Source organism: Streptomyces paromomycinus, from assembly GCF_003865155.1.
Classification (GTDB): domain Bacteria; phylum Actinomycetota; class Actinomycetes; order Streptomycetales; family Streptomycetaceae; genus Streptomyces; species Streptomyces chrestomyceticus.
Genome location: NZ_BHZD01000001.1, coordinates 8847745 through 9076631, shown reverse-complemented (window position 1 = coordinate 9076631; position 228887 = coordinate 8847745). Strand labels below are relative to the sequence as shown.

Genomic DNA, 228887 nt, shown 5'->3' with positions numbered 1-228887 from the left:
ACGGGACCTGCGGGGCAAACTGCGCGCGCATCCGCTGATCTCCCAGGCGCAGGGGATGCTCCAGGAGCGCTACCGGCTGCCGGACGCGGACGCCGCGTTCGAGCTGATGAAGCGCTGTTCGCAGCAGCACAACCTGAAACTGCGCAACCTCGCGTCCGCCGTGGTCTCCGTCCCCCGCCCCGACGACGAGCGGGGCCTGTGGTTCCCCGGCCGGTCCGGCCGGACGCCTCCCCCGCTGAAGTTCCTGCCCGGTCACCGCCCGGACAAGGTCAACCGCAGCACCGTCCTGAAGCGGGTGCTGCACCAGGCGCTGGCGTTCACCGAGGCGCCCATGGGTGATCTGCAGGTGGTGGAGTCCGCCGTCGGTCTCCAGATGGCGCACCATCGCGGGCTCAGCGAGGAGTTCCTCGACTTCTTCGCCGTGGTCGAGGAGGGCACGTCCTGCTCGCTCGCCGCCCGGCGCCGGGCCCGCGTCGTCTCGGACGTCGCCACCGATCCGGCGATCAGCGAACCGGCCCGCGAGATGATCCTCGCGGTCGGCAGCCGCACCGCACACAGCCTGCCGATGCTCTCGTCCGCGGGCCGAACCGTCGGGGTCTTCTCCCTCCACCTCCCCCAGCCGGGACGGGACCTCACACGGGTACAGGCCACCGCGCTGGACGGGATGGCGGCCCAGGCGGGCCGATGGCTGGAGTGGCACCAGCACACGATCCTGCTGAACGCCCTGGAGGACCTGCACCGGCGCGGCAGGGACCTGCGGTCCGGGCCGGGCCGGCGGCGTACGGAATAGCGGATACGGGCGGCCAGGACCGACCGCGCCGGAGAGCCCCGTGCCATCGGCTGCTTGCCATGCCGGCGCGCAAGGTCAGGGCGTCGAGATGGCTGGGGGGTGCCAACGTGGCACTGGGTACGGCGGACGACGGCACGGGTCGGCGGGCGAGGCGGCCGCGTTCCGGGAACTGCGAAAGCGGCTGCGCGGACCGTTCGGGAGCGACGGGGTACGTGCGGGCGACGGGCCGCCCGGGGTCGTCGTGGTCGTGCCGAGCTTCATCCTCGACCAAGCCGGGATGGACAAGGCCCCCGGGGGCCTCCACTACGAGGAACGCCTGCTCGCCTTCCTGCACCTGCTCCGCGACCCGCGCCGTCGTCTCGTGTACGTCACCAGCCTGCCGCTGCCCGAACCGCTGGTCGCCTACGCTCTCGGGCTGGATCGTTCACTGTCCGTCCCGGACGCCCGGCGCCGACTCGTCCTCCTGGACTGCGGGGACGACCGCCCCGCCCAGCTCACCCAGAAGGTTCTCCGGCGCCCCGGCCTGCTGGCGCACATCAGCGGCTTGGTGCGCGAGCCGGAGGACGCCTGCCTGCTCGCCTTCAACGGTTCGCGGCACGAGCGGTCACTGGCCGTACGGCTCGGCGTGCCGCTGTACGCGTGCGAACCGGACCTGGCGCACCTGGGGACCAAGAGCGGCGCACGCGCCTTGTTCAAGTCCGCCGGTGTGCCCGTGCCACGCGGCGTCGAAGGGTACGGGACCGGACGACCTGGTCGCCGCGCTCGCCGAACTCCGGGCGGCGCACCCGGACGTGGACCGCGCCATGATCATCCAGCTGAATGACGGCTTCGGTGCCGACGGCAACGCGATGTTCACCTTCCGCGGGGCGCCTCGGGGCAGCGGCGCCAGGCGCTGGATCCAACATGTCCTCCCGAACCGCATCGAGTTCGCCACTCCGCCCGACACCTGGGCGCACTACGCCGGGAAACTGGACGTCCTGGGCGGTGTCGTGAAGGAGTTCCTCCACGGGCCGAATCTCGACAATCAGCACCTCTAGAGGCAATGCCGTTGCGTTATCGGTGCAGGATTCATGGTGCGCGGATGACGATGGCTTCGGCGGGGTTGCTGGCGGGCTGGGGCCAGGTGCGGTGTTCGGCTCGCTTGAGTCGATAGTTGGACATCTTGCGTTTGACGACACGGGGCTGGCTGCGGATTCGTCGGGGTGGCAGCAATCGGGCAAGAAGGTCGTCCCGGAGCCGTGCGAGGGCGGCGACAAGCAGTTCAGGGGGAAAAGACGCCCGGCGTGGTGGTGACGCTGCGCCGGGCGGCCCGCAGGGTGTCGGTGAAGGAGATACGGTCGGGATCGATGCCGCGGGCGGCGGCAGTTCTGGTCATCAGTTCCCGCAGCGCATGGTGGACCAGCAGATGGGCCCAGATCTGCTGGCGTACTCCGTCGGGGGTCCTGCTCGCCAGCACCACCCCGGCACCGCGCTGGTGAGTCTTGATCTCACCGAGGACGGACTCGATCTCCCAGCGTTCCCGGTAGAGTCCCGCCAGCTCGCGAGCCGGATACCGCCCGGCGTCCAGCAGGTCGGTGACCAGCCGGTATCCGTCCGGATCGGCGCCAGGCACCCCCTGGAGCCGGTAGGCGATCACCCGCACTCGCACGGGATGGTTCTTCTTGCCGTCGGTCTGTGCATGGATCGCGGAGAGCCAGGAGCCGTCCGGCAGGTGCTGCTGCACCGGCAGCACCCGGTTGGCCGGCACCCGCCACAGCAGATGGCAGCCGGTGGCGGTGAACGCCTGCCATAAGGGCACACCGAGGAACTCCCGGTCGGCCAGGACCAGCTGGCCCGGCCCGCACGAGCGGACCAGGCGGGCGGCCAAGGTGACCTCGCCGGTGCGGCAGCCGGCCACCTCCGCGTCCAGGACCGCATGGGTGCCGACCTCGACCAGAGCGGCCATCCTCACCTGCGGGAACGCGGCCTTGTTGCCGGGACGGGTGTTGCCCGGACGGCCGAACTCCTGCTCGTTGGCCGGTGTGTCGGCCGCATCCCAGCAGGTCCCGTCCACCGCGAGCAGCCGCAGCCCGCGCCAGAAGGCCCCGGGCACCCCCTGCCCGGCCAGCGGCCGGGCGGTGGCGGCGAACAGCACCCGCAACGGCTCCGGCCCCAACCGGTCCCGCGCCCGAAACAGTGACGACTTCGCCGGCAGACGCCAGTCGCCCCACAGCCCCGCCCCGCGCAGCCCTTCCACCAGATGCCGCAGCACCTCCAGATACGAGGCCGGCGAGAACAACGCCAGACCGAGCATGAAGTACACCGTCAGCCGGGCCGGCAACAACCGCCTGCGCTGTTCGGACCGTCCGCACGCCGCGACCACCCGGTCCACCAGACCCGGCGGATACAACCAGGTCAACACCCCAAGACCCGTCAGCTCGGGCACACTCTCGGCCACCGGCACCACCCCCGACACCGTGCCAGCACAGTACGCCTACCGATAACGCAACGGCATTGCCTCTAGAGGGTGTCTGAGAAGTCCTGGTTCGATGTCCTGGTTCGATGTCCTGGTTCGATCTTCCCGTGCCACCATTCCCTGCGCCCGATCACGGATCGCTCCGTCCAGCCGTGGAGGCGGCAAAGAGCAGCAGCCCACCGCACGGCCGCGTCGAGCTGCACCTCGGGCCACGGGTCCGTGCCGGTACCGCGGTTCACCAGTTCCAGGCCGTAGAAGCGGGCGTTGCCGTCCTTGGTGGCCTGCCGGCCGGGAGCGGAGACCGTTCTTCGATCACCGCTTGCAGGACCAGAGGATCCCCCAGACCCGCAGGAATGACATCCGAAGCCCACCACGTAGATCATCCCATCGTGCCCACGCCGTGACACAGCGGGCCAGGCAGGCCGGGGCGGCTTTCGTAACACAGTTCACGGAGGCCGTGGAACCGGAACGACGCAGTGTGATGGAGCATCACGCCGTGCACGCCCTCCCAGGGCCCCTGGCGGTTGCGGTGGTGGGTCCGCCAGCTGCGGTACTCCCGCACCCGGCAGCCCTCGGTGCGCAGTGCCATGAGGAACTGGACCGCCGCCATGGGATCCCACCTCCTCGCCATGAAGACAGACAGCCCGCTCGGTGTGTTGAAGAAGCCCAGCCTCCCGCCCGCGCGCTGCTTATTTGAATTGCGAACAGCACTAGCCGGGACAGCGACGGAAGCGTTGTCAGTGGCTCGCGATAGGTTGTGGGTACACGCGAAAGCACAGTTTCTGGGGGGGTCCTATGGCCGGTGACGGCTTTGACGTAGATACGGACCAGCTCAAGTCCGCTGCGCCGCGTTTCCACCGGGAGGCGGACGCGCTGGCGAAGGCGACGGCGAGACTTAAGGGCTCGCTGGACGGGCTCGGTTCGCCGTGGGGGAACGACGAGCAAGGCCAGAAGTTCCAGCACATGTATGCCCCGCACCGCGAGCAAATAGAAAAAGCCGTCCAAGCCTTGGTCAAGGGACTGGAAAGTATCTCCAAGGCCATGAAGGACATGGCGGACAACCACGAGGAAGCAGACCGCTCCTCCTCTTCCAGCTTCGGCAAGGGCGGTGGAAAGTGAGCGCCGCCGACAAGGCCAAGGAGATCGTCCAGGACCTGACCGGCATGTGGTGGCCGGAAGGTGACGAGGACGAGCTGCGCGAGGCCGCCCGTACGTGGCGGACGTTCGCCGATGAGGTCAAGGACGTCACCGCCGCGGCGCACAAGCCCGCCCAGGACGTCATCGACAACAACAAGGGTCCGGGCATCGAGGCGTTCGGCGAGTTCTGGCGCAAGTACCACGGCGGCGGCAAGGGCTACCTGGACGATGTCGCGTCCGCGGCGCAGGACATGGCCAAGGCCCTGGACAAGTTCGCCGACGAGATCGCCGAGGCGAAGAAGAAAATCGAGCACGCGCTGGAGATCGCGGGGGCGGTGCTGGTCGCCGGGACGGCGCTGGCCCTGTTCACCGGCGGCATCAGCGAGCTGGCGGCAGCAGGCGCCACCGAGGCGATCGTCGCCGCGGCCAGTACTGCTGGGGTCGCGGTGTCTGCCACCGTGACCGAGATCGCGGGAACCGTCCTGGCCACCGCAGCCATCGGCGGCGTCGAGGCGATCACGGTGGACGTGGTGGTGGCGCAGGGCGGCCGCAACCTGCTCGGCGAACAGAAGGGCGTCAACCTCGCCGAAATCCGGGACGCCGGCGCCTCCGGCCTGCTGATGGGCGGCGCATTCGGAGGAGCCGCCCGAGGTGTCAGGGCGGTGCGCGACGCCGGTGGCATCAAGAACGTTCTTGGTGGCATGAAGCTGAACGGCCTGCGGGACTTCGAACTGACGCTGCCCAACCTCGGCGGTCCGCGTCTGTCGATGGCCGGCATGGAGTCTGTCGGGCCTACCGGGCGCCCGTTGATGCGGAGCGCTCAGCACGGTGGAGGCGGGGGCGGAAGGACGCCTCAGAAGCCGATTCCCTCGTACTGCAAGCCACCTGACAGCATGGGGCGGGCGACCGGCGTGGAAACGCATATCAGCCGGGACATGCTGGACACCGGGACCAAGGCGTCCAGACGGGTGAAGCCGCCGGGCTGGATCGGCGACACGGCCGGGCACACGCGCGGGCACCTACTGGCGCGGTCGCTCGGAGGCGACGGCCGGGCGGAGACCAACATCGTGATCATGTATGACAAGGCCAACAACGAAGTGATGGAAAAGCTGGAAGAGCGAATCTACGAGACTGTCAGTAAACGTGGTGATGTCGAGTACTCGGCCTCACCTGTCTACGCACGTCCTGACGACATCATTCCCACGGGCGTTCATGTCAGAGCTGTGGGGCCCGGTTTGCACATCGACCAGACCATCATCAACAAGTAGGTAGGACATGACTGATCTCGACATCTTGGCAGCATTTCCGGCAGCAGGCGAACTCGGCCCGGTCCTGAACGACTGGGAGGAAGCCGAGACGGTTCTGGGCACCACGTTCCCACCGGCCTTCAAGGCATTCCTCACAGCCTTCGGAGGTGCGAAGTTCGATGACTTCCTGCGTGTCTACCGGGCGGGCGCTGAGAACGAGCATGTGGACCTGGTGGCCATGACGCTTGCAGCACGGAAAACGATGGAGGATTCGCGCCCCCATATCCGTGCCCTGCTCAAGGAGCGCGCGGTCCAGCCTTCACAGCTCATCCGCTGGGGAGGCACGGACAACGCGGATATGTGCTTCCTGGTCCCCCACGCCGACCCGGACCGCTGGTGCGTACTGATCGTCATTGGCCGTGGCAACGAGTTCGACCTGTACGAAGGGCCGGTGGAGAGCTACCTGCTGCACGTCCTTCGTGGTGACCTCGTCAGTGACGTCTTCCCCGAAGACTTCCCTGACGAAGACCCCGGCTACGAGCGCAACCCCTGGATCTGAGCCGAAGACCGCGGCAGCCGGCCCCGGCCCGCAGGGCCGCCCTGCCCAGCACCGGCACAGCAGGGCGGCTTGTGCAGCATTCAGTCCAAGAAGTGCTCGGTGTTGTTGAAGTTGAAGCTGATCCACACCGGGCTCAGAAGTTGTTTCAATTGGTAAGCTTGCGGTAGCTGATAAGTGCTGTGGCGATGCCGACGAAGGCGAGGAAGTGTTCGGCCTTGCGCTCGTTGCAGCGGTGCAGGCGACGGCACCCGGCCGGCCAGGAGACGGTTCTCTGGACCATCCAGCGGTGGCGGATGCCGCGTTCACGGAGCCATCTCCGCAAGTGGTCGTAGTCATAGCCTTTGTCCGCGTGGAGCCTGGCCGGTCGTCGGCGACGGGGCCCGCGGCGGGAGCGGATGAGCGGGATGCCCCGCACCAGCGGCTGCAGTCGCCACGAAGATGATCGCGGCCAGCGCCTCGCGATCTCCCGCCCACCGCCGGCCACCCCCGTGTAGGCGCTTGACCTCCGTGGTCGGCACCACCCGTCGGAACAGCACCCACAACTCTCCCGGCGCCAACCACTCAACCAAGCCCGTCATGAAGCACTCAACGACTCACGACGTAGACGGTGCGGCCGGGCGAGACCCTGTCCCTCCCCGCACGGGCGGAGTACCGTCCGGCGCTGCGGTAACTGGCCCACCGGGCGGGCCGTGCCCTCGCCGCCGCGGGCATGGTCGGTGTCGCCAGTGTCGACTTCGTCTCGGTGCGCGGCACGTCCGGATCCCGGCAGCACGCCGTGGAGATCAACCTGCGGATGGGCGGCGGCACGGCGCCCGGACCGGGGAGTTCATGACCCCGGAGGGGGAACCGCGCTGTTACGTCGCCTCCGATCGTCCGCACCGGGACTCCTACCGCTCGCTCACCCCGGAGCAGTCCTCGACGCCGCCTCCCGCGCAGGACTGCTCTACCGGCACGAGGACCGCCGAGGGGTCATCCTGCACATGCTGGGCGCCCTGCCCGGCTTCGGGAAGCTCGGTGCCGTCGCCGTCGACCGTACGGCCGAGGCGGCGCACGGGCAGTTCCGCCAGCTCGTCGCTCTGCTGGACACGCTGGGGCCGCCGGGCGCCGCCGCCCCAGGCACCGGGTGCTCCGTACGCCCGCCGGCCGTGCGGAGCAGCTATCCGGAGCCGGGCGGCGCGGAGCACGTCGTGGGGCGGAGCCCGCCGCCCTGCGCCTCACCGGGCTCGCGCGGGTGCCACGGTGACACCGTAGAGGCGGATCTTGCGGTAGATGGTGGCCCGGGAGATGCCCAGTTGCCGGGCCGCCGCGTCGCGGTTGCCCGCGGCGTCGTGCAACGCCCGTACGATCGCGTCGCGTTCGGCGGCCTCCCAGGGAGTGAGGGTGCGGCGGCAGGAGCTGTGGCACTCCGGCGCGAGGTCGTGCGGTTGCAGGTCGGCCTGCCGTCGCCCGCGCGCCGCCTGCTGGAGCACCCGGCTCAAGTGCCGTACGTTGCCCGGCCAGTCGCAGCGGGTGAGGACCTGCATCGCCGCCGGGGTGCAGGAGACGGTGCCGCCGTGGCTGTGCCGGGCCAGCAGCGCGGGGACGAGGTCGCGGATGTCCTCGGGACGGTAGCGCAGCGGTGTCACCGCGACCGTGCACGGGAAGACGGCGCTGTCCAGTGCCGGGGGTGCGGCACCGGTCGGGGCGGCTGCCGGGACGGGTCCCTGCCCGGGGGCCGTGTACAGGCCGGCGACCCACGGGCCGGTGCCGCGGTCGCGCCGCGCCTCGGCGAGCAGCGTCTCCAGACAGGACATCAGTTCCCGGTTCGCTGCTTCCAGATGCTGGAGCACCACCGTGCCGTCCTCGTCCCGTAATGCCTCTTCGGCGCGGGCCAGGAGGTCGGCGGTGTCCTGATGCGCCGTCAGGTCGAGGACGTGCAGCCGCTTCCGGGGCCGTACCCAGTGGTGGGCGGCGCGCACCAGGGCCAGCTTGCCCACCCCGGCCTCGCCCACCACACGGGTCGGCAGCCGCTGCCGGCAGGCGGAGACGACGTCCCGGCTCGCCGAACGCCAGGACGGCGAGCGGCCGGCCAGGCCCGGCAGCAGAGCCGGGAGCGGCGCCGGGGTCGGCTGTGCCCCGGTGCGCCCGCCGGGGGCCCGGTCCGGCGCGGCGGGAGCCTCCCGGCCCTCCGCCGCCGTCATGCCGACGACGCAGCCGATCGGCCGGTCGGGCGGGCCGACCAGGGTGCAGCGGATCCGTACGTCGGCGCCGGAAGCCAGTCGCAGCGTCACGTCGACGCGCTGTCTGCGGCTGCCCGCCGGTGCGGCCAGCAGGTCGGCGGCGAGCGCGCCCGCCTGGCGCAGGTCCTGCGGCTCCAGGAGGCGTACCGCCTCGGTGTTGGCCGTCCGCAGGGTGGGCGTCACCAGGAGCACCGGGCCGCTGGTGCGCCGGCCCGCGGCGAGGAAGGCGTCCAGGGCCGCGCGCTCCTTGCCGGAATACCGGTCCAGCAGCCGCTCCTCGATGTCGGCGGCGGCCTGCCGTACCACCGCGGCCATCAGCGGGGAGGCGTCCTGCCGCAGGCACGTCAGGTTGACGACGCCTTCCTGCCGTCCGGTGAGCGGATTGCGTACGGGGATGCCGGCGCACGCGGCGCGCTGCAGCGGCCCGGCGAAGTGCTCGGCGCCGAAGACGGTGCTCAGCCGCCGTTCGGCGAGCGCGGTGCCGATCCCGTTGGTGCCGACGGCCTCCTCCGCGTAACTGGATCCGGGGACGAGGTGCACCCCGTCCATCAGGCGCACGACCGCCGTGTCACCGCCCCGGCGGGACAGGACCCGGGCTTCGGAGTCCGCGAGGACCACGCCGGCCGTGCAGTCGGCGAGAAGCTGCTCGACGTGGTCGAGGACCGGCGCCGCCGCGGCCAGGAAGCGGCTGTCCCAGTCGATGTGCTGCTCCACGTGCGGGACGTGCAGCCGGTCGGCGTCCACCGCGTGCAGACGGCAGCGTCTCCAGGAGGTGAGGACCGTTTCCCGGACCCGGGGGTACGGCACTCCGGGGGCCGCGGCGCCGGGGGTGGCCGGAGCGGGGGAACCGGCGGCAGCGGCGGGGCCGGCCGTGCCGCGCCCGTCCGGTCCGCGCGCCGCTGCCGGCGCCTCCACGGCACCGCTGAGCATCCGCTCGCGGGCCCGCATGGCCGCTTGCTCGGGGAACTGCCGGAAATCCATGGTTGCAGACATGCCCCGGGGGCCGAACCGCGATCCCCGCGAGCGGGCTCGTTCGCACCACCGTGTACGGCGCTTCTCTTCCCCGGCCGGAAAACCCTCCGGGATGGAGGGTGTCGCCGCCGTACCGTCTCAGAGTGAGACAGCCCGCACCACCGGTGGCGTGCTGTAATTCCCAGTGCGGCCACCCGACTCCGAGCGCCGTACGAGGGCGTGGACGCGACGCCCGGCGCGCGGCCCCGGCACCGGCCCGGCGCGAACGGCCGGGCTGACCGGGGGTGGCCGCGGCAGCCCCGGCCGTACCCCGACAGACACCCGAGGACCGCCCATGCCGAGCACGCCGCAGGAGCCGACCGTGACAACGCGCTGGAACGGACGTCCCCCGCTGCCTGACGCGAGCCGGTGCCCTGACCCGTACACACTGCGGCTGACCGAGGCGAACCGGTCCGCGCTCGCCGACCTCTTCGCGGCGCTGGACATGCTGGAGAACCTGATCGGTCAGATCCGGGACCACGCGCACGACACCGTGGCGGGCGCCCACACCTGTCTCGCCCAGTCCCTGCACCAGGTGCAGACCAGCCTGGCGACCGTGGAAGCACTCGATCAGCTGACCCGCCGTCCGCTGCCCCGGCCGGCGCCGCCGCGCGGCAGCGGCCGGGCCTGAGCGCAGCCGCGCCAAAGGCGGGCCGTTCACCGGCCGGCGGTCAGTCCCGGCCCGCGCGGAGCTCGCTCCAGTCCAGCAGTTCGTTGGCCTCGCGCTCCGTCTCCTTGGCCAGCTGGCGCACCTGCGCCAGTACGTCGCCGTGCTCCTCGATGAGGCTCTCGTAGATCGGTGGGCCGGCGGGCAGGCGGGCAGCGGTCATGTGGGGTCAGTCCTCGAACCATTCAGCCGCACCGTCCCCCGCCCGCGGCGGGAGTGCGCATGCGGAAACTACAACGACGCCGGAACGGCGGGCGGCGCGCGTGTCAGGCGGCGAGGAGGAAGTCCTCCCGTACGCCTGTGCCGGGCAGCCGGTGCCCGGCCGCGACCAGTGCCGCATCAACATCCTTCGTTCCGGTGGAAACGCACAGCGAGCGGGCGAGGCCGTGCCCCGTCCCGCGCGGCTCAGGACTGCCGTCCTCAGCGCGCAGCACCCGCGGTGTCCGTACTGCTCGACGCAGGTTACCCAACACCACCGGGTGCGCCAACAACATCCTTTTCCCCTTCCATCACATGATCGCCTTCATGCATCGCCGCAGCTACCCGCCTTACGGGACTTCATGCAGCACGGAGGGGGAGATACATCACACGCCTCATGACACCCCCCGTGTCCCGCGCGCCCCGTACACCGGACGCGCCGCACCCGCGATGCTGGCAGCGGACGTACACGACAGCGACGCACCAGCGAAGGGAGCCCGGACATGCACATCGACCTCTCCGGCCGGACGGCCGTGGTGACGGGTTCGTCCCAGGGCATCGGCCACGCCATCGCGACCGGTCTCGCGCGGGCGGGCGCGGGCGTGGTGCTGACGGGGCGCCACTCCGGGCGGCTCGACGAGGCCGCCGGGCAGCTGCGCGACACGGTGCCCGGCGCCACGGTGACCGGCGTCCCGGCCGACCTCGCCACCGAGGCCGGCGCGCGGGAACTCCACTCGGCCGTACCGCACACCGACATCCTCGTGAACAACCTCGGCATCTTCGGCGCGCGCCCGGCCCTGGAGATCACGGACGACGAGTGGCGCACCTACTTCGAGACCAATGTGCTCAGCGCGGTCCGGCTGATCCGGCAGTATCTGCCGGGTATGACGGAACGCGGCTGGGGACGCGTACAGAACATCGCCAGCGACTCCGCGGTCGTGGTGCCCGCCGAGATGATTCACTACGGGATGTCCAAGACGTCCCTGCTGGCCGTCGCGCGGGGCTTCGCCAAGGAGGCCGCCGGTACGGGCGTCACCGTCAACTCCGTGATCGCCGGGCCGACGCACACCGGCGGTGTCGAGGACTTCGTATACCAGTTGGTCGACCGTGACCTTCCGTGGGACGCTGCGCAGCGCGAGTTCATGCGGACGCATCGCCCGCAGTCGCTGCTGCAACGGCTCATCGAGCCCGAGGAGATCGCCAACATGGTCGTGTACCTCAGCTCGCCGCAGGCGTCGGCGACCACGGGCGGCGCACTGCGCGTCGACGGCGGTTACGTGGACTCGATCCTGCCCTGACCCCACCGACCGCAGAGGAGCGAGCGCCCGAGATGCCCGACACCCACCACGACCGGCACCAGGCCGCCGACGGCGGAAGCCGGTTCAGCGGACAACTCCGCGAGCGGACCGCCGTGCTCCGCACCCTCGACCCCGAGGAGCCGCTGGACGATCTGGAGCCGCTGCGGGCGCTCATCGGTGACGCCCGGGTCGTCGCGCTCGGCGAGAACTCCCATTTCGTCGAGGAGTTCGGCCTGGCCCGCGAACGCATGCTGCGCTTCCTCGTCCAGCGCTGCGGATTCACCGTCCTGGCCTTCGAGTTCGGCTTCAGCGAAGGCTTCGCGCTGGACGCGTGGGTCCAAGGACAGGGGGCCGAGGAGGACTTCGCGCGGCAGACCGCGGCGGCCGTCCCCATCGGGCTGTCGGGGCCGCTGCACTGGCTGCGCCGTCACAACCGGACCGCGACCCCGCCCGTACGGTTCGCCGGTGTCGACGTGCCCGCGGCCGGGGGCTCCCTGCTCCCGGCCCTGGCGCCGGTCGCCGAGTACCTCCGCGAGGTCGATCCGGACGGCCTGCCGCTCGTGCAGGACGCCATGAAGACCGCCGAGCGGTTCGGCGCCGCCTCCATGGCGCTCGCCGCACCCGCCTGGTCCCGGCTGGGCACCGACGAGCAGGACGCCCTGAGCGCGGCGCTGGTGCGCCTGCGAATCCGGCTGCGCGCCATGGAACCGCTGTACGTCGAGCGCGGCGGCCGGCGCGAGTACGACATCGCGCTGCGCCGCGCCGAGGCGGCGTGCCACACCGACCACCAGTTCCGCGCCATGGCCGCGCTGTACGCGGGCGGCGGCTCACCGGCCGACACCTCGTCCCGTGAGGTGTTCATGGCCGACTCGGTCCGGTGGCTCCTGGACCGCGCCGCGCCGGGCACCCGTGTCGTGCTCCCCGCGCACAACGCCCACATCCAGCGGACCTCCGTCTCGTTCGACGGCCGCCTCACGGGGCTTCCCATGGGCCTGCACCTGAGCCACGCGCTGGGCGAGGACTACTTCGCCCTCGGTATGACCAGCGTGCACGGCCGGACCGCCGAGATGCACCTGGACGAGAACACCGCCTTCGGCTTCCGCGTCGAGGACACCGCGCTCGGCACACCGGAACCCGGCAGCGTCGAGGCCGCCTTCGAGGAGGCCGGGCTCGGGGCCGGCATCGGCCTCGCCGGGCTGCGGGACCTGCGAGGCACGGACGGCTCCGGCGGTCCCGACCGCATCCGTATGCAGAGCGGCTATCTGCACACCCCCGTGGCCGAAGCCTTCGACGGCATCCTGAGCGTCCCGTCCTCCACCGTGGTCGACGATCTCGGCTTCTGAGCGACGCCCTGCCCCGATGCCGGGACAGCGGCCGGGAGCGGGCGGCACAGTGGAAGCCGGTGGCCCGTGCGGGGCTCGCCGGGGGCGGAGGCCGTCATGACGTACCGGCTGGTGGTGGCACGGGAGGCGCGGAGCCGGCTGAACGCCCTGCGCCGCGACGACACCCGGGCGGCCCGGCTCGTCGGGGAGGCGGTCACCGCGCTCCTGGAGCAGGGGCCGCGGCTGGGGCCTCCCCTGGTGCTCCCGGTCGGGGCCTCCCTGCGGGCGGGCGAGCCGCGGGAGGCCCTGGACTACTGGTACCAGCGCCAGCTCACCCTGCTCCAGAAGGTGCGGCGGGCGGTGACCGAGACGGCCACGTGCCGCCGCCAGCTCGACCAGCACATCGCCGAGTTGACGAAGCGTTCCCGGCGGCTGGCCGACTTGGGAGCGCAGGCTGCCGCATCGGGCCGGAGAGACCTCGCAAGGGAGGCGAAGGAGCACTGGTCGGCGGTGCGGCACCAGCAGGTACTGCTGGGAGAGTCCCGCGCCGACGTCCGCGAGCGGGAGGCCGCCCTCCTGGGAATCAGCCGGCGGGTGCAGAACGAGGTCGACCTCTTCCGGTCCCGCAGGGCTGGGGTGGAGGCGGTCCAGCGGGCCGGGCGCGCACAGCAGGGTGTCCATGAGGCGTGCGGCGAAGCGGACGGGGCGGCCGATGCGGACGCAGCTGCGTGCGCCGCTGCGGACGGCGCGGTCGCCATGGCCCGGGCGGCGGCCTGCGACATGGTCGCCGATGCCGAGCGGCTGGAGCGTGCGGTCCAGGAGCCGCTGGGGGCCCGGCCGTCGGAGACGGAGCTGTACGAGCTGCGGCTCCGCGCGCTGACGGGCCGGGACCTGCGGGTGCTGTGCACCGTCGAGGCCGGGAAGGCCGCCGGGGGCACCGGAGCCGCCGAGGCCGTGGTGCTGCTCGCCGTGGCCGCGGACCATACGCAGTGGTGGGAGTGGTACGCGTACGCCCTGCCACTGGCCCGCAAGCGCCTGGCCAGGCGGGAATCGGCGGGCCGGGAGCCCGGCGCGGAGGACGAGAATTTCTGCGGCGGCGGAGACTTCCTCCGCGACTGGTACCCCGGCCGGGACGAGGACCGGCACCGCGGCGCGGCGTCGCTCACAACGCGGAACCGGGGGCAGCGGCTGGCGACGGTGCGCCGCCACCGGGGGCTGACTCAGGAGCAGCTCGCCGTGCGGATGGGTGTTCCGGCCGCCCGGGTGGCGGCGGTCGAGGAGGGTGGACCGGGCAGCATGGAGGTGCGCACCCTGGTGGCCTATGTGGCGGCGCTGGGCGGCCGGCTGGAGATCGTCGCGGATTTCGACACGGAGCGGTTGGTCCTGGGCTGAGACCCCGGACGGTCCTGGGCTGAGACCCCGGGCAGTCCTGTACGGCCGTGGGCAGTCCTGGACGTTCTGGGCGGTTCTGGATGTTTTGGGCGGTCCTGAGCGGTACGTCGTGGGCCGGATCCGGTGCGTCCGCTCACCGGGGCCGGAGGCCGCGTACCGGAGAACGGGCGCGCGGAGGAGGCGAACGGGCCGGGGCAGGGCGCCGCGGCCCGTAACGGCGATACCGAAGCGGGCCGAAGCGGGCGGGTTTTGCGCCGTGACGGGCATCGGAATGCGCCCTTCTGCTTGCTATAAACCTGGTGCCGGGCGGAAACGGGCAGGACGATGACCGAACGGAACGCCGTGGAACCGAGGGAACCGAGCAGGAGTGCGCCGTGAGAGCCGAGGAACGCCAGCACCGCATCCTCGTGCTGGCCCGCCAGGCCGGCCGGGTGGACGTGACGGACGTCGCCGGGGAGTTCGGGGTGGCGCGCGAGACCGTCCGGCGGGACCTGAGCGAACTGGAGCGGCGCGGTCTGGTCCGGCGGACGCACGGGGCCGCTTACCCGGTGGAGAGCGCGGGTTTCGAGACGACGCTGGCCCGGCGGGAGACCCAGCAGGTGGCGGAGAAGCGGCGGATCGCGGCGGCCGCCGCGCAGCTCGTCGGCGAGGCCGAGACCGTGTTCGTCGACGAGGGGTACACGCCGGAGCTGCTGGCGATGCTGCTGCCCACCGACCGGCCGCTGACGGTGGTGACCTCCTCGCTGCGCACCGCGTCGCTGGTCTCCGCGTCCGACACGACCACCGTGCTGCTGCTCGGCGGCCGGGTGCGGTCCGGCACGCAGGCCGCGGTGGGTTCCTGGGCCCGGGACATGCTCGCCGGGTTCGTCATCGACCTGGCGTTCCTCGGCGCGAACGGGGTGTCGCGGGAACACGGCCTGACCACCCCCGACCCGGCCGTCGCCGATGTGAAGGCGCAGGCCGTGCGGTCGTCGCGGCGGCGGGTGCTGATCGGCGTGCACAGCAAGTTCGGGGCGAGCAGTTTCTGCCGGTTCGCGGCCGTACGGGACCTGGACACGATCGTCACGGACACCGGGCTGTCCGCCCCTGAGGCCCACCGCTACACCCTGCTGGGCCCGCAGGTCCTGCGGGTCTGACGACAGCACGCGCCCCACACATCACCCGCACCACGCGCGAGGAGTACACGCCGTCCCGCACAGGCGTGCGCTCCGGGCGCGCGGGCCGCCGTGCGCGCGGACCCGCGCTGCCGCGCGTCCCGGGCCGCACCGTCCGGTGCGTTCCCGGCCTTTCCCCACAGCCCCCAGCAGAGAGGTGTCGAGCCGTGCGAGCACGATCTCCCGGAAGGACCGGCCGGCCACGGCGGTCCTTCCCACCGGCCGGACGGCGTGGCCCGCTGGGCCTGGCGGCCGTCGTGGTGGCCGTCTCCCTGGCCCTCGGGGGCTGTTACCGGGGCGCCGGTGCCCTCGGCAACGAGGGCCGCGACACGATCAACGTCCTGATGGTGAACAACCCGCAGATGGCGGACCTGCAACGGCTGACCGCCGAGCACTTCACCAAGAGCACCGGCATCAAGGTCAACTACACCGTGCTGCCCGAGGACGACCTGCGCGACAAGATGAGCCAGGACTTCTCCAGCCAGGCCGGCCAGTACGACGTGGCCAGCCTCAGCAACTACGAGACGCCCATCTACGCCCGCAACGGCTGGCTGACCCCGCTCGGCGACCGGGCCGCGCGGGACACCGGGTACGACCAGGCGGACCTGCTCGCCCCCGTACGGAAGTCGCTGACCGCCGCCGACGGAAAGGTCTACGCGCAGCCGTTCTACGGGGAGTCGTCGTTCCTGATGTACCGCAAGGACGTGCTGCGGGACCTGGGGCTGACGATGCCCGAGAAGCCGACCTGGAAGCAGGTCGCGGCGCTCGCCGCGAAGCTCGACGGCGCGCGCCCGGGCATGAAGGGCATCTGCCTGCGCGGCCAGCCCGGCTGGGGACAGCTCGCGGCGCCGCTGACCTCGGTGGTGAACACCTTCGGCGGCACCTGGTTCACCAAGGACTGGCAGGCCCGGGTGAACAGCCCGGAGTTCACGGCCGCCACCAGTTTCTACGTCGGCCTGCTGCGCACGCACGGGCAGGCGGGCGCCCCGCAGGCCGGGTACACCGAGTGCCTGAACGACATGCAGCAGGGCAAGGTCGCCATGTGGTACGACGCGACCGCCGGCGCCGGTTCGCTGGAGAGCGGCGAGTCCAAGGTCGCCGGGAAGGTCGGCTACGCGCCCGCGCCGGTCGAGCGGACGGCGAGTTCGGGCTGGCTCTACACCTGGGCGTGGGGCGTGCAGAAGGCGAGCACCCACCAGGACGCGGCCTGGAAGTTCATCTCCTGGGCCTCCGGGAAGGACTACGAGCGGCTGGTGGGCGAGCAGTTGGGCTGGTCGAAGGTACCGGCCGGCAAGCGTGCCTCCACCTACCGCGACCCCGAGTACCTGCGGCACAGCGGGGCGTTCGCCGCCGCCACGAAGAACGCGATCAGCTCGGCCAGGCCCGACGATCCCGGAGTGCAGCCGCGGCCTGCGCCCGGCATCCAGTTCGTCGGCATCCCCGAGTTCTCCGATCTGGGCACCAAGGTCTCGCACGAGGTCAGTTCGGCGATCGCCGGGCGGCAGAGCGTCGCCGAGGCGCTCGACAAGAGCCAGCGGCTGGCAGCGGAGGTGGCCCGTGCCTACCAAGAGCGCTGAGACGCGCAACGAGCCCGGCGGCCGGAGCAACACCCGGCGGCCGAGCAGTGCGCCGCGCCCCCGCGGGGGCGCGGGAACCGCCCGGCGCGCCGCGGGCTGGGCCCGCCGCGCCCCGCTGCTGCCCGCCCTGGTCTTCCTGGTCGTGGTGACCCAGCTCCCCTTCGTGGCCACCGTCGTCATCTCCTTCACCCGGTGGAACGCGCTGGCCCCCGACAACAAGGGCTTCGCGGCCTTCGACAACTACCAGGCCGTCTTCACCGATCCCGCGATGCGCTCGGCCATCTGGACCACGGTCCTGCTGACCGTGACCGTCGTCCTGGGCAGCCTCGTCCTGGGCCTCGGCCTCGCACTGCTGCTGGACCGCAAGTTCCGGGGACGCGGCGTGGTCCGTACGATGCTGATCACCCCGTTCCTGGTCGTGCCGGTCGCCGCGGCGCTGCTGTGGAAGCACGCGCTCTACAACGCCTCGTACGGGCTGATCAACGGCACGCTGACCTGGATATGGAAGCTGTTCGGCAGCGCCGACCCGCCGCAGCCGGACTGGATGACCGCCTCACCGCTGGCGGCCGTCGAGGTGTCCCTGATCTGGCAGTGGACGCCGTTCATGATGCTGATCCTGCTGGCCGGGCTGCAGAGCCGGCCCGCCGACGCGGTCGAGGCGGCCCGGGTGGACGGTGCCACCGCATTCGACGTGTTCCGCTACCTCACCCTCCCCCACCTGCGCCGCTACCTGGAGCTGGCCGCGCTCCTCGGCACCATCTACGTGGTGCAGAACTTCGACGCGGTGTTCACCATCACCTCGGGCGGCCTGGGCACCGCCAACCTCCCGTACACCATCTACCAGACCTTCTACCAGGCCCACGACTACGGACGGGCCTCCGCGCAAGGCGTCGTGGTCGTCGTCTGCTCCCTGCTGGTGGCGACCTTCGCGCTGCGCACCGTCTCGTCCCTGCTCCGTGAGGAGGTCACCCGATGAGCGCGAGTACGGTACGGGGCGTCGCGCCCGCCGAACGGCGACGGCGGCGCACCGGAAGTCTGCTGGGCCTGGCGGCCTGGCTCTGCGGCATCGCCTTCTTCCTGCCGGTGGCGTGGATGGTGCTCACCTCCTTCCACAGCGAGACGGACGCGGCGACCAACCCGCCGAGCGTCGGCGCCGGGCTGACGCTGCACGGCTACCGCGAGTTCTTCGGGGCGGGCACCGGCATCAGCCCCTGGCCGCCGCTGGTCAACTCGCTGACGGCGTCGGTGGCTTCCACCCTGCTGGTGCTGGCGCTCGCCGTCCCGGCGGCGTACGCGCTCTCCATCAAGCCGGTGCGCAAGTGGAGCGACGTCCTGTTCTTCTTCCTGTCCACCAAGATGCTGCCGCTGGTGGCCGGGCTGCTGCCGGTCTACCTGATCGCGCAGAACACCCGGATGCTGGACAGCATCTGGCTGCTCGTCATCCTCTACACCTCGATGAACCTGCCGATCGCGGTGTGGATGATGCGGTCCTTCCTGGCCGAGGTGCCGGTGGAGATGCTGGAGGCGGCCTCCATCGACGGTGCCGGGCTGCCGACGACGCTGGTGCGCATCGTCGCGCCGGTCGCGCTGCCCGGCATCGCGGCCACCGCGCTGATCTCGTTCATCTTCAGCTGGAACGAGCTGCTGTTCGCGCGGGTGCTCACCGGCATCGTCGCCGGGACCTCACCGGTCTTCCTGACCGGGTTCGTGACCAGCCAGGGCCTGTTCCTGGCGAAGGTGTGCGCCGCCGCCACCGTGATCTCCCTGCCGGTGCTCGCCGCCGGGTTCGCCGCCCAGGACAAGCTCGTCCAGGGCCTCTCGCTAGGAGCCGTGAAATGAAGGCCGCAGTCATCAGCGCCCCGGGCCGCGTCGAGGTCACCACGGTCGGCGATCCGGCGCCCGGGCCGCGGGAGGTCGTCGTGGACGTCGCGGGCTGCGGGCTGTGCGGCACCGATCTGCACATCCTCCAGGGCGAGTTCGCGCCGAAGCTGCCGGTGGTGCCCGGTCATGAGTTCGCCGGTACGGTCGTCGCCGCCGGGGGCGAGGTCACCGGGCTGGCCGAGGGCGACCGGGTCGCCGTCGACCCCTCCCTGTACTGCTACGCGTGCCACTACTGCCGCATCGGCCGCAACAACCTGTGCGAACGGTGGGCCGCCATCGGGGTGACCACGGCGGGCGGCGCCGCCGAGTTCGCCGTCGCGCCGGCCGCCAACTGCGTGAAGCTGCCCGAGCACGTACGGACCGAGGACGCGGCCCTCGTCGAGCCGCTGTCCTGCGCCGTACGGGGTTACGACATCCTGCGCTCCCAGCAGCTCGGCACCCATGTGCTGATCTACGGCTCCGGGACGATGGGGCTGATGATGCTGGAGCTGGCCAAGCGCACCGGGGCGGCGGGCGTCGACATCGTCGACGTCAACCCGCAGCGGCTGGCCACCGCGCGGCAGCTCGGGTGCAGCGACGCGGCGGCCTCCGCCGACGAGCTGGACCGGCCGCGCGGCTGGGACGTGGTCATCGACGCCACCGGCAACGAGCGCGCCATCCAGGACGCGCTGGGCCGCGTCGGCAAGGGCGGCACGTTCCTGCAGTTCGGTGTCTCCGACTACGCGGCGCGCGCCGTGATCGAGCCGTACCGGATCTACAACCAGGAGATCACGATCACCGGTTCGATGGCCGTCCTGCACAGCTACGAACGGGCCGCCGAGCTCTTCGCCGCGGGCGTCCTGGACCCGGACGTCTTCATCAGCGACCGGCTGCCCCTCGATCAGTACGCGACGGCGCTGGACCGCTTCAAGGCGGGTCAGGGCCGGAAGATCCTGGTCACGCCCTGACCGGAAGGTCCGGGGCACGCTCCGGAGCCGGGACCGCCGTCCCGGCTCCGGGCCGTTGTCAGACCCCTGCGGCATGATGCGGTGGTGGGCCCGGAACGCCGTCGGGGCGGGCCGGCCCACCGCGCTCAAGGGGGATGAGCATGGCGAGCGAGAAGTGTTTCGTCCTGATCCCGGGGGCCGGGGGCGTTCCCTGGCACTGGCACCGGGTGGCGGCCGAACTACGACGCCACGGCCACAACGTGGTCGCGGTGGACCTGCCGAACGACGACCCGGCGGCGGGTCTGGCGGAGTACGCCGACGCGGTGGTCCGGGCCGCCCGCGGCCGTACGGGGGTCGTCCTCGTCGCCCATTCGCTGGGCGGGTTCACCGCGCCGCTGGTGTGCGGGCGGATACCGGTGGAGCGGATGGTGCTGGTGGCGGCGATGCCGCCGGCGCCCGGCGAGGCACCGGGCGCGTGGTGGGCGAACACCGGCCATGCCGCGGCGCTGGCCGAGCGGGAGCGGCTGGACGGCGGCCCGCCCGACGAGGACGCGCTCTTCTACCACGACGTACCGCCCGAGCTGGCGGCCGAGGCGCGATCCCGGGAGCGCGCGCAGTCCGGCGGCCCCTTCGGCCGTCCGTGGCCGCTCTCCCACTGGCCGCGGACCCCGACCTCCTTCCTGCTCTGCCGCGACGACCGGTTCCTGCCCGCGGCGTGGCTGCGGGGCCTGGTGCGGGAGCGGCTGGGCATCGAGCCGGAGGAGATGGACGGCGGCCATGTCCCGCTCCTCAGCCGTCCCCGGGAGCTGGCGGAGCGGGTGATGCGGTTGAGCGGAGGCTGAACCGGGGCTGGGGGTCGAGGGCGGGGCCGGGGCCGGGGTCGAGGTGGGTGAGGGCGGGGCTGGGGCCGGGGCGGGGCCGAGGGGCGGGAGGTCGGGGCGAAGTGGTGCGGTCCGGCCCGGGGCGAGGCTGAGAGGCGGGAGGTCGGGGCGAAGTGGTGCGGTCCGGCCCGGGGCGAGGCTGAGAGGCGGGAGATCGGGGCGAAGTGGTGCGGTCCGGCCCGGGGCGGGGCGGCCTGCCTGGCCGGGAGCGGGCCAACCGGGGGATTGCCGGGGGCTGATCGCCGTCGGTGCGCACGTCCTGGAGGCGGTGGTGCGCGAGGTGTTGGAGCCTGGGCGGAAGGCGGGGACCATGGCCCTGCCGGCTCGTACGGGATCTGCACGAGAGGACGCCGATGGACGACGCGACGCGGCCCGGGTCCGGTGGCGGGCTCGCTCGCGGTGGCCGGGCCGGGGTGCGGGGGCGGATGCGGGTGCGGGACTTCGCGCCCGGGGACGGGGCGCCACTCCTCACGGCGTGGGCCCGCAGCACGCCGTACGATCCCGTGTCGCGGGAGCGCTTCCGCCGGCAGGTGCTGCTGGATCCGAACTTCGATCCGGCGGGGCTGCGCGTCGCCGTGCGGGACGGTGCGGTGGTCGGGGCCGCGTACGGGGTACGCCGGACGGTCGCCCTGGCCGGGGACGATCTGGAAGCGGAGCAGGGCTGGATCCCGTTCTTCTTCGTGGACCCGGCCGCCCGCCGCGCCGGGCTCGGGCGCCGGCTGCTCACCGACGTGCTCGACTGGCTCGCCGGGCACGGCCGCACCCGGGTGGACTTCGCCTCGTACACACCGCACTACTTCCTGCCCGGCCTGGACCGTGCCGCCTACCCGGAAGCCGCCCGGCTGCTGGCGGAGCTGGGCTTCCGGCCCAGGGGCGAAGCCGTCGCGATGGACCGCTCACTGGTCGGCCACCGGGTGCCCGACGCGGTGCGCGAGCGGGCCGCCGCCCTGGCCGCCGAGGGCTACCGCTTCGGCACACCCCGGGATGACGACCTGGTGGGGCTGCTGCGGCTGGCCGGAGAGGAGTTCGGCCCCGACTGGCCGTGGGCGATCCGCCGGGCGCTGGACGGCGGGGCGCCGCCGGACCGCATCGTGACGGCTCACGATCCGTCGGGCCGGGTCGTGGGGTGGGCGATGCACGGGGCGTACGAGGGGCTGGTGGAGCGGTTCGGGCCGTTCGGGGTACGGGCGGACCAGCGCGGCACCGGCCTGGGCAAGGTGCTGCTGCACCTGACACTGGAGCGGATGCGGGCGGCGGGCGCGCACGGTGCGTGGTTCCTGTGGACGGGCGAGCGGAGTCCGGCCGGGCAGCTGTACAGATCGGCGGGGTTCGGCACGACCCGTACGTTCGAGATCCTGCGGCGGGAGGTACGGCCATGAGGCGGCGCCGGGTGCTGGCGGGGCTGGCGGGAGCGGCGGTGACCGCGGCGGGCTGCGGCGCCCCGGGCCGGAGCGGGAGCGGCCGCCCCGGCGACCCCGTCGTGCTGACGCTGCTGTCGCACTATGCGACGGAGCCGCTGAAATCGGCGCTCCAGCGGACGGTCGACACCTGGAACGCCGGGCACGACCGGGTGCACGTCCGGACCACGGCGGTCCGTTTCCAGGATCTGCTGACCACCTTGATGGTCCGGCAGGCCGCGGGGCAGGGCGCGGACATCATCCACCCGTACAGCCTGTGGGCCGGTCAGCTCGCGCAGGCCGGGGTGGTGCGGCCGGCCCCGCCGGAGGACGCCGCCCGGATCGCGCGCGGCTTCGCGGGCGCCGCGGTCCGGGCGGCTTCGGTACGCGGCCGGATCATCGGTTATCCCACGGAGGTGCAGTCCTACGCGCTGTACTGCAACAAGCGGCTGCTGCGCGCGGCCGGGGTGGCCGGGCCGCCGCGCACCTGGCGGGAGCTGGAGGAGACCGCGTACCGGACGGCGCGGCGCGACCGGCACGGCAACACGCTCGTACAGGGCTTCGGGCTGTCGCGGACCGATGACGCGACCGTGGTGAACCAGACCCTGGCGCTGCTGGCCTCCCGTGGCGGATCGTTCCTCCACCCGGACGGCGCGCGCAGTGCCCTCGGCTCCCCCGCCGGCCGGGCCGTCTTCGCGCTGGAGCGCCGGCTGATCGACCGGGGCGCGAGCGACCCCGGCATCGACCTGATGAAAGCTTTCCCCGCAGGGCGGGTGGCGATGGCGGTCAGCGGCGCCTGGTGGACCGGCAGCCTGCGGCAGACGATGGGCCGGGACTACCGCGATGTCGCGGTGGCGCCGGTCCCGGGACCCGAGCCCGGCAACCGGGGCACGGTCACCACCGGCTTCCTGCTGGGCGTCAACGCCAAGAGCCGGCATCCGCGGGAGGCCTGGGAGTTCCTGCGCTGGCTGAACGACGAGGTGGTGCCGGCCGGCCCGCGGGCGGGCCCGGCCGCCGCGGTGCGCGCCACCCGGATGAGCGTCCTGCAGATGTCGGTCGGCACGATGACCGGCCGCACCCGGGACATGCGGGGCCTGCTGGCCGCCGGCGGCGACCCGAACCTGGGCCCGTTCGTCGACGCGCTGGACTACGCCACGCCGGAGCCGAACGGGCCGCGCGCGCAGAAGGCGAAGGCGCTGCTGCGCAAGAACATCGAGGAGATGTGGACCGGCCGCCTGTCACCGGACGGCGCTGTCCGCAATGCCGTACGCCAGGTCGACCAGGAACTCTCCCGCTGACCGCGCGCCCCGCCCCTCGGGCCCTCACCCGTCGGCCCGCCCGTCCCGAAAGGCTGGTGCTGCATGGCGACAACGGTCAAAAGCGCGGACGACGACGGGGACCGGGGCGGCGGGAGAGACAGCACGGACGCCGTGCGCCGCGGTGCCGAGGGCGGCGCACGGGAGGGCGTACGGGCGGCCGGCAGCAGCGCCCGCGCCGCCGCACACCGGCGCCGCCGTCGGCAGACCGTCGTCGCCTACCTCTTCCTCACCCCCAGCCTGCTCTTCTTCGCGGTCTTCCTCGTGCTGCCGCTGCTGTTCGCGGTGCTGCTGTCACTGTCCCGCTGGGCGGGCTTCGACCTCGCCGACATACGGCCGGTGGGCACGGACAACTTCGCCGCCCTCTTCGCCCGCGGCTCGTCCTTCCTGAGGCCGGTCCTGAGCAACACCCTGCTGTACGCGCTGGGCACCGTGGTCCTGGCGCTGAGCGGCGCCGTACTGGCCGCCCACTGCATCACCAATCTGCGGTTCCAGGGCCTGTGGCGGACGCTGTACTTCCTGCCGATCGTCACCACCGTGGTCGCGGTCGGCAACGTGTGGAAGTACATGTACGAGCCGGGCGGCCTGGTCAACGGGGTGCTCAACGCGCTCGGCCTGCGTTCCGTGGCCTTCCTCCAGGACCCGGCGACGGCACTGCCCTCGATCGTGGTGGTCCAGGCGTGGGCCTCCCTGGGCTCCGCGATCCTCGTCCTCACCGCGGGCCTGAAGGCGATCCCCCGCTCCTACTACGAGGCGGCGGAGCTGGACGGGGCCGGGCAGTTCACCGTCTTCACGCGCATCACGCTGCCGCTGCTGCGGCCGTCGCTGCTGTTCGTGTGCGTGACCCAGTTCATCACCGGGCTCCAGTCGTTCGCGCTGATCATCGTGATGACCGGCGAGGGCGGGCCGGGCGACGCGACCGATGTCGCCGCCCTGGAGATGTATCAGCGGGCGTTCAAGTACGGGGACTGGGGGTCGGCGAGCGCGGCGGCCCTCGTGCTGTTCGTCCTGATCCTGGTGATCACTCTGGTGCAGTTGTGGCTGTTCCGGCGGAAGGGAGAGGACGCGTGAGACGGCGCAGGCGCTTCCCGTGGCTGTCGTACCTGCTGGTGGGGGCGGGCGCGGTGGTGACGGTCGTACCGTTCCTGGACATGCTGCTGACCTCGTTCAAGGGGGCGGGCGAGTACGGCAGGCTCCCGTACCGCTTCCTGCCGGAGGCCTTCGAGCTGTCCAACTACCGGGAGGCGTTCGTCCGGCTCGACCTGCCGCTGCTGTTCCGCAACAGCGTCGTCGCCACCGCCGTGATCACCGGCTCGGTGCTGCTGACGTCCTCCCTGGCCGGTTACGCCCTGGCCAAGCTGCGCTTCCCCGGCCGCGACCTGATCTTCCGGCTGGTGCTCGCGACGATGATGTTCCCGCCGTTCGTCTTCTTCGTCCCGCACTTCCTGATCCTCGTGCACTGGCCGCTGGCGGGCGGCAACGGGCTGCTCGGCGACGGCGGCGCGGGGCTGACGGTCAGCCTCGCCGCGCTGGTCATGCCGTTCTTGGTGTCCGGGTTCGGGATCTTCCTGATGCGGCAGTTCATCGTCTCCGTACCGGACGAGATGCTGGAGGCGGCCCGGATCGACGGCGCCGGGGAGTTCACGGTGTGGTGGCGCATCGTCGTACCGCAGACCAGGCCGGTGGCCGTGACCCTCGCGCTGCTCACCTTCGTGAGCGCCTGGAACGAGTACATCTGGGCGCTGCTGGTGTCGACCGCGAATCCCCGCCTGATGACGCTGCCCGTGGGCATCCAGACCTTGCAGAGCTACCTGGACCCCAACCGCATGGTGCCCGTCATGATGGCCGGGCTCATGCTGAGTGTGCTGCCCGTGCTGCTCTTGTTCCTCCTGCTGCAGAAGTACTACATCAGGGGTGTCATGCTCAGTGGCCTCAAATAGGACAGCGGCCGCACGGCCGCGGTATCAGGCGACCGTGCCGTCCTGCTGCTCCTCGAAGGTGAGCAGCGGCCGGAGGGCGGGTACGGCGATCCCCGGCAGCAGGTACCTCCACAGAGTGGTGATCCGCTCGTGCAGGTCGGCCCGGCCGGTCGAGATCTGCGACAGCAGCTGGGTGCCGGAGTAGGAGCTGACCAGCACCCAGGCCAGCTCGTCCACGTCCACCTCCGGCAGCAGCTCCCCCTTGTCCCGGGCGGCGCGCAGCTGGCCGGCGAACTCCTGCACCCAGTACTGGTACGGAGCGTCGTCCTGGACACCGAACTCACCCTGTTCGATCGCCAGCCGCACCCCGGCCCGCAGCGCCGGATTGGTCTGCAGCTGTCCGGCGAGGTACAGCGTGGTGTCGATCAGCCGTTGCAGCCCGTCCTCCCCGGACGGCAGCTCCAGACCGTCACCCTGCTCGACCATCACGGCGTGGGCGAGGGCCACCTTGGACGGGAAGTGGAAGTACATGCCGCCCTGGGTGACCCCCGCCCGCTTCATGATCTTGCTGACACTCGCGCCGCTGAATCCGAACTCGTCGAACACCTCGGAAGCCGCCCGGAGAATAGCCTCTCGGGTCTTGACCGCCCGTTCCTGCACTGACCGCACCATTTCCCTCGGCAAACACGTGAATGGTACGAAGAAAACGCGAGCCCTGCCGCATCGGTACCGGCCCGGCCCCGGAGAGTGATCATTACGGGGGATCCCGGCCGGAGACGGAGGGTGCCGCGGCCCCATTGTGCAGGGCGCGCAGACGGCCACCGCCACGGCGGCCGCCAGCACCGCCGCCGCCGTCACCAGCCACCGGGGGCGCCGCACAGGTGATCAGACGCGAAGGCCCCCGGGCCGCGGTGCCGGCCGTCACCGTACGCAGTGGTAGCCCCGCCCGGGCAACCCGTTCGCCAGCCCCCGCGTGCGGCGCCTCACGGGCCGGGTGAGAGTCGACTCAAACATCCCCCTCCCTGAGGAGAGACCATGCGTCGCACCGCGATAACCGCCGTCGGCATCATCGCTGCCGGATTCCTCGCCGCCACTCCCGCGGCAGCCGCCACCGCCGGTGGCGGGGGCAAGCACCTGCACCACCACACCGCCAGCCACTACCAGGCCGCCTACCAGCAGGCCGTGAACGCCGGCGGCCCGGACGGCGTGACCATCGGCGAGTCCGGCGCCGTCTCGCACAAGAAGGTCAGCGACCTGAAGAAGCACAAGCACTTCTACCACCACTGGGTGCGCTGACCACTCGCCACCCGGTGCCCACCACGGTCCCCCCGCCGCACCGGCCCGCAGCCCTTCGTCGCCCGCCTGGCGCGAAGGGCTGCGCCGTGCGGCCGGGCGCGCCCGTGTTCACCAGTCCACCGGCAGGGCTTCCACCCCGTACGCGGCGTTCAGCGGTGTGAAGCGCAGGTCCCCGAGCGGGACGCGCAGCCGGAGGCCCGGCAGCCGCCGCAGGACACGGGGGACGCAGACCCGCAGTTCCATCCGGGCCAGTTCCGCGCCCAGGCAGTGGTGCGCTCCGTGGCCGAGGGCCAGGTGGGGCGGTGGTTCGCGGGTGACGTCGAGGCGGTCCAGGCCGTCGGCCAGTTCCTTGTCGCGGTTGGCCGAGGGCAGGGAGCACAGGACGTACTCGCCCGCCGCGACGTCCTGGCCGGCGATCGTGACGTCCTGGGTCGCCTGGAAGACCTTTCCGAAAGCCACCACCGACAGGTGGCGGATCAGCTCCTCGGCCATGCCGGCGGGCCGGGCCCGGCCGTCGCGCACCAGCGCCGCCTGGCCGGGGTCGCGGATGAGCGCGAGCAGGGACAGCCCCAGGGTGCCACTGATCGTGGCATACCCGGCCAGCAGCAACTGGCAGGCTGTTCCGGCGAGTTCGTCGTCGTTCAGGTCGGTGCCGTGGGCGGTGACCAGGTGGCCGAGGACGTTGTCGCCGGGTGCGGCGCGGGCCGCTTCGACCAGCGCCCGCAGGTAGACGTCCAGGCGCCGGAACGCGCCTGCCTGCGCCTCGTGGACGGGGCGGAAGTCGTGCAGCAGCGCGAGGTCGTGGTGGAGCCGCCCGGAGTCCTCGACGGGAACCCCCAGCAACTCCAGGAACAGCAGCCGGGGCACCGGCAGGGCGAAGTCGGCGATCAGGTCGGCGGGCGGGCCGGCGCGCTCGACGGCGTCGAGGTGCCGGTCGGCCAGGGCTTCGGCGCGCGGTTCCAGGGCGCGGGCACGCTGGGCGCTGAATTCCGGGGTGAGCATCCGGCGGATGCGTGCGTGTTCCTCGGGCCCGTAGGTGTAGAAGACACCGGGCCGCGGCGGCGGGAACCCTTCGGGCGGTTCCGGGGGCGGCACCGGCCCGTTCACGGCGGCACGGGAGCTGAAGCGCCGCTGGTCGGCGATGACACGGCGGGCGTCGGCGTAGCGGGTGACCAGCCAGGCGCGGGCGCCGGTCGGCAGCGTCGTACGGACCACCGGCCGTTCCTCCCGGAGCCGGGCGAACTCCTCCGCCGGGTCGAAGGGGCAGGACGGGGAGCGGCGTACGAACAGCGGTACGTCCCGGTCCGCGCCTTCCCGGGCCTCCGCCGTCCCGCCGTCGCAGGCGTCCACGACATCGGCCACCAGTCCGGCTTCCTGCGCCGTGAGGTAGAAGTGGTCGCCGGGCAGCGCCCGGTACCGGAAGGCGGAGCGGGTCATCGCCTGCCAGGACCACATGTCGTCCTCGGTGGCCCTGGAGTCGTCGGTGCCCCGGTAGGCGACGATCGGTGCCGTCAGCCGCGGGGTGCGGGCGGGGCGGTAGGCACGGAGCAGGGCGTGGTCGGCGCGCAGGACCGGCATGACGAGGTCCAGCAGTTCGGGTGAATGGCGCAGGGCCGGATCAGCGGCGGCTGCCAGGGCGGCGATCTCCCGGTCGTCCGCGGCGGCGTCCGGCGGCGCGGACGCCGCGCACAGGTACGGGGCGCCGTGCCCGGACACCAGCAGGGCCGCCGGGGTCACACCGTCGCGTTCGGCCAGCCGGACCGCCACCTCGTAGGCGACGACGGCCCCCATACTGTGCCCGAAGAGCGCCAGCGGACGGTCGAGCAGCCCGCGCAGCGCCGCGTGCGCCTGGTCGGCCAGCTCGGTCATGGAGGTGAGCGGCGGCTCGGCGATACGGTTCTGCCGTCCCGGGTAGCAGACGGCACTCACCTCGGTACCGTGTGGCACCCGGTCCTGCCACCCGTGGAAGAACGTCGCGGCGCCACCCGCGTGCGGAAAGCAGACCAGCCGCAGCGCGGGGTCCGGCAGCACCCGTCGGCGCAGCAGCCACCGGGAGGCGTCCGTACGGCCCGGAGCTGGTTCCCGGGCGGATACGCCGGTCATACGGGGTCCTTCCGCTCGGGGGCGGGACCATCCGGCCCGGGTGGCGCGGAGGTGTCGCGCAGCGCGGCCACTTCGGCCGCCAGGCGCGCGACGGTCGGCGCGAGGAACACGGTCTTGACGGACAGGTCCACGCCGAAGCTGTCCTGGCAGCGCTGTACGACCTGGAGCGCGGCCAGGGAGTGTCCGCCCAAGGCGAAGAAGTCGTCGTGCAGGCCGATGCCTTCGTCGTTGCCGAGCACGTCGTGCCAGATGCGCTGGACTGCGTGCTCCAAAGGGCTCCAGGCGGCGGCGTCGGCGACAACGGATTCCTCCCCGGAGAGCGCGCTTCCCGGCCCGTCACTCTGGTCGTTGTGCCGGTCCCCGGAGTCGGGCTGCCCCTCGATGCTGTCCGTACCGGGCGAGACTGCGGAGGTGTCAGAAGGCAGGGCAACGGTATCCGGCGGCAGGGCAGATACGACGACTTGGCCGAGGGAGAGCGCACCGAGACAGCACTCGAACGCGGCGATCGCGTCAGCCGGCTCCAGCCCGCCCCGCGGCGTCCGGCCGGTGAGCGCGCGCTGCCGCCGTTCGCCCTCCCGTCCCATGCCGACACCGTTCCAGCGGTCCCAGTTCACGGCGACGACCGCGGGGCCCGGCGTACGGGCGGCGGCGTGCGCGTAGGTGTCCAGGAAGGCGTTGGCCGCGCCGTAACAGGCCAGGCCGGGCGCCTGCGAAAAGGCGGCCAGGGACGAGAAGAGCAGCACGAAGCCGGGTTCCGCGCCGGTCGCCCGGAGGGCGTCGAACAGGGTGACCGTGCCGGTGGTCTTGGCCGCGATCGCTTCCGACACCGCGTCGGGCGTGAGCAGTTGGGTCAGGCCGCCGGCCGGCACACCGGCCGCGTGCACGACGCCGTCCAGGCCGCCGAACCGCCGCAGTGCCTCGCGCAGGACGTCCCGGGTCCGCGCGGCGTCGGTGATGTCGGCGCTGCGGGCGAGGAGTTCGCCGGGCAGCCCGGTCAGTTCGGCCTCGGTGGCGCGGACCCCGTCCGGGTCGCGTCCGAGCAGGACGACCCGGGCGTGGTACCGGCTCAGCAGATGAGCTGCGAGCAGCCGCCCGATGCCGCCCGTACCGCCGGTGACCAGGTACCGCCCGCCCTCCCGCAGGGCCGTCGAACGGGGGGCGGGCGGCGTTCGCAGGGGCTGGAAGCTGCGCACCCAGCGCCGTCCGGCGCGCAGGCCCACAGGGCCGGGGGCAGCGGGCCGGGCGAGTTCCCGCAGGAGGCCGCGGGCCAGGGCGCGGGCCTGCGCCCCGTCGGGGTCATCGGCCGCCCGCCCGTCGGTGTCCACCACCCGTACGGTCACGGCCTCCCCCAGTTCGGCGCGCAGCGCTCCCGCCGCGCCCACCGGGAGCGCCGCCCAGGGGTCCAGGTCCTCGCTGCCGGTGATCTCCAGGGCGCCTCGGGTGACCAGGCACAGTTCGACGGCGGCGGCCGGGGCCGTGAGCGCGCGGGCCAGCCCGGCGAGGTCGCTCAGCGGCGTGCAGGCCGGGTGCGACGGCGCGCCGTTCCAGGTGCTGACGATGCGCAGCGGCAGGTCCGGGTCGCCCTCGGCCGTCTCGACGAGCTTGGCGTACTGGTCCGCGGCGCGCGGGTCGAGCGGGACGGTCCGGCCGCCGGCCCCGTCGTGGCCGTGCTGCGGGGCCACGGTGTCCGGCACGACGGTGGTCAGCGCCGCGCCGCGGGCGGTCAGTTCGCGGTGCAGGGCGTCGGCGGTCGGGCCGCCGTCGTGGAGCAGCAGCCACCGGTGTCCGGTGACGTCCGTATCGGGGCCGGCGGTTTCCGGTTCCGGTTCCAGATCGCGCTGCCAGGCGACTCCGTACCACGGGCCGGTCCCGGCCGTCCGGTCCGGCGTGGCGGCCGGTGCCGGACAGTGGCGGGTGGGCGCGAAGGGGTACGGCGCGGCGGGCACCCGGGGGCCGGGCGCCGGCCACAGCGCGGCCGGTTCGAGGTCGGCCCCCGCTTCCCAGGCGCGGGCGAGCGCCGCGAGCAGCACTTCGCGGTCGTCGCGTTCCTCCAGCGGGTGCCGCATGACGGTAACGCCCCGGTCCAGGCCCTGGGTGCGGGCCAGGGTGGTCAGCGTGGTGCCGGGCCCCACTTCGAGCAGGACGCGGGGGTCGTGGTCGCGTAGGCAGGCCAGGCCCAGGTCGAAGCGGACGGTGTTCCTCAGGTGGTCGACCCAGTACTCGGGGTCGGTGAAGTCCGCGTCGGCGGTGCCGGTGACGTTGGAGATCAGCGGTATGCCGGGCGGTGCCAGGGCGATGCCCCGCACCACGTCGCGGAAGGTGCCGAGCACCGGCTCGACGAGGGTGGAGTGCGCGGCGGTGGCCAGCGGCAGGACGTTGCAGGCGATGCCGTCCGCGGTCAGGCGGCGGCAGGCCGCCTCGATGCCGGGTGCGGGCCCGGACAGGACGCACGCGTCGGGCCCGTTGACCACCGCCAGGCAGACGCCGTCGCGGAGCGAGGACTGGAGGCGGAGCGCACCGGCACGGACGACCAGCATGGCGCCGTTGTCGATGCCGGAGAGCAGTTCTCCCCTGCTGCTGACGAGGGCGAGCGCGTCCGGCAGGGACAGGACGCCCGCGAGGTGGGCGGCGGCGTACTCGCCGAGGCTGTGGCCCGTCAGTACGGAGGGTGTCACTCCGCAGGAGGCGAGCAGCCGGGCGAGGGCGACTTCGGTGATGAAGACGGCGGGCATCGCGACGCGCGGGTCCGGGTCGGCGTCCGGTGCGGCGTCCTCGCCGGACCCGGACGGCCACCACGCGCGCAGATTCCGGGCCGTCTCCCGGTCGGGCAGCAGGCGCAGGCAGGTGTCCACGGCCTGCCGGAAGACGGGTTCGTCGCGGTAGAGCTCACGGCCCATGCCCGGGTACTGCGAGCCACCGCCCGGGAAGACGAAGGCCACCTCGTCCGCGCGCCCCCCGCCGGTCCGCAGCGCCGCGTCCGTACGGAAGGCGGCTTCGGTGAGGGCGTGGGCGCGGTCGCGCAGGACCACGGCGCGGCGGCGCGCGAACCGGCGTCGGCCGACGGCCAGCGTACGGGCGTAGTCGGCGAACTCCTCGTCGCGCAGGCCGCGCAGCGTACGGGCGTGCGCGGCGGCCATCTCGTCGAGGGCCCGTTCGTCGCGCGCCGACCAGGTCAGCAGCTGCCACGGCCGGGCCGGTGCGGACGGCGGGGGCGGCGGCGGTTCCTGGAGGATGACGTGCGCGTTCGTGCCGCCTACCCCGAAGGCGCTGACGGCGGCGCGGCGCGGGACGCAAGCGAGCGGCCAGTCCTCGCCCGCCTCGGCGGGTACGAACGGGCTGCTCGCGAAGTCGATGTCGGGGTTCGGGCGGAACGGCCCGTTCGGTGACGGCGGGATGCGCCCGTGCCGGACCATCAAGGCGGCCTTGATGAATCCGGCCACTCCGGCGGCGGCGTCGGTGTGGCCGATGTTCGCCTTCACCGAACCCAGCCGGCCGCGGCCGCGTCCGGTGGCGCCCGCCGCGCGGTAGGCGCGGGTCAGGGCGGTGACCTCGATGGCGTCGCCCAGCGCGGTGGCCGTGCCGTGGGCCTCGACGTAGCCGACGGTGTCCGGGTCGACGGCGGCGTCCCGCAGCGCCGCCTCGATGACGGCCTGCTGGCCGGCGACGCCGGGCGCGGCGTAACTGAGCTTGTCGTTGCCGTCGTTGGTGACGGCACTGCCCTTGACGACGGCATGGATCCGGTCGCCGTCGGCCAGGGCGTCGGCGAGCCTGCGCAGGGCCACGATGCCCAGCCCGTCGCCGGACACGAAACCGGAGGCGTCCCGGTCGAAGCAGCGTACGTACCCGTCGGCCGACCAGACACCGCCCGCGCGGCGCAGATAGCCCTGGCGGCGCCACGGCGACCAGGACACGCCCCCGGCCAGCGCCAGGTCGCAGTCGCCGGCGGCCAGCGCCCGGCAGGCGACGTGGACGGCGACCAGCGAGGTGGAACAGGCCGACTGCACGGCGAAGGCGGGGCCGGTCAGTCCGAGTTGGTAGGCGGCCCGGGTCGGCAGGAAGTCCTTGTCGTCGGCGGCCATCAGCAGGTCGGCGGAGGTGCCGAGGAAGACCGAGCTGTCCGGGGTGCGGTGGGTGCCCACGGTCTGGCCCGCGAAGATGCCGACGGTCCCGGGAAACCGTTCGGGGTCGTGGCCGGTGTCGTCGAGCGCGTGCCAGGCGGCTTCCAGGAACATCCGCTGCTGGGGGTCCATGACGGCGGTCTCGCGGGCGGAGTAGCCGAAGAACGCGGCGTCGAACCGGTCGGCGTCCCACAGGATGCCCGCGGCGGGCATCAGCGCGGGGTCGGCCAGGCGCGCACGGTCGGCGCCCGCCTCGGTGAGCTGATCCGCCGTCAGCTCGCGTATGCCGCGCCGCCCTTCGGACAGCATGCGCCAGAACTCCTCCGGACCGGTGGCCCCGGGGAAGCGGCAGGCGATACCGACGACCGCGAAGCCGGTCTCCGGCGCGGGGTCCGTACCGGCCGGTGGGCCGCCGCCGGCCCGTGGGTCCGTACCGGCCTGCGGGTCACGGCCGGAAGTGGCGGCGGGCCCGGTGCCGTCCGCCGTCTGCCCGGTGCGCGCTGCGGTCACTGGAGTCCGCCTTTCACCGTGCGTACGGCAGGTAGGGGGTGGCCGGCGGCCCGTCCGGCGCCGGGTGGTGCGGTGCCGACGGCCCGGGCGCCGTTGCGGGTGCGGTCGAGGAGGGCGGTGAGCAGCCGTACGGTGCGGGCGTCCATGAGGTCGGCGGCGCCGAGCCGCGTTCCCCAGCGCGCGCGGACGGCCGCCTGGATGCGGATCACGTCGAGCGAGGTGGCGCCCAGGTCGGCGAAGTCGTCGTCGGGGGCGATGTCGTCCACACCCAGCACCGCGGCCACCAGCTCCGCCACGTCCCGCTCCCGCCCGGCCGCCGTAGCCCGCCCACGGAGCGGGACGTCCCGCCCGTCGTCGCGCGGTGCGGCGGGCGGGGCCAGAGCCGTGCGGTCGATCTTCCCGTGCGCGGTCAGCGGCAGCCGTTCCACGAGGACGAAGGAGGACGGCACGAGGTGGGCGGGCAGCAGCGCGGCCAGGTGGCGGCGCAGTACGGCGGCGGTGACGGTACCGCCGGGTGCGGCCTGCACGTACGCCGTGAGCCGGTCCGTCCCGCCGTCCTGCGGCGGACGGCCGGAGCCCGGCGGCGGTACGGAGGTGCCGAGCGCCCCGCGCGTCGCCGTCACGGCTGCCGCGCTGACGTCCGGATGGCGCAGCAGGGCCGTCTCCACCTCGCCGGGCTCGATGCGGTAGCCGCGTACGTTGAGCTGTCCGTCGATCCGCCCGAGGAAGAGGTAGGAGCCGTCCGGGAGACGGCGGGCCAGGTCGCCGGTGCGGTAGAGCAGGCGTCCGGGGAGCGGGCCGAAGCGGTCGGGCACGAACTGGCGCCGGGTGTCCGCCGGGCGGTCGAGGTAGCCGAGTCCGACGCCGGGGCCGCCGATGTGGACCTCGCCGGGCTCCCCGTCCGGCACGGCCGCTCCCCGCTCGTCCAGAAGGTGCACGGCGACACCGGGCAGCGGGTGCCCGATGCCGGGAGTGCCCTGTCCGGGGCGGCAGCGGCCCATGGTGGCGCAGACCCCTGCCTCGGTGGGCCCGTAGGCGTTGAACAGCCGTACGCGGCTGCCCCAGCGCCGTACGAGGTACTCGGGCAGCGGCTCACCGCCGGAGGTGAGCGTGGTGACCGGTATCGGCTCGTCCGCCGGCAGGGTGGCCAGCAGCGAGGCGGCGCCGGAGAGATGGCTGATGTCCAGCTCGCGCAGGGCGCGGCTCAGTTCGGGTCCGTGCAGGGGCACCCCGGGACGCGGGACGACGAGAGTGCCGCCGCTGAGCAGACTCATGGCGAGTTCCCAGATCCACACGTCGAAGGTGAACGGCGCGAACTGCAGGACGCGCGCCCCTTCGAGGTCGCCGTAGACCTGGTGCAGTCCGCGCGCGAGGTTGACGACCGCGCGGTGCGGTATCCGTACGCCCTTGGGCGCACCGGACGAACCGGAGGTGTGCAGGACGTAGGCGAGATCCTCGGGACCGGCGGCGTCCTCGCCCGGGGCCGGCCGCTCGGGCGCCGCGGCCGGGCCGTTCAGGGTCCGGGCGGTCAGCCGTACGCAGGTCACCTCGCCGCCCGCGAGCCCGGACAGCACGGCGGGGTCCGGCTCCCGGTCGGTGATCACCGTACGGACGCCGGCTTCCTGGAGCACCGCCCGGTTGCGGGGCGCCGGATGCGACGCGGGCAGCGGTACGTAGGCGGCGCCCGCCGTCCAGAGGGCGAGCACCGCCACGGGCAGCAGGGGCGAGCGCTCCGTCGTCACGCCGACCGTGTCCCCCGGCCGGACACCGGCGCGGTCCAGCCGGGCGGCCAGATCCTCGGCCCGGCGGGCCAGTTCGGCGTAGGTCGTCCGGCCGCCGGGGTGGACCAGCGCGTCGCGCCCGGGAACCGCGCGCACCCACTGCCGGAAGAGCGCGACCGCACCGGCACCGGGCCCCTCCCCCGCGCGGCTCCCGCCCGTCATGCGCCCTCCACCGGGTGCGGTGCGGCGGCGGCGCTCCGGCGGGCGCGGAACTGCTCGGTGAGGATGGCGATGTGCTCCCGCCGGTGGCCCTGTTCCAGCGCGGTGCGCACCCGGTCCCGCAGGGCCGTGAGGTACGACGCGTCGACCCCGGCGTCCTCGGCCGCGCCGGCGAGGTTCTGCAGGACGTCGATGTGGGTGGTCAGCGGTGCCTGTTCGTACGCGTAGTCGCGGCGCTCGATCAGGTCGAGGCCGACCCGTACGGTGTTCTCGAAGCCCGGGTCGTACAGCGGCACCGAGTCGGCGAACGCGTTCAGGGGTACGCCGACGTGCTCGGCGATCGCCGCGCACTCCAGGAAGCCGCTGACGAACGCGTAGTAGAAGGCGCTGGCGACGACGTGGTACGCCTTCGCGTAGCGCGGTTCGTCGTGCAGGTGCACCTGATGGCCGGCCATCGCCTTGGTCACCGGACCCAGTTCGGCGAAGTCCTCCGGCGCGCCGCCGTAGACGGTGAAGCAGGCGTCGGTGCCGATGGCGTCCGGGTAGTTGAGGACGGCCGCCTCCACGAAGCGGCCCCCGGCACCGGTGATCCGGTCCTGGAGCGGCCCGACGCTCTCGGGCACACCGCTGGAGTGCTGGACGAACAGCCGCCCGGACAGTTCGGCGCCGGCCTGCTCCAGGACACGGTGGGTGACGGGGTAGTTGAGCAGACACAGCAGGGTGATCCGGGAGGCGCGGACCGCCTCGGCCGCGGTGGCGTGGACCTGGACGCGCGGGTTCGCCTTCGCCACTTCCCCGGCGCGCCGTCCGGTGCGGTTCCACACCGCCACCTCCAGGCCGGCCGCGGCGCAGGCCCGGACCACTCCCGAGCCGATCACACCGGTCCCGATCACGGTCACGTCCGCCATGTCAGTGCTCCGTCCTGGTGAAGGTCATGAGGATGGCGCCGACCTCGGGAGCCTCGGCCCAGCCGGCGAAGGCCGCGAGGAGGCGGCCGGCCTGTTCGTCCCCCAGCGTGCCCGCCAGGCGGGTGCCGGCCTTCTCCAGCCGGGCCAGCAGCCTGCCGAAGGAGCCCCGGACGCTCTCGGTGAGGTCCGAGAGTTCGGTGATGTGCAGCCCGGCCTGCCGGGCCGCCGCCAGGTGCACGTGCGGCGGGTCCAGCGACACCGCGTTCAGCAGGCTGAGGTACGGGCCGATGCGGTCCAGCAGTTCCCGGGTCGTCCGGCCGCGTACGTACGGGGTCTCGACGACGAGCCGGCCGCCCGGCCGCAGCACCCGGGCGAGCGCCCCGTACAGCTCCGCGACGTCGAAGTGCGGAGTGCTCTCGAAGGCCAGCGCCGCGTCGAAGGACGCGTCCTCGAACGGCGGCCGCAGCGCGTCCGCGTGCTGGAAGCGCACCGCGTGGCCCAGCCCCAGCTGCCGGGCGTACGCGGACGCGGCGCGCAGCGCCCGCTCGTCGATGTCGATGCCGACGACGCTCGCGCCCGAGGTCTGTGCGAGCCGTACCGCGGGACGCCCGTTGCCGCACCCCACGTCCAGGACCCTGCTGCCTCGCCTGGCCCCGAGCCGGGACAGGACCCGTCCGGTCAGCCGCTCGGTGGCCTCCTCGACGGAGGCCGGGTCGTCGGCGCCGTGCCACAGACCGAAATGCCGGTCGGGTCCGGCGGCGTCCTCTTCGAGGACGGTGAGCATGGCGTAGGTGCGCTCGATCTCCCGGTGGGAAAAGGTTCCGGTCCAACTCGGTTCGGCGGACATGCGAAACACCCTCCGTCGCGGTCTGTACCGAATACGGACCGGCGGGACCGGACCTGCTGCCGTCCCCCTTCTGTCACCCGGTGCCGGCACATGGACGTGAAAAGGAAGTGCGAGCGGCCGCGAGGGCATTGCGGTCCCCGCGGCGACAGGAAGTGCGGCGGTACGAAATCCACGCGATGCCGCGAGCACCCCCCAGAGATCCGGCATCCGGCTGCAAGAGTTGCCGAGGGCCGGGCAGCCGTCAAGCAACGGTTTTGGCCACCCGGCCGACGCCGGACGCACGCCCCGGCGGGCCACCGCGGACGCATCCGGCGGAACAATTCGATCGAGCCCCACCCTCCTCTTGGACACCTCGTGATCCGGCGGAATCGGCCACCTTGCGGATGCGGCCCGGGAAATGACTAATAGGGGACGCCCCTCGGCGGCACCGCGGCACTAACGTCTTTCCGGTGAGTTGCCGCGCCGGGCGCCCCGGACGCGGCACAGGCACGGAAAGCACCGCACGCCCGGGGCACCGACACCGGGGAAGAACGGTCGCGGGCAGGGCTCCGACTTCCGTACTGGAGATTCCGTGGACACACACCCCGAACCCATCGATTACCCTTTTTCCGAACCGTCCGGGCTCACCGTCGACCCGGAATACGAACAGTGCCGCAGCCGCCCCGGTCTGACATGGGTCCGCCCGCCGTACGGTGACAACGCCTGGCTGGTGACGCGTTACGCGGACATCCGCTTCGTGCTGCGGGACCGGCGGTTCGTCCGTACGCCCCCGCCGGGCAGCGACGAGGCGCGGCTGACCCCGCTCCCGCTGCGGGACAGCATCCTGAACACCGATCCGCCCCAGCAGCCGCGCCTGCGCAAGGCCCTCGCCCAAGGGCTGATGTTCAACGCCGAGCATGTCCGGGACCTGGAGGAGCTGGCCCAGCGTGAGGCGCGGCGGCTGCTGGCGCGCTGCACGGCGCAGCCGCCCCCCGCCGACCTCGCCGCCGCGTACACCAAACCGCTCACCGTGGCCATCCTCTGCCCGCTGATCGGCATCCCCGAGGAGGACCTGGCGGTCTTCCTCGACTGGTTCGAAGGGTTCGCCGGGACCGGCCTGCCCGCCGACGTGGTGGCGGAGCGGATCGAGGAGATCTCCGGCTACACGGCCCGGCTCGTCGCCGACCGCCGGGAACGGCCGCGGGACGACCTGGTCAGCCGCCTGGTGGCGCGGCTGGGCCAGGACGACGGGCTGTCCATGGAGGAGCTCGGCGAGCTGGTCAACGACATCCTGCTGGCCGTCGACAACGTCACCACCCAGCTCACCAACGCCTGTTACGTGCTGCTGTCCTCCCCCGGCCACTTCCGGGAGCTGACGGCCGATCCGGAGCTGCTGCCGCGGGCGGCCGACGAGCTGCTGCGCTACGCGCCGTTCCCCTCGCACGTCACCTTCGCCCGGTACGCCACCGAGAACGTCGAGGTCGGCGGCACGCTCGTGCGCGCCGGTGAACAGGTGCTGCCCGCGCTGCCGGCCGGCAACCACGACCCGCGGATGTTCGCCGACCCGGAGCGGCTGGACTTCCACCGCGGCGGCAACCCGCACCTGTCCTTCGGCCACGGCACGCACCACTGCATGGGGCCGCCGCTGGTACGGATGCTGGTGAAGGTGGCGGTGGCGGCCCTGCTCGACCACCCCGGCCTGCGGCCGGCCGCGGCGTCGGAGGAGCTGCCGTGGCGCGCCGACCTGATCATCCGGCGCATCGAGTCGTTGCCGGTCACCTGGTGAACGGCGGCCCCCGGCCCCCGGGGGCGGGCGCGACGAAGGCGGAGACCGGGCCCGGCCCGGTCTCCGCCACGGTTCTCCGCGGCAGCCGCGGATTCCGCTCTCCGTGTCCCGCGAATTACCGTGTACCGCGGGATTTCAGGTACGGGTCAGCGGCCCGAACACCTGGCTGCTGCGGTCGTCGGCGACCTCCCTGGAATAGAGGTCGCGACAGGCCACGAAATACTCCTCGGAGCTGATGCGGCCGTCGTTGTCGGTGTCGATGCTCCGGGCACCGACCCGGGCGTCGCGAATGGAGAGACCGAACGCGCGGAGCAGTTCGGCGTACTCGTCCGGAGACAGGTAGCCGTCGTCGTTCGTGTCGGCCACCTGGAACTCCGCGTCCGTGATCGGACGCAGCAGACCGTCGGCCGTCGACGGCTTGGCGTGGCGGTCCATGTAGGCCTGGAACTCGGACCGCGAAATGCGGTTGTCCTTGTCCGTGTCCGTCAATTCGTACATGATCTGCCAGGCCTTGGCGTACGCCTCGTGCACGCGCGCCCACTTGGGGCTCTCCTTGGTGTACCCGAAGTGCGTCAGCGTCCGTTCGGCCAGCCGCTGGAGGTCGACTTCCTCTATGTAGCCGTTACCGTCGACGTCCGCCAGGTTGAACCACTGATCCGATTTCTGCGTTATGACACCGGCGACCATTCCGCTCTCCGTTCTTGTAGACGGCTAGCTGCGATTCGCGCATCTCGCACTCTACAGAGACGGAAGAATCGGTCCACCTCGAAAACGCGACATTCGGCTGCCCGCACGGGAGTTCCCGGCGGGATTCGCGGGGTCTCAGATGGCGGGTGCCCGCAGCGGTACCGGTGAGAAGGAATCCCCGCGACGGGCTGCCGGGGCGATCCGGCCCCGCGAACCGTCCATGCCGCCTGACGCGTCCCCGCACTCAAGCGGCAGCCGGACCGTCCTGCTCCGCGTTCCGGTCGACCTCCGCCCGGACTCGGGCCAGCGCCCGGCTGATCAGCCGGGAGACGTGCATCTGGGAGAGGCCCAGTTCGGCGGCGATGGCACTCTGCGTCATGTCCTTGAAGAACCGCAGGTAGAGGATGCGGCGTTCCCGTTCGGGCAGCCGGGCCAGGGCGGGCTTGACCGTTTCGCGGTCCTCGATGAGACCGAAACGGCCGTCGGCCGAGCCGAGGGTGTCCATGAGCGTGTAGTCGTCGTTGTCGCCGCTGCGGTCCAGGGCCACGTCCAGCGACAGGGACCGGTAGGTCTCCAGCGCCTCCAGCCCGAGCACCACGTCGTCCTCCGGAAGCCGGGCGTGCTCGGCGATCTGCGCCACGGTCGGCGACCGGCCGTCCAGGGTGGTGCTCAGCTCCCGTACGGCCTTGCGGACCTTGTTGCGCAGTTCCTGGGTGCGCCGGGGCACGTGCACGTCCCAGGTGTGGTCACGGAAGTGCCGCTTGAGCTCGCCCGTGATCGTGGGTATGGCGAACTGCTCGAAGGCGTCGGCACGCTCGGGGTCGAAGCGGTCGACCGCCTTGACCAGGCCGAGGGCGGCGACCTGCTTGAGGTCGTCGAGCTGCTCCCCGCGCTCGCGCAGCCGCACGGCCTGCCGGTGGGCCAGCGGCAGCCAGGCGGTGATCACGCGCTGGCGCAGCCGCTCCTTCTTGGGCCCGTCCGGCAGCGTGACGAGCAGCCGGAGTTCCTCGCTGGTGTCGGGGTCGTCGTGACGGCGCCCGTGGCGGCGCGCGATCATGGTGGTGGCCATCGCCGGCTCTCCTTAGACGCTGGTGGGCGGTTCGCAGGCAGATGAGTGGCCACTCACCGGAAATCGGCAGACTGGCCCCTCTGGGACGGGGTGCCTGCGGTTCCGAAGCACTGACGCTCTTGTGTCCCGGCGTCCGTGCCTCACACTCCGGGGCCGAAATTTTTTCTCACCGCTTCTTGCCTGGGGGGCAAGAGCCCTGACCAGCGTCCTCGTTGCCGATGTGGGCAGCGGTTGCTTCGTCCACCCCCGCGCGCGAGGTCGTGCGCGGGGTACCGGTCGTCCACAGCGTCCTCAGGGCCGAACGGCCCGCACTCCCCAGGGCCGGACCGCTCCCCTACTCCTCCAGCACCACCTTCCCGAACACCGTCGTCGTCAGCCCGAAGAAGTCCGCGTGGACGAGGCGCCGGGACACCGGGCGGGTGACGCCGTTCGCGGTGAGGGTGCCGGTGGCCGTCGTGCGGTCGGTGAAGTAGGTCTCGGACTCCTCGACGAGGAGCCGGTACAGGCTGGGGGAAGGGAACCGGGAAGGCGGCGGGGTCAGTTCGCCGGTCCAGGTGAAGCCGGTGCCTTCGGGGGTGCAGGTCAGTTCGGCGGTGGCGTCGGTCGCCGTCCAGTCCAGATCGCTACCGGCGCGGGCCCGCTGCTGGACGGTGACGGTGACGCGGCGGCTCGCCGCCATGCCGTCGCGTCCCGGGCCGGTGAACTCGCCCGTGTCGTTGGCGGCGGCCGGGCCGCCCAGTGCGACGCGGATCCGGCCGTCGGCCGTCATCGCGGCGGTGACCGTACGGTCGGGCAGCAGCTGGACGAACTCCCCGGTGACCACCTTCGACAGGTGCAGGGGATCGACGGCGTACGGCTGGTAGCGGGCGAAGACCGGCCGCAGGTAGGGGAAGTAGGCGGGGCTGTCGGCGAGGTCGCCGAGGTTCACGTCGATGTCGCAGGTCCACAGGCCCAGCTGCGCGTCGTACTCCGGCGGGTACGCGGCGACCGTGACGGCCGCGGGCGAGCCGCCGACGGTCTCCGCGAGGAGCCGGTCCGTGGCGGTCACCGCGGCGTTCGGGAAGTTGGCGGGGCGCAGGCGCGGCAGGACGGAGTCGTCCGCCCAGACGGGGTCGGTGCCGCAGCGGGTGACGAGTTCGGCCGGGAGCCTGCTGCCGGGGTCGAGGACGACGGCGAGGAGTTCGTCGTCCCCGGAGCTGAACCAGGGGCGGCGGAGGTGGACGCGTACGCCCGCGGTCCGGCGGGTCCGGGTCACCCGGTGTGCCGCGGTGTCCACCGTGCGTTCCCAGGTGAAGGTCGGGACGGTGTGGCTCACTTCGGGCGGCTCGGGACGGCGGGTGGCCGGCACCGGCCAGCCCCGGCCGGCGGGTCCGGCGGCGGCCGGGCCCCGGCTGGTGATCAGCTCGGGCCGGTCGGTGATCGCCGGGTGGAAGTACTCGCGGAAGCGGGTGGTCGCGGTCGGCGTGTAGGTGACGTTGCGGTGCCGGGTGTCGCGGAACTCGTGCCGTACGCCGGAGAAGCTGCGGGTGTCCCGGAAGCGGTCCGTGGTGAGGTCGCCCACATGGTCGCGGCCGGTCACCCGGCGGGGCGCGGCCTCCTTGACGTCGTCGAGCCACTCCTCCCAGGTCGCGTCCAGGTCGATCCGGCCGGTGCTCCTGGCGTGCAGGGACAGGGTGCCGGAGACCAGCGCGAAGGTCTCCCCTGCCGTACGGAGGAAGCGCAGGGCGGCCAGGGACGGCGGGGCCAGCGGCTTCTCGACGGCGTGCACGAGGGTGAGTTCCGTCCACGGGGTGATCATCCAGTTCTCGCCGGCCGCCGACGCGGCCGTGAGCTCCCGCTGCTTCTCCGGGGTCAGCCGCAGCGGGTCGTTCCACAGGGGCGAGGCGGTCAGCAGCCGCCAGACACGGAACAGCGGAAGGTCCGCCTCCGCGACACGGCAGCTCATACGGACGGTCACCACCTCCGCCTTCGGCACGTACACGGTCAGGACGCCGCCCACCGGCGGGTCCGGCGGACGGTCCCCCTCGACGATCCGCAGCCGCAGCGGCCGTGCCTGGGGCCAGGTTCCGGTGAAGTCGTACGTCCGGTGGGGCTGGTCGCCCGTGCCCGGCAGTCCGCGCAGGGCGACGCCGCGGGCGGGGACGTCGGGCAGGTACGGGAGCAGGAGCCGGTCGGCGTCGTGGACGACGTACTCACCGGTGTGCAGGCCCTCCCCCCGGGCGACCGGCAGTTCGGTCAGGGGTGAGGTGTCGTGCGGGCTGTGCTTGGCGACGTGGATCTCCTCCGCGGCCTTCAGGTCGCGGGTGACGCGGGGGTCCTCGGGGAGGCTGACCACGGTGTCGAGGTAGCTGCCCGCCTCGCGGGACGCCGCCGCGAAGTACTGGCGGCGCACGGCCTCCGATGTGCCCGGGCCGAAGGCCGCGTCGTACACGCCGTGCTGCTCGGCCATCTGGAGTGCGCTCTTGGGCGGGCTGATGTGCCGTTCGTCGAAGGCGCGGTAGCGGCGGTCGAGGCCGTCGGCGGGCGAGTTCTTCCCGTGGTCGGGGACCTGCGGGTTGCGGAGGTCGGCCCATTCCCTGGGGGTCAGCGGACGTCCGTCCGCGTCGACGGTGCTGCGGATGACCAGGTGCGGTTCCGACTCGCCCTCCAGGAACGGCCACCTCGGCACGATCACGGGCGGCGGTACGGGCTCCCAGCGGCCGTAGGTGACGGGCTCGGTGGCGGTGCCCTCCACGGCGGGCGCCCCGGGGGCGAGGCTGTTGCCCGCGAGGTCGACCAGGCGGGCGCGCAGCCGGTAGGTACGGCCGTAGCGCAGGGCGGGCAGCGTGCCGGGGGTGGGCCGGAACGTGGCGGCGAGCGGGAAGCGGTCGGAGATCTCGGGTGCTGGCACCTGGGGCCGGTTGTCGGCACCGAGGGTCCGGCCGGGCGGCGGGGCGGCCAGGCTCCAGCCGTGCCAGCCGAACAGCGCCTGGTGGACGTAGAGCTGGTGGTCGGCGGCGCGGTCGCGGGTGACGGCGGACGCCTTGACGTGCCCTTCGTCGGGTGCGGCGGCGATCGGTACGGCCGGTGCGCCGGGCCGCCTGACCGCGTACTCCCCCGTCCGCGCGCACAGCGGGTACCAGGTGGTGACGCGCCCGGTCCGCTCGTCCGCCACGCCGACGTCGACGCGCAGGCCGCGGACGAGGTGGGTGGCGTCCAGGACCGCGGCGGCGACGGGCTGTCCGTCGGGGCCGACGCCCGCCGTGTGCCGGGCGTCGGCCTCCAGCTGGTCGGCGAGGGCCCGGTCGCGGTCGTCGTGGACGACGGTCAGGCCCGCGCCGTGCAGGGCCGGTACGGCGGTGGGGTCGGCGGCGACGGCCGTGCCCGGTTCGCCCGTACCGCTCAGGTACTGGTCGATGACGCGGGAGAACTCGACGAACTTCATCGCGGCGCCGTCGAGGTCCAGGTCGGTGGTGCGCACCGCGTCGGCGCCCAGCTTGAGCATCCGGTGGCCGTGGAAGCCGTCGTCGGCTGCGTACGGTTCGAAGCGCCGGCCGGGGACGTGGCGCAGCGCAGTCCAGGGGCGCAGCGTCTCGTCGGCGTTCAGGTGCTCCTGGGCGGCCGTGAAGGTCACCCGGGCCTGCCAGCGGTCGGCCAGACCGGCCGGGGGCGTGACGAGCAGGTCCAGGGCGAGGCCGAAGCGCCGCAGGAGTTCGGGGTAGTCGGCGAGGAGGGCGCACGCGGTGTGGAAGTCGAAGTCCGGTTTCTGCGGGGGCGGTTCGGCTTCTGGTGCGGCCTGGGGCGGTACGGCGGAGGCGGCCGGGCGCGCGGCCCGGTCGTAGAAACGGTACATCTCGGCGAGTCCGAGCAGTGCGCTGTCCTGCGTGTAGTCGCGCGCGGTGCGGTCCATGTGCCGGGGGCGGTAGAGGTTCGGCTCGGCGGTGGCGTCCTGCCGTCCGGCGGGCGGGGCGCCGATGAGGCTGTCCAGCCGGGGGTAGGTGGTGCCGACCTGGCCGGAGAAGGCCCGGATGGTGCGGGTCAGTACGTCGGTGAGGTCGCTGCCTTGGGGGTGGTCCCAGTCGGCGCCGGCCCCCTGTGTCTCCAGGGCCGCCGCGAGGTTCAGTTCGCCGCCGCCGGTCGGCGGGTTCGCCCGGCGGTCGGCCGTCGCGCTCACCGCCGCCTCGTACAGTGCTGTGACCTGGTCGTGCACCGCTCCGGCGGGGAACGAGCGCAGCACCGGGAGCTTTTCCGCCGTGGCGGCGAAGGCCCCGGAGGGCGCGTGGACCACCGTGTCGGGTTTGAACAGCTCGGTCCACAGCGCGCTGTCGGCCGCCGGGAAGCGCCCCGTCTGGGCCGTGGCGGGGACGAGGACGCCCGGCCCGGTGGTGCCGGGCGCGCGGAAGGCGACCTGGAGCGCGGGCGCGTACCTCCGCAGGGTGTCCGGCCAGTCGCGGAAGCCTCGGAAGGCGTCGAGTCGGCTGCCGCCGGTGAGGCGGGGGCTGACCAGCACCGTCAGCCGCAGTGTGCCGTCGGCGGCCGGGCCGTCGGGCAGTACGGTCCACCGGATCGTCTCGGGCATGGCTCAGCTCACTTCCGCGAAGGCGGTGCAGTACTCGGTGACGGGGTCGCGCCGGGCGCCGGTGACCGGGTCGGTGTAGGGCGCCATCATTTCGGCGAAGGTGGGCGGCCGGGGTGGCTCCTGCGCCGCCGCCCCCGCGCCGCCGAGCGGGGCGGGGGGCGGTCCGCCGCCCACGAAGCGCTTCTCGCACTCGATCGTGACCGACTGCGACCAGAAGCCGATGTGTACGCTGACGGAGATCCTGGCCCGCCCGTAGACGGTGCCGGTCGCGGTGTCGAAGGTGAGGTCGAGATAGATCTCGATGGAGGCGGAGACGATGCCCAGGACGTCGACCTCGCCCCGGGCCCGGAAGTAGCCGGTCAGCCGGGACTCCCCGGTCTGCAGCTCCAGGCGGAAGTAGATGCCCGCCATGACGGACAGGCTGCCGCTGGCGACACCGAAGTCGAGGGAGACGGCGGCGCCGAATTCGAGGCCCGCCTCCAGGACGGCCACCCGCTGGGGCGTGAGGACGATGCCGAAGAACCCGCCGCCGCCGAGCAGCGAGACGGTGAGCCGGAAGGGGGCCTGCCGGCTGCAGAAGGAGAAGCCGATCTCCAGTGACCGGCCGAGGAAGGGCAGGTCGAGGTAGGCGTCCAGACGCAGGTTCTCCAGGCTGAACACGCCGATGGCCAGGTTCGGCAGCGGCAGTCCGTACCGGGCGACGATGCCGGAGGGCGTGACCTGGATGCCCGGCGGGTCGCTGAAGCCGTCCACCGGGATGAGCTTGCGCAGCGTCTGGACGAAGGAGAGCGGGCCGATGAAGTCGACGCTCTTGAGGACGACGTCGATGTCGGGCTTGCGGCCGGCCCGGGCGGTGAAGCGGACGTGTCGGAAGCTCAGCCGCAGCGCGTTGAACTTCGGCACGAGGATCAGGGCGAAGTTCTCCAGGCTGCAGCTGACGTCGGCGCCGACGCTCAGGTCCTGGCGCAGGGAGCCGCGCAGGTCGACGACGAGGGACAGCCGTCCGTCGGCGTCCGGCAGGAAGACCGGCGAGCCGTCCAGGAGGACGGGCTGGATGTCCGGGTTCCACTCCAGGCGCGCGTTGACGGTCTCCGGGAGCCGGAAGCCGTTGGCGGCCTGCTGTACGGCGTCGCGCAGCGCGACGACCTCTCCGGCGGCCCGGGTCCAGGTCGCGATCTGCTGCTGGACGCGGGTGAGCAGGGTCCGTACGCCCGGGTCGGCGCCGGCGGGCAGGGTGTTCAGCAGGTTGGTCAGGGTGGTGGCGAAGGCGGTGAAGGCGGTGTCGACCTGCTGCATCGTGATCGGTCCGGTACGGCCGGCGAGCCCTTGGGCCACGAAGTCCCCGACGACGGTGACGAACTTCTCCGCCGTGTCGGCGACCTGGCGGGCGGCGGCCGGATAGCGGTCGAGTTCATGGGTGAGCAGTTGGCGGACGCGGCCGAGGTCGGAGAGGAAGCCGGTGACCGCACTGACGGTCTCGGTGAAGAAGTTGGGCACCTTCAGGGCCTTGCCGAGCCCGTCCACTGCCTTGATCACCTCGGCCAGCGGCACCACGCCCAGCAGGCTCGGTCCGACTGCGTCGAGGACGTCCAGCGGGCGGAAGAACTCCTCCGGGCGGAAGGTTCCGTCGGCGATGAGCTGGAGCGGGTCCTGGCCGCCGACGGCCGGGACGCCCGAGACCGGCCCGGTCAGCCGGGACAGTCCGGACACGATCATGCTGGGCGCGGTGAGGCCGCCGGACCGGTCGCTCTGCCGGCCGAAGTCCATCCGCAGCGGCTGGCCGGCGGGGGTGAGCAGGCTGAGGAAGACCTGTCCCGCGTTGGCCTTGCGGACCGGGCCGCCGACGGTGTCGAAGCCGGACAGGGCGTACCGCTTCGCGTAGGCGACGGGCACCGTGGCGTCCGTGCCGCCGATCCGTCCGACGGCGGGCACGGAGGCCTGTGCCCAGCGCAGTTGCGGCAGGAACTGGGCGTTCTTCGACACGGCCGGGTCACCCGGCGCCGGGTCGGCCAGCGCGGGCGGCGCCGCCATGCCCCACACCATCCGGGTCACGTCGAGCCGGGTGTCGTCGGGCCGGAGGACGGGCGCGAGCGCCACCGACTGGCCGAGGAGGTCGGCGCTGGCCTCCACGGGGTGCTCCGGCGCCACGGCGCCGGGTCCGGCGGCGGCGGTGGGCGGGTTACGGTCCAAAGCGTTGTACTCGGCGACGGCCGCGGCGAGTCCGGCGCCGGTGGCCAGCGTCTCGTCGAGGAAGAGCAGCGGCGTACGGAACTCGACGGTGTTCCCGCCGTGGTCGACCGCGGTGACCTTGAAGTGGAACGGCCGCTCCGCCGGGGTGGCGGGGAAGAACTTGCGCCGGTCGGCGGGCGGTACGAGGTCCGGTGTCTCCACCGTGTCCAGGCGCACGCTGGTGAAGGGGAACAGCACGTTCGCCAGGTCGCTCGTGGGCTCGGGACCGGTGGGCAGCGCGGTCTTCGGGTCGTACGTGCGCAGCGGCTGCCGTACGACGACGAACTCCCGCTGGATCAGGTAGGCGGCCTGGGAGGCGTCGAACTTCCGCTCGGTGACGCGGACATGCACCGCCTTGTGCCCGAAGGGGCACAGGAATCCCTCGCGCATCACGCGGACGTAGTGGTCGCGTCCCATGGCGGCCCGGTGGCGCCATTCGGAGAGCGAGACGCCGCGCGGCCGTCGCGGCCAGGAGCCGAGGCCGTCCAGCCAGCCGCCGGCCGTGGAGAGCATCAGCAGCCGTACGGCCACGGGCTGCGGCACGTACGGGCTGCCGTCCGGCTCGATCAGGCCCGCGCCGGTGGTGAGGTCGACGATGTCCCGCCGGTCGTCCGGCTCCAGCGCCTGCCGGAAGGCGTACGGGGCGCCCGGGTCGCCGCCGCGTTCGCGGTTCCACACCGCGCGGACCGTCCCGGCGTCGAGCCGGGTGTGCCAGAGGGGGACGCGGGCGCCGGGCTCGGGCGCCGGAATCCTGCCCCGGTGGATCCACCTGCCCTTCTGCGAGGGAGACAGGTACAGCCGGTAGGGAAGTTCGATGCCGGTACGGGGGCGGGCCGGGTCGGCGAGCGGGTCCTGCGGCCCGGCCGCCACGGCCGGAATTGCGGCTTCTGTTCCCTCCGCCACCGCGCCCGCCGCTGCCGCGTCCGCCGCTGCCGCGAGGGCGCGCGCGGTCTCGGGGCCGAAGCGGGCGGTGAGTTCGGTCGTCGTCCGCAGCAGCCGTACCAGGGCCATGGCGCGGGCCGCGGCGTCCTGCCCGTCCGGCGCCGCGGGCGGCGGGTGGAACGCCGGTGCCGCGGGAGCCGGCGTGTCCGGTTCGCGGGCCGCGTCCACGACGCGCAGCGGGAGCCTCCGCATGGCGTCGAGCAGTCCGTCCTCGGTGAACGGCACCGCGTCCCGCGGCCCCACCTCGAAGACGAGGACGCTCCGGCCGCCGATGAGGGAGCCCACCGGCAGATCGCGGGGCTCCCCCGGCACTTCGTCGCTGAACGCCTGTTCCACCGTGTGCTGCGGCCCGAAGGTGACCGCGATCCAGCCGTCCGCCTGCGCGTCCGCGCGGACCAGCCGCCGGTCCCCGCCGGTCCCTTCCACCGTCAGCCCGGCGAAACCGAACGACAGGTCCAGCAGGTCGGTGCCGCGCAGCAGGCGCAGCGCTGCCGGAATGCTCATGAGACGCCCCCTAGCTCTGCGCGCCGGGCGGGGCCTGGTCTCCCGTCCCTCGCGCGCAGCCCCGCCTACCTCCTATCTCCAACGGCGCCCCCGCACCAGACGGTGTGCAGCGCTCCACCGGGGCTAAATGCGTTCGAGATGCCTCAGGGCGCCCCGCACGCCTTACGGGGTGCCTCGTCCGGCAGGTAGGCGGCGTGTTCCGCCGACGTCAGCTCGCGGTTGACGGCGCGGCAGATTCTCTTGACGGACTCGTCGGGGCCGGGCAGGGCCACCTCCCGCAGGCGTACCACTCCGTCGCTGCTGCCGGTGGCCAGCGAGCGGCCGTCGGGGCTGAACGCGACCGACCGGACGAGGCCGGTCTGGCCCGCGTAGGTGGCGCGGGTCTGGCCGGTGGCCACGTCCCACAGCCGTACGCTGCCGGTGTCGCGCCCGCTGGCGGCCAGGGTCCGGCCGTCGGGGGTGAAGGCCACCGCGCCCAGCGCGCCGATGGTGTGCCCGGTGATGGTGGTACGGGCATTGCCGGTGACCACGTCCCACAGCCGTACCGACCCGTCCGCGCCGCCGCCGGCCAGGGTGCGGCCGTCCGGACTGAACGCGACCGCTCCGGCGTTGCCCCGGGGACCGGTCAGGACGTTCCGGGCCCGGCCGGTGGCCACGTCCCACAGCCGTACGGGGCCGTCCCGGCTGCCGCTCGCCAGGGTCCGGCCGTCCCGGCTGAACGCGACCGACGTCGCCGGATCGGTACGGGAGGTGGACAGGGTCCGGGTCCGGTGGCTGCGGGTGTCCCACAGCAGCAGGGCTCCGGTCCCGCCGGTACCGGCCAGGGTCCGGTCGTCCGGACCGAAGGCCACCGCTTCCCCCGTGAACCGCGGCAGTGTGGCGAGGAGTCTGCCGGTGGCCACGTCCCAGATGCGCAGGCCGGTGCGTCTGCCGGTGGTGGCGAGAGTGCGGCCGTCGGGGCTGAACGCCACCGCGCGGACGCGGTCGCTCCCGCCGCTGCCGGACCGGCGGCCGAGCGTCCGGCTCCCGCGCGTGCCCAGGTCCCAGACGCGTACGGTGCCGTCGTCACTGCCGCTGGCCAGCGTACGGCCGCCCCGCCCGTACGCCACGGCGCCCACCGGCCCGGTGTGGCCGGTCAGGGTGGTGAGCGTATCGCCGAGGGTGGTGTTCCACAGCCGGACCGTGCCGTCGTCGCTGCCGCTGGCCATCGTGTGCCCGTCCGGGCTGAACGCCATCGAGCCGACGCGGCGCGTGTGGCCGGGGAGGGTGCCGAGGTTCCCGCCGGTGGCCACGTCCCACAGCCGTACGGTGCCGTCGTCGCTGCCGCCGCCCAGGATGCGGCCGGACGGGCCGAAGACCATCGTGAGCACGTAACCGGCGGGCCCGGCGAGGGTGGTACGGGCCTTGCCGGCGGTCAGGTCCCACAGCTTGATGGAGGCGTCGTCGCTGCCGTAGATGGCCAGAGTGTGTCCGTCCGGGCCGAAGGCCACCGCCCTGTTGCCGCCCGCGGGCGAGACGATCCGGGTGCGGGCGGCGCCGGTGGCGGCGTCCCACAGGCGTACGGTGCCGTCCAGGCTGCCGGTGGCCACCGAGCGCCCGTCGGGCGCGAAGGCCACCGAGACGACCTTCCCGGTGTGACCGCGCAGCGTCGCGGACAGCTCGCCGGTGGCCGTGTTCCACAGGCGCACGGTGCCGCCGGTGCCGCCGGTGCCGCCGGTGGCCAGGATGCGGCCGTCCCGGCTGAAGGCCGTGGTCGTCACCGGGCCGCCGTGCCCGCCGAACGTCGCGCGGACACGGCCGGTGGCCACGTCCCACAGCCGCCAGGCTCCCCCGCCGGTGCTGCCCGCCAGTGTGCGCCCGTCAGCGCTGAAGGACAGGGCGGCGAGCGTCTTCGCAGGCGCAGGGAGCGTGGCGCGGGCCGTTCCGGCCGGCACGTTCCACAGGCGCACGGTGGAGTCCCGCGCACCGCCGGTGGCGAGGGTGCGCCCGTCGGGGCTGAACGCGACCGCCCGCACTCCGCCGGAGTGCCCGTCGAGCCGGCGCCGCAGCGGGACGTCCACCGCGCTGAACAGACTCGCGACGGCTTCCTTGGTGGGGGCGGTCCGGTAGGCGTGGACCGCCAGCAGGGAGGACAGGTCCGGCCAGTCCCCCATGAGGGCGGTGGACTGCGCGGCAAGCTGCCGCGACAGGGAGAGACGCTGGGCGGCCACGGCCGCGTCGCGCTGCCGTTCACTCGTACGGAACTGGTCCCAGGCGACCAGCCCGGCGGCGAGGGCGAGGGCGAGGAGGACGGACAGGGTCGCGGCGGACTGGCGCAGCCGGCGGGTGGTCCGGGCGGCGGCGCGCCGCTCGCGGTCGCGCGCCGCGATGCTGGCGGTGAGGAAGGCGCGTTCCTGAGGGGTGAGTTCGTCGGGGGTGCCGCCAGGCGACGGCACAGCTCCGGCCGCCTCCTCCGGAACGCCTCTCTCCTCGGGGGCGAACGCCTCCTCGGCGGCATCCAGACGGGTACCTCGGTACAACGCCCCCGGGTCGTGGTCGAGTTCGTCCCACAGTCCGGCCGCCTCCGTCAGCCGGCGGTGCACGATCAGGCGTCCGCGGTCCTCCTCGATCCAGCCGCGCAGCCGGGGCCAGGACGTGATCAGCGCTTCGTGGGCCAGGTCCACGGTGTCCTGGTCCACCGTGATCAGACGGGCCCTGGCAAGCTGTTCGACGAGCTGGGCGGCGGCCGGGTCACCGGCGTCCAGCTCTCCCCTGGCCGCGGGCCGGCGGGTGTCCGCCGAGCCTTCCCCCGGGGTGATCAGGCGCAGCAGCATCCGGCGCGCCGCCCCGGCCTGCTGCGGCGAGAGCCGGCCGTAGAGCTGTTCGGCGGTCTGGGCGACCGCGCCGTGGACACCGCCCGCCGCCTCGTACGCCTGGAGCGTCAGGGTACGGCCACGGCGCCGCCGCCAGGTCTCCAGCAGGACGTGCGAGAGCAGGGGCAGGCTGCCCGGCTCCTCGGCCATCTCCTCGACGAGGCGGGCGGTCAGCGACCGCTCCACGATCAGGCCTTCGGCGGCCGCCGGCTTGACGATCGCCTCCCGCAGTTCCTGCGGCGACATCGGTCCGATGGGCAGGCTCGCCTCGTGGATCACGTCGGCCAGTTCCCGGTGCGCCAGGCACCTGCCGTAGAAGTCCGCCCGTACGCCCAGCACCACCCGCAGCCGGCTCGCGGGATCGTGGGCCGTCAGGATGCGGCGGACGAACGCGTTCCGTTCGTCGGGGTCGGCGCAGAGGGTGAAGACCTCCTCGAACTGGTCCACCACGAGCCAGGTGTCCCCCGTCGTCCCGGCCGGGGTGAACAGCCGCCCGGCGTCGCGCTCGGGACGGGCGCCGGGGGTGAGGACGCGGATCGCGGCGGGCGGGGGCAGGCCGAGCGGCGGGGCGTCGGCGGGCCGCCGCAGACGGGCGATGAGCCCGGCGCGCAGCAGGGAGGACTTTCCGCTGCCGGACGGGCCGAACACCGCGACGACCCGGCGTTCACGCACCCGCCGCAGCAGTTCCTCGGTGAGCCGCCGACGGCCGAAGTAACGCGTGTGGTCGTCCGGTTCGAAACGGGCCAGGCCGCGGTAGGGCGCGACGGCACCGTCCTCCTCCGCTTCGAGGACGCGGGCCGCGTCCTCCCGTACGGCTTCGTGCCAGCGCCGCTGCCAGTGTCCGGTGTCCCCGCCGCACGCCGTCACGTACGCCAGCGTCACCGGGAGCGACGGCAGCTTCTCCCCCGCCGCCGCCTGGGAGAGCACGGCGGCCGAGTAGGCCGCCCGTTCCGCCATGGCCCGGTAGGTCGGACTGCCCGCCTCCAGGCGCAGCTTGCGCAGTTCGTACGCGAACCGCTGTACCGGACCCGCCCCGGGGTCCACGGGCTTTTCGCGACGCCCCATGCGGCCTCCGCGCCGAGCTGACCGAGGAACGCCACGGTACGGAGGCCGATGGGACCTCACAAGGCCGGTTTCCGGCCGTGCGGGCCATTGATTGGCCGCACGGAAACGGGCTGCCAATCAATGGCCGGTGCGGTGAAGTGGGCCGTACCTGCGCCGGTCACGGTGCCCGCGTCCGCACCCTCCGGCGTCGCCGGGACCGGGCCGGCGCAGCACCGCACCGCGGTGCGGCCGGTGGGTGGACGGGCATCCTCACGGGGGTGGGATGCCCGGCACCCGGATCACGTCAGGCGCATACCGTTGGCGGTGACGATCGCGTCGTAGTCGCCCTTGAGGCCGCCCTCGCCCACGTAGCAGCGGTACCCGCTGGGCTTGTCGATCGGTACCAGCTGCACCTCGGGAGCCTTGTCGCAGCGCAACGAGCCGGCCGCCTTGCCCCCGTACTGCCCGTACTGCTTCCACGCCCGGGCCCGCATCCCCTCGGCGGTCAGCACGCCGCCCTTGGTCGGCGTGGCCGTGTACTGCGTGAGGATGAAGCCGCCCTTGGTCTCGACGCGGAAGGGCACGTCGACTCCCATGTACTTCACGGTGCAGGTGAAGGTCCGGGGCTTCTCGCCGCCGACCTCCTTGGTGTCACAGGTGCTGCTGGTCTGCTTGGGCACCGCGCCGCCCATGTAGAGCACCCGGGTCTCCAGGTCGTACTTGATCTGCTCCAGCACCGGCGCCTTCTTGCCGGGCGCCGGGTGCTGCGGGGCGACCTTCTCGGGCGGCGCGGCCGTCGGGCTCGGCACCGGCGTGCCCTTGGCGGACGCCGGCGCCCCGGACGCTCCGCAGGCACTGGCCGCCGAGACCACCAGGGCCACCGTCGCCGCCGTACGTATCCACTTGTCGCGCTGCACTGCTGCTTCCCCGTCTTCCCCGTTGCGCGCGGGCCGCTGGACACGGCCTGCGCACCTTGTTGCCGGACCGCCCGATCTTAGGACGCGCGCGGCGCGGCGGAGGAAGGGGGTCCGCATGGGGTGCGGGCCGCGTCCGGTCTGCCTCAGCCGAAGTCGTAGTCGAAGGTGTACGGAACGGACGGGCTGCCGTGCCCGACGGTGAACTCTCCGGTACCGCGCAGCCCGGCCAGCTCGCCGGTGGCCGAGCCCGGTACGACCTCGAACGTGCAGTGCACGCTCCCCCGTGCGTCGAACGAGCCGCGCTCCTCCACGGCGAAGGTGCCCCGCCGCCCGTCGACGGTGCCCGTCAGCAGCTCCATCCCGGTGAAGGTGCCGGTCTTCTCCGTGATGTAGACGATGGTGTACTCACAGGTCGTTCGGGCTGCCTCGACGCCCCCGGCGAAGGTGTTGGTGACGGCGGCGTGGGCGAGGCGCGGCAAGGTGTCTTCCCCGCCGAGGGCGCGCTCCTGCCAGTCGGCGTACGTGAAGTGCCCGGTGGTACGCAGGCGTTCGGCGCTGGTCGGTGCGGTCATGGTGCTCCTTTCGTCCGGCCGCGCGGTGCGGTCCGCGCGGTGTGCTCGAAGTCTGGCCGCCGTACCTGACACCTTCTGTCAGGTACGGCGCGACAATGGCCTCATGCGCGCCGACCGTCTGCTCTCCCTCCTCCTGCTGCTCCAGAACCGCGGCCGGATGACCGCCGCCGAACTGGCCGCCGAACTGGAGGTGTCCCTGCGCACGGTCTACCGGGACGTCGAGGCGCTGGGCGCCGCGGGCGTCCCGGTCCGCTCCGAACGCGGCCCGGACGGCGGCTACTCGCTCATGGACGGCTACCGCACCCGGCTGACCGGGCTGAACGACGCCGAGGCGGAGTCACTGTTCCTGGCCGGTGTGCCGGGGGCCGCGCGGGAACTGGGCCTGGGCGCGGTCCTGGCGACGGCCCAGCTCAAACTCCAGGCCGCACTGCCGCCCGGCCTGGCGGACCGGGCCCGCCGCCTCCAGGACCGCTTCCACCTGGACGCCGCCGCCTGGTTCCGGCACACCGACCCGGTACCCCACCTGGCGTCCGTGGCCCGCGCCGTCTGGGAACAGCGGACGCTGCGCGTCCACTACCGGGCGTGGAACGGCGCCGCGGCGCACCGGGAGCTGCTTCCGCTCGGCCTCGTCCTGAAAGCGGCATCTGGTACGTGGTGGCCTGGACCGACGGCCCACCGCCGGCCGACGCCGCCCGACCGGCCGACGCCACCGTGCGGCCCCGGACCTACCGCATCTCCCGCCTCGTGCACGCCGAGACGACGGACACGGCCTTCGAGCGGCCGGCCGGCTTCGACCTGGCCGCCTGCTGGGAGCAGTCCTCGCGGCGTCTGGAGGCACGACTGCACCACGCGACGGCACGGCTACGGATCTCCCCGCGCGCCCAGCGGCTGCTCCCCATGCAGTTCGGCGCGGCCGGCAGCCAGGCCCTGGAAGGCGCCGGGCCGCCGGACCACGAGGGCTGGGTGCTGGTGGACCTCCCGGTCGAGACTCCGGCCGTCGCGGTCGGCGACCTCCTCCGGCTGGGTACGGAGGCCGAGGTGCTGGGCCCGCCCGGCCTCCGCGCCGCCGTCGCCCGCACGGCGTCCGAACTGGCGGAGCGGTACACGGCGACCTGAGTCCACCACCGGAACACGGCTCGTTGCCTCAGCCCCGCGCCCCCGGACCGGGCACCGCCACCGTCGCTTCCAGGTGTGCGGCCACCTCCCGGCCGATCCGGGCCAGGGGTTCCGCCTGGGTCATGGCGTGGTGGGTGCAGGCGATGTCGTGGTTCTCGATGTGGCCGGTGATCAGGTGGCGCCAGGTCTCGGCGGTCGGTGCGTGGGCGGGCTTGCCCTCGGTGGCGTGGAAGTACAGCAGGTCGCCGTCGAAGATGCCCTCGGAGAAGGTCGGCAGCAGCTTCACCGAGTTGGTGAACACCTCGGTGACGGCGGTGAGCCGGTCCTCGCCGAGCGCCGGGTGCTGCTTGAGGGAGTCGAGCAGTTCGTCGCCGCCGCCCGGCCCGCGCAGCACCGCCGCGACGCCCGGGACGGTCAACGGCCGCGCGAACCGGTCCGGATCGTGTCCGGCCGCCTCCAGGAGCAGGGCGAGGATGTCGTGCTCCGTGACGGCGGAATCCGTCGTTCCGTGCGGATCGATGGGGCGTGAGTCGAGCATGGCCAGCAGCGCCACCCGTTCGCCCCTGGCCTGCAGCCGGACCGCGATGGCGTGCGCGAGCGCGCCGCCGAGCGACCAGCCCAGCAGGTGGTACGGCCCCGCGGGCTGTACGGCCCGGATCTGCCCGACGTAGGCAGCGACCATCTCCTCGAAGGTGGCGGGCAGCGCCGCGCGCCCCTCCAGTCCGCCGGCCTGGAGCCCGTACACCGGGACGTCCGGGCCCAGGTGGCGCAGCAGCCCGGCATAGCACCAGCTCAGGCCGCCGGAAGGATGGACGCAGAACAGCGGGGGGCGGCTTCCCCGGGTGCGCAGCGGCAGCAGGGCCTCGAAGCCGTCCGATCCGCCGCCGGTGTGCAGCACCTCGACGAGTTCGGCGACGGTGGGCGCGTCGAACAGCGCGCGGATGGACAGCTCGGTGCCCAGGGCGGAGCGGATGCGGCTGATGAGCTTGGCCGCCAGCAGGGAGTGTCCGCCGAGGGCGAAGAAGTCGTCGTCCACGTCGACCTGCCGTACACCGAGCACCTCGGCGAACAGCGTGCACAACACCCTCTCCTGGGGGCTGCGCGGCTGCCGCCCGTTGCAGGCGGCAGGGGCCTCCGGCGCGGGCAGGGCGGCGCGGTCCAGCTTGCCGTTGGCGGTCAGCGGCAGGTGGTCCAGGAGGACGAAGGCGCCGGGGACCATGTACTCGGGCAGGCGGGCGGTCGCCCAGGCGCGCAGGACGTCCGCGTCGACCGGTGCGGGCGCGGCGGTGCCGGAACCGGAGCGGCGCGATGCGGGGATGCGGCCGGGGGCGGTGCGGCCGGACGGGCGCTGGGGGGCGGGGATGCGGCCGGGCGCGACACGGCCGGCCGGGCGCCGGGGGGCGACGGGCACGACGTACGCGGCCAGGCGCCGGTCGCCGGGGGTGTCCTCCCGTACGGTGACCACCGCGTGGGCCACGCCCGGGTGGCGGGCCAGCGCCGTCTCGACCTCGCCGGGTTCGATGCGGAAGCCGCGCACCTTGACCTGTCCGTCGGCGCGGCCGAGGTATTCGAGGATGCCGTCGGACGTCCAGCGCGCCCGGTCGCCGGTCCGGTACATGCGCGAGCCCGGCGCGCCGCAGGTGCAGGGCACCCCGGGGTCGCCGCAGGTGCCGGCGGCCGAGCCGCTGCCCGCGTGGGCGAACGGGTTGGCGACGAACCGCTCCGCGGTGAGCGCGGGCCGGCGGAGGTAGCCGCGGGCGATCTGGTCACCGGCCAGGTACAGCTCCCCCGGTACCCCGGCCGGCACGGGGTTGAGCGCGGCGTCGAGCACGTACGCCTGCACGTTGCGGCCCGGCCGTCCGATGACGGGCTGTTCCCCCTGGCCGGCGATACGGCAGTACACGGCGTCGACGGTGCATTCGGTCGGCCCGTAGTAGTTGTACGCGGTGGTGCCGGGCAGGGTGCGCAGCGTCTCCCAGAGGGCGGCGTCGACGGCTTCGCCGCCCACCATGAGGATGCGGGGCCGGTGCCGTTCGCCGGTGAACAGTCCGGCGGCGATCAGCTGGTGCAGGTAGGTGGGGGTGAGGTCGAGGAAGTCGACGCGGTGGTCGGCGATGTAGTCGACGAGGGCGGGCGGGTCGAGGCGTACGGCGTCCTCGACGAGGTGGAGTTCGTGGCCGGCGGCCAGGAACAGCGGGCCCTCCCAGGCGGTGTCGAAGGAGAACGCGGCGGTCAGCGCGGTCCGCAGACGGCGCCGGGCGGTGGCCGTCTCCGGGTCGATCAGCTCGGCCCGGTGGTCGAAGAACAGGTTCGTCAGCTGGCGGTGTTCCACGACGACGCCCTTGGGCTGCCCGGTGGAGCCGGAGGTGTAGCTGACGTACGCCGGGTGGCCCGGTGCCAGCGGGGCCACCCGGTCGGCGTCCGTGGGGTCGGTGTCCGGACGGAGGTCCAGCTCCCGTGCGGCGGCCGGGGTGTCCAGGCACAGGGTGGTGGCGGTGCCGGGCAGGTCCCCGGCGGCCGCCGCCGAGGTGAGGACGCAGACCGGGCGGGTGTCGGCGAGCAGGAAGCGGATGCGCTCGGCGGGCAGCTCCGGGTCGACCGGTACGGACGCGGCGCCCGTCTTGAGGACGGCCAGCAGGCCGGCGAGGTGGTCGGCGGTGCGCGGCAGGGCCAGCGCCACGAACGTCTCGGGCCCGGCGCCGCGTTCGATCAGCGCGTGCGCCAGCCGGTTGGCGCGGGAGTTCAGTGCGGCGTACGAAAGGGTGGTGGCGCCGCACACGAGGGCGGTGGCCGCGGGCGTGCGGCGGGCCTGCTCCTCGAAGAGCGCGGGCAGCGTGGTGACCGGCACCGTACGGGCGGTGTCGTTCCATCCGGTGGTCACCCGGCGGCGCTCGGCGGCGGGCAGCAGGTCGATGCCGCCGACGGGCTGTTCGGGGTCCACGCCGGCCAGGGTGTCCAGCAGGGCCAGGAAGCGGCGCTGGTGGGCGGCGGTGACGTCGGCGTCGTACAGGTCCGGGTCGGCCTGGAAGTCGATGCGCAGACTGCCGTCGTCGGTCCGCTCGTAGACGTTGACGCCGAGGCCGGTGACCGGGCCGTTGGAGAGGTTGTGCAGGGTGGCCGGGTGCCGTCCGAAGGCCAGCTCCGGGTCGTAGCCCATGATGTTGATGCCCCAGTCGCCGAGATGGCCGCCGGTGTGCGCGGCGCCCAGCTCCTGGACGAGGTAGGGCGACGGGTAGCGCTGGTGGCGCAGCAGGCCGCGGGCCCGCTCGGAGGTGTGCCGCAGCAGTTCGCGCACGGTCGTGTACGGCTCCAGCTCGACCTGGAGCGGCAGCACGTTGGCGACCATGCACGGTGTGCTGCGCGGTACGGCGCCGACGCGGCCGGTCACGGTCAGGTCCAGCGTCACGTCGGTCGATCCGCTCATGCGGTGCACGTACAGCGCGAGTGCGGCCATCGCCACCACGGGCAGCCCCGACCGGGTCTGCCGGGCCAGCGAGCGCAGCCCGTCGGCGGCGGGCGCGGGGAGGTGGCCGGTCTCGCGCACGAAGCGGTGCGGAACGGTGGCCAGGCGACTGGCGAGGCCGGTTCCGGCGGTGCGGCCGGCGAAGCGCTCGGCCCAGAACGCGCGGTCCCTGGCGCACCGTTCGGAGGCGTGGTACTCGGCCTCGTCGGCCAGCAGCTGCTCCAGGGTGCCCAGGTCGCTGGGCGGGCACTCCTCGCCCGCCTCCAGGGCGCTGTAGATCTCGGCGACCCGCCGGATCAGGAGCGAGAAGCCGTAGCCGTCCAGGACGATGTGGTGCAGCGCCATGTACAGCACGCAGTGGTCGTCGGGCAGCAGCAGCACGGCGAAGCTGAACAGCGGGGCGCGGCGCAGGTCGGTGGGCTTGCGCAGGTCGGCCCACATCCATTCCTTCGCGCGGGTCCACGGGTCGGCCGGCGCGACCACCAGGGCCGGTCCTGGCGGCGGTCCGGCGGGGCTGCCCGCCGCCTCCCGCAGGTCGACGACGGGCAGCGGCCAGTCGTCCGCGAGGTCGGGGACCTGCCAGACGCCGCCGTCCTCGTCGGTCTCGAACCGGACCCGTACGGCGTCGATGCCGGCCACGGCGCGGCGCACCGCGGTGTCCAGCACGGCCAGGTCGACCGGGCCGTGGATGTCCACGTACTCCGCGGCACGGTAGATCGGGTTCTCCGCGTCCAGCTGCTGGGAGAACCACATCCCCGTCTGCGCGACGGTCAGCGGCAATCGGCGACCGCGGTGGCCTGGCTTCCTGTTCATGCTTGCCGTCTCCTGACGAAGGTGCTGGTGTACAACGGCGACCGGGCCGTGGCGGGGCCGGGCGACCGGTCGCGGCTCACGCGCCGTAAAGGGCCAACGAGCACCACACGACGGGTGTATCGGTTCGTCGGCAAATCTCTTTGGACACGTGTACGGAGACGGGGGCGGCGCACGCGCCGCGGGCCGCCCGGGGAACCGCGGACGCGCAGCTCACAGGCGGAACGACGAGAGTGGGGCCGGGCGGTCCCGGGGGCCGGACGGCTTCCCGGCGACCGGCCCGGCAGTCATCCGCACATCGAATGCGTGCGCCAGAACAGGCCGCCGGGGTCACGCACCGGGGCGTACGGGTTCGGGACGTACGGAATCGGGACGTACGGAGTCAGGGGCGCACCAGGTCCGACGGGTCGGTGTTCGCGCCGCACACCACGACGCACACCCGCTCCCCCGGCGCGGGCCGGTACACCCCGGACCGGAGGGCGGCGAAGGCGGCCGCCGTGCCGTGTTCGACCGCCAGCCTGCGGTCGTCCCACAGGCTCCGGCGCGCGGCCACGATCGCCTCGTCCGGGACCAGCAGCGAGATCGCCTCGGCCCGCAGCGCCCAGTCCAGCGCCATCCGGCTGGCGCGGCGCGCGCCCAGCGAGTCGGCGGCGACGGAGTCCACCGGGACGTCGACGACCCGGCCCGCCTCGATCGCCGCGTTCAGCGCCCGGCAGTTCTCCGGCTCGACGGCCACGACCTGTACGCCGTGGTGGTGCGCGGCCGCGGCGACCCCGCTGAACAGGCCACCGCCGCCGACCGCGACGACGACCGTGTCCAGGCCGGGCAGCGCGGCCCGGATCTCCTCCAGCAAGGTGCCGGCCCCGGCGGCGATCAGCGGGTGGTCGTACGCGTGCGCCTCCAACGCGCCGGTCCGCGCGACGTGTTCCCCGGCCGCCTCCAGCGCGGCGGCGTACTCGGTGCCCACCTGGCGTACGTCGGCGCCGAGCAGGCGCAGCCGGGCGACCTTGACCGGCGGTGCGGTCTCGGGCAGGAAGACCGTCGCCCGGACGCCGTGGCGGCCCGCCGCCCAGGCACAGGCCAGTCCGGCGTTGCCCCCGGAGGCGATGACCACCCCGGCCTCGGGCAGGGTGCCGGCCTCGCGGTGCGCGGCGATGAAGTTCGCCGCACCACGGGCCTTGAAGGACCCGGTGTGCTGGGTGAACTCGTAGGCGAGCCAGCCCTCGCCGGGCCCGAACCCGCCCGGGTCGACCGGTGCGACGGTGACCGGCCGCACGTCCCCGGCGATCCGGCCGGCCGCCGCCCGCACGTCGTCGTAACTGATGCTGTTCATCGCGGACCACTCTCCCGGGGTCGGAACGTCGGACGCCGTGTCACGGCGCCACCCGGCGCGGCGGGCGGGCAGCCCGGCCGGCCGGACCAGGCCAGTTGATCACGCGCCGCGAGCCGGGCGCCCGGCCGCCCCGACCCCGGCCCCGGACTCCGGCCGCCCGCCCCGGCCCGCACCGGTTGCACAGCCCCCGGCACCACCCCGCCCCCGTAAGGGCGAAAGTCCCGTCCGGCCAGGACTTTCCGCCCCTGGCGCACGGGACCACCGACCGAAATGATCTTGGTACGCCGAGCCGGCGGCGCGTCCGAGCCGCCGGCCGACCGAAGGAAAGCACCCGCACCTCATGACCTTACGTACACCTGCCGTGATCACGTCGAGCGCCGCGGCCGCCCTCCTCCTGGGCCTGCTCCAGACGCCCGCCGCGCACGCCGCCGACCGGCCGCAGCCGACCGGCGCCCGCTCGCTGGACAACGTGCTCTGCATCTACAGCACCGAGATCACCGACCGCACCACCGGCGGCTACGTCTGGGACATCGGCAAGCGGGCCCACGCGCTGTGGAAGAGCGACGACTTCAAGAAGAAGTACGGCGAGCTGTCCTACGCCCAGCAGACGAACAAGCTGCTCTACGAACTGAACGTGAGCCAGCACGTGTTCGGCCACAGCTGGCTCGTACACTTCACCACCAGCGGAAAGCTGCACCGCAAGCTGGACAGCGGCGAAGAGGCCCGCTACGACACGTATTCCTTCCAGCCGAACGACCCGGACGGCACCAACGGCGACGGTTCCCCGGTCGACGGCATGTCCGTCAACTACACCGGTTACGACATCAACGTACCCGGCAAGCCACTGGTCGAATGGGACCGGCCGAGCCGCAAGCAGGACCAGGGCCAGGCGCACTCCGCGCGCGCCGCGCGCTGTACGACGCTGTCCGGCGCCCAGCAGAGCGCCTTCAAGCAGGAGATCCAGCGGCGTGGCGAACTCAACGAGAAGTACACGCTCCTGCCCAGCTGGAACTTCCTCCTGACCGGCGGCTGGGCGGGCACGTCCGCCAGGAACTGCACCACGTTCGCCCTCCAGGTCTGGGACGCGACGATGAAGGACACCCCGGCCGAACGCATCGACGCGCCCGGCGGCTACCCCGCCGCGGACATCGACAAGCTGGGCGGCAAAGTCCCCGCCGATCTGACGCAGAGCGAGTTCTCGGCCTGGATCCCCGCCCTGGCCGGCAAGTGGATCCGCGAGAAGAACGGCGGCCACGACGAGAACGCGGAGGTGCCGCGCTTCGCCGACGACGCGCTCGCACCGGCCGGCGCTCGGTAGACACCACGCACGCTCCCGGCACCGGCCGGGGCCGGGAATCGGTCCTCCACGGGCATGGGTCAGGCGGGGCGACGGGGGCCGGCCGCCGTACCGGGCCCTCTCGTCACTGCCCCGCCTGCCCCGGCTCCGCCTGACCGGAAGGGTCCTGCAACGCGTCCGCCTCGCGATGCTTCCGCCGTTCCGAGACCGCCACTTCCTGATCGACGGCCCGCTGTTCGAAATCCTCGCGCGCCTCCGCGCGGCGCAGCGCCGCTTCGACCCGCTGGAGCTGATCCTGACTGGCTGTGATCAGGTCCTGCGCCCGGACGATGGCCTCGACGGAGCGCTGCCGGCAGACGGCGGTGTCCTCTCCGGCGGCGCGGGACCGGCGGTCCGCCCGCTCCTCCTGCGCGTCGAGAGCGGCCTGGCGCCGGTCGGCGGCTGCCTCTCGTGCGTCCGCGCGGGATTCCCGCAGGTCGGCGGCGCTCTCCCGGGTTTCCGCGAGGCACTCCCGGCGGTCGGCTGCCTCGTCACGCCGAACCGCCAGCCGTTCCCGCTCGTCGGCATGGCGTTCCCGCTCGTCGGCATGGCGTTCGCGCCGGTCCGCGGCCTTCTCTCGCTCTTCGAGCCGCTACTCCCGGTCGGCGGGCGGCGGTGCGGCAGGATCCTGGGCGCCGTTCGATCGCTCATTGCTCACACAGGCAGTATGCGCCGTTACGACTCCTTCGTGGAACAACGGTGGGCCGCCCGGCGACGCCGCGTCAGTTTCCCGCGGCGTCCAGATAGGCGCCCAGCGGTTGCAGCGGCGTCCACAGTTGTTCGAAGTAGGCGGCGAAGTAGGACATGTACGTCGGGTCCTGGACGCTGAAGCCGTTCAGCTTCTGGCGGGCGCCCCCGGAGAAGGCCAGGAAGACGGTGCTGTCGTCGATCAGCGCCATGTTCAGGCCGTCGGCCGCCGCCGTCCACCGCAGCACGTTGGCCTCGTAGTTGAGCAGCTGGCGGGTCTCCTCCCGGTGCCGTCGGGCCCAGGCCAGGACGTCCCGGTCGGGCACGCCGTCGGTCTCGGGGACGCCGATGATCCGGCGGACGCTGCGCTGGTCCTCGGTGTCCTCGCGCGCCCAGGCCAGAATGTCCGCGAAGTAGTCCGCCGAGGCTTTCGTCGTGTACTGGTCGGGCGGGTAGCGGCGGGTGTACGTCACCCTGATCTCCGCCCGGGCCGCCCGGACGCACCGGGCCGCCGCGGTGTAGAACTCGGGGTTGCTGCGGTACCAGGTCGCGGCGAGGAGCGCGGCTCCGCCGACGTCCGGCAGCGCCGCCGGGCGCGCGGACCCGTCCTGGCCGGCCGGTCCCCGGCGCAGCGCGTCGAGGCGGCGCTTCGCGTCCCGCCAGCGGTCCAGCCAGTCCGCCGGCTCCGCGCCGCACGCGGTGACGAAGGCGGAGGTCAGTTCCCAGCTGGGGAAGCGGCGCCCGTTGAGCATCGCGGACACCGAGCTGCGCCCGCACTTCATCTGCAGGGCGAGGCGGGCCTCGGTCGGTTCGAAGCAGCGCAGCCGTAGTTCGCGCAGCTGCTCCGCGAACGCCTCCACGGGCTCCGGTACAGGTGGGGACGCCGGCCGTTCGGTCAATGGATCATCATCCCCCGGGTGCTCTGCGGCAGCGTCACCGATGTTCCGTGCCTGTCCGTCATTGTCCGCCTGTGCCACCGGTGTCCGCCAGTGTCCCGGCGCGCTGTCGCGGTGCTCAGAAATGCCTGCGCCCGTCGCTCTGCCATAGGCGCAGGTGAGCGTGGGGCCGACACTTCCGGTGTACGGGCCGCACGGCTCCGCGCGGCCGGAGAGCGGGAAGGAGCGGGAAGGAGGCCGCCATGTGACCTGACAGCCGATCGCGACCGGTCAGGACCAACCGGCGGGCGGGCGGCGCCCGTACCGCCACCGGCACACGAAAAGGCCGCTCCCTGGAGCTTCTGGCGGGAAGCAGGGAACGGCCTTCTGCCGAACTCGGAAAACCTCGTGTTCTTCATCCACAAGGAGACCTCATGTCCGTCAACTTCAGGATAGCCCTTCGCTGTACGGGCATCGCCTTCGTGGCGGTGCTCGTCGTCGGCGTCACCCTGGTGACGCCCTCCCCCACCGGATTCCCCGTCCCGCAGGACTCCCTCTGGGTCCTGCTCCTGGCGTCGGCGCTCACACCGGCCGCCGCCGTGCGGGGCGGGACGGGGCCGGTACGGTGAGCGCGGCGCCGACGGCGGCGTGCCGCCGGTGCGGGGCCGCGGAGCCGCGCACCTTCACCACCCCGGTCGTCGACTGCTCCGGGCGGCTGCTCGTCGCCACGTCCGTGATCTGCGCGTGCGGCGGCACCACCCTGGTCGGTCTGCGGCCGGTCCGTACGGCCGACGGCCAGGACGCGCAGGCGGACGCGCCCCGGCGGCTGTTCCCCTTCGCCGTGTACTGACGGGGCCGTCGCGCCGGGCCCGCCGCGCGCCGACGGGTCCGGTACGGGTGGGGCCGGTACGGGCAGGGCCGGCACGGGCAGGGCCGGTACGGGCAGGGCCGGTACGGGCAGGGCCGGTACGGGCAGGGCCGGTACGGGCAGGGCCGGTACGGGCAGGGCCGGTACGGGCAGGGCCGGTACGGGCAGGGCCGGTACGGGCAGGGCCGGTGACCGGCCGCGGACGGGTGCGCCCGGCCGCGGCCGGTCACGCGTCCGCGTCCGCGTGCGACGGCACAGTGCCGGTCTGGGTATCGTCGGCCGTCGGACCGGTGGACCACCGGTGACCGCACGACACGACGAGACGTACGACACGACACGACACGACACGACGAGAAAGGTGCAGGCGCTGTGCCACGCCCTCAAGGCCGGGACCACGACCGCGGACGCGCACACGGCCGGGACCGCGGGCCGACCCGTGGCCACGGCCGTCCACAGGACCGGCCGCGGGCCGACCGCCCGCAAGGGGTCCGGGACGGACTGGCCGGGGAGCTGCGCCGGATGGACGGCGCCTCGTACGGCAGGTACAAGGCGCTCCTCGGCAGCTGGTCCATGCCCGGCTTCACCCTGGAGGTGATCCGCGGGCAGTCCGACCCGTACGCGCCGCCCGCGCGGGTCGCCCTGCGCGTACCGGCCGAGGAGGCCGGGTTCCCCGCCGACCTGTGGGAGTCGCCGGTCCGGCGCCGGGCACTGGCGAGCTATCTGGCGCGGCGGGCCGCCGAGGCGGCGGACCACCGGGCGCTGCGGGTGGACGCCGGCGGCCAGGAGGTGCTGGAGCGCAGTTCCTGCCTGGTCGACGCGCGGGACGGCTCGGTGACGCTGCGGCTGGGAGTCGACCTGCCGGGGCACGGCCGCCGCATCGACGGGCACGCGGCGGAGCACGTGCTGTGCGGTCTGCTGCCGAGGGTCGCCGAGCGCGCGCTGCGGTACGCGGCGCTGGACGCCGACGACGTACGGGCCTTCGCGGACACCGTCGAGGACTCGGCCGCGCTGCGTGCCGCGCTGCCCGGTCTCGGCCTGGTCGCGTTCGTGGCCGACGGCGCGGTGCTGCCGCGGCGCAGCGGCGTGGACGACCGCCCGGCGACCGGTGACGGCGTCGTCCCGTTCGCCTCTCCGGAGGAACTGCGGGTCTCCGTCGATCTGCCGCACGCGGGGACGGTCACCGGCATGGGCGTACGCGAAGGCGTCACGCTGATCGTCGGTGGCGGCTTCCACGGCAAGTCGACGCTGCTGCGGGCCCTGGAGACGGGCGTGTGGGACCACGTCCCGGGGGACGGCCGTGAGCGGGTGGCGGCCCGGCCCGACACCGTCAAGATCCGCTCCGAGGACGGCCGCCGGGTCGAGCGAGTGGACGTGCACGCCTTCGTGGACCACCTGCCGAGCGGCGCGGACACCACCGACTTCTGTACGGACAACGCCTCCGGCTCCACGTCGCAGGCCGCCTCCCTGTGCGAGGCCGTCGAGGCGGGGGCCCGGGCCCTGCTCATCGACGAGGACACCGCGGCCACCAACCTGATGATCCGTGACGCGCGGATGCAGGCGCTGGTCGCCAAGGAGCGGGAGCCGCTGACGCCGTTCGTGGACCTCGTCCGCTCCCTGCACCGCGACCACGGGGTCTCGACCGTGCTGGTGATGGGCGGGTCCGGCGACTACATGGAGGTCGCCGACCAGGTGGTCATGATGGACGCGTACCGGCCGTCCGACGTCACCGGGCGGGCGCGCCGGCTGGCGGCGGTGCCGACCGGCCGGACCGCCGAGGCGGACGCCTTCCCCGGCGTCGCCCACCGCCGCCCGGACCCCGGCTCGCTCGACACGTCCGTACGCGGCCGCTCCCGCATCCGGGCGCGCGGTGACGACGGGCTGACCTTCGGCGAGCACGACATCGACCTCCGGGCCGTCGAACAGATCGCGGACACGCGCCAGGTGGTGGGCATCGGCCTGGCCCTCGAACTGATGGTGCGGCGCGGGTACGTGGACGGGAAGCGCACCCTGGCCGAGGCGCTCGACCTGCTCGACGGCGACCTGGAGGACGGCGCGCACCGCCTCCTCGCCGTCCGCGACGAGGACTTCGCGCTGCCGCGCCGCCACGAGGTCGCCGCGGCCCTGAACCGCCTGCGCGGCCTGCGGGTGCTGGGGCGGCCGGCGGGGGCGGCGGAGGGCTGACAGCCGGGGACTCGTCCGCGTACGTGAGGTGTCTGAGGTGTCAGAGGCTCAGGGCGTCAGAAGCGGCGGGGGCGTCAGGGGTGTCAGGGGTGTCAGGGACGCCCGTGCCTCACGCGATGCCACTGGTACGTACGCGGACGAGTCGCCGCCGGCGCGACGGGTCCCGACCGGTGTGACGGATCCCGACGGGTCCCGACCGGTACGACGAAACGCAGCCGGTACGACGAGACGGAGCCGGCACCACGAGACGCGACCGGATCGTCGAGACGGACCCGGCACGACGCAACGCGACCGGTACGTCGAAACGCGACCGGTACGACGAAACGCAGCCGGTACGACAGGACGAAGCCGGTTCGACAGGACGCAGCCGGCACGTCGAAACGCTACCGGCTCGACGCGTCCCGGCCAGTACGTACGCGGACGAGCCCCGACACGCGCTCCAGCGGCCCGCGTCACGGACCGGAAGGCGCCGGTTGGACGCGGCGGATGCCCGCCCGGCGCACGACCTCGCGCCCCGCCTCCGCGGCCTGCCGTACCAGGGCCGGGCCGTCCCAGTCGAGCGGGCGGCCGTCCCAGAGCCGCAGGCGGCCGCCGACCACGACCGCGCGGATCTGGTCGCGGTTCGCGAGGCGTACCAGTTCCCAGCTCAGGTCCCACGACGGCGTCAGCTCCGGTACGTCGAGGTCCACGACGAGGAAGTCCGCCGCCTTGCCGGGCGCGATCTCGCCGGTGACCCGGCCCAGGCCGAGCGCGTCGGCGCTGCGCGAGGTCGCGTGCTCCAGCCACAGCCGCCCGGCGCCGCACACCGAGTCGCCGCTCTGCAGGCCGAACGCCAGCCGTTGTGCGGTCTCCGCGGCGTCCACCAGGCGGAACCCGTCCCCACGGGTGCCGTCCGTGCCGGTGCCGAAGCGCACGCCCATGGCGGCCATCGTCCCGGCCTGCGCGACACCGTTGCCCTTCCACGCGCTGGCGACGGGGTTGTAGCTGACGGCGGTGCCCGTGTCGGCCAGCAGGCGGAGTTCGCCGGGCGTGAGCAGAGTGGCGTGTGCGCCGAGCGTGTGCGGTCCGAGGGCGCCGACGTGGTGGAGGTGTTCCACCGGGCGCCGGCCGACGGCCTTGAGGGAGCGTTCGACGGAGGCGAGGTGCTCGTTGACGTGCACCTGGAAGACGGCACCCGCTTCGGCGCACAGCCGTGCGGTGCGCCGCAGCACCCCGGCGTCGGCGGCGTCCTCCGGCACGGGGATCGCCAGGGACGGGTGGACCAGCCGGGACCCGTCCCAGCGGGCGAGGTGCCGTTCGCCGCCCTTGCCGTCCGAGCACACCTGCCCCAGCACGCAGCGGATACCGGCTTCCTGGGTGGCCTGGGCCAGGACCGCGACGTCGACGGGCGCGCGGGTCCCGGCGTCGGCAACGGTGGTGAACCCGCCGCGCAGCGCTTCCAGCGCGGCCAGTTTCGCCGCCAGGTAGGCGCTCTCCTCGTCGAGCGCGCGTTCCAGTGGCTCCCAGACCGCCTTGAAGATCTCCGACGGCTGCCCGAACGCCTGCGCCTTGCCGAAACTCTGCGTCAGGTGATGGTGCGCGTCCACGAAACCCGGCATCAGCAGCGTGTGTCCGAGGTGAACCGGGGTCAGGCGGCGATGGGCGCCGATCAGCTTGCGTGCGGGCCCGATCTCCCGGAAGACGCCGCCCTCCACCCGTACGGCATGGTCCGTGACCGGCCCTCCGGACAGCAGGAGCACGTCCGGCACGAGCAGCAGTTCCTCGCCTTCGAACTGCTCGGGGCGCAGCGCGTGAGCGACGGCCGACGCGGGGCCCGCCGCCGTGGTCGCCGCCAGCAGACCGCCTGCCCCGGTCAGCCCCGCGTGCATCAGGAAGGACCGACGGCCCGTCCCCGCCTCCCGCTCGCGGCCCCCCTCGCCCGCGTCCCCGGACCGTTCCCGCCCCGCCTGATTCGCCAACGCGCTCTCCTCCATGGTCGGTTTCCCGCCGCCCCGGACCGGGCGGGCCGACGATAAAGCAGCCCGCAACACGGAACAACCCTTCCGGCATACGGGAGATGCCCCGGGCCCACGAGCGCGCCGCCTCAGGTGGCGGAACTCCCCGACACGGTGCACAACCTCCCACGTCCCAGCGTTGTCGCAGGTCAGAGCGGGTGGCGTAACTTCGGCGAAATGTGCGGAGCCTAGGTTGGGCAGACGCCCGGCACCGAGTCGCCCGGCGTGCCCCGAGCCGAGTTGCGGAGATCCCATGACCGCGTCGCCGTCCGAACCGACCGCCGCTCCCGCAAGCCCCGGCCCCCACCCTCACCCCCGCCCCCGGCCCCGCGCGGACCGGGCCCGGCAGGTCGCGGAAGTACTGCGCCGGCAGATCGCCTCCGGCGCCTTCCCCTCCGGCGTCCTGCCGGACGAGCGGAGCCTGATCGCCGACCACGGCGCCTCACGGAACACCGTCCGCGAGGCGCTGGGCGTGCTGCGCGACGAGGGCGTGGTGGAACGGAGGCAGGGCGTGGGCACGGTGATCCGGCGCCGTACGTACGAGCACACGCTGGAGCGGCTGACCGGACTGGCCGAGACCCTGTCGGCGTACGGGCGGGTCAGCAACGAGGTGCGGGTCGCCGACGTGCTCCGGCCGCCCCGGGAAGTGGCGCGCAAGCTGTGCGTCCCCGACGACGGACAGGTCGTCTACATCGAGCGGCTGCGCCGCCTCGGCGACGACCCGCTGTCACTGGACCTCACCTACCTGACCACCGACATCGGGCGGCCGCTGCTGGACGCGGACCTGGCGGGCCGGGACCTGTTCAGCCTGATCGAGGAGTCGGTCGGCGGCCCGCTGGGTTCGGCGAGTGTGACCGTGCACGCGGTCAACGCGGACCCCGGCACCTCGGCCCTGCTCGGAACCCCGCCGGGACAGGCGGTGTTCACCGTCGAGCGGCTGACCCGGATGCCGGACGGACGCCCCGTGGACCTGGAGTTCCTGCGCGTCCGAGGCGACCGGCTGGCGTTCCGCGCGGAACTGGGCCGGGGCACCGGCGTACCCGACAGCCCGACAGGTGACAACCGATGACCCGCACCACACCCACCTCTTCCGCCTCCCCTGCCTCCCCCGCCTCCCCCGCCTCCTCCGAATCCGCTTCTCCCCACCCCCCGAACCCCGCCCCCACCGGCCCGAACCACCCCACCGGCCCCAACCGCCTCACCATCGCCGTGATGTGCCTGTGCGTCACCCTCGTCGTCGGCATGGTCTCCGCCGTCAACCTCGCCATCCCGTCACTGTCCCGCAGCCCGCTGCACCCCTCCGCCGAGGCGGTGGTGTGGGTCGTGGACGGGTACGTGGTGTTCTTCGCCTGTCTGCTCGTCCCGGCGGGCGCCCTCGCGGACCGGCTGGGCCGCAAAGGCACGCTGCTGAGCGGGATGGCGCTGTTCACTGCGGGATCCGCGCTGTGCGCCGCCGCGCCCGGCATCGCGGTGGTGATCGCCGGCCGGATGCTCAGCGGGGTCGGGGCCGCCGCTGTACTGCCGACGACGCTGGCCCTGCTGGTCGCGGACGCGGCGCCAGAGCGGCGGGCCCGGCTGGTCGCGGTGTGGGCGTCGATGACGGGCCTGGCGGCGGTCCTGGGCAACGTCGGGGGCGGCGCGGCCCTTCAGGCCGGTTCCTGGCGGGCCCTGTTCGTGTGCGTCGCCCCGCCGGCCCTCCTGGCCCTCGTCCTGATCGCCGCCTGCACCCCGGCCGCCGTACGCCACGACCGCCCGGTCTCCCCGCTCTCGGCGGGCCTGCTGACCGCCGGGTTCCTGTCCCTGCTGGCGGGCATCGTCTCCGGACCCGAGTCGGGCTGGCTGAGCGTACGGACCGTGGGCGGCTTCGCCCTCGCCGCCGTACTGCTGACCTGCTGGGTACGGTACGAACTTGGGCGGCCGCACCCGATGCTGGACCCGCGGCTCTTCGCCCTGCCGGTCGTGCGGGCGGGAGCGCTGGGCCTGGCGCTGGCCTTCGTCGGCATGTTCGGCCTGTTCTACGTCAACGGCCAGTACCTTCAGTACGCGCAAGGCCATTCGCCGCTGGGGGCAGGTGTACGTCTGCTGCCGATGGCGGCCGCGCTGCTGCTGGCCCCGCGCTGTGCGACGGCAATGGAGCAGCGGCTGGGCGGCCGGGCCACCGTGGGTACAGGGCTGCTGGTACTGGCGGCGGGCCTGGCCACCGTGTCGACGGTGAGCGCGCACACCCCGTACGTCCGCTACGCCGCCGGTGCGACACTGACAGCGGCCGGCTGCGGCCTGGCCACCCCCCTGCTCTCGCACGGCATGATGTCGGCACTGCCGCCGGACCGGGCGGGAACCGGCTCCGGACTACAGAGCCTCGCCCGCGAGTTGGGCAGCGCGCTCGGCATCGCAATCAGCGGCAGCATCGTCACCGCCCTCTTCACCGCCCACCTGCCCGCCGTCCTGAACGGCCCGCACCCGCCGACAACCGTGGCCGCGGCAGAACGGCAACTGAGCGGCGCGTCCGGCCCGGCGGGCGGCGGCCTGCACGACGCGGTGCTCGACGCCTTCACCGGCTCGCTCGACGTCGCGATGCTGGTCCTGGCCGCGGTGGTCGTGGCGGGCGGGGCGCTGGTGGTCGCGTGGTACCCGGGGCGCCGTACGCGCACCTGATGGCAACCCGGGCGTACGCCCGGGGACGTTCACCGGCAGCCCGCCACCCCGTACGGCCGCTGGCATGATCCACCCATGACTTCAGCCATGCAGGCCACCACGCGGCCCACCACGCCCTCCCCGATACCCCCCGTCGTACCCACCGGCCGCATGCGGGACAGTGAGCAGCCCACCCTCCCGCTCACCACGGACGCCGAGTTACGCCCGTGGCGCCCCACCGACGCGCACGCACTGGTCGCCGCCTGCCAGGACCCGGACATCCAGCAGTGGAACCGGCCCGCGCAGGTCTCACCGGAGGCCGCGCGGGCCAAAATCGCGCACTGGCACCAGCGGTGGCACGACGAACAGGCCGCCATCTGGGCCGTCGCGGACGGGAAGGACGGCGGGAAGGACGGCGGGAAGGACGGCGCGGCGGTGGGGCTGGTCGGACTCGCCGACCTGGACCTCGCAGGCGGCAGCGCGGAGTTCCTCTACTGGCTGCTCCCGGCCGCGCGCGGGCGCGGGCTCGCGGTGTCGGCAACCGTACGGATCAGCCGGTGGGCCCTGGAGGATCTCGGCCTGCACCGGCTGCGGCTCACCCACTCCGTGGCCAACCCGGCGTCCTGCCAGGTGGCGGCCAAGGCGGGCTTCCGGCTGGAAGGCACCATGCGTAGCGCGCTCCTGCACGCCGACGGCTGGCACGACGAGCATCTGCACGCCCGTGCAGCGGGCGACGACTGGCCCGCGGACGCCTGAGCCACCGCTGAGCCACCGTCGCCCCAGAGCATGGAGGCCGAGCGGGCGGGGGCACCGGCCCCCGCCCGGCTCACCTCATCGGCACGACGGCGGTCGGCGCGTGGCCGGGCTCGGTGGCCAGGTCCTCGAACTCGTTGACGCTGCCGATGTCGGTGCCGCTCATCGCGATGTTGGTGACCCGCTCCAGGATCGCCTCGACGATCACCGGGACCCGGTGTTCGGCGGCCAGCTTCTTGGCCTCCTCGAAGGCGGGCAGCAGCTGGTCCGGCTCGGTGACGCGGATCGCCTTGCAGCCCAGGCCCTCGGCGACCTTGACGTGGTCCACGCCGTAGACGCCGAGTTCGGGGGTGTTGATGTTCTCGAACTCCAGGGTGACCTGGTAGTCCATGTCGAAGTTGCGCTGTGCCTGGCGGATCAGGCCCAGGTAAGAGTTGTTGACCAGCACGTGCACGTACGGGATGCGGTGCTGGGCGCCGACCGCCAGCTCCTCCAGCATGAACTGGAAGTCGTAGTCCCCGGAGAGCGCGACGACGCTGCCGTCGGGGTCGGCGGTAGCGACGCCCAGCGCGGCCGGGATGGTCCAGCCCAGCGGCCCGGCCTGGCCGCAGTTGATCCAGTGGCGCGGCTTGTAGACGTGCAGCAGCTGGGCGCCGGCGATCTGCGAGAGGCCGATGGTGGTGACGTACCGGGTCTCGGGCCCGAAGGCGCGGTTCATCTCCTCGTACACCCGCTGCGGCTTGAGCGGCACGTTGTCGAAGTGCGTACGGCGCTGGAGCGTGGCCTTGCGCTGCTGGGCCGAGGCGGCCCACTCGCCGCGGTCGGGCAGTTCGCCGGCGGCCTTCAGTTCCTTGGCGACCTCCACGAACAGTTCCAGCGCGGCCTTGGCGTCGGAGGCGATGCCGTAGTCCGGGGCGAAGATCTTGCCGATCTGGGTGGGCTCGATGTCGACGTGCACGAAGGTGCGGCCCTGCGTGTAGACGTCCAGCTTGCCGGTGTGCCGGTTGGCCCAGCGGTTGCCGATACCGAGGACGAAGTCGGACTCCAGGAAGGTCGCGTTGCCGTAGCGGTGCGAGGTCTGGAGGCCCACCATGCCGGCGTTGAGGCGGTGGTCGTCGGGGAGCGTGCCCCAGCCCATCAGGGTGGGGATGACGGGGACGCCGGTCAGCTCGGCGAACTCGACGAGCAGGTCCGAGGCGTCGGCGTTGATGATGCCGCCGCCCGCGACGAGCAGCGGGCGCTCGGCGGCGTTCAGCATGGCGAGGGCCTTCTCGACCTGCTTGCGCGTCGCCTTCGGCCGGTGCACCGGCAGCGGCTCGTACGTCTCCGGGTCGAACTCGATCTCCGTCAGCTGCACGTCGATCGGCAGGTCGATCAGGACCGGCCCGGGGCGGCCGGAGCGCATCAGGTGGAACGCCTGCTGGAAGACGCCGGGGACCTGGGCCGCCTCCAGGACGGTGGTCGCGGCCTTGGTGACGGGGGCGGCGATCGCGGCGATGTCGACGGCCTGGAAGTCCTCCTTGTGGATCACCGCGGTCGGCGCCTGGCCGGTGATGCACAGGATCGGGATCGAGTCACCGGTCGCGGAGTACAGACCGGTGATCATGTCGGTGCCGGCAGGTCCGGACGTGCCGACGCAGACGCCGATGTTGCCGGGGTGGGCGCGGGTGTAGCCCTCGGCCATGTGGGAGGCGCCCTCGACGTGGCGGGCGAGCGTGTGGTGGATGCCGCCACCGGCCCGCAGCGCCGCGTAGAACGGGTTGATCGCCGCGCCCGGCACACCGAACGCGTCGGTCACACCCTCGCGCTTGAGGATCTCCACAGCCGCACGGGCGGCGGTCATTCGAGGCATCGAGTACTCCTGCGTCGGCCGGTCGGGGTCGCGCTCCGGCCCGGGGGCGGAAGCGGCGTCAGCTTCATTGTTTCCGCATCATGGAATCTAAGTTTTACTTTGCGGAAGTACCGAAGAAAGTAGAGCGTGCCCTTTCCGCCGTCAAGGGATTCGGCTGGCTGATCCGGCGGGCCTGGTCCAGCGGTCCTCACGCACGGATTGGCGCCGCGACGACGGGATCAGGCTGGACACCGGGACCGGGTGCGAGAACTGCCAGCACGTGATCCACATCCGCCACGCCCGGATCGGCACGAACATTGACCGGGACCTCCCCGGCCCGTCCGACGGCCAGCGGCGGCGCGTCCTTGAGGAGCGGCTGCGCGAGCAGGCGGCTGTCGAGGCGGAGGCGGCAACCTGCACGGGTGAAGCCCCGCCCGGCCCGACCTCGTCGGCCAGGTCAGGCACTCCGCTTGGCGGACGAAGAGAGCCAGAGCCCTCGCGGGTCCAGCTGGTGTCGACCGGATTCCGCCGCTTACATGGCCGGATCTAACGTTCGATCCTCTTCGATGACGAACTGCAACTACCCTCTGCATTCCTCACGCCGACAGGTCGCAACGGGCATCGTGAACATGAAGCAACGGGGAGAACTTTGGACGACGCCTATCCGCTTCTCATTGCCGTCGGCGTGGGCTCATTAATCATGCTTACTGGTGTCGCTGGTGGGGTATTCCTTGTCATCTCCGTACTCAAGAACGCCCACCTTGTGCAGCACGGAGGAGCTCCCGGTGACCTGCCAGACAACACAGCACCGGAAGCGCCGACGAGTCGCAGGAAGGCACTCAAGTCTTCCCCGCCTAGCGCAAGTTCACCCTTGAATAGCGAAAGGTCAGAGACGCCGATGCAAGTTACATCAGGGGACGCAGCCGCCAGGGCAGAGCTCCTCATCAAACACAAGAAGGATATCGCTGAACTTCGGGTTGCCTTACGGATCAGAAGTGCCCAGACACTGACCCGCTGGGTCTCCGGGACTCTAGCTGTCGTTCTACTCTTCGCCTTCATCATTGCGAACGTGGCTGCGGGATGGTCTGCGATGGCTCTCGCAAACAAAATCACCATCCCCGTGTTCGTACTCAGCGTCGGAACATTTCTGGCGGTTAATTCCGCAGAAAAGAGAGCGAGAAGCACGCACTCGGGGCATCAGGGAGGAAATCTCTACGGGAAGGCAGCACGTGAACTGAAGATCGAACTCGAAGCAGCGGAAGAGCGGCGCCTGCTGGATGCCGCCCAGCTCGGACTACCAGTAGAAGACCGCCAATACTCCTATAAGGACTCAATTCCAACAGAGCTCGACAGCCTCCGTAGAGACGGAAGAAAGTACAGGAGAAGGCACAACCTGGCTCAAACTATAATCATCCTCGGCTCGCTGGGGGGAACCGCCGTCACGGCCCTTGCCGACACGCCAGCCCCTCTCAAGTACTGGGCCATGGGCATCACCTTCTCCGTCGGCGCAGCGGCAGGCTTCACCGGGTACTACAAGTGGCGCGAGCGGGCGTTCTACCTCCAGCAGACAGCGGACGATATGGAACGCCACGCTACAGCTTTTGAGTTGGGTATTTACCCTTACGACGACTCCGATGAATCCACCAGACTATCCAAACTCGCCAAGGAAATCGAGCTTTTGAGAGTTGAGCAACGCAAACGCGAGCAACAACTTGACCAGCCACATGAAGGAAGTGCAGAAGTTGTCTAGACACTCATCCGCCTAGCGGCATGCACCGTCAGCCGATGGCTACTCGCTTCCGCCGCCACCTGGCGGGGGCAGCCTGAATGATCGCGCGTCTCGCTGCCCGCCCATGAAGAAAAATCTCTGGCTGAAGCACACTGGCTCAAAATCCGGACTGACCAAGGCACCATCAGCCGAAAGAGTCACCGGTCGGAATGAGCTATGAAGTCGGCTTGCCCGGCCAACCAACCGCTGACCCGGCGCACTGGGGAGCGGACAACCACGACAGGAGCGCCAGGATGAGCGACCAGCCGCCCCCGGAGTTGCCGCCCGAGGACGGGCCCAGCATCACCGTGCACGTCACGGCTACGGGCGCCACCGCGGACTATCTGCGCCAGCTGGCAGCGGTCACCGGCCAGTCCCCTCAAGCTCTCGCCATCCAGTGGGCCGCGGGCCAGGTTCTCGTCCCCGAGACGGCGTTCGGAGACGACCCGGCCGTACCCGACTGGCCCGCGCTGTTCGAAGGCCCGCCGGACCTGTCCGAACACGCCCACGCCTACCTGCGCCGGTGACCGCTTCACCGGCCTTCGCCGTCGCCGGCACCTCGGTCCTGCTCGCGGTCTTCAACGCCCGAGACCGCAACCACCACGCCGCCCGCGAGGTGCTCGGACTGCCCCGCACGCTGATCATCTCCCCGCTGTGCCTGGCCGAACTCGACTACCTGCTCACCCGGCAGGCCGGCGAACGGGCCGCCCTCGGTGCCGTACGCCATCTGACCGCCCTGGCCCGTCTTGGCCGCGCACAGATCGCCGACGTGGACGGTGAACTCCGCTTGCGCCTCCGGCTTTCCCCGGAGACAGCGTCTTACCGTTCCGCCATGACCAGACGATTACTCGCGGACACCCAAGCCCTGTTGGCGAACAAACAGATCCACACTGGCACACTGCCCCAGATGGCCGCCGGCCTCGGCGTCACACCAGCCGCCATCCATGCGTTCCTCATGCCCTGATCGCCGGCTTACGCGAGCGCCGCTGGCGTCCTACTGGCGAACTGCCCACCATCACCGCGCTCGCTCGCGAGGCCCGGAACCTCCGTAACCGGCGTTGCCTATTGGCTCAACGGAACGGTGCGCCGTGAAGCCGGGGCCGCTCGGTCCCCCGCCCCGATGGCGCAGGACAGGCGTCAGTGACGGCATGTCGGGCCTGAGCCTTTCCGCCTTTCCGCTGCTCGACTGGCGTGCGATTTAGGTGCGGGTGACCTCTGTGGCCACTGAGAACGAGCTGTTCAACGCCGTCGATGCGCTGCTGGAGCAAGTCGCGCAGGACGACCTGCCGGTCCCGGCTCCTGCAGAGCGCAAGCGTTTGCGTAAGGCGGCGGGCCTGAGTCAGGCGCAGATCGCCACGGCGCTGAACGCCCGCCGCGAGGCGATGGGGAACTGGGAAGCGGGAAGGAGCGAGCCGCGGCCGCCGAAGCGCGCCGCGTACGCCCGGCTCCTGGAGGGCCTCGCCGCCCGCTTCCCCGCCCCAGCCTCCGCCGCGCCCACCGCAGCCCCGGCGCCAGCGGTCCCGGAGGCGTTGACCGGCCCAGCGCCGGAACCGGTCCTGGCGCCCGCGCCCGACGCCGTCTCGCCGCCCCGCCCGAAGGCGGAGGATCGCCATACGGAGCAGGCCTCGGCAGCCCGGTGCGTCGAAGAACACGAAGGCGCGGCCGGGACCGGCCCAGGGCATCGGCCAATGCGCCGCGGCAAGGCCGTGACCAGGCACGTTAAGCTGCCCCTCGCCCTGTTACCGCTTTGCCGCCCCCTCCCGAGGAGACCGCACCATGCCCCCGCGCACCGTCCTGATGCTCCAGCACGTAGAGGTCGAGAAGCCCGGGCTGATCCTGGACGCCCTGGACGGCAGCGGCCTGCGCGTCGACATCCGCAACCTGATCGACACGCCGGGCGCCTCGGCGGACGACCTGCCGCCGCTGTCCGACCTGGCCGGGCTGGTCGTCATGGGCGGCCCGATGAACGCCGACGCCACGACGGAGCACCCGGCGCTGAAGGTCGAGCGGGACCTGCTGGCCGACGCGCTGCGGGCCGGTGTCCCGACGCTGGGCGTGTGCCTCGGCGCCCAGCTCCTCGCCCGCGCCCAGGGCTTGGCCGTACGGCCCGCCGCCGAACTCGGCCGCGGCAGCGAGATCGGCTGGTCCGCGCTGGACGACGTGGACCGCGCCGACCCGTTCGTCGGCCCGCTGGCCGACGCCCCGGCCGTACTCCACTGGCACGGTGACCGCATCGTGCCCGCGCCCGGCACCCGCGTCCTGGCCCGTACCGGCACCACGGAGTGCCAGGCGTTCCGCGCCGGTCCGGCCGCCTGGGGCATCCAGTTCCACTTGGAGGTCACGCCCGGCCTCTTGGACGAGTGGCTCGTCGAGCCCTCCTTCACCACCGAGGCCACGGACGCCCTCGGCCCCGACGCCACGGCCCGGCTGCGGGCCGACGCCCTGGCCGCGGCCCCCGCCCTGCGCCCCCTGGCCGAGCGGAGCCTGGCGCACCTGCGGACCCTGTTCATGGAGCGCGCGGGACTCTGATCGCCGCGGTCCTACGAGGCGGAGCCCCCGGACCGCTCACCGGCCCCGCCCCGCCCCGTCCCCCCGCCGAGCCACACCCCGATCACCTCGAACGCCACCGAGACCACGGACCGCCCAGTCGTGTCGATCACCGTCGTGCCCGGCGGTTCCGGTCGTGCGAGGGCCGCGTGCTGACGGGCCGTACGGGCGAGCTGGTCCGCCGCCCCGGAACCGATCTCCCGGCGGCGGACCCGGCGCTCCAGGGTGGGCACGTCGGCGGTCAGCCGTACGGGGGTGATGCCGGCGTCCGGTACGGCGTCGGCGATCCACGCCAGCTCCCGTTCCAGGGTGACGAACACGCCCGTCAGGATCAGCCGGGTGTGGCCGACCCCGGCCAGGTTGGCCCAGACCGCGGCGAGGTTGCGGCGGGACAGCTCGCTCGGCGCGAGGCCGGGCGGCGGCCAGGGGTGCACCTGGTCCAGCTGGTCGGTGTCGAGCAGGGCGTGCGGGACGTCGGCGCGGCCGAGCTGGTGGGACACCTCGTACGCCGTCGTGGACTTGCCGACCCCGGCGGCGCCGCACAGAACCAGGATCTCCGTCGTGGGCTGCATCGTCCCCATGGTGAGCCGACGGCACCCGCCTCGCCAGCGAATTCGCGGGCCTGAGAAGGTGTGCCCGAGCCCCGGGCGCACACCACGACACGCCCTGGCCGGGCTCGTGTCCGCAACCGCCCCGGGCCCGCCGCCCGGGTCCGACGAGCTGGAGAGACGACCGTGCGCAACGCCGTGGTGACGCCGGAGGGCGACCGTATCCGCTGGGCCGAACTGCCGGGCGCGGAACCGGCCCGCGTCTACCTGCACGGCCTCGGCGCCACCTCGCCCGCCTACTTCGCCGAGACCGCCGCCCACCCACTCCTGGCGGGTCGTCGCTCCCTGCTCCTGGACCTGCTCGGCTTCGGCATCAGCGACCGGCCCACCGGCTTCCCGTACACCCTGGAGGCGCACGCCGACGCGGTCGCCGAGGCGCTGCGCGCCGCCGGTGTGGGCGCGGCGGACGTGGTCGCCCACAGCATGGGCGGCTCGGTGGCGATCGTGCTCACTGCCCGCCACCCGGACCTGGTGGCGCGACTCGTCCTCGTGGACGCCAACCTCGACCGGATCGAGCCGCGGCGCGGCGCCGCGGGCAGCGGCGGGATCGCCGCTCTCTCCGAGGAGGAGTTCCTCGCGGGCGGCTGGGAGCGGATACGTGACGCCGCGGGCGCGCACTGGTGGTCCACGATGCGGCTGGCCGGCCTGGAGGCGCTGCACCGCAGCGCGGTCCATCTCACCCGGGGCAGCGAGCCGGTCATGCGGGAGCTGCTGATGAAACTGCCGATGGCGCGTACGTTCCTGCTGCCTGCGGACGACGGCCCGCTGCCCGGCGCGGACGCGCTCGTGGCGGCCGGTGTACGGGTGGTGGCGGTACCGGACTGCGGGCACAACATCATGCTGGACAACCCGGAGGCGTACGTACGCGCGGTCGCGGCGGCCCTGGCGCCGGAGGCGGGCGCGGCGCCCAGCGCGTAGCCGTACGGGCGGCGGCCGGGAAATGCGGGTGCCCGGCCGCCGCCTCCGTGCGAAGATCCCGCCATGCACACCACACACGTACCCGCCGCCCGGCACCCGCGCCCGGCGCGGAGGGCCCATGACGCGTAGGCGCCCCGCCCAGGTCCGGGGCGGCCTGGCAGCACGGCGGCCCGCCGCTTTCACGGTGGTGGACGGCCTCGACGCCGCCGCCCAGCTCGATGTACGCGCCCTGGAACGGTCACGCCTGACGCCCGGAGCCGTGGCCCAGGCCCTGGAGAGCTGGCGGCAGCAGGTCCGGCTGCCACGCCGTTACGTGGCTGATACGGCGTATTACGGCTGCCCCTGCTGCTGCGACGGCGGGCACGGGCGCACCGAGCTGGAACTCGCGCTGCACGCCCTGCCCCGCCGCAGCGCGCGCCAACTCCGCGCACTGGTCGAGCCGCTGGACCGCACCTTCCTCGCCCGCACGCTTCCCGACCCGCACGCGCCGGAAGACCGGCCCTGGTGGGAGCGCCGCTGCTGAGGGAAACACGTACGACCGGGCGGGCCTCGATTGACGCCGCTGAACGAGCCGTTGAGCTTCTGTTCATCGCCCTGTCGCAAGCTGGCTGAGCCGACGGCGCGGCTGTGCCGACGGGGGATGTTCCGTGCCGAGATGGGGCTGATGTCATGAACGTCGTTCAGGAACCGCTTCGCGTGCCCGCCGTGTCGTTACCGCGCCAGCTGCCCGCGGGCAGCGCCCGGTCGCTGCCGATGCTGGACGCGGTGGTGGAGGTGCTGCGCGCCGCCGGTGAGGACGTGCACGTGGTGTACTCCGCGCACGGCGACGTGTTCAAGGTGGTGCCGCGGCAGGACATGGCCGCCTGAACGGGCCGGGGCCGCCCGGTCAGCTGTCGCCCTGCCGCAGCAGGACGTTGCGGCAGGCGGTGGAGAAGTTGCTGAGACAGGCGTGGACATCCGCCCTGCGGTCCGCGACGCACTCCCGTACGGCGTCGGGCTGCGCCTGTTCGTGGGCCTCCGGCGGCACGGCCAGTTCGCGGTACGCCGCCACGAAGGCATCGGTCGCGCCGATCAGCGCGCGTGCGGCGTCGTGGACCTCCACGGGCCCCAGCATGGCCGTGGGGCTGACCGCGACCGACAGTTGCAGCCGCCGTTCCTCCACCCGCTCGACCAGTTCCTGTACGGGCCTCCGCCGTGAGAGCGCGGTGTGCAGGGCGGCGAGGGCGGCGGCCAGTTCGGCGTAGGCGCGGTTGATGTCGCCGTACACCTGGCGCCGCTCCTGGCGCACCCACTGCTCCTGCTCGTACCGGGCCTGCCCCGCCACCTGCTCGGCGAGGGCGCGCGCCGCCACCTCCGCGCTGCGCTTCGCCGCGCGATAACTGGCCAGCCCGCCGACCGCGGCCCCGAGCACCGCCCCGGCGAGCCCGATCGCACCGGCCAGGAGCGCGGCGAGTTCCTCGTCCACGGCGCCTCCTCGTACGGCGCCAAGGTACTGCCGGCGGGCGGTGCCCGGTACGAGCCGTGCCTACCGGATCGGCACCCCCGCCACCGTCCTCGCGATGACCAGGCGCTGGATCTCGCTCGTGCCCTCGAAGATCGTGTAGATCGCGGCGTCGCGGTGCATGCGCTCGACCGGGTATTCGCGGGTGTAGCCGTTGCCGCCGAGGATCTGCATCGCCTGGGCGGTCACCTTCTTGGCGGTCTCGCCGGCGAAGAGCTTGGACATGGAGCCCTCGGCCGAGGTGAACGGCTTGCCGGCGGTGGCCATCCAGGAGGCGCGCCAGACCAGGAGGCGGGCGGCGTCGATCTGGGTGCGCATGTCGGCGAGTTGGAAGGCGACGCCCTGGTTGTCGATGATCGGGCGGCCGAACTGGACGCGTTCCTTGGCGTAGTCGAGGGCGACCTCGTAGGCGGCGCGGGCGATGCCGACGGCCTGGGCGCCGACCGCCGGGCGGGACGCCTCGAAGGTGGCCATGGCGGCGTTCTTGACGCGCTCGCCGGTGCCGCGCGCCCGCTCCCTGGCCCGGGCCAGGCGCTCGTCCAGCTTCTCCTTGCCGCCGAGCAGGCAGTGGCCGGGGACGCGTACGTCCTCCAGGACGACCTCGGCGGTGTGCGAGGCGCGGATGCCGTGCTTCTTGAACTTCTGGCCCTGGGACAGGCCGGGAGTCCGCGGCGGGACGATGAAGGAGGCGTGTCCCTTGGGGCCGAGGTCCGGGTCGACGACCGCGACGACGACATGGACGTTCGCGATGCCGCCGTTGGTCGCCCAGGTCTTGGTGCCGTTGAGCACCCACTCGTCCTTGGCCTCGTCGTAGACGGCGCGGGTGCGCATCGCGGAGACGTCGGAGCCCGCGTCGGGCTCGGAGGAGCAGAAGGCGGCCACCTTCACGTCGGCGGCGTCGCCGTACATCTGCGGTATCCAGGTGCCGATCTGCTCCTCGGTGCCGTTGGCCAGGACGCCGACGGCGGCCAGACCGGTGCCGACGATGGACAGGCCGATGCCGGCGTCGCCCCAGAACAGCTCCTCCATGGCCATGGGGATGCCGAGGCCGGTCGGGTCGAAGAACTGCTGGGCGTAGAAGTCGAGCGAGTACAGACCGATCTTGGCGGCTTCCTGGATCACCGGCCAGGGGCTCTCCTCGCGCTCGTCCCACTCGGCGGCCGCGGGGCGCATCACGTCGGCGGCGAAGCCGTGGATCCAGTCCCTGACCTCCTTCTGCTCGTCGCTCAGCTCCATGGTGAACTCGGCCATGACCCCTCCAGCGGTGCGGTCCCGGACGGCTGCCGGGCAGTGTCGCCTACCTCATGTTACTTGCGGTAACCCGAGTGTGTTACCCGCGAGTAAGGGATGTCAACTCCCCCAGCCCCCCAATCACCCCGCAGTGGGAGTGTTACGTTGCGCGAGCGTCACGGATACACAAGGGCGGGGAGTGGGACATGGAAAACACCCAGCACGACAGCAGGCAGCAGGCCACCGCGGTGGAGCAGCCCGCCGCTGGGCACGGCGCCTCGGCGGACCCGCCGGACACGGTACGGCGGCAGCAGACGGCCACCGAGCGGCGGCGCCGCGAACTGCTGGAGGCCGCGGACCGGGTGGTGCTGCGCGACGGCCCGGACGCCTCGATGAACGCCATCGCGGCGGAGGCCGGCATCACCAAGCCGATCCTGTACCGGCACTTCGGCGACAAGGGCGGGCTCTACCGGGCCCTGGCCGTACGGCACACCGACGCCCTGCTGGACGGGCTGCGGGCGGCGCTGGACTCCCCCGTGCCGCGCCGGGACCGCGTCGAGGCGACGCTCGACACCTACCTGGCCGCGATCGAGGCCCGCCCGCAGGTCTACCGGTTCCTGATGCACCCCTCCGACGAGGCGCCGGGCGCCGACAAGGACACCGGCTTCGACGTCGGCCGGCACTCCGCGCCGCTGCTGCGCCGGCTCGGCGAGGAACTGGCGCAGGTGATAGGCGAGCGGCTGGACCTGGGGCCGGGCGGCGAGGAGCTGGCCCGGGTGTGGGGTCACGGGATCGTCGGCATGATGCACGCGGCCGGCGACTGGTGGCTGCGCGAACGCCCCTGCTCGCGGGCGCAATTGGTGCAGCACCTGGCGGACCTGCTGTGGGGACGGCTGGCGGCGGCCGGAGACCGGCTGGGCGGGCCCGGGTTCTGAGGAAGCGAGCCCGGTTACGAGCCCGTGGCCCGATCCCGTCCCGCCCACGGCGCGCGGGACGCGGCCCGCAGGGCCCGGCGGCGGCGCAGGCCGGTGAGGTGGTCGAGGTAGAGGCCGCCCTCCAGGTGGTCGCACTCGTGCTGGAGGCAGCGGGCGAAGAAGCCGGTGCCGGACACGGTGCGCGGCTCGCCCGTCACGCTGAACCCCTCCACCACCGCGTGGTCGTACCGCGGGGTGCCGGCCTCGATGCCGGGCACCGACAGACAGCCCTCGGGGCCGCGCACCAGAACGCCGTCGGCCTCCACCAGGCGCGGGTTGACGAGGTGTCCGAGGCGGCGCCGGTCGTCGTCGTCCGGGCAGTCGTAGACGAACACCCGCAGCGGGACGCCGACCTGGTTGGCCGCCAGTCCGACGCCCTGGGCCGCGTACATCGTCGCGAACATGTCCTCGACGAGCGTGGCGAGCCCGGCGTCGAAGTCGGTGACGTCCCGGCAGGCCGCGGCCAGGGCCGGGTCGCCGAGCAGGCGCAGGGGGCGCGGGTGGCCGGAGCTGCCGGGGATCGAGCGGGAACGCATGGGGGTAAGCGTACGTTCTGGAACGTGTGACGGCGCAGGTCGTCGCGGGTCGCGGAGGCCGCGGCACGGGTAGCGGGATTCGGGGCCGCCGCCGGATCTCGATAGGCTGATCCCCGACCGAAGCCTCCGGCCGGTCATCGGCTCCGGAGGAGGCGTTCCACCGGCAGCCCCAAGGGCGGGAGGGCGCCGGATGCAAGGAGGATCAAGGACGATGGCAGGCAACACGGAGCCGCTGTCGCCGCGGGCCAAGCTGGCCGTGACGGCGGGCAAGGCCGCGGCGGCGGTGTCGCGCGCGGCGGGCCGCGGCAGCGGATCGGTGATCGGCGGCAAGGTGGCGCTCCGGCTCGACCCGGACCTGCTGGCCCGGCTCGCCCGGCACCTGGACGTGGTGCTGGTGTCGGCGACCAACGGAAAGACGACCACGACGCGGCTGATCGCGGAGGCACTGCGGGCCAGCGGCCCGGTCGTCTCCAACGCGCTCGGCGCCAACATGCCGGCGGGCATCACCTCCGCGCTGGCCGGCGGCTCCGACGCCCGCTTCGGCGTCATCGAGGTGGACGAGAAGTACCTGGCGGGCGTGGCGCGGGACGTGACGCCCAAGGCCATAGCGCTGCTGAACCTCTCGCGCGACCAGCTCGACCGCGCCGCGGAGACCCGGATGCTCGCCGAGCACTGGCGGGAGGGGCTGGCCGGCTCCAAGGCGCTGATCATCGCCAACTGCGACGACCCGCTGATCGTGTGGGCGGCCTCGTCGTCGGCGAACGTGGTGTGGGTCGCGGCGGGCCAGGAGTGGAAGGACGACGCCTGGTCCTGCCCGTCCTGCGGCGGTGTGATGCAGCGCCCCGGCGACGACTGGTTCTGCGGCGAGTGCGGCTTCCGCCGCCCGACGCCGAGCTGGGCGCTCTCCGGCGACCACGTCCTCGACCCGCACGGCAGCGCCTGGCCGATCCGGCTCCAGCTGCCGGGCCGGGCGAACAAGGCCAACGCCACGACATCGGCGGCGGTCGCCGCGGCGTTCGGCGTGCCGCCGCAGGTCGCCCTGGAGCGGATGTACTCCGTCCAGGCCGTCGCGGGCCGCTACGACGTGGTCTCGTTCATGCAGCGCGACCTGCGTCTGCTGCTGGCGAAGAACCCGGCGGGCTGGCTGGAGACGTTCTCGCTGATCGACCCGCCGCCGACCCCGGTGATCCTGTCGGTGAACGCGCGCGGCGCGGACGGTACGGACACCTCCTGGCTGTGGGACGTCGACTACACCCGGCTGGCCGGTCACCCGATCTTCGTGATCGGCGACCGCAAGCTGGACCTGGCGGTCCGCCTGGAGGTCGCGGGCCTGGACTTCCGGGTGTGTGACACGGTGGACGAGGCGGTGCAGTCGGCTCCTCCGGGCCGTATCGAGGTCATCGCCAACTACACCGCCTTCCAGGACCTCCGCCGGCGAGTGGGGAACTGACGTGAACCAGCGACCTTCCCGACAAGGACGAGCGAGCATGAGTGACAACAGCCTGCGGCTGGTCTGGATCTACCCGGACCTGCTGAGCACGTACGGCGACCAGGGCAACGCCCTGGTGGTGGAGCGCCGGGCCCGCCAGCGCGGCCTGGACGTCCAGCGCCTCGACGTCCGCTCCGACCAGCAGATCCCCACCTCCGGCGACATCTACCTGATCGGCGGCGGCGAGGACCGGCCGCAGCGGCTGGCGGCCGAGCGGCTGCGCCGCGACGGCGGCCTGAACCGCGCGGTCTCCAACGGCGCGATCGTCTTCTCGGTGTGCGCCGGCTACCAGATCCTGGGCCACGAGTTCATCAACGACCTCGGGGAGCGGGAGCAGGGCCTGGGTCTGCTGGACGTGGTGAGCACCCGCGGCGAGGGCGAGCGCTGCGTCGGTGACGTCCTGGGCGACATCGACCCGCAGCTGAACCTCCCGCCGCTGACCGGCTTCGAGAACCACCAGGGCGTGACCCACCTGGGGCAGACGGCCCGCCCGTTCGCCCGGGTCCGCTTCGGCAAGGGCAACGGCGTCGGCGACGGCTACGAGGGCGCGTACAACGACACCGTCTTCGGTACGTACATGCACGGCCCGGTCATGGCGCGCAACCCGCACATCGCCGACCTGCTGATCAAGCTGGCGCTGGACGTCAACGCGCTGCCGCCGGCCGACGACCGCTGGTACGAGGCCCTGCGGCAGGAGCGCATCGCCGCGGCCACGCAGCCCGCGTAACGATTCGCCGCACACCGTACGACCGGGTACGCCCGCAGTGTCCGCACTGCGGGCGTCCGTGTACCGCGGGGCCCTCGCGCTTGTAGGGTGAGCGCCATCCAGCCGGACGACGGAGTCCGGGCGTCCGGTCGAGAGCCCGCGCCCGGCCGTGGCCCGGAGGACGGGCTCCGATGTGCAGAGGGTCTGCGAAACATGCGTATTGGTGTACTCACCTCCGGCGGCGACTGCCCCGGTCTGAACGCCGTCATCCGCTCCGTCGTCCACCGCGCCACCGCCGACCACGGCGACGAGGTGATCGGTTTCCGGGACGGCTGGAAGGGCCTGCTGGAGTGCGACTACCGCAAGCTGGACCTGGACGCCGTCGGCGGCATCCTGGCGCGCGGCGGCACCATCCTGGGCTCGTCCCGGGTGCAGCCCGCGCACCTGCGGGACGGCGTGGAACGGGCCCGCGGCCACGTCGCCGAGCTGGGGCTGGACGCGATCATCCCGATCGGCGGCGAGGGGACGCTGAAGGCGGCCCGGCTGCTGTCCGACGCCGGACTGCCGATCGTCGGCGTGCCCAAGACCATCGACAACGACATCGCCGCGACCGACGTGACCTTCGGCTTCGACACGGCGGTGGGCGTCGCCACCGAAGCCCTGGACCGCCTGAAGACCACCGCCGAGTCGCACCAGCGGGTGCTGATCGTCGAGGTCATGGGCCGGCACACGGGCTGGATCGCGCTGCACTCCGGGATGGCGGCGGGCGCGCACGCGATCGTCGTCCCGGAGCGTCCCTTCGACGTGGCGGAGCTGACCCGCAAGGTCGGTGAGCGGTTCGAGGCGGGCAAGAAGTTCGCGATCGTGGTGGTCGCCGAGGGCGCCAAGCCGCGCGAGGGGACGATGCCCTTCGACGTGGGCGGCACCGACATGTACGGACACGAGCGGTTCGCCGGGGTCGCCCGCCAGCTGTCGCTGGAGCTGGAGCGGCGGCTCGGCAAGGAGGCCCGCGCGGTGATCCTGGGCCATGTGCAGCGGGGCGGCACGCCGACCGCGTACGACCGGGTGCTGGCGACCCGCTTCGGCTGGCACGCGGTGGAGGCGGCGCACCGCGGCGCGTTCGGGATGATGACGGCGCTGCGCGGGACGGACATCACGCTGGTGCCGCTGGCCGAGGCGGTTCGGACGCTGAAGACGGTGCCCGGGGACCGGTACGCCGAGACGGAGTGCGTCCTGTAGCCGGAACGAGTGCCGCGCGGCGCCCCTGACAGCCCGTACGGGTGCCAGGCGCCCGCTGTGACCGCCCCCGGCCGATGCCCCGGCCGGGGGCGGTTCTAGTCTGGTCGCGGAGTATCGGTACGAATCAGGAGCGAGCGGATGGATCACGGCGGGCACGGCATGGACATGGATCTGCCGCCGTTCACGCTGGGGCGCGGCATGGAGTTCGGCGGAGACCCGTTCTTCCTGGTCGGTTGCCTGGTGGGGCTGATTCTGTACGGGTGGGCGGTGGTGCGGCTGCGGCGGCGCGGTGATCACTGGCCGGTGGGCCGGACGGTCGCCTGGGTCATCGGCGTGCTGACCGTGGCGCTCGTGATGTGCACCAAGCTCAACGACTACGGCATGGCCATGTTCAGCGTGCACATGGTGCAGCACATGGTGATCAGCATGCTGTCGCCGATCCTGCTGCTGCTCGGCGCGCCGGTGACGCTGACGCTGCGCGCGCTGCCGGCGGCCGGGCGGGGCCGCAAGGGGCCGCGTGAGCTGCTGGTGGCGCTGCTGCACAGCCGGTACATGCGGGTGATCACCCATGCGGCGTTCACCATCCCGATGTTCATCGCGAGCCTGTACGCGCTGTACTTCACGCCGCTCTTCGACTACCTGATGCAGTACCGGGTCGGGCACATCGCGATGATGGTGCACTTCCTGGTGGTGGGGCTGGTCTTCTTCTGGCCGATCATGGGCGTGGACCCCGGGCCGCACCGGCCCGGCTACGTCATGCGGATGCTGGAGCTGTTCGCGGGCATGCCCTTCCACGCGTTCTTCGGCATCGCCCTGATGATGGGCACCGAGACGATGATCAAGACGTTCGAGAACCCGCCGGCCTCACTGGGGATCGACGCGCTCAGCGACCAGAGCGCGGCCGGCGGCATCGCCTGGGCCTTCAGCGAGATCCCGTCCGTACTGGTGCTCGTCGCGCTCCTCTACCAGTGGTACAAGTCCGAGGAACGGCAGAACCAGCGCAAGGACCGCGCGGCGGCCCGGGACGGCGACCAGGAGCTGGCGGCCTACAACGCGTACCTGGCCTCCCTCCAGGCCCGTGGCCAAGGCGGCGGCGCAGGGTGACCGATTACTGACCGGAAGTCAGGCACGACAGGTAGCGGTGCGGGCCGCGGCCGGGGACGATGTCCTTGAGGCCGCGGCCCGTGGCGTTGGGCCGCCGGCCGCCGTGAGGAGGTTGCGGGGATGCCCGGATCTGCTAAGGCGATGGCGGCGATCACGGTGGGCGGACTGGTCGTGGCGACGGCCTACACCGTGGCGCTGGGCGGCAGTGGCTGGCTCTGGTTCTCCTGGGTGGTGCTGGCCCTGGTCACGATCGGAATTGTGACGGCACGGCCGTCCTGAGGCCGGGCGGGCGCGTGCGGCGTCGGGCCATACCTGCCGCGTCGCGTCCCGAGGTGCGTGGGCCCGTAGCCCGTCCGCCGGGGTTCAGCGCGCGCGGCTGTACTTCCGTACGAGCACGCCGTTGTCGAAGGTGCGGACGGAGTCCAGGGTGAAGTCGGTGACCGCGAAGTCCGTGCCGAACATCGGCATTCCCTTGCCGTACACCTGCGGATAGGTCTTGATCACCAGTTCGTCGACCTCGTCGAGCAGCTGTCCCGCGAGCTGCGAGCCGCCGCAGAGCCAGATGCCCAGGTCGCCGTCCTCGGCCTTGAGGGCACGGACGGCGCCGACGAGGTCGCCGGTGATCAGGTGCACGTTCGGGTCGGGCGACGTGCCGAGGCTGCGGGAGGCCACGTACTCGCGGAGGTGGCCGTACGGGCTGGTGGTGCCGGCGTCCAGGCCCACCTGGTAGCTGCCGCGCCCCTGGATCACCGTGTCGAACTGCTGGTTCTCGGCGTCGTGGAAGTTCAGGGCGGCACGGCCCTCGGCGGAGACGGTCTCCGGGTACTGCGTCTTGAGGAACTCCAGGAACTCCTCGTTCACGTACCGCATCATCGACGACGCGTCACCGTTCGGGTCGCCGATGAAGCCGTCGATCGAGCAGGCGACGAAATAGGTGAGCTTGCGCAAAGGGTCCTCGTTTCCGCCGGCGATGCGGCGGGCGCATCGCGGTCAGGGTCGGTCGTGGGGACGCGCGGACCTGCCTCGCGTCGCAACCACTTCGCATAGAGTGCTCCAGACGTAGTGGTGACGCAACCCTTTTCTCGCGGACGAGCCGGCCGACCGGTCGGACAGTCGGCCGGCCGGCCTTCAGGCGCGGATCACCGGCGGAGCGATCGCACGCCGGCCGCAGCTCAGGAGTGGGCGACATCCACGATGAGCTGGTTCTTCTGCTGGACGACACGGAACGGGAGCCGCTTGGCGACTCCCAGACCTATCTGCGTGTCGCCCTCGAAGCTGGACCCGAACCGGGTGTCCTTGAAGGTGCGGTAACCCTTGACGTCCACCCCCGGGAGCGGCTGGCCGGCCTTGCCCGGGTAGGTCGACTTGCCCGTCTCCGGGTCGTAGCTCGGCGCCGCCACCCGGATCTCCAGAATGGCCCCGCCGCCGACCTTGATCAGGTCGCCGGAACCGTCCTGGTGCAGCTCCTTCACGTAGCCGATCCGGTAGCCGACCGGCTTGCCGCCCGCGGTCGGCACCTCGAAGACCAGCCGGTCGTAGCAGGCGTGCTGCCCGGCCTTGATCTGCTTCAGCGGCTGGTGGTCGCGCGCGTCGGCGGACTTCAGGGCGCTCCCCCAGCCGCCGGTGTCGCATGCGGCCGACGGCGCGGCGGCCGGTGCGGCCCCCGTCGCCGGGGCGGCCGTCGCCGACACCGCCGTCGCCGACACCGCCGCGCCCGCCAGCACGACCGCCGTCAGCACAGTGCCCAAACGTCGCATCAATGACCCCGTATCTCGTTGCCCGTACGGCAACCGCCGGACTTCGGCGGCCCGTTCACTGCGCGGTCCGGTCGGTCGGATCCGGCCGGTCCGTACAGGCGATCATCGCGTACGGGTCTGACAATCGGACATCAGGTCGGCGACTTCCGGCCACCGCCCGCCCGTCCGCGGCCGGTGTGCCCTTGGCGGCACGCAGGGCCTGTGCGAGGCTCGCTGCCATCGCGGAGCCGGGTCCGGGCGTGCCGTCCCGCCGGCGCCGGTTCGTACGCATGCCGATGCGGCCGCCAGTTACGGACAGCCCGGCGCGGTGTCCGGCCCGATCGGCAGGCAGGGCCGGGGAACCGGCCACGGAGCCGAGGAGAGCCACAAGATGACCACTTCCGATCACGCCGGTCGTACCTCCCCCAGCACTCACCCCGACGGCACCGACCACCCGCGGCACACCGCCGAGGCGCACCCCTCGGGCCACCCCGACCCCACCCTCTACCGCACGCCCTCCGAGGCCGTCACCGCTCCCCCGGAGAAACTCGCCTACCTCGTCGGCTTCGACCGCTCCGCCCGGCGCCCGGACGCGCTGATCGTCGTGGACACCGACCCCGCGTCGAGTTCGTACGGACGGGTGCTGCACCTCGCCGACGTACCCGGGCTCGGCGACGAGCTCCACCACTTCGGCTGGAACGCGTGCTCCAGCGCCCTCGCCCATGAGGGACACCACCAGCCCGAACGTCGCTACTTACTGGTGCCGGGACTCCGCTCCTCCCGGCTGCACGTGTTCGACACCCGCCCGGACCCGGCCCGCCCCCGCCTCGTGAAGGTGATCGAACCCGCCGAACTGGCCGACGCGGCGGGCTATTCGCGGCCGCACACCCTCCACTGCGGGCCCGGCGGCGTCCTGCTCTCCTGCCTCGGCGGCGCGCACGGCTCCGACGGTCCCGGCGGCGTCGCGCTGCTCGACCACGAGACCTTCGAGGTCCTGCGCGCCTGGGAGACGGACCGCGGCCCGCAGCGCCTGGCCTACGACGTGTGGTGGCACCTTCAGCACAACATCGCGGTGACCAGCGAGTGGGGCACCCCGTCGATGGTCGAGAACGGCGTCGACCCCGAGCTGCTGCTCGGCCGCGCGTACGGCCACGCGCTGCACTTCTGGGAGCTGGACTCCGGCCGCCACCTGCAACGCCTCGACCTGGGCGACGAACATCAGATGGTGCTGGAACTGCGGCCCGCGCACGACCCGGCGGCGACGTGGGGCTTCGCGGGCGTCGTGGTGAGCGTGGCGGACCTGTCGGCGTCCGTGTGGAGGTGGCACCGCGAGGACGACGGCCGGTTCACGGCGCACAAGGTCATCACGATCCCGGCGGAGCCCGCCAAGGAGGAGGAGCTGCCCCCGGCCCTCAAGCCGTTCGGCGCGGTGCCGCCGCTGGTCACCGACATCAATCTGTCGGTGGACGACCGCTGGCTGTACGTGTCGGCGTGGGGCACCGGCGAACTCCTCCAGTACGACGTCAGCGATCCCGCCCACCCCCGTAAGACCGCGTCCGTACGGCTCGGCGGCATCACCGCCCGGCAGCCGCACCCGGCCGCGCCGGGCCTGCCGCTGACCGGCGGCCCGCAGATGGTCGAACTCAGCCGTGACGGACGCCGCGTCTACCTCACCAACAGCCTGTACGGATCGTGGGACGACCAGTTCTACCCCGACGGCATCCACCCCTGGCTCGCCAAACTCGACGCCGACCCGGAGCGCGGCGGCCTCGCCCCCGACCCCCGTTTCTTCCCGCACGGCGAGGACTTCCGCGGGCTGCGCGTCCACCAGACGCGCCTCCAGGGCGGTGACGCGTCCTCCGACTCGTACTGCTACCGCTGACCGCGGCCGTCCGGTGAGCGGGCGCACGGATTCCGCACCGGAACCGTTCGCCCGCCACACGCGTGACACGGGACACGGGGCACTCGACCGGAACCACCGCCGCGGCCGGCGGACGGGAGGACACAGGACCATGCACGGTGAATCGGGCAGCGCGCGGAGACGTGTGGTGCACCCCTCGGTGGAAGCCGTGGTGCGCGCCTTCCTCGCGAGCGCGGACCGGACGCGTCCCGGCCTCGTCGAAGGGCTGTATCTGACCGGGTCGCTCGCCCTGGGCGATTTCCGGCCGGGGCGCAGCGACGTCGACTTCGTGGCCGTCACCGCACAGCGCCTCTCGGCGGCGGACGTCACGGCGCTCGGACAGGCGCACGCCGAGACGCGCGCCCAGCGTGCGCGCCCGTACTTCGACGGTGTCCACGTCACCTGGCAGGACCTCGCCGCGGGACCCGCCTCGTGCCCCGCCGTGCCGTACACCCTCCGAGGGAAGTTCCGTACGGACGACGCCTTCGAGGTCAACCCGGTGACCTGGGCCGTCCTCGCGAAAAACGCCGTACCGGCACGCGGTCCGGTGCCCGGCGGCTTCGAGGTCGGCGTGGACCGGGCCGCCCTGCACGACTGGACGCTGGGGAACCTCGACGGCTACTGGCGGCGCTGGCACACCGCGCACCGCGCACCGCTGTCCCTGACGGGGCTGGCCGCACTGAACGGCCGGGCGACGGCCTGGGGAGTGCTCGGCGTCAGCCGTCTCCATCACACGGCGGCCACCGGGGAGATCGTCTCGAAGGGTGCCGCGGGCCGCTACGCCCTCAAGACGTTCGCTCCCGAGTGGCACCCGGTGATCGAGGAGGCCCTCCGCCTGCACGGCTCCGTCACCGCGCCCCCGGCCGCTCCCTCCCGTCCCCTGCGCAACCCGTTCGCCCGTCGCAGAGCCGCCACGGACTTCGTCGCGATGGTGGTCGAGGACGCGACGTCGGCCGGCTGAACCGACGGCTCCGAAGGTGTCGGAACGCGCGGCCAGGGCGTGCGCGATGTCGGATTCGCACACGTCGAATGCGCTGGCGCGGGGCTCCGTACGTCGTGTTGCATGCTGCTTCGGAAGCCGTCGAGAAGCCTCCCCGACCGACCGTCAGGAGTCGCACCGTCATGTCCACCGCCGCAGCCCGTCCGTCCTTCCTGCTCGTCCACGGCGCCTGGCACCGGTCCAGGTGCTGGTCCGCCCTCCAGGACGCCCTCGCGGCCGACGGCTTGCCGTCCCACACCGTCGACCTGCCCAGCTCCGGCCCGCAGGCCGTGCCCACCGCCGGTGTGTACGACGACGCCGAAGCGATATCGGCACGGCTGCGCGAGATCGAGGGCCCGGTGGTCGTCGTCGGCCACTCCTACGGCGGCATCCCCGTCACCGAGGCCGCCGTCGGCCATGCGCACGTCACCCACCTCGTCTACCTCACGGCGTACATGCCGTCGGAGGGCGAGTCGCTCGGCAGCCTGCACGGTCGCGACGCGTCCAAGGGCGTGGACCTCAAGGGCGTCCAGCCGCCCATCTTCGAGGACCCGCGTGCGTCGCTGTACGGGGACGTGCCGGACGCCGTGGCCGAGCGGGCCGTCGGCCACCTTGTCGAGCAGAGCCGGCGGTCCTTCCAGGAGCCGGTGACCCGGGCGGCGTGGCGCACCGTGCCCTCCACGTACGTGATCTGCGAAGGCGACCAGGCGCTCCAGCCCGCCATGCAGACGAAGATGGCCGCGAACGCCACCCGCGTCGAACGGCTCGGCACCGGCCACTCCCCCTTCCTGGCGGCACCCGCCGAGCTGGCCGCCCTGCTCGGGCGGATCGCCACCGCTCTCCCGGGGCAGCGCGCCTGAGGTCCGTGGAACGATGCTCAGCGGGTCCGGGTCACGGACACCGCGCTCTGGGCCAGGAGGCACGGCGTCCCTACGGTGTGCCCCGTGGACCGGGGGACTCTCGCGGGTACTGCGCTCGGTGCCCTTCTCTGCGTCAGTACGACCCTCCTGGGCGAACGGTCGCGATGGCATCGGGAGCACGCGTCCCGCGAACGAGCCGCGAAGCAACAGCTGTAAGCGAATACCTCGCGGCACTCTGGCTCACGAGGCACCGGCTACGAGATCTGCAGCGCAGCACGGAACTCACAGCGCAGCACGGAACTCATCAGGGAGGAACGCCGCGAGCGGTCCGGGGACGTCCTCGGGGCCGCCAACGCCTTCCAGCTTCTCTCTCAGATGCGCATCATGACGCCCGAGTCTCTCGATGCCGCGGAAGGCCCCCGCCACATACGACGGCCCGGTCTCTCCTCGCGTCTTCGGGCGAGGGGAGACCGGGCCGTCCGGTGCCGCTCAGCGGCGGTCACTCGTGCGCTTCGGCTGCCACCGGTTTCGGGATCAGGAACGACACCACGAGGGCGACGGCCATGATGACGACTCCCGCGATCATGCCGGCCGTGTAGCCCGAGGCGGACGACGGGTCGTCGGCCGGTACGGCGGTCTTGACCGCGTACAAGGCCGCGAAGCTGAGACCGGAGCCGAGGTTGAAGGCACCGGCGTTCAGGCCCGGCAGAAAGCCCGGGTTCTCCTTGGGCGACAGCACGATGCCGAGCCCGTTGAGCACGATGTTCGCCACGCCCGCGTAGGTGATGCCCACCAGGATGGAGGCGGCCAGCAGCAGCCCCTTGGAGTGGGCGGAGAGCGTGAGAATCATCAGGACGACGGTCGCCGCCGCGCCGACGAGGCCCAGCCGCAGGATGCGCCCGTACCCGAACGTCGCCGCCAGCCGGCCGGCGATCGGGCCCATGGCGAGACCCGCGATGGCGTACGGCGTGAGCGTCCACCAGGCGGACTGCTCGGCCGACATGCCGAGCCCGGCCTGCGCGTCCTGCGCGAAGGCGGGGATGAGCCCGTTCATGACGGCGAAGACGCCCGTCATCGTCAGCATCGTGGTCAGCAGTGTCGCCCAGGTCGAGCGCTGCCGCAGGTGCCTCGTTGCGACCAGGGGGTGCCCGGAACGGTCCTCGGTGCGCCAGAACAGCCAGAACGCGACCGCCGCCACGACCACCAGGACCGCGATCAGCGGCCAGTTCGCGGCGGCCAGCTTGCCCGCCTCGTTGAGCGCGACGAGCAGCGAGCCGACCGACACGACGAGCAGCAGGACGCCCGGCCAGTCCATCCGGTGGCTGTCGGGGGCCTTCGACTCCGGCGCCATGACGGCGACCAGGGCGGCGGCGATCGCGGCGACGACGGCCATGGCCCAGAAGACCGCGGCGAAGCCGTGCCGGTCGGCGAGGTAGCCGCCGGCGAGCGAGTCGATGCCCGCGATGCCGCCGTTGACCGCGGTGATCACGCCGAGCAGCGTGCCGTACCGCTTGGGCTCGGTGACCTCGACCCGCAGCATGATCAGACACAGCGGGACGGTCGGCCCGGACACGCCCTGGATGACGCGGCCGACGAACAGCATCGGCACGCTCTGCGCCAGTGCCGCCACGATGCAGCCGACGACCATCAGGGCCATCATCCCGGCGAGCACCTTGCGGCGGCCGACGATGTCGCCGAGCCGCGGCAGGAACAGCGAGAACAGCGCCGCGGAGGTGAAGAACGCGGTCTGGGTGATCCCGATCTCGGCCGAGGTGGCGCCGAGGCTGTCCTCGATGCTCTTCAGCGCGGGACTGAGCATGCTGGCGTTGAGCTGGAAGGCGACACAGGCCGTCAGCAGCGCCGTGACCAGCACGCCGATCCGTACGGAACGCCCTGGGCCGGTCGTTTCGGCGGGCCGGGCGGTGTGCGGCGCGCTCATGCCTCGACGTCGCCGATGCGCTCCAGGGCGTCCACCACGAGGTTCCAGAACCGCTCGTGGTCGAGCTTGACGGCGACCTGGGTGCGGCAGTCCTCGGGGATGGGCCAGCGGAAGTCGGTGACGGTCATGCCCATGGTGAGGCCGCCGGTCAGCTCGATGTCCACCGGGGCCTTGCGTACGGTCATCACGTCCGGGTCGATGACGTAGGCGACCGCGCACGGGTCGTGCACCGGCGGGAACTCGAAGCCCTGGTTCTCCCGGTAGGCGTCGCGGAAGAAGTCCAGCAGTTCCAGGACGAACCGGGCGGGCTCGGTGCCGACGTCGGCGATCTTCTTGGTGACCTCGGGGGTCGCCAGCGCCTGGTGCGTCAGGTCGAGGCCGACCATGGTGACGGGCCAGCGCTCGTTGAAGACGATGTGCGCGGCGTGCGGGTCGATGACGATGTTGAACTCGGCGACCGCGCTCCAGTTGCCCTCGTGGAAGCCGCCGCCCATCAGGACGACCTCGCGGACGCGCTCGGCGATCCGGGGCTCCTTGCGCACGGCGAGCGCGATGTTGGTCAGGCCGGCGGTCGGGACGATGGTGATTTCGCCCGGTTCGTGCGACATGACCGTGTCGATGATGAGGTCGACGGCGTGCCGGCGGTCGAGCTCGAAGTTCGGCTCGGGCAGGTCCGGGCCGTCCAGTCCGGTGTCGCCGTGGATCTCGGGCGCGTTCTCGATGGTCCGGACGAGGGGCCGCGGGCTGCCGGCCGCGAAGGGCACGCCGGTGATACCGGCGATGCGGGCCACGGACAGCGCGTTGCGGGTGACCTTCTCCAGGGTCTGGTTGCCGACCACGGTGGTCACGGCGACCAGGTCGATGTCGGGATTGCCGTACGCCAGGAGCATGGCGATGGCGTCGTCGTGCCCGGGGTCGCAGTCGAGAATGATCTTTCTGGCCAACGGAAGAGCCCCTTTGCTCAGCTGAAGGTGTTGAAGTGGATCTCTTGGTGCACAGCTGTGAGGGCTGTTACCGGAAGAGCGCGGACGGACGGCGGCGCACCGGGCCCGGCGGACGGGGCCTGCCACGGCTGGTGCTACCGGGCACCTCCCCTTCGACACGGTGCGGGTAATCGATTTCACGGAGGCGTCGCCGCCACCCAGGGCCCTGACCAGCGGTCGGGGCCCTGTCCCGTCATAGTGCCAGAGCAATCGGGCAGGGCGGACATCCGGGCCGCCGCCGGGCCCCGTTCGCCTGCCGCCGGGCCCTCGCCCGCCCGGCGGCCACCCGGATCAGCGGTCGCGGCCGGGCCCGCCGGGGCTTCCGGCCCGCCGGACTCACCCGTCCCCGGCCGCGTCCGTCCCCGGCCGCTCGTGCGCGGCCAGGACCGTCTCCACCGTGTCCGCCTCGGCGGCCGTCTTGTCTTCGCGATAGCGCAGCACCCGGGCGAACCGCAGCGTCACGCCCGCCGGGTAGCGGGTCGAGGTCTGCAGCCCGTCGTACGCGATCTCCACAACCAGCTCGGGGCGTACCGTCACGACGTACCCGCTCTCGTCCACCGCCAGCTCGCGCAGACGTTCCGTCTGCCAGGCCAGCATGACGTCGGTGAGCCCCTTGAAGGTCTTGCCGAGCATGACGAACGTGCCGTCCGGGCCGCGCGCGCCGAGGTGGAGGTTGGAGAGCTTGCCGGTACGGCGGCCGTGCCCCCATTCGGCGGCCAGCACCACCAGGTCGAGCGTGTGCACCGGCTTGACCTTCAGCCAGGCGGCGCCCCGGCGGCCCGCGCTGTACGGGGCGTCCAGCGCCTTGACCATGACTCCTTCGTGGCCGCGGCGCAGCGTCTCGGCCCAGAAGTCCTCGGCAGCCCGGCGCGCCTCGGTGTCGGCCGGGTCCTCGACCACCGTCCGGCGCACCCGGCGCTCCTCGGGGACCAGCCGGACCAGTTCCGCGTGCCGCCGGTCGCCGGGCAGGTCCAGGAGGTCGTGGCCGTCCACGGCGAGGACGTCGAAAAAAACCGGGAACAGCGGCAGCGCGGCCCGTGCGGCGGCCACGTCCACCCGCGAGCCGAAGCGGCCCGCGATCCGCTGGAACGGCAGCGGGCGCCCGTCGTCGCCGAGCGCGATCACCTCGCCGTCCAGGACGAAGCAGGGTGCTTCCAGGGCGAGCGCGGCCTCGGTGATCTCGGGCAGCCGGTCGGTGACGTCGTCGAGGGTGCGGGTGTAGATCCGTACGTCCGTGCCGTCGCGGTGCACCTGCACCCGGATGCCGTCCAGTTTTTCCTCGACGGCGCACCGCCCGGCCTTGTCGACCGCCTCGGCCAGGGACTTCGCGCCGTGCGCCAGCATCGGCCCGACGGGGCGGCCCACCGTCAGCCGGAACTCGGCCAGCGCCGAGGGCCCCTCGGCGAGCAGGCCGCGGGCCACCTCCTCCAAGGAGCCGGCCAGCATCACGGCCCGCCGTACGTCCGCGACGGGCGCCTCGGCCGCCGAGGCGATCGCCTCGGCGGCGACGGCGTCCAGTGCGCCCTGCCGTACCTCGCCGGTCAGCAGCCCGATGAGAAAACGTTGCTCCTCCGCCGTCGCCGCCCCCAGCAGCTCCTGTACGAGGCGGCGCCGCTCGGCCTGCGAACCGGGCCCCGCGACGGCGGCCAGCGCGGTCAGCGCCGTGTCGGTGCCGAGCACGGTCAGCGTGTCGGTGTCCGCGGGCGGCACCGGGTCCCGCAGGACGCTCCAGCCGACCCCGATACGGCCCTGCGGCAACCGCCCGGCCAGGTAGGCGATGGCCACCGGCGCGTCGTCGGGCTCGGCCTGGCGGAACAGTTCGGCCAGCAGTTTGATCTTCTGGGACCGCGCCGAGGTGGCGGCGACCTCCCCGGACACATGGGCGAGACGAGCCAGCAGCATGCAGCCATCCTGCAACGGCACCGCCTCCCCCGCACGATCACCGGCGCCGACGCCCTGCCGCTGCCCCGCTCACTTGCCGATCCCCTCGGACAGCCCGCGTACGAAGTGCCGCTGCGCGACCAGGAAGATCACGATCATCGGGAGCGCGGCGATGGTCAGGCCCGCGAAGAGCACCGGCCAGTCGGAGTTGAGGCGCCCGGCCATGTCGGCGAGCCCCACGGGCAGCGTCTTCAGGTGGCCGTCGGTGATGAAGACGAGCGCGAAGGCGTACTCGTTCCAGGAGAAGAGCGCCTGGAGCAGGGCCGCGGAGACCAGGATCGGCCGGGCCATCGGGACGACTACCCGCCAGAAGATCTGCCGGCGGCCCGCCCCGTCGATCAGCGCCGCTTCCTCCACCTCCACCGGCTGGCCCAGCAGGTAGGCCCGGATCAGGAAGGTGGTGAAGGGCACCTTGAACGCGGTGTAGAGGACGATCAGCGCCCCGTACGTGTCGTAGATGTGCAGCGCCTGGAGGAGCTGCGTCAGCGGGACCAGCGCCACGGTCGGCGAGAGCATCATGGCGCCGAGGACGAGCAGCAGTGCAGGCTGGGAGAAGGGCATGGCGAGCCGGGTCAGGCCGTACGCCGCCCAGGCGCTGATCAGGACGACGGCCAGGACGCTGGCGGCGGTGACCAGCACGCTGTTGAGCAGGTAGCCCAGCACCCCCTGATGCCACGCGTCGGCGTACGTCCCCCAGTCGGGGTGCGCGGGCAGTCCCCACGGATCGGAGAAGATCTCCCCGTTCGTCTTGAGGCCGGACAGGGCCATCCAGCACAGCGGGTAGACGACCGCCACGGCGAGTGCGGCGAGTCCGCAGTACGTGAGCACGCGCAGCACGACCGAGCCGGAACGGGCGGGCCTGCCGCGGCATTCGCCGGGCGCGGCCGGCGGGGCCTTCGCCGGTGCGGGCTCGTGCAGGGTCAGGGTCATGCCGCTACCGCCTTCCGGCGCGAGTGGAGGAGCTGGACGGCACCGGCCACGAAGGTGATGGCGAACATGACGGTACCGACGGCCGCGGCGTACCCCATGTCGTCTCCGGTGAAGGCACTGGCGTACAGCCAGGTGCCCAGGGTCTGGCTGGAGTTGGAGGGCCCGCCGCCGGTCATCACCATCACCTCGTTGAACACGAGGAACGCTCCGGAGACGGTGAGGATGACGAGCAGGGTCGTCATCTCGCGGACCATCGGGACGGTGACGGCGAAGAAGGTGCGGACGCGGCCCGCGCCGTCCACGGTCGCCGCCTCGTACAGCTCACGCGGAATCCGCTGGACGGCGACGGTCAGCAGCATCGTGGTGTAACCGAAGGACTGCCACTGGCTCATGGCCACGACGCCCCAGATGGAGGTGGCCGGGTCGCCCAGCCAGTCGTGCGCGAAACGGCCGAGCCCCAGGCCCTCCAGCGCGCTGTTGAGCAGGCCCGCGTCCGGCTGATAGAGGAACTGGAAGAGCAGGCCGGCGACTGTCATGGAGACGGCTGCGGGGATGAAGTAGACGGTGCGCAGCAGCCCGCGCAGCCGCCGCCCGATGAGCCCTTCGAGGACCGCGGCCAGCACCAGTGCCGCCCCCACCTGGAAGATCACCGACGTGACGGCGTAACCGAGGTTGTTGGCCAGTGCTTTCCAGAAGACCGGGTCCTGGAGGGCCTGCCGGTAGTTCTCCAGGCCGACGTAGCGCATGCCGGGCTGGAAGACGCTGAACTTGAAGAGGCTGAGCCGGATGTTCTCGACGATCGGGTAGTAGACGAACAGGGTGATCAGGGCGAGGGCGGGGGCGGCGTACAGGGCGTGGCGGAATCGGCGTCGCTGCATGGCGGTGGCACCTCCTTCGGGAAGCGGGAAGCGGGAAACGGGCCTACGGGGCCGGGGATCAGTCGCGGACGCGGAACCGGTGGGCCTGCCGCGCACCCTCGCGTACCTGGCGCACCGCCTCCGCGGCACTGCTGCGGCCCCCGAGGACGGCTTCGGCCGCCGAGAGGTACGGGTTGACGATCTTGTCGTCGGCGCGGGTGTCGAGCCACAGCGCCATGTCCTTGGCGGCGAGGGTGCGCTGCGCCTCGGGCAGTCCCTTCAGACGGGCGGCGTCCGCCGTGCCCCTGACCGCGCTGAGCCAGCCCAGGTCGCGCACCACCTTGCGGGCCTGGTCCGGGCTGGTGAGGAACTTCAGGAAGTCGACGGCGAGCGCCTTGTTCGGGGAGGAGTTGGCGACGAGCAGCCCGTCCGCTCCTCCGGCCACGGCACCGGCCGAGCCCGCGGCGCCCGGCACGGCGGGCATGGTGAAGAAGTCCCAGTCCGCCGCGAACTTCGCCGGGGCGCCGCCCTTGGTGCTCAGGTAGGAGAACTCCAGCGTCTCCAGGTACTGCATCGCCGCCTTGCCGTACAGCAGCCGGGTCTGCGCGGACTCGTGGCTCATGCTCGTACCGGACGGCCCCATGCAGTGCTTCCTGAGCTGGGCGAGGTCGTCGAAGGCGCGCTCGTAGCCGGGGTGGGTGAAGGCTTCCGTACCTCCGTCACCGTCGTAGTCCCTGGCCAGGACGGCGGGCGGTACCTCCATCGCGTTGAACTGGGTGAGCAGGTGGCCGGCGGGCCAGCCGTACTGGTTGCCGAAGGCGAGCGGGGTGCGGCCCGCCGCGGAGATGCGGTCGCAGGCCGTCAGCAGTTCGGGAAAGGTCCGCGGCTCCCGGGGGACGCCGGCCCGCGCGAAAATCTCCTTGCTGTACGCGAAGACCTTGGCGTCCATGTCCAGCGGCACCCCGTACCGGCGCCCGCCGAAGGTGAACGCGTCCAGCGCGTCCGCCTCGAACGACCGGCCCCACGCGGTGCCGTCGAGGGGTTCCGACAGGTCGGCGGCGAGCCGGCCGTCGGCGAACTTCCGCGCGTACCGGCCGGGCCAGGCGAAGTAGATGTCGGGCATCTTCCGGGAGGCGGCCAGCACCGCGATGCGGTCCTTGTACGGCTGGTCGCCGACGGCCTGGAGGTCGATGCGCACGCCCGGGTTCCGGCGCTCGTACTCACGGACCGCCGCCTCGAAGTACGGGGCGTACTCCGGGTCGGCCCACTTCTCCAGGACGGTGAGGTGCCCGCGCGGCGGCCCGTCGAGGGCGAAGTCGTTCGGGGTGACGCGGACGGGGGCCTGTCCGCATCCGCTGACCAGCAAGGTCAGCAGGATGACGAGCAGGCGGCCGGCGACGGTGGCGGGAGTGCGGCGCATCGGCTCTCTCCTGGCGGGGAGTTCTGGCGAGGCGGTCAGGGACATCGGGACGGGTCGCGGGGGTGCGCGCCGTCCAGGGCGAGCGGCCGGCCGAAGGCGCCGGGCAGGGTGCAGACGGCCGCCGCGTACGTGGCGGCGTACCCGGCCGCGTCGGCAAGGGGACGGCCCCGGTGGAGGGCGAGGTGCAGGGCGGCGATGAAGGAGTCGCCGGCGCCGAGGGTGTCGGTGGCGCGGACGGGCACCACCGGCTGGTGGTGCGTGGTGCCCTCGTACGACAGGTACGCGCCTCGGGCACCGCGCGTCACCACGGCCAGCTTCGCGCCGAGGCGGTGCGCCGCGGCCAGCAGCCCGACGGCCTCCGCGTCGTCCGCGCCGGGCCGCGAGAGGACGGCACCGCGCACGAACGGCAGCAGCGGCTCGGCGTAACTCCACTCCCGGTCCGAGAAGTCGAAGCTCACCGGGCAGGCGGCGGCCAGCCGCGGCAGCTGCTCCTCCATGCCGCTGCAGTCGCCGGTGTGCACCAGGTCGAAGCCGCGCAGCCAGCGCAGGTCGGCGTCGTCCGGGGTGAAGAGGGAGATCGTCTCGTCGCAGTCGCCGAAGGTGCGGTTGCCGTGGCGGTCGATGTGGACGGTGGCGTAGGCGTTGGGCCCGTCGGCGATACGGGACCGTTCCGTCGATACGCCCTCGGCCGCCAGCGCCGCCCGTACGTGCCGGCCGGCCGCGTCGCTGCCGGTGACGCCGAGGTACGCGGCCTCGGCACCGCAACGTGCCGCGTGCACCGCGACGTTGAGGGCGTTGCCGCCCGGGTACATCAGTCCGCGCCGGGGGTAGCGATCGACGACGTTGTCGCCGAGTCCGCAGATGCGCATACCGCTCTTTCCTCCAGTTGGCTCCGGGGGCCCGGCCCGGCCCGGTGCACGTCGACGCGCACCGGGCCGGGCGGCCGCGGCGGCGCGGACTCAGTACTCGACCTGGAACATGTAGCGGCGCTTGTCGAGGTCGTGGCCGCGCACGGACTCGTAGTGCCGGGCCAGCCGGGTGCCGAAGACGTCCAGCGCGATGGGCGTGATGTCACCCCGTACCGCCTCCGGCACGCCGGGCAGCGAGAAGAGCCGGGAGTCGACGTAGTGGGCCTTGCGCGTGTACTTGTCGAGGAACGCCTTGGTGCGCTCGGCCATCGGGCGGGTGGCGTCCTCGCCGAGGAAGAGGATCACCGGCTGGTCCTCGGTGACGACCTCGAAGGCGCCGTGGAAGAACTCACCGGCGTGGTAGCTGCCGCCGTGCTTCCACTGCATCTCCATCAGGTAGCACATGGTGAATCCGTAGCCCGCGCCGTAGTTGGGGCCTGCGGAGAGCACGTACGTCACCGGTTCGTCGGCCAGCGCGGTGGCGATGGAGTGGGCGAGCGCCTCGCCCTCCTCCTGGGCGGTGTAAAGGGCGTCGGGCAGCGCTTCGTACGCCTTGCGGACGGCCGCGTAGTCGCCCTTCACACCCGTGCTCTCCAACAGCGCGTACGCGAGCTGACCGAAGAGGACGCCCTTGGGGGCGACGACGGTGTCCTCGCTGCGGTACGTGAAGGCGATGTCGGCGGCCTGCGCCAGGGGGCTGTCGTCGTCGCGGGTGAGCGCGGCGACCCTGGCGCCGGTGGAGCGGGCGTAGTGGGCCGCTGCGACGGTCTCCTTGGTGGTGCCGGTGTGCGAGGAGACCAGGACGAGGGAGCCTTCGCCGAGCAGCGCGGGCTTGCGCAGGTTGAACTCGTCGCTGTTCATGTGGAAGACGGGGAATCCGGCGCGGGTCTCCAGGAGGAAGTGCACCGGGTAGGAGGCGGTGAGCGAGCCTCCGCAGCCGACCAGGAAGACATTGCGCAGTCCGGCCGCGACGGCCTCGGCCACGAAGGCGCGGGCCGTCCCGTGCTGGCTCAGGGCGAAGGCCACGGCCTCCTTGAAGTCCTCGGTGATGGGCTTGAGGGGCAGGGTTGCGGTGGTCACGCGGGTCCTCTCCGAGCAGGTTGGGAACGTTCCCACAACGGGCCGGGAACGCCCCGCGACGCGATTGTGGGAACGTTCTCATCGGAATGCTGGGAACCTTCCCACCGCCCTCGGCGGAGCGTCAATACCCCTGCACAGCCGATAGCCTGGCGAGGCCATGACGACGAACCGACGCAGCGGCCCGCACCGGCCCGCCACGATCCCCGACGTCGCCCGCGAGGCGGGCGTCTCCCGGTCCACCGCCTCCCGGGCCCTCGCCGACTACGGCTCCGTCAGCCCCGAGGCGCGCGAACGCGTACGGGCCGCCGCGCAGAAACTCGGCTACCGCCCCAACCAGCTCGCCCGGTCCATGATCACCGGCCGTACGCACACGCTGGGCGCGGTCGTCGCCGACATCCAGAACCCGTTCTTCGCGGGCGTCACCCGCGGCATCACCGACGCCGCCCGCGCCGCCGGCTACCAGGTCCTGCTGGCCAACACCGACGAGGACCCGGCCGCCGAACGGGCCGCCGTGAAAACCCTGCGCGACCGGCACGTCGACGGCCTGATCGTCTCCCCCGCCTCCACCACGGACACCGCCCACCTCACGGCCGCGCACACCGGCGGCTGCCCCGTCGTCCTCCTCGACCGGCGGGTACCCCGCCTCGACCTGGACTCCGTCACCGTCGACAACCACGGCGCGGCACAGGACGCCGTACGCCGCCTGCTCGCCGTGGGACACCGGCGGATCGCCCTGGTCAGCCTGGTCGGCAACGACGCCGCCGACGACCCGGTGGACCCCGGCTCCACCGGCCTCGCGCGCATGGCGGGCTACCGCGCCGCCCTCCGCGAAGCAGGCATCGACGACACGGGGACGTATCTGCGCACCGGCGCCTTCCACGGCCAGGACCCGGCCCTCCTCGCCCGCGACCTGCTGGACTCCCCCGCACCGCCCACCGCGGTCTTCGCCACGGACAGCCTGGTCGCGCTCGGCGTGCTGTCCGCCGCACGCGAACTGAGCCTGCGCGTCCCCGAAGACCTCTCCGTGATCACCTTCGACGACACCGACTGGGCCCGCGCCGTACGCCCCCGCATCAGCGTCGTGGCCCAGCCCGTCCAGGAACTCGGCGCCCAGGCCGTACGCGCCCTGATCGCCCGCGTGGAGGGCGGCACGCACCCCCCCGAACACACCACGCTGCCGACGGAGTTCATCGAGCGGGAGTCGGTGGCGCGAGCGAGGAACAGGGCGTGAAGCACGACAAGTCCGGCGTCCGCCCCGTGGACGAAGCAGCCGCCCGCCTCCAGGCAGAGCTGCACGCCGTCACAGGCCGGACCGCACCACTCACCACCGCGGCCGCGGAACAAGCGTGGCGCGCCTATATCCGCTTCGCCCGACAATGCTTCGCCACCCCGGCGACGCCCGATGCCGACAGCCTGCTGTTCGAGTACGGCACCTTCGCCTTGGACGGTCCGCCCGCGTTCACACTGGACCTGTCCCGACAGTTCGAGGTCGAGGACGAGGACGGCGAGCACGATCACTACGTACAGGTGCACTGCGCACTTCGGTACGCCCCTGCCCCCGGACTGCGCACTCTCGGCCACTTTGGTTCATGGTTCGTCTTCGGCTCGGACGGCGATGTCGACCGGTGGGCCCACGAGGTGAGAAGCCAGGCCGTGTGGAAGACCGTCCGCGACCACGAACCCACCACGATCGCGATCTCTCAGGAGCGGGTGTGACCGCCGGCGTCGGCACGGTGACCGGACCCCGCCCCGGTGTCGCGTCGGGTGGCATGGAGGGTGCCGAGGAGGCCGAGGGCCTGGGCGCTCGGGCTGCCCGGTTCGGCGTGGTAGATGACGAGTTGCTGGCCGGGGGCGTCGCGGACGTCGAAAGCCTGGTAGGTGAGGGTGAGGGGGCCGACGTCCGGGTGCAGGAGGTGCTTGGCGCCCTGGGTCTTGCCGCGTACGGCGTGGGCGTTCCACAGGCGGGCGAAGTCCGGGCTGTGTCCGGAGAGGGTACGGACGAGTTCGCGCAGCCGGGGATGGTCCGGATCGTGGCCGGTCGCCTGGCGCAGGCCGGCGACGGTGGCCTCGGCCGCCGCGTTCCAGTCCGCGTGGAAGCTCCGGCCCGCGGGGTCGGCGAAGACCATACGGGCCAGGTTGTCCGCCGGCCGGAACGGGGCGAAGAGGGCCTCGGCCAGGGCGTTGGCGGCGAGCAGGTCCAGGGTCGGGCTGAGCACGAAGGCCGGGGTGCCGGGGTATCCGTCCATCAACTGACGCAGTGCCGGGGTGACCGTCCGGGCGGCGTACGGAGAAGGCCGGTCGGCCGGGGCCGCCCCGGCCAGCCTGTACAGGTGCGTCCGGGCGTCGGCTCCGAGACGCAGCGCGCGGCTGAGGGCGTCGAGCACCTGCGGTGAGGGGTTGCGCTCACGCCCTTGTTCCAGGCGGGTGTAGTAGTCGGCATTCATTCCGGACAGGACGGCGACCTCTTCGCGGCGCAGTCCGGCGACTCTGCGGGTCCCGTAACTCGCCATGCCGATGTCCTCCGGCCGCAGCCCGGCGCGGCGCGCGCGCAGGAAGTCTCCCAGGTGGTTGTCGTCCATATGGCAAGGCTAGGCGGGGGTTCGGCGTGCTGCCTGGGGGTGCCGTACCCAGGCAGCGGACATCCTGGCCGGTGACGCCGTACGGGCGGGCCTCGGTGCACCCGATGCGCCGGGCCTGCGAGGCCGCATCGGACGCTCGCCGCACCTCAGGCTTCCGCCTCCACCTCCGGCGCCGCCGTGGACCGCTTCCCCTTGCCCGCCCCCGAGGCTTCGGCCGCCGCCTGCAACGACCGGAGGGCCAGCAGGAGCACGCCGATGTCGTCGAGCAGGACCGGGTCCGGCAGCAGGTCGACCGGGGAGATCACGTAGAGCAGCGCACCCCAGTACGCGAGCTTGTTCTCCAAAGGGACGCCCGCGTCGCGCAGGGCGTGGCGCGCGCGGACCACCTTGACCAGGAGCACGATCGCCGCGCCGACCATCGCCGCGAGCAGGACCGCCAGGATCACCACGATCACCCACATCTCACCGCTCATCCCTGACGTCTTCCCTCCGTCGCGTGGGGAATGCCGGTCGGCACCGGCCTTCTTCGTCCGGCGCCGTCGGCACCCGCTTCAACGAGCGGCGAAAGGAAAGGAAACGAAAAGGCGTAGGTGAAACGGGACGGGTTAAAAGGTGCAGGGGAGGACGTACGGGATGGGCGGGGCGGGAGTTCTCTGCGAGTCGCCGCGGTCTCCCCGGACCGTCAGCGCAGCAATTCCGCGTCCGGTTTCCGCTCCTCGCGCACGATGTCCCTGCTTTTCTCCGCCGGCGGCACGGAAGCTCCGGCCACTTTCGCCCGCGAGTGGAATCGCATTTCTTCCACGCTTTTCTGCATGGACGTCCGGAGTTTCCGGCCCAGCGGCCGTTCGACGAATCGGTGCACCAGCCAGGAAAGAGCCAGCATGAGAAGGACGATGCCCGGCAGCAGGGCCAGAGCGGGAACACGGTCGCGCAGCAGGTCGATGAGGGTGAAACCCACGTACATGTGGAGCAGGTAGAGCGGATACGTGAGCGATCCGGCCGTGGACAGCCAGCGCCACTGGAGTCTGTCGAACCACCCGAGCGCGATGGCGGCCATCAGCGCGAAGGCCGCCAGGACGGCCAGCCGTACCGGCCATCCCTGCGCCAGGTCCGCCTTCGCCCCGAGATTCATCACCAGCCGGCCGTGCAGATAGTGCTGGGCCAGCAGGAAGGAGACCGCCACGATCGCCCACAGCAAGGCGGTGGGCCGGAACCGGTGCATGAGGTAGAAGGCGATGCCCGCGATGAAGTACGGGGAGTACGGCGCGATCGCCCACACCGAGAGCAGGTCGCTGTTGGACTTCAGCGCCACCACCCCGGCCACGGTCCACAGGCCGCAGAAGAGCACACAACGGCGGTACGTGACCCCGCGGAAGACCACGACGGCGAACAGCAGGTAGAACTTCAGCTCGATGAACAGCGTCCAGTACGCGTCGTCCACGTCGGGCACGCCGAGTCCCTGCTGGAGCATGGTGAGGTTCGTCAGCACCGTCTCCCAGTTGTCCGCGCTGCGGACGTTCGGCCACACCGTCAGGACCGCCGCCGTCAGCAGCACGGCGACCCAGTAGGCCGGATAGAGGCGGGAGACGCGGGATGTCACGAAATCGCCGAGCGAACGCCCCCAGGCGCTCATGCAGATGACGAACCCGCTGATCAGAAAGAAGACTTCGACGCCCAGCCACCCGTACTCCGACAGGTGGTAGACGAGCGGGGAGAATGCCTGCGGATCGTCACCCCAGCCGTCGCGCAGGGTGATGTAGTGATACGCCAGGACCATCAGGGCGGCCAGCAGCCGCAGCCCGTCGAGGACCCGCAGTCTGGGCCGCCGCACCTCTCCCTGCGGGCCGGGAGGGTGTGGGGGCGCGGCGTAAAGCATCCGGGTCCTTAACGACGGTGCGGCGGCAATCTGTCCGAGTTTTACGGTAAACAGCGGAAAATGCGCGAACGGATCGCGGAGTTTAGCGTACGACACCTCGCCTGCCTCATGTCCACAACGCCCGCGAACTTCCTGGACTTCGGCCGCGGTGCAGGTCGACGAGGTATCGCCAGGTAACGCCGGACGACGCGCGCCGCGTTTGTGAGAAACGCATGAGAAAACGCGGCGGCAGCCAACCGTCCGGATGCGGGAGGTGTCAGGTTCGGGGGTTCGGTCCGGATTCGTCCCCCGTCCCTCGTCCCGCCGTTGCCCCCACTCCCGGCCGTCCCGCCCACCCGGCACATCCGAACAACTTTCCGCCGGTTACGGCGAACTTGTTGCCAGCAGCCCCCGTTGCCCCAACAATGCGCACGTCAAAGCCGAAGGAACTTCGGCCACAGATTCTGAGAGGACCCCCACATGAGAAGCCCTCTCGTCGGTGCCCTGGCCACGGCCGTCCTGGGTACCGCCGCCCTCGTGGGCACCGCCGGAACCGCCGGTGCCGCCACACCCTCGGACGCCGCCGGGCACACGGCGGCACCCTCGCTCCAGCGCACGACGGACGTCACGCTCACCGGAGCCGGTGCGGCGGCTCCCCGGGCGGTGTCCTTCGCCGGCACGGTGGCCCTCAGCAACTGCTCGGGGGCGATCGTCCGGATGCCCACCTCGACGGACAACGACCCGGCCCTGGTCATGTCCAACGGCCACTGTCTGGAGAGCGGGATGCCCGGTGCGGGCGAGGTCGTCGTCGACCGGCCGTCCAGCCGCAGCTTCACCGTGCTCAGCGCCTCGGCCGGCAACCTCGGCACGGTGCGCGCCACCAAGATCACCTACGGCACGATGACCGACACCGACGTCTCGATCTACGAACTCTCCTCCACCTACGCCCAGATAAAGCAGCGCTACGGCATCAAGGCGCTGGACATGGCCACCACGCACCCCGTGAAGGGCGCCGCGATCAGCGTCGTCTCCGGTTACTGGAAGAAGACCTACAACTGCAACGTGGACGGTTTCGCGTACCGGCTGAAGGAGGGCGACTGGACCTGGAAGGACTCGGTCCGCTACACCGCCCCGTGCAAGGTCATCGGCGGCACCTCGGGGTCGCCGGTGGTCGACGTCGCCTCCGGCAAGGTGGCGGCCGTCAACAACACGATCAATGAGAGCGGTCAGCGCTGCACGATGAACAACCCGTGCGAGGTGGACGCCAACGGCCAGGTGAGCGTACGCCGGGGCATCGGCTACGCCCAGGAGACGTACGAGATACCCAAGTGCTTCGGCACCGGCAACAAGCTCGACCTCGGGCGGCCGGGCTGCGTCCTGCCCAAGCCGTGACCCCCGGCCGGCGGGCGCCCCGGGTGCCCGCCGGTCCGGTCAGCCGCCGGGCGGCCTGATGGCGTGCCGCAGCCAGACCTCGCAGGCCAGGGTGTTGTCCAGGGCGCGCATCACGTCCGGCGGCAGGTGCGGACGGGCCAGGCCGGCCGCGAGGGCCGCGGTGTCCAGGAGCCCGGCGCGGGCCAGCCGCGACTCGTTGAACAGCTCGGCGAGCGCGCCACGGTTGCGGCGCAGGGCGAAGTAGAAGTCGGCGGTGTACTCGCCCTTCGTGGACCGCGCCAGCAGGTCGTCGGGGACGACGCCCCGCATGGCGGTGGCGAGCACCGGCTTGTAGCGGTCGGGGGCGCCGCGGTCGGCGACCCGTACGGACAGCGCGGCCTCGATCACGCTGTCGTCCAGGAAGGGCGCGGCATACGGGAGTCCCAGCCCGGTCGCGGCCTGGTCGACCTGCCGGAACGCGCGGCCGCACATCTGCACACCGGCCAGCGCGGCGTGCTGGCCACGCTGTGCCGCGAGTGCCTCGGGGGCGTCGGCGGCCGCTTCGCGCAGGAGGGACCGGACCGCGCCGACCGCTGCCGAAGTGGCCCACGGCGGCATGGGCGAGAACGTCCCCCAGGCCGTGCCGGACATGAAGCGCGCGGGAGGCGGCTTCGCCGGGTCCGGGACGAGGTGATCGGCCCAGGCGGTCAGCCATCGGCTGAAGGTGCTGCGGTCCGCCAGTCCGCGCAGCAGCGGCAGCAGGGGCCGAGGTCGGGCCGCCCGTTGTCTGCGTACGCGGCCGGGCACGGACCTCGGGTGGCGGCGCAGCACGTCGTGCAGGTACGGCGGAAGGGCGGCGAACAGTTCGTCCCCGCCGCCGCCCGAGAGGTGCAGCGCCGACCCGCGCGCGGTCATCAGCCCGGCCAGGGTGGTGAGTTTGGCGCTGTCCCGAACCCAGACGCCCGGCTCGTCCCCGGCCCCGTCCAGGCCGTCCATGCCGCTGAACCACAGGGGCGCGCCTGCCCGGCCGGGCAGGACGTGCTCGGCGCCGGGGAGCCGGGCGGTCGCCCGCGCGGCCCAGGCGGCGTCGTCGTTCGCCGGATCGACGCTCTCCCAGCGGAAGGTGACCAGGCGGGCCGGTCCGCGCGCGGCGAGGAAGCACAGGCTCGTGGAGTCCATCCCGCCGGAGAGGTCCGAGCTGACGGTCTTGTGTTCGGCGGTGCAGGAGTCCACCGCGGCGGTCAACGCCCGGCGTACCGCGTCCGCTCCCTGAGCGAGCGGGAGTTCGGGGTCCGGCGGGGTCCACCACCGCCGGGCGGTGGCCCGGCCGTCCGCCTCCAGCAGCAGGCCGTGGCCGTCGCGTACGGCGTGGACTCCGCGCCACAGGCAGCCGCCGTCGGCGAGCGGATACGGAGGAGGTGATGCCAGCAGGCGGAGCGCCAACTGGCGTTCGTCCACGGGCGCGCCGCATGCCGACGCCAGGACGTCGGCCCGGCTCGCCGCCACCGTCACACCGCCGACTCGGGCATGGAAGACCCGGCGTACGGACGAGGCGCTGCCGCGCACCCGGACCCGGCCGCCCGCGGAGAGCACCGCGTGAAAGCTGCCCGCGAGCCCGGCGAGCGCGCCCTCGGCGCCGGTGATGTCCCGGATCCGGCGCAGCCGGTCCGTCAGCGCGTCGACGGTGACCGGGCACCGCCCGATCACCGCCAGCCGCGCCGTGCCCACCGCGGCGGTCACCAGCTGACCGGCGGGCCAGCTGCCCACCAGCCACGGGCGGCCGGAGTGGTGGGAGACCACCTCGGTCGCGCCGGACCGCAGCACGCTCGCCGCGGCCGGTGCGTTCTCGCCGTCGGGGAGGACCGCGAACCACATGTCGTCGGTCAAGTCCGGTCAGCCCGTCGGCGGGATCTGCCAGTACCAGGGGGCGTAGCCGCCCTCGAAGAACGTGCCGACGTCCGAACCGAGCGTCAGCCCGGCGAAGTCCCCGAGCTCCTCCACCACGGGCGGCTCGTACACCAGGTCCGCTTCCATGGCGCTCCCCTCTCCGCGCGGCGCCCCGGCTTCCCGACCGCTTCGGGACCGCCGGGCCCTGCGCGCCCAGGGCCTGCCCAGCGCCGCACCGCCGTACGCCGGACGGCGGCCGTCTTCACCCGGCGGAGTGACGTGGCCGGGGACGCAGGCGAAACGCGCGCCGGGCCCGGTGGCGCCCCCGCCGGAAGCGGGGTGCGGTGTGGCACCGTCGGACCATGAACGCGGCATCCGACATCCGGTCCCAGGCCACCACCCTCACCCGCGACCTCGGCGGGCCGTGGCAGCCGGACGACGCGGACCGCAACCTGGCCCTGGCCCTGGTGCTCGCCCGTGACGACAACGGCGGCCGGCTCACCGCCCCCGTCATCACCCACATCCTGCTCAGCGCTTCCTGGGGCCTGAAGCCCATCGGTGCGATGTACCAGCTGCTGGCCTGTACCGCCGACGTCCTCGACGACCCCGCGCAGCGCGACTCCGACACCGGCCGGGAAGCACTGGCCGAGGTCAACCGTCTGCTCGACACGGTCGCCGCCCTTCCCCCGGACGGCATCTGAATCCCGTGAACCGGCGCCTACGGCACCATCTGCCGCATCCGGCCGGGCCCGGTTTCACCCCGCGCCCGGCTCGACGACCCGGACGGCGGCGCCGGTGGCCCGCAGGGCCGCGAGTTCCGCGGCGGGGGCCGCGCTGTCGGTGACGACCGTTCCGTAACGGGCGGCGGTGCCGTACGCGTACGTGGCCCGCCTGCCCAGCTTCGAACTGTCCACCACCAGGGCGGCCCGGTCGGCTGCGGCCAGCATGGCTTCCTTGACCTCGGCGTACTCCCGCAGCGGATGGAAGAGGTGCCCGTCGAGGACGGCGGTGGCGGACATCAGCACCAAATCGGCGTGGCGCCGGGCGAGACCACGGGTGACGTCCGGGCCGGTACAGGAGTTGAACTCGCTCTGGTACCGGCCGCCGAGCAGCGTGACGTCCACGCCGGGTGCCCCGCCCAGGCGCTGCGCCAGGCCGACGGAGTTGGTGACCACGGTGAGCCGCGCGTCCCGGCCCCGCCAGGCCAGCATCCCGGCCAGCGGGTAGAGGGTGGTGGAGTCGTCCATCAGCAGGGTGCTGCCCGGCGTGATCAGGCCGGCCACCGCCGCGCACAGCGCCGTCTTGGCCGCCAGGCCGGCGCTCTCCCGGAAGCGGGTGGCGGTCTCCATGGTCAGCGCGGGGAAGGCCACCGCCCGCCCCCGCTCCTTGCGGAGCAGCCGGCGTCCGGCGAGGTCGTCCAGGTCGCGGTGCATCGTCATCAGACTGACGCCGAAGCGGTCGGCGAGCGCGTCGATACGCAGGGCGCCTCGGTCGGCGACGTACCGCAGGACGTCCTGCCGCCGCTGTTCGACGGCGGCCTGTGACAAGCGTGCCTTGGCGGGCATCCGGCGTTCCTTCCCTCCGTGGCCGCGGCGGTCAGCCGGGCAGCGGACACACCAGGGGCTTGATCGTCGTACGGTCGCGGGCGGCCGCGGTGAGGGCCTGTTCCGCCTGCTCCAGGCCGTAACGGTGGGAGACCAGCCGGTCCAGCCGTACGTCGCCCGAGGCGGCCAGGGCGATGGCGGCGGGCCAGGTGTTGGCGTACCGGAAGGTGCCGGTGACCTCGATCTCGAAGTTCTGCACATGGGCGAGCGGCAGCGGCACGGTGTCCCCGCCCATCCCCACCAGCACCGCGCGGCCGGCCCGGCCGACGGCCCGGATCGCCTCGTCGGCGACGGCCGGGACGCCGGAGCACTCCAGGAGCACGTCGGGGACGTACCCGGTGTCGGCGAGCCGGGCAGTCCGTACGTCGACGGTGTCGGTGGCCCCCAATTCGCGGGCCAGCGCGAGCCGTTCGGGTGCGATGTCGGTGACGACGACCTCGGTGGCGCCGAAGGCGCGGGCCGTCTGGACGGCGACCAGGCCGATCGGCCCGGCGCCGGTGACCAGCACCCGCGAACCGGTGCCGACCCGCCCCTTGCGCGCCGCCCACACACCGACGGACAGCGGCTCCAGCAGGGCCGCGGTCTCGGCCGTCAGCGCGTCCGGGACGGGGTGGGCGAAGTGCTCGTCGATGACGACGTATTCGCACAGGGCGCCGTCGACCGGCGGTGTCGCGTAGAAGGACACGTCGGGGCACAGGTTGTAGCGGCCGTGGCGGCACTGCGTACAGGTGCCGCACGGGATGCCGGGTTCGAGCGACACCAGTTGTCCCGGCCGGTGCAGGCAGGCGCCAGGCCCGAGGGCGGCGACGGTGCCGCCGGGTTCGTGGCCGAGCACCATCGGGGCGCGGACGACGAAGTCACCGATCCGTCCGTGCTCGTAGTAGTGCACGTCGGAGCCGCAGATGCCGACAGCTTCGACGCGGACCAGCACCTGCCCCGGCCCGGGGACCGGCACGGGCCGCTCCTCGATCCGCAGGTCCTTCGGCGCGTGCAGTACGGCGGCGCGCATGGTCGCGGGTACGTGGGCGGGCAGCGGAGCGGGCATGGGCGGGCGTCCCTCGGGAGTCGGCGGGCGGCATCGCGCGGATGACGGCGGACGGCTTGTGCGGCAGAGGCCTGCTGCATTGTTAACACATTTTGCGTGAAGTTGGCGAGAGGGAGGGAGTCGCACGGGCCGGCTCGGCCCGGCGTCCCTGCCACCGGCACCCCGTTCCCGGCACCTCGGTCTCCACTGCCGCACCACGGAGGGCCGATCGATTTCGGTCAGTGGCCGCTCGCCTCCTTGCTCTTGGAGGCAGTACGGCAAAGGCATGGGTCATTACCGGCCACTTCTCACGGTGATCGGATGGGCGCTGTTGAATATCAGCCGTCATGAGGCAGGCTCCCCCGACCGGTCGCGTGCGGGTGCCTTCCGTACGCCGTCCGCGGCGACCGCGGGGCGGGCGCGGGTGCCTTCGAAGAGGCGACGAGGTGCCATGGTCCGGTGCGACAACGGCGTTGCCGGTTCCCGGCCGGAGAAGGGCGGTCCCCCACGGGGGAGCGAGCCGATGACCGGGGCTGTGCCGAGTGCCGCGCGCGTCGCGGAACTCCTCGTCCGGCATCTCGGGTGCGACGCGGCGCAGGCCCGTGCCTGCGCGAGCGGGCTGCTCGGACTGCTGGAGGCTCCCGCGGCGACGGCCGGAGAGACGGTGCGCGACGCGGGGGCGCGGGGAGGGACCGCACGGGTCCGGGGCGTCGCCGATGCGGGCCTCCCTGGCCAGGCGGTGGCCGTCCCGGCGCGTTCCGGTGCCGGAGCCGTTCCCGGTGTCCCGGAGAACGGCTCGGCTGCCTCCGCCGGAACGGTGCGCGGCACCGGAAGCCTGACCGGCGACGCGGAGCACCGCGCCCTGCGGGCAACCCGGGCCGACGGCCGTGCCGGAACGGTCCAGCACAGCTCCGGCCCCTCCCACGCCCCCGGCATCAGCCGCGGCCCGACCGACGGCGCCGTGGAACTGGCCACCGCCCCCGGCCCGGCCGAACTGGCGCAGCGGCTCTACGAACGGGTCGAACCCTCGGGCGCCACAGCGGTGCTGCTGGCCGTCCTCGACATGGAAGGCGCGCTCCGGTTGACCGGAGCCGCCGGCCCCGCCGCGCGGACGGACGGCGACTGGTCGCAGATGCCCCTGCACCGCATCCTCCCGCTGGCCCGCACGGCCAGGACGGACCACCATGTGTGGCTCGACGACGAGGCCGGCGGCCGCACACTGAGCTGGATCTCGGCCAGGAGCGACGCGCCGGACGCGCCCCACGCCGCCGGAGTCCGGAAATCCGCCACCGGCACGGGAGCGAGGACGGGCGCCGGCGCCAACGCCCTGGTCTGCGTCGTCAGCGTCATCAGGCCGGGCTCCGCGCCCACGGCCCCCGCGGCCCGGGCGCGGCTGGAGGCCCTGACGGACTGCGCCGGACGGCGGCTGCGCGGACTGGCCGCCCTGGGACTGCCGGACGACGGCGTGCGGGCGGCCTGGCTGGGCGCGGCCCTCGACGCCGTCCCCGTACCGGCGGCGCTGCTCTTCCCGGTACGCGACCCGCTCGGCCGGGTGGCCCAGTTCACCGTCGACCGCTGCAACGCGCACGCCACCGGCCTCCTGGACCGTACGTCCGAGCAGATCACCGGCAGCCGCCTGCTCGACGTCTTCCCCGGCATGCTCCTCTCGGGGATCTTCGACGCCTGTGTGACGGTCCTGGAGACCGGAGAGCCGCTGGACCTGGACCCGTTCCCGTACGAGGAGCCGCGGCGGGGCGTCCTGCATCCGGCCCTGCTGAGCGTACGGGCCCGGCGGGTGGGCGGCGGGCTGCTGGTGAGCTGGCAGTTCCACGACGAGCAGGCGCGGCTGACGGCCCGCATCGACGACGCCGAGCGGCTGGCCGATCTCGGCTGGGCGGAGTGGAACCTGGCCACCGGCGAGGCCACCTGGTCACGGCGGATGTACGACTTCTTCGGCCTCGCCCCGGGCAGCGGCCCGGTGTCGCTCGGCGCGCTCTGCGGGTACGTCGTCGAGGACGACCTGCCCGCCGTCGTCCGGGCCGTGCAGTCGCTCTCCCGCAACCACGGCCCGGTGTGGTTCGAGGTCCGTACGCGTGCCGCCGGCCGGCTGCGCCACGTGAGCGTCAACGCCGAGCTGGTCCGCGACAGTCTCGGCAATCCGGTGGCGCTGCGCGGGGTCGTCCAGGACGTCTCCCGCGTCCGGCGGGTGGAGGCGGCGCTGGACGCCACCCGGCGGGAGGCCGAACGCCGGCAGCTGCGGATGGCCGAGGAACTGCAACTGGCCCTGCTGCCGCGGGCCCACACCGCCCTGCCGGGCCTGCGCGCGGCCATCCGCTACCAGCCCGCCGAGAACTGCGCCCGCGTGGGCGGTGACTGGTTCGAGGCCACGCCGCTGCCCGACGGCCGGGTGCTGATCGCCATCGGCGACGTACTCGGGCACGGGCTCCAGGCCGCCGCCGGCATGGCGCAGTTGCGCAACGCGCTGCTCGGGATCGCGTACACCGGTGCCGACGCGGCGCGCGTCCTCGAATGCCTCAACCTCGTCGCCTTCCACGGCCACGACGAGTCGCTGACGGCGACCGCCGTCGTCGGTCATTTCGACCCGGTACGGCGCACGCTGTCCTGGGCCCGCGCCGGTCACCCGCCGCCCGTGCTCGTACGCGGCGGACGGGCCACCGAACTGGTCAACGACGACGGGACCACCCTCGGCGCCAGCCTCGACCCCGGCTACGTCTGCAAGACGCTCCCCCTGGCCCCCGGCGACCGCCTGATCCTCTACACCGACGGCCTGGTGGAGCGCCGCGCCGACCGGGCCGGCAACCGCGAGGACCTGCTGCTGGCCACCGCCCGCCGAGGTGCCGCCGGCAGCCCTGAGGAGCACCTGGAGACCCTGCTGTCCGTCCTGCACACCAATCCGGAGGACGACACCTGCGTCATCGTCCTCCACGTGGAGAGTTGAGCGCCGATGCCCGCCACCGCCCGCCGTGCCCGGGCTTGGACGCGGCGCGTCGCGGCCCGTCCGGCGGCGGGCGGGGAGAGCCGCGGGGACGGGGACGGCTCCGGGGGCGGAACGCGGGGCAGCCGCGGGGAAGGCCGATCACCGCCGGGGAACCCGCCCTGGCCGGAAGGCGACGCGCCCATGACATCCCCCGAGACGGTACGTCTACTCTGCGGACCGTCCTGCTGGATCATCAGCGCGTGAAGGAACCCCCGCATGAACCCGAACCGCATACGCACCATATGCGCCGCTCTCGGCCTCGCCGCCGGTCTGCTGGCGGCGCCCGCCGCGAGCGCCGCGCCGCAGCCGGACGACCGGGCCGTCACCGCACCGGTCGCGGCGTCGCGGCACCAGCCCGAGCCCTGCACGGGCACGTACCACGGGGACGCCCGGCTCGGGCCGAAGTGGCTGCCCGGGAAGCAACAGGCGCCCGTGGGACCGCTGCTCAAGGGCTACCAGAGGACCGGCAAGCTGTCGGACCCGGCCTTCCTGAAGAAGTACTGGGAAGGGCCGGCGGACACGGGCGGCTGGAAGTACCCGCCCAACGACGGTTTCGGCGAGGTCAACGGCACGGTCGACAAGGAACCCGCGAAGCTGCGCCCGGGCCAGCGGCTGGACCGCTTCGGCTCGGAGTTCGGCGGCTTCCTGGCACCGGCGGGCGACGCGTACGCCGAGCGCTCGCTGCCGCCGCAGAACCTCAACACGCGCGAGCCCGCGGCGCCTTGCGACTACCACGTCTACAAGGTCGCGAAGCCGTTCTGGGTGTGGCAGGGCAGCATCGCTCCGTGGTTCGAGCAGCCCGGTGGCGGACAGCAGATCAAGCTGGACGCGGTGTTCCTGGACCCGGGCCAGGGGCAGCGGCTGAACGTGAAGTGGCTCGTCGAGCACGGCTTCCTCACCCGGGTGGCCACCTGAACGCCGGAGTGGCGGGCCCGTGGTGAAGTGACCACCATGGCTTCCTCCATGGACAGGGACGCTCCCCCGGACCGGTGGGCGGTGCGCACCGCGCTGCGCGCGGCAGGGGTCGCCGACGGCCACTACCGCATCGAAGGCGTGCACGAACCGGTCCCCACGCCCCCTGACTTCCTGTTCCTGCGACAGGCACCGGACGGCGCGTGGGAGACCGGCGCGTACGAACGCGGCGCCCATCACGTCATCGGCCGCCACCCGGACGAAGCGGCCGCCTGCGCCCATTTGTTCCGCCTGCTCACCTGACCACCCCACCGGGTCGGGCGTCCGTCCTGCCCGTTTCGCCCGAGCCGGTGACCGCTTGTTGTCCGATCCGGAATCTGTACCTCTGCCACCTTGACTGGTACAGACCAAGCGAGTTGAGTACCAACCAACCTGTGATCGCGCTTGCGAACCGGAGCGCGGTCCGTGGTCCTCGTCGTGCGCCGGACCGTCCGTCGCCGACCGAACGCGGCCCTGCCGCACTGAGGAGTGATCACATGTTGCTCAAGCAGCGTATAGCCGCCGTGCTCTCCGCCGCCGCCTGTGCCGCGACCCTCACCGTCGCTGCGCCCTCCGCTACGGCAGCACCCTCCTCCGGCCCCGCGGCACCCGCCGCGAGCTGCAACTTCTCCATCTGGACCGCCGGCAAGGCGTACCGCACCGGAGACATCGTCAAGTACACGAACGGCCAGTACTACCGGGCCACGCACGACAACCCGGGCTACGACCCGGTCATCAGCACCTGGTTCTGGGAGCCGTACAACTGCGGTGGCGGCACCAACCCGTCCGGCTTCGTGGTGAGCGAGGCGCAGTTCAACCAGATGTTCCCGAACAGAAACCCGTTCTACACGTACAACGGCCTGAAGGCCGCCCTGAGCGCTTACCCCGGGTTCGCCAACACGGGCAGTGACACCATCAAGAAGCGCGAGGCCGCCGCCTTCCTCGCCAATGTCGGCCACGAGACCGGCGGCCTGGTCCACGTCGTGGAGCAGAACACCGCCAACTACCCGCACTACTGCGACCGCAACCAGCCGTACGGCTGCCCGGCAGGCCAGGCGGCCTACTACGGTCGCGGGCCGATCCAGCTCAGCTGGAACTTCAACTACAAGGCGGCGGGCGACGCGCTCGGCATCGACCTGCTGCGCAACCCGAACCTGGTCCAGACGGACTCGGCCGTCGCCTGGAAGACCGGCCTCTGGTACTGGAACACCCAGCGCGGCCCGGGCACGATGACGCCGCACGACGCGATCGTCAACGACCGCGGCTTCGGCGAGACGATCCGCAGCATCAACGGCAGCCTGGAGTGCAACAACGGCAACCCCGGCCAGGTGCAGAGCCGGGTCAACAACTTCAAGAAGTTCACCCAGATTCTGGGCACGTCCACGGGGGGCAACCTGACCTGCTGACCCCTCGCCGCAGCGGGCCGAGCAGTTGAGTCCGCGCACGAAGGCCGGCCCCGGATCGCGCACCTCTCTCGGCGGTGTGCCGACGATCCGGGGCCGGCCTCAGCAGCGCTCGTCCGGCGACGGGGCGCCGGAGTGCTGGCCACGCCGGCCGCTCTCGTCGCCCCCGTCGTCCACGTCCATCAAGGCGACCAGCGGGCTCAAGCGGCCGATCTCCACCAGGACCTCGCCCATCGCCGCCCGCGCCCTTTCGACGGCGAGGGCACCCTCCTGGGCACACTCCTCGCCCTGCTCCCGGATGCGCGCTTCACGGGCCGGGGACAGCGGCTCGTCGGAGCCGGGCAACAGCCCGCCGTAGCAAGGCGTACCACGCCGTTCGGTCATGCCGCATTGTCCTCCCGGAGGGCGGGAGGTCGCCATGGTGAGCCGAGGTGAGTCGCGACCGTCTGCCCTCAGCGGCCCGTTCTGCGCCGGGCCGCGCCCCCACTGCACTCACCCCTCCCCCAGCGCCGCCCGGATCACATGCCGGGCGGTGCGCGCCATCGCCGGGTTCGTGCGCCGGTAGTACGGCAGCGCGATCAGCGCCTGCGAGAGGGTGCGTCCCCGGCCCCGGCGCCAGGCCGCCTCGTCCACGTCGAGCGCCTCGCGGAAGGCCGCCCTGGCGTCGGACGGCAGCAGGTTCCACGCCGGGAAGAGGTCGCAGGCCGGATCGCCCGCGCCCGCGCACCCGAAGTCGATCACTCCCGTCAGCCTGCCGCCGTCCACCAGCAGGTTGCCCGGCATCAGATCGGCGTGCAGCCAGACCGGCGGCCCGTCCCACGCCGGGGCCCGCAACGCGTCCTCCCACACGGCGGTCACCGCGTCGCAGTCGACGCCCTCCTCCGGGATGCCGCGCAGTTCCTCGATCGCCGCCCTGGTCTCCGCGTCGAGCCCGCCGACCGGCCCGCCCCGATGGGCCGTCGGCGCCCCCGGTACGGTGACGCTCCGCATCGCCGCCACGAACCCGGCCAGGTCCCCGGCCAGCAGCGCGGGGTCGCTCAGCGTCCCCGCGTCGGGGTTCCCGTCCGGGAGCCATCGGTACACCGACCACGGCCACGGGTATCCCTCGGCGGGCTCCCCGGCCCCCAGCACCTCGGGCACGGCCACGGGCAGCCGGGGCGCGAGGCGCGGCAGCCACTCCCGCTCCATCAGCACGTCCGCGGCCCCGCCCGCGATGAGCGGCAGCCGTACGACCAGGTCGTCGCCGAGCCGGTACATGGCGTTGACCGTGCCGCCCGACGGGAACCGCCGCACGGCCGGCCCCGCCCATCGGGGGAACTGCCCGGCGACCAGCCGCCGTACGAGGTCCTCGTCGACGGGCTGCTGGGCGGGGTGCATCTCCTGCGTCTGCTGCCGCTGCTCGGCGTTCATGGGGCGCCATCCGACGGCCCCGCGTCGACCGACGTCAAACGCTTTCCTGAGGCCGTCAAATGATTGGCGGCAAAACCTGTCATTGCGCACAATGACTTGATGAAACCTGAAATAAGCACCATCACCTTCTTCTGCGTCAGCCCCGACGCGCCGGACGACGGCTACTTCGCTCCCGGGGAGATCCGCCCCCTGATCGACGGACGGGACGTCCTCGACGAGGTCTTCGACGAAGGGGTCACCAATCTGTGGGAGTCGCTGGAAGGGGACGCCCTGGCTGCCGGTGAGACCGCCCGTGAGGTGCTGCTGGCCGGTCCCGAGTGCAGCACGTCGTGTTGCGGCGCCGTCCGGGTGACCATCCGCCGCGAAGGTCCCGACGTGCTCTGGACTGACTGGGAGAACAGCTCCGACGGCCCGGGCCTGCCGGACTTCCGCTTCGCGGCCGGGCAGTACGACGCCGAAGTGGCGCGGCTGGCACGGGACTGAGGCGCTTCCGGCCGGGTTTCTCCCGGTCGACGGCCCGGACCGGCCGTCCGCCGAACCGATCTTCACTCGCGGGAGTGGAGCTGTGCCCGGCTCCCGCCGCCGGTCCCGTTTGCGCGGGACACTCGACGGGCCGAAGCGTCGGGTCGGAGTGTCGGGGCGGAAGGTGGAGGCGGTGACGACGGAACAGCACAGCCAGGGCCGCGAGCTGCTCGGAGCGGACGTACGCAACGAGGTGTCCGCGCCGGTCGAGGGGCATGTGGTGCAGGCCGGGGTGGTGCACGGCGGGGTGCACCTGCATCCCGGGCGCGAGCGCCCGGTGGTGCCGCACCAGTTGCCCGCCGCACCGCGGGTGTTCACCGGCCGGGCCGGAGAACTGACCGCGCTCACGGCCGCGCTGGACGACGCGGCGGACACCGGCGCCACGGTCATGATCTCGGCGCTCGGCGGTGCTGGAGGCATCGGCAAGACCTGGCTGGCGCTGCACTGGGCGCACCGGCACCTCGACCGGTTCCCCGACGGCCAGCTCTTCGTCGACCTGCGGGGTTTCACCCCCGTCGGCGAACCGGTGACGGCGACGGAGGCGGTACGCGGATTCCTCGGCGCCCTCGGCGTGGACCCGGCCGGAATGCCGACGGACCTCGACGCGCTGGTGGGTCTGTACCGGAGCCTGGTCGCCGGCCGGCGGCTGCTGATCGTGCTGGACAACGCCCGCGACACCTCGCACGTGGCCCCGCTGCTGCCGGGGAATTCGGCCAGTACGGTGCTGGTGACCAGCCGCCGTCAGCTGGCCGGCCTGGTCACCACCCACGGCGCCCGTCCGCTGGACCTGGACGTGCTCCCCGAGGCCGAGGCCCGCCAGTTGCTGGCCGGTCACCTCGGCGACGCGCGGGTCGCCGCGGAGCCGGCGGCGGTGGACGCGTTCCTGGAGTGCTGTGGCGGACTGCCGCTGGCGCTGAGCATCGTGGCCGCCCGCGCCACCGCCCACCCCGGCTTCCCCTTGCGTCTGCTCGCCGAGGAACTACGGGACCACACCACCCGGCTCGACGAGCTGGACGCCGGTGAGATTCCGCTGAACCTGCGGGCGGCGTTCTCGTCCTCGTACGACGCGCTGACTGCCGAGGCGGCCGTCCTGCTCGGGCTGGTGGGGCTGGCGCCGGGGCCGGAGATCGGCCTGCCGGCCGCGGCCTCGCTCGCCGGGCTCTCCGTGCCCCGGGCCCGCGCGCTGCTGCGGGAGCTGGAGACCGCGCACCTGGTGTCGCAGCCGTCCCCCGGCCGCTACCGGATGCACGACCTGATCCGTCTCTACGCGTCCGAACAGGCCCACGCCCACCAGGCGGCGGACAGCCGCGACGAGGCGTTGCGGCGGCTGGTGGACTTCTACCTGCACACGGCCTACGCCGGTGACCAGGTGCTCGATCCGCACCGCGAGTCGGTGGCCCCGGCCCCGCCCAGGCCGGGCTGCCGCCCCCTGCCGCTGCCGGACGAGACCACGGCGCTGGAGTGGCTGGACGCCGAACACCCCTGCCTGATGGCCGCGCAGCGGCTGGCCGTCGAGCGGCGGTGGCACCGGGCCGTGTGGCAACTGGCGCCGACGCTGCACACCTATCACTGGCGGCGCGGGCTGCTCGCCGATCAGGCTGCCGTCGCGGGCGACGGGCTGGCCGCCGCGCGGCATCTGGGGGACGAGGCCGCCCAGGCTCCGGCGCACCGCCTGCTCGCCGAGGTGTGCGCCCTGACGGGCCGGCACGCCGAGGCGCTGGAGCGTCTGCACCAGGCGCTGGCCCTCGCCGAACGTACCGAAGACGTGCCGAGCCAGGCACACACCCACCGCGTCCTCGCGTGGGCCTGGGGGCAACAGGGGCAAGCCCGGCCGGCGCTGGATCACGCCACCCGTTCCCTCGCGCTGTTCCAGGCACTGGAGGACCAGGAGTGGGAGGCCCGCGGCTTCAACCAGTCGGCGTGGTACTCCGCGCAGTTGGGCCACTTCGAGCAGGCGCGGGCGTACTGCGAGAAGGGGCTGCTGCTGCACCGCAGTCACGGCAACCGCAACGGTGAGGCGCTGTCGCTGGGCGTCCACGCCTACCTGGGACTGTGCACGGGCCGGTACGCCGACGTCCTGGAACACGGCCGGCAGGCCCTCGGTCTCCTGCGCGACATCGGCAACACCTACCACGAAGCCGTGTTGCTGCACGGCCTCGGCCAGGCGTACGCCGCCCTGGGCCGGTCCGGCCAGGCCCGTGAGGCGTGGGAGCAGGCGCTGGAGCTGTACCGGAGCCAGCACCGGTCGGGCGAGGCCAGGCGCCTGCAACTCCAGCTGTCCGAGCTGATCGAGCGGGAGCGGGAGGGCGGGCGGGAACCGGGCGAGGCACGTCCGCCGGACGATCCTCCGCGTCCTCCCGACGGCCTTCCGCACGAGTAGGGCGGACGGAGCCGGCGCTGATCGCCGCAGTCCGGCACATCGGCCGCCTGCACCTCACGTGGGACGCGAGCCGTTGTGAAAACGGCTGCGGCAGATATCGGCCACGGCTCAGGCGCCGGTCGCGCGCTTCGCCGATCATCCGCACGTCAGCCGGGTCGCGTGCTCGGGGCTGCCGACCATTCCCGGCCACATGATCGCGTCCCGGCCGCCGCGCGACGGCTTCAGTGGCATGCTGTCCCTGCACGTCAACGGAGACTGGCAGCGTTCCCTGCGCACGGCAGAGAACAGCGAACTCTTCATCCGGGCCACGTCCTTGGGCGGGGTGGAGAGCCTGGTGGAGCACCGCCGCGCCTTCGAGGGGCCGGGCAGCACATCCTCAAGGACATGATCCGTCGGTCCGGAGGATCCGGCCGACCTGGAACAGGCACCGGAACGCGCCGCAAAGGAAGACCGTTGAGTTCGGACACCACCCGCGACATACAGCCGGCCGGCACCCCTGTCCCACCGAATCCCCCGGGCCCCGGTGGCCCCGGTGGCCCCACGGAAGGCTCACCACCGGACGGCTCGCCGCGGATACGACCGGCCCTGTTCCGCGACGCGTCGCTGTCGGCCGTGCTGGCCGGCTTCGTCGCCGTCGTCGTGTCGTACTCCGGGCCGCTGGTCATCGTGCTGGCGGCCGCCCACGCCGGGCATCTGGACCAGGGCCGGACCAGTTCCTGGGTGTGGGCCATATCCATCGGCAGCGGCGTCACCTGCATCGCCCTCAGCCTGCGCACCCGGATGCCGGTCATCACGGCCTTTTCGACCCCGGGTGCGGCGCTCCTGGTCACCAGCCTGGGCGCGTACTCGTACGCCGAAGCCGTCGGCGCCTTCCTCGTCACCGGGGCCGTCATCACCCTCGTCGGACTGACGGGGGTGTTCGGGCGGCTGATGCGGCAGATTCCGACGGCCGTGGTGTCGGCGATGCTCGCGGGCATCCTCTTCTCCTTCGGCACCGGAGTGTTCACGTCACTGCGGACCGCGCCGTGGATCGCCGGCGCGGTCCTGGTGGCGTATCTGCTGGGCAAGCGCTTCGTCGCGCGGTACGCGGTGCTGCTGGCACTGGCCGCCGGTGTGCTGTTCAGCGCGGTCACCTCGCGGCTGGACATCCGCATCGACCATGTCGAGCCGGCCGAGCCGGTGTTCACCGCGCCGTCGTTCTCGGCCGGTTCGCTCATCGGGATCGCCGTACCGCTGATCCTGGCCACCCTGGCGTCGCAGAACGCGCCCGGCATGGCCGTGCTCGGCGCGTCCGGCTACCGGCCCGACGACCGGCTGCTCATCGGCTCGACCGGGCTGGCGTCCACGGCCCTGGCTCCGTTCGGGTCGCACGCGATCAACCTCGCCGCGATCACCGCGGCGATCTGCACCGGCCCCGAGGCGCACCGCGACCCGCGCCGCCGGTACGTGGCCGGTGTCTCCTGCGGCTTCTTCTACCTCCTGATCGGCGCGTTCGGGTCGACGCTCGTCGTGCTGTTCGCCGGGCTGCCCAAGGAACTGGTCGCCGCGGTGGCCGGTGTCGCGCTCTTCGGTGCCCTGGCCGGCGGCCTGACCGCCGCGGTCAAGGAGGAGAAGGACCGCGAGGCGGCCCTGATCACGTTCCTCGCCACCGCGTCCGGGGTGACCGTCGCGGGCATCGGTCCGGCCTTCTGGGGGCTGGTGTTCGGCGTCGTGGCACACCTGGTTCTGACGCGGCTGCGTTCCCGGGAGGCCGCGGGGGTCTGATCTCCGGGGCGGTGCGCGGCGGTGGTGCGAGGGGTGGTACGTGGGCCGTACGGGCGGCTTGCGCACCACCGCCGGAGGCCGCTCCCCCCGCGGCGCTTCGGCCGGAACCGGGGCGCGCCCTCTGGCCGTACGGGCGCCGCGATCTCATCATGGGCGCATGGGAGACGACAGCGGGCCCACGGGAGACGGCAGCGGCTACGAGGGCGACCGCAGCGGGTCCCGGGGAGACAGCGGCTACCGTGCGCTCCTCCAGGACGCCCGGCGGCTGCTGCCGCGGATCACCGCCGTGCGCCGTGAGATCCACCGTGCACCGGAACTGGGGACCACCCTGCCCCGCACCCAGCAGACCGTGCTGCGCGAGCTGTCCGGCCTGCCACTGACCGTCGCCACGGGCGACCGGCTCACCTCCGTCACCGCCACGCTGACCGGCGCCCGGCCGGGGCGGACGCTCCTGCTCCGTGCCGACATGGACGCCCTGCCGCAGACCGAGGAGACCGGGCTCGACTTCGCCTCCCGCACGCCGGGCGTCATGCACGCCTGCGGGCACGACACCCACACCGCGATGCTGCTCGGCGCCGCCCGTCTGCTCGCCGCCCGCAGGGAACGGCTGGCGGGCCGGGTGGTGTTCATGTTCCAGCCCGCGGAGGAGATCTGCGGGGGTGCGCAGCCGATGATCGAGGAAGGCGTGCTGGAGACGCCGGACGGCGGGACGGTGGACGCGGCGTTCGCCCTGCACATCACCACCCGGCACCCGTCCGGCACCGTCCACCTGCGGCCCGGCCCGCAGTCCGCCGCCGCCGACATGCTGGTCGTCACCGTCCACGGCCGGGGCGGGCACGCCGCCGCGCCGCAGCGGGGTCTCGACCCGGTGCCGGTGGCCTGCGAGATCGTCCAGGCGTTGCAGACGATGGTGACCCGTACGGTCGATGTCTTCGAACCGGCGGTCCTCACCGTCACCCGTGTCACCGCCGGTGCGGCGACCAACATCATCCCCGACACGGCGGAGATCGCCGGCACCTTCCGCACCCTGTCCGACGCCACCCGCAAGAAGGTCCGTGACGGCATCGTCCGGGTGGCCGACGGCGTGGCGGCGGCGCACGGTCTGACCGCCGACGTGGAACTGCCGGACGTCACACCGGTGGTGGCCAACGACCCCGGCTTCACCGACCTGGTCACCCGGGCGGCGACGGAGCTCCTCGGCCCCGCGCGCGTCCGGCTGCTGCCCCACCCGATCATGGCCGCCGAGGACTTCGCCTTCGTCCTGGAACGGGTGCCCGGAGCCATGGCGTTCCTCGGCGCCTGCCCGCCGGGACAGACCCCGGGCCAGGTGCCGGACAACCATTCCAGCCGGGTCGTGCACGACGAACCGGCCCTCGCCGTCGGCGCGGCCGTGCACGGCGCGGTGGCCCTGTCCTGTCTGACGGCGTAGGCGCCGTACGGCTGCCTACGGCTGCGGGGTGCGCGGACCGGCTGTCCCTACCGCCCGAGTACCTGCTTCGCGTACGCCGCGACGTGCGCCCGCATCCGTTCCGCCGTCATGCCTTCCGTACCGGCCAGGTGCTCGACGAGGTCGGCGCGGGTGGCGGCCAGCAGGGCGTGCGCGGTGAAGCTGCTGTCGGCGGAGCCGCTCACGGCGAAGTGGGGAAGGCCGTCCAGGGTTTGCCGCAGGGTGGAGTGCCACCACTGGTAGTGCTCCGCCTGGTACGGGCTGCCGCTGCCCGCTTCCTCCAGGGCGAGGGCCAGATGCCGGTTGGCCAGCTTGAAGCCGACGACGGCGTCGAGCAGGGCCGGTACCCGTTCGTGCGGCGGGGTGGCGGGGCCGAGCGGTGCCGGCCCGCTCTCGACTGCCAGGCGCAGCGGCGCGATCCGCGCCTCGACGAGGGCGCGGATCAGGCCGGTGCGGTCGCCGAAGCGGCGGAAGAGGGTGCCCTTGCCGACCCCGGCAGCGGCCGCGACGTCGTCCATGGACACGCCGCGCGGGCTGTCGCTGCGGGCGAAGAGGCCGTCGGCGGCGGCGAGCACGGCCTCCCGGTTGCGTGCGGCGTCCACGCGCTCCTTGCGTGCGGTCACGGCTCCTCCTTCAGACGTCACGGCGCCCGTTTACAAAGCGGACTACTGGTCCGTATGGTGGTTCCGCCCAGCTAAGCGGACCTACGGTCCACATCGTACGGGGAGCCCGCCCATGCCCGATTCCCTTGTCCCGGACCCGCCGGCCACGACGGCTCGGCGGACCGCCCGCCGACGCCCCGCCGTCCTGGTCACCGGAGCCACCGGCACCACCGGCAGCCGCCTCGTGGCCCGGCTGACCGCGCTCGGCTGCGGGGTCCGGGCCGCGAGCCGCCGTGCGGCACCGGTGACCGGCGCCCGGCCCGTCCGGTTCGACTGGTACGACCCGGCCACGCATGCCGAAGCCCTGCGCGGCGTGGACCGGATCTACCTCGTACCGCCCGTCGGCGACCGTGACCCGGCCGCCGTCGTACTGCCCTTCCTCGACCGGGCCCGCGCGGCCGGGGTACGGCGCGTGGTGCTCCTCAGCTCCTCGGCCATCGCCCGGGGCGGCCCCGCCGTCGGCCGGGTGCACGACGCGCTGCCCGGCCTGTTCGACGAGTGGGCCGTCCTGCGGCCGTCGTGGTTCATGCAGAACTTCGGCGGCGAGCATGTGCACGCGCGGAGCATCCGCGGGGACGGCGTGATCGCGACCGCGACCGGCGACGGCCGCGTCGGGTTCGTCGACGCGACCGACATCGCGGCGGTCGCCGCCCATGCCCTCACCGACCGGAGCGCCCCCTGCACCGACCTGGTCGTCACCGGCCCCGAGGCGCTGAGTTACGACACGGTCGCCGCCGTCCTCACGCGCGCGAGGGGGCGGACGGTGATGCACCAGCGGCTCAGCCACGAGCAGTACCGCGACCGCCTGGCCGCCGCCGGTGTCCCTGGAGAATTCGCCACGCTGCTGGCCGACTTGGACCGGTCCGTCGCCGACGGATCGGAAGACCGCACCACCGACACGGTGGAGCGCCTCACCGGCCGCCCGCCGCGCAGCTTCCTCACGTACGCGCGGGAGGAGCCGGCATAGACCGGCGCGGTGGGTGGAGTGCTGCCTCGCGCGCGGTGCTGCGGGCCTGGAACCGGTACGCGCGGTACGCCTCGGCGTCGGTGAGGACCTGCGCGGTACTCAGGTCGTTGTCGCCCAGCAGGTTCTCCCGCCCGGCTACGGCAAGGGCCACCAGCCCGGGATCGTCACTCGACCCGAGCAAGGTCACGGCCCCCGCCCGCCAGAATTGCAGGCCCTGGTCGGTGGCCACGTTCAGGTCGGCCTGAAGGTCCCGGCGTACCCCTGCCGCGCACGCCCGGTCCCACGGCACGGCGCCGGGACGCAGGACCAGGTACGGCTCCAGCGCGGACCGGGCGGCCGGCTGCCGCGCCGCGTCGGCCTGCGCCGGCGTCTGGTGGTGCGCAGCCGGCCGACGAGCAGGTCCGAGGCCGCGCCGGTGAGCACCGCCAGGACGACGGGGGTGGCCAGGGCGGCCGCCTCCGGGACGCCGAGGCCCGTGGGGATCCGGCGGTGGCAGGGCCGGTTCGGCCAGCGCGGCCGGTTCGGCCAGCGCGGCCGGTACGGCCACCGGGCGGGCCGCCGCGGTGCGGTACCCACGAGGTACGCGCCAGCGGTCGGGCCGAAGTACGCGGACTCTTCCGGGGCGCGGTTCGCCACCACCCGTTCGGCGAGGTCACGGACGGTCGGCGCGGGCGGGTCAGCGCCGTCGGCCGATACGGGCCTTTCGTCCATGAGGCCCCCGAGGCCCGGACGGACGAGCCGAGGTTCCAGACCAGGCACCCCGCACCGGGCGGCCAAGACGAGCGGTGAACTACCGTCCTGCCGGCCGCTCCACCCCGTCGCTGCCCGCGTTGCTGCCGCCGTCGCCTGCTCCTATCCGGGCGCCGGTCGCTTCGAGCGCCGAGGTCACCGGCTGGAAGAAGGTCTCGCCGCCCCGCGTGCAGTCGCCGCTGCCACCGGAGGTCAGCCCCACGGCCGCGTCACCGGAGAACATCGGCCCGCCGCTGTCTCCCGGCTCGGCGCACACGTCCGTCTGGATCAGCCCGTTGACGATGTCGCCGTTGCCGTAGTTCACCGTGGCGTCCAGGCCGGTGACGGTCCCGTCCGACAGTCCCGTCGTACTGCCGGACCGCTGTACGCGCATCCCCACGGCGGCCTCCGCTGCCCGGGATATCCGCTGGGTGCCGCCGTTCCGCAGGTCGACCGCGCTGTCCGGCCTGGCGGCCGGGTCGTCGTAGGTCACCAGGGCGAAGTCGCTCTCGGGGAACCGGGCGTCGGCCACCGTACCCAGCGGCTGTGCCCCTGACTGGTCGGCCGTCCAGTTCGCGCTGCCCTTGCCGCAGTGCCCTGCGGTCAGGAAGGCCGGAGCACCCTGGACAGTGACGTTGAATCCCAGCGAACAGCGCGCGTTGCCACCGAAGATGGCGCTTCCTCCTACGGGCGGTGCTCCCGTACTTCCGTCGCCTTGTCCGGCCGAGCCGCCGACGGAGCCGCCGGAGCCGCCGGAACCTCCCGTAGCCCCCGAGCCGCCAGAACCTTCCGTACCACCCGAGCCGCCAGTCCCTTCCGAGCTCGCGGAGGCGTCCGGGCCACCGGTGTCCGTCGCCGCTCCCGCTCCGCCACCCCCGCCGTGATACCGCCGGAACTCCCCCGCCGACCGCTTGATCCTCGCCATGCCGCCACCGCCCGCCTTCTCGACAGCTGCGGTGAGAGCGGCGAGGTTCGCACCGGTGACCGTGCGGTCGGCGACGACCGAGACGTGGTTGGTCCTGGGGTCGATGGACCACGCGGTCCCGGGGATGGCCGCGGTGTCGCGCAAGGCGCGCGTGGCCGCCTGGAGTTCGCTCGTGCTGTTGCGTACGACGCGCGCCACGGCGCCCTCCGCCTCGACCTTTCCGGCGTCGTCCGCCGACAGCACGTTCATCACGAGCCGCCCCTTCCCGGCGTCGAGGTACCAGCCCGCCGTCCGGTCGGCGCCGAGTTCCGCCTTCAGGGACGAGGCGGTCCGCGCGGCCGACTCGGCGGAGAAGGTCCGCTGCGGGCCTGGCCGTTCCGGGCTCGCGTCGGCCTGCGGCAGTACGATCGCCGCCGCCACGAGGGCGGTCGCCGCGCCGCCGACGAGGACGCCGGTCCGCTTGTTCACATGCCGATGGCTCTCGCTCGCGTATCGGTGGCTCACTTGTCTGACCTCCAGCTGGGCCACAGGGGGAGCACACGGGGACGTACGCCGTGTGGCGCAGTGGCCCCCGTGCACGGTGGGCACCCAGTTCTACGGAGGACACAGAGGTGCCGACTCAGCGCTTCGCGCAACGCGATGAATTCCGCCCGCCCGGTACGCCGCCCCCTTACACTGTCCCGCCCGCGCGCCGTACCGGCGGCCGGGCCGGGTTCAGAGGTTGTCGCCCCAGCCGCCCTGGATCATGGTCTGGAACGCCCACTTCCCGTCCCGCCGGATCAGGATGTCGGCGTACCGCAGCTGTTGGCTCCGGCCCTCCTGGGTCATGGTCGAGTCCGTGAAGACCACGGCCATCGAGGGCGAGAGGAAGACCGGCGTCCGGGTGGAGGTGAAGGTGATGTCCTCGTTCCCCTCGCCCATCACGTGGGTCATCGTCGCGACGTACTGCTCCCGGCTCCACTGCGCCGAGCGTCCGTCGCCCGCCGAGTCGTCGCTCACCAGGTTGAGCGGGAACACCGCCATCTCGGCCATGCGCTCGACGTCGCGCTTCGCGCTCCGCGCGTCGTACTCCGCGAACCAGGCGTCCAGGCTCGCACGGTCCTCGTCGGTCGGTACGTAGCCGGTGTCGGGCAGAAAGGTCACGCGTGATTCCCCTCGTTCGGTCTCGGGCGCGCACCACCGCACGTGGCTGCGCAGAAGGAAAGTACGCCCGACGGAACAGCTAGTCAAGCTTGATTAGCCGGGGAGGGAGTACCGCCGTTGAGCCGTCGGTCACCGCTCCCGTCGAACGCACGCGACCCGCCTCAGCACTCGAACCGGTGGTTTCCGATCCCCGTACGAGTGAGACGGCCGGACGGCCCCGGGCGGCCGAAGCGACGCTCTCCACGTGCCGAGGCGGCCCTCGCCCGGCACCGGAAGGTCGACATCTCCCTATCTCGACAAGGAGTCATGCACATGAGCCTTCGCCGTTCTCTGCCGGCGCTTCTCGGCGCCACGGCCCTCGCGCTCGGCATGTCCGTCGTGGGCGCTCCCGGCGCGTCCGCCAACCCCTGCGGCTTCTACGAGACTTCGAGGGACGCGTACTACAACCACTGCACGAGCGACGGCTCACGCGTGATCATCGAAGTGGAGGTGTTCGGCCCCAACTACGAGCGCTGCGTGGGCCCGGGGGTCACCTGGCTCGGCTCCGCCGGGAAGATCGACGGCGCGCATTACGTCGGGCGCACCTGCTGACCCGTTCATAGCGGCCGTCCGCACGGGCCGATGAGCCGACGGAGGCCCCTGGCAGCGTCCGCCGCGCAGACAAGCAGGTGGACGCTGCCAAAGGGACTTCAACGTTGGAGGAAGGTGAAGAGGTCCTCCCAGCGCTGGACGATCTCGCCGGTGGCGTAGCGCTGGATGTCGGTGCGGGCGGCTTCGCCCATGCGGTCGCGCAGGGCCTGGTCGCTGAGGAGCGTGTCCAGGTGGCGGGCGAGTTCGCTGGTGTTGCCGGGCGGGGCGAGCAGGCCGTCCTCGCCGTCGCGGATGATCTCGCGGACTCCGGGGGCGACGTCGAAGGCCACGCACGGCACGGCGGTGGCCATCGCCTCCATCGGCGCCAGCGGGAAGCCCTCGCCGCGGGAGCTGAGCGCGAACACCGACGCCTCACGCAGCGCGCCGGGCACGTCGCTGGTGCGGCCCATGAAGGCGACGCTGTCGGCGATGCCCAGCTGCGCGCTCTGCTTGCGCAGCGCCGCCTCCTCCTCGCCGGCCCCGTACAGGCGCAGGGTCCACTCGCGGTGGCGGGCGGCGATCAGGGCCCAGGCCTCCAGCAGCAGGTCGACGCCCTTCTCCTCGTGCAGCCGCCCGATGCTGGCCACCACCTTGTGCGTGCGGGCGGAGGGGGTCTCGGGGAAGAAGGGCAGGGGGTTGGGCATGAAGCCGACGTTGTCCAGGCGCTGGCGGATCCAGGCGTCGGCGTCCTCGCGGGTCAGCGCCAGCATCCGGTCCACGTCCCGGTAGAAGGTCTTCACCCGCGTGAAGCGGGAGGACTTGCGGCAGGTCTCGAAGGACTCGTGGCTCATGCCGATCACGGTGTGGCCGCAGGTGTCGGCCAGCGCCACCCACTCCATCGCCCAGACCTGGGTGACGATGACGACCGCGCCGGGCCGGGCCGCGGCGAACAGCGCGGAGAGTTTGGCGGCCTGGGTGCGCATGCCCGCCTCGCGCGCCGCCCGGCGCCGGTGCTCGGCGAGGTTGGCCCGGTCCTTGAGCGTGCGCACCGGCCGCACCTGCGGCGGATGCTCGTCGTAGAGCGTCGTGGTGGCATACGGCAGGCCGTCGGCCAGGGGGCGGGCGCGGCCGGGCGGCGGCGGGGTGATGCCGATCAGGTGCACCCGGTGGCCGCGGGCCGCGAACAGTTCGGCCATCTGGTGCGACCAGCTGGTGATGCCGCCCAGCTCGTTGACGCTGTTGGAGACGAAGAAGAGGTCGCGCACCGGCACCGCCGTCGGGCTCTGCGCGGCGGTGGCGGGTATGGGGGTGGTGGTCATCAACGGCTCCAGTGGGAGAAGAACTGCTCGACGAGGGTGCGGGCGGCGTCCCCGCGCTCGTACTCGCCGAAGTGGGCAACGAAGCGCTTGCGGGCCGCGGCGTACTCCCGCCCGCCCGCGCCGAGCTCCTCCAGCGCGCCGAAGAAGGCCTCCTCGGTCTCCACCAGCGGGCCCGGCGCGTGCTCGCGCAAATCGAAGTAGGTGCCGCGCTGCTCGTGCACATACGCCTGGTAGTCGTAGGTGAAGAACACCATCGGCCGGTCCAGCAGCGCATAGTCGAACATCACCGACGAGTAGTCGGTCACCAGCACATCCGCCAGCTCCAAGAACGGCGCCACGTCATGGTGCGCCGAGACGTCGAGGACCGAGCCGGCCACGGTGGGCGGCAGGGTGACGTGGTTGAGGTAGTGCGAGCGCACCAGCAGCACATAGCGGTCCCCGAACCGCTCGGCGAACCGCTCGGCATCGAAGGGCAGCTCGAAGCGGTGCGAGCGCCCCCCGCCGGTGCGGAACGTCGGCGCATACAAGATGACCTGCTTGCCGGCGTCGATGCCCAGCTCCGCGGCCAGCGGGCCGCGCACCCGGGCCTGGCCGGCCTCCTCGGCCCGGCGGGCCTGCACCAGCGCGTCGTTGCGGGGATAGCCCACGCGCAGCAGCGCCCGCTCCGGCAGCCGAAACGCCCTGGCCAGGGTGCGCACATCGTGCTCCGAGCGCACCAGAAACCGGTCGAAGCGGTCCAGCGCCCGCTGCTGCTCGGCCTGCTGGGCGCGGGTCAGGGTCTTCTGGGCGGGCTGGTCGAAGCCCATCTTCTTCAGCGCCGACCCGTGCCAGGTCTGGATGTAGGTGGTCTCCGGGCGCTTGTCCAGCTTCAGCGGGAAGGACTGGTTGTCCACCCAGAACTCCGCCTGCGCCAGCGCCTTGAGATACGGCAGCGACCAGCGCCGCACCAGCGTGGCATCGGCCGGAAACGCCCCCGGGTCCCCCGAGTAGGCCCAGTACGCCTCGAACTGCAGGTTCTGGCGGCGCATCTCCTCATACAGCGCCCGCGGACTGTCGCTGTACTGCCGGCCCAGATGGCTCTCGAAGACCACCGTGCCCTTTTTGACCGGCAGCCGCGAAAACACCTCACGATACGCCCGCAGCTTGGCATCGCCCGAGGTCAGCTGCCGGCGCAGCGCCCGGGCCCGCCGGTAGCCGGACTTCGCCAGCGCCCCCGGCCGGCCCTGCACCGACTTGGTGATCAGCTCCCGCGCCCGCTCCCGGCCCGGATCCTCACCCACCAGCTCGAACGCCAGATGCCCCTTGGCCGAGACGTGCGGGCGCACATGGTCGGCGACCATCCGCGTCAGCCGCGGCCGCACCGGCAGCGGCCGCCCCGACAGATCGGTGTCCGCCACACTCAGCCGCGTGGTGGTGCGCACCCCGTCCGCCTCCAGCACCAGCCGCACGTCCCACACCGCATCGATGATGCCCAGCGGCCGCAGCCGCCCGCTGACATCGGCCACCGCCTCCCACTCGATGACCTCCCCGGCGTGGCGCACCGCGGCCACCGGGAAGGTGAACGCCTGCAGCCCCCGGCGCCGCGCGGAAAACTGCAGCTCCGCCCGCAGCCGCGCGCCCTCCCCGATGCGGCCCAGGGCGTTGGTGACGCGCCCGGCCAGCCGCACCCCGCCGCCGGCCGCCGCCTCGAAGGCGGTCAGCTGGTTGCGCAGGAACATCTTCTCCAGCGGCCGCGTGTGATACCCCAGCTCCGTCACATCCAGCACCTCGCGGCCCAGCGGATCCTCCAGATGCTCCGCGCACCAGAACACCCGCCCCTCCCGCTCGGTCAGCGGCACCGCCACCTTGCCCGGATTCAGCAGCGCATCCACCGCCGGAATCAGATTCGCCCAGTCCCCCCGCCCCAGCAGATACCCGCAGACCGCCTGCAACGGCTGCGCCCGCCCGTAGGCCTCGGGAGCCAGCGTCGCCAGATACCCCGCCGACAGCCGCGCGAACTCCGCCCGGTACGCCGCATCCCGAAACGGCAGATCCCGCAGATGCAGCACCAGATCGTGCTTGAGGAACTTCACATCCTTCGCCACCCGCATCTCGGCCATGCCCCGCTCGGCGAGCATCGCATCGATCCGCCGGTGCACCTCCAGCCGGTGCGCGTAATTGGTCATCTCATGGCGCCGGTTGGTCACCGACTTCACCGCCGCCGCCTGGTGCACATGCCAGAAATACACCTGATTCGGAATCAGCGTGATCCGCCCAGCCGCCAGATACGCCTGCGCGATGAACTGCAGATCCTCATAGAACATCCCCTTGGGAAACCGCAGATCATGCTCCAGCAGGAAATCGCGCCGGTAACACTTGTTCGTCGACAGCGTGTCCCACACGAACAGATCCGGCAGCTCCGCCACCGACTCCAGCGTCCGCGTCCGCTGATACAGCCACGCATACCACTCATTGCGCTTTTCCACCGGCGCGTCCTTGTGCAGCCGCACACACAGCCCCGACACCAGATCCGCCCGCGTCGCCTCGGCCGCCTCCACCAGATTCCGGCAGGCATTCCGCTCCAGCACATCATCACTGTCCAGGAACATCACATAACGCCCCACCGCCTCCCGCACACCCCGGTTACGCGGCTCACCCCCCGCCCCGCTGTTCTCCTCCAGCTGAAACGCCCGCACCCGCCCCGGCCACCGCCGCGCCAGCCCCTGCGCCACCGCAAAAGAACCATCCGTACTGCAGTCGTCGACAATCACCACCTCGACATCACCGAACGACTGCCCCAGCACCGACTGCACCGCAGCAGGCAACCGCTCGGCATCGTTGTAGACGATTACGACGACAGATATCTCAGTCACAGAACACCATCTCTGAAGTAAACAGATCCCCGGGGCGGCGCGGTCGCCTCACCGAAGGGGCGGACGCGACGGCCGCGCCGAAAGGGCGCCGCGCACGGACGCGGATGGTCCGTGCGCAGGTCGACCGTCGCGTCGGGCGCGTCCAGTCAAATGGTCACAGGGTCAGAACAGCGGGTCGTAGGTGGGCCGGCCCCCTCCGGACGGTACGGAGCCGCCGAGTGGAACGGCGTCCCGGGCGCGCCCGCCCGCGCGGCACCGCGGCACTCCGCAGCGGCCCGCCGGGCGCCGCGGGGCGGTCGGCGGGCGACGCGTGTGACGACGTGTGCGATGCGTTGGCAACCCGGTTCCCCCCTGTGAAGAGCGCCACCCGCCCCGCATGTCCGGAAGACGGACGGCATCAGCCGCTTTCCGGGACGATACCGCCAGTCGACTGATTGCCGGGTATGAGGTGAATACCTGTGACGGAACGATCGGATAACAGGACCGTCCGTCACCACGCGGCCACGCAGTGCGTGCGGGTGGCCAAGTGACGGATATCGACCAGAAGATCATCGATCATCCGACTGTCCGCCAAAATGATCTTCTTCGGTCACATCCGGACTCCATCGGGTGGTTACGGATTGCCCGCGTCCGCACTTACACTATTTCTTCTCGCACCTCGCCTGACCTGCGAAAACAAAGCACCGTCCGACAGCGACGGGCCGGTTCTGGAGCGTGAGGGGGAAGCCCTGTGTTCTACCAGGTTCTCAAGTATGTGTTTCTGGGACCGTTGCTGAGGCTGCTTTTCCGGCCGCATGTCGAAGGACTGGAGCATGTTCCGCCGAACGGAGCGGCCATCATCGCAGGAAATCATCTGTCGTTCTCGGACCACTTCGTGATGCCGGTGATCGTGCCACGCCGGGTCACCTTTCTGGCGAAGGCCGAGTATTTCACCGGCCAGGGAATCCGGGGCCGGCTGACCGCCGCGTTCTTCCGGGGCATCGGGCAGATTCCGGTGGACCGGTCCGGCGGAAAGGCGGCGCAGGCCGCCTTGAAATCCGGGCTGGCGGTGCTGCGGAAAGGGCGGGTGCTGGGAATCTATCCGGAGGGCACCCGGTCGCACGACGGCCGGCTGTACAAGGGCCGTACGGGCGTGGCGGCGATGGCGATCAAGGCACAGGTGCCGGTGGTGCCGTGCGCGATGATCGGTACGTTCGAGGCGCAGCCCACCGGGCGGCGGCTGCCGCGCGCCATGCGGATCACGATCCGTTTCGGCAAGCCGCTGGAATTCGGGCGGTTCGCCGGGCTGGACGGCGAGCACGCCGCGCTGCGCGCCGTCACCGACGAGATCATGTACGAGATCCTGCGGCTCTCCGGGCAGGAGTACGTGGACATGTACGCGAACGAGGCGAAGGCACAGCAGGCGCCGCGCGGTCTCACCCGGCGCCTGCGCCCCGACCGCCGTGTCAGGTCTTCGGATTGAGCTTCAGGCCGAAGTGATTGAGGATGTCCGTCGCCTCGGTCCAGTACAGGTAGTTGCCCGCATCGGTCTGGTACGGGCCCGCCAGCGCCGAAACAATTCCGCGCGCCTGGCGTACGGAGCCTTTCGGGGTGAACACCAGGGCGCCGCTGTCTCCGTGCGCGGCGGCCCACGGTTTGCCGGGCAGCCTGGTGCCTTCGACACCCCGGACCTTCCAGCCGGTGTCCAGCTTGTAGGTGATGTCGTCGTTGGTGACCTTGATGCCACAGACGGTTTCCCGCTTCATGAAGAACGAGGCGGCGCCGTTGTGGCAGACGAAGTCACCGTTGTGCGAATAGGCGACGCTGGTGAGGGGCCGGTAACTGGTCGTCTCGCTCACATCGGCGTTGTTGTCGGCCCCGATGAGCAGTTCGGCGTCCCAGCCGGTCGCCACGCCGTTCACCGTACCGGTGTAGTTGCCCGTCAGTCCGTTGAGCCCGTCGTAGAACTTGCCGAACGCGGGAGTGGTTCCGGAACCGGTGTATATCTTGGTGCCGTTGGCGAAACAATGGGCGGCCGTCACCATGACGGGCTTGCTGTCCTTCTTTCGTACGGCGGGCAGTCCCGCCGAGCAGTACTGCGCGCCGTCGGTCAGCACATCACCCGCGATGAACGGAGTGGCGTCCTTCCACTTCACGTCGGCCCAGGTTCTGGCGGCGGAGGATATCCGCTGCCCCTGCTTGAAGACGAGCGGCACATCGTGCGCCGGTGCGACGCCGCGCGCGCTCGGGTACCGTCGTGCCTTCGCCTCCGCCTGGGCCGCCTTGGCCGCCGCGTCCGGATTGTCCACGGCTATTTCCAGGGACGAAGCATCGGCCGCGACGGCCACCGTGTGCATGGTGTACGGCAGTTCTCCGGCCTTTTCCCGGGCGAACAGCCGGTCGCGCGCCTCGTGCAGGGCCCGGCGGGTGTGTTCCGCCCGCACCGCGACGAGTTTTCCGGTGTCGGCGCGGCGGTCCGCCGCCGATACGGCGGTGCGGAATGCGGCGGCCCGGGAAAGGTCGGTGAGTTGGACCCGCACCGTGCCGCGAGGCGCGTCGATCCGTACTCCCGCGTAAATGTCCGCCGCCTCACCGCCCGCTCCCACGCGTGCCACGGCGTCCGCCAGGGTGCGGAGCGGCGTGAGCAGTTTCTCCTGCTTCTCCGGGGTCATGGCCGCTATCTCGGCTTCGGTGACCGGCGGGTGCGGCGTGACCGGCCGGGCGTGGACCCCGGGCGTCATGGTGGTGAGCAGCGCGAGACCGGCCGCGCCCAGCACCGAGGCGGTCTTCGCGGTTGTCTGCACGGGTATCTTCACTGGCCCCCCCAGTTCGTCGACATGCCTGACCGGCGCACCGCGCGGCCCGGCGTCAGTCGTGTCACGGCCGGGGCCGAAGTGATCGCGTGCGGCAGCGGGAGCATATAGCAGTCATCAGAACGCATGTTCGGCGCCAGGGGGCCGACAGCTGAACAGCCGCCCGGGAGGGACGGCTGTTCAACGGAAGCGATGGCCGGGGAACCCGGCCCCGGCGGCTGCGCCGGTCAGCGGACCCAGCCCGTGTAACTCTGCCGGCCCCCGTGCCGCTGGTGGCCGGACGGGCGGCCCCGCTCGCCGGGTTCCAGTGCCGAGGCGACGGCCCGTACGAGCCAGGCGTTGACCGACAGTCCCTCCTGGCCCGCCGCGTCCTCGACCCGGGCCTTCAGGTGGGCGGGCAGCCGGAAGTTGATCCGCGCCGTGCCGCCCTCACCCCCGTCGGCGGAGACGGGGGCGGCCGGCGCGGCGGCCCAGGCGCCGCCCGGTGCGCTCTCGGGCTCGTCCCGCTCGTACGGCTGCGGGGCCGGCGGCGCCGTCACCACGAACTCGGGATCGAGTCCGCGCAGCCGTACGTCGACGGACCCCGGCGCCAGGTCCCGGGTGACCTCCCCCATCGCGGCGGACAGCGCGTTCAGCAGGGTGAGGCGGGCGGCCGACTCCAGCGGCGCGGTGAGCCGCTCGGCGAGGGCACGCGCTTCGTCTCCCCCCGCGTCCGCGGCCACCGCGAGCTCGTGCCGGAGGTTGTCGACGTAGGGCGTGAGATCCATAACGCCATGGTGGCACACCTATGGCGCCACATTTCCCCGGGCGGCACCACATGCGCCCCGTCCCACCGGGGTCCGGTTACGCCTTGCCCGGTTCCGGCGCGGCGTGCGGCGCGCACGTCACGTCCTTGGAGTCGGTCTTCCCGGTCAGGAAGTAGGTGTCGACCCGGTTGTTGATGCAGGGGTTGACCAGACCGGCGACGCCGTGCGAGCCGGCCCCCCGCTCGGTGATCAGGCGCGAGCCCTTGAGGCGCCGGTGCAGTTCGACGGCACCGCCGTACGGAGTCGCCGCGTCCCGGGTGCTCTGCACGATCAGGACACTGGGCAGGCCCTTGCCGGTCCGCACCTCGACCGGGGTCCGCTGCTTCTCCGGCCAGGTGGCGCAGGGCAGGTTCATCCAGGCGTTGGCCCAGGTCATGAAGGGCGCCTTCGCGTGGGTACGGGTGTTGTCCCGGTCCCACTCGCGCCAGTCGGCGGGCCACTTGGCGTCGTTGCACTCGACGGCCGTGTAGACCGCGTTGCTGTTCTCGGCGGCGGCGTTGCCCGCCTTGTCGCCCAGGTCCGGGCCCGCGTTCTGGATCAGCGGCTTCGTGTCGCCCGACAGGTACGCGCTCCACACCTGGGCGGTCGAGGCCCACGCGGAGTCGTAGTAGGGCGCGTTCTGGAAGAAGCTGGTCAGTTCGGCCGGGCCGACGACGCCACCGATCGGGTCCTTCTTGGCGGTGGCGCGCAACTGCTCCCACTTCGTCTGGACCTCGGCCTCGGTGGTGCCGATGTGGTAGACGGCGTCGTGCTCGGCGACCCACTTCTTCCAGTCGCTCCAGCGCGTCTCGAAGGCGAGGTCCTGGTCGAGGTTGGCCTGGTACCAGACCTTCTCGCGCGACGGGTCGACGACCGAGTCGACGAGCATCCGGCGGACGTGGTGCGGGAAGAGCGTGGCGTACACGGCGCCGAGGTAGGTGCCGTAGGAGACGCCCAGGTAGTTGAGCTTCTTGTCGCCGAGAGCGGCCCGGATGACGTCCATGTCCCGGGCCGTGTTCGGTGTCGTCAGGTGCGGCAGCAGGGCGCCACCGCGCTCCTTGCAGCCCTGTGCGTACTCCTTGGCCAGCTTGCGCTGCGCGCGCTTGTCGGCCTCGCTGTCCGGCACCGGGTCGGCCTTGGGCGCCTTGACGAACTCCTGCGGGTCGGCGCAGGAGACCGGGGCGGAGTGGCCGACGCCGCGCGGGTCGAAGCCGACGAAGTCGTACGCCTTCGCGGTCTTCGCCCACACCGCGTTCTTGCCGGTGACGCGGGTCGGGAACTTCATGCCCGAGCCGCCGGGACCGCCGGGATTGTAGAGGAGGGAGCCCTGCCGCTCGCTCTTGCCGCCGGTGTTGCCGATCCGGTCCACGGCGATCTTGATGGTGCGGCCGTCGGGCCTGGCGTAGTCGACCGGGACGGTCACGTAGCCGCACTGGATGGGGGCCTTCAGGCCCCAGTCGGCCGGGCAGGCCTGCCAGTCGATGCCCTGCGCGGCCGCGCGGGCGGCGGCGGCCCGCACGCCGCGGTCCTCGGCCGAGCCGCGGTGGTGCTGACTCGCGCCGGCGGGCGCGGCGGTTATCGCTCCGGCTATGAGCGTGCCGGCCACCAGGGTGCCGGCGGCGCCGAGCGCTGCTGTTCGTCTCATGTGGGGGTCCCCCTGTACAAAGCGCCGCGGAAAGGCGGCGGTGATTCACAGAGCTGCACGGGGATCCTGTCTCCTGCCACCCCCCTGTGAACAGGGCTCACTTCCATTTCTTTACCAAACCGCAGGATTCGCTCGGCGATCTGTGGTAGTGACGGGCGCACCATGGCTTACGACCCGGTTTGTGGCCGGATGTACGGCTTGACATACGGCCCGACCCTGAGGCCGCCCGGTTCGGGCAGCACGTCGGCGAAGGGATGATGCGGTGCACGTCTGGTACGTGTCGTACGGCTCCAACATGCACGGCGCACGGCTGCGCCACTACCTGACGGGCGGGCGCCCGCCGGGCGGCCTGCGGACGTGTCCGGGATGCCGTGATCCGCGGCCGCCCGCCCGTTCCGTGCCGGTCGTGCTGCCGGGGACCATGTACTTCGCGCTGGAGTCGCTGAACTGGACGGGCGGCGTGGCGTTCTACGACCCGGACGGGCCCGGCGAGGTGTGGGCCCGCGCCCACCTGGTGACGCGGGGCCAGTTCTCCGACATCGCCGCACAGGAGATGAACCGGAACCCGGCGGCGGACCTGGACCTGGCCGAAGTGCTGCACCGGGGCCGGGCGCAGTTCGGCCCCGGCCGCTACGAGACGCTGGTGCACCCCGGCGCGCTGGACGGGCTGCCGCTGCTCACCTTCACGGCGCCGTGGGGCGCGGGCGAGGTCGCGCGTACGCAGCCGACCGACGCCTATCTGGCGCATCTGTCCTCGGGACTGCGGGAGGCGGGCGGGTGGGACGACGAGCAGATCACGGAGTACTTGGACCGGTGCCGGCTGGGCCTGACCGTGCGGCCCGGGACGGGCAGGCGGCGCGGCCGTTCCGGGCGCGGCACGGGACCGGCCTGCCGGGCCCTGGAGGTGGACCGCTGGGCGCCGGATCCGGAGGTCGAGGATCCGCGACCACGCTGGGTTCACGGCTCGTAACACATTTCGTCCGGCCCGTCAGCAGTCCTTACGGATCCTGAACACACCCAGCCGCACTTACCGGACATTCGCTCGACGGCCGAAAAAATGGTCGCCGAGTGAACGTTTGGTGAGGATGTAGCAGGTCACCTCAGGGCAGGGTGGACCGGAGAGAACGGACGGTTTACGACAAAACATTCGTACGGCGTCCGGAATGCGGATCAAGCTGTCCGGAAAACCTACGGTCGTTTTGACCCGCCCCCTCTTCATCACCAAATGTCAGCCATGTGACCACCTCACGAGCCTCCGGCAGCCGCGCCGGTGACGGGCTCCTCCGCCATCGCGACTTCCGGCTGCTGCTCGCCGGGGCCGCGGCCAGCCAGGCAGGCACCCAAGTGGCCCTCGTGGCCCTGCCCCTGGTGGCCGTCGTCGGGCTGCACGCCTCGGCTTTCGAAGTGGGCCTGCTCACCGCGGCCGAGACCGCCGCGTTCCTGCTCATCGGGCTGCCGGCGGGCGCCTGGGTGGACCGGGTCCGGCGGCTTCCGCTGCTGATCCGTACGGATGTGGTGCGCGCGGTGGCGATGGGCAGTGTGCCGCTCGCCGCGGCGTGCCACGCCCTGACGATGGCCCAGCTGTACCTGGTGGCCTTTGTCACCGGCGTCGCCACCGTGTTCTTCGACGTCGCCCACCAGAGCTACCTGCCGAGGGTACTGCCCGGCCCGCACCTGGTGGCGGGCAACGGGGCGCTGGAGACCGCGCGTTCGGCGGCGCAGGTGGCCGGGCCCGGCCTGGGCGGCGGCATCGTGCAACTGCTCGGGCCGCCGGTGGCCGTCCTGGCCAACGCGGCCGGGTACCTCGCGTCCGCCCTGTTCCTGCGCGGCATCCGCGTCCGGGAGCCGGAACCCGAGGTCACGCCGGGTGTGTCGCTGTCGGCGCAGGTCAAGGAGGGCCTGGCCTTCGTGCTGCGGCACCCCGTGCTGCGCATGATCGCGCTGACGACCGGGGTGGCGAACTTCTTCTCGGCGATGCTCGTCGCCGTACAGACCGTGTTCCTGACCCGCGAACTGGGCCTGCCGCCCGGCGTGCTCGGGCTGATGCTGTCCGCCTCCGCCGTCGGCGGTCTGACCGGGGCCCTGTGCGCCGGGACGGTCGCCCGGCGGCTGGGGCAGGCCCGCATCATCTGGCTCGCTCCCCTGGTCACCGGACCGTTCGCCCTGCTGTGGCCGCTGTCCGGGCACGGGGCCGCCGCCGGATGGTTCGCGCTCGGCTCGGGCGCCGTCTTCTTCGGCGCGGTCGTCTACAACGTGGCCCAGGTGAGCTTCCGGCAACTGCTCTGCCCCGACGCGCTGCTGGGCCGGATGAACGCCACCCTGCGGTTCATGGTCTGGGGGACCATGCCGCTCGGCGCGCTGGCCGGCGGTTCCATCGCCGGAGCGGCCGGCCCCCGGGCCGCCGTATGGGTGTGCGCGGTCGGGTTCCTGCTCGTACCGATCCCCCTGCTGCTGTCGCCCCTGCGCAAGCTGCGGGACCTGCCCACCACCGGAGAGGCGCACGGAGAAGCAGCGCACGGAGCTGGAACCGGAGCGGCCTCCGAGGCAGTTGATGCGCCCGGAGCGGCCGGCTGACCCACCCGCCGACGTGGGTCAGCCGGCCGGCGGCCCGGAGCCTGTGATCCGGGCCGCCGTGCTCCCGCGTGGTTCCCGCGTGCGCGGCTGCGCCCGCACGCCTCACACCGCTCATCCATCTCGTACGTCGCGCGCGGCTCATACGTCTCGCACGTCTCTGCCATGTCTTGTACGTCTCGTACGTCTTACACGTCTCGTACGCAACGCCCCGTCCGCGGCGGCGCGAAGGAGGTCATCGTGGACCCCAGCACGACAGCCGGTGTCACCACCGGCCAGCCGGCCGGCACCGGCGTCCGTACCCGCTTCACCACCGGCACCGGTGCCCCCCGGGCCGCCGGCAACATCACGGAGCAGTACCTCGCCCGCTACGAGAAGGCCGCCGCCGGGGTGAGCGACCCGGCGGCGCTGCTGCCCGTCACCGGCGCGCAGCGCCGGTTCCTGCTCGCCCGGCGGCTGGCGCCCGGCGGGCGGCCCGATGTCGTACCGCTGTTCTTCGCCTTCCCGCGCGGCACGATCGACCTGGAGCGGCTGCGCGCGGCCGCGGGCCATCTGGCCGCGACGCACCCCGCGCTGCGTACCCGGCCGGACGTCCTGCGCGGTGCGCCCGTCCAGCGGCTCGGTGCGCCTGAGGCGCAGGTGAACAGGGTGACTCCGCGGCCCGGCGAGAGCGCGGCGGCGGCCCTGCGCCGGACCCTGCTGGCCTGGTCGGCCGAAGGCCCGCCACTGCGGCTGTTCCTGGCCGACGCCGAGGCCGACACCGACGCCGAGGCCGACGGCTCCGGCACCCACACCGACGGCACCACGGGCCCCGTGGAGATCCTCGCCCTCGCCCTGGACCACGCCGTGTGCGACGAGCAGTCGCTCGGCCGGATCTCCGCCGATCTCGGCGAGGCGTACGGGCACGGCCTGGGTCCCGGCGATGTGCCGCAGGACCGTGCCGCGGTGGAGGTGGCCGGGTACCGGGAGGCCGTACGCCTGCAACTCGACGCGGAGAAAAGGGCGTCGGGGCCGGACGCGCTCGCGTACTGGGCGCGCAGGATCGCCCCGGCGCTCGCGGGCAGTGGCGCGCATGCGGCTCTCGGGCAATCCGCTGCCCGGCAAACGTCCGCACCGGCTGCGCCCCGGCCCACCGGTGCGCTCCAGGCGCGCCTGCCGGTCCGTGGCGGTGACGGACGGGCCACGGCCTTCCCCGTACTGCTCGGGGCGTGCGGCAGTGTCGCACGCGCCCTGGCTGAGGCGGGCGCGCCCGGCCGTACGCCCCTGCTCGGTTACCCGTGGGGCGGCCGCCCCGCCGCGGCGCCGCCCGTCCTCGGATGCTTCCTCAACACCGTCGTGCACCCGGCCTTCGCCGGCGGCCCGGACGACCTGACCACCACCTGGTGGGACGACCTCGACCACGCCGACACCCCGTTCGACGAGGTGGTCCGGGCGGCCCGGACGGCCACCGTCCCCTGGACAGGGCAGCTGGACGGTCTGCTGACCTTCGAGGACCTGCACCGCCGCCCGCCGCTGGAGCTGGACGGCGTCGCGGGCCGGGAGGTGCACATCGACGGACGGCCGCTCCAGGCGCCGTTCGCGGTCTCCGTCTCGTACGGGACCGATCTGCTCGTACGGCTGGCCTGGGACCGGGACGCCTTCCCGGACGGCCTCGCCCGTGACGCCTTCGCCGCCCTGACCGCCGAGTTGTCCGGTGGCCCCGCCGAACTGTCCGGGGAGCCCGCCGAGCCCTCCGGCCGGCCCCGTACCGCTTCCGCCACCCCGGTGGCCTGACCCGCACGCCGGCACCCCGGCCCCACTCAGGGCCGGCCCGGCTCCGCCGTACCGCACCACCTCACCCGCCCCCGCGTCCGACCGACAGCGGGCGCCGGGCCGTGCTCACCCTCATCCACCACCCGAAGGATGGACCATGTTCGGACTCTCACCGTCCCAGGACGTCGTCTGGCTGCACGAGCAGATGCTGCCGGGCAGCCGTGCCTACAACTTCACGGCGTCGATCGACCTCTGGGGCCGGCTGGACGAGGCGGCCCTGCGCACCGCGCTCGGCGCCGCCCTCGACCGGCACGCCGGCCTGCGCCTCGAACTCGTCGAGCGGCCGGGCGAGGTGCCCGAACAGCGGGTACGCGAACGATGTACGCCGCGCATACGCACCGTGGACCTGTCCCAGGAGGCCGACCCGGAGGCCGCGTTCCAGGAGCTGCTGCGGACCGAGGCCGAGACGCCGCTCGACACCACCGAGGCCCCGCTGCTGCGCTGGTGCCTGGCCCGGCTGGGCGAGCGGCACCACCGTGTCGTGCACGTCGAGCACCACCTGATCCACGACGGTCACTCCTTCGCGATCCTGCTGGACGACGTGTTCACCGTGTACCGGGGTCAGGTGCTGGGCGAGCCGGTGGAGCTGTCGGCGGCACGCTCGTACGAGGACCACGCGCGCGCCGCGGCCGTCGCCGACCGGCAGGCGAGCCTGGCGCACTGGACGGCCGAGCTGTCGGACGCCACCTTCGACCTGCCGCTGCCCGGCCTCGCCCGGCCCGGTGCGCAGCGCCGCCACGCGGGCGGGCAGTTGCGCCAGGCCATCGGAGCCGACCTGGCCGAGCGGCTGCGGGAGAGCAGCCGCGCCCAGGGGCACACGCCGTTCTCCACGCTGCTGAGCCTGTTCGCGGAGCTGTTGCGTCGGCACAGCGGACGGACCGACATCGTTGTCGGCACCGCGGTGGGCAACCGTCCGGTGGGCTTCGAGGGCACCGTCGGCATGTTCGTCAACACCATCCCGCTGCGCCTGCGGCCGGACCCGGCCGCCGCGGCGCTGGAGACGGTGGACGAGGTCACCGACACGCTGATCCGGGCGCTGCCGCACCAGGAGGTGCCGGTGCAGGAGCTGACCCGGGCACTCGGCCGGCACACCTCCGGCGCGGACAACCCGCTGTTCAGCGTGATGTTCAGCGCGCACGACGCGGCGCTGCCGGAGATCGAGGTGCCGGAGCTGGAGGTGGCGCTGTACGAGGGCTTCAACACCGGTACCACACGCTTCGACCTGGACCTGGTGCTGATGCCGGACGACCGGCGGACGGTCGGCCCGCGCCAGGGCGCCGCGGGGATGACGCTGGTGTGGGACTACGACCGTGACCTGTTCGGCGAGGACGTGGTCCGGCTCCTGTCGGAACGTTTCCTCGACGTCCTGCGCGCCTACCTGGCGACGCCGGACGCGCCGCTGGCCTCGCTGGGAGCCGACGCGGTGACCGCGGACCGGGCCACCGGCCCGGAGGAGACGGACACCCTCGCGGCCCTCCCCACCGACGAGGTGCTCGACCCGGTCGCCCGCCAGGACCCCGCCCGCCCCGCCCTCGTCGGCGGCGCCCAGAGCCTGACGTACGGTCAGCTCGGTGCCCAGGTCGACGACCTGGCGCGCCGGCTCCGCGCGGCCGGCGTGACCGAGGGCCGTCCGGTGGCCGCCGTACTGCCGCGCGGCACCGACTCCGTCGTCACGCTGCTCGCCTGTCTGCGGACCGGCGCCGTGTACTGCCCCCTCTCCCCCAACGACCCGGCCACGCGCCTGAAGACGCTGGTGGAGCGGCTGAATCCCGCGCTGGTGCTGGCCACCCGGGAGAGCGCGCTGTCCCTCCCGGCCGAAGGGCTGCCGGTGGCGCTGCTGGACGGCCCCGCGTTCCCCGAAGCGGTGGCCCCGGCTCCGGACGCCGGTCCGGACGCCTTCAAGGACGCCGCCTACGTGATCCACACCTCCGGCTCCACCGGCCTGCCCAAGCCGGTCGTGGTGAGCCGGGCGGCGCTGGCGCAGCACGCCCGCGCCACGGCGGGCCGGTACGGCCTGACGGAGCGGGACCGGGTGCTGCTCTTCGCCCAGCCGTCCTTCGACGTGGCGCTGGAGGAGGTGCTGCCGTCGCTGCTGGCCGGTGCCTGCCTGGTGCTGCCGCAGCGCGAGGTGCCCACCCCGGACGAGCTGACGGCGGTCCTCGCGGCCCGTCGCGTCACCGTCGCCAACCTGCCGACCAGCTACTTCCTCGCCGTACGGCAGGAGTTGGGCGAGGCGCTGCGGGACGGCCGCTGGGCGCCGCGCACGATCGTCCTGGGCGGTGAGCGGCTGCCGGTCGGTGCGCTGCGCGAGCTGTTCGACGCCGTGGACGCCGCCGCCGGGTCGCCGTCGGTCGCCGTCCTCAACGCGTACGGCGTGACCGAGGCGGCGATCACCAGCACCGTTCACGAGGTGACCCGCGCGGACCTGAGGGACGGCGCCGAGGTGCCGCTCGGCGCGGAACTGCCCGGCACCCGGGTGCACGTGCTCGACGCCGGGCTGCGGCCGCTGCCCGCGGGCGCGGTCGGGGAACTGGCCGTCGCGGGCGCCGGGCTGGCCGACGGGTACTTCGGCAACGCGCGGGCCACCGCCGAGCGCTTCGTGACGCCGGACGCCCTGGGCGGCGAGCGGGTGTACCGCACCGGCGACCTCGGCCACCGGGACCTGAACGGGCGGCTCTGCTTCCTGGGCCGCCGCGACAACCAGGTCAAGCTGCGCGGCTACCGCATCGAGCTGGAGGAGGTGGAGGCCGCCGCCTCCGCCGAGCTGGGCGGCCGGTCGTCCGCCGTCGTGCTGGACCCGGACGGACCCGCCGGGCCGCGGCTGATCGGCTTCCTGGAGTCCCGCGCCGGGGACGGTGCCGGCCCGGACGAGCAGGAGCTGCACGCCGCGCTGTCCCGCCGGCTGCCCACCGCGCTCGTACCGTCCCGCTGGATACGGCTGGACGCCATGCCGACGCTGCAGGGCGGCAAGCCCGACCGCGCGGCCCTGACCCGCCGGGTGGCCGAGCTGCCGCCCGAGGAGGCAGCCGGGAGCACCGCGGCCGAGGCGTCGGGCGAGCCCGCCGACCCGCAGGTGGCGCTGCTCACCGAGGCATGGCGCGAGGTGCTGGGCCACGAGGACTTCACCCCGGCGTCGCACTTCTTCCAGATCGGCGGCCACTCCCTGCTGGCCGCACAGCTCGCCGCCTGGCTGGAGCCCCGGCTCGGCAGCCGGCCGCCGCTGCGGCTGTTCTTCCAGAACCCGGTGCTGGCCGACCAGGCCCGTGCGGTGCGGGAGGTGGCGGCGTGAGCAGCTGCCCCTCGTCGGTCCTGGAGGCCGACCACCGGGAACTGACCGCCTCCTTCGAAGCGTTCATCCGCAAGGAGCTGGTGCCGCTGGCGGCGGACCTGCCGGAGGACGCCGACCTGCCCCCGGCCGAGCTGCGTGACTATGTGCGCCGTCGCTCGGCGGCCCTCGGCTTCTACGCGGGCGACTATCCCGAGGAGCTCGGCGGCTCCGGTATGCCGTTCACCGCCGTGGTGCTGCTGCACCACGCGGCGGGCCGCAGCGGCTGCCCCCTCGCGCCGTACGCCCTCGCCGGTTCCGACGGCCCGAGCCCGCTGCTGCGGCACGGCACGCCGGAGCAGATCGAGCGCTATCTCAAGCCGCTGGTGCGCGGCGAGGCGGTGCGCTGCCTGGCGCTGACCGAACCGCATGCGGGCTCGGACGCCTTTCAGCTGACCACCACCGCCGTGCGGGACGAGGCGACCGGCGAGTGGGTCCTCAAGGGCCGCAAGACCTTTGTGAGCAACGCCGACCGGGCGGACTTCACCATCGTCGTCGCCTCGGCCGGGGGCGAGCCGACCGCCTTCGTCGTGGAGGCGGGCAATCCGGGGCTGCGGATCGGGCAGCGGTACGACGGGATGTCGGGCGAGCCGCTGTACGAGCTGCTGCTGGAGGACGCGCGGGTGCCGGCGGACGCGGTGATCGGCGGCCCCGACGGGGTCGGTTCGGCGCTCGGCAACGGCATGGACAGCCTGTCCCGGGGCCGCCTGGTGGTGGCCGCGATGTGCGACGGCATCGCCGAGTACGCGCTGGAGCAGGGCATCGCGTACGCCCGCGAGCGGCGCGCCTTCGGCGAGCGCATCGGCGCGTACCAGCATGTGCAGGAGCACCTGGTGACCAGCCGCGCGGAGATCGAGGCGGCCAAGCTGCTGACGCTGGCCTGCGCGCGGCTGGTGGACGACGGCACGGAGGCGCCGGAGAACGCCGCGCTGGCCAAACTGACCTCGTCGGAAACCGCGGTGCGGGTGGTGGACCGGGCCCTTCAGGTGCACGGCGCCACGGGGTGGGTGCGCGGGCACCCGCTGGAGTACCTGTACCGCTATGTCCGGTCGATGACGATCATCGAGGGCACCTCGGAGATCCAGAAGGTGATCGTCGCCCGGTCCATGGGTCTCGGCTGAGCCGTCCGCCCTCCGGGGCCCGGGGGCCGGACCACCGCCCCCGGCCCCGCCCCCTTACGAATGCGTGAACTTGCGAACCGCAGAGGAATCATGAGTACTTCAGCGCACGAGCGTCCCGGCAGCAGTCCGCAGGACGACCGGCTCAGCATCGCGTACGGCGCCACGCCCGGTACACCGGCGGAGGCCCCCGACCGGTCCGACATCCTCGCCCGGTACGAGCACTGGGTGCACAGCGCCCCCCACGCGCCCGCCGTCGAGGACGGTGAACTGTCCTGGAGCTACGCCGAGGTGGACGCCCTGGCGCACGTCGTGGCCGAGTCGCTGCGCGGCCGGGTGTCCCCCGGTGACCTGGTCGGTGTGTGCCTCGACCGCTCGGCCGCGCTGGTCGCGGTGGCGGTCGGGCTCGCCCGGCTCGGCGCCGTCTACCTGCCGCTGGGGCCGCGCCCCGGCGAGCACCGGCTGACGACGGTGACCGAGCGGCTGGGCGTGGCCTGCCTCGTCGGTGACCCCGCGCTGCTGCCGACGGCGTACCGTACGGGGGCCGGGGCGAGCACCATGTCCCTGCCGCTGCCTTCCGAGGGCGCCAACGCGGCCGGCAGTGTCGTGGCCGCGTTCCGCGCCGGGCCCGCCACCGCGGCCGCGCCGACCACTCCGCCCGGCACCTTCTACGCCGTACTGACCTCGGGCTCCACCGGCACCCCCAAGGCCGTCGCGGTGGGCCGCCCGTCGCTCGGCTCGCTGCTGGACTGGTACCACGCGTACACCGGGGCACGGCCCGGGGACCGGCACAGCCTGCTGATCGGCGTCTCCTTCGACCCGCACCTCAAGGAACTGTGGGCGGCGCTCACCTCCGGTGGCACGCTGAGTGTGCCGCCCGAGGAGGTGCGCTGGGACCCGGACGCCCTCACCGGCTGGTGGCGGCGTGCCAAGGTTTCCGTCGCCATCCTGCCCACGCCGCTCGCCGAGACCGTCCTGGAACGGCCCTGGCCCGACCTGCCCGACCTGCGCCACCTGGTGGTGGGCGGCGACCGGCTGCGCCGCCGGCCCGCGCCGCAGGTCACGGCCCGGGTGCACAACGCGTACGGCCCGGCCGAGGCCACCGTCGTCACCACGGTGCACCACGTCGAGACCGAAGACGGCAACACCGCTCCCCCGCCGATCGGCACACCCGTCGACGGCGCCGTCGTCTGCGTCACCGACGAGGCGGGCCGGGTGGTCCCGCGCGGCGAGGCCGGTGAACTGCGCATCGGCGGCGACGTGCTGTCGCTCGGCTACCTGGACGCGGACCTGACGGCGGCCCGTTTCGTGGCCCCGCCGGACGGCGTCACCGGGACCGCCCGGGTCTACCGCACCGGCGACCGGGTACGGATGCGGCCCGACGGGGTGCTGGACTTCCTCGGGCGGCTGGACGACCAGGTGAAGGTGAGCGGCGTACGCGTCGAACTCGCCGAGGTGGAGGCCGCGTTCGAGCACCACCCGGGCGTACGGCGGTCCGCGGTCGCCGTGCAGACCGCAGCGGGCGAGATCACCCGGCTCGTCGCCTTCGTGCTGCCCGTCCCCGGCGCGCCGGCGCCGGCCGCGGACGAGCTGATCCGCGAAGCCCGCGGCTGGCTGCCCGAGCAGGCCGTACCGGCCGTCGTACGGTTCCTCGACAGCTTCCCGCTGGACGCCAACGGCAAGGTCGACCGGGCCGCACTCCTGGCGGCCGAAGAGGCGGCGGCCGACGGAACCGCAGCTCCGGAGGGTGACGGCGCACCGCAGTCGCCCACCGAGGAGCTGGTCCTGCGGCTCTGCCGCGACCTGCTCGGCAGCCCGGCCCTCGGCACCGGCGACAACTTCGCCGCGGCCGGCGGCAACTCCCTGTCCACCGCCCGGCTGCTCACCGGCATCGAGGAGCACTGCGGCGTACGGCTGCGGGCGCCCGAGGTGCTGCGACAGCCCGACCTGCGGACGCTGGCGGCACTGGTGGACACCCGGCGCGCCGCCACCGGCCTGGCGGGGGTGTGAGATGACCACCCTCACGACCGATCCCACGACCGACCCCGCGTCCAGCCTCACGACCGGACTGCCCGGACTCGTCGCGCACTTCGCCCGCACCACCCCCGACGCGCTCGCGGTGACCGACGGGGAAACGTTCCTGACGTACGCGGAACTCGCCGTGCAGGCCCGTGCCTTCGCCCGAGTGCTGCGGGACCGGGGCGTGCGCCCCGGCGCCGCCGTCGGCGTCCTGCTGCCGCACTCGGTGCCCCTCGTGGTCACCCAGCTCGCCGTCTGGTGGGCGGGCGGACACTACGTACCGCTGGACGCCGACTACCCCGCGCCGCGCATCGCGACCATGCTGGAGACGGCTGGAGCGGTACTGACGGTCGGTGACAAGGACCTGGTGGAGGCGGCGGGCATCCCCGGGGACCGGACGCTGCCGCCGCCCGCCCGCGCGGCGGAACACGCCGGGGACGACGTGCCCGCGCCCGCCGAGGACACCTACGCCCCGGACGCCGTCGCCTACGTGATGTTCACCTCCGGCTCGACCGGGCAGCCCAAGGGCGTGGCCGTCACTCACCAGGGCATCGCGCGCCTGGCGCACCGGCCGGAGTACGTGACCCTCACGCCCCGCGACCGGGTGCTGTTCCACTCCCCCGTCACGTTCGACGCCGCCGCCTTCGAGGTGTGGGCTCCGCTGGCCAACGGCGCCGCGGTCGCGGTGTCCACCGCCGACCGGCTCTCGCCGGCCGGCCTGGCGCGGGACGCGGAGCGCCTCGGCGCGACCGTCACCGTGCTGACCACCGCGCTCTTCCACCACCTGGCCGCCCGCCGGTCCCCGCTCTTCGGGGTGCTGCGCGGCGTGCTGGTGGGCGGCGAAGCACTGTCCGCGCAGCACGCGCGCTCCGTACTGGACGCCCACCCCTGGCTGGAACTGGTCAACGGGTACGGGCCGACCGAGGCGACCACCTTCGCCACCGCGCACCGCGTGACGGACGCCGACTGCGACGCCCCGCCGCCCATCGGCCACCCGATCGCCGGGACGACCGCGTACGTCATGGACGAGCACGGACAGCCGGTGGCGCCGGGCGTGCGCGGAGAGCTGTGGCTCGGCGGCCCCCGGCTGGCACTCGGCTACGTCGGGCAGCCGGACCGCACGGCCGAATCCTTCGTCGGCCACCCGACGGCCGGCCGGCTCTACCGCACCGGCGACGTGGTCTCGGCGCGCCCCGACGGCACGCTGGACTTCCACGGCCGGACCGACGACCAGATCAAGGTCCGCGGCTTCCGGATCGAGCCGGGCGAGATCGAGCACGCGCTGCGCGGGCACACCGGGGTCGCCGACGCGGCCGTGGTCGTCCAGCGTCCGGCGCCGGACGACGCGCGGCTGGTGGCCTTCGTCGTACGGGAGGGCGGCGGGGACGGTGCGGCCGCCGGAGCGGCGACGCTGCGCGCCCACCTGGAGGGCCGCCTGCCGGCCCACCTCGTGCCCAACGCGTGGGCGTTCGTGGACGCGCTCCCGATGACCGGCGTCGGCAAGGTGGACCGGCGGGCGCTGGCCGGACGTGCGGTGGAGGGGGGCGGGGAACCGGACGGTGGTCCGGAGGACGGGAACCCCCCGGCCGCTGCCGACGGCCTCTCGCCGCTCCAGCAGGTCGTCGCCGACCTGTGGAGCCAGGCCCTGGGCCACCCGGTGGACGACCCCGAGGCGGACTTCATCGCGCTCGGCGGGCACTCGCTGCTGGCGCTGTGCGTCGTGGAGGACCTCCGCGAGGATCTCGGCGTGGAGATGTCGCTCGCCGACTTCTTCGCCGCCCCCACCGTCGCCGCTCAGGCGGCACATGTCGAACGGGCGCTGCTGCACCTGCACGAGGACCCGGGCGCGCCCGGCGACGGGCCGGCCGCCTCAACTGCTTCGGAGGACCTGCGATGACCACCGCTCCGGACACCGCCCGCGAGGCGGCGCTGCTGCGGATCGCCCGTCAGCGGCAGGCTGCCAAGCGCGGGAGCGCGGCCCCCGAGGCCGCTGTCGGCACGGAAGGCGCAGGGGGCACGACAGGTCCCGCGCCGCTCTCCGCGGCCCAGCGCCGCATGTGGCTGATGGACCGTCTCGGCGGCAGCGGCGCCGCGTACCACGTGCCGTTCGCGGCCCGGGTGCGCGGGCCGTTCGACCCGCAGGCCCTGGGGCGGGCGCTGACCGCTCTCGTACGCCGTCATGCGGTGCTGCGTACGCGGTACGGGCAGCGTGACGGCGAGCCGTACCAGGAGGCGCTGGACGCTGCTCCGGTGCCGGTCGAGGTGGTGGCGGCGGACGGTGACGTGGCGGAGCTGCTGCGGGAGGCCGCGGCGCGGCCCTTCGACCTGGCGAGCGGTCCGGTGCTGCGCGCGCTGGCCGTACGGCATGCCGCCGAGGACCACACCGTGCTGCTGACGTTGCATCACATCGCGATCGACGGCGGCTCACTGGCGATCGTCGCGCGCGAGCTGGGCGCGCTGTACGGGGCGGCGCTCGACGGTGACGACGCGCTGGCCGGGGAACTGCCCGGCACGCTCGCCGTCCCGGCACCGCAGTACGCGGACTACGCGCGCCGCGAGCACGCCGCCGTGGACGCCTTGGAGAACGGCCTGGAATTCTGGCTCGGGCGCCTCGCGGGCGCCCGGCCGGTGCCCCTGCCCGCCCCGGCCGCGGACTCCGGCGCCCCGGCCCGGCGCGGACAGGCCGCGCTGCTCGCCGAGCCGCTGCCGCCCGCCGTCCTCAAAGGGCTGCGCGCGGTGGGCCGGGAGCACCGGAGCACGCTGTTCACCGTCGCCCTGGCCGCCGCGTACGCCGCCCTGCTGGAGCAGACGGGCCGTACGGACCTGGTGCTCGGCTGTGCGGGCAGCCACCGTGACCGGGCGGAGGTCCGGGAGCTGGTCGGTCTGTGCGTGAACACCCTGCCCGTCCGGGTGGACGCGCGGAGCACGGGCACCTTCGGCGACCTGCTGGACCGGGTACGGGACGCGCTGCTGGAGGCGCAGCAGCACCGGGACGTGCCGTTCGACCTGATCGTCGAGCGGCTGGGGGCTGCGGCCCGCGGGGCGGACGGCCATCCGCTGGTGGACGTCACGGCCGACGTGCTGCGGGCGCCCGCCGCCCTGGAGCTGCCGGGCCTGGTGAGCGAACCGGTCGAGGTCGACCTGGAGACGGCCAAGTTCGGTCTCGGCTTCTACGTGGAGGAGGACCGGAGCGACGGCGCCCCGCCGCGCTGTCTGGTGCAGTACGACCGGGCACGGCTCGACGAGCGGACGGCCCGGCGGCTGCTGCGCGGCTTCGCCGGCCTGCTGACGGCGGTGGCGGCCGACCCCAACCACCCGCTGGCCAGGCCGCAGTCCGCATCCGGCGCCCCGGACAGCGCGGCGCCGGCCCACCCGGCAGAGCAGTGCCTCCGCGACCGGCCGGAAGTGGCGGAAGTCTTCCTGCTGGAGACCGACGGCCGCCCGCCGCTGGCGTACGTCGTGCCGAGCCGCACGGGCTCCCTCGACCCCATGGGCCTGCGGGCCGCGTTGCGCACGCGGTTGGCTCCCGAGCTGGTCCCGGCCGCGGTGACGGTCCTGGACGTACTGCCGCGTACGGCCGACGGTGCCGTGGACCGCGGCCGCCTGCCGGGCGCACCGGCGGCGGCCGCGCCCGCCGACACCTCGGGAGTGCGCGGGCAGGCCGTACTGGACGCGTTCACCGAGCAGTTGGGACGGCGGCCCGCACCGGACGACGACTTCTTCCTGCTCGGCGGACACTCGCTGCTGGCGGTGCAACTGGCCGACCGGCTGCGCGAGCGGCTGGGTCTGCCGCTGACCGGCCTCGACGTGATGGAGCACCGCAGCCCGCGCGCCATCGCGGCCCTGCTGGACAGGCGGGGCGAGGAGCGCGCGGCAGCACTGGCCGCCGTCCGGAGCGCGGCCCGGCCCGCGGACACGCCGTCTCGTGACGCGCGGCCTGCGGCGGCCCGCACCGGAACGGTCCTGGTCACCGGTGCCACCGGCGGCGTGGGCGCCTTCGTCCTGCGGGAGCTGGCGGCACGCGGCCGTCCCGTACGGGCGCTGGTACGGCCCGAGTCGGCGCACCTGCTCGCGGCGGACGGCGTCGAGGTGCGCGAAGGGGACCTCGGCGACCCGGACAGCCTGCGGTCGGCGGCCGCCGGTGCGGACGCGGTGATCCACGCCGCCTGCACCTTCACCTCCCCCGAGGTGGACCTGGCGGCCATGCGCGCCGCGCTGGACGGGTGGCGGCGGGGCACCTTCGTCTTCGTCAGCAGTGTGGACGCGTACGGGCAGCCGCCGGTCACCGAGGTGACCGAGGAGACCGCGCCCGCCGGGCCGTTCACCGCGTACGGGCGGGCCAAGCTCGACTGCGAACGGATGCTGCTGGAGGCCGCCGGGACCGGCGGGCGGGGCGCGGCCGCTGTGGTGCGGGTGCCCATCGTGTGGGGCCCGCACGCCAGGCTGCGCGACCAGCTGCGCTGGGGCGCCACCGGCCAGTTCTTCCAGGCCGCGCGGAACGGTGAGCCGATCGAGCTGCCCGCACGGGAGCGCGGCTGGTACGGCGCGCCCTGGGTGCACGGCGCGGCGCTGGCCCGTGCGCTGGTCAGCTGCGTGGAGCGGCCGGGCGGCGGCGTGGTCAACGCGGTCGGCGGCCACGTCGACTGGCGTGACTTCGCCGCCGAGCTGATCCGGCTGCTCAGCAGCTCCAGCGAGATCCACGCCACCCACGCTGGTCCGGGCGCGGACACCGAGGCGGAGCGCGGCACCGGCGCGGCGGCCGGGCCGGACTTCCTGCTGCAGCACCGCCGCCGCTACCGTCCCGCACGCACGCTCGCGGACGAACTGACGGAGCGTCCGGGCGAGGACTGGCGGTCGGTGCTCGCCGCGATGCTGGAGGTCTGACAGGCTGTCGGAGCCGTCGGCCGGACGGGCTTTTCCTGCATTTCGCAGATTCCTGTCTCCCCGACGGCACCGATGCCGCACATCGGCCGTCTTCCCGGGTGCGGCGCTGCTCTCTCCCCCAGGAGCAGCGCCGCGTCGCGCCCAGAAGGCGTCCGCCCCCGCCCCCACCTGAGGAGACACCGTCCGATGCGCGTCGCCCCGGCCCTCCCCCGTACGCTCGCCGCCCTGGCCCTGGCCGTCGTCCCGGCCCTCGGTACGGCGCTGCCCGCGACGGCCGCCGCACCCGACGTCACCGACACGGTCACCTACACGGCGCAGGAGCGCCGGGCGGCCCTGGCGCACTGGACCCCGGCCCGGATGAAGGAGGTCGGCAGCGCCGTCGATCTCGGGCCGACGGGTCCGCTGGCCAAGAAGTGGACCGGTGCGCCCGTGAAGAGCGTCGGCCGGCTCTTCTTCGTCAATCAGAAGGGCGACGACACGTACTGCACCGCGACCGCGGTCGAGAGCGGCAACCGCTCGGTGGTCATGGCCGCCGGCCACTGCGCGCGGCTGCCCGCCTCCCCCGACAACACCTACACCGATCTGGTGTTCGTCCCGGGGTACGACAAGGGCGCCCGCCCGTACGGCGTCTTCCCGGTACGCGCCTCGGTCACCCCCCGCTCGTGGGCGCAGGACGGGGAGAACGACATCGCCGCGTTCACCGTGGACCCGGTGGGCGGGCGCACGCTCACCGACACGGTCGGCGGCCAGCCGGTGGCCTTCGGCCGTCCGGCGGGCGGCCGGATCACCGCGTTCGGCTATCCGGCCACCCGTCCGCAGCGCGGCGAGGAACTGCTCTACTGCGCGGGCCCGTCGAAGGCCGAGCCGCGACAGGAATGGAGCGTCCCCTGTGACATGAGCGGCGGTGCGAGCGGCGGCCCCTGGCTCGCGGGCTTCGACCCGCGCACCGGCCTGGGCACGCTCGTCTCGGTCAACAGCCACGGCGACGCGCTGGACCACAGCACCGCGATGTACGGTCCCGTCCTCGGCGCCACGGCGCAGCAGGTCCACGACCGGGCCCAGCGCGCCTGACGCCACGACGGGCGGCCCGGAGGGCATCTCACTCCGCAGCCGCCTGGAGGGCTGCCTCCTCCGAAGCCGTACCCGCCGCGTCCAGGAGTGCGGCTTTCTCCGGAGCCGCACCCGCAGCGTCCAGGAGGCGCCGCACCCGCAGCCCGTCCGGTGCGACAGCGGTCGTCAGCGCGGCAGGCCCGGCCAGCGGGCTGCGGACGCCCTGCCCTTCCCCGGGACCCGTGCCGAGCAGCAGGACCTCGGCCTGCCGGTCGTCGTACGCCGGGTCCACGACGAGCAGTTGGCCCGCGGCGCGGTTGCCGCCGAGGACCGCGGCGGTGTCCCATCCCGTGGCGCCGGGCCCGTACGCCGTCTCCTGGTCGAGCAGCGTACGTCCGGCGCGGCGGACCGTGAGGCGGCTGCTCAGCCGTCCGGTCCGTTCCCCGCTGCGCCCCAGCACCTGCTCCTCCCGCAGTACGAGCCGCGCGGTCGGCGCGAGGTGCACGGTCGTCGTCATCCGCAGGTCGCTGCCCTCGGCGGAGATGAGCGGTTCGGGCAGCCACTCCAGCCGGGCCCCTTCGCCGACGGTCAGCTCCACGTCGTACGTGGCGTGTCCGCCGGTACGGCCCGGCAGCGCGACGGTCGCCGCGGCCGCCGTGACGCACAGGTCGGCGCCGTCCTCGGCGGTCACCTCGATGCGCAGCCGGTCGCCGCCGAGCGGAGCGCTCATGGCGCCGACGACGCACACCCGGGCCTGCTTCCCGTACGCACGGACGCGGCGCAGCGCGAGCGGCCCCTCGCCGTCCAGCACGGGCAGGCGGGTCGTGCCGTCGGCACCGGTCCGCGCGGTGATGCGGGCCGTGGCGCGCAACCCGTGCGCCACCGGAGCGGGGTCGTCCACGCGTACCGGCCCGGGATCCAGGGGCCGGGTCCGCTCGGGAGGCGCGAGGGTCATGCGGGGCCTGCGGTCCAGTCGGCGAGGCGTGCGCGGACCCAGTTTGTCACCGGCTGGACGCCGTTGTCGCTCTTGAGCGAGGTGAAGGTGACGGGCAGGTCGCCGCGCTGGGCCTTGGCGTCGCGGGCCATGCCCTCCAGGTCGACGCCGACGTACGGGGCGAGGTCGGTCTTGTTGATCACCAGCAGGTCGGCGGTGGTGACGCCGGGGCCGCCCTTGCGGGGGATGTCGTCGCCGCCCGCCACGTCGATGACGAAGATCTGCGCGTCCACCAGGCCCCTGGAGAAGGTCGCGGTGAGGTTGTCGCCGCCGGACTCCACCAGGATCAGATCCAGCGGGCCGACGGCGTCCTCCAGGTCCTCGACGGCCTCGAGGTTGGCGGAGATGTCGTCGCGGATGGCGGTGTGCGGACAGGCGCCGGTCTCCACGGCCGTGATCCGCCCGGCCGGCAGCACCGCCTCACGCAGCAGGAACTCGGCGTCCTCGCGGGTGTAGATGTCGTTGGTGACCACCGCCAGGGACAGCTCGTCGCGCAGCGCGCGGCACAGCGCGGCGACGGTGGCCGTCTTGCCGGTGCCCACCGGCCCGCCCAGCCCGAGGCGCAGCGCCCGCCGGGTGCCGTCGGGACGCCCGGGGGCCGCGGCGCTGTAGCTGTGCCGGTGCGGGAAGCGTGCGTCGAGGTCGTGGTCGAGATGCATGACTGCTCCGTGATCGAGTCGGGTGCGGTCGGTACGGGTGAAGCGGTACGAGCGGTGGGGTTCCGGGGGCGGACGTTGTCTGGGGCAGGGCTACGAGGCGAACAGCCGTACCGGCCAGGCGGCGTGCTGCTCGGCGGTGATGTCCAGCAGCGGCGCGGACGCCGCCGGCAACGCGCTCACGCCTTCCAGGGGGATCCGGCGGGCTGCTTCGACGGCCCGCGCGGCGACCCGGTCGAGCGGCCCCGCCAGCCGGGCCAGCACCGCGCTCGCATCGAACGGGTCCAGACTCAGCAGACGGACGGCGGCCGTGGCCGGGCCACTGACGTTCTCGTACCCGGCGGCGTAGGCGGCATCCAGCGGCTCCAGCCCCGCCGAGCGGGCGGCCAGGCCCAGCACCACGGGCTGATGCGCGCCGCGCGGCCGGGCGGCCGCCAGCGCGTCCAGCCCGGCCGACGGCCAGGTGGCCCGGGCCGCGCGCATCATCTGCCGCCCCAGCCGCCGCGCCGTGAGCCGCAACGCCGGCACGGGCGTACGGGCATCGGCCGCCTCGTCCAGCACCAGCGGATCGCACCCTGCCGCCGCAGCCGCGGCCAGGGCGGCCGCGACCAGCCCCGCCGTGTGCAGCCGCCCCCGGCAGAACGCCTCCAGACTCGCCGCGTCCCGGATGCGCCCCGCCTTCACCGCTGCCTCCGCCCCGCCGGAATGCGCATGCCCGCCCGCCGGAAACCGGCCGTCCGCCAACACCAACAACGCCGCCCTGCTCACCGCCACGCCTCCCTCTCCAGCCACTCACCCACCCCGCCCGGCCCCGTCAGAACAAGAAGTAACGCTGGGCCATGGGCAGTTCGGCGGCCGGAGCGGGCTCGACCACGTCGCCGTCGATGGTGACCGTGAAGGTGTCGGGATCGACGTGGACGCGGGGCAGCGCATCGTTGTTGCGCATGTCCGCCTTGGTCACGCCGCGGGTGCTGCGGATGGCCCGGAACGACTTGGCCAGCCCGAGCCGTTCCGGCAGCCCGTCCGCGACGGCCTGCTCGGAGACGAAGTTGACGGAGTTGCTGCCCGGCGCCCTGCCGATGGCCCCGAACATCGGGCGGGGCAGCACCGGCTGCGGGGTGGGGATGGAGGCGTTGGCGTCGCCCATCTGCGCGTACGCGATCTGGCCCCCCTTGAGGACGAGCTGCGGCTTGACGCCGAAGAACGCCGGGTCCCACAGCACCAGGTCGGCCAGCTTGCCCTCCTCGACCGAGCCGACCTCGTGGTCGATGCCCTGGGCGACGGCCGGGTTGACGGTGTACTTGGCGACGTAACGGCGGGCGCGGGCGTTGTCCGCGTGCAGGTCGCCGGGCAGGGCGCCGCGCCGCTTCTTCATCACGTGCGCGGTCTGCCAGGTCCGCAGCACGACCTCGCCGATACGGCCCATCGCCTGGGCGTCGGACGACATGATCGAGATGGCGCCGAGGTCGTGCAGGATGTCCTCGGCCGCGATGGTGGAGGGCCGGATACGCGACTCGGCGAACGCCAGGTCCTCCGGGACGGCCGGGTTGAGATGGTGGCAGACCATCAGCATGTCGAGGTGTTCCTCGACGGTGTTGACGGTGTGCGGCCGCGTCGGGTTGGTGGAGGCGGGCAGCACGTTCGGTTCGGAGACCATGGCGATCATGTCGGGCGCGTGCCCGCCGCCGGCGCCCTCCACGTGGTACGCGTGGATGCCGCGGCCCCCGATGGCGGCCAGGGTGTCCTGGAGGAAGCCGGCCTCGTTCAGGGTGTCGGTGTGGATGGCCAGTTGTGCGCCGCTCTCCTCGCAGACCCGCAGACAGGCGTCGAGCACGGCGGGGGTGGCACCCCAGTCCTCGTGGATCTTGAAGCCGAGGACGCCGGCGCGCAACTGGTCGTGCATCGAGGCGACGGACATGGTGTTGCCCTTGCCCAGCAGCCCCACGTTGACGGGCAGCCCGTCCATCGACTCGAACATCCGGGCCACGTGCCAGGAGCCGGGGGTGATGGTGGTGGCCTTGCTCCCCTCGGCCGGGCCGGTGCCGCCGCCGACCAGAGTGGTCACGCCGGAGGCGAGGGCCTCGTCCACCTGCTGGGGGCAGATGAAGTGGACGTGGGTGTCGATGGCACCGGCGGTGAGGATCTTGCCGTTGCCCGCGATGACCTCGGTCTCCGGGCCGATCACCAGATCGGGGTGGACGCCGTCCATGGTGTCCGGGTTGCCGGCCTTGCCCAGCGCGGTGATCCGGCCGTCCCGTATGCCGACGTCCGCCTTGACCACACCCCAGTGGTCCAGCACGACCGCGCCGGTGATCACAGTGTCGGGCGCGCCCTCGGCGCGGGTGGCGCGGGACTGGCCCATGGACTCGCGGATCACCTTGCCGCCGCCGAAGACCGCCTCGTCACCGGCCCGGCCGGGGCCGCCCGCCCGGTCCTCGGTGATCTCGACGAGGAGGTCGGTGTCGGCCAGCCGCACCCGGTCGCCCACGGTCGGGCCGTACAGATCGGTGTAGGCGGGGCGGGTCAGGTCAGCCATCGAGCGAGCCTCCGGTCTCGCCGCGCAGGCCCGCGACGATCCGCTTGCCCCCGACGGGGACGAGTTCGATCTCGGTGGGGATACCGGGCTCGAAGCGCACGGCGGAGCCGGCGGGGACGTTCAGCCGCTTGCCGTGCGCGGCCGCACGGTCGAAGTCGAGGCCCGGGTTGGCCTCGGCGAAGTGGTAGTGGGAACCGACCTGAACGGGGCGGTCGGCGGCGTTCAGGACGGTCAGCCGGGTGACGGGGAGCCCGGGGTTCAGGCGTACCGGGTCGTCGGCGTGCAGGATCTGGCCGGGAATCATGGTCGCTGCTCCCGTGCTCAGTTGATGGGCTCGTGGACGGTGACCAGCTTGGTGCCGTCGGGGAAGGTGGCCTCGACCTGCACGTCGTGGATCATCTCCGGGACGCCCTCCATGACCTCTTCCCGGGTGAGCACCTTGCGCCCGGTCGACATCAGCTCGGCGACCGTACGGCCGTCCCGCGCGCCTTCGAGGATGTGGACGGTCAGCAGCGCGACGGCCTCCGGGTGGTTGAGCCGTACCCCGCGGGAGCGCCGCTTCTCGGCCACGTCGGCCGCCACATGGATCATCAGGCGTTCCTGCTCGTGCGGGGTCAGTTGCATACCTTCACCTCACCGTCTTCGAACTGGGCGCATCCGCCCAGGTCACGGGTGGCGATACACCCGCAAAAGCAGATGTATCACACAGTAATTAAAGGTGGAGCAAACTGCTCACCAGCTCCGCTCCATCAAAGACCCGTCGGCCGCAGGTTAGTTCGGCGCCGTTTCACCGGCGTTAACGCGGCGGGTCGGCGGCGGAACTTCACCGGATGGGCCCTGCGGGCATCACGAGGGCTCCGCACGCCCCATCCGCACGCCCCCATTCCCCTCATGTCCATGTCAATAGCCGAGGCAAGGCCACCCTCCCGGACGCCGGGCAGCGGCGACCGGCTCACGCAGAGCTGTCAGCGCCCCGCGGTCAGTACCCCACGGTCAGCGCCCCACGGTCAGCGCTCCGCGGCCCCCGAGCCGCTGTGCCCGCCCGCCATGCCGTGCCCGCCGGCCGCCCCGTGCTCGCCCGCCGCACCACGGTGTTCCGCCGCGATGCCGAAGCGCCCCCACTCACCGGGCGGGGCCGGGAACGGCCGCACCGAGGAGACCGTACTGATCACCTGCTCCTCCGCCGCCGCTTCCGCCGCCTCCCGGCACGCGTCGAGGCGCTCCAGGTCGGCGGCGGACACCAGCCCCACCAGCGGCTTGCCGTGGCGCGTGACGACCACCCGCTCGCCGCCGTAGACGACGCGGTTGATCAGGTCCGCCAACTCCGCCCGGGCCTGCGTCACCGGAATCTCATAAGCCATGGTCCTAGCTTAGGTCGCGTCCACGACATCCCGGCCAGGGCCGCGACCGGCCGGATGCGGCGGACGGCCCTGGCCCGCTACAGGGCCGACGGTCCTGGCGCGTAGCGATGCCCCGGCAGCGCTGCCGGGGCATCGGTACGCGCCAGGACACTCAGGTGGCGGTGGTGCGGTCGGTGGGCTCGCGGCTGCCGCACTTGGCCAGGCCGCGACTGATCATGTAGCCGACGGTCAGCAGCGTGACGTAGAACCACGCCTGGTCGGCGGGGAAGCGGTCCACACGGGAAGCGTCGCCGCCGACGACGGCGGAGGCGACCAGGACCGCCACGACGGCGGCGACGTAGACGAAGAACTCGGTGCTCTTGAACGCGGGCTTGGTCTCCGTGCTCGCGTGCCGCTCGGCGCGGGCGGCCCGGGAGCGGCCGGATTCCGGATAGCCGGCGGATGAAGCGGTAGCCATCGCGTCCTCCTGGACTCGGTTCGGCCCGAGGAGCTCGGGTCCGTCCGGCGGGTACCCGGGCGGTCCGGTGCGGAACGGCGCTTTCCGTACGGGCGGATTCCACAGAACTCCTTTGGCCAGGGGCCCGCGCGCCAGGTGTCGCTTCGTGCTGCCCGGCGGGACTGCGGCAGCGGACGCGCAGGGCGGCGGAGCAGGTCAGGGCACACCGTCACGCCGGGCCGGCGCCGGAGCGCCCGGGGACTTCGGCCGGAACGCTGCACCGGCGGCGCGCTCCCGGCCGGGCCCCGGACACCCGGCCTTACGGGCCGTCATGTGCACCGGGAGCGAGTCGACCTGACAGCCCGTGAGCTTTTCGCTTTCAGCGAGCAGCCCTATCCGCCCCGCCGAAGGCATTGCTTTCGCCCGGCGGGACGTGCTCCCATCTAGCTCTGCGTACGTCCTGTACATTTTTTACAGACGCTCAGGAAAGAGGAGCTCCCCATGAACGGCCCCCAGGCCCGATACGTCCTCCCGGAGTTCACCGAACGCACCTCCTACGGGGCCCGGACCATGGACCCGTACTCCAAGCTGCTCGGCGAGCGGATCGTCTTCCTGGGCACCCCGGTCGACGACGCCGCGGCCAACGACGTGATCGCCCAGCTCATGCACCTGGACTACGACGCGCCCGGCCGGGACATCTCGCTCTACATCAACTCCCCCGGCGGCTCGTTCACCGCGATGTCCGCGATCTACGACACGATGCAGTTCGTCGGCTGCGACATCGAGACGGTCTGCCTCGGGCAGGCCGCCTCCGTCGCCGCGGTGCTGCTGGCCGCCGGCGCGCCCGGCAAGCGCCTCGCGCTGCCGGGCGCGCGCGTCCTCGTCCGTCAGCCCTCGTTCGACGAACCGGTGCAGGGGCAGGCCGACGACCTCCGCATCCAGGCGGACGAACTGCTGCGCATGCGGGCCCTCCTGGAGGGCCTGCTCGTACGGCACACCGGCCGGCCTCCCGAGCGGATCACCGAAGACCTCGAACGCGAGAAGGTCTTCAGCGCCGAGGCCGCCATGGAGTACGGCCTCATCGACGGGCTGACCCGCAGCCGCAAGCAACACCCCGCGACACCGGGCGCGAGGTGAGCCCGGGATGTGGCCGCCCGAACTGCCGCCGCTGCCGGCGCTGACGCGCGCCGAGGGGGAGGTCATCGACAGCTACCTGGCGGTCCTGGACCTGCTGGGCCGCATCAACCCCGCCCGAGGTACGGACACGTACGGCGGTCTCCGCGCCGCGCAGGCCCTGGTCGGCAAGACCACCGCGCTGCGGGACGCGTTGGCGCTCATGCACGACCGGGGCGAGAGCGAGCTCCACGCGGCAACGCTGGCGCAGGCCCTGCGCGTACTGGACGGTGAGCGCCGCGCACGGCTGATCTCCGTACCCCCGCCGCGAAGTTGACGCACCGCGTCCCCGACCGGACGGGGACGCGGGCGCCTTCCCTTCCCGTCCCTGATGCACCAGGGCCCCCACCCGTCCCGCGCGGCACACGCCGGGCAGGGGAGACAGGGGCGGCCAGGAGGTGCCGGAGCACCACAAGGGCCCACCCGTTCGGCGACACGGCGCCCGATCGGGCTCGCCCGAACGGCGTAGCCCCGGGGTCGTGTGCGGTGCCACACGGCTTGCGCGACGTACGTACGTGTCGCCCGGAACGTGACGTTCCGGGGCTGGTACGCGGGTCCGCACCCGTCGCGGGCCTCCCCCGGAACGACGTCCGTCCACCCGAACGGCGCAAGCGTGACCAAGCTCACATACAGCCGTTTCTGCTCGGAATCCGGGCGCGAGATGCGCAACGATCGCTTCGACGACAAGCCCCCGCCACAGCGGTGGGGCGGTCCGGGCGGACGCCCAATCCTGCCGCCGTACCGGATGTCTGGCCGATGCGCCTGGACCGGCAGGAGCGGAGGACCCGAGCACGACGGGACCGCCGGCCACCACGGCCGGACGGCCTCTTGGGGTGAAGTCGTCACCACGACCGGGCATCTTCGCCTGCCCGAACCCGACAGGTACTCCTTCGCAGGCGGCTGACGAAGGGTTGCGCATGACTGCGCGTACCAGCACTTCCCCTCTGCTGGCGCGGGCCGGAGTGATCTCCTTCCTCGCCCTCGCCACGGTCGGCGGGACACTGGTCGTACCAGGAGCCACCGAGGACGCGGCAGCCGCGTCCACCTCGGCCTCGGCACTGCGGATCGCCGCTTCCAAGAAGGGAGCGCCCTACAAGTACGGAGCCAGCGGGCCACACCGCTTCGACTGCTCAGGACTGACGCTGTACTCGTTCAAGCGGGCCGGGAAACGGCTGCCGCGCACCGCGGCGGCCCAGTACAACCGCACCCGGCATCTGTCGGCGTCCGCGCGCCGCGCCGGTGACCTGGTCTTCTTCCACTCCCGCCGCGGCATCTACCACGTGGGGATCTACGCGGGGGCGGGCAAGATCTGGCACGCGCCCAAGCCCGGCACCGTGGTGCGGCTGGAGCGCATCTGGTCACGCAGCGTCTCGTACGGGCGGGTGCGCTGACCGCGCGGTCCCGCCAGGGCGGTGCGGGACCCCGTGCGGCCACGAGCCCCGCCCCGCCCGCACCCGGGTGCGTACGCGGGCGCAACTCCCGCACGCCCGTGCGCGTTCGAGGAGTGATCAACGCGTCCGCGGATACCCGCACGCAATGGCCCCCCTCACCGACGAGCACCGGAACGAACTGCCAGGACGCCCCGAACTGCCGGGAACGGGCGAATCGTCCGAGTCGCACCGGCCACCCGGTTCCGCCCGGTACGCCGTGTGCGCGGACCGCAACGAGACGCCCCTGGAGCGCTACGACCGCAACTTCGGCGAACTGCTCCAGGAGCTGCGTGTCCTGCAGACCGGCGTGCAGATCCTGTTCGCCTTCCTGCTGACGCTGGCGTTCACCCCGCGCTTTGTGTCTCTGGACGCCACGCAACGCGCGTTCTACGTGGGCACATTACTGCTGGCAGTACTGGCGACGCTGCTGCTCACCGCGCCTGCCGCGGTGCACCGGGTGCTGTTCCGGCGGCGCGCGAAGGGGCTGATCGTGGAGGTCTCCGCACGGCTGACGGCAGCCGGGATGGCGGTCCTCGCACTGGCGCTGGCCGGTGCCGTGCTCCTCGTCGTCGACGTCGTACTGGGGCGCGGCGCGGGAGTGGTGGCGGGTTCGGTGACGCTGGTGACGTGCGGCGGCCTGTGGGCGCTGCTGCCCCGCGTACTGGGCCGTCGGAACGGGCACATCAAGCCGTCGGCTCGCGACTCCTCCTGAACGCCAGGGGGCCCGGGGGTGGCCTCCTGGGGCGGCGCTTCGGGAGCGGTGCCGTCGAAATCATTTGTGACCTGGTCGTCCTTGCTTTGCCGGCGGAGAACCGATGGAGTCTCCTCAGCACGTGAGGAGACCCATGCACAGGCACCTGCCCCAGCACACGCACACCAGGACCGACTCGTGAACCTGCGCGGACTTCTGCGCCGCCGCTCCCCCGCCACGCACTGCCCGGCCTGCGGCAGCACGGACGTGCTGTGGGAGGACGAGGGTGTCTACGGCGCCGGCGAACTGCTGTGGTGGTGCGCCTCCTGCCTGCATCAGTGGCATCCGGGCGACCTCGGCACCGGGGCGGACGGGGGTTCGGCAGCTCCCGCGAACGGCGCAGTATCGGTCCTTCCCACGCAGCCGACAGCAGCGGTTCCCCCGGCGAACCCCGCGACACCGACTCCTGCCGCGCCTCCCGCGCCATCCGCACCCCCTGCCGTCCCACCGCCCCCGCTCCAGCCCCCACCGAACGCTCCCGGCCCCGTCCCCGCCCCGGCCACCGTCGCCGAACGGGTGATGCACGCCGCCGGGCTGATCCCGCTGGGTCCCTGCCCCGGCGCCTACGAGCCGTGGCCGTGCCGCTGCGCCCGCTGCGGCCGCGCGACCAGCCCCACCTACCGGCAGGTGCGGGACGAGGGCGTGGGCTGTGCCTGCAGCACGGGCCGCCGTCGCAAACCGCGCTTCCTCACCAGACCCTGAAAAACCGCCCGATACCCGCCCGGCATCCTCCGTCGGCCGATTCCGCCGCTACGGCAGGAACAGCTTCCACGGCAAGGTGATCCAGACGGTCTTGCCCCCGGCCGCGGTGGGTTCGACCGTCACCTGTCCGCCGGACTCGGCGGCGAGGAAGCGGACGATCACCATGCCCCGGCCGTTGTCCTGCTGCACGGCGGCCGGCAGCCGCTTCGGCCAGCGCGGATGATCGTCGGTGACACCGACCCACAGCCGTTCGTCGCGGTCCAGCCGGACGTCGACGGTGAACACCGGTGACTGCCCGAACGTGTGCTGCACGGCATTGGTGGCGAGTTCGGAGACCATCAGCCGTACGGCATCGGCGGTCTCCGTCCCGTCCGGCAGGCCCCATTCGGCCAGTACGTCCATGACGTACCTGCGGGCCTCCGCCACCGACACCGGTGCGCTGGGCAGCGTGAGTGAGGATTCCTGGTGGTCTGCCATCGCGACGCCGTCCCTTTCCCACCGAGGCTCGACTCCGGCCCGCCGCCGAAGGAAGCCGCCCTCGCGTGCGGCCTCCCGGGCCCTTTCCGGTCCCTTCGGCCCCGGCCTCGGACTGCTCATGTGCCCCAGCCTGCCACTCATGCTGCGGTGGTGACGTGTCATCCACCAAGAAGTGCATATATCTGTCGCCCGAAGCGGTGAACTCTGCTACGCGAGACCGTATTTGCGCGGCACACTGTCGGATCGGAACCGGCCATCAGGGAGCGGGCGCATCCGCGGCGCACCTGAGGAGACGTACGGAGGGAGCGGTATGCGGTACGGGCCCGCGGTGCGCCGCCGCAAGCTGGGCGCGGAGTTGCGGCGGCAGCGGACACTGGCCGGATTCACCAGTGGTGAGGCGGCCCGGCTGGTCGGCTGGCACCAGTCGAAGGTCAGTCGCATCGAGACCGGGCGCAGCGGCGCCCGGCCGGCCGACGTCGAACTGCTGCTGGACGCGTACGGCGTGCGGGACGCGGAGCTGCGCGCGCTGCTGGCGGCGCTGTGCGGGGGCGGCACGCAGGGTGGTGACGGCGGCAACGGGCGGCCCGGCTGGTGGCACACCTACCGTGACCTGTTGCCGCCGGAGTACCGGGACTTCATCAGCCTGGAGTACGGGGCGTCCCGGGCGCGCACGCTGGAGACGACGGTGGTGCCCGGCCTGCTGCAGACGCCGGACTACGCGCGGGCGGTGACCCGCGCCACGCTGTCGGACCTGCCGGCGAAGCAGGTCGAGGAGCTGGTGGAGGTGCGCATCGCCCGCCAGGAGGTGCTGCGGGGCGAGCGGCCGCTGGAGCTGTGCGCGGTGCTGGACGAGGCGGTGCTGCGCCGGGAGGTCGGCCCGCCCGGGGTGATGGCCGCCCAGCTGCGGCACATTCTGGACGTGGGGCAATTGCCGCATGTGCTGCTACAGGTACTGCCCTTCGCGTCCGGTGTGCACATCGGCATCACCGGCCCTTTCGTTATCTTTTCATTTCCGCTCACTTCTGACTTGGATGTGGTTGTTCTCGACCATTTGACGAGTAGCCTCTACTTGGAGCAGAAAGCAGACCTCAGGGCGTACAGCGATGCGTTCGACATGCTGCGGGGGCGCGCCCTCTCGTGCGACAAGTCAGCGCAATTCATCGCCCGGATCGCCGAGACCTCGTGGGCCGGCTCCGGCGTCTGAGGAGGCACCATGTCACTCCTGCCCGGGCACGACCCGGTCCGCACCGTGCCGCACGGCGCGCGCTGGCGGCGCAGCAGCCACAGCACCGCGATGAACAACTGCGTCGAGACGGCACGCGTCGGCTCCGGCCTGCTCGCGGTACGCGACTCCAAGAACACCGCGGGCCCGGCGCTGCTGTTCACCACGGCGGCCTGGCGGTCCTTCGTCGGCGAACTGTCCGACGGCCGCTTCGCCAAGGTCGGGTGAGCCGGCCACGGGGCGACGGGACCGCACGGCCGGCCCTGGCAGGTGACCGGCCCTGGCAGATGACCGGCCCTGGCAGATGACCGGTCCTAGCAGGCAGCCGGCGCCGTCCGTACGACGGTCCGGACCGCTTCCCTCGCCTGCCGGGGGGACAGGTCGGCGCGGGCCGTCAGGCGCAGCCGGGAGATGCCGTCGGGTACGGACGGCGGCCGGAAGCAGCCGACCACGAGGCCCGCGTCCCGGCAGTCGGCGGCCCACCGGACGGCCAGTTCCGGCGAGGGCGCCCGTACGGACACCACCGCGGCGTCCGGGCGGACGACCGTCAGCCCGGCGGCACCGAGCCGCTGGTGCAGTTCCGCCGCCACCGCGCGGACCTGGGCGGCGCGTTCCGGCTCGCGCCGCAGCAGGCGCAGCGCCGTCCGGGCGCCGCCGGCCGCCGCCGGGGCCAGGCCGGTGTCGAAGATGAACGTCCGTGCGGTGTTGACCAGGTGCTCGATCACCCGGGCCGGGCCGAGGACCACGCCGCCCTGGCTGCCGAGCGACTTCGACAGGGTGGCGGTGGCGACCACGTCCGGGTCCCCGGCGAGCCCGGCCGCGTGCACCGCGCCCCGCCCGCCGTCGCCGAGGACGCCCAGGCCGTGCGCGTCGTCGACGAGCAGGGCCGCGCCGTGCGCCCGGCAGGCGTCGGCGAGGGACCGCAGCGGCGCGGCGTCGCCGTCCACGGAGAAGACGGAGTCGGTGACGGCGAGCGCCGGGCCGGCGTGGCCGTCCAGGGACTTGCGTACGGCGTCCGGTTCGGCGTGCGGGACCACGACGGTCCTGGCCCTGGCGAGCCGGCAGCCGTCGATGAGCGACGCGTGGTTGCCCGCGTCCGAGACGATCAGGCCGCCCGGGCCGCCGAGCGCGGTGACGGCGGCGAGGTTGGCCGCGTAGCCGGAGGACAGCACCAGGGCGGCCTCAAAACCGCAGAACTCGGCGAGTTCGGCCTCCAGGCGGGCGTGCAGCTCGGTGCTGCCGGACACCAGCCGCGACCCGGTGGCCCCGGCGCCCCAGCGGTGCGCGGCCTGCGCGGCGCCACGGGTGACCTCGGGGTGCCGGGCCAGGCCGAGGTAGTCGTTGCTCGCCAGGTCCAGCAGCGGCGACTCGACCGGCCGCGGCCGCAGCGTACGGACGAGTCCGGCCCGGCGGCGCTGTTCGCGGGCCGCATCGATCCAGCCGAAAGCGGCGGTGCGCGCGTCGGCACCCGGCCCGGTGCCGCCGCCCGGCGCGGGCGTCCCGGCGGGCCCGTCGTGCGGCGGCGCCGGTACGTCGTGGAGCAGGGGCGAAGCGGCGTCGTCCTGATGCATCAGCTTCCTTCGTGTTTGTGGGCTGTCGATAGACGTTAGCGGTCGTTACACCGTCCTACGGTGTGGCCATGCACACACCCCGGATCGGCGCCCTTGTTGGGTTCCTCCATGGTCGCGGGCCGTGGCCGTACGCCAGGATCGTCGCCATGGATCTGCTGACAACGCTGGTGGACAAGGGGCTGCGGCGCGAACTGCCGACCCGCGAAGAGGCGCTCGCCGTACTGGCGACGTCCGACGACGACCTGCTCGACGTGGTGGCCGCGGCCGGAAAGGTACGCCGCCGGTGGTTCGGGCGGCGGGTGAAGCTGAACTATCTGGTCAACCTGAAGTCGGGGCTGTGCCCCGAGGACTGCTCGTACTGTTCCCAGCGGCTCGGCTCCAAGGCCGAGATCCTCAAGTACACCTGGCTCAAGCCGGAGCAGGCGTCCGAGGCGGCCGCGGCCGGGGTGGCCGGCGGCGCCAAGCGGGTCTGCATCGTGGCCAGCGGCCGCGGACCGACGGACCGGGACGTGGACCGGGTGTCGCAGACCATCGCCGCCATCAAGGAGCAGAACGAGGGCGTCGAGGTGTGCGCGTGCCTCGGCCTGCTCTCGGACGGCCAGGCGGCCCGGCTGCGAGCGGCGGGCGCGGACGCCTACAACCACAACCTCAACACCTCCGAGGCCACCTACGGGGACATCACCACCACCCACACCTACGCCGACCGGGTCGAAACGGTCCAACAGGCGCAGGCGGCGGGACTGTCCGCCTGCTCCGGTCTGATCGCGGGCATGGGCGAGAGCGACGCGGACCTGGTCGACGTGGTCTTCGCGCTGCGCGCCCTGGACCCCGACTCGGTGCCGGTGAACTTCCTGATCCCCTTCGAGGGCACCCCGCTGGCCAAGGAGTGGAACCTCACGCCCCAGCGCGCGCTGCGCATCCTGGCGATGGTCCGCTTCGTCTGCCCGGACGTGGAGGTCCGGCTGGCCGGCGGGCGCGAGGTGCACCTGCGGTCGATGCAGCCGCTGGCGCTGCACCTGGCCAACTCCATCTTCCTCGGTGACTACCTGACCAGCGAGGGCCAGGCGGGCAAGGACGACCTGGCGATGATCGCCGACGCGGGTTTCGAGGTGGAGGGTACGGACACCACCACGCTGCCGGAGCACCGCGCGGACGCGCTCGCGGGCGGCGGCTGCGGTGGCCACGGGGGTGGCGGCTGCGGACCGTGCGGGGACGGTGACACGGCGGCGGAACCGGCCGTACGGGCCGAGGCGGATGCCGGTGCGGTCCCGGCACCGGCCGAAGAAGTACCGGCCGGCGCTCCCGCCTCCCCGGCCGGTGAAGCCCGTACGGACCTCGTCTCCGTACGCCGCCGCGGCGCCGGTACGGAGCTGCCGCCGAATGCCTGAGGCCGCGCAGCTCTCCGTCCCCGAACTGCTGGCCCTGGACCGGCAGCACGTCTGGCACCCGTACGGCCCGATGCCCGGCCGGGACGATCCGCTGGTCGTCGCGTCGGCATCCGGCGTACGACTGCGGCTGGCCGAACCGGTCGAAGGCCGGACCGAATTGGTCGACGGAATGTCGTCCTGGTGGTCGGCGGTGCACGGATACAACCACCCCGTGCTCAACGAGGCCGCCCGCGGCCAACTGGACCGGATGAGCCATGTGATGTTCGGCGGTCTCACCCACGAGCCCGCCGTCCGGCTCGCCGCCCGGCTGGCGGAGATCGCCCCGGACGGCCTGGAGCACGTCTTCCTCGCCGACTCCGGTTCGGTGTCGGTCGAGGTCGCCGTGAAGATGTGCCTCCAGTACTGGCGCTCGGTCGGAAAGCCGCGCAAACAGCGGCTGATGACCTGGCGCGGCGGCTACCACGGCGACACCTGGCAGCCGATGTCGGTGTGCGACCCGGACGGCGGGATGCACGAACTCTGGCAGGGCGCGCTGCCCCGGCAGCTGTTCGCCGACGCGCCGCCTCCGGGGTTCGACGCGCCACCGGACCCCGCGTACGAGGCGCACCTGCGCGAGCTGGTCGCGCGGCACGCCGGCGAACTGGCGGCGGTCGTCGTGGAGCCGGTGGTCCAGGGGGCGGGCGGCATGGTCTTCCACTCCCCCGGCTACCTGCGGGTGCTGCGCGAGGCGTGCGACGAGCACGGCGTCCTGCTCATCTTCGACGAGATCGCCACCGGTTTCGGCCGTACGGGATCGCTGTTCGCCGCCGGACACGCGGGCGTCACTCCCGATGTGATGTGCGTCGGCAAGGCCCTGACCGGCGGTTATCTGACCATGGCGGCGACCTTGTGCACGCCGGCCGTGGCGGACGGGATCTCCCGGGGGGAGGTGCCGGTGCTCGCGCACGGGCCGACCTTCATGGGCAACCCGCTGGCCGCCTCGGTGGCCGACGCGTCGTTGGACCTGCTGCTGTCCCAGGACTGGGCACGGGAGGTCAAGCGGATCGAGGCCGGGCTACGGGACGGCCTCGCCGACGCCACCGCCGCCGAAGGCGTGCGGGACGTACGGGTCCTGGGCGCGATCGGCGTCCTCCAGCTCGACCACGAGGTGGACATGGCGGCCGCCACGCGCGCGGCCGTACGGGAGGGCGTGTGGCTGCGCCCGTTCCGCGACCTCGTGTACGCGATGCCGCCGTACATCACCGGGGACGAGGACGTGGCACGTATCTGCGCCGCGATGCGCGCGGTGGCGCGCGAGGGCTGAGCGGCCCGCCCCGGCCCCGTAACCATCAGGCCCCGGGGGCTCCGTACGCGGAGCCCCCGGCTGCCGACCATGCTCTACGACAGGAGGACTCGACGTGTCGGTGCTGTTCGTGACCGGAACGTGCACAGAGATCGGCAAGACCGTGACCACGGCTGCCCTGGCCGCGACGGCGCTCGCCCAGGGCCGTTCCGTCGCGGTGCTCAAACCGGCGCAGACCGGAGTCACCGCCGGCGAACCGGGCGACGCGGCGGAAGTCGTCCGGCTCGCGGGCCCCCTGGTCACCACCGCCGAACTGGCCCGCTATCCCGAGCCGCTGGCACCCGAGACCGCCGCGCGCCGCGCCGGCCTGCCGCCCGTACGCCCAGGAGAGATCGCGGAGGCGGCGGCCAAACTGGCGGCCTCGCACGACCTCGTCCTGGTCGAGGGCGCGGGCGGCCTGCTCGTACGGTTCGACGAGCAGGGCGCGACCCTCGCCGACGCGGCGCGCCTGGCCGGAGCGCCCGTACTGGTGGTCGCCCAGGCGGGCCTGGGGGCGCTCAACGCGGTGGCGCTCACCGCGCTGGCATTGCGCACCCACGGGATCGACTCCCCCGGAGTGGTGGTGGGCAGCTGGCCCGAAACCCCTGGCCTGGCCGCCCGCTGCAATCTCGACGACTTCCCCCGAGCGGCCGGCGCACCGCTGCTGGGCCGCGTGCCGGAGGGCGCCGGGAGCCTGCCGCCGGAGCAGTTCCGCGCGCAGGCTCCCGACTGGCTGGCCCCCGCTCTGGGCGGCACCGCCGCGCTTTGACAGTGGTGTCCCGGCGCGGCACGGCGGACACTCGAACCGGCGAACGTCGTACGGCGAAGGGATCCGGCCATGTCACAGCGCACGAGGGTCGAGCGCGGAGTCGTGCACCATCCGGTCTTCGCCCGGTGGTACGCGCGGATCGCGGACCGTCGCACCGGACTCACGGACCTGCGACGCGACATGCTGGCCGGACTCTCGGGCCGGGTGATCGAAATCGGTGCCGGTACGGGCGCGAACTTCGCCCACTACCCCCGAACCGTCGCGGAGGTTGTGGCCGTCGAGCCCGAACGCACCCTGCGGCAGCGGGCCTTGACCGAGGCGGCCCGGGCCGGCATCCCGGTGGACGTCGTACCGGCCACGGCGGAAGCCCTGCCGGTCAAGAGCGAGGCCTTCGACGCCGCGGTGGTGTCGCTGGTGCTCTGCTCGGTACGTGACGTGCAGCGTTCCCTGTCGGAACTGCGGCGGGTCCTGCGGCCGGGCGGCGAACTGCGCTTCTTCGAACACGGACGCTCCCTGCGCCACGGCCCCGCCACCGTGCAGCGCGCCCTGGACCGTACGGTGTGGCCCCTGCTGATGGGCAACTGCCACCTGGCCCGCGACCCGCTGGCCGAACTGCGCACCGCGGGCTTCACCGTCAGCACCTGTCGCCGCAGCCGCATTCTGGGCCCCGGCCCCGCCCTGCCCTGGACGGTGCTGGGTGTGGCGCGACCAGCGGAGGAGGACCGACGAGGGGACGCGGACCGACGGGAGGGTGAGGGCCGACGGGAGGATGAGGACCGACGGATGGAAGAGGGCCGACAGGATGAGGACGGCGGCTGACGACCAGACCTGAGGTTGACGCGCCGGGTCGGTGCCCCGCCCTAACGTCTGGCACATGATCAGACTTTTCCGGGCGGCCGGAACCGCCGCCCTGTCCCTGCTGCTCGGTCTTCCCCTGCTCCCCCAGCCGCTCGCCGCGGCGGCGGACACGTCCTGGGCCGCGCCCCCGTCCGCCACGAACAGTGCGGACGGTACGGACCGTACGGGCCCGAAGGCCGCCGCGCGGCTGCGCCTGCCCGCTCCCACCGGCCCGTACGCGGTCGGCCGGTCCACACTGCCGCTCACCGACCACAGCCGCCCCGACCCCTGGGTCCCCACGGCGACGTCCCGCGAGCTGATGGTCGGTCTCCACTACCCGGCGCGGCGCGGTACGGGCGCGTCCGCGCGGTACGCCACCGTCGAGGAGAGCCGGCACCTGATCAAGGCCATGGGCTGGGAGAACATGGTCACTCCCGAAGCCTTGAGCGCCATGGCCGTACACAGCCGCACGGACGCCCGCCCCGCGTCCGGCAGGTATCCGCTGCTGGTCGTCTCGCCCGGCTTCTCCGCCCCTGGCTTCTCCCTCACCAGCCTCGCGGAGGACCTGGCCTCCCGGGGCTACGTCGTCGCGACGGTCGACCACGCCTACGAGAGCACCGGCACGGCCTTCCCCGGCGGCCGGGTCCTGACCTGTGCCGCCTGCGATCAGGTGTACGGCACCGAGGACGGCTTCCGGCGCGCGGCCGTCGGCCGGGGCCAGGACGTCTCGTTCGTGCTGGACCGGCTCACCGCGCACGGGTCCGCCTGGCGCTACTCCCACCTCATCGACGAGAAGCGCATCGGCATGGCCGGACACTCGCTCGGCGGCGCGAGCGCCGTCTCCGCCATGGCGCGCGACAGCCGCATACGGGCCGGCGTCAACATGGACGGGGCGTTCCAGGACCCCGTACCCGCCGGCGGTCTCGGCTCCCGCCCCTTCCTGATGCTCGGTACCGACAACGAGGTGCACCGGCCGGGCGGCCGGGACCGCACCTGGGACCTGGCCTGGAGCCGGCTGGACGGGTGGAAGCGCTGGCTGACCGTGGCCGGCGCCGACCATCTCACCTTCAGCGACGCCCCCGTCATCGCCGACGCGCTCACCCCTCCCGCAACGAACACCACGGCCCCCGCAGCACCCACTGACCCCACAGCCCCCACGCCTTCGCAGCCCCCGCTGTCCGGACAGCGCTCGGTCGCCCTCACCCGTACCTACGTGGCGGCGTTCTTCGACCAGCACCTGCGGCACATACCGCAACGTCTTCTCCAGGGCCCCACGAAGGACAACCCGGAGGTGACGTTCCACAGTCCGGCACCGGCCTCCCCGGCCGCCGGCTGACGACCGGGCCGCCCGCCGCTCCCCGGGCCGGGCACCGGCGTCCGGAAGCGGGCACGTGGGGGATGCCAGGACGACGGAAGCTGTCCTACTGTCGTGGGCCATGCGGGAGTTGCCGCCCCGTAAGGCACGGGGCCGACGTCGGGAGGCTGACGTGTCCACACCGGTCCCGGGTACGGCGGAGGGTGCCGCGGACGGCGGCGAGGCGGCCGCGCGGGCGGTGTCGCTGGTCAAGACGTACGGGACGGGAGAGGCCCAGGTCGTGGCGCTGGACGGCGTCGACGTGTCGATCGGGCGCGGGCGGTTCACGGCGGTGATGGGGCCCTCCGGCTCGGGCAAGTCCACCCTGATGCACTGCCTGGCGGGGCTGGACACGGTGTCGGCGGGCCGGGTGTGGCTGGGCGGCCGGGAGATCACCGGCCTGGACGACCGGCAGCTGACCCGGCTGCGCAGGGACCAGGTCGGCTTTGTGTTCCAGTCGTTCAACCTGCTGCCCACCCTGACGGCCGAGGAGAACATCACCCTGCCCATGGACATCGCGGGCCGCAAGCCGGACCGGGAGTGGCTGCGCGAGGTGATCAGCACTCTCCGGCTCGGTGACCGGCTGCGGCACCGGCCCTCCCAGCTCTCCGGCGGGCAGCAGCAGCGGGTGGCGTGCGCCCGGGCGCTGGCCGCCCGCCCCGCGCTGATCTTCGCGGACGAGCCGACCGGCAACCTGGACTCCCGCTCGGGTCTGGAGGTGCTCCAGACGCTGCGGGAGGCGGTGGACGACCTCGGGCAGACGGTCGTGATGGTGACCCACGATCCGAACGCGGCGGCCCACGCCGACCTCGCGCTCTACCTGGCGGACGGCCGGATCGTGGACGAGATGGCGCGGCCCACCGCGGAGTCCGTACTGGCGCGGATGCAGGTCTTCGCGGCGGGCCCGAGGCCGTCCCCGTCCGTGTCCCCTCCCCCGTCCGCGCCCACCGGTACCGGCCCCGCCCCGGGCCCGCCTCCTGACTCCGGCCCGGGCCCGGCCCCCGGCTCCGGCCCGCTCCCGAACGGCTGACCCGCCGTGCTGCGGGCCACGCTCCGGAGCTTCTTCGCGCACAAGGCCCGGCTGCTGCTCTCCGCCCTCGCCGTGGTGCTCTCGGTGGCGTTCGTGGTGGGCAGCCTGATCTTCTCGGACACCACGGGCGCCACCTTCGACCGGCTCTTCGCCTCGACCGCCGCGGACGTCCAGATCACGCCGCGGCAGGACTTCGACGCACCGGGCGGCATCGGTTCGGCCGCGACCCCGACCGTGCCGGCCGCCCTGCGGGACCGGGTCACCGGGGTGCGGGGCGTGGCGGACGCCCGGCTCGACGTGCGGGTGGAGCGGGTCACCGTCACCGACGCCCGCCACACGCCGGTGGGGCCGACCCGGAACGTGCCGTCCATCGCCACCAACTGGGCCCCGGGCGAGCGCAGCCCGGTCCGGGTGGCCGAGGGCCGCCCGCCGCGCGGACCGGGCGAAGCGATGGTCGACCGGGACACCGCGGACCGGGCAGGCCTACGGCTCGGTGACACGCTGCACGTCATCGCCCCGCCCGGCACCTCCCCCGTACGGATCGTCGGTATCGCCGCCTTCACCACCACCAACCCGGGCTCCTCCCTGGTCTTCCTGGAGACCCGGGCGGCCCAGCGCGGCCTGCTGGGCAGTACGGACCGGGCGACCGGAGTGTCCGTGGACGCCGCGCCCGGCGTGCCGGACCGCGTGCTCGAACGGCGGATCGGCGCCGCGCTGGGGTCCGGCGCCGCCGCGTACGACATCCGGACGCGGGCCGAGCAGAAGAAGACGCAGGCCGAGCAGTTGGGCGACTTCCTGAGCGTGCTGAAGTACATGATGGTGGGCTTCGCGGGGGTCGCCGTCCTGGTCGGCGTCTTCCTGATCGTCAACACCTTCTCGATGCTGATCGCGCAGCGCACCCGGGAGCTGGGCCTGCTGCGGGCGCTCGGCGCCGACCGCCGCCAGGTGCGCCGCTCGGTGCTGCTGGAGGCGTTGCTGCTGGGCGTCGCCGGTGCCACGGCCGGGCTCGCGGCGGGTGTCGGACTCGCGGTGCTGTTGGTCGTCGCGATGGGCTGGTTCGGGCTGCGGCTGGACGCCGCCGATCTGGTGCTGAACTGGCCGACGGTGGTCGTCGCGTACGTCGTCGGGGTGGGCGTGACCTTCGTCGCCGCGCTGCTTCCCGCGCTGCGGGCGGGCCGCGTCTCCCCGATGGCCGCCCTTGCCGACCTGGAACTGCCGGGAGCCGGGCGCCCGTTGCGCCTGCGCGCCGCCGCCGGGTCGCTGGTGGGCGTGGCGGGGCTGGCCGCGCTCGCGGGCTGTGTGCTGAGTGACCGTACGGCGGCCGCCGGGTCACTGCTGGCGCTCGGGGTCGTGCTGACGCTGGTGGCCGGGGTGATGGCGGGGCCGCTGCTGGTGCGGCCGGTGATCCGGCTGCTCGGGCGGGGCCTGAAGCCGGCGTTCGGCACGGTGGGGCGGCTGAGCCGCCGCAACGCGCTGCGCAATCCCCGCCGTACGGGGGCGACGGCGGCGGCCCTGATGATCGGGCTGGCGCTGGTGACCGGCCTGTCGGTCGCCGGGGCGTCGGCGGCCGCTTCGATCGCCCAGCAGATCGACCGGACGCTGGGCGCCGACTTCGTCGTGCAGAACGCGTCGCTCGCGCCGTTCTCCGACGAGGTCACCGACCGGGTGCGGGCGACCCCGGGGGCCGGCACGGTCGTACGCCAGCGGATCGTCCCCCTGAAGCTGCGGCTGCCGGGCGGCCGGTCGGTCACGACGGTGGCCGGGGCCTTCGACCGCGACTTCGACGCCGTGGCGAAGGTGACGTACGCGGCGGGGAACACCGCGGCGGCGCTGGCGCCCGGACACGTCGGTATCCAGGCGGAGTTCGCCCGGGAGCACGGCCTGCGGGTGGGCAGCCGGCTCGACGCGGTGCTGCCGTCCGGGACGCCCGCCCGGTTCACGGTCGGCGCGCTGACCGAGAACGCCGGTTCCGGGCCCGGCACCCGGGGCGGTGTCTTCATGGGGACGGCCACCCTGGAGAAGTACGCGCCGGGCGGGCAGAATTCCGTGCTGTACGTGAACGCCGCGGACGGCACCGACCCGGCGCGGCTGCGGGCCGGACTGGAGCGGACGCTCAAGCCGTTCCCGCAGGTCCAGGTGCACGACCGGGCCGACTACAAGGAGCTGGTCAGTGGTCAGATCCAGGGACTGCTCAACCTGCTGTACGGGCTGCTGGGGCTGGCCATCGTGATCGCGGTGCTGGGCGTCGTCAACACGCTGGCGCTGGCTGTCGTGGAGCGCACCCGTGAGATCGGGCTGCTGCGCGCCGTCGGTCTGTCGCGGAGGCAGCTGCGCCGGATGATCCGGCTGGAGTCGGTGGTGATCGCGCTGTTCGGCGCGGTCCTCGGGCTCGGCCTGGGACTGGTCTGGGGCGTCGCCACGCAACGGGTGCTGGCGCTGGAGGGGCTGACGGCGTTCGCGGTGCCGTGGTCCACGGTGGCCGCGGTGGTGGTCGGGTCCGTCCTGGTCGGGCTGCTGGCCGCGCTGCTGCCCGCGCTGCGCGCGTCCCGGCTCGACGTGCTGGCCGCCATTGCCCACGAGTGACCGGCACGCCCGCACTCCGACCGGCTCCGATCCGCATCCCACTTCCCGCACCCCGCACCCCGAGGAGGCCCCGTGCCACGCCCGTTCCGCTTCGGCGTCAACATGATCACCATCGAGTCGGGGCCCGCCTGGCGGCAGAAGTGCCGCCGGGCCGAGGACCTCGGGTACGACGTGCTGCTCGTCCCGGACCATCTGGGCTGGCCCGCGCCCTTTCCCGCCCTGGTCGCCGCGGCCGAGGCCACCGAGCGCCCGCGCCTGGGCACCTTCGTCCTCAACGCGGGCTTCTGGAACCCGGCTCTGCTCGCCCGCGAGGTGGCCACCACCGATCTGCTCACCGACGGCAGACTCGAACTGGGCCTGGGCACCGGCTACGTACGCGCCGAGCACGACCGGGCGGGCCTGCCCTGGGGCACCCCCGGCGAGCGGGTGGACCGCCTCGTCCGTACGGTCGAGGAGCTGGAGCGGCTGCTGGGCGACCCCGAGCACGCGCCGAAGGCGGCCCAGCAGCCCCGGCCGCCCCTGCTGATCGGCGGCAACGGTCCGCGCGTGCTGCGCCTCGCCGCCCGGCACGCCGACATCACGGCCTTCACCGGCGGCCGGGCCGCTCCGGGCAAACCGGAGGGCACCCTAGCGCTCCTGACGCCGGACGAGCTCGACGCCGCGCTCACCGTCTACCACCAGGCCGCCGCGGACCGCCCGGCACCGGCCGAACTGAACATCCTGGTCCAGCGGGTCACGGTCACCGGCGACCGCCGCGCGCCCGCCCGTGAGATCGCCGCGCACGGCCTCGGCGTGGACGAGGAACAGGCCCTGCGCATCCCGACGTTCCTGTTCGGCACGGTCGCGCAGATGGCCGAACAGCTCCGCGAGCACCGCGAGCGCTACGGCTTCTCGTACATCACCGTGCTGGACCCCTCCATGGAGGCGTTCGCGCCGGTCATCGAGGAACTGAAGGGCAGTTAGCGCGGCCGGTGGGCCGGTCGGTACGGCCGCGGCCCGCCGTACGGACCGGGACGGTCTCCGGTCCGTACGGGTACGGCGTCTCGTCATACGAAAGCCGATGGCGGCGCCCCGCCGTTCCGTGTTTGGCTCACTCCCATGATCGATCTGCAGATACGGACGGCCGTACCGGACGACGTGGAGGCCGTGCTCGCCTTCTGGCGCGAGGCCGCGGAGGGCACCTCCGTCACGGATGACGCGGACGGGGTGACCCGGCTGATCGCGCGGGACCCGCAGGCCCTGATCCTCGCGGAGTCCGGCGGCACCCTGGTGGGGTCCGTCATCGCCGGGTACGACGGCTGGCGGTGTTCGCTGTACCGGCTCGCGGTGCTGCCCCCGTACCGTCGGCAGGGGGTCGCGACGGCGCTGCTCGAAGCGGCCGAGCGGCGTTTCCTGGCCGTGCGGGGCCGGCGCGGGGACGCCATGGTCCTGGAATCGAACGAGCGGGCCCAGCGAGCGTGGTCGGCCGCCGGCTACCGGCGCGAGGACCACTGGCGACGCTGGGTGAAGCCGCTGACGGGGGCCTGATCCGGCCCGCCCCCCGGCCCCGTCCCCCTCCGTACCGGAACCCGCCACCTGTTTTGCTCATCCTTTACCATGGATGCTTCCTTGTCTCCCGATGAAAGGAGTGAGCGTCCAGCCATGGGCGAGCCTCCCAGTTGTCGTCCCGTCCGCGCCCGAGGCGCGAACCTCCCGGTCCTGTTCGATCATGGGACGGAGGTGACCCGATGACCGAGCTGCTCCTCCTGGCCGTGGCCCTGCTCCTGACCCTGGCCTGCGGCGTCTTCGTCGCGGCCGAGTTCTCGCTGACGACCGTCGAGCGCAGTGACCTCGAACGTGCCGCGGAGCGCGGTGAGCGCGGCGCGGACAGCGCCCTCACGGCCGTCCGCAGCCTGACGTTCCAGCTGTCCGGCGCCCAGCTCGGCATCACCGTGACCGGCCTGGTCATCGGCATGCTCGCCAAACCGTCGATCGCCGCCCTGCTGGCCGGTCCGCTCGACGCCCTCGGCCTGCCGCCCGCCGCCGGAGACTCCGTGGCCCTGGTCCTCGGTACGGCGGTCTCCACGGTCGTGCTGATGGTCATCGGCGAGCTGGTGCCCAAGAACTGGGCCATCTCCAGCCCGCTGCCCGTCGCCCGCCGGGTCGCCACCGCGCAGCGCGGCTTCAGCGCCGCCTTCAAGCCGCTCATCGGGCACCTGAACAACACCGCGAACCGGATGATCCGCCGGATGGGCATGGAGCCCGCCGAGGAACTGGCCTCCGCCCGCGGCCCGCAGGAACTGGTCGCGCTGGCCCGGCACTCCGCCAAGGAAGGCGCCCTGGAACCGGACACCGCCGAGCTGTTCGTCCGCACCCTCGCCCTGGCCGACCTGACCGCGGAGAACGTGATGACGCCGCGCGTGCAGGTCACCGCCCTGGACGTGCAGTCCACCGCGGAGGACGTGGCCGTCGCGACGCGTGCCACCGGCCTGTCCCGCTTCCCCGTCTACCGCGGCAGCCTGGACACCGTGGTGGGAGTCGCGCACATCAAGGACGTCCTGGCCCTGCCCGCGGAGCGGCGCTTCCGCCACCCGGTCGCCGAGCTGCTGCGCGAGCCGCTGCTCGTACCGGAGACGCTGACCGTCGACCGGCTCCTGGACCGGCTGTCCGGCCGGCAGACGATGGCCGTGGTCATCGACGAGTACGGCGGTACGGCGGGCGTCGTCACCCTGGAGGACATCGTCGAGGAGGTCGTCGGCGAGGTACGCGACGAGCACGACCCGATGGAGACGCCGGACCTGGCACCGGCGGGCGAGGACACGGACGGCCGCGCCCGCTACGAGGCGGACGGCGCGGTCCGCACCGACCAGCTGGAGCAGATCGGCCTGAAGCTGCCGGAGGGCCCGTACGAGACCCTGGCCGGCCTGATCGCCACCGAGCTGGGCCGGATCCCGGCCGCCGGGGACAGCCTGGAGGCCGCGGGCTGGCGGATGGACGTCCTGGACGCCTCCGGCCACCGCGCGGCGCTGGTGCTGCTGCACGCGCCGCTGCCGGACAGCGACGACGAGACCGGGGAGGAGACCCGATGACCGCGCTCCAGTTGTTCATCGGCCTGCTCACGCTGGTCGTCAACGCGTTCTTCGTGGGCGCCGAGTTCGCGATGATCTCGGTGCGCCGCAGCCAGATCGAGCCGTACGCCGAGGACGGCGACCGCCGTGCGGACCGGGTCCTGTGGGGGCTCCAGCACGTCTCCGGCGTGATGGCGGCCGCGCAGCTGGGCATCACGCTGTGCACCCTGGTGCTCGGTGCCGTCGCCGAGCCCGCCATCGCCCACCTCCTGGAGCCGGCCTTCGACGCGGTCGGCATGCCGGACGCCCTCGTCCACCCCATCTCCTTCGTGCTCGCGCTGGCCGTGGCGACGTATCTGCACATGCTCTTCGGCGAGATGGTGCCGAAGAACGTGGCGCTGGCCGAGCCGGTGCGTACCGCGCTGCTGCTGGGACCGCCGCTGGTCGCCCTCACCCGCGCGCTGCGGCCGGTGATCTTCGCGATCAACACGTTCGCCAACGCGCTGCTGCGCCTGCTGCGGGTGGAGGCGAAGGACGAGGTGGCCGCGACGTTCTCGGACGACCAGCTCGCGAAGATGGTCGAGGACTCGCAGGCCGCCGGGCTGCTGGACGACCGGGCGAAGGAGCGCCTGCGGGACGCCCTGGAGCTGGGCCGCCGTCCGGTCGCCGACGTGGTGGTGCCGGTCGAGAAGGTCGTCACCGCCCGGCTGGGCATCACGCCGGAAGGCGTGGAGGAGCTGACCGCGACGTCCGGTTTCTCGCGCTTCCCGGTCGTCGACAGCACCCGGCGCATCCTGGGATACCTGCACGTCAAGGACGCGCTGGACGCCTCGCCGCGGGATCTGCCGTTCCCGCTCTCCGCACTGCGGCCGATCGCCCGGGTACGGGCCGGGACACCGCTGGACGACGTCCTGTCGGCGATGCGCGCCTCCCGTACCCATCTGGCGGCGGTCATCGGCACCGACGGCCGCCTGGCGGGCCTGGTCACGATGGAGGACGTGCTGCGTGAGCTGGTGCTCCAGCAGCAGCCCAAGAAGGCCGCACCGGCCGCGGGGGCGTCCCGGAGGTAGGATTCCTCCGCCATGGAGATCAATGCCACCTACACCAGTTTCGTCGCGGTGGGCGACAGCTTCACCGAAGGCATGTCCGACGCGCTGCCGGACGGCTCGTACCGGGGCTGGGCGGATCTGCTGGCCGCCCGGCTCGCGGCCCGTACCCCCGGCTTCCGCTACGCCAATCTCGCGGTGCGCGGCAAGCTGATCGGGCAGATCCTCGACGAGCAGACCGGTCCGGCGGCCGCGGCCGGCGCCGACCTGGTCACGCTGGTGGGCGGGCTGAACGACGTCCTGCGGCCCAAGTGCGACGTGGACCGGGTCTGCGCCCTCTTGGAGGAGGCCGCGGGCCGGCTGGCCAAGGACTGCGGACAGCTCGTCCTGATGCGCAGCCCCGGCCGGCAAGGACCGGTCCTGGAGCGGTTCCGGCCCCGTATGGAACAGCTCTTCGCCCACATCGACGCGCTGGCCGTACAGCACGGCGCGATCGTGGTGGACCTCTTCTCCTCCCGCGCGCTGGCCGACCCCCAGATGTGGGCCGAGGACCGGCTCCACCTGAACAAGGCGGGGCACGAGCGGGTGGCCGAGGCCGTCTGGCAGGCGCTCGGCTTCCCCGCCGAGTCCGACTGGGACGCGCCGCTGCCCGCCTTCGTCCCGCCGGGATGGGCGGCCCGGCGCACCTCGGACGTGCGCTTCGCGCGGCAGCACCTCGTGCCGTGGATCGGCCGGCGCCTGACCGGCCGGTCCAGCGGGGACGGCCGCGCGCCGAAGCGTCCTGACCTGCTGCCGTACGAGGGCGTGCGGCAGCGGGAGGACTGAAGAGGCCGAGCCGGCGCGTCAGGCCGGCCCCGCGTCCGTACTCCCCCGTACGCCGTCACTCCCCCGCGCGGGCCGTCGTCCGTGCGTAGTGCTCGGCGATCTCGTCGCTGGTCGTCAGCCACACGCCGGGGTGGTTCGCGATGTGTTCGAGCGCCTGGTCCAGGTACGTGTGCCGGAACGGCTGGTTGATCACGAACGGGTGCAGGACCAGGGACATCACCCGGCCGCTCGTCGCGGAGTCGGCGTACAGCTGGTCGAGCTGGTCCTGGACGATCCGGACGAAGTCCGGCCCGCTGAGGCTCTTGCCGACGAACAGGCTGATGTCGTTGACCTCGATGGAGTACGGCACGCTCAGCATGCCCGGGACGTTCAGCCGGTACGGCTGGTCGTCGTTGGCCCAGTCGAGCACGTAGTCCAGGCCGAGTTCGGCGAGCAGTCGCGGTGTACGGAAGGTCTCGGTGAGCGCCGGGCCGAGCCAGCCGCGGGGGCGCCGGCCGGTGGCCTCCTCGATGGTGCCGACGACCTCCGTCAGATAGGCGCGCTCGTCCTCGACGCTCATGTCCGCCTGGAAGGTGGAGTTGTCCCGGCCGTGCGCGACCCACGTCCAGCCGCGCGCCCGGCCCGCCTCGACGATCTGCGGGTAGTGGCGGGTGACGTCGGAGTTGAGCATCACGCTGGCGCGCAGGCCGTGCCGGTCGAGGCTCTCGATGAGCCGCCAGATGCCCACTCGGGGGCCGTAGTCGCGCCAGCCGTAGTTCAGCGGGTCGGGCGCCAGGGCGGCGGTGCCCGGGAAGATGCTGGTCGAGGGGCGGTCGACCTGGTAGTGCTCGACGTTCAGCCCCACATAGAAGGCGACGCGGGCGCCGCCCGGCCAGTGGATCGGCTCCCGGTCGACGATCGGGCTGTAGTCGAAGAGTTCGTTGTCCATCGTCCCCCGCCTCGGGCCGGTCCGTGTCCGCTCGGGCGTCCGTACGAGACACCCGCTCGATGTTCACAGTAGCGCGAACATATACCCGCCTCGCCGTGACCCCCGTCACACGCCCGCCCGCACCCCGCTCCCCTGTGCCGAGCCCGCTCCGCGCGCTCACCCGGAACGGCAGGGAACACCGGTCTGCCACGACTCGGTGGAGGCGGCGATGATCGCGTCGAGCCGGTCCCGGGTGCCCACCAGGTCTCCGATCCGCCGGTCGAGCTTCTCCCGTTCGGCCGAGAACCAGGCGAGCAGCTCCGGGGTGACCTGACCGGTGTCGACGCACGGCAGCATCGTCCGGATCGACTTGCTGGACAGCCCTGCGGCGTACAGCTCCTGGATCGTCCGCACACGGACGACCGCACCTTCCGGATAGAGCCGCTGGCCGCTGCCGCTGCGCTCCGAGGTGAGCAGCCCCTGCTCCTCGTAATAGCGCAGCGCCCGCACGCTCACGCCCGCCCGGCCGGCGAGTTCACCGATCCGCATCATGCCCCCTGAGTGTTCCGGCTCACACAGCTTGCCTCTGACGTCAACGTCAGCTTTTAGCGTAGCGAACGCACGCCCCACCCACTGCGCAAGCAAAGGACACCCCTGTGACCAGCCTCTTCGACAGTTTCCCGCTCGGCGGCCTCCGACTGCCCAACCGTCTGGTGATGGCCCCGATGACACGGGCCCGAGCCGCCGCCAACGGCATACCGAACCGTACGGCGGCGGCCTATTACGCACAGCGGGCGACCGCCGGACTGATCGTCAGCGAAGGCGTACAGCCGAGCGCGCAGGGCCAGTCCAACCCGCACACGCCCGGTCTGCACAACGACGCACAGGTCGCCGCCTGGCGACCGGTGACCCAGGCGGTACACGCCAACGGCGGCCGGATCTTCGCCCAGCTCATGCACGGCGGCCGGGTCGGACATCCGGATGTCGTCGGGTACCACCCCGTGGCGCCGTCCGCGGTCGCCCTGAAGTCCGAGCTGTTCACCGGCCCCAAGGGGCGGCGGCCCGCCCCCGTACCCCGCGCGTTGTCGACGGCCGAAGTCCGGGGCGAGGCAGGAGTCTTCGCGGACGCCGCGCGGCGAGCGGTCGACGCCGGCTTCGACGGTGTCGAGCTCCACGGGGCCAACGGCTACCTCATCCAGCAGTTCCTCTCCTCGAACGCGAACCTGCGCACCGACGCCTACGGCGGTTCCGTCGCCGGCCGCATCCGTTTCGCCGTCGAGGCCGCGGAGGCCGCCGCCGACGCCATCGGCGCCGACCGCGTCGGCATCCGGCTCTCCCCCGGCGGCACCGTCTGGGACATGGCCGAGGAGGACGTTCCGGGACTGTACGGCGCCCTGTTCGACGCCCTGGCCCCGCTCGGCCTCGCTTACGTGCACGTACTGGCCACGGCGGAGGAAGAACTGCTCGTCGCGTTGCGCAAGGCGTGGCCGAGCGCGTTCATCCTCAACCCGGGCGGGCAGATCGGTCCGCGGCCGGGCGACCAGGAGAGCGGTGAACACTGGCTCGGCCTCGGCGCGGACCTGATCAGCTACGGCCGCCCCTACATCGCCAACCCCGACCTGGTGGAACGCTTCCGTGCCGGGCTGCCGCTGCGCGAGGCCGACCGGGAGACGTGGTACACGGGCGGCGACACCGGCTACCTCGACTTCCCGAGCCACCAGTACTGACCGCCGCCACGACAACCGGCAGGCGCGGCCCCGGACTTCGGGCCCGGGGCCGCTGATCAGTACGACGCCCGGCAGTCACTCCCACCCCTCCGGGGGGGGCGCACATCAGTCCCCCCGCGCCCCTTTTGGCAACCATCAGATGTTTACGCCTCGCGGACGCGAAGGCGCCCCCTTTCACGCCGTACCGGCGGCACACTTCCACCTGTTTCGCTTATTGCCGCACACGGCCCTCTTGTTCACCAACGGCCTTTCGCCTCACTCCTGTTCACCTCCGGAGGAAATGTGCCCGTACCGGACCGCGTCCCCGACCGTGTCCCCGGTTCCGCAGCCGAAGAGAGCGCCCCCGACCCGTCCGATCCGTCCGGCCCGTCCGGCCCGTCCTCGGGCAGCGTGCTGACCAGTCTCGGCACCCAGGCCGCGCGCCAACTGGCGACCACCACCAAGACACCGCCCCAGATGCAGGCCATCACCTCCCGATGGCTGCTGAAGGTGCTGCCGTGGGTGGACGTCAGAGGCGGCACCTACCGGGTCAACCGGCGCCTGCACCTGCGGACCGGCCGTGGCCGCGTCCAGTTCGAGCACAACGGCGCGGACGACATCAGGGTGATCCCGCAGACCCTCACCGAGCTGCCCGTCCTGCGCGGCTACTCCGACACCGAGGTGCTCAAGGAGCTCGCCGGACGCTTCCGGGTCCGGGAGGTACGGCCCGGTCAGGTCCTCTTCGAGGCGGGGCAGCCCATCACCGAGGCGTACCTCGTCGTCCACGGCCGGTTCGCCCGCTACGCGCCCGGCAAGTACGGCGAGGAGGAGATCGTCGGAGTCGTCACGGACGGCGACCAGATCGGGGACGAGGCGATCGGCCGCCCCGACCCGCGGTGGCCGACGTCGGTACGGGCCCGGACCGCGGGCGTCCTGCTGGCGCTGCCCCGGGACGCGATCCGGGAGTTCACCGACCGCGTGCCCTCCCTGGCCGCGCACCTGGGCGCGTACGCGGAGCGGCAGCGGCGGCCGATGAACCGCCGGGGCGAGGCGGACGTACCGGTGCGGGCAGGACACGTCGGCGAACCGTCACTTCCCGCCGGATACGTCGATTACGACCTCACCCCCCGGGAGTACGAACTCTCGCTGACCCAGAGCGTGCTGCGCGTGCACTCCCGGGTCGCCGATCTCTACAACGAGCCGATGGACCAGACGCAGCAGCAACTCCGGCTCACGGTGGAGGAGATCCGTGAGCGCCAGGAGTGGGAGCTGGTGAACAACCGGGAGTTCGGGCTGCTGCACAACACCGACTACGGGCAGCGCATCAGCACCCACACCGGCCCGCCCACCCCCGACGGCATGGACGAGCTGCTGTCCATGCGCCGCAAGACCCGGCTGTTCCTGGCCCACCCGAAGGCGATCGCCGCCTTCTTCCGGCAGTGCAACAAGCGCGGTCTGGTGCCGGGCTCGGCAGACGTCGACGGGCACCAGGTCCCGGCCTGGCGCGGCGTCCCGATCTTCCCGTGCGGCAAGATCCCCGTCAGCGGGACGCACACCAGCAGCATCATCGCGCTACGGACCGGCGAGGAGGACCAGGGCGTCGTCGGCCTGTACCGGACGGGTCTCCCCGAGGAGCACCAGCCCGGCCTGAACGTCCGCTTCATGGGCATCGACCAGGCCGCCGTCATCAACTACCTCGTCACCGCCTACTACTCGCTGGCCATCCTCGTGCCGGACGCGGCCGGTGTCCTGGAGAACGTCCAGCTCGGCCGGACCGCCGACTGACCAGTGGAGTACGAACCATGAGCACATCCAGTACGACCGCCACCACCGCCGCGTTCAGGATGCCCGGCCCGCCGAGCCTCGCCCCTGCCCGGCCGACCCGGCGCGGCGGCGCCGTCCCCGGACTGCGGTACCGGCCGGCCGTCCCGGCCGACCCGGAGAAGGCCGCGGAGATCGACCGCAGACTGGAGGGCTGGGCCCGCGGGCTGGATCTGTTTCCCGCGCAGTGGACCGGCGACTTCACCGGCTTCCAGTTCGGCCGGGCCGTCGTCCTGCAGCATCCCGCCGCGGCCGATCTCGAACGCCTCACCGCCGCGGGCAAGCTGCTGCTGGCCGAGAACATCGTCGACACCTGCTACTGCGAGGAGGACGAGGGCAAGGGCGGCGCTCGCCGTGGCCTGGGCGGCCGGCTGATCATCGCCCAGTCGGCTCTGGACCCGTTCCACGGCACTCCGGAGACGGAGGAGGAGTGGCGCCAGGGCGTGCAGGCCGACGGGCCCCTGCGCTCGTACTACTGGGCCCTGAAGGACTACGCGGCCCTGGCGACCCCCAGCCAGGCCGCCCGGTTCGTCCACGACATGGCCCGGCTGCACCTCGGCTATCTCGCCGAGGCGTCCTGGGCGGAGGCACGGCACATGCCGCGTGTCTGGGAGTACCTGGTCATGCGGCAGTTCAACAACTTCCGCCCCTGCCTGTCGATCGTCGACGCCGTGGACGGCTACGAGCTGCCCGAGGCCGTGTACGCCCGCCCGGAGATCCAGCGGATCACCGCCCTGGCCTGCAACGCCACCACCGTCGTCAACGACCTGTACTCCTTCACCAAGGAGCTGGCGAGCGACCCGGACCACCTGAACCTGCCCCAGGTGGTGGCCGCCAACGACCGGCGCGGTCTGAAGGCCGCCTACCTGAAGAGCGTCGGCATCCACAACCAGATCATGGCGGCGTACGAGACGGAGGCGGCCGAGCTGGCCGCGACCTCCCCGCTCGTGGAGCGCTACACCCGGAGTCTGTCCGACTGGGTGGCCGGCAACCACGAATGGCACGCCACCAACAGCGACCGTTACCACCTGCCCAACTACTGGTAGACCGATCCAGCGCACCACGGCAAGGAGTCACCGTTGACCACTGCGCACGTCCCCACCGCACGCCCGCTCATGCCGACCCACTCCACGTACCAGGCCCGCGTCGCGGACTACTGGAACACCGAGGAGAACCCGGTCAACCTGGAGCTCGGCAAGATCGACGACCTGTACCACCACCACTACGGCATCGGGGAGGCCGACCGGTCCGTACTGGACGAGCCGGACCCCGTCCGGCGCCGCGAACGCCTCACCGGTGAACTGCACCGCCTCGAACACGCCCAGGCCGAGCTGCTCGCCTCCCACCTCGGCGCGCTGTCGCCCGGCGACCGCGTCTTCGACGCCGGGTGCGGGCGCGGCGGCGGCAGCGTGGTCGCGCACCTGCGCCACGGCTGCCACACCGACGGGGCGACCATCTCCGCCAAGCAGGCCGACTTCGCCAACGAGCAGGCCCGCAAGCGGGGCATCGCCGACAAGGTGCGCTACCACCACCGCAACATGCTCGACACCGGCTTCGCCACCGGCGCCTACGCCGCGTCCTGGAACAACGAGTCGACCATGTACGTCGAGCTGGACCTGCTGTTCGCCGAGCACGCGCGGCTGCTGCGGCGCGGCGGGCGCTATGTGACGATCACCGGCTGTTACAACGACGCCTACGGGCGCGCCTCCCGCGAGGTGTCCCTCATCAACGCCCACTACATCTGCGACATCCATCCACGGTCGGCGTACTTCCGTGCGATGGCCCGCCACCGGCTGGTCCCCGTGCACGTCCAGGACCTCACCGAGGCCACGCTGCCGTACTGGGAACTGCGCAGCCAGGCCGACCACCTGGTCACGGGCATTGAGGAAACCTTTCTGACCGCGTACCGCAACGGCAGCTTCCAGTACCTGCTGATCGCCGCCGACCGGATCTGAGAAGCACTCCGGGGCCCGCCGGGCCGGCCTTGGGGGGCGTTCGGAGCCCCGCCGGGCCGGCCACGAGCCGCCCGGCGGGGCAGCTGCGGTTCCGGGGCGCGGACCGCCACCGGAGGCATGTCCGCACCGTCACATCCCCGCGCCGGTAAGAAGCCGGTGAACGGCGCCTCACCCGCCGTCACCACAAGCAGGCGCGGATCTCGGTACCCAGGAACAGGTGCAGGGCGGTCAGGCCGTCCTCGGTCACGGGAGGGAACGCGGCGGCAGGCAGGTGGGAAACGGCACCGGGCGGCGTTTTCGTTGCCACCACGCCAGCGACTTTGTTGCCACGACGCCGGCGACCGGCCGACACGTCGGCAACAACCGCGCTAGCCTCAGAGCGAGCACTGCGACCGGAGGCCCCTATGAGCAGCCAGCCGTGGACCATCGATTCCATCGCACACGTCCTGCCGCACCCCGAACTGCGCGCCACCTTCATGCGTGACGTCTCGTTCACCGACGTTCAGTGCCTGCCGGACATCCTCGAACGCTGGGTCCGCTTCATCGAGGATTTCGAGGCGGGCCGACCCCGCGTCGAGAAGCTGCGCAGCCACCTCCGGGAGAGCGGCCACCTGCCGGCCGACTACGAGGCCAACCTCGTCGACGTCGGCACCGAGGAGCTCCGAGCCGACGCCGACCGCTCCCGGGGCGCCGCGTGACCTACCGGCTTCGCCTGGACCCCACCGTCCACGCGGACTACCGCAGCCTCCCCCACGACGCCCGCCGCGACCTCGCCATGTGCCTCATCGACGCCCTCGCTGACCCCATCGCCGCCTCCACCCCCTACGGCATCGACGACCGCGTCTTCCGCACCATCGCCCGCGGCCACACCACCGGCGTCATCCTCATCGGCGAAGACACCATCACCCTCGTACAGGTCACCCACCTCGGCTGACATGCCCGGCCCGGCAGGGCACACCGGAACGTTCCGGTGTGCTCACCATCCGTGAACCCGGAGGTGCCGTGAGTTACCGGCCCGTAAGCCAGCCACGACCACCGCCTACCTATTGGCGGTGCTCGCCCAGCCCAGCCTTCAGCAGAAGACCTCGCCGGCGTCAGGAGATGGCGTGGATTCGCGCGCCTACGAGGTAGCGCGAAGGGCCTTCTCCCTGCCGATACAGGAGAAAAAACGCGTTGGGCGACGCACCCGACCGGCTCGACCCGTCGCGCCGCCGGCGACAAACGTCGTCGGAGAGTGTGCTCACGCCGGCAGGCGCGTGCACAGTCGGGCTTCTCTCCCGCATCCTTCTCCCACATGCGGCGCCAAGGCGTCGGCGAGCAAGCTCTGACCTGGCCTGTGGGCGTCCCACCTGGGCTTCATGGTTATCACGGGCGGCAGGTAAGCTCTCGTCACGTGACTGCCAAGCCCCGCATTCCGAATGTTCTGGCCGGCCGCTACGCCTCCGCGGAGCTCGCCGTCCTGTGGTCCCCCGAGTACAAGGTCAAGCTGGAGCGCAAGCTGTGGCTCGCGGTGCTCCGCGCGCAGAAGGACCTCGGGGTGGAGGTGCCGGAGCAGGCGCTCGCCGACTACGAGCGGGTGCTGGACGACGTTGACCTGGCCTCGATCGCCGAGCGGGAGCAGGTCACCCGGCACGACGTGAAGGCCCGTATCGAGGAGTTCAACGCCCTCGCCGGGCACGAGCAGGTCCACAAGGGCATGACCTCCCGCGACCTGACCGAGAACGTCGAGCAGCTGCAGATCCGGCTGTCGCTGGAGCTGGTGCGCGACCGTACGATCGCCGTCCTGGCGCGGCTGGGCCGGCTCGCCGGTGAGCACGCCGAGCTGGTCATGGCGGGGCGTTCGCACAACGTCGCGGCGCAGGCCACCACGCTGGGCAAGCGCTTCGCCACCGCCGCCGACGAGCTGCTGGTGGCCTATGGACGGCTGACCGACCTGCTGGACCGTTATCCGCTGCGCGGCATCAAGGGCCCGGTCGGCACCGCGCAGGACATGCTGGACCTGCTGGGCGGCGACGCCGCGAAGCTGGCCGAGCTGGAGCAGCGGATCGCCGGGCACCTCGGCTTCGGCCAGGCGTTCACCTCCGTCGGGCAGGTCTACCCGCGCTCGCTGGACTACGACGTGGTCACCGCGCTGGTGCAGCTGGCCGCGGCGCCGTCCTCGATCGCCAAGACGATCCGGCTGATGGCCGGGCACGAGCTGGTGACCGAGGGCTTCAAGCCCGGCCAGGTGGGCTCGTCCGCGATGCCGCACAAGATGAACACCCGCTCCTGCGAGCGCGTCAACGGCCTGATGGTCATCCTGCGCGGTTACGCCTCGATGGCCGGCGAGCTGTCCGGCGACCAGTGGAACGAGGGCGACGTGTCCTGCTCGGTGGTGCGCCGGGTCGCGCTGCCGGACTCCTTCTTCGCCCTGGACGGCCTGCTGGAGACGTTCCTGACCGTGCTGGACGAGTTCGGCGCCTTCCCCGCCGTCGTCGCGCGCGAGCTGGACCGCTATCTGCCCTTCCTCGCCACGACCAAGGTGCTCATGGGCGCCGTACGGGCCGGGGTGGGCCGTGAGGTGGCGCACGAGGCGATCAAGGAGAATGCGGTCGCCGCGGCGCTCGCCATGCGCGAGCAGGGCGCGGAGCGCAACGAACTGCTCGACAAGCTGGCGGCGGACGACCGTATCCCGCTGGACCGTGCGCAGTTGGACGCGCTGATGGCTGACAAGCTGTCCTTCACCGGTGCCGCCGCCGACCAGGTGGCCGCCGTCGTGTCGCGGATCGAGGAGATCACCAAGCAGCACCCCGAGGCCGCGGCGTACGCGCCGGGCTCGATCCTGTGAGGCCCCGCTGAGATGGGATTCACTCCCGAGGAACTGCAGGCCGCGCGCGGCCGCCTCGTCCCCGACGTGGCGGCGCCCGGCCTGCGGGTGCTTTTCTGCGGTATCAATCCCGGCTTGCTGTCGGCCGCGACCGGCCATCACTTCGCCCGGCCCGGCAACCGCTTCTGGCCCACCCTGCACGCGTCCGGCTTCACCCCGCGGATTCTCAAGCCCGCCGAGGAGCAGGAGCTGCTCGACTACGGCCTCGGCATCACCAATGTCGTGAAGCGGGCGAGCGCCCGGGCCGACGAGCTGACCGCGGAGGAGTTCCGCGAGGGCGGACAGGAGCTGACCGAGAAGGTACGGCGGCTGCGCCCGGCGTGGCTCGCGGTGGCCGGGGTGACGGCCTATCGGGTGGCTTTCGACGACAAGCACGCCAAGGTCGGTCCGCAGGAGCGGAAGATCGGCGACACCCGCGTCTGGGTGCTGCCCAACCCCAGCGGGCTCAACGCGCACTATCCTCCGGCCGCGCTGGCGGAGGAGTTCGGGCGGCTGCGCGCGGCGGCTTTCGCCGACGAGGCCGAGGAAGGTGACGCGCGGGACGTGTGAGTCGCGTGTTACGGGTAAGGCGTGCGTTATGTGTAGGGCGCACGGGGTAGTGGGGCCGTGCCGAGCGTTTAGCCCGTTCGGGAACGTTGCGCCGGGTGGATTCGGCCAGTGAGCCGACAGTCCGCCCGGCGTTCCATTAGCCCCATTCGTGTCGCTCCTATGCTGGTTATGCCGATTTCGACCTTTACGTTGATACTCGGAGTTACCGATGTGCCGCTCAGCCCCTAGCGACAGGACGAGATGACTACCGGTCAGCCTCAGCCGCCGCGCGTCCGGCGGAACAAGCGGTCGGACGGAGCAAGAAACTCCGACACCGACCGGCTGCTGCGCACCCTGCTGCGCCGACGCAAACACCAGCTCAGTGTCGAGGAAGTCACCGTCACCCCCGGACCGCAGGTACGCCGCGCGGTCACGGCGGCCGCCCTCGGCAACATGATGGAGTGGTTCGACTTTGGGGTCTACGCCTATCTGGCGGCCACGATGGGCAAGGTCTTCTTCCCGTCCAGCTCCCCCGGCGCCCAGCTCGTCTCCACCTTCGCCACCTTCGCCGCCGCCTTCCTCGTGCGGCCGCTCGGCGGTCTGGTCTTCGGACCGCTGGGCGACCGCATCGGACGGCAGCGGGTGCTGGCCGCCACCATGATCATGATGGCGATCAGCACCTTCGCGGTCGGCTTCCTGCCCGGCTACGACTCCATCGGCTTCGCGGCGCCGCTGCTGCTGCTCCTGTGCCGACTGGTGCAGGGCTTCTCGACCGGTGGTGAGTACGCCGGTGCCACGACCTACATCGCCGAATACGCCCCGGACAAGCGCCGCGGCTTCCTCGGCAGCTGGCTCGACTTCGGCACCTTCGTCGGCTACGCCCTCGGTTCGGGCCTGGTCACCGTGCTCACCGCCGTACTGGGCACGGACGGCCTGGAGAGCTGGGGCTGGCGCATTCCCTTCATGGTCGCCGGGCCGCTCGGCCTGATCGGCCTCTACATGCGCATGAAGCTGGAGGAGACCCCGGCCTTCAAGCAGGAGGCGGAAGCCGCGCGGCAGGAGGCCGAGAACGCGAGCTCCGGCGACACGCCCGTCGAGGAGGCCCGGCAGTCCGGCAAGGGCCGGCTGAAGGAGATCTTCACCGGGCACTGGGAAGCCGTGCTGATCTGCATGGGACTGGTGCTGCTGTACAACGTCACCAACTACATGGTGACGTCCTACCTCCCCACCTTCATGACCGAGACGCTCGGCGAGGACGCCACGACCGCCCAGCTGATGGTCCTGGGCACCATGGTCGTCGTCGCCCTGACGATCACGACCGTGGGCCGTACCTCGGACCGGTGGGGCCGCCGGCCGGTGTTCATGGCGTCCAGCATCGCGCTCGTCGCGCTGGCCTATCCGGCGTTCCTGCTCATTCGCGAAGGCGGCATCCTGATGCCGGCCTTCGGGTGCCTCATCCTGGGCCTGCTGCTGGTGTGCTTCGCGGGCACCTCCGCCTCGACGCTGCCGGCGCTCTTCCCCACCCATCTGCGCTACGGGGCGCTGTCCATCGCGTTCAACATCTCCGTCTCGCTCTTCGGCGGTACCACTCCGCTGGTCGCCTCCGCGCTGGTGGAGTCCACGGGCAGTCACATGATTCCCGCCTACTATCTGATGATCGCGGGTGTCATCGGCTTCATCGCCGCCTTCTTCCTGCACGAGACGGCGGGCAAGCCGCTGCGGGGCTCCGGCCCGATGGTCGAGACCCCGGAACAGGCCCGCGAGCTGGTGGCGCACAGCCGGACCGAGGCGGGACGCCAGGCCCGGGACATCTGGATCCGGCTGCGGCACCCCTGGGCGCACCACCGCGACAAGCAGGGCGACCAGGACAAGTAGGCCGAGCCGGGCGGACAGCCCGCGGAAGAACACAGGGGCGGCCGCGCCGGCACGGTCCGCGCGCGGCCCCCGCACTCCACAGGCCCCGAACGGGTGGCGGTGGCGGTGCCGCCGGTCCACACCGGGCCGGCGGCACCGCCACCGCCACCCGTTTCCCGTGCTCAGCGCATCGCATCCGCCCGGCCCACCGCCGCCAGCAGCTGAAAGACCGGCATCTCGGGCTCGCCCTCCCCCAGGCCGACCGCGATCCAGCGCCCTTCGGCACACCAGGTGTGCACCCGCGGAACCTGGCCGCACAGGATGTCGAGCGGCGGCCGGACCGGCATCCCCATGGCCACCCGCTCCAGATGGCCCGCGAGGTCGAGCACCTCGGGCTCGCCCCAGCGTAAACAGAGAGCCGATATGAGTCCCTCCAGCTCGGCGCGGTACTCCTGCGCGGTCTCCTCGACGTCCGCCGGGTCGGCGTCCCAGAGCTGCTCGTCGCCGCGCAGCTGGGCGACGTGGAATCCCGGGCCGCTCCGGACCATGGCCGAGTGGACCGGCTCGTCGGGGAAGTCGCGGCCGCGGAGGAGGTCGATGGCGGTGAGGTGCTGTGCGGTGGTGGTCGTGTGCGTCATGCCGTCAGTAAACCGCGAGGGTCTGACAATTGGCTCCGCGTCAGGCTCCGGGGGCCCTCGGTGTCCCTCGGCGGCTCCCGCCGCGTCCCGGAAACCGGCGACGTCCTTTGCCATGCATGCTTGACGGTTTGCCATGAGGTTTTGACAGACAGTAGTTTCCTGCCTTCTGCTCCGTGACCGGTCCTCGGACGCAGGCGGACGGTGGCTGTAGCGGCGGTCGCGTACGACGTTCCCGTTCAGTCGGCCTGTGAGCTGGGATTTGTTCGGTGACGAACCCACCCGACGTTCGTTGACCAGGCGCGACCGCACGCACGGCTATGTCCGCACCGGCCCTCAGCGCCGCAGCGACAGGTGCGAGCCTCGCCGTCGCGCCTCCTGCATCAGCCGGAGGAAGCGGCGTCCTCCTGTCACCAGCCTTCAGCACGCTGTGCGCCAACCAGACGGGGGCGCATGCGTCCGGCGCCACCACGATTGGCCTTGGCACCAACCTGCTCTGAGACCCAGCACTCCCTCACCGCGGCCACCGCGGCGGAACGCGCATCGGCCCACGGCCGCCGTGCAGTCGGCCGTACAGCCCGCCGGGTGGCCCGACGCGGTGCCCGGGACTCGCCGCACACCGGCTGACCGGCTACGATCCGCCACACACGCAATGCGAGGGAGACGGACGTTGGGGCGGCTAACCGGCGGGGACCCCTCCCTGCTGCGACGGATCAACTCCGCGGTGGTGCTGCACGCGCTGCGCGCCGCCGACTCCCCGACGCTCACCCACCTCGTGGAAGTGACCGGCCTGTCCCGGCCCACCGTCGAGGGCGTGGTCGAGGGCCTGATCGAGGCCGGCCTGGTGGCCGAGGCGCCCGCCGACGAAGGCACCGCCCGCCGCCAGGGCCGCCCGGCCCGCCGCTTCCGCTTCCGTACGGAGGCCGGGCATCTGCTCGGAATCGAGATCGGCCCGCACCGGGTGGCCGCCCTGCTGTCGGACCTCGGCGGGCGGGTCCTCGGCTCCGCGCAGCGGGCGGTCGAGGAGTCGGCGTCCGCCGACGACCGGCTGGAGAAGGTACGGGCCGCGGTGGCCGAGCTGCTGCGGCGGGCGGGCGTGGCCCGCAGTTCGCTGCGGGCGGTCGGGGTGGGCAGCCCCGGCATCGTGGAGGCGGACGGCACCGTACGGCTGGGCACGGCGCTCCCGGGCTGGACCGGCCTGCCGCTCGGTGACCGGCTGCGCCGCTCCTTCCGGTGCCCCGTCCTGGTGGAGAACGACGCGAACGCCGCCGCCGTGGCCGAGCACTGGAAGGGCGCGGCCGCCGCTTCGGACGACATCGTGTTCGTCCTCGCGGGGCTCAGCCCGGGGGCGGGCGCGCTGATCGGCGGGCGGCTGCACCGCGGCTTCGGCGGCGCCGCCGGGGAGATCGGCGCGCTGCACCTGCTGGGACGCGAGGCCACCCCGGAGAAGCTGCTGTCCACGACCGGGCAGCCGCTGCACCCGTTGGACGAGGCGCAGGTGGCGCGGGTGTTCGCCCTCGCGCGCGACGGTGACGCGCGGGCCCGGGACGCGATGGACCGTTTCCTCCAGCGGCTGGTGCACGACGTCGCGGCGCTGGTGCTGGCCCTGGACCCGGAACTGGTGATCGTCGGCGGCTGGGCCGCCGGCCTGGACGACGTACTGGAACCCCTCCGCGCCGAACTGGCCCGCTACTGCCTGCGGCCGCCCCGGGTGACCCTGTCCGTACTCGGCGAAGCGGCGGTGGCCACGGGCGCGCTGCGGCTCGCGCTGGACCATGTGGAGGCCGAACTGTTCGCGGTGGACGGAACGGTCACGGCACGGCGCTGAGGGGTGCGGACGTGCGGCTGGGCGGGGCCAGGCCCGATCCGAGGCCGACCCGGGCGATACCGCACTCCACGCAGTGTCAGTTGGGCCGCGGAGCCGTACCGGCCGTACCAGCCGCGCCGGCGCACCGCGGGAACCGTGGCCGGATCAGGGGCAGCAACCCGCCGGTGCTGAACGAGCGGGGGCTCGTCGTCTCGTACGCGCCTTCGCCCGGACAGCCGCCTGAAGCGACGGTCAGCGCCGGGCCGGAGCTGTGGCCGGTTCCGCCGACCGGGTCCGGATCCCCCTCGTCCGGGAGGACGCGGCCTCGCCGTCCTCAGCCCGGCCCCGGCGTGACGCGGGGGCGTTGTCAGACCCCCCGGCTAGTGTGCTGAGAGTTACCTCGGAGACCGGCCGAGCAGGCGTCACAGGGCCGGTCACGGGGCCGAGCCGGGGAGAGCGCGATGACTGAGGGACAGGAGTCGGCCACCTATCCGTCGTCCGCCGGATATGCGCGGGTCAACGGACTGGATCTGTACTACGAGGTCCATGGCACGGGACAGCCGCTGGTCCTGCTGCACGGCGGACTGCTCACCATCGACCTGACCTTCGGCGGCATACTGCCCGCGCTCGCCGCGACGCGGCAGGTCGTCGCCGTCGAGCTGCAAGGGCACGGGCACACCGGTGACATCGACCGGGACCCGACGCTCGCGTACCTGGCCGACGACGTGGTGGGGCTGCTGGACCATCTGGGGATCGACCGGGCGGACTTCTTCGGGTTCAGCCTCGGCGGCCTGACCGCCCTTCAGCTGGCGCTCACCTGTCCCGCGCGGGTGAACCGGCTGGTGCTCGCCTCCACCCACTACCGGCCCGACGGCTACCACCCGGACATCCTCGGCCCGCGGGCGCAGTCGGGTTCCCGGCGGATGCCCACCGAGAGCGACTTCCAGGAGATGTACGAGGCCTATGCGAAGGTCGCCCCCGACCCCGGCCGCTTCGAGGCGTTCGCCGAGAAGCTGCAACCGACGGTGCACGCCTTCGAAGGCTGGCCCGCCCGGGACCTGGCCGGTCTGGAAGCGCCCGTCCTCCTGCTGGTCGGGGACACCGACTTCGTCCGGCTGGAACACGCCGTCGAGATGCATGAGCTGATCCCCGGCTCACAGCTCGGGGTGCTCCCGGGGACGACCCACAGCAATCTGCCGCGGCGCGCCGACCTCGTCGTGCCGATGGTGCGGGCCTTCCTGACCCCGCCGGCCGACGCGTCGCCGACCCGCACGGCAGAGGGGCCCGGTGACCGATGAGCCCCCGCGCCGCCCCCGCTTCCCGCACTCCCCCGCTCAGCCGCGTCCGGTGTCGATCACGCAGAAGCGGTTGCCCTCGGGGTCCGCCAGGACGACGAAGTCGGCGTCGTCCGGGTAACGGTCCCAGTCGACCCGCCGGGCGCCCAGGGCCACCAGGCGCTCGACCTCGGCGGCCTGATCGGCGGCGTCACCGGCGTACAGGTCCAGGTGGACCCGTGGATGCTCCTGCACGGGCGTCTCGCTCCGGCCGATCGACACCTGGACGCCGATGCCCTCCGCGGGCTTCAGCACCACCCAGCCGTCTTCCATCTCCTCGCGCGGCTCGTACCCCAGGGCGTCCGCCCAGAAGGCGGCCGCACGCCGCACGTCCGAAGCGCCCAACACGACCGATCCGATCTTCAGCATGGGCCGATTGTCGCGCAACGAGAGCCCCGGCGGCGTGGACGCTCCCGTGCGCCCTAGCTCGCGAGGACAGTGACTCCCGCGCCGGTCTCGTTGTCGCCGAAGGTGAGCCGGCAGGTGTCGGCGCGGTAGGTGGACAGGGCGACGGCAGCGGTGCGGCCGCCCGCGAAGTAGCGGGTGGTGACGACGAGGACGGGGGCGCCGGGCAGGCGGTCCAGTTCCTTGGCGTCGTCCGCGCGGGCCGAGCCGAGTTCCACGGACCGGTCCTGGCCTTCCAGTTCGAGCTGCTGGAGCTCGCGCAGGACGGTACGGGCCCGCGCCTGGGCGTCCACGGCGGCACCGGTGGCCGTTTCGGCCTCCGGCACGGAGCGGGCGGGTACGTAGAGCTGCTCGGCGGCGACCGGCTGACCGTGTGTGACGCGGCTGCGGTGCACGACGTGCACCTGCTCGCCGGGCGCCAGTTCCAGCTGGCGCGCCACGGCCGCGGGCACGTTCCGCGACTCGACGGCGTCGACGGGCTGCCAGTCGTCACCGGGTGCGCCCGGCCAGGTGTGGCGCGCGGGGTCGACGGCCACGCCCACGCGGGGCGGCGCGACGGTCGTGCCCACGCCGCGACGGCGCTGCAGCCTGCCCTCCAGCTCCAACTGTTCCAGGGCCTGCCGCAGGGTGGCGCGCGCGACGCCGAACCGCGCCGCCAGCTCGCGCTCGTTGGGCAGGATCTCACCGACCGAGAACTCCGAGTCCAGCGCCTCGCTGAGCACGGTCTTGAGGTGCCAGTACTTCGGCTCCGGCGCCGTTTCGAGCTGCGTGGTCCCCACCCTGTCCTCCGCCATGGCCGTCTTCCCGGCGGAGGTGGTCCCCACCGGAGTGCGGGCCCGTACCGAGCCCGTACGCGCGCCCGGATATGAGCGCTTCTTTATTAAAGGTTGTTGCAGTATCCCTGTGACGATATGGCCGCCCCCACCCTTGGTCAAGACCAATCGACCGATCCGTTCACGGCCGGTGACCGCGACGACGACCGCGACCCCGACCGGTCACCCTGCCGATCGTGTCCGCGCCGCCGCACACCTGCTCCGTTCACGTTCCGGCCGTCGACGCGCTGCGTGACGAGGCCTCCCCCGGCCGGGACAGAGCGGTACGGGACGTGCTCGTGGAAGCCCCAGGACGAAGGCCGGGCCGAGGCCGGGAAGACGGGAGGCTCACACCGCCCCGGCGAGCGACACCAACTTGTCCGGGTTACGGATGATGTACACGGTCTGGATCCGACCGTCCACCACATCGACCTGGAAGACCCCATCGGCCTTGCCCCCGGAGAGCACCAGCAGCGCGACTCCACCATTCAGCTCCCGGAAGACGAACTCGGCCGACGGGACGCCGGCCCGGGCCACGCCGAGCAGGAAGCGGCCGACCTTGTCGGCGGTCTCGATGACCCGCAGCGGCGCCTTGGCCTTGCCGCCGCTGTCGCCGACCAGCCGTACGTCCTCGGCCAGCAGGCTCAGCAGCCCTTGCAGGTCGTCGCCGGCCGCTGCCGCGAGGAAGCGTTCGGTCAGGTCGCGCTGCCGGACCGGGTCGACCTCGAAGCGCGGGCGGCGCTCTTCGACGTGACGCCGGGCGCGCGCCGCGAGTTGGCGCACCGCCGCCTCGCCGCGTTCCAGGACGGTGGCGATCTCGGCGTACGGATAGCCGAACGCCTCGCGCAGTACGAACACCGCGCGCTCCAGCGGCGACAGCGACTCCAGCACCACCAGGACGGCGAGGGTGACGGACTCGGCGAGGGCGGCACGTTCCCCGGTGTCGGCGCCCGCGTCGCCGAAGTCGGTGGCCAGCGGCTCGGGCAGCCAGGGGCCTACGTACGCCTCGCGGCGCGCCTGAACCTGCCGCAGCCGGTCGATGGCCAGCCGGGTCGTGACGCGCACCAGATAGGCACGCGGTTCGCGGACCTGTTGCCGGTCGGCGGACGACCAGCGCAGCCAGGCCTCCTGCACCACGTCCTCGGCGTCGGCCACCCGGCCGAGCATCCGGTAGGCCACGCCCAGCAGTACGGGGCGGTGTTCCTGGAAGACGTCGGTCGCGGGATCGGTGCGCACGCCTTCATCCCAGCGGGCCGGCCGGGCGTTGTCCAGCGGGCCTGCCGGGCCTCAGCCAGCGAGGACGTCCGTGGGGTGGCCGGTTCGGGCGTGGTGTGCGGGCACCGGACGGAAAATCCGGGACCGGTGCGGCCGCCGTGGCGCCCGTTCCGCCGTACTCTGCAAGCCTCCCGGAGTTCACCGTCCGTTCGGCGGCGGGGCACCGGGTGCCGGTACGAACGGGAACGTCACCAAGATCGGTCGTATCACGGGAGGTTTCACATGGCGCAGGGATCCGGCAGAGCCGTCAACCGGCGGTCGGTGCTGCACGGCGCGGCGCTCGGCACCGCGGCACTGGCCCTTCCCGCCGCCGCGAACGCCGCGGGCGCGGGCGGTTCCGGTGCGGGCGCCGTGCCCCGTACAGCAGTGGCGCAGGCGCGTGCCGGGCGGCCGGGTGCCCCGTGGGGTGTGCAGACCGGAGACGTGACGACCTCCTCCGGGCTGGTGTGGGTACGCTCCGACCGGCCGGCCCGGATGCTGGTGCAGACGGCGGCGACCGAGTCGTTCCGCAACGCCCGTACCTGGCACGGGCCGGTGCTCGGCCCCGGTACGGATTTCACCGGCACCACCGCGCTGCACGGTCTGCCGTCCGGCGAGCAGATCCACTACCGGGTGCTGCTGGCCGACCCGGACGACTACCGGCGTACGGGTGAGCCGGTCACCGGAACGTTCCGTACCGCCTCGGACCGGCGCCGCGACGGCGTGCGCTTCACCTGGTCGGGCGACCTCGCGGGGCAAGGCTGGGGCATCAACCCGGAGCTGGGCGGCTACCGGATCTACGAGGAGATGCGCCGCCGCGATCCGGACTTCTTCCTGTGCAGCGGCGACAACATCTACGCCGACAGTCCGATCGAGGCCAGTGTGCGACTGCCCGACGGCAGGATCTGGCGCAATGTGACCACCGAGGAGAAGTCGAAGGTCGCCGAGACGCTGGCGGAGTACCGCGGCGCGTTCCGCTACAACCTGCTGGACGCGAACCTGCGCCGCTTCAACGCGCAGGTCCCCACCGTCATCCAGTGGGACGACCACGAGGTGCGCAACAACTGGTACCCGGGCCAGATCCTGGACGACGCCCGGTACACGGAGAAGGACGTGGACGTGCTCGCGGCCCGGTCGCTGCGGGCGTTCCGGGAGTACTTCCCCATCCGGACGCTCCGGTCGGACCGGGGCGGCCGGGTCTACCGGGTGATCAACCACGGTCCGCTGCTGGACGTGTTCGTGCTGGACATGCGCACGTACCGGAACGCCAATTCGCCGAACCGGCAGACCGACGACCGGCAGGGCATCCTCGGTGCCGAGCAGCTGGCCTGGCTCAAGCGCGCGCTGTCGCGGTCGCGTGCCGTGTGGAAGGTGATCGCCTCCGATCTGCCGCTGGGACTCGTGGTGGCGGACGGCAAGACGGACTTCGAGGCGGTGGCGCAGGGCGACCCTGGCGCGCCGCTGGGCCGGGAGCTGCAGATCGCCGAGCTGCTGCGGCACATCAAGCGCCACCGCGTCACCGGTACGGTCTGGCTGACCACCGACGTGCATTACACCTCCGCCCAGCACTACGACCCGTCGCGCGCCGCCTTCAAGGACTTCGCGCCGTTCTGGGAGTTCGTCTCGGGCCCGCTCAACGCGGGCGGCTTCCCGGCCGTGCCGCTGGACGGCACGTTCGGCCCCGCCCAGCCCTTCGTCAAGGCGCCGCAGCGGGCGAACGTCTCCCCTGCCGAGAGCCCGCAGTACTTCGGCGAGGTGGACATCGACGGGGACAGCGGCGAGCTGACCGTACGGCTGCGCCAGGACAACGGGCAGGTTCTGTTCAGCCGGTCGTTGCAGCCGGGACGGGTGGGGCAGCCGGGACGGTAGGGAACGACGCACCGGGCGGGAGGGGACATCGGGCCGGGCAGGTGGAGAGCGCCGGGCCGGGCAGGCGGCAAGCACCGCGCCGGGCAGGTGGAGAGCACCGCGCCGGACGGGCCCCAAGCACCGCACCGGACGAGGCGGCCGGCGCGTCCCGCCGTCTTTGCCGCGATTGTGTCCTTTACCCATCGGTCACAGAGCGTTCGCGATCAGGCAACACCCGTCGGCGACGCTGGGCTGCATGACTGACGCGACATCTGCCAAGAGCGCCCGCCGCCACCACTGGCGGCGGGACCTGGTCGAGCTGGCGGCCCTGTTCACCGCGGTGTCGGTGGCGGACGCCGTCGCCAACGCCGTCGTGCACGGCCCCTCGGGGCCGGTGCTGCTGTGCTGCTCGGCCGTCGTCCTGCTCGCCACGGCCGGGTTCCACACCTGGTGGTCAGGGCGCCACGACCACGCTCCGCCGCCGACCGATACGGGCGCCGCAGCGCCCACCGCTCCGGCCGTTCCCGAAGGGGAGCCGCAGGAGACGGCGCTGTGGCGGATGCGTACGACCGTACGGGACCAGCCGGGCAGCCTCGCCGCGCTGTGCACGGCCCTGGCCGGGCACCGGGTGGACATCCTCAGCCTGCAGACCCATCCGCTGTCGGACGGGACGGTGGACGAGTTCCTGCTGCGTGCCCCCGTCCCGCTGCCCGCCGCCGAACTGACCCGGACGGTCGCCGCGGCGGGCGGCTCCCGCACCTGGCTGGAGCGCGCGGACGCCCACGACCTGGTGGACGCCCCCACCCGGATGCTGGGACTGGCCACCCGTACCGCACTGGACTCCGCCGAGCTGCCGCTCGCGCTACGCCAGTTGCTGGGCCGCTGCACCATCCGTTCGGTGCCCGCGGCGGCCCTGAAAGGCCGCCCGCCCGCCGAACAGGTGCCGGACGAGGGCATTCTCGAGGAGCACCGCATGAAGTTCCGCGACCCGTCCGGGGGCACCGTCACCATCGAACGCCCGCATCTGCCCTTCACGCCCACCGAGTTCGCCCGGGTACGGGCGCTGGTCGAGCTGGACGCCCGGCTCGGCCAGCGGGTGCCGCCGCGCCGCGACGTGCTGACCCTGCCCGAGGGCAACGCCATCACGGTCCGCCGCGCCGACACCTCGGACCTGGCCGCGGCCCGTGAGATGCACGACCGCTGCTCGGCCCGGACGCTGGCGATGCGCTACCAGGGTCCGGTCGCCGACGCCGAGCGCTATCTGGACCACCTGCTCACCCCCCGCTTCGGCCGCACCCTCGCGGTCGAGACGGCGTCCGGGCGGCTGGTGGCCCTCGGCCACCTGCTGTGGGACGGCGAGGAGACGGAGGTCGCGCTGCTGGTGGAGGACGCGTGGCAGCGGCGCGGCATCGGCTCGGAACTGCTGCGCCGGCTGGTCGGCATGGCGGCCGACGCGGGCTGCGCGAGCGTGTACGTGATCACACAGGCGTCGAACACCGGCATGGTGGCGGCGATGCGGGGCCTGGGGCTGCCGCTGGACTACCAGATCGAGGAAGGGACGCTGGTGATCAGCGCCCGCCCGGAGGGGCTGCCTGCCCGGCGGGAGTCGGTACGGCCGGAGGCGGCGGCCCGCGTCGTGCCGGGGAGCGGACCGCAAGTGTCGTGACGGCCGGGCGCAGGTGCCGTGCCGGTGTGACGGCGTGACCGCGCGGCGCCCGGGCGCGCGAAGGAAAGTGGGGCCGGCCGGTACGCGAGCGCTCGTACCAGCCGGCCCCGGCGGTACGGAGACCGGTGCGGATCGGTGCCGTACCTCAGTGGTTCCGGGCCGTTCTGTGGTTCTGGGCCGTTCTGTGGTTCTAACCCGTCCTGTGGTTCCGGGCCGTTCTGTCGGTGCTGTACTGCTCAGCCCGTCCCGCGGTCCTCAGCGGCTCTTCGAGGACCCGGCGTGCTGCTGCTCAGACTTGCTCCCACAGCGACGGTGTGTTCGCGGGCTCCCAGCCGGGCTGCGCCTGGTGGCCCTGGAGGCACCGGTAGGTGGTGCCGTCGTACGTGACCTGGGTGCCCGCCTCGTAGACGGTGCCGGCGGCCCAGGTGGTCTCGCCCGGCTGGCCGGGGCCGGGGTCCTCGGAGCCGCTGGTGCCGGTCTTCAGGGTCAGGCCGTAGCCCTGGAGCAGCGGGTTGATGGGCTGGTAGTAGGTCGTGCCGCCGGAGCGGCAGTTGCCGGACCCGCCGGAGGTGACGCCCTGCGCCTGGCTGCCGGAGATGAAGGAGCCGCCGGAGTCGCCCGGTTCGGCGCAGACCGAGGTCCTGGTCACGCCGCTGACGGTGCCCTGCGGGTAGGTGACGCTGGTGTTGTGCTGCTGGACCGTGCCGCAGTGCCAGCCGGTGGTGGAGCCGGAGCGGCAGATCGAGGCGCCGACCGCCGCCTGGGTGGAGCCGGCGACCCGTACGTTCTGGCCGCCCTGTCCCTTGACGTACGGCGTCGAGGTCCAGCTGCTGTTGGTGGCGACCCAGGCGGTGTCCCGGCCCGGGAAGGTGGACGCCTGGAAGCTGCCCTGAGCGGCCTGGTTGTAGCCGGTGGTGGAGGTACCGGCGCGGCCGCAGTGGCCGGCGGTGGCGAAGCCCTGCTGGGTGCCGCGGGTGATCGCGAAGCCGACGGAGCAGCGTCCGCCGCCCATGTAGTACGCGTCGCCGCCGCGGATGTCGTAGAGCGGGCGCGGGCGTTCGGCGGTCGCGCCGACGCTGACGAGGCCGCGGTCCGCGCCGCTGGCCGCGACGAACGACCGGGCTGCGGCCGGGTCGGCGGCGCGCAGCCGCACGGTGTTCGTCCGGACGTCGACGGCCCACGAGGACGCTTCGGGAGCGGCCCGGCGCGCCGACGCGCGGTCCAGCTTGTCCTTGGCGGCGTCGAGTTGGGCGAGGCTGTGCGGTACGTGGACGGCGCGCGCACCCGCCGCCCGTACGGCCGCCAGGCGTGCGGCGTCGGTGGTGGCCACGGTGAGGGTGGCGGACTCGGTGCCGCTGACCCAGGCGCCGGCGAAGGACGTGCCCAGCGCGTTGTGCAGGCGTCCGGCGACCGCGCCGGCTTCCGCCTCGTTGGCCAGGCGGCGTTCGGCCTGTGCCCGGTCGAGGCCGAGGTCGCGCTTCATGGCCTGGAACACGGCGTCGGACGTGGCGTCGACGGACAGGGTCTCGGCGGCCGAGCGGTGGGGGGCCTGCGGGGACGTCGAGTCCGCCCGTACGGTCTGGGCCGTCGCCGAGCCGGGCAGCGCGGTCAGGACGAGCGCTCCGACGGCGGCTATGACGGCACACGCGCTGGTTCGGGCGTGTCTGTGGCGCATGGGGGAGGTCTCCTCGGTCTCGGGGGGGTGGAGGTGCCGAAAACGTAGGTGCCGTGTGCCGGCCCGGAGAAGATGTCAGTTGTCCTTCTGCCAGGTGTTATGGGTGGCGGGTGGGACTCACGGGTAGTCGGTGACGCTCGGCGGCCACGAGCGGCCGGGAGCCGCCGCCCGCCCCTCCGCGCCCCACGGTGGCCCGGGATCGGCCGCGTTCCGGTGATCGGCCGGGTCGCCGTGGTCGGCGAGCCACTGCGTGTAGCTGTCGCTGCGCGCGGCGGCGTCGGCGTGGGCGGCGCGTGCCTGGGTGACGACCTCGGCGGCGGAGTCGGCGGCGGGGGTACCCGGGTGCCAGCCCACGAGGTGGCGCCAGGTCAGCGGCGTGCCGGCCAGCGGTCTGGTCACCATGCCGGGGGTGGGGGGCAGCGTCGCGCGGCACAGGCCGGCGGCCCGGCCGACCTGGACGAGGTGGATGCAGGACGCGGTGTCGGTCTCGTAGACGCGGGTGGGGGTGAAGCCGGCGCGGGCGCAGGCGAGGGTGAAGCAGTCCGCGAAGCAGCCGTCGCCCGGTACGTCCGCCCAGGCTTCCGCCGCCAGTTCCGCCAGACCGATCTCCCGCTTGCCGGCCAGCGGGTGGCTCTCGGCGAGCATGACGAAGACCGGGTCCACCGCGACCTCCCGCCAGCTGAGCCGTTCGGACTCGGGGGCCGGGCTCTCCCCGCACGCCCCGATCAGGGCGAAGTCCAGCCGCCCGGCGGTGACGGACGCGGCGATCTCGCGTTCGGACCAGGTGGTGAACGTGGTCACCGGCACGCCCGGGCGGACGGTCGCGAGCCGGTCCACCAGCCCGCCGAGCAACGGGCCGTGGGTGCCGCCGAGCCGGAGGCCCGCCACGGCGCCGCCGGCGCTGGTGAACCGTACGGCCTCCTGCTGGAGTTCGCTGATCGCGGGCAGCACCACGCGGGCGCGTTCGAGCACGAACTCCCCCAGGGCGGTGGGCCGCACGCCGAAGCGCCCGCGCTCGAAGAGCCGGCCGCCCAGGGTGCGCTCGATGCGTTTGAGCTGGGCGCTCAGGGCGGGCTGGGCGAGACCGAGCCGGGCGGCGGCCTTGGTCAGGCTGCCCGCGTCGGCAATAGTCCGGATCGTCTTCAAATGCCGCAATTCCAGGTCCATTCTGCGAGCTTGGTGCTCCGCTCCGGGCGGGAGCAAGAGTCCGGTACGGACCAATGACGGCCGCGTCACCAGGCGCGGCGGCCGGTGCCGCGGCCCTCCGCTCCCGTTCGCCCTGCGCGGACGCGGCGCCCCGGCAGGAACGTACGGCGCGCTGATGATGACGTACCGGGGGCATCCGTACGAGGATGGGGCGCATGTCCCACACCACTGCTTCCGACAACGCGCCCCTCCCCCGCCAGGTCGCCGACGCCTACGTCGACGCCCTGGTCGACCTGGACCCCATCACCGGCACCTTCCTCGGCGTCCCGGAGAGTTCGAGCCGGCTGCCCGACTTCTCGCCCACCGGCCAGGAAGCCGTGGCCCAGCTGGCCCGTACGACGCTGGACCGGCTCGCCGAGGCCGAGCGGCGGCCGGGCGGGGACAGCGAGCTCGAACGACGCTGCGCCCGGCTGCTGCGGGAGCGGCTGACCGCGGAACTGGCGGTGCACGAGTCGGGCGAAGGGCTGCGCACGGTGAGCAACCTGCACACGCCGCTGCACTCGGCACGCGAGGTCCTGATGATCACGCCGGTCGAGACGGACGACGACTGGGCGGCGCTCGCCCAGCGGCTGCGGGCGATGCCCGCCGCGCTGGAGGGCTACCGCGCCTCGCTGGAGGCCGGTCTGGAGCGGAACCTCCTCGGCGGGCCGCGGCAGGTCGAGACCGTCATCGGCCAGTTGGACACGTGGATCGGTACGGACCGCAGCTGGTTCGCCGACCTGACCGAGCCGGGCCCGGCGGCGCTGCGCGCCGAGCTGGACGCGGCAGCCGCGCTGGCGACCGGCGCGCTGGTGGAGCTGCGCGACTGGTTCCGCGACCGGTACGCCCCGGCGGTCGAGGGTGCGCCGGACGTGGTGGGCCGCGAGCGCTACGCCGTCCTCGCCCGCTTCTTCAACGGCGCCGACCTCGACCTGGACGAGGCTTACACGTACGGCTGGTCGGAGTTCCACCGGCTGCACGCCGAGATGGTCAAGGAGGCCGAGAAGGTCCTGCCCGGCGCCAAGACCCCGTGGGAGGCGCTGGCCTGGCTGGACGAGAACGGTGAGGCCGTGGTGGGCGTCGAGGAGACCCGCCAGTGGCTCCAGGCGCTGATGGACCAGGCCATCGAGGCGCTGGACGGCACCCACTTCGACCTGGCGGAGCGGGTCAAGCACGTCGAGTCGCGGATCGCGCCGCCCGGCGGCGCCGCGGCCCCGTACTACACCGGCCCGTCACTGGACTTCTCCCGCCCCGGCCGCACCTGGCTGCCGACGATGGGCCAGACCCGCTTCCCGGCGTACGACCTGGTCTCGACCTGGTACCACGAGGGTGTGCCGGGCCACCACCTCCAGCTGGCGCAGTGGGCGCACGTCGCCGAGGACCTCTCGCGCTACCAGACGACGGTGGGCATGGTCAGCGCGAACGCCGAGGGCTGGGCGCTGTACGCCGAGCGGCTGATGGACGAACTGGGCTTCCTGACCAGCGCCGAACGCCGGCTCGGCTACCTGGACGCGCAGATGATGCGGGCGGTCCGCGTCATCATCGACATCGGTATGCACCTGGAGCTGGCCATTCCGGCGGACTCGCCGTTCCACCCGGGTGAGCGCTGGACGCCGGAGCTGGCCCACCGGTTCCTCGCCCTGCACTGCAGCCGTCCGGCGGACTTCGTCGAGAGCGAGATCATCCGCTACCAGGGCATGCCGGGCCAGGCCATCGGCTACAAGCTGGGCGAGCGTACGTGGCTCGCCGGGCGCGAGGCGGCGCGGCAGCGGCACGGCGCGGACTTCGACCTCAAGGCGTGGCACATGGCGGCGCTGTCGCAGGGGTCGCTGGGCCTGGACGATCTGCTGGCCGAGCTGTCGCGGATCTGAGGCGGCCGCGTTCGCGGGGGCCGCGGATTTCCCGCTGCCCCCGCACCCGTCATCCGTACCGCGTTCCGCTCGCCCAACTCAGGTGCCGGCGGTACGGACTTTGTCGGCGGTATGGATCTCGTACCGCCAAAAAGCGCGGTGCCGCCAGAATTCCACGGCCGACAGGGTGTTCACGGAATGCCGGCGCAACCGCGCGGCCTGGAATCCCGCACCGGGCAGCGCTCCGATCACGGCGAAGCACCGGAGCATCGGCCACATGCTGCGGGAGATGTCCTCGACGCCGCGCACCGAGAACCCGGCTTCGGTGGTCAGGCGTTCCAGTGTGCCGTAGGTGAAACGCTGGAACGACGGCATGGCGGCCCAGTCGTTCAGCTCCCGGAACACCTCGGCCGCCGGTGCCGGCATCCGGGCGGCGGCCTCCCGGGCGTACTCGAACATGACGAGCCGGCCACCGGGTTTGAGCACCCGGTGGAACTGCTCCAGCACCGCCTCGGCGTCCGCCGCGTGCACCAGCGTCTCCATGGTGTAGACGGCGTCGAAGCTCTCGTCGGGGAAGTCCAGGGCCGCGTAGTCACTGTGCGAGAAGGTGAGCAGGTGGTCGAGGCCGCGGCGGCGGGCCCGGCGCCGGGCCTGGGCGACATGGGCGTCGAGCAGGTCCACCCCGTGAACGCGCAGCCCGAAACGGTCCGCCAGCCGGCCGGCCACGTCGCCCACGCCGCATCCGGCGTCCAGCACGCGCGCGCCCGCCGGTTGCGCGAGCGTCTGCCCCATTCTGTCTTCCATACGGCGCAGCGCTTTCGACCAGGCCCACGGGGAATCAGTCGAACGGTAGAAGCCGAAATGCTTGGTGCCGTTCAGAAAAAGGCGGTAACCCACCCGAGATCCCGGCTGCCGGTAATATCGGATGACTTCGCGTACGTTGCTCGTATTGCTCACCTTCAGCACCATGCCAGCCCGTTCGCGGCCGGTACATCGCTTGCGTACCGGAACCCCCCTTCTGGGGTAGCGAAGACGGCGCCCGGAGGTGACGACCACCGGCAAAAGCCTTGATCCACCGGGGATTCCACTGCTAGACACCTCCCATGACCGGCTATTCCCCTGACGCCACCGACCGGCGCATCCTCGACGTCCTGCAGCACAACGGCCGCGCGGGCTACGCCGAACTGGCCCGCGCCGTGAGCATGTCCGCGAGTGCGGTGACCGAGCGGGTACGGCGGCTGGAGGAGGCCGGGGTGATATCCGGGTACGCCGCGGTGGTCGACCCGGCGCGCGTCGGGCTGTCGGTACTGGCCTTCGTCCGGCTGCGTTACCCGAACGGCAGCGACGCGGCCTTCCGCGGCCTGCTGGAGAGCACGCCCGAGATTCTGGAGGCACACCACGTCACGGGCGACGACTGCTTCGTCCTGAAGGTCGCCGCCCGCTCGATGAAGCACCTGGAGGAGGTGTCGGGCCGGATCGGCGTGCTGGGCGCGGTGACGACCAGCGTCGTCTACTCCTCGCCGCTCCCCCGGCGCCCGATCAGCGCCTGAGGCGCTCACCCGCGTACGGCCGCCCCGCCGTCCGGCCGTCCCACCGTCCCGCCGTTCCGGTCAGTCCGGCACCCGGTGGCGTATGGACGACCCCGCGCGGTCCTTGACGACCTCCAGCTGGGCCGGGATGCGCTGCCGGAGATCGGCGACATGGCTGACGATGCCGACGCTGCGGTCCCGTTCGCGCAGCGAGTCCAGGACGTCCAGCACCTCGTCCAGGGTCTGTTCGTCCAGGCTGCCGAAGCCCTCGTCGATGAAGAGGGTGTCCAGGCGGGTGCCGCCCGCCTCGTCGGTGACGACGTCGGCGAGGCCGAGCGCCAGGGCCAGCGACGCGAAGAACGTCTCGCCGCCGGAGAGGCTGGCGGTGTCCCGTTCGTGGCCGGTCCAGGCGTCGATGACGTGCAGTCCCAGGCCGGAGCGGCGCGCGCCGCCGGCCCGTTCGTCGGAGTGCACGAGTGTGTAGCGGCCGGAGGACATGCGGTGCAGGCGCGCGCTGGCGGCGGCCGCGACCTGTTCGAGGCGGGCGGCCAGGACGTAGGACTCCAGGCGCATCCGCCGTTCGTTCTCCGCCGACGTACCGGCGGCGAGGGCGGCGAGGCGGGCGATGCGCTCGTACTCGGTACGCAGGGGGGCCAGCTGCCGGGCGTCGGAGTGCGCCCGCGCGCCGAGACGGTCGAGTTCGGCGCAGCGTTCCTCGGCGGCGGCACAGGCCGTACTGGCCGTACGCAGTCTGCGGCCGGCGTGCTCCAGTTCAGCGTGCGCGCGGCTCGGATCCGCAGGCGGAAGGCCAGCCGCGGCGGCCGCCTCAGGGTCGGCCAGCTCGGCTTCCACCGCGGCCGTCTCGGCTTGGTGGCGGTCGAGGCGCTGCTGCAGGGCGTTCCAGTCGGCGTCGCTCAGCAGCGCGGCGGACGCGTCCTGCGGGGTGTCGAAGCCGGCGCGGTAGGCGGCGTCGGACAACTGGGCGTCGGTCTCCTTGAGACGCTGGGCGCACGTCTCGGCCGTACGGGCCGCGGCTGCGGCCTCGGCCAGCAGCGCGACCTGCCGCTCCAGGCGGCGGGCACGCTCGGCGACACTCGCGAAGCCGCCGCGCGCCTCCTCCAGAGCGCTGTCGAGCGAAGCGAGTTCACGGTCCAGGGCTTCACGGTGGGAAGTGCGTGCGGCAGCGCGACGCTCGGCCTCCTGCTGCTCGGTGCGGCGGCGCTCGTACTCGCGGTCGGCACGCGCGGACGCTTCGCGAGCGGCATGCAGATCGGCTCCCGCGGCGCGCTCGCGCGCGTACGTCTCGCGCAACTCTTCTTCAGCGCGCGCCAGTTCGGCGACGGAAGTGTCCCCGGCGGTTGCCACGGCGGCGGCCCGCTCCTCCTTCAGGGACTGCTGGGCACGCTCGGCGTCCTGACGCGCGGACTCGGCCTGCCGGTAGGCGCCCAGCGCCGCTTCCTCGGCCGTACGGTCCACGTGTCCGGCCCCGGTGCGGGCCGGGGCGGGGTGCTCGGTGGCGCCGCACACGGCGCAGGCGGCGCCGTCCTCCAGTCCGGCGGCGAGTTCGGCCGCGATGCCGCGCAGACGGCGATCCTTGAGGTCGAGCCAGTGTTCGTGGGCCGCCGCCGCACGCTCCCGGGCGCGCAGCACGTCCTCGTCGGCGGCCCGCAGGCTCTCCGTGAGGTGATCGCGCCGCCGCGCGGCCGCCAGCCGCTGCCGGGCCGGGTCGAGCTGGGCGTGCAGCTGTTCGGCACGGGCCGCGGCTTCCTGGGCGGCCTCGATGCGCCGCTGGTTCTCCTGGTGCGCCGGCTCCCGGTTCGCGAGCCACGCGGCGGCGTCCACCAGCGTCTGCTCGTCGGCCCGCGCCTCCCGCTCGATCCCGGCGCGTTCCGCGGCGATCTCGGCGGCGCGGCTCTCGGCCCGGCGGGCCGCCGTCAGCGATCCGAGGTCCTGCCGTAGTTCGCGTTCGAGAGCGGCGAGCCGTTCGGCGTCCGCGCCGGCCAGATCGGGCGGCAGCTGGGAGCGCCCGCGCCGCTCCTCGGCCTGCGCCGTCCCGTGCTCGCGCCAGGCCGCGTCGCGCAGCGCCAGGGCTGGGGCGACCTCGGCGGCCGCGCGGGCCCGCGCCAGGCGCTCCCGGGCCCGGTCCCGCTCACCGGACCGCGCCGCCAGTTCCGCCGCGTGCCGCTGCACCTCGGCGTACCGGCGCTGGAGGCGGTCCCGCTCACGCTCCTCGTCCGCCCGCGCGCGGGCGGCGGCCTCCGCCGTCTCGGCGGAGCGTACGGCGAGCCGGGCGATGTCGTACCGCTCGCGCGCGCCGGCCCGTGCGACGGCCGCCCGTACCAGTACGGCTTCGGTGAAGCCCGGCTCGCCGGGGCTCGGCGCCTCGGCGGCCTCAGCGGAGCCCGGCCCGTGCTCCGACCCGTACTGTCCCGGCCCGTACTGTCCTGGTACGAGTGCGGTGGCGGTCGCCGTACCCCGGGGAGACGCAGACGTACCGGCAGCGCGCGCCGCCCGGCCCGTACCCCTGCCTGCACCCGTACCGCCACGGCGGCCCGGCGCCGGGGCCGCCGCTTCCGGTGCGCGTCCCGGCGCGGGGACCGAGGGGTCGACGAGGTCGGCCGGCTCGCCCGCCGCCTGGTCCATCCGGTGGGCGAGCCCCAGCAGCCGGTCGTCCCCGGCGGCCACCTGGTCGGCCGCGGCCTTGCGACGGGTGGCCAGCTGCTCTTCGAGGGCGGCGAACCGGCGGGTGTCGAAGAGCCGTCCCAGCAGCCGGGCGCGGGCCTCGGCGTCCGCGCGCAGGAACCGCGCGAAGTCCCCCTGGGGCAGCAGGGCGACCTGGCAGAACTGCTCCTTGTTCATGCCGAGCAGCTGGCCGATCTCCTCGCCGATCTCCTGGTGGGAGCGGCTGAGAGCCTTCCAGTGCCCGCCGTGGGCGGTGGCTGTGCCTGTTCCTCCGTCGCCGGTCACGTACTCACGCAGCCGGCTCTGTGCCTTCTCGCGGGTCGTGCCGGTCCCGCGTTTCTTCGGGCGGGGCTGCTCCGGCAGCCGGGTGATCTCCAGCCGCCGGCCGCCGACGGTCAGTTCGAGGACCACCTCGGTCGGCGTCGACGGGTCGGCGAGGTCGCTGCGCAGCGCCTGGCCGCTCTGTCGCGTCCCCGGCACGGTCCCGTACAGGGCGAAGCAGACGGCGTCCAGGATGGAGGTCTTGCCCGCGCCGGTCGGCCCGTGGAGCAGGAAGAGACCGGCCCGCGCGAGCCGGTCGAAGTCGATGGTCTGGGTCCGCCCGAACGGCCCGAAGGCCGTGACCGACAGCCGGTGCAGCCTCACCCCGCCACCTCCCGCAGCGCGTCGTCGGTGCGTACCTCGTCGAGCGCCGAGCGCAGTACGTCCCGCTCCTCGTCGTCCACGCCGCGCCCCGGCCGTACGTGGGCGACGAAGTCCTCGGCGATCTCCTGGTCGCTGCGGCCGCGCAGCCGCTGCGCGTACGAGGCGAGGGTGCGGGCGGCTCCCTCCTCCGGTTCGAAGGCGAGGCTGAGGATGTGCGGGAAGCGGGCGGCGAGCCGGGCCATCGGTTCGTGCGGGCGGGCGGAGTCGGTCAGCGTCGCCTCGACCCACGCCTCCTCGTGGACGTCGTGCGCCGGGTCGGCCAGCAGGTCCGCCAGCTTGCCGCGGAGGCGGGCCAGCGGGCGGGGCACCGGGCAGTCCAGGCGCTCGGCGGTCACCGTGCCCGCGGCGTCCAGGTCGACCAGCCACATGGACTTGCGGTGCCGTTCCTCGGAGAAGGAGTAGGCGAGCGGGGAGCCGGAGTAACGGACCCGGTCGGTGATCGTCTGGCAGCCGTGCAGGTGCCCGAGGGCCGCGTAGTCGACGCCCTCGAAGACGGCGGCGGGCACCGACTCCACGCCGCCGACCGTGATGTCCCGCTCACTGTCACTGGGTGCGCCCCCGGTGACGAAGGCGTGCGCGAGCACCACCGACCGGGTGCCCGCCGGCCGGGCCGCCAGGTCGTCGCGCACCCGGTCCATGGCGGCGCCCAGTACGTGCGCGTGGTCGGCCCGCGCGGCGCCGAACTCGTCCTTGACCAGGGCCGGTTCCAGGTACGGCAGTCCGTACAGGGCGACCTCGCCGTACGCGTCGCGCAGCACGACCGGGGTGGCGCAGGCCGCCGGGTCGGTCCGCAGGTGGATGCCGGCCTGCCCCATCAGACCGGAGCCGACCCCGAGGCGGCGGGCGGAGTCGTGGTTGCCGGAGATCATGACGGTGGGCACGCCCAGGCCGGCGAGCCGGTGCAGGGCGTCGTCGAAGAGCTCCACGGCGGCCAGCGGCGGTACGGCGCGGTCGTAGACATCACCCGCGACGAGGACCGCGTCGACCCGCCGCGTACGGACCGTCTCGACGAGATGATCGAGAAAGGCGCGCTGCGCGGTGAGCAGGTTCACCCGGTGGAACGAGCGGCCCAGGTGCCAGTCGGAGGTGTGCAGAAATCTCACAGCAACACTCCGGCCTGCATCTTTGTCCTTCCCCGGGCACCGGCTCGGCACCGGGCCGGTACGAGCCTGCATAGCAGCACGACCGACTTTAGTCTCTGCGGGCCCCTTGTCCCTCACTGGCCTCGGCGGAAGGGCTCGGCGGGCTCGGCGGGGGAAGGGCTATGCCGTCTCGGGCATGGGGGCAGGTTCGGCCTCTTCCATGGAAGCGAGATCGGAGCCGGCCTTCTTCCATGCAGTGATCCGTGTCAGACCGGTGGTGCGCGGCACGGCATCCGCCGGCCGTACGTGCTTCTTGTACGTGCCCGGCGGGGACCGGACATGCCCTCACACCCGGCGGCCCCCGGACAAGCCTCTGCGGGCACCCGTCTGGCGGGGACCATGGCCCGCACTACTGGGAGGCGATGCTCGGTCTGCTCGACGGCTGGGCGCTGAGCCACGGAAGCCTGGGGAGGCCCGGGAACCTGGGGCTCCTCCGGTGGCCACGCACGGCGGCTGCCCCCCGGCGGCTGTGCCCAGCGGCTGCGCCCGGCAGCCGCGCTCGGCAGGCGTGCCCGGCAGCCATGTCCGGCAGCCCGTCGGAGCGCCTCCGGACGTGCCGAAGGCGCCGGTCCACCCACCGGCGCCTTCGGGGTACCTCGGTGGGCCGTCAGGACTTCGTCGCCTGCTGCCCCTGCTGACCCTTCTGCCCCTGTTTAGCCGCCTTGTCCGTAATGTCGACCGTGTCCTTCGCCGGGGGCGCGGTCACGTTCACGTCCGTACCGAAGTCGCTGAACTTCAGCGTGGTGCTGACGCTGGTCCGCGCGCCGCTGCTGCCCTGCTTGCCGCCCTGCGGCTTGACCTCGATCTTCTCCTGGCGGACCCGGCCCTGCGCGTCCAGCCAGATGTCGAGCGGCAGCCGGTCGCCGAGCTGCGCCCTGAGCTGCTTCGCCTGCTGGGCGTTGTCCTTGGCCAGCTCCGCCACGTCGACGGACACCTTGTAGTGCGTCGTGGCCGTACCGTCGACGGTCTCGGTGCCGACCTTGGTGACGTCCTTGTCGCTGATGCCCTTGGTGTAGTTGAAGGAGGACGTCGGGTCCTCGTACTGCGAGCTGCCGCCGGACTGCTGCGTCAGCTTCTTCAGATCCACCTTGAGCCACGACTTGCCCTGCGGCAGCTGCTGCCGCTGGGCGGCAGGCGGCTGCTGGTAGAGGACGCCGTCCACCGTCCGCTGATGGATCTGCTGGTTGCCGGTCAGCAGCACCATTTCACTGCTGCCGTTGCCCAGGTCCACGACCCCGGACCCACGGACCTCCGCGTTGTTGCCGCCGCTCCGGGCCCGCGTGAGGAGCGTCATCTTGGCGGTCTTGGCGGCGGTGGTCTTCTGGTGCGCGGCCCGTACCGCCTGCGGCCCGTCCGCCGCGCCGCCCTGGGACGCCGTTGCTCCGCCCTGCTTCCCGGGGCCCTTGCCCGATGCCTGGTCCTCCCCTCCGCCGCAGCCGGTGACGAAGGCCAGGGACAGCGTCCCGGTTGCCGCCACCGCTAAGAGACGCGGACGTTTGCTCACTGTTCTCACTGTGACCTCCTGGTCGCAAACCCGTACAGGGTGACGTGCCGTTGCGGGTGCCCCGCGGTGCGCCGATGAATCACGCGGTCGCGGCGTCCCGCGGACCACTGGATGCCGGTCGCGGGTCGTGCGTTGCGGGTTGCCGGTGGCCGGCCGCCCCCTCCTGCCTGTACCGCCACCTGCCGAATGAGGCGGCAGCGACGGAATAAACGTTCTTTCCGGCCCCGCACCGTCCGGAATCGAGCCAGCTGCGCATATGGCCTGAACACGGTCGAACAAGCCTTCCGCAATTGACGGAGCCACATGCCGCGGGCAGCCTTGCATTCACCGCCACAGCGACGAGATGGGGACGCGAGTGACCACCGACGGAAATGGCAAGAACGCCGACGAACCGTACGTCATCACCGGCCGGGGGCAGGACGCCGCCCCCAAGAACGCCTTCTCCTTGTTTGCCGATGTCAACTACAACGCGGGAGGGCCCCGCACCAAAATTCTCGTCATCCCGGCGAACGGTACGGCGAACAACTTCAGCGATTACGGGTTCGACCAGAGCGACGACGGTGTGAGCAGCGTCGTCAACAACACCGGCCGGGACAACATCCTCTTCACGCGGACCAACCAGGGCGGCTCGCAGTTACCCGTCCCCGCCAACTCCTCGATCACCGACCTGACGCGTATTCCCCTCTCCGGCAGCCCCACCAGCACCTGGAACGACCAGGCCCAGTCCGCCCTCGCCTTCAACAAGCCGGTGCCACTGCCGGTGTTCACCGCGCCGAAACCCAGCGCGCAGACCCAGGAGCGCCGGCAGACGGTCCAGGGCAACGCGGCCCCCGACGTCCAGCAGGTGCTGCTCCACGAAGGGACCAGGCTGCTGGGCACCTGCCCGGTCAAGGACAGCACGTGGGAGTACACCCCGGACACCGACTGGCCGCTCGGCCAGCACGATCTCTCCGCCATCGCGGTGCGCGACGACGTCCTGTCCGGCAAGGCGCCGCTGCGGTTCTACGTCGTCCTGCCGACGCCCGTCGTGGACATCCGGTCGCCCAAGGAAGGCACCGAGGTGGACAGCGGCGCCACCGTCGACGGCGTCGCGTTCAACGCCGACACGGTGACGCTCACCGAGGGCGCCACCCAGCTCGGCACCGCCAAGGTGAACAGCAACCTGTGGAGTTTCGCCCGCGAGGGCGGCTGGTCACCCGGGAAGCACAGCGTGACGGCGAAGGCCGTACGCGGTGGCCAGGAATCCGCGCCGGAAACCGTGAATTTCACGGCGGCCAACAAGAACCTCACGGTGGAAAGCACCTTCAACTCCTCCTGGCAGGACTGGCAGACCCACAAGTACATCCACTCCTACGACGTCACTTTGTATGCCGGTGACACCGATGTGAAGCACTGGCACGTCGGCTTCGGCCAGCTCCCGGACGGCTCGGTGCTGGCACCGGAATTCGAAGCGAGTTTCTGGGGAATGGTCATCCATGACGGCTCCGACGGAAACGTCGTCCTCGGCTCGCCTCCGGAGGGCGTCCACATCGTCCCGGCCAAGGGCCATCTGACCCTTCGTGTCCTGGTGCTCATTCCGACGCAGGACGAGGCGTACAAGAAGCTCTACGGCCTGTTCGCCAAGTCACTGACCGAATAGCGGCACCGCCGCGTCGGCAAGCGCGGAAGGGACGGCCGGCACACCAGGCCCGGACGGGCATCGCGGGGCCCCGGTCGCACACTCCGGGGGCCCGCGGCCGCGCACTCGGCCGGCCGCATACCTCGCGTACCCGGCAGACCGCACCCCTCCCCCCGTATCCGCTCCCGCCCGGCGAGACTCCTCCCGGCGAGGCTCCTCCCGGCAAGGCTCATCTCCCCTCCCCCGCGCCACGCCCCTTGGAATCGGGTACAGCGCTCGCGTACTGAGCGGCCTGGATCTCGTAGAGCGACCGGTAGTGACCACCGTCGAGGGCCATCAACTGAGCATGCGTGCCCTGCTCGATGAGGTGGCCCTCGTCGAGGACGTAGATGAGGTCGGCGGTCGCGGTGGCGGCGAGCCGGTGGGTGATCAGCAGGACGGTGGTGCCGTCGCCGGTGAGGTCACGCAGGGCCTGGAACGCCTCGACCTCGGCCCGGGGGTCGAGCGCGGACGTCGGCTCGTCCACGACCAGCAGCGGGGCTTCGCGGTAGTGGGCGCGGGCGGTGCCGATGCGCTGCCACTGCCCGCCGGAGAGCTGGGTGCCGCGCTCGAAGCCCTTGACGACCAGACTGTCCCAGCCGTGCGGCAGGGAGGTGACGACGTCGGTCGCGTCCGCGCCGTCGGCCGCCCGCTCGACGCGCCACTGTTCGAGCCGCTGGTCGCTGCGCCCGATGTGGATGTTGGCGCGGGCGGTCATCGGCCAGTGCGGGAAGTCCTGGGCCAGCAGGGCCACCTGCCCGAAGACGTCCGCACGGTCGGCGTCCCGGGTGTCGGTGCCGTTCCAGAGCAGGCGTCCGTCGCTGGGCAGGTACAGGCCCGCCACCAGTTTGGCCAGGGTGGACTTGCCCGAACCGTTCGCCCCGACCAGCGCCACCACCGAGGCGCGGGGAATCGTCAGGTCCACCTTGTCCAGGGCGGGCGAGGTGGCGCCGGGGTAGGTGAAGGAAACGTTCTCCAGGCGGACTTCCTCCAGCAGCCCGGTCAGCGGGGCGCCCCCGCCGGGGATGGCGTGCCGCTTGGCGGTGCTGCACGCGTCCTCCCAGTCCTTGAGGTACATGGCCTCCTCGTAGAGGCGGTTGAACTGCATGACCAGGGACATCAGGCCGGCGCTGGACGTCCGTACGGCGATCACGGCGGTCCCGGCCACGGCCAGCGGCATACCGCCGCCGGTCAGCAGCAGCCACAGCACACCGTAGGCGCCCAGGGACGCCAGACCCGAAGCCGCCGAGGCGACGGTCTGGGTGCCGGCCTCGGCACGGGCCAGCCGCTGCTGCTCGCGCTCCACCGTCTTCGACATGTCCGCGTACGCGTCCACCAGCAGCCGCCCGGCGCCGTGCACCCGGATCTCGGCGGCACACGCCTGGTCGGTGAGCTTCTGGGTGATGACGGAGATGGCGCGGCGGTGCTCGATCCACGTGTGCCGGGACTCGTACTGCCTGCGGGCCGAGAGCACCGCACCCCACCCCTTGGGGGCGGCCACCAGGAACAGCATCAGCACGAGCAGCGGGTGCAGCATGAGCAGCACACCGGCCGCGGCGAGCAGGCCGATCAGCGCGTTGAGGACCAGGATCGAGGACCCGAGCATCATCCGGATGGAGTCGGTGCCGAACCGGCCCGCGTCGAGTGTGCGGTGGACCTGCTGGTCCTCCAAGGCGGCGAGTTCGACGTGGATCACACCGTGGTAGAAGCGGGCCGTGCAGACACGCTCGATCTTGGGTTCCAGCTGCCCGGACGCCGCCGTGGACACCGCCGACAGGAGCGCGGAGAGCACCGCCACGACAGCCACGGCCACCAGGGCGGGCAGCGCCTGGCGCAGCCGCTCGGGCGTGGGCCCGGCCGCGAACAGCGCCACGAGCGCCTGGTTGGTGGCCACCAGGGTGAAGGCCCGCAGGACGCCCTGGCCGGCCTCCGCGCCGAGCAGCACCGACAGCGCGACACGGTCCTCACGCCAGGCCGCCCTGGCGACGGCGCCCATCATGGCGGGGAACTGGCGGGCCATCGACCACAGTCCCATCCGCAGGATCGGCATCTCGTGCCGCGTGAACGACAGGTCGTAGCGCAGCGCACCGCCGAACAGCACCCGCTCGCTCTCGGACACCGGGAGCCGGGTCCGGGGCCGGACGCCGCGGCTCCTCACCGTGTCTCCGGCCACGCGGCGTACGCGGTACGGCTGCGGGGCACGCGGGCGGTACGGGTGGGCGGGCAGGCCTGCGCGGGGCGGGCCGGGGCTCCGGCTGGTCCGGTCGGCACCGTCACGGTGTCCCTCATGGCGTCTCCTCCGGCTTGTGTCGTCGTGCCTCCTGCTATGCCCCGTCCTGCCCACCCCGGCACGCCCGCCGCCCGATCCGGTCGAACCCCGCGGCCACCTCCGCCGCGCGGGCCACCGCCGCCGCCACCCGCCCCCGCCGGGTAATACGATTTCCAGCCACGACCGCTCTTCATCGATGTCCAACGGGGGATCTCTTCACGTGTTCGGAATCGTCAGGCCCTGCACCCACCGCCTGTCCAACGGGCTCAAGGCCGAGTGGATGGCCCATCTGTGCGGGCTGTGCCTCGCCCTGCGCGGTGACCACGGGCAGTTCGCCCGGGTGGTGACCAATTACGATGGCTTGATCGTGTCCGTCCTGACGGACGCCCAGTCCGGCCGGGCGGCAGCGCAGCGCCGTACCGCCGGGCCCTGCCCGCTGCGCGGCATGCGGACCGCCTCGGTGGCGAAGGGCGAGGGCGCCCGGCTGGCCGCTTCGGTCTCTCTGGTGCTCGCCTCGGCGAAGATACGCGACCACGTCGCCGACCGGAACGGGCTGCTGCGCCGCCGCCCGGTGGCCGCCGCGGCACGCAAGGTCGCCGCCGGCTGGGACCGGGCGGGAGCCCGTACCGGCGCGACCCTCGGCTTCGACACGTCCGTCCTCGTCGACGCCGTCGACCGGCAGGTGGGCATCGAACAACTCGCGGGCCCCGGCACCCCGTTGACCGTCGTCACCGAACCCACCGAGACGGCGACCGCCGCCGCCTTCGCGCACACCGCGGTCCTCGCGGGCCGCCCCGGCAACGCCGCACCGCTGGCCGAGGCCGGCCGGCTCTTCGGACGGCTGGCCCACCTCCTCGACGCGGTGGAGGACCGCGCCGCGGACGCCGCCGAGGGCGCCTGGAACCCGCTGACGGCCACCGGCGCCTCCCCCGCACAGGCCCGCCGGCTGTGCGACGACGCGCTGCACGGCATCCGCCTCGCGCTGCGGGACGTGGAGTTCACCGACTCCGCACTGGTGCACGCGCTGCTCGTACACGAGCTGCGGCGGTCCGTCGACCGCGCCTTCGGCACGGCGTCGTGCTCGCACCAGGGGCACGGGGCGGGCCCGTACGACGGCGGGACGGGCAATCCGTACGGGCAGCCGCAGCCGTACCCCGCGCCGCCTTCGTACGGCCATGCGCCGCCCGGCGGCCCGTACGCCCACGGCCCGCAGCACCTGAACGGGCCGCAGAATCCTTACGCGGGCGGAGCGGTGCCGCAGGGCGGACATGGGGGGCACGGAGGCTTCGGCGGGCACGCAGGATTCGGCGGCGACAGTGGCTCTGGCGGTCATGGCACCCCTCGCCCGCCGAAGAAGCCCCGCGGCCTCCTGGCCGGCTGCGCGGTCGCCATCGGACTCTGCTGCACCTGCCAGCTCTGCTGCGCCGAGGAGTACGAGGGCCCGTGGTCGCGCAAGAAGCGCGAGGGCTGCTGCCGGGACTGCGACTGCTGTGACAGCTGCGAAGGCTGCAACTGCTGCCCGGACTCCTGCTGTTGCGACGGCTGCTGCTGCGACTGCTGACCGGTACGGCTGCCGCTCCCCGCCCCGCCGCTCTCACCCGTTTCCCCACCCGTCCCGTCCCCTGTCACGTCGACACGCCCCCGTCACGTCGTCACGTCGACACGCCCACGTGACGACGTGACGGGGGCGGCACGTCGTACCGCTGCGGATGCCGGCCCACTGATCCGGACACTCGGCCGGAAAAGCCTCGACACACCCGCCTCCCCGGTCCTTTCCTTGCGCCAACGGCTCATCCACCCCGTACTGGAGGCTGCATCCGTGACGCGCGCAAGGCGATCCGACCCGGCTGGGCGATCCGACCCAGCTGGGCAGTCCGCCCCCTCCAGGCGACCCGGCCCCACCGGGCGATCCGCCCCCGACGGCCAGGCCCTCGCCGACCCCCGGTCCGACCACGAATTCCTGCGCGAGCTGGGCTACACCCCCGTGCTGAAACGGCGGATGGGCCCGTTCGCGAACTTCGCCATCTCCTTCTCCGTGATCTCCGTCCTCTCCGGCTGTCTGACGCTGTACGGATTCGGCCTGGCCACCGGCGGCCCCGCGGTGATGATGTGGGGCTGGATCGTCGTCGGCATCATGGTCATGTTCGTCGGCGCCGGGCTGGCGGAGGTCACCAGCGCCTACCCGACGTCCGGCGCGCTGTACTTCATGGCCGACCGGCTCGGCGGCAAGCGCTGGGGCTGGTACACCGGCTGGCTGAACCTCCTCGGCCTGCTCGGTGCGATCGCCGGCATCGATTACGGATGCGCGCTGTTCATGGGCGCGTTCGCCGGACTGCAATGGGGCTTCGAGCCCACCCCAGGCTCACTCATGGTCATCTACGCCTGCATCCTGGCGCTGCACGCGACGCTGAACCTCTTCGGCGTACGCCTGGTCAGCATCCTCAACACCGTCTCCGTGTGGTGGCACCTGGCCGGGGTCGCGCTCATCGTCGGCGTCCTGTGGCTGGTGCCCGCCCACCACCGGTCCCCCTCCTTCGTCTTCACCACCTTCGTCAACGGCACCGGCTGGAACAGCACGCTGTACGTGGCGCTGATCGGCCTGCTGCTGGCCCAGTACACCTTCAGCGGCTATGACGCGTCGGCGCACCTGAGCGAGGAGACCACCGGAGCGCAGGTGAACGCGGCCCGCGGCATCGTACGGGCCATCCGCTGGTCCTGGGTCGCCGGTTTCTTCCTGCTGGCCGGGCTGACGTTCGCCATCCAGGACTACACCGGCGTACAGAACACCCCGACCGGAGTGCCGCCCGCGCAGATCTTCCTCGACGCGCTCGGCCTCAGCGGGGCGAAGGCGCTGCTGCTGGTGGTGATCGTCGCGCAGCTGTTCTGCGGCAACGCGGAGGTGGCGGCCACCTCCCGCATGGTGTTCGCGTTCTCGCGCGACGGCGCGCTGCCGGGCTCCGGCTGGTGGCGGCACGTCTCCCCGCGAACCGGCACACCGACCCGGGCCGTCCTGCTCTCCGTGGCCGTGGCCGCCGTCCTCGCCCTCCCCTCCCTCTACTCCCCGGCGGCGTACGCGGCCGTCACCTCCATCAACATCATCGGCATCACCCCGGCGTACGCGATCCCCGTCTACCTGCGCCTGCGCCACCGCCGCACGTTCCGTCCCGGCCCGTGGAACCTGGGCCGCTGGGGTGTCCCGGTCGGCCGGGTAGCCGTCCTCTGGGTCGCCTTCGTCACCGTCCTCTTCTGCCTCCCCCAAACCCACCCCATCTCCCTGACCACCTTCAACTACGCCCCCGTGGCCCTGTTCCTCGTCCTCACCCTGGCCACCGTCTGGTGGGCCGTCGCGGGCCGCCGGACCTACCACCTTCCCGAGCCCGGCCCCAACCCCGATCGCGACTTCCCCGGGCAGCACACACCACGCCAGGCCACCGAATAACCGGCCAACCCCCGTCCCCGGCGCCGCACCCCTGGTAAAGGCCCCCGGCGCCGGGTAGTCAGCAGGTCATGGCCAACGCATACGAAAAGACCAGCCGGATGACGGCGCCCCTGCCCCCGCCGCGGACGGTACCGCTCGACGGAAGAGGTCCGGAGGACGTGGTGGTGGACTCGGCCGGGCGGGTGCTCACCGGCCTGGAGGACGGCAGAGTACTGCGCCTGGACCCCTTCCCGAAGGAACCGGGCAACGATCGAACCGGTACGCCGACGCCGCCCCACGCCCCCGTCGGCCCGCCCCGCGCCGAAGTCATCGCCCGTACCGGCGGCCGCCCGCTCGGGCTGGAACCGCTGCCCGACGGCAGAGTCCTGGTGTGCGACGCGCGCCGGGGACTGCTGCGCGTGGACCCGTCCGACGGTACGGTACGGACGCTCGCCGACACCGTCGACGGCGCCCCGCTGCGCTTCTGCAGCAATGCCGCAGCAGCCACCGACGGCACGGTCTACTTCAGTGTCTCCAGCCGCCGCTACCCCTTGGAGGACTGGCTCGGCGACATCCTGGAGCACACCGGCACCGGACACCTGGTCCGGCTGCGCCCCGGCGGCGAGCCCGAAGTCGTACTGGACGGCCTCCAGTTCGCCAACGGAGTCGCCCTGGCGCCGGACGAGTCCTACGTCACCGTGGCGGAGACCGGCTCACGCCGGCTGACCAGGCTCTGGCTGACCGGCCCACAGGCAGGGCAGCACGACATACTCGCCGCCGATCTGCCGGGCTACCCCGACAACATGTCCCGTGGCCCCAGCGGCCTGTTCTGGGTGGCCCTGGCCGGCGCACGCTCCACCGGCCTGGACCGCCTGCACCACACAAAACCGGCACTACGCCACGCCGCATGGAGCGTGGCCCGGCGCGTCCGCCCCCGCCCCGGCCCCCTCACGGGTGTCCTGGCTGTCGACACCTCCGGCCGCATCGTTCACGACCTGCGGCGCCGAAGCCCGGACTACCGCATGGTGACCAGCGTCTGCGAACACGACGGCCACCTGGTCCTGGGCAGCATCCACGAACACGCACTGGCCGTCTGCGAACTCCCCTCCGCCCCACGCGATTGAACCCTGCCCGCACGGGAACCCGGGACATCCAGGTTCCCACGTGCGGACTCGGACAACAGGGGGCCACCAGAGCCGCCCTGCCACAGCCCGCCGCCCCAGGCGTCCGGGCCGTCCGACGTGCCGTCATCACGTACGGGCACTGCCCCCGTGCGCACCTCCGTGGAGCCTGCGACGACACAACACAACCCCCTGAAAGATCTCCACGAGGGAAGGCAGCCATGGAGTGGTGGGAAAAAGCAGCGTGCCTGGACGAGGACCCGGAACTCTTCTTCCCCGTAGGAGTAACGGGCCCGGCCGCCCAGCAGCAGGCGGACGCGAAAGCGGTGTGCCGGCGGTGCCCGGTGGCGGGCGAATGCCTCGAATGGGCCCTCCAGACAGGCCAGAACTACGGAATCTGGGGTGGCACGGACGAGGAGGAACGGCGCAGGCTGACCATACGCCGCCAACGTAAGCGCCGGGCAGCCTGAAGGACTACGACCCTGTGGGAATTCTCCTGGACCTCCCCAGGGCTTCTCCGGGCTTCTCGGGAACTTTGTGCGTCGGGCGAGACAACCCAGGTAGCACCGGTGCCGGACCGGTGCTACCTGAACCGGCCCACACGAAGACCGCGAGCACCAGGCGCCCGCCCGTTCTTCT

The 228887-nt window shown here is 72.7% G+C and carries 193 protein-coding genes, 4 pseudogenes and 1 riboswitch (2 of these 198 only partly in view); of the genes and pseudogenes, 112 read left to right on the top strand and 85 right to left on the bottom strand.

The window, feature by feature from the left end:
- From OEIGOIKO_RS38550 to OEIGOIKO_RS38540, 3 genes are all read left to right on the top strand, one after another.
- Positions 1-790: the 3' portion of a GAF and ANTAR domain-containing protein gene (locus OEIGOIKO_RS38550; RefSeq protein ID WP_246177843.1), read on the top strand. Its footprint begins 122 nt before the window's first position; the window shows 790 of its 912 coding nt (coding positions 123-912); its start codon lies beyond the left edge, outside the window; its stop codon occupies positions 788-790.
- Between the two features lie 247 nt (positions 791-1037).
- Positions 1038-1613 carry a hypothetical protein gene (locus tag OEIGOIKO_RS38545; RefSeq protein ID WP_125057936.1) on the top strand — a complete coding sequence of 192 codons (576 nt, stop codon included), beginning with the start codon at positions 1038-1040 and terminating at the stop codon, positions 1611-1613.
- Positions 1594-1827: a hypothetical protein gene (locus OEIGOIKO_RS38540; protein ID WP_125057935.1), complete on the top strand. Its 234-nt coding sequence runs from the start codon at positions 1594-1596 to the stop codon at positions 1825-1827. Before OEIGOIKO_RS38545 ends, OEIGOIKO_RS38540 begins: the two co-directional genes overlap by 20 nt.
- Before the next feature lie 224 nt (positions 1828-2051).
- On the opposite strand, the gene OEIGOIKO_RS38530 is transcribed toward OEIGOIKO_RS38540, so the two are convergent.
- The 3 genes from OEIGOIKO_RS38530 to OEIGOIKO_RS43335 all read right to left on the bottom strand — a co-directional run bounded on the left by OEIGOIKO_RS38530 (position 2052) and on the right by OEIGOIKO_RS43335 (position 3855).
- Positions 2052-3227 (bottom strand): IS4 family transposase, encoded by a 1176-nt coding sequence (locus OEIGOIKO_RS38530; protein WP_246177715.1) that lies wholly within the window; start codon positions 3225-3227, stop codon positions 2052-2054.
- Positions 3228-3289: 62 nt separating this feature from the next.
- Positions 3290-3628 (bottom strand): peptidoglycan recognition protein family protein, encoded by a 339-nt coding sequence (locus OEIGOIKO_RS43340; protein WP_246177841.1) that lies wholly within the window; start codon positions 3626-3628, stop codon positions 3290-3292.
- Positions 3625-3855: a hypothetical protein gene (locus tag OEIGOIKO_RS43335; RefSeq protein ID WP_246177839.1), complete on the bottom strand. Its 231-nt coding sequence runs from the start codon at positions 3853-3855 to the stop codon at positions 3625-3627. Before OEIGOIKO_RS43335 ends, OEIGOIKO_RS43340 begins: the two co-directional genes overlap by 4 nt.
- A 185-nt stretch (positions 3856-4040) precedes the next feature.
- Here OEIGOIKO_RS43335 and OEIGOIKO_RS38520 point away from each other — a divergent pair, with 185 nt between their 5' ends.
- Genes OEIGOIKO_RS38520 through OEIGOIKO_RS38510 form a run of 3 tightly spaced genes read left to right on the top strand, consistent with a single transcriptional unit; the run spans position 4041 to position 6188 of the window.
- Positions 4041-4364: a WXG100 family type VII secretion target gene (locus OEIGOIKO_RS38520; protein ID WP_125057933.1), complete on the top strand. Its 324-nt coding sequence runs from the start codon at positions 4041-4043 to the stop codon at positions 4362-4364.
- On the top strand, positions 4361-5650 hold the full coding sequence (locus tag OEIGOIKO_RS38515) for a WXG100-like domain-containing protein (RefSeq protein WP_125057932.1): 1290 nt from the start codon (positions 4361-4363) through the stop codon (positions 5648-5650). Before OEIGOIKO_RS38520 ends, OEIGOIKO_RS38515 begins: the two co-directional genes overlap by 4 nt.
- Before the next feature lie 7 nt (positions 5651-5657).
- A complete protein-coding gene (locus OEIGOIKO_RS38510; protein ID WP_125057931.1) occupies positions 5658-6188 on the top strand; it encodes an SMI1/KNR4 family protein in 531 nt (176 codons plus the stop codon).
- 145 nt (positions 6189-6333) lie between these two features.
- Here OEIGOIKO_RS38510 and OEIGOIKO_RS38505 read toward each other — a convergent pair.
- A pseudogene (locus OEIGOIKO_RS38505) lies at positions 6334-6624 on the bottom strand (IS5/IS1182 family transposase); the annotation flags it as partial.
- Between the two features lie 253 nt (positions 6625-6877).
- On the opposite strand from OEIGOIKO_RS38505, the pseudogene OEIGOIKO_RS41980 reads away from it, so the two are divergent.
- Positions 6878-7186 (top strand): annotated as a pseudogene (locus tag OEIGOIKO_RS41980) (peptide ligase PGM1-related protein); the annotation flags it as partial.
- Here the strand turns inward: OEIGOIKO_RS41980 and OEIGOIKO_RS44030 are convergent.
- Together OEIGOIKO_RS44030 and OEIGOIKO_RS43675 are read right to left on the bottom strand one after the other, a co-directional pair.
- Positions 7076-7372, bottom strand: a complete 297-nt coding sequence (locus tag OEIGOIKO_RS44030) for a hypothetical protein (protein WP_125057930.1) — start codon at positions 7370-7372, stop codon at positions 7076-7078. The pseudogene OEIGOIKO_RS41980 and the gene OEIGOIKO_RS44030 sit on opposite strands and share 111 nt — an antisense overlap.
- A gap of 30 nt (positions 7373-7402) precedes the next feature.
- Positions 7403-9388, bottom strand: a complete 1986-nt coding sequence (locus OEIGOIKO_RS43675; protein ID WP_125057929.1) for a sigma-54-dependent Fis family transcriptional regulator — start codon at positions 9386-9388, stop codon at positions 7403-7405.
- A gap of 325 nt (positions 9389-9713) precedes the next feature.
- Here OEIGOIKO_RS43675 and OEIGOIKO_RS38490 point away from each other — a divergent pair, with 325 nt between their 5' ends.
- Positions 9714-10049 carry a hypothetical protein gene (locus OEIGOIKO_RS38490; protein WP_125057928.1) on the top strand — a complete coding sequence of 112 codons (336 nt, stop codon included), beginning with the start codon at positions 9714-9716 and terminating at the stop codon, positions 10047-10049.
- A 40-nt stretch (positions 10050-10089) separates the two neighbouring features.
- Here the strand turns inward: OEIGOIKO_RS38490 and OEIGOIKO_RS41975 are convergent, their stop codons facing one another.
- Positions 10090-10248 carry a hypothetical protein gene (locus OEIGOIKO_RS41975; RefSeq protein ID WP_167745392.1) on the bottom strand — a complete coding sequence of 53 codons (159 nt, stop codon included), beginning with the start codon at positions 10246-10248 and terminating at the stop codon, positions 10090-10092.
- A gap of 103 nt (positions 10249-10351) precedes the next feature.
- The gene (locus tag OEIGOIKO_RS38485) at positions 10352-10519 is read right to left on the bottom strand and encodes a DUF5133 domain-containing protein (protein WP_371859005.1); all 168 of its coding nucleotides are present in this window, start codon (positions 10517-10519) and stop codon (positions 10352-10354) included.
- Positions 10520-10786: 267 nt separating this feature from the next.
- Here OEIGOIKO_RS38485 and OEIGOIKO_RS38480 point away from each other — a divergent pair, with 267 nt between their 5' ends.
- The 13 genes from OEIGOIKO_RS38480 to OEIGOIKO_RS38420 all read left to right on the top strand — a co-directional run bounded on the left by OEIGOIKO_RS38480 (position 10787) and on the right by OEIGOIKO_RS38420 (position 25367).
- On the top strand, positions 10787-11581 hold the full coding sequence (locus OEIGOIKO_RS38480; protein ID WP_125057926.1) for an SDR family NAD(P)-dependent oxidoreductase: 795 nt from the start codon (positions 10787-10789) through the stop codon (positions 11579-11581).
- Between the two features lie 32 nt (positions 11582-11613).
- Positions 11614-12924, top strand: a complete 1311-nt coding sequence (locus OEIGOIKO_RS38475; RefSeq protein WP_125057925.1) for an erythromycin esterase family protein — start codon at positions 11614-11616, stop codon at positions 12922-12924.
- Between the two features lie 96 nt (positions 12925-13020).
- On the top strand, positions 13021-14295 hold the full coding sequence (locus OEIGOIKO_RS43325) for a helix-turn-helix domain-containing protein (RefSeq protein WP_246177837.1): 1275 nt from the start codon (positions 13021-13023) through the stop codon (positions 14293-14295).
- Positions 14296-14669: 374 nt separating this feature from the next.
- On the top strand, positions 14670-15431 hold the full coding sequence (locus tag OEIGOIKO_RS38465; RefSeq protein ID WP_031000158.1) for a DeoR/GlpR family DNA-binding transcription regulator: 762 nt from the start codon (positions 14670-14672) through the stop codon (positions 15429-15431).
- A gap of 257 nt (positions 15432-15688) precedes the next feature.
- On the top strand, positions 15689-17026 hold the full coding sequence (locus tag OEIGOIKO_RS38460; RefSeq protein ID WP_170252096.1) for an ABC transporter substrate-binding protein: 1338 nt from the start codon (positions 15689-15691) through the stop codon (positions 17024-17026).
- Positions 17007-18002: a carbohydrate ABC transporter permease gene (locus OEIGOIKO_RS38455; RefSeq protein ID WP_125057924.1), complete on the top strand. Its 996-nt coding sequence runs from the start codon at positions 17007-17009 to the stop codon at positions 18000-18002. The genes OEIGOIKO_RS38460 and OEIGOIKO_RS38455 overlap by 20 nt, the downstream gene beginning before the upstream one ends.
- Positions 17999-18865, top strand: coding sequence for a carbohydrate ABC transporter permease (locus OEIGOIKO_RS38450; protein WP_125057923.1), 867 nt, complete (start codon positions 17999-18001; stop codon positions 18863-18865). The genes OEIGOIKO_RS38455 and OEIGOIKO_RS38450 overlap by 4 nt, the downstream gene beginning before the upstream one ends.
- On the top strand, positions 18862-19854 hold the full coding sequence (locus OEIGOIKO_RS38445; protein ID WP_125057922.1) for a zinc-dependent alcohol dehydrogenase family protein: 993 nt from the start codon (positions 18862-18864) through the stop codon (positions 19852-19854). The genes OEIGOIKO_RS38450 and OEIGOIKO_RS38445 overlap by 4 nt, the downstream gene beginning before the upstream one ends.
- A 140-nt stretch (positions 19855-19994) precedes the next feature.
- Complete coding sequence (locus tag OEIGOIKO_RS38440; protein WP_125057921.1) at positions 19995-20675, top strand: alpha/beta hydrolase; 681 nt, start codon at positions 19995-19997, stop codon at positions 20673-20675.
- A 392-nt stretch (positions 20676-21067) separates the two neighbouring features.
- Positions 21068-22093 carry a GNAT family N-acetyltransferase gene (locus OEIGOIKO_RS38435; protein WP_246177835.1) on the top strand — a complete coding sequence of 342 codons (1026 nt, stop codon included), beginning with the start codon at positions 21068-21070 and terminating at the stop codon, positions 22091-22093.
- On the top strand, positions 22090-23409 hold the full coding sequence (locus tag OEIGOIKO_RS38430) for an extracellular solute-binding protein (protein ID WP_125057920.1): 1320 nt from the start codon (positions 22090-22092) through the stop codon (positions 23407-23409). Before OEIGOIKO_RS38435 ends, OEIGOIKO_RS38430 begins: the two co-directional genes overlap by 4 nt.
- 63 nt (positions 23410-23472) lie before the next feature.
- Positions 23473-24498, top strand: coding sequence for a carbohydrate ABC transporter permease (locus OEIGOIKO_RS38425; RefSeq protein ID WP_125057919.1), 1026 nt, complete (start codon positions 23473-23475; stop codon positions 24496-24498).
- Positions 24495-25367, top strand: a complete 873-nt coding sequence (locus tag OEIGOIKO_RS38420; RefSeq protein WP_125057918.1) for a carbohydrate ABC transporter permease — start codon at positions 24495-24497, stop codon at positions 25365-25367. The genes OEIGOIKO_RS38425 and OEIGOIKO_RS38420 overlap by 4 nt, the downstream gene beginning before the upstream one ends.
- Positions 25368-25391: 24 nt before the next feature.
- Here OEIGOIKO_RS38420 and OEIGOIKO_RS38415 read toward each other — a convergent pair whose 3' ends face one another.
- A complete protein-coding gene (locus tag OEIGOIKO_RS38415; protein ID WP_031000136.1) occupies positions 25392-26018 on the bottom strand; it encodes a ScbR family autoregulator-binding transcription factor in 627 nt (208 codons plus the stop codon).
- A 363-nt stretch (positions 26019-26381) separates the two neighbouring features.
- On the opposite strand from OEIGOIKO_RS38415, the gene OEIGOIKO_RS38410 reads away from it, so the two are divergent.
- Positions 26382-26642 carry a hypothetical protein gene (locus tag OEIGOIKO_RS38410; RefSeq protein WP_125057917.1) on the top strand — a complete coding sequence of 87 codons (261 nt, stop codon included), beginning with the start codon at positions 26382-26384 and terminating at the stop codon, positions 26640-26642.
- A 108-nt stretch (positions 26643-26750) separates the two neighbouring features.
- Here the strand turns inward: OEIGOIKO_RS38410 and OEIGOIKO_RS38405 are convergent, their stop codons facing one another.
- From OEIGOIKO_RS38405 to OEIGOIKO_RS38385, 5 genes are read right to left on the bottom strand one after another with little or no spacing between them, the layout of a single operon-like run.
- Positions 26751-28745: a cytochrome P450 gene (locus OEIGOIKO_RS38405; protein ID WP_125057916.1), complete on the bottom strand. Its 1995-nt coding sequence runs from the start codon at positions 28743-28745 to the stop codon at positions 26751-26753.
- Positions 28742-33373 (bottom strand): type I polyketide synthase, encoded by a 4632-nt coding sequence (locus tag OEIGOIKO_RS38400; protein ID WP_125057915.1) that lies wholly within the window; start codon positions 33371-33373, stop codon positions 28742-28744. Before OEIGOIKO_RS38400 ends, OEIGOIKO_RS38405 begins: the two co-directional genes overlap by 4 nt.
- Complete coding sequence (locus OEIGOIKO_RS38395) at positions 33370-35316, bottom strand: non-ribosomal peptide synthetase (protein WP_125057914.1); 1947 nt, start codon at positions 35314-35316, stop codon at positions 33370-33372. Before OEIGOIKO_RS38395 ends, OEIGOIKO_RS38400 begins: the two co-directional genes overlap by 4 nt.
- On the bottom strand, positions 35313-36221 hold the full coding sequence (locus OEIGOIKO_RS38390; protein ID WP_125057913.1) for an NAD(P)-dependent oxidoreductase: 909 nt from the start codon (positions 36219-36221) through the stop codon (positions 35313-35315). The genes OEIGOIKO_RS38395 and OEIGOIKO_RS38390 overlap by 4 nt, the downstream gene beginning before the upstream one ends.
- A 1-nt stretch (position 36222) precedes the next feature.
- Positions 36223-37068, bottom strand: coding sequence for an SAM-dependent methyltransferase (locus OEIGOIKO_RS38385; protein ID WP_170251974.1), 846 nt, complete (start codon positions 37066-37068; stop codon positions 36223-36225).
- Between the two features lie 571 nt (positions 37069-37639).
- Between OEIGOIKO_RS38385 and OEIGOIKO_RS38380 the strand changes: the two genes are divergently transcribed.
- Positions 37640-38833, top strand: coding sequence for a cytochrome P450 (locus OEIGOIKO_RS38380; RefSeq protein ID WP_125057911.1), 1194 nt, complete (start codon positions 37640-37642; stop codon positions 38831-38833).
- A 135-nt stretch (positions 38834-38968) separates the two neighbouring features.
- Here the strand turns inward: OEIGOIKO_RS38380 and OEIGOIKO_RS38375 are convergent, their stop codons facing one another.
- From OEIGOIKO_RS38375 to OEIGOIKO_RS38345, 7 genes are all read right to left on the bottom strand, one after another.
- Entirely contained in the window at positions 38969-39520 is a 552-nt protein-coding gene (locus OEIGOIKO_RS38375) for an EF-hand domain-containing protein (protein ID WP_125057910.1), read from the bottom strand.
- 244 nt (positions 39521-39764) lie between these two features.
- Positions 39765-40589 carry a SigB/SigF/SigG family RNA polymerase sigma factor gene (locus OEIGOIKO_RS38370; protein ID WP_125057909.1) on the bottom strand — a complete coding sequence of 275 codons (825 nt, stop codon included), beginning with the start codon at positions 40587-40589 and terminating at the stop codon, positions 39765-39767.
- Between the two features lie 334 nt (positions 40590-40923).
- Entirely contained in the window at positions 40924-45147 is a 4224-nt protein-coding gene (locus tag OEIGOIKO_RS38365) for a hypothetical protein (protein ID WP_125057908.1), read from the bottom strand.
- A 3-nt stretch (positions 45148-45150) separates the two neighbouring features.
- Positions 45151-48822: a hypothetical protein gene (locus OEIGOIKO_RS38360; RefSeq protein WP_125057907.1), complete on the bottom strand. Its 3672-nt coding sequence runs from the start codon at positions 48820-48822 to the stop codon at positions 45151-45153.
- Positions 48823-48965: 143 nt separating this feature from the next.
- On the bottom strand, positions 48966-52739 hold the full coding sequence (locus tag OEIGOIKO_RS38355; protein WP_125057906.1) for a WD40 repeat domain-containing protein: 3774 nt from the start codon (positions 52737-52739) through the stop codon (positions 48966-48968).
- A 278-nt stretch (positions 52740-53017) separates the two neighbouring features.
- The gene (locus OEIGOIKO_RS38350) at positions 53018-53635 is read right to left on the bottom strand and encodes a hypothetical protein (RefSeq protein ID WP_125057905.1); all 618 of its coding nucleotides are present in this window, start codon (positions 53633-53635) and stop codon (positions 53018-53020) included.
- A gap of 143 nt (positions 53636-53778) precedes the next feature.
- Complete coding sequence (locus OEIGOIKO_RS38345; protein WP_125057904.1) at positions 53779-54207, bottom strand: DUF3224 domain-containing protein; 429 nt, start codon at positions 54205-54207, stop codon at positions 53779-53781.
- Positions 54208-54310: 103 nt separating this feature from the next.
- On the opposite strand from OEIGOIKO_RS38345, the pseudogene OEIGOIKO_RS38340 reads away from it, so the two are divergent.
- Positions 54311-55323, top strand: a pseudogene (locus OEIGOIKO_RS38340) (helix-turn-helix transcriptional regulator).
- 28 nt (positions 55324-55351) lie between these two features.
- Here OEIGOIKO_RS38340 and OEIGOIKO_RS38335 read toward each other — a convergent pair.
- Positions 55352-59599 carry an amino acid adenylation domain-containing protein gene (locus OEIGOIKO_RS38335; RefSeq protein WP_246177832.1) on the bottom strand — a complete coding sequence of 1416 codons (4248 nt, stop codon included), beginning with the start codon at positions 59597-59599 and terminating at the stop codon, positions 55352-55354.
- Between the two features lie 379 nt (positions 59600-59978).
- Positions 59979-60929 carry a threonine/serine dehydratase gene (locus OEIGOIKO_RS38330; RefSeq protein WP_125057903.1) on the bottom strand — a complete coding sequence of 317 codons (951 nt, stop codon included), beginning with the start codon at positions 60927-60929 and terminating at the stop codon, positions 59979-59981.
- 340 nt (positions 60930-61269) lie between these two features.
- On the opposite strand from OEIGOIKO_RS38330, the gene OEIGOIKO_RS38320 reads away from it, so the two are divergent.
- Positions 61270-62247: a hypothetical protein gene (locus OEIGOIKO_RS38320; RefSeq protein WP_125057901.1), complete on the top strand. Its 978-nt coding sequence runs from the start codon at positions 61270-61272 to the stop codon at positions 62245-62247.
- A 740-nt stretch (positions 62248-62987) separates the two neighbouring features.
- Here the strand turns inward: OEIGOIKO_RS38320 and OEIGOIKO_RS38315 are convergent.
- Positions 62988-63851, bottom strand: a complete 864-nt coding sequence (locus OEIGOIKO_RS38315) for a helix-turn-helix domain-containing protein (protein WP_170251973.1) — start codon at positions 63849-63851, stop codon at positions 62988-62990.
- A gap of 410 nt (positions 63852-64261) precedes the next feature.
- Between OEIGOIKO_RS38315 and OEIGOIKO_RS38310 the strand changes: the two genes are divergently transcribed.
- From OEIGOIKO_RS38310 to OEIGOIKO_RS38295, 3 genes are all read left to right on the top strand, one after another.
- Positions 64262-64456: a hypothetical protein gene (locus tag OEIGOIKO_RS38310; RefSeq protein ID WP_125057899.1), complete on the top strand. Its 195-nt coding sequence runs from the start codon at positions 64262-64264 to the stop codon at positions 64454-64456.
- Positions 64453-64677, top strand: a complete 225-nt coding sequence (locus tag OEIGOIKO_RS38305; RefSeq protein ID WP_125057898.1) for a hypothetical protein — start codon at positions 64453-64455, stop codon at positions 64675-64677. The genes OEIGOIKO_RS38310 and OEIGOIKO_RS38305 overlap by 4 nt, the downstream gene beginning before the upstream one ends.
- A gap of 387 nt (positions 64678-65064) precedes the next feature.
- Entirely contained in the window at positions 65065-66876 is a 1812-nt protein-coding gene (locus OEIGOIKO_RS38295) for an ABC-ATPase domain-containing protein (protein ID WP_125057897.1), read from the top strand.
- A 452-nt stretch (positions 66877-67328) separates the two neighbouring features.
- On the opposite strand, the gene OEIGOIKO_RS38290 is transcribed toward OEIGOIKO_RS38295, so the two are convergent.
- Positions 67329-68849 carry an amidohydrolase family protein gene (locus OEIGOIKO_RS38290; protein ID WP_371859004.1) on the bottom strand — a complete coding sequence of 507 codons (1521 nt, stop codon included), beginning with the start codon at positions 68847-68849 and terminating at the stop codon, positions 67329-67331.
- A 274-nt stretch (positions 68850-69123) separates the two neighbouring features.
- Here OEIGOIKO_RS38290 and OEIGOIKO_RS38285 point away from each other — a divergent pair, with 274 nt between their 5' ends.
- The 3 genes from OEIGOIKO_RS38285 (at position 69124) to OEIGOIKO_RS38270 (ending at position 72260) form a co-directional block, all read left to right on the top strand.
- On the top strand, positions 69124-69939 hold the full coding sequence (locus OEIGOIKO_RS38285) for a GntR family transcriptional regulator (RefSeq protein WP_125057896.1): 816 nt from the start codon (positions 69124-69126) through the stop codon (positions 69937-69939).
- Positions 69936-71525 carry an MFS transporter gene (locus OEIGOIKO_RS38275; RefSeq protein WP_246177830.1) on the top strand — a complete coding sequence of 530 codons (1590 nt, stop codon included), beginning with the start codon at positions 69936-69938 and terminating at the stop codon, positions 71523-71525. Before OEIGOIKO_RS38285 ends, OEIGOIKO_RS38275 begins: the two co-directional genes overlap by 4 nt.
- 75 nt (positions 71526-71600) lie before the next feature.
- The gene (locus OEIGOIKO_RS38270; protein ID WP_125057895.1) at positions 71601-72260 is read left to right on the top strand and encodes a GNAT family N-acetyltransferase; all 660 of its coding nucleotides are present in this window, start codon (positions 71601-71603) and stop codon (positions 72258-72260) included.
- A 70-nt stretch (positions 72261-72330) separates the two neighbouring features.
- Here the strand turns inward: OEIGOIKO_RS38270 and gcl are convergent, their stop codons facing one another.
- Entirely contained in the window at positions 72331-74109 is a 1779-nt protein-coding gene (gene gcl, locus OEIGOIKO_RS38265) for a glyoxylate carboligase (RefSeq protein ID WP_125057894.1), read from the bottom strand.
- Between the two features lie 628 nt (positions 74110-74737).
- Here gcl and OEIGOIKO_RS42400 point away from each other — a divergent pair.
- The 5 genes and pseudogenes from OEIGOIKO_RS42400 to OEIGOIKO_RS38235 all read left to right on the top strand — a co-directional run bounded on the left by OEIGOIKO_RS42400 (position 74738) and on the right by OEIGOIKO_RS38235 (position 78385).
- Entirely contained in the window at positions 74738-75838 is a 1101-nt protein-coding gene (locus OEIGOIKO_RS42400) for an SLATT domain-containing protein (protein WP_218040034.1), read from the top strand.
- Positions 75839-76110: 272 nt separating this feature from the next.
- Positions 76111-76383 (top strand): hypothetical protein, encoded by a 273-nt coding sequence (locus tag OEIGOIKO_RS38250; RefSeq protein ID WP_125057893.1) that lies wholly within the window; start codon positions 76111-76113, stop codon positions 76381-76383.
- Positions 76380-76820 carry a PIN domain-containing protein gene (locus OEIGOIKO_RS38245; protein WP_125057892.1) on the top strand — a complete coding sequence of 147 codons (441 nt, stop codon included), beginning with the start codon at positions 76380-76382 and terminating at the stop codon, positions 76818-76820. Before OEIGOIKO_RS38250 ends, OEIGOIKO_RS38245 begins: the two co-directional genes overlap by 4 nt.
- A gap of 238 nt (positions 76821-77058) precedes the next feature.
- Positions 77059-77259 (top strand): annotated as a pseudogene (locus OEIGOIKO_RS38240) (hypothetical protein); the annotation flags it as partial.
- A gap of 373 nt (positions 77260-77632) precedes the next feature.
- The gene (locus OEIGOIKO_RS38235; RefSeq protein WP_170251972.1) at positions 77633-78385 is read left to right on the top strand and encodes a type 1 glutamine amidotransferase; all 753 of its coding nucleotides are present in this window, start codon (positions 77633-77635) and stop codon (positions 78383-78385) included.
- 11 nt (positions 78386-78396) lie between these two features.
- Here OEIGOIKO_RS38235 and OEIGOIKO_RS38225 read toward each other — a convergent pair whose 3' ends face one another.
- Positions 78397-78975, bottom strand: coding sequence for an ATP-binding protein (locus OEIGOIKO_RS38225; protein ID WP_125057891.1), 579 nt, complete (start codon positions 78973-78975; stop codon positions 78397-78399).
- A 162-nt stretch (positions 78976-79137) separates the two neighbouring features.
- On the opposite strand from OEIGOIKO_RS38225, the gene OEIGOIKO_RS38220 reads away from it, so the two are divergent.
- The 3 genes from OEIGOIKO_RS38220 to OEIGOIKO_RS38210 all read left to right on the top strand — a co-directional run bounded on the left by OEIGOIKO_RS38220 (position 79138) and on the right by OEIGOIKO_RS38210 (position 80796).
- Positions 79138-79929 (top strand): alpha/beta fold hydrolase, encoded by a 792-nt coding sequence (locus OEIGOIKO_RS38220; RefSeq protein ID WP_125057890.1) that lies wholly within the window; start codon positions 79138-79140, stop codon positions 79927-79929.
- Positions 79930-80047: 118 nt separating this feature from the next.
- Positions 80048-80452, top strand: a complete 405-nt coding sequence (locus OEIGOIKO_RS38215) for a hypothetical protein (protein ID WP_125057889.1) — start codon at positions 80048-80050, stop codon at positions 80450-80452.
- A gap of 182 nt (positions 80453-80634) precedes the next feature.
- Positions 80635-80796 carry a hypothetical protein gene (locus tag OEIGOIKO_RS38210; RefSeq protein WP_226048747.1) on the top strand — a complete coding sequence of 54 codons (162 nt, stop codon included), beginning with the start codon at positions 80635-80637 and terminating at the stop codon, positions 80794-80796.
- Between the two features lie 19 nt (positions 80797-80815).
- Here the strand turns inward: OEIGOIKO_RS38210 and OEIGOIKO_RS38205 are convergent, their stop codons facing one another.
- Together OEIGOIKO_RS38205 and OEIGOIKO_RS38200 are read right to left on the bottom strand one after the other, a co-directional pair.
- The gene (locus tag OEIGOIKO_RS38205; RefSeq protein ID WP_125057887.1) at positions 80816-81394 is read right to left on the bottom strand and encodes a hypothetical protein; all 579 of its coding nucleotides are present in this window, start codon (positions 81392-81394) and stop codon (positions 80816-80818) included.
- A gap of 60 nt (positions 81395-81454) precedes the next feature.
- Positions 81455-82681, bottom strand: coding sequence for an acyl-CoA dehydrogenase family protein (locus tag OEIGOIKO_RS38200; RefSeq protein ID WP_125057886.1), 1227 nt, complete (start codon positions 82679-82681; stop codon positions 81455-81457).
- A 185-nt stretch (positions 82682-82866) separates the two neighbouring features.
- Between OEIGOIKO_RS38200 and OEIGOIKO_RS38195 the strand changes: the two genes are divergently transcribed.
- Positions 82867-83595, top strand: a complete 729-nt coding sequence (locus OEIGOIKO_RS38195) for a TetR family transcriptional regulator (RefSeq protein ID WP_246177829.1) — start codon at positions 82867-82869, stop codon at positions 83593-83595.
- Positions 83596-83609: 14 nt separating this feature from the next.
- Here the strand turns inward: OEIGOIKO_RS38195 and def are convergent, their stop codons facing one another.
- Positions 83610-84170, bottom strand: a complete 561-nt coding sequence (def, locus tag OEIGOIKO_RS38190; RefSeq protein ID WP_125057885.1) for a peptide deformylase — start codon at positions 84168-84170, stop codon at positions 83610-83612.
- 211 nt (positions 84171-84381) lie between these two features.
- On the opposite strand from def, the gene OEIGOIKO_RS38185 reads away from it, so the two are divergent.
- The 5 genes from OEIGOIKO_RS38185 to OEIGOIKO_RS41970 all read left to right on the top strand — a co-directional run bounded on the left by OEIGOIKO_RS38185 (position 84382) and on the right by OEIGOIKO_RS41970 (position 88987).
- Positions 84382-85620, top strand: a complete 1239-nt coding sequence (locus tag OEIGOIKO_RS38185; RefSeq protein WP_125057884.1) for a MurT ligase domain-containing protein — start codon at positions 84382-84384, stop codon at positions 85618-85620.
- A gap of 37 nt (positions 85621-85657) precedes the next feature.
- Positions 85658-86386: a type 1 glutamine amidotransferase gene (locus OEIGOIKO_RS38180; RefSeq protein WP_073762623.1), complete on the top strand. Its 729-nt coding sequence runs from the start codon at positions 85658-85660 to the stop codon at positions 86384-86386.
- Positions 86387-86578: 192 nt separating this feature from the next.
- Positions 86579-87604 carry a 6-phosphofructokinase gene (locus OEIGOIKO_RS38175; protein WP_125057883.1) on the top strand — a complete coding sequence of 342 codons (1026 nt, stop codon included), beginning with the start codon at positions 86579-86581 and terminating at the stop codon, positions 87602-87604.
- 138 nt (positions 87605-87742) lie between these two features.
- Positions 87743-88708 carry a cytochrome c oxidase assembly protein gene (locus OEIGOIKO_RS38170; RefSeq protein ID WP_125057882.1) on the top strand — a complete coding sequence of 322 codons (966 nt, stop codon included), beginning with the start codon at positions 87743-87745 and terminating at the stop codon, positions 88706-88708.
- A gap of 120 nt (positions 88709-88828) precedes the next feature.
- On the top strand, positions 88829-88987 hold the full coding sequence (locus OEIGOIKO_RS41970) for a hypothetical protein (RefSeq protein ID WP_170251971.1): 159 nt from the start codon (positions 88829-88831) through the stop codon (positions 88985-88987).
- Between the two features lie 84 nt (positions 88988-89071).
- On the opposite strand, the gene OEIGOIKO_RS38165 is transcribed toward OEIGOIKO_RS41970, so the two are convergent.
- Both OEIGOIKO_RS38165 and OEIGOIKO_RS38160 read right to left on the bottom strand, forming a co-directional pair.
- On the bottom strand, positions 89072-89656 hold the full coding sequence (locus tag OEIGOIKO_RS38165; protein ID WP_125057881.1) for a dihydrofolate reductase family protein: 585 nt from the start codon (positions 89654-89656) through the stop codon (positions 89072-89074).
- A gap of 224 nt (positions 89657-89880) precedes the next feature.
- Positions 89881-90465, bottom strand: a complete 585-nt coding sequence (locus tag OEIGOIKO_RS38160; protein ID WP_174857271.1) for an AMIN-like domain-containing (lipo)protein — start codon at positions 90463-90465, stop codon at positions 89881-89883.
- Between the two features lie 370 nt (positions 90466-90835).
- Here OEIGOIKO_RS38160 and OEIGOIKO_RS38155 point away from each other — a divergent pair, with 370 nt between their 5' ends.
- The 3 genes from OEIGOIKO_RS38155 (at position 90836) to OEIGOIKO_RS38145 (ending at position 94183) form a co-directional block, all read left to right on the top strand.
- Complete coding sequence (locus OEIGOIKO_RS38155; RefSeq protein WP_125057880.1) at positions 90836-92326, top strand: selenium-binding protein SBP56-related protein; 1491 nt, start codon at positions 90836-90838, stop codon at positions 92324-92326.
- A gap of 130 nt (positions 92327-92456) precedes the next feature.
- Complete coding sequence (locus tag OEIGOIKO_RS38150) at positions 92457-93305, top strand: nucleotidyltransferase domain-containing protein (protein ID WP_125057879.1); 849 nt, start codon at positions 92457-92459, stop codon at positions 93303-93305.
- A 161-nt stretch (positions 93306-93466) separates the two neighbouring features.
- Positions 93467-94183 carry an alpha/beta hydrolase gene (locus OEIGOIKO_RS38145; RefSeq protein WP_125057878.1) on the top strand — a complete coding sequence of 239 codons (717 nt, stop codon included), beginning with the start codon at positions 93467-93469 and terminating at the stop codon, positions 94181-94183.
- A 499-nt stretch (positions 94184-94682) separates the two neighbouring features.
- Here OEIGOIKO_RS38145 and uriT read toward each other — a convergent pair whose 3' ends face one another.
- The 8 genes from uriT to OEIGOIKO_RS38105 all read right to left on the bottom strand — a co-directional run bounded on the left by uriT (position 94683) and on the right by OEIGOIKO_RS38105 (position 104241).
- The gene (uriT, locus tag OEIGOIKO_RS38140; RefSeq protein WP_125057877.1) at positions 94683-96122 is read right to left on the bottom strand and encodes a uridine transporter UriT; all 1440 of its coding nucleotides are present in this window, start codon (positions 96120-96122) and stop codon (positions 94683-94685) included.
- The gene (uriH, locus tag OEIGOIKO_RS38135) at positions 96119-97066 is read right to left on the bottom strand and encodes a uridine-preferring nucleoside hydrolase UriH (protein WP_125057876.1); all 948 of its coding nucleotides are present in this window, start codon (positions 97064-97066) and stop codon (positions 96119-96121) included. Before uriH ends, uriT begins: the two co-directional genes overlap by 4 nt.
- A gap of 375 nt (positions 97067-97441) precedes the next feature.
- Complete coding sequence (locus OEIGOIKO_RS38130; RefSeq protein ID WP_125057875.1) at positions 97442-99007, bottom strand: ATP-dependent DNA ligase; 1566 nt, start codon at positions 99005-99007, stop codon at positions 97442-97444.
- A 69-nt stretch (positions 99008-99076) separates the two neighbouring features.
- Positions 99077-99976 (bottom strand): carbohydrate ABC transporter permease, encoded by a 900-nt coding sequence (locus OEIGOIKO_RS38125; RefSeq protein WP_125057874.1) that lies wholly within the window; start codon positions 99974-99976, stop codon positions 99077-99079.
- On the bottom strand, positions 99973-100854 hold the full coding sequence (locus tag OEIGOIKO_RS38120) for a carbohydrate ABC transporter permease (RefSeq protein ID WP_125057873.1): 882 nt from the start codon (positions 100852-100854) through the stop codon (positions 99973-99975). Before OEIGOIKO_RS38120 ends, OEIGOIKO_RS38125 begins: the two co-directional genes overlap by 4 nt.
- A 58-nt stretch (positions 100855-100912) precedes the next feature.
- A complete protein-coding gene (locus tag OEIGOIKO_RS38115) occupies positions 100913-102253 on the bottom strand; it encodes an ABC transporter substrate-binding protein (protein WP_170251970.1) in 1341 nt (446 codons plus the stop codon).
- 35 nt (positions 102254-102288) lie between these two features.
- On the bottom strand, positions 102289-103122 hold the full coding sequence (locus OEIGOIKO_RS38110; protein ID WP_125057871.1) for a PfkB family carbohydrate kinase: 834 nt from the start codon (positions 103120-103122) through the stop codon (positions 102289-102291).
- 90 nt (positions 103123-103212) lie between these two features.
- Positions 103213-104241: an SIS domain-containing protein gene (locus OEIGOIKO_RS38105; RefSeq protein WP_125057870.1), complete on the bottom strand. Its 1029-nt coding sequence runs from the start codon at positions 104239-104241 to the stop codon at positions 103213-103215.
- Positions 104242-104398: 157 nt separating this feature from the next.
- Here OEIGOIKO_RS38105 and OEIGOIKO_RS38100 point away from each other — a divergent pair, with 157 nt between their 5' ends.
- The gene (locus OEIGOIKO_RS38100) at positions 104399-105472 is read left to right on the top strand and encodes a LacI family DNA-binding transcriptional regulator (RefSeq protein ID WP_125057869.1); all 1074 of its coding nucleotides are present in this window, start codon (positions 104399-104401) and stop codon (positions 105470-105472) included.
- The gene (locus OEIGOIKO_RS38095; protein ID WP_218040033.1) at positions 105469-105957 is read left to right on the top strand and encodes a hypothetical protein; all 489 of its coding nucleotides are present in this window, start codon (positions 105469-105471) and stop codon (positions 105955-105957) included. The genes OEIGOIKO_RS38100 and OEIGOIKO_RS38095 overlap by 4 nt, the downstream gene beginning before the upstream one ends.
- Here the strand turns inward: OEIGOIKO_RS38095 and OEIGOIKO_RS38090 are convergent.
- The 3 genes from OEIGOIKO_RS38090 to OEIGOIKO_RS38080 form a co-directional block, all read right to left on the bottom strand.
- Positions 105942-106820, bottom strand: coding sequence for a helix-turn-helix transcriptional regulator (locus OEIGOIKO_RS38090; RefSeq protein WP_125057868.1), 879 nt, complete (start codon positions 106818-106820; stop codon positions 105942-105944). The two genes, OEIGOIKO_RS38095 and OEIGOIKO_RS38090, sit on opposite strands and share 16 nt — an antisense overlap.
- Before the next feature lie 146 nt (positions 106821-106966).
- Positions 106967-107293 carry a YkvA family protein gene (locus OEIGOIKO_RS38085; RefSeq protein ID WP_125057867.1) on the bottom strand — a complete coding sequence of 109 codons (327 nt, stop codon included), beginning with the start codon at positions 107291-107293 and terminating at the stop codon, positions 106967-106969.
- A gap of 209 nt (positions 107294-107502) precedes the next feature.
- Positions 107503-108651 carry an acyltransferase family protein gene (locus OEIGOIKO_RS38080; RefSeq protein ID WP_246177826.1) on the bottom strand — a complete coding sequence of 383 codons (1149 nt, stop codon included), beginning with the start codon at positions 108649-108651 and terminating at the stop codon, positions 107503-107505.
- A 504-nt stretch (positions 108652-109155) separates the two neighbouring features.
- Between OEIGOIKO_RS38080 and OEIGOIKO_RS38075 the strand changes: the two genes are divergently transcribed.
- On the top strand, positions 109156-110067 hold the full coding sequence (locus OEIGOIKO_RS38075; protein WP_125057865.1) for a trypsin-like peptidase domain-containing protein: 912 nt from the start codon (positions 109156-109158) through the stop codon (positions 110065-110067).
- A 39-nt stretch (positions 110068-110106) separates the two neighbouring features.
- Here the strand turns inward: OEIGOIKO_RS38075 and OEIGOIKO_RS38070 are convergent, their stop codons facing one another.
- Positions 110107-111933, bottom strand: a complete 1827-nt coding sequence (locus OEIGOIKO_RS38070; protein WP_125057864.1) for an asparagine synthase-related protein — start codon at positions 111931-111933, stop codon at positions 110107-110109.
- A 6-nt stretch (positions 111934-111939) separates the two neighbouring features.
- The gene (locus tag OEIGOIKO_RS41965; protein ID WP_170251969.1) at positions 111940-112080 is read right to left on the bottom strand and encodes a lasso RiPP family leader peptide-containing protein; all 141 of its coding nucleotides are present in this window, start codon (positions 112078-112080) and stop codon (positions 111940-111942) included.
- Positions 112081-112295: 215 nt separating this feature from the next.
- Here OEIGOIKO_RS41965 and OEIGOIKO_RS38060 point away from each other — a divergent pair, with 215 nt between their 5' ends.
- Positions 112296-112634 (top strand): hypothetical protein, encoded by a 339-nt coding sequence (locus OEIGOIKO_RS38060; RefSeq protein WP_125057862.1) that lies wholly within the window; start codon positions 112296-112298, stop codon positions 112632-112634.
- Positions 112635-112688: 54 nt separating this feature from the next.
- Here the strand turns inward: OEIGOIKO_RS38060 and OEIGOIKO_RS38055 are convergent, their stop codons facing one another.
- Together OEIGOIKO_RS38055 and OEIGOIKO_RS38050 are read right to left on the bottom strand one after the other, a co-directional pair.
- Complete coding sequence (locus tag OEIGOIKO_RS38055) at positions 112689-113498, bottom strand: DeoR/GlpR family DNA-binding transcription regulator (RefSeq protein WP_125057861.1); 810 nt, start codon at positions 113496-113498, stop codon at positions 112689-112691.
- A gap of 31 nt (positions 113499-113529) precedes the next feature.
- Complete coding sequence (locus tag OEIGOIKO_RS38050; RefSeq protein WP_125057860.1) at positions 113530-114582, bottom strand: NAD(P)-dependent alcohol dehydrogenase; 1053 nt, start codon at positions 114580-114582, stop codon at positions 113530-113532.
- A 502-nt stretch (positions 114583-115084) separates the two neighbouring features.
- Here OEIGOIKO_RS38050 and OEIGOIKO_RS38045 point away from each other — a divergent pair.
- From OEIGOIKO_RS38045 to OEIGOIKO_RS38030, 4 genes are all read left to right on the top strand, one after another.
- Positions 115085-117520, top strand: coding sequence for a PP2C family protein-serine/threonine phosphatase (locus OEIGOIKO_RS38045; protein WP_125057859.1), 2436 nt, complete (start codon positions 115085-115087; stop codon positions 117518-117520).
- A gap of 255 nt (positions 117521-117775) precedes the next feature.
- Complete coding sequence (locus OEIGOIKO_RS38040; RefSeq protein WP_125057858.1) at positions 117776-118474, top strand: TNT domain-containing protein; 699 nt, start codon at positions 117776-117778, stop codon at positions 118472-118474.
- Between the two features lie 36 nt (positions 118475-118510).
- Positions 118511-118774, top strand: a complete 264-nt coding sequence (locus OEIGOIKO_RS38035) for a hypothetical protein (RefSeq protein WP_246177823.1) — start codon at positions 118511-118513, stop codon at positions 118772-118774.
- 233 nt (positions 118775-119007) lie between these two features.
- The gene (locus tag OEIGOIKO_RS38030; protein ID WP_125057857.1) at positions 119008-119916 is read left to right on the top strand and encodes a glycoside hydrolase family 19 protein; all 909 of its coding nucleotides are present in this window, start codon (positions 119008-119010) and stop codon (positions 119914-119916) included.
- Between the two features lie 99 nt (positions 119917-120015).
- Here the strand turns inward: OEIGOIKO_RS38030 and OEIGOIKO_RS38025 are convergent, their stop codons facing one another.
- Positions 120016-120297 carry a hypothetical protein gene (locus tag OEIGOIKO_RS38025; RefSeq protein WP_125057856.1) on the bottom strand — a complete coding sequence of 94 codons (282 nt, stop codon included), beginning with the start codon at positions 120295-120297 and terminating at the stop codon, positions 120016-120018.
- A gap of 108 nt (positions 120298-120405) precedes the next feature.
- Positions 120406-121290: an aminoglycoside phosphotransferase family protein gene (locus OEIGOIKO_RS38020; RefSeq protein WP_125059497.1), complete on the bottom strand. Its 885-nt coding sequence runs from the start codon at positions 121288-121290 to the stop codon at positions 120406-120408.
- A 132-nt stretch (positions 121291-121422) separates the two neighbouring features.
- On the opposite strand from OEIGOIKO_RS38020, the gene OEIGOIKO_RS38015 reads away from it, so the two are divergent.
- The 5 genes from OEIGOIKO_RS38015 (at position 121423) to OEIGOIKO_RS37995 (ending at position 127418) form a co-directional block, all read left to right on the top strand.
- Entirely contained in the window at positions 121423-121806 is a 384-nt protein-coding gene (locus OEIGOIKO_RS38015; RefSeq protein WP_125057855.1) for a hypothetical protein, read from the top strand.
- 172 nt (positions 121807-121978) lie between these two features.
- Positions 121979-124225: an ATP-binding protein gene (locus tag OEIGOIKO_RS38010; protein WP_125057854.1), complete on the top strand. Its 2247-nt coding sequence runs from the start codon at positions 121979-121981 to the stop codon at positions 124223-124225.
- A gap of 85 nt (positions 124226-124310) precedes the next feature.
- Positions 124311-124613 (top strand): PLP-dependent transferase, encoded by a 303-nt coding sequence (locus OEIGOIKO_RS38005; protein ID WP_307721269.1) that lies wholly within the window; start codon positions 124311-124313, stop codon positions 124611-124613.
- 65 nt (positions 124614-124678) lie between these two features.
- Positions 124679-125989, top strand: a complete 1311-nt coding sequence (locus OEIGOIKO_RS38000; protein ID WP_371859003.1) for a benzoate/H(+) symporter BenE family transporter — start codon at positions 124679-124681, stop codon at positions 125987-125989.
- Positions 125990-126146: 157 nt separating this feature from the next.
- Positions 126147-127418 carry a M20 metallopeptidase family protein gene (locus OEIGOIKO_RS37995; protein WP_125057853.1) on the top strand — a complete coding sequence of 424 codons (1272 nt, stop codon included), beginning with the start codon at positions 126147-126149 and terminating at the stop codon, positions 127416-127418.
- Positions 127419-127465: 47 nt separating this feature from the next.
- Here OEIGOIKO_RS37995 and OEIGOIKO_RS37990 read toward each other — a convergent pair whose 3' ends face one another.
- The gene (locus OEIGOIKO_RS37990; protein ID WP_125057852.1) at positions 127466-128059 is read right to left on the bottom strand and encodes a TetR/AcrR family transcriptional regulator; all 594 of its coding nucleotides are present in this window, start codon (positions 128057-128059) and stop codon (positions 127466-127468) included.
- Between the two features lie 112 nt (positions 128060-128171).
- On the opposite strand from OEIGOIKO_RS37990, the gene OEIGOIKO_RS37985 reads away from it, so the two are divergent.
- A complete protein-coding gene (locus OEIGOIKO_RS37985) occupies positions 128172-129065 on the top strand; it encodes an NAD(P)H-binding protein (RefSeq protein ID WP_125057851.1) in 894 nt (297 codons plus the stop codon).
- Here the strand turns inward: OEIGOIKO_RS37985 and OEIGOIKO_RS37980 are convergent.
- The 4 genes from OEIGOIKO_RS37980 to OEIGOIKO_RS37965 all read right to left on the bottom strand — a co-directional run bounded on the left by OEIGOIKO_RS37980 (position 129037) and on the right by OEIGOIKO_RS37965 (position 131862).
- Positions 129037-129294: a hypothetical protein gene (locus tag OEIGOIKO_RS37980; protein ID WP_125057850.1), complete on the bottom strand. Its 258-nt coding sequence runs from the start codon at positions 129292-129294 to the stop codon at positions 129037-129039. The genes OEIGOIKO_RS37985 and OEIGOIKO_RS37980 overlap by 29 nt on opposite strands.
- 2 nt (positions 129295-129296) lie before the next feature.
- Positions 129297-129776, bottom strand: a complete 480-nt coding sequence (locus OEIGOIKO_RS37975) for a hypothetical protein (RefSeq protein WP_125057849.1) — start codon at positions 129774-129776, stop codon at positions 129297-129299.
- Between the two features lie 79 nt (positions 129777-129855).
- The gene (locus tag OEIGOIKO_RS37970; RefSeq protein WP_125057848.1) at positions 129856-131223 is read right to left on the bottom strand and encodes a S1 family peptidase; all 1368 of its coding nucleotides are present in this window, start codon (positions 131221-131223) and stop codon (positions 129856-129858) included.
- 210 nt (positions 131224-131433) lie between these two features.
- Positions 131434-131862: a DUF4440 domain-containing protein gene (locus tag OEIGOIKO_RS37965; RefSeq protein WP_125057847.1), complete on the bottom strand. Its 429-nt coding sequence runs from the start codon at positions 131860-131862 to the stop codon at positions 131434-131436.
- Positions 131863-132174: 312 nt separating this feature from the next.
- Between OEIGOIKO_RS37965 and OEIGOIKO_RS37960 the strand changes: the two genes are divergently transcribed.
- Positions 132175-132453, top strand: a complete 279-nt coding sequence (locus OEIGOIKO_RS37960) for a DUF6355 family natural product biosynthesis protein (protein WP_125057846.1) — start codon at positions 132175-132177, stop codon at positions 132451-132453.
- A 98-nt stretch (positions 132454-132551) separates the two neighbouring features.
- On the opposite strand, the gene OEIGOIKO_RS37955 is transcribed toward OEIGOIKO_RS37960, so the two are convergent.
- The gene (locus OEIGOIKO_RS37955) at positions 132552-133751 is read right to left on the bottom strand and encodes a glycosyltransferase (RefSeq protein ID WP_125057845.1); all 1200 of its coding nucleotides are present in this window, start codon (positions 133749-133751) and stop codon (positions 132552-132554) included.
- Entirely contained in the window at positions 133751-136603 is a 2853-nt protein-coding gene (locus tag OEIGOIKO_RS37950; protein ID WP_125057844.1) for a bifunctional glycosyltransferase/CDP-glycerol:glycerophosphate glycerophosphotransferase, read from the bottom strand. Before OEIGOIKO_RS37950 ends, OEIGOIKO_RS37955 begins: the two co-directional genes overlap by 1 nt.
- A 730-nt stretch (positions 136604-137333) precedes the next feature.
- Between OEIGOIKO_RS37950 and OEIGOIKO_RS37945 the strand changes: the two genes are divergently transcribed.
- Entirely contained in the window at positions 137334-138065 is a 732-nt protein-coding gene (locus OEIGOIKO_RS37945) for a lysophospholipid acyltransferase family protein (RefSeq protein ID WP_125057843.1), read from the top strand.
- Here the strand turns inward: OEIGOIKO_RS37945 and OEIGOIKO_RS37940 are convergent.
- The 3 genes from OEIGOIKO_RS37940 to OEIGOIKO_RS37930 all read right to left on the bottom strand — a co-directional run bounded on the left by OEIGOIKO_RS37940 (position 138049) and on the right by OEIGOIKO_RS37930 (position 141825).
- On the bottom strand, positions 138049-139386 hold the full coding sequence (locus OEIGOIKO_RS37940) for a S1 family peptidase (protein WP_246177822.1): 1338 nt from the start codon (positions 139384-139386) through the stop codon (positions 138049-138051). The genes OEIGOIKO_RS37945 and OEIGOIKO_RS37940 overlap by 17 nt on opposite strands.
- A 236-nt stretch (positions 139387-139622) precedes the next feature.
- The gene (locus OEIGOIKO_RS37935; protein WP_125057842.1) at positions 139623-140162 is read right to left on the bottom strand and encodes a hypothetical protein; all 540 of its coding nucleotides are present in this window, start codon (positions 140160-140162) and stop codon (positions 139623-139625) included.
- A 76-nt stretch (positions 140163-140238) separates the two neighbouring features.
- The gene (locus tag OEIGOIKO_RS37930) at positions 140239-141825 is read right to left on the bottom strand and encodes an alpha/beta hydrolase (RefSeq protein ID WP_125057841.1); all 1587 of its coding nucleotides are present in this window, start codon (positions 141823-141825) and stop codon (positions 140239-140241) included.
- Between the two features lie 262 nt (positions 141826-142087).
- On the opposite strand from OEIGOIKO_RS37930, the gene OEIGOIKO_RS37925 reads away from it, so the two are divergent.
- The 9 genes from OEIGOIKO_RS37925 (at position 142088) to OEIGOIKO_RS37885 (ending at position 158625) form a co-directional block, all read left to right on the top strand.
- Complete coding sequence (locus OEIGOIKO_RS37925; protein ID WP_125057840.1) at positions 142088-142795, top strand: histone deacetylase; 708 nt, start codon at positions 142088-142090, stop codon at positions 142793-142795.
- Between the two features lie 266 nt (positions 142796-143061).
- The gene (locus OEIGOIKO_RS37920) at positions 143062-144399 is read left to right on the top strand and encodes an MFS transporter (RefSeq protein WP_125057839.1); all 1338 of its coding nucleotides are present in this window, start codon (positions 143062-143064) and stop codon (positions 144397-144399) included.
- Positions 144400-144636: 237 nt separating this feature from the next.
- Positions 144637-146169 carry a condensation domain-containing protein gene (locus OEIGOIKO_RS37915; protein ID WP_246177821.1) on the top strand — a complete coding sequence of 511 codons (1533 nt, stop codon included), beginning with the start codon at positions 144637-144639 and terminating at the stop codon, positions 146167-146169.
- A 136-nt stretch (positions 146170-146305) separates the two neighbouring features.
- Positions 146306-149497, top strand: coding sequence for a non-ribosomal peptide synthetase (locus tag OEIGOIKO_RS37910; RefSeq protein WP_125057838.1), 3192 nt, complete (start codon positions 146306-146308; stop codon positions 149495-149497).
- On the top strand, positions 149494-150654 hold the full coding sequence (locus tag OEIGOIKO_RS37905; protein WP_125057837.1) for an acyl-CoA dehydrogenase family protein: 1161 nt from the start codon (positions 149494-149496) through the stop codon (positions 150652-150654). The genes OEIGOIKO_RS37910 and OEIGOIKO_RS37905 overlap by 4 nt, the downstream gene beginning before the upstream one ends.
- A gap of 90 nt (positions 150655-150744) precedes the next feature.
- Positions 150745-152661, top strand: coding sequence for a non-ribosomal peptide synthetase (locus OEIGOIKO_RS37900; RefSeq protein WP_125057836.1), 1917 nt, complete (start codon positions 150745-150747; stop codon positions 152659-152661).
- Between the two features lies 1 nt (position 152662).
- Positions 152663-154567 (top strand): non-ribosomal peptide synthetase, encoded by a 1905-nt coding sequence (locus OEIGOIKO_RS37895; protein WP_125057835.1) that lies wholly within the window; start codon positions 152663-152665, stop codon positions 154565-154567.
- The gene (locus OEIGOIKO_RS37890) at positions 154564-157554 is read left to right on the top strand and encodes a condensation domain-containing protein (protein ID WP_125057834.1); all 2991 of its coding nucleotides are present in this window, start codon (positions 154564-154566) and stop codon (positions 157552-157554) included. The genes OEIGOIKO_RS37895 and OEIGOIKO_RS37890 overlap by 4 nt, the downstream gene beginning before the upstream one ends.
- Before the next feature lie 186 nt (positions 157555-157740).
- The gene (locus OEIGOIKO_RS37885; RefSeq protein ID WP_125057833.1) at positions 157741-158625 is read left to right on the top strand and encodes a trypsin-like serine peptidase; all 885 of its coding nucleotides are present in this window, start codon (positions 157741-157743) and stop codon (positions 158623-158625) included.
- Between the two features lie 28 nt (positions 158626-158653).
- On the opposite strand, the gene OEIGOIKO_RS37880 is transcribed toward OEIGOIKO_RS37885, so the two are convergent.
- From OEIGOIKO_RS37880 to OEIGOIKO_RS37845, 8 genes are all read right to left on the bottom strand, one after another.
- On the bottom strand, positions 158654-159559 hold the full coding sequence (locus OEIGOIKO_RS37880) for an urease accessory protein UreD (protein ID WP_125057832.1): 906 nt from the start codon (positions 159557-159559) through the stop codon (positions 158654-158656).
- Entirely contained in the window at positions 159556-160257 is a 702-nt protein-coding gene (ureG, locus tag OEIGOIKO_RS37875; RefSeq protein ID WP_125051509.1) for an urease accessory protein UreG, read from the bottom strand. The genes OEIGOIKO_RS37880 and ureG overlap by 4 nt, the downstream gene beginning before the upstream one ends.
- 90 nt (positions 160258-160347) lie before the next feature.
- The gene (locus OEIGOIKO_RS37870; RefSeq protein WP_125057831.1) at positions 160348-161022 is read right to left on the bottom strand and encodes an urease accessory protein UreF; all 675 of its coding nucleotides are present in this window, start codon (positions 161020-161022) and stop codon (positions 160348-160350) included.
- Positions 161023-161068: 46 nt separating this feature from the next.
- Complete coding sequence (locus tag OEIGOIKO_RS37865; protein ID WP_125057830.1) at positions 161069-162790, bottom strand: urease subunit alpha; 1722 nt, start codon at positions 162788-162790, stop codon at positions 161069-161071.
- Entirely contained in the window at positions 162783-163094 is a 312-nt protein-coding gene (locus tag OEIGOIKO_RS37860) for an urease subunit beta (protein WP_125048667.1), read from the bottom strand. Before OEIGOIKO_RS37860 ends, OEIGOIKO_RS37865 begins: the two co-directional genes overlap by 8 nt.
- Before the next feature lie 17 nt (positions 163095-163111).
- Positions 163112-163414, bottom strand: coding sequence for an urease subunit gamma (locus tag OEIGOIKO_RS37855; RefSeq protein WP_030017664.1), 303 nt, complete (start codon positions 163412-163414; stop codon positions 163112-163114).
- A gap of 383 nt (positions 163415-163797) precedes the next feature.
- Positions 163798-164151 (bottom strand): type II toxin-antitoxin system Phd/YefM family antitoxin, encoded by a 354-nt coding sequence (locus OEIGOIKO_RS37850; RefSeq protein ID WP_125057829.1) that lies wholly within the window; start codon positions 164149-164151, stop codon positions 163798-163800.
- A 151-nt stretch (positions 164152-164302) separates the two neighbouring features.
- On the bottom strand, positions 164303-164608 hold the full coding sequence (locus OEIGOIKO_RS37845; RefSeq protein ID WP_125057828.1) for a hypothetical protein: 306 nt from the start codon (positions 164606-164608) through the stop codon (positions 164303-164305).
- Positions 164609-165088: 480 nt separating this feature from the next.
- On the opposite strand from OEIGOIKO_RS37845, the gene OEIGOIKO_RS37840 reads away from it, so the two are divergent.
- The 5 genes from OEIGOIKO_RS37840 (at position 165089) to OEIGOIKO_RS37820 (ending at position 168643) form a co-directional block, all read left to right on the top strand.
- Complete coding sequence (locus tag OEIGOIKO_RS37840; protein WP_125057827.1) at positions 165089-165724, top strand: ATP-dependent Clp protease proteolytic subunit; 636 nt, start codon at positions 165089-165091, stop codon at positions 165722-165724.
- 7 nt (positions 165725-165731) lie between these two features.
- Entirely contained in the window at positions 165732-166037 is a 306-nt protein-coding gene (locus tag OEIGOIKO_RS37835) for a hypothetical protein (RefSeq protein WP_031003342.1), read from the top strand.
- Between the two features lie 472 nt (positions 166038-166509).
- Positions 166510-166674, top strand: a riboswitch (cyclic di-AMP (ydaO/yuaA leader).
- A gap of 3 nt (positions 166675-166677) precedes the next feature.
- On the top strand, positions 166678-167151 hold the full coding sequence (locus OEIGOIKO_RS37830; protein ID WP_125057826.1) for a C40 family peptidase: 474 nt from the start codon (positions 166678-166680) through the stop codon (positions 167149-167151).
- A gap of 145 nt (positions 167152-167296) precedes the next feature.
- Positions 167297-167902 (top strand): DUF6328 family protein, encoded by a 606-nt coding sequence (locus OEIGOIKO_RS37825; RefSeq protein WP_246177820.1) that lies wholly within the window; start codon positions 167297-167299, stop codon positions 167900-167902.
- 177 nt (positions 167903-168079) lie between these two features.
- Entirely contained in the window at positions 168080-168643 is a 564-nt protein-coding gene (locus OEIGOIKO_RS37820) for a hypothetical protein (RefSeq protein ID WP_125057825.1), read from the top strand.
- A 48-nt stretch (positions 168644-168691) separates the two neighbouring features.
- On the opposite strand, the gene OEIGOIKO_RS37815 is transcribed toward OEIGOIKO_RS37820, so the two are convergent.
- Positions 168692-169120, bottom strand: coding sequence for an ATP-binding protein (locus OEIGOIKO_RS37815; RefSeq protein ID WP_125057824.1), 429 nt, complete (start codon positions 169118-169120; stop codon positions 168692-168694).
- Positions 169121-169430: 310 nt separating this feature from the next.
- Here OEIGOIKO_RS37815 and OEIGOIKO_RS37810 point away from each other — a divergent pair, with 310 nt between their 5' ends.
- Positions 169431-170324, top strand: coding sequence for a helix-turn-helix domain-containing protein (locus OEIGOIKO_RS37810; RefSeq protein ID WP_125057823.1), 894 nt, complete (start codon positions 169431-169433; stop codon positions 170322-170324).
- 9 nt (positions 170325-170333) lie between these two features.
- Positions 170334-170570 (top strand): DUF397 domain-containing protein, encoded by a 237-nt coding sequence (locus tag OEIGOIKO_RS37805; RefSeq protein WP_125057822.1) that lies wholly within the window; start codon positions 170334-170336, stop codon positions 170568-170570.
- An 86-nt stretch (positions 170571-170656) separates the two neighbouring features.
- On the opposite strand, the gene OEIGOIKO_RS37800 is transcribed toward OEIGOIKO_RS37805, so the two are convergent.
- Positions 170657-171913, bottom strand: coding sequence for an 8-amino-7-oxononanoate synthase (locus tag OEIGOIKO_RS37800; RefSeq protein ID WP_246177819.1), 1257 nt, complete (start codon positions 171911-171913; stop codon positions 170657-170659).
- A 146-nt stretch (positions 171914-172059) separates the two neighbouring features.
- Here OEIGOIKO_RS37800 and bioB point away from each other — a divergent pair, with 146 nt between their 5' ends.
- The 12 genes from bioB (at position 172060) to OEIGOIKO_RS37740 (ending at position 186113) form a co-directional block, all read left to right on the top strand.
- Positions 172060-173301: a biotin synthase BioB gene (bioB, locus tag OEIGOIKO_RS37795; RefSeq protein ID WP_125057821.1), complete on the top strand. Its 1242-nt coding sequence runs from the start codon at positions 172060-172062 to the stop codon at positions 173299-173301.
- Positions 173294-174604 carry an adenosylmethionine--8-amino-7-oxononanoate transaminase gene (locus tag OEIGOIKO_RS37790; protein WP_125057820.1) on the top strand — a complete coding sequence of 437 codons (1311 nt, stop codon included), beginning with the start codon at positions 173294-173296 and terminating at the stop codon, positions 174602-174604. Before bioB ends, OEIGOIKO_RS37790 begins: the two co-directional genes overlap by 8 nt.
- A 94-nt stretch (positions 174605-174698) precedes the next feature.
- Entirely contained in the window at positions 174699-175391 is a 693-nt protein-coding gene (gene bioD, locus OEIGOIKO_RS37785; protein ID WP_125057819.1) for a dethiobiotin synthase, read from the top strand.
- Between the two features lie 69 nt (positions 175392-175460).
- On the top strand, positions 175461-176210 hold the full coding sequence (locus tag OEIGOIKO_RS37780) for a class I SAM-dependent methyltransferase (RefSeq protein ID WP_125057818.1): 750 nt from the start codon (positions 175461-175463) through the stop codon (positions 176208-176210).
- 55 nt (positions 176211-176265) lie between these two features.
- Positions 176266-177564, top strand: coding sequence for an alpha/beta hydrolase family protein (locus tag OEIGOIKO_RS37775; protein WP_125057817.1), 1299 nt, complete (start codon positions 176266-176268; stop codon positions 177562-177564).
- A gap of 151 nt (positions 177565-177715) precedes the next feature.
- A complete protein-coding gene (locus OEIGOIKO_RS37770; protein WP_125057816.1) occupies positions 177716-178612 on the top strand; it encodes an ABC transporter ATP-binding protein in 897 nt (298 codons plus the stop codon).
- Positions 178613-178618: 6 nt separating this feature from the next.
- The gene (locus OEIGOIKO_RS37765; RefSeq protein ID WP_125057815.1) at positions 178619-181195 is read left to right on the top strand and encodes an ABC transporter permease; all 2577 of its coding nucleotides are present in this window, start codon (positions 178619-178621) and stop codon (positions 181193-181195) included.
- Positions 181196-181267: 72 nt separating this feature from the next.
- Entirely contained in the window at positions 181268-182158 is an 891-nt protein-coding gene (locus tag OEIGOIKO_RS37760) for an LLM class F420-dependent oxidoreductase (protein WP_125057814.1), read from the top strand.
- Between the two features lie 135 nt (positions 182159-182293).
- Positions 182294-182722, top strand: coding sequence for a GNAT family N-acetyltransferase (locus OEIGOIKO_RS37755; RefSeq protein ID WP_125057813.1), 429 nt, complete (start codon positions 182294-182296; stop codon positions 182720-182722).
- A 200-nt stretch (positions 182723-182922) separates the two neighbouring features.
- A complete protein-coding gene (locus OEIGOIKO_RS37750; RefSeq protein WP_125057812.1) occupies positions 182923-184263 on the top strand; it encodes a hemolysin family protein in 1341 nt (446 codons plus the stop codon).
- Positions 184260-185312: a hemolysin family protein gene (locus tag OEIGOIKO_RS37745; RefSeq protein ID WP_125057811.1), complete on the top strand. Its 1053-nt coding sequence runs from the start codon at positions 184260-184262 to the stop codon at positions 185310-185312. The genes OEIGOIKO_RS37750 and OEIGOIKO_RS37745 overlap by 4 nt, the downstream gene beginning before the upstream one ends.
- Before the next feature lie 12 nt (positions 185313-185324).
- On the top strand, positions 185325-186113 hold the full coding sequence (locus tag OEIGOIKO_RS37740) for an SGNH/GDSL hydrolase family protein (protein WP_125057810.1): 789 nt from the start codon (positions 185325-185327) through the stop codon (positions 186111-186113).
- 55 nt (positions 186114-186168) lie between these two features.
- Here the strand turns inward: OEIGOIKO_RS37740 and OEIGOIKO_RS37735 are convergent, their stop codons facing one another.
- Both OEIGOIKO_RS37735 and OEIGOIKO_RS37730 read right to left on the bottom strand, forming a co-directional pair.
- On the bottom strand, positions 186169-187041 hold the full coding sequence (locus OEIGOIKO_RS37735) for a polysaccharide deacetylase family protein (RefSeq protein ID WP_125057809.1): 873 nt from the start codon (positions 187039-187041) through the stop codon (positions 186169-186171).
- A 156-nt stretch (positions 187042-187197) separates the two neighbouring features.
- Positions 187198-187569: a MerR family transcriptional regulator gene (locus OEIGOIKO_RS37730; protein ID WP_218040077.1), complete on the bottom strand. Its 372-nt coding sequence runs from the start codon at positions 187567-187569 to the stop codon at positions 187198-187200.
- A 107-nt stretch (positions 187570-187676) separates the two neighbouring features.
- Here OEIGOIKO_RS37730 and OEIGOIKO_RS37725 point away from each other — a divergent pair, with 107 nt between their 5' ends.
- The 4 genes from OEIGOIKO_RS37725 (at position 187677) to OEIGOIKO_RS37710 (ending at position 192502) form a co-directional block, all read left to right on the top strand.
- On the top strand, positions 187677-188747 hold the full coding sequence (locus OEIGOIKO_RS37725) for an alkene reductase (RefSeq protein ID WP_125057807.1): 1071 nt from the start codon (positions 187677-187679) through the stop codon (positions 188745-188747).
- Positions 188748-189029: 282 nt separating this feature from the next.
- The gene (locus OEIGOIKO_RS37720; RefSeq protein WP_125057806.1) at positions 189030-190511 is read left to right on the top strand and encodes a family 2B encapsulin nanocompartment shell protein; all 1482 of its coding nucleotides are present in this window, start codon (positions 189030-189032) and stop codon (positions 190509-190511) included.
- Between the two features lie 17 nt (positions 190512-190528).
- Positions 190529-191593, top strand: a complete 1065-nt coding sequence (locus tag OEIGOIKO_RS37715) for a family 2 encapsulin nanocompartment cargo protein terpene cyclase (protein WP_125057805.1) — start codon at positions 190529-190531, stop codon at positions 191591-191593.
- 33 nt (positions 191594-191626) lie between these two features.
- Entirely contained in the window at positions 191627-192502 is an 876-nt protein-coding gene (locus OEIGOIKO_RS37710; RefSeq protein ID WP_031003292.1) for a geranyl diphosphate 2-C-methyltransferase, read from the top strand.
- Positions 192503-192680: 178 nt separating this feature from the next.
- On the opposite strand, the gene OEIGOIKO_RS43670 is transcribed toward OEIGOIKO_RS37710, so the two are convergent.
- Positions 192681-192812, bottom strand: a complete 132-nt coding sequence (locus OEIGOIKO_RS43670) for a hypothetical protein (RefSeq protein WP_281288425.1) — start codon at positions 192810-192812, stop codon at positions 192681-192683.
- Between the two features lie 94 nt (positions 192813-192906).
- Here OEIGOIKO_RS43670 and OEIGOIKO_RS37705 point away from each other — a divergent pair, with 94 nt between their 5' ends.
- The 5 genes from OEIGOIKO_RS37705 to proP all read left to right on the top strand — a co-directional run bounded on the left by OEIGOIKO_RS37705 (position 192907) and on the right by proP (position 197771).
- Positions 192907-193200, top strand: coding sequence for a hypothetical protein (locus OEIGOIKO_RS37705; RefSeq protein ID WP_125057804.1), 294 nt, complete (start codon positions 192907-192909; stop codon positions 193198-193200).
- Positions 193197-193436 carry a hypothetical protein gene (locus OEIGOIKO_RS37700; RefSeq protein ID WP_125057803.1) on the top strand — a complete coding sequence of 80 codons (240 nt, stop codon included), beginning with the start codon at positions 193197-193199 and terminating at the stop codon, positions 193434-193436. Before OEIGOIKO_RS37705 ends, OEIGOIKO_RS37700 begins: the two co-directional genes overlap by 4 nt.
- Positions 193437-193895: 459 nt before the next feature.
- On the top strand, positions 193896-195329 hold the full coding sequence (gene purB / locus OEIGOIKO_RS37695) for an adenylosuccinate lyase (protein WP_125057802.1): 1434 nt from the start codon (positions 193896-193898) through the stop codon (positions 195327-195329).
- 12 nt (positions 195330-195341) lie between these two features.
- Positions 195342-195917 (top strand): G/U mismatch-specific DNA glycosylase, encoded by a 576-nt coding sequence (gene mug / locus OEIGOIKO_RS37690; RefSeq protein WP_125057801.1) that lies wholly within the window; start codon positions 195342-195344, stop codon positions 195915-195917.
- Between the two features lie 321 nt (positions 195918-196238).
- Complete coding sequence (proP, locus tag OEIGOIKO_RS37685) at positions 196239-197771, top strand: glycine betaine/L-proline transporter ProP (RefSeq protein ID WP_218040076.1); 1533 nt, start codon at positions 196239-196241, stop codon at positions 197769-197771.
- 161 nt (positions 197772-197932) lie between these two features.
- On the opposite strand, the gene OEIGOIKO_RS37680 is transcribed toward proP, so the two are convergent.
- Positions 197933-198388 (bottom strand): hypothetical protein, encoded by a 456-nt coding sequence (locus tag OEIGOIKO_RS37680; protein ID WP_125057799.1) that lies wholly within the window; start codon positions 198386-198388, stop codon positions 197933-197935.
- A 667-nt stretch (positions 198389-199055) separates the two neighbouring features.
- Here OEIGOIKO_RS37680 and OEIGOIKO_RS37675 point away from each other — a divergent pair.
- Positions 199056-200213: an ROK family transcriptional regulator gene (locus OEIGOIKO_RS37675; protein WP_125057798.1), complete on the top strand. Its 1158-nt coding sequence runs from the start codon at positions 199056-199058 to the stop codon at positions 200211-200213.
- A 440-nt stretch (positions 200214-200653) separates the two neighbouring features.
- Positions 200654-201490, top strand: coding sequence for an alpha/beta fold hydrolase (locus OEIGOIKO_RS37670; protein WP_125057797.1), 837 nt, complete (start codon positions 200654-200656; stop codon positions 201488-201490).
- A 36-nt stretch (positions 201491-201526) separates the two neighbouring features.
- Here the strand turns inward: OEIGOIKO_RS37670 and OEIGOIKO_RS37665 are convergent, their stop codons facing one another.
- The 3 genes from OEIGOIKO_RS37665 to OEIGOIKO_RS37655 form a co-directional block, all read right to left on the bottom strand.
- Positions 201527-201895 carry a VOC family protein gene (locus OEIGOIKO_RS37665; RefSeq protein ID WP_125057796.1) on the bottom strand — a complete coding sequence of 123 codons (369 nt, stop codon included), beginning with the start codon at positions 201893-201895 and terminating at the stop codon, positions 201527-201529.
- A 53-nt stretch (positions 201896-201948) separates the two neighbouring features.
- Positions 201949-202710, bottom strand: a complete 762-nt coding sequence (locus OEIGOIKO_RS37660) for a GntR family transcriptional regulator (RefSeq protein ID WP_125057795.1) — start codon at positions 202708-202710, stop codon at positions 201949-201951.
- A 381-nt stretch (positions 202711-203091) separates the two neighbouring features.
- Positions 203092-203979, bottom strand: coding sequence for an RNA polymerase sigma-70 factor (locus OEIGOIKO_RS37655; RefSeq protein ID WP_125057794.1), 888 nt, complete (start codon positions 203977-203979; stop codon positions 203092-203094).
- Between the two features lie 261 nt (positions 203980-204240).
- On the opposite strand from OEIGOIKO_RS37655, the gene OEIGOIKO_RS37650 reads away from it, so the two are divergent.
- Positions 204241-205866, top strand: coding sequence for an alkaline phosphatase D family protein (locus OEIGOIKO_RS37650; RefSeq protein ID WP_125057793.1), 1626 nt, complete (start codon positions 204241-204243; stop codon positions 205864-205866).
- Between the two features lie 235 nt (positions 205867-206101).
- Positions 206102-207511 carry a GNAT family N-acetyltransferase gene (locus OEIGOIKO_RS37645; protein ID WP_125057792.1) on the top strand — a complete coding sequence of 470 codons (1410 nt, stop codon included), beginning with the start codon at positions 206102-206104 and terminating at the stop codon, positions 207509-207511.
- A 289-nt stretch (positions 207512-207800) separates the two neighbouring features.
- Here OEIGOIKO_RS37645 and OEIGOIKO_RS37640 read toward each other — a convergent pair whose 3' ends face one another.
- The gene (locus OEIGOIKO_RS37640; RefSeq protein WP_125057791.1) at positions 207801-209186 is read right to left on the bottom strand and encodes a carbohydrate-binding protein; all 1386 of its coding nucleotides are present in this window, start codon (positions 209184-209186) and stop codon (positions 207801-207803) included.
- Between the two features lie 117 nt (positions 209187-209303).
- A complete protein-coding gene (locus OEIGOIKO_RS37635) occupies positions 209304-210353 on the bottom strand; it encodes a LysR family transcriptional regulator (RefSeq protein WP_246177818.1) in 1050 nt (349 codons plus the stop codon).
- A 194-nt stretch (positions 210354-210547) separates the two neighbouring features.
- On the opposite strand from OEIGOIKO_RS37635, the gene OEIGOIKO_RS37630 reads away from it, so the two are divergent.
- Positions 210548-212242, top strand: coding sequence for a DUF885 domain-containing protein (locus OEIGOIKO_RS37630; protein WP_125057790.1), 1695 nt, complete (start codon positions 210548-210550; stop codon positions 212240-212242).
- Positions 212243-212320: 78 nt separating this feature from the next.
- Here the strand turns inward: OEIGOIKO_RS37630 and OEIGOIKO_RS37625 are convergent, their stop codons facing one another.
- Positions 212321-213277 (bottom strand): class I SAM-dependent methyltransferase, encoded by a 957-nt coding sequence (locus OEIGOIKO_RS37625; RefSeq protein ID WP_218040032.1) that lies wholly within the window; start codon positions 213275-213277, stop codon positions 212321-212323.
- Positions 213278-213324: 47 nt separating this feature from the next.
- Between OEIGOIKO_RS37625 and OEIGOIKO_RS37620 the strand changes: the two genes are divergently transcribed.
- Positions 213325-213771, top strand: a complete 447-nt coding sequence (locus OEIGOIKO_RS37620) for an Lrp/AsnC family transcriptional regulator (protein WP_125057789.1) — start codon at positions 213325-213327, stop codon at positions 213769-213771.
- Positions 213772-213831: 60 nt separating this feature from the next.
- On the opposite strand, the gene OEIGOIKO_RS37615 is transcribed toward OEIGOIKO_RS37620, so the two are convergent.
- From OEIGOIKO_RS37615 to OEIGOIKO_RS37605, 3 genes are all read right to left on the bottom strand, one after another.
- On the bottom strand, positions 213832-217077 hold the full coding sequence (locus OEIGOIKO_RS37615; protein ID WP_125057788.1) for an AAA family ATPase: 3246 nt from the start codon (positions 217075-217077) through the stop codon (positions 213832-213834).
- Positions 217074-218240, bottom strand: a complete 1167-nt coding sequence (locus OEIGOIKO_RS37610; protein WP_125057787.1) for an exonuclease SbcCD subunit D — start codon at positions 218238-218240, stop codon at positions 217074-217076. The genes OEIGOIKO_RS37615 and OEIGOIKO_RS37610 overlap by 4 nt, the downstream gene beginning before the upstream one ends.
- A gap of 646 nt (positions 218241-218886) precedes the next feature.
- Positions 218887-219756, bottom strand: coding sequence for an SCO4651 family lipoprotein (locus tag OEIGOIKO_RS37605; protein ID WP_125057786.1), 870 nt, complete (start codon positions 219754-219756; stop codon positions 218887-218889).
- Positions 219757-220126: 370 nt separating this feature from the next.
- On the opposite strand from OEIGOIKO_RS37605, the gene OEIGOIKO_RS37600 reads away from it, so the two are divergent.
- Positions 220127-221422, top strand: coding sequence for a hypothetical protein (locus OEIGOIKO_RS37600; protein WP_125057785.1), 1296 nt, complete (start codon positions 220127-220129; stop codon positions 221420-221422).
- 208 nt (positions 221423-221630) lie between these two features.
- On the opposite strand, the gene OEIGOIKO_RS37595 is transcribed toward OEIGOIKO_RS37600, so the two are convergent.
- The gene (locus OEIGOIKO_RS37595; RefSeq protein WP_246177816.1) at positions 221631-223559 is read right to left on the bottom strand and encodes an ABC transporter ATP-binding protein; all 1929 of its coding nucleotides are present in this window, start codon (positions 223557-223559) and stop codon (positions 221631-221633) included.
- A 35-nt stretch (positions 223560-223594) separates the two neighbouring features.
- A complete protein-coding gene (locus OEIGOIKO_RS43665; RefSeq protein ID WP_281288424.1) occupies positions 223595-223729 on the bottom strand; it encodes a hypothetical protein in 135 nt (44 codons plus the stop codon).
- 200 nt (positions 223730-223929) lie between these two features.
- On the opposite strand from OEIGOIKO_RS43665, the gene OEIGOIKO_RS37590 reads away from it, so the two are divergent.
- The 4 genes from OEIGOIKO_RS37590 (at position 223930) to OEIGOIKO_RS37575 (ending at position 228718) form a co-directional block, all read left to right on the top strand.
- Entirely contained in the window at positions 223930-225270 is a 1341-nt protein-coding gene (locus OEIGOIKO_RS37590; protein WP_125057783.1) for a DUF5685 family protein, read from the top strand.
- 399 nt (positions 225271-225669) lie between these two features.
- Positions 225670-227148, top strand: a complete 1479-nt coding sequence (locus tag OEIGOIKO_RS37585) for an amino acid permease (RefSeq protein ID WP_246178248.1) — start codon at positions 225670-225672, stop codon at positions 227146-227148.
- A gap of 68 nt (positions 227149-227216) precedes the next feature.
- Positions 227217-228251 carry an SMP-30/gluconolactonase/LRE family protein gene (locus OEIGOIKO_RS37580; RefSeq protein WP_246177814.1) on the top strand — a complete coding sequence of 345 codons (1035 nt, stop codon included), beginning with the start codon at positions 227217-227219 and terminating at the stop codon, positions 228249-228251.
- Positions 228252-228469: 218 nt separating this feature from the next.
- Complete coding sequence (locus tag OEIGOIKO_RS37575; protein ID WP_125057782.1) at positions 228470-228718, top strand: WhiB family transcriptional regulator; 249 nt, start codon at positions 228470-228472, stop codon at positions 228716-228718.
- A 168-nt stretch (positions 228719-228886) separates the two neighbouring features.
- Here OEIGOIKO_RS37575 and OEIGOIKO_RS37570 read toward each other — a convergent pair whose 3' ends face one another.
- On the bottom strand, position 228887 holds a 1-nt sliver of the coding sequence (locus OEIGOIKO_RS37570; RefSeq protein ID WP_125057781.1) for a hypothetical protein. 605 nt of this gene lie beyond the right edge of the window; a 1-nt sliver of its 606-nt coding sequence is all that appears in the window; the start codon falls outside the window, past its right edge — the gene reads right to left on this strand; its stop codon straddles the right edge of the window (only 1 of its three bases is visible, at position 228887).

Excerpts from the sequence above, each read along its gene's own strand:
- OEIGOIKO_RS38200 (WP_125057886.1), bottom strand. The coding sequence starts at position 82,681 with ATGGCCGAGTTCACCATGGAGCTGAGCGACGAGCAGAAGGAGGTCAGG.
- OEIGOIKO_RS43340 (WP_246177841.1), bottom strand. The coding sequence starts at position 3,628 with ATGATCTACGTGGTGGGCTTCGGATGTCATTCCTGCGGGTCTGGGGGA.
- OEIGOIKO_RS43325 (WP_246177837.1), top strand. The coding sequence starts at position 13,021 with ATGACGTACCGGCTGGTGGTGGCACGGGAGGCGCGGAGCCGGCTGAAC.
- OEIGOIKO_RS38090 (WP_125057868.1), bottom strand. The coding sequence starts at position 106,820 with ATGGACGACAACCACCTGGGAGACTTCCTGCGCGCGCGCCGCGCCGGG.
- OEIGOIKO_RS38030 (WP_125057857.1), top strand. The coding sequence starts at position 119,008 with ATGTTGCTCAAGCAGCGTATAGCCGCCGTGCTCTCCGCCGCCGCCTGT.
- def (WP_125057885.1), bottom strand. The coding sequence starts at position 84,170 with ATGCGTTCCCGCTCGATCCCCGGCAGCTCCGGCCACCCGCGCCCCCTG.
- OEIGOIKO_RS38370 (WP_125057909.1), bottom strand. The coding sequence starts at position 40,589 with ATGGCCACCACCATGATCGCGCGCCGCCACGGGCGCCGTCACGACGAC.
- OEIGOIKO_RS38375 (WP_125057910.1), bottom strand. The coding sequence starts at position 39,520 with ATGGTCGCCGGTGTCATAACGCAGAAATCGGATCAGTGGTTCAACCTG.
- OEIGOIKO_RS38435 (WP_246177835.1), top strand. The coding sequence starts at position 21,068 with ATGGACGACGCGACGCGGCCCGGGTCCGGTGGCGGGCTCGCTCGCGGT.
- OEIGOIKO_RS38365 (WP_125057908.1), bottom strand. The coding sequence starts at position 45,147 with ATGCCCGAGACGATCCGGTGGACCGTACTGCCCGACGGCCCGGCCGCC.
- OEIGOIKO_RS38085 (WP_125057867.1), bottom strand. The coding sequence starts at position 107,293 with ATGAGCGGTGAGATGTGGGTGATCGTGGTGATCCTGGCGGTCCTGCTC.
- OEIGOIKO_RS37775 (WP_125057817.1), top strand. The coding sequence starts at position 176,266 with ATGATCAGACTTTTCCGGGCGGCCGGAACCGCCGCCCTGTCCCTGCTG.
- OEIGOIKO_RS37745 (WP_125057811.1), top strand. The coding sequence starts at position 184,260 with ATGACCGCGCTCCAGTTGTTCATCGGCCTGCTCACGCTGGTCGTCAAC.
- OEIGOIKO_RS37845 (WP_125057828.1), bottom strand. The coding sequence starts at position 164,608 with ATGGCTACCGCTTCATCCGCCGGCTATCCGGAATCCGGCCGCTCCCGG.
- OEIGOIKO_RS38160 (WP_174857271.1), bottom strand. The coding sequence starts at position 90,465 with ATGCGACGTTTGGGCACTGTGCTGACGGCGGTCGTGCTGGCGGGCGCG.
- OEIGOIKO_RS38175 (WP_125057883.1), top strand. The coding sequence starts at position 86,579 with ATGCGTATTGGTGTACTCACCTCCGGCGGCGACTGCCCCGGTCTGAAC.
- OEIGOIKO_RS37860 (WP_125048667.1), bottom strand. The coding sequence starts at position 163,094 with ATGATTCCCGGCCAGATCCTGCACGCCGACGACCCGGTACGCCTGAAC.
- OEIGOIKO_RS38125 (WP_125057874.1), bottom strand. The coding sequence starts at position 99,976 with ATGACCCTGACCCTGCACGAGCCCGCACCGGCGAAGGCCCCGCCGGCC.
- OEIGOIKO_RS38075 (WP_125057865.1), top strand. The coding sequence starts at position 109,156 with ATGAGAAGCCCTCTCGTCGGTGCCCTGGCCACGGCCGTCCTGGGTACC.
- OEIGOIKO_RS38170 (WP_125057882.1), top strand. The coding sequence starts at position 87,743 with ATGGATCACGGCGGGCACGGCATGGACATGGATCTGCCGCCGTTCACG.
- OEIGOIKO_RS37975 (WP_125057849.1), bottom strand. The coding sequence starts at position 129,776 with ATGGACGAAAGGCCCGTATCGGCCGACGGCGCTGACCCGCCCGCGCCG.
- OEIGOIKO_RS37865 (WP_125057830.1), bottom strand. The coding sequence starts at position 162,790 with ATGGCTGACCTGACCCGCCCCGCCTACACCGATCTGTACGGCCCGACC.
- OEIGOIKO_RS37750 (WP_125057812.1), top strand. The coding sequence starts at position 182,923 with ATGACCGAGCTGCTCCTCCTGGCCGTGGCCCTGCTCCTGACCCTGGCC.
- OEIGOIKO_RS38405 (WP_125057916.1), bottom strand. The coding sequence starts at position 28,745 with ATGACCGGCGTATCCGCCCGGGAACCAGCTCCGGGCCGTACGGACGCC.
- OEIGOIKO_RS37850 (WP_125057829.1), bottom strand. The coding sequence starts at position 164,151 with ATGGCTTATGAGATTCCGGTGACGCAGGCCCGGGCGGAGTTGGCGGAC.
- OEIGOIKO_RS38110 (WP_125057871.1), bottom strand. The coding sequence starts at position 103,122 with ATGCGCATCTGCGGACTCGGCGACAACGTCGTCGATCGCTACCCCCGG.
- OEIGOIKO_RS37790 (WP_125057820.1), top strand. The coding sequence starts at position 173,294 with ATGCCTGAGGCCGCGCAGCTCTCCGTCCCCGAACTGCTGGCCCTGGAC.
- OEIGOIKO_RS37740 (WP_125057810.1), top strand. The coding sequence starts at position 185,325 with ATGGAGATCAATGCCACCTACACCAGTTTCGTCGCGGTGGGCGACAGC.
- OEIGOIKO_RS38390 (WP_125057913.1), bottom strand. The coding sequence starts at position 36,221 with ATGGCGGACGTGACCGTGATCGGGACCGGTGTGATCGGCTCGGGAGTG.
- OEIGOIKO_RS37640 (WP_125057791.1), bottom strand. The coding sequence starts at position 209,186 with ATGCGCCACAGACACGCCCGAACCAGCGCGTGTGCCGTCATAGCCGCC.
- OEIGOIKO_RS38015 (WP_125057855.1), top strand. The coding sequence starts at position 121,423 with ATGAAACCTGAAATAAGCACCATCACCTTCTTCTGCGTCAGCCCCGAC.
- OEIGOIKO_RS37825 (WP_246177820.1), top strand. The coding sequence starts at position 167,297 with ATGGCCCCCCTCACCGACGAGCACCGGAACGAACTGCCAGGACGCCCC.
- OEIGOIKO_RS38270 (WP_125057895.1), top strand. The coding sequence starts at position 71,601 with ATGACTTCAGCCATGCAGGCCACCACGCGGCCCACCACGCCCTCCCCG.
- mug (WP_125057801.1), top strand. The coding sequence starts at position 195,342 with ATGGGATTCACTCCCGAGGAACTGCAGGCCGCGCGCGGCCGCCTCGTC.
- OEIGOIKO_RS38215 (WP_125057889.1), top strand. The coding sequence starts at position 80,048 with ATGACGCGTAGGCGCCCCGCCCAGGTCCGGGGCGGCCTGGCAGCACGG.
- OEIGOIKO_RS37630 (WP_125057790.1), top strand. The coding sequence starts at position 210,548 with ATGTCCCACACCACTGCTTCCGACAACGCGCCCCTCCCCCGCCAGGTC.
- OEIGOIKO_RS38145 (WP_125057878.1), top strand. The coding sequence starts at position 93,467 with ATGTCCACCGCCGCAGCCCGTCCGTCCTTCCTGCTCGTCCACGGCGCC.
- OEIGOIKO_RS38410 (WP_125057917.1), top strand. The coding sequence starts at position 26,382 with ATGCGTCGCACCGCGATAACCGCCGTCGGCATCATCGCTGCCGGATTC.
- OEIGOIKO_RS38195 (WP_246177829.1), top strand. The coding sequence starts at position 82,867 with ATGGAAAACACCCAGCACGACAGCAGGCAGCAGGCCACCGCGGTGGAG.
- OEIGOIKO_RS38395 (WP_125057914.1), bottom strand. The coding sequence starts at position 35,316 with ATGACGGGCGGGAGCCGCGCGGGGGAGGGGCCCGGTGCCGGTGCGGTC.
- OEIGOIKO_RS38425 (WP_125057919.1), top strand. The coding sequence starts at position 23,473 with ATGGCGACAACGGTCAAAAGCGCGGACGACGACGGGGACCGGGGCGGC.
- OEIGOIKO_RS37735 (WP_125057809.1), bottom strand. The coding sequence starts at position 187,041 with ATGGACAACGAACTCTTCGACTACAGCCCGATCGTCGACCGGGAGCCG.
- OEIGOIKO_RS37665 (WP_125057796.1), bottom strand. The coding sequence starts at position 201,895 with ATGCTGAAGATCGGATCGGTCGTGTTGGGCGCTTCGGACGTGCGGCGT.
- bioB (WP_125057821.1), top strand. The coding sequence starts at position 172,060 with ATGGATCTGCTGACAACGCTGGTGGACAAGGGGCTGCGGCGCGAACTG.
- OEIGOIKO_RS38045 (WP_125057859.1), top strand. The coding sequence starts at position 115,085 with ATGACCGGGGCTGTGCCGAGTGCCGCGCGCGTCGCGGAACTCCTCGTC.
- OEIGOIKO_RS38335 (WP_246177832.1), bottom strand. The coding sequence starts at position 59,599 with ATGAACAGGAAGCCAGGCCACCGCGGTCGCCGATTGCCGCTGACCGTC.
- gcl (WP_125057894.1), bottom strand. The coding sequence starts at position 74,109 with ATGCCTCGAATGACCGCCGCCCGTGCGGCTGTGGAGATCCTCAAGCGC.
- OEIGOIKO_RS38155 (WP_125057880.1), top strand. The coding sequence starts at position 90,836 with ATGACCACTTCCGATCACGCCGGTCGTACCTCCCCCAGCACTCACCCC.
- OEIGOIKO_RS43665 (WP_281288424.1), bottom strand. The coding sequence starts at position 223,729 with ATGAGGGACACCGTGACGGTGCCGACCGGACCAGCCGGAGCCCCGGCC.
- OEIGOIKO_RS38290 (WP_371859004.1), bottom strand. The coding sequence starts at position 68,849 with ATGGAGGAGAGCGCGTTGGCGAATCAGGCGGGGCGGGAACGGTCCGGG.
- OEIGOIKO_RS37855 (WP_030017664.1), bottom strand. The coding sequence starts at position 163,414 with ATGCAACTGACCCCGCACGAGCAGGAACGCCTGATGATCCATGTGGCG.
- ureG (WP_125051509.1), bottom strand. The coding sequence starts at position 160,257 with ATGCATCTCGACCACGACCTCGACGCACGCTTCCCGCACCGGCACAGC.
- OEIGOIKO_RS38385 (WP_170251974.1), bottom strand. The coding sequence starts at position 37,068 with ATGTCCGCCGAACCGAGTTGGACCGGAACCTTTTCCCACCGGGAGATC.
- OEIGOIKO_RS38450 (WP_125057923.1), top strand. The coding sequence starts at position 17,999 with ATGAGCGCGAGTACGGTACGGGGCGTCGCGCCCGCCGAACGGCGACGG.
- OEIGOIKO_RS38250 (WP_125057893.1), top strand. The coding sequence starts at position 76,111 with ATGAGCGACCAGCCGCCCCCGGAGTTGCCGCCCGAGGACGGGCCCAGC.
- OEIGOIKO_RS38330 (WP_125057903.1), bottom strand. The coding sequence starts at position 60,929 with ATGAACAGCATCAGTTACGACGACGTGCGGGCGGCGGCCGGCCGGATC.
- OEIGOIKO_RS37715 (WP_125057805.1), top strand. The coding sequence starts at position 190,529 with ATGAGCACATCCAGTACGACCGCCACCACCGCCGCGTTCAGGATGCCC.
- OEIGOIKO_RS38235 (WP_170251972.1), top strand. The coding sequence starts at position 77,633 with ATGCCCCCGCGCACCGTCCTGATGCTCCAGCACGTAGAGGTCGAGAAG.
- OEIGOIKO_RS37930 (WP_125057841.1), bottom strand. The coding sequence starts at position 141,825 with ATGAGACGAACAGCAGCGCTCGGCGCCGCCGGCACCCTGGTGGCCGGC.
- OEIGOIKO_RS37650 (WP_125057793.1), top strand. The coding sequence starts at position 204,241 with ATGGCGCAGGGATCCGGCAGAGCCGTCAACCGGCGGTCGGTGCTGCAC.
- OEIGOIKO_RS37885 (WP_125057833.1), top strand. The coding sequence starts at position 157,741 with ATGCGCGTCGCCCCGGCCCTCCCCCGTACGCTCGCCGCCCTGGCCCTG.
- OEIGOIKO_RS37810 (WP_125057823.1), top strand. The coding sequence starts at position 169,431 with ATGCGGTACGGGCCCGCGGTGCGCCGCCGCAAGCTGGGCGCGGAGTTG.
- OEIGOIKO_RS38430 (WP_125057920.1), top strand. The coding sequence starts at position 22,090 with ATGAGGCGGCGCCGGGTGCTGGCGGGGCTGGCGGGAGCGGCGGTGACC.
- OEIGOIKO_RS38445 (WP_125057922.1), top strand. The coding sequence starts at position 18,862 with ATGAAGGCCGCAGTCATCAGCGCCCCGGGCCGCGTCGAGGTCACCACG.
- OEIGOIKO_RS38185 (WP_125057884.1), top strand. The coding sequence starts at position 84,382 with ATGGCAGGCAACACGGAGCCGCTGTCGCCGCGGGCCAAGCTGGCCGTG.
- OEIGOIKO_RS38040 (WP_125057858.1), top strand. The coding sequence starts at position 117,776 with ATGAACCCGAACCGCATACGCACCATATGCGCCGCTCTCGGCCTCGCC.
- OEIGOIKO_RS38020 (WP_125059497.1), bottom strand. The coding sequence starts at position 121,290 with ATGCACCCCGCCCAGCAGCCCGTCGACGAGGACCTCGTACGGCGGCTG.
- OEIGOIKO_RS38225 (WP_125057891.1), bottom strand. The coding sequence starts at position 78,975 with ATGCAGCCCACGACGGAGATCCTGGTTCTGTGCGGCGCCGCCGGGGTC.
- OEIGOIKO_RS37680 (WP_125057799.1), bottom strand. The coding sequence starts at position 198,388 with ATGACGCACACGACCACCACCGCACAGCACCTCACCGCCATCGACCTC.
- OEIGOIKO_RS38355 (WP_125057906.1), bottom strand. The coding sequence starts at position 52,739 with ATGGGGCGTCGCGAAAAGCCCGTGGACCCCGGGGCGGGTCCGGTACAG.
- OEIGOIKO_RS38050 (WP_125057860.1), bottom strand. The coding sequence starts at position 114,582 with ATGCCCGCTCCGCTGCCCGCCCACGTACCCGCGACCATGCGCGCCGCC.
- OEIGOIKO_RS38275 (WP_246177830.1), top strand. The coding sequence starts at position 69,936 with ATGACCCGCACCACACCCACCTCTTCCGCCTCCCCTGCCTCCCCCGCC.
- OEIGOIKO_RS37815 (WP_125057824.1), bottom strand. The coding sequence starts at position 169,120 with ATGGCAGACCACCAGGAATCCTCACTCACGCTGCCCAGCGCACCGGTG.
- OEIGOIKO_RS37580 (WP_246177814.1), top strand. The coding sequence starts at position 227,217 with ATGGCCAACGCATACGAAAAGACCAGCCGGATGACGGCGCCCCTGCCC.
- OEIGOIKO_RS38055 (WP_125057861.1), bottom strand. The coding sequence starts at position 113,498 with ATGCCCGCCAAGGCACGCTTGTCACAGGCCGCCGTCGAACAGCGGCGG.
- OEIGOIKO_RS41965 (WP_170251969.1), bottom strand. The coding sequence starts at position 112,080 with ATGGAAGCGGACCTGGTGTACGAGCCGCCCGTGGTGGAGGAGCTCGGG.
- OEIGOIKO_RS38180 (WP_073762623.1), top strand. The coding sequence starts at position 85,658 with ATGAGTGACAACAGCCTGCGGCTGGTCTGGATCTACCCGGACCTGCTG.
- OEIGOIKO_RS38060 (WP_125057862.1), top strand. The coding sequence starts at position 112,296 with ATGAACGCGGCATCCGACATCCGGTCCCAGGCCACCACCCTCACCCGC.
- OEIGOIKO_RS41975 (WP_167745392.1), bottom strand. The coding sequence starts at position 10,248 with ATGACCGCTGCCCGCCTGCCCGCCGGCCCACCGATCTACGAGAGCCTC.
- OEIGOIKO_RS38540 (WP_125057935.1), top strand. The coding sequence starts at position 1,594 with ATGATCATCCAGCTGAATGACGGCTTCGGTGCCGACGGCAACGCGATG.
- OEIGOIKO_RS38035 (WP_246177823.1), top strand. The coding sequence starts at position 118,511 with ATGGCTTCCTCCATGGACAGGGACGCTCCCCCGGACCGGTGGGCGGTG.
- OEIGOIKO_RS37910 (WP_125057838.1), top strand. The coding sequence starts at position 146,306 with ATGTTCGGACTCTCACCGTCCCAGGACGTCGTCTGGCTGCACGAGCAG.
- OEIGOIKO_RS37575 (WP_125057782.1), top strand. The coding sequence starts at position 228,470 with ATGGAGTGGTGGGAAAAAGCAGCGTGCCTGGACGAGGACCCGGAACTC.
- OEIGOIKO_RS38150 (WP_125057879.1), top strand. The coding sequence starts at position 92,457 with ATGCACGGTGAATCGGGCAGCGCGCGGAGACGTGTGGTGCACCCCTCG.
- OEIGOIKO_RS38440 (WP_125057921.1), top strand. The coding sequence starts at position 19,995 with ATGGCGAGCGAGAAGTGTTTCGTCCTGATCCCGGGGGCCGGGGGCGTT.
- OEIGOIKO_RS38510 (WP_125057931.1), top strand. The coding sequence starts at position 5,658 with ATGACTGATCTCGACATCTTGGCAGCATTTCCGGCAGCAGGCGAACTC.
- OEIGOIKO_RS38490 (WP_125057928.1), top strand. The coding sequence starts at position 9,714 with ATGCCGAGCACGCCGCAGGAGCCGACCGTGACAACGCGCTGGAACGGA.
- OEIGOIKO_RS38025 (WP_125057856.1), bottom strand. The coding sequence starts at position 120,297 with ATGACCGAACGGCGTGGTACGCCTTGCTACGGCGGGCTGTTGCCCGGC.
- OEIGOIKO_RS37895 (WP_125057835.1), top strand. The coding sequence starts at position 152,663 with ATGACCACCCTCACGACCGATCCCACGACCGACCCCGCGTCCAGCCTC.
- OEIGOIKO_RS37880 (WP_125057832.1), bottom strand. The coding sequence starts at position 159,559 with ATGACCCTCGCGCCTCCCGAGCGGACCCGGCCCCTGGATCCCGGGCCG.
- OEIGOIKO_RS38100 (WP_125057869.1), top strand. The coding sequence starts at position 104,399 with ATGACGACGAACCGACGCAGCGGCCCGCACCGGCCCGCCACGATCCCC.
- OEIGOIKO_RS38130 (WP_125057875.1), bottom strand. The coding sequence starts at position 99,007 with ATGCTGCTGGCTCGTCTCGCCCATGTGTCCGGGGAGGTCGCCGCCACC.
- OEIGOIKO_RS37805 (WP_125057822.1), top strand. The coding sequence starts at position 170,334 with ATGTCACTCCTGCCCGGGCACGACCCGGTCCGCACCGTGCCGCACGGC.
- OEIGOIKO_RS38115 (WP_170251970.1), bottom strand. The coding sequence starts at position 102,253 with ATGCGCCGCACTCCCGCCACCGTCGCCGGCCGCCTGCTCGTCATCCTG.
- OEIGOIKO_RS38285 (WP_125057896.1), top strand. The coding sequence starts at position 69,124 with ATGACCGCGTCGCCGTCCGAACCGACCGCCGCTCCCGCAAGCCCCGGC.
- OEIGOIKO_RS37935 (WP_125057842.1), bottom strand. The coding sequence starts at position 140,162 with ATGGATCTCACGCCCTACGTCGACAACCTCCGGCACGAGCTCGCGGTG.
- OEIGOIKO_RS38480 (WP_125057926.1), top strand. The coding sequence starts at position 10,787 with ATGCACATCGACCTCTCCGGCCGGACGGCCGTGGTGACGGGTTCGTCC.
- OEIGOIKO_RS43335 (WP_246177839.1), bottom strand. The coding sequence starts at position 3,855 with ATGGCGGCGGTCCAGTTCCTCATGGCACTGCGCACCGAGGGCTGCCGG.
- OEIGOIKO_RS43675 (WP_125057929.1), bottom strand. The coding sequence starts at position 9,388 with ATGGATTTCCGGCAGTTCCCCGAGCAAGCGGCCATGCGGGCCCGCGAG.
- OEIGOIKO_RS38520 (WP_125057933.1), top strand. The coding sequence starts at position 4,041 with ATGGCCGGTGACGGCTTTGACGTAGATACGGACCAGCTCAAGTCCGCT.
- OEIGOIKO_RS38360 (WP_125057907.1), bottom strand. The coding sequence starts at position 48,822 with ATGAGCATTCCGGCAGCGCTGCGCCTGCTGCGCGGCACCGACCTGCTG.
- OEIGOIKO_RS37835 (WP_031003342.1), top strand. The coding sequence starts at position 165,732 with ATGTGGCCGCCCGAACTGCCGCCGCTGCCGGCGCTGACGCGCGCCGAG.
- OEIGOIKO_RS37960 (WP_125057846.1), top strand. The coding sequence starts at position 132,175 with ATGAGCCTTCGCCGTTCTCTGCCGGCGCTTCTCGGCGCCACGGCCCTC.
- OEIGOIKO_RS37780 (WP_125057818.1), top strand. The coding sequence starts at position 175,461 with ATGTCACAGCGCACGAGGGTCGAGCGCGGAGTCGTGCACCATCCGGTC.
- OEIGOIKO_RS37705 (WP_125057804.1), top strand. The coding sequence starts at position 192,907 with ATGAGCAGCCAGCCGTGGACCATCGATTCCATCGCACACGTCCTGCCG.
- OEIGOIKO_RS37985 (WP_125057851.1), top strand. The coding sequence starts at position 128,172 with ATGCCCGATTCCCTTGTCCCGGACCCGCCGGCCACGACGGCTCGGCGG.
- OEIGOIKO_RS37755 (WP_125057813.1), top strand. The coding sequence starts at position 182,294 with ATGATCGATCTGCAGATACGGACGGCCGTACCGGACGACGTGGAGGCC.
- OEIGOIKO_RS37900 (WP_125057836.1), top strand. The coding sequence starts at position 150,745 with ATGAGTACTTCAGCGCACGAGCGTCCCGGCAGCAGTCCGCAGGACGAC.
- OEIGOIKO_RS37890 (WP_125057834.1), top strand. The coding sequence starts at position 154,564 with ATGACCACCGCTCCGGACACCGCCCGCGAGGCGGCGCTGCTGCGGATC.
- OEIGOIKO_RS37800 (WP_246177819.1), bottom strand. The coding sequence starts at position 171,913 with ATGCATCAGGACGACGCCGCTTCGCCCCTGCTCCACGACGTACCGGCG.
- OEIGOIKO_RS37600 (WP_125057785.1), top strand. The coding sequence starts at position 220,127 with ATGGGGACGCGAGTGACCACCGACGGAAATGGCAAGAACGCCGACGAA.
- OEIGOIKO_RS38120 (WP_125057873.1), bottom strand. The coding sequence starts at position 100,854 with ATGCAGCGACGCCGATTCCGCCACGCCCTGTACGCCGCCCCCGCCCTC.
- OEIGOIKO_RS37995 (WP_125057853.1), top strand. The coding sequence starts at position 126,147 with ATGGGAGACGACAGCGGGCCCACGGGAGACGGCAGCGGCTACGAGGGC.
- OEIGOIKO_RS37670 (WP_125057797.1), top strand. The coding sequence starts at position 200,654 with ATGACTGAGGGACAGGAGTCGGCCACCTATCCGTCGTCCGCCGGATAT.
- OEIGOIKO_RS41970 (WP_170251971.1), top strand. The coding sequence starts at position 88,829 with ATGCCCGGATCTGCTAAGGCGATGGCGGCGATCACGGTGGGCGGACTG.
- OEIGOIKO_RS37830 (WP_125057826.1), top strand. The coding sequence starts at position 166,678 with ATGACTGCGCGTACCAGCACTTCCCCTCTGCTGGCGCGGGCCGGAGTG.
- OEIGOIKO_RS37635 (WP_246177818.1), bottom strand. The coding sequence starts at position 210,353 with ATGGACCTGGAATTGCGGCATTTGAAGACGATCCGGACTATTGCCGAC.
- OEIGOIKO_RS37620 (WP_125057789.1), top strand. The coding sequence starts at position 213,325 with ATGACCGGCTATTCCCCTGACGCCACCGACCGGCGCATCCTCGACGTC.
- OEIGOIKO_RS37645 (WP_125057792.1), top strand. The coding sequence starts at position 206,102 with ATGACTGACGCGACATCTGCCAAGAGCGCCCGCCGCCACCACTGGCGG.
- OEIGOIKO_RS38415 (WP_031000136.1), bottom strand. The coding sequence starts at position 26,018 with ATGGTGCGGTCAGTGCAGGAACGGGCGGTCAAGACCCGAGAGGCTATT.
- OEIGOIKO_RS37730 (WP_218040077.1), bottom strand. The coding sequence starts at position 187,569 with ATGCGGATCGGTGAACTCGCCGGCCGGGCGGGCGTGAGCGTGCGGGCG.
- uriT (WP_125057877.1), bottom strand. The coding sequence starts at position 96,122 with ATGAGCGCGCCGCACACCGCCCGGCCCGCCGAAACGACCGGCCCAGGG.
- OEIGOIKO_RS38475 (WP_125057925.1), top strand. The coding sequence starts at position 11,614 with ATGCCCGACACCCACCACGACCGGCACCAGGCCGCCGACGGCGGAAGC.
- OEIGOIKO_RS37840 (WP_125057827.1), top strand. The coding sequence starts at position 165,089 with ATGAACGGCCCCCAGGCCCGATACGTCCTCCCGGAGTTCACCGAACGC.
- OEIGOIKO_RS38345 (WP_125057904.1), bottom strand. The coding sequence starts at position 54,207 with ATGACCGCACCGACCAGCGCCGAACGCCTGCGTACCACCGGGCACTTC.
- OEIGOIKO_RS37955 (WP_125057845.1), bottom strand. The coding sequence starts at position 133,751 with ATGACCACCACCCCCATACCCGCCACCGCCGCGCAGAGCCCGACGGCG.
- OEIGOIKO_RS38310 (WP_125057899.1), top strand. The coding sequence starts at position 64,262 with ATGTCCGTCAACTTCAGGATAGCCCTTCGCTGTACGGGCATCGCCTTC.
- OEIGOIKO_RS38320 (WP_125057901.1), top strand. The coding sequence starts at position 61,270 with ATGACCTTACGTACACCTGCCGTGATCACGTCGAGCGCCGCGGCCGCC.